The organism is Bacillus sp. FJAT-14266 (assembly GCF_001719225.1).
GTDB lineage: Bacteria > Bacillota > Bacilli > Bacillales > Bacillaceae > Bacillus > Bacillus subtilis.
This window is the reverse complement of record NZ_CP017072.1, coordinates 1,281,238-1,511,923: the sequence shown is the minus strand read 5'-3', so window position 1 is coordinate 1,511,923 and position 230,686 is coordinate 1,281,238. Positions and strand designations below refer to the sequence as shown.

Sequence of the window (230,686 nt, the reverse complement as noted above, 5' to 3'; positions counted from 1 at the left end):
ACAGGAAGAAGAATATCCAAAGCATCTTGGTAAAGAGCTTCTACGCCAAAGCGCTGTTCGAATAATCCGCGAGGAATTTTACCTTTACGGAATCCAGGAATTGAAACTTGTTTTACTACTTTTTTAAATGCATCATCAAGTGCTGTTTTAAACGTTTCAGCATCAACTTCAACCGTTAAAACGCCTTCGTTGCCTTCTTGTTTTTCCCATTTTACAGACATGTGTTTCCCTCCAAAAATCTATTCAGGTTGTGTCGGTCTTCCATTCTAAAGCAATCATTCGGCTTCGTCCAACAAAAACAAAGCTGCCAAAGATCAGAATCATTATGTATAGATGTTAATAATGAACTGCAAAGCCTGTCCAACCGTATTTCTTATAACCCGTTATACACAAATACAACCACTATATTATAACATAACACATAGCGCTTTCAACTATATGGCGCGATTTACAAATAAGAAATTTCTTCAATATCTTTTAACATTGTGCAAGCTTCATCGAGTTCTCTGTCGGTAAATTCATACATCATATGAAGTTCTTCGCTTTCAATTTCAATCCCGTGCATCTCGTAACCGACTTTATGAAGGGCAGCCGCCCAAAGGTCAGCCGACAGCAATTTCGGCTGGAACGGATATAAAACGTACAAATGTCTTCTCCACAATTCTTCTACTGCCGCATATAAGGTTGGATTTTCATTTCCAAGTGTCTCATCCAGCACCCTGAGAACACGGTGCAGAATCGGCGCGGCATCAGGCGGAACAATCTCAGACGGTTCAATTGTCAACGACTCGCCAAATTTACTAATGTGTACAGGCTTACTGTACTCATGCTCAGCCAACAGCATGACAATCATCGTTTTGATAATCGGATGGGCTGAGGGATCTTGGAGGATTGTTTTGAGCAATCCTGTATACTTTGCTACGTTACGGTCTTTTAAGGAATGAATGAGATTCATTTGCTCCTCAGGGCTTGCCAGCACTTTCTCGGTGTCAATTGTATCCTCATATTCTTCGGCCCAAGCCTCGTCCTCACGATCCGGATCGGTCATTTTCCGGCTGAAATCCAGCAGCTTATAAAATTGCTCGGCGCTTTCTGCCGGCAGCTGATTTTCTTCCAAAACGGCTTCAATGGTGCTTTTGACTTCCTCGTATTTTTTGAGCTGAATTAAGATGGTCATGTACACCTGCAAAACCGTAAAATAATGGCCATAACCTTCTTTGAGCATCTTCTCGCACACGCTTTTTGCCTCTTCCAGCTCGCCCAGCTCTAAAAAGCAGATGGCCATCCCTAAGTGAAGATCGGCTTCAGTATCATCATATTTCATCGCTTCTGAAAACAGTTCGAGCGCTTCTTGATACTTTTTTTCCTTTAGTGATGACATCCCTTTTTCCACAAGGCGGTCTTTCAGATGAGGAAAAGGAATAATTTTTGCGTTTTTCTTGTCATGCGTCATACCTATATTCCTTTCAGGCATTTATTTTGTTCAAGTGTATCAACACCTGTGAACAAAAACAAGAAATGAAAGGTTTCACCAGGCAAAAAAAGCCGCCGGACAAATACCGGCCGCTTTTTCAGGCTTGAAGCCAAGAGCTTCTTTGTGATTCAAATTGCTTGATTTCATCTTCCAGCAGCAGCGTTAATGAAATTTCATCATATCCGTTGATCAGCATCTCTTTCCAATGTGAATCAACTTCAAATGAAATTTGATTGCCTTCACTGTCATGAATCAGCTGCTTTTCAAGGTCAACAGTCATTTGCAATGACTTGTTTTCATACTGGCCGACAAGCTGTTTCCAATTGTCATATGGCATGCGGATCGGAAGCATGCCGTTTTTAAAGCAGTTCTGATGAAAAATATCAGCAAATGACGGCGCAATGATAATTTTAAACCCATAATCATCAAGTGCCCACGGAGCGTGTTCACGCGATGACCCGCAGCCGAAGTTTTCTCCTGCTATTAAAATGGAAGCTCCTTGATAAACAGGCTGGTTTAATTCAAATTCAGGGTTCGGTTCACCATTCGCATCATATCTCCAGTCAAAGAATGCAAAACGCCCGTAGCCTGTTCTTTCAATCCTCTTCAAAAATTGCTTAGGAATAATCTGGTCTGTATCCACATTGATCCGATTTAATACGGCCGCTTTCCCCGTATGTGATTTCAAAGGTTCCATCTCGCGCACTCCTTACACAACTGTTTTTTCCTGATAAAACTTTCTGACATCAACGAAGTGTCCGTGAATGGCAGCCATCGCAGCCATTGCCGGGCTGACGAGATGTGTTCTTGCACCTTTTCCTTGTCTGCCCTCAAAGTTGCGGTTAGAGGTTGATGCACAGCGCTCTCCCTCAGGAACAACATCATTATTCATACTCAAACACATGCTGCAGCCTGACTCTCTCCATTCAAATCCAGCTTCCAAGAAAATCTGGTCAAGCCCTTCTTTTTCAGCCTGAAGCTTCACGCTTTGGGATCCGGGCACGACGATGGCCCTTACGCTGTCAGCTACCTTTTTCCCTTTGATCATATCAGCAGCCTGTCGAAGGTCAGTCATGCGGGAATTCGTGCAGGAACCGATAAATACGTGCTCCACTTTAATGTCTTCAATTTTCTGATGAGGAGTCAGTCCCATATATTCATAAGCGCGAATCGCTTCTTTTTTATCATCTTCTGCAGAAAAGCTTTCCGGCGCAGGAACTTCAGAATCGACAGGAAGAACCATTCCCGGGTTAATGCCCCATGTCACCATAGGGGAAATTTTGTTGCCGTCAAGGACGATAGATTTATCATAAACAGCGCCCGGGTCTGTGCGCAGCGCCTTCCATTCCTCTACGGCCTTGTCAAATTCTTCGCCTTTTGGCGTATACTTGCGATTTTTGCAATATTCAAACGTCACCTCGTCAGGTGCAATCAAACCAGCTCTTGCTCCTGCTTCAATTGACATGTTACAAACAGTCATTCGTTCATCCATCGTCATATTTCTGAATACTTCCCCAGTGTATTCAATGACGTAGCCCGTGCCGAATTTCACACCGTATTTGCCGATGACAGCAAGGATGACATCCTTTGCCGTTACCCCTTTTTGCAACGTTCCATCTACGCGCACTTCAAGTGTTTTTGGGCGCTGCTGCCAAAGTGTCTGTGTGGAAAGGACATGTTCAACTTCACTCGTCCCGATTCCAAATGCAAGAGCGCCGAAAGCGCCATGTGTTGATGTATGACTGTCACCGCACACAATCGTTTTCCCTGGAAGCGTTAAGCCCAGTTCAGGGCCGACGACATGGACAATCCCTTGATCCACGCTGTGAAGATCGGCAAGGCGCACGCCAAATTCCTCACAGTTTCTTTCAAGCGCCGTTACCTGGCGTTTCGCAACTTCATCCTTTATCTCAAAACGATTGACAGTCGGGATGTTGTGGTCCATTGTCGCAAATGTGTTTTGGGGTCTTCTGACCTTTCTTCCCTTTTGTCTCAAGCCTTCAAATGCCTGAGGAGACGTCACCTCATGAATGAGGTGCAAATCAATATAGAGAAGATCCGGCTTTCCCTCACCATGTTTTACAATATGCTGATCCCAAATCTTTTCGATGATTGTTCGAGGCATCATCTTTTATTTCCTCCCTCTACCTAGAGCTAAGACCGCTTAACGTAAGCTGTCACACATTAGAAATTGTATTTTCACTCATGATTGCTGCCTTAACTTCCTCTGTAATGGCCTGAGTGCTGCTGAACTCTTCACCCCGTGCCAAGTCTCTTGTTCTTTTTCCGGAAGCCAAGACTTTGTTTACCGCATCTTCTACAGCTTTCGCTTCCTCTTCAAGCCCGAAAGATGTTCTCAAAAGCATTGCCGCTGACAATATGGCTGCGAACGGATTTGCCATCCCTTTACCAGCAATATCAGGCGCGGAGCCATGAACAGGTTCAAACAGATGAAGACCAGAGCTTGATAGGCTGGCTGACGGGAGCATTCCGAGCGAGCCTGTAAGCATGGACGCTTCATCGCTTAAAATATCACCGAACATATTTTCAGTCACCACGACATCAAATTGATTCGGTGCATAAATTAGCTGCATGGCCGCGTTATCCACAAGCATGTGCTCAAGCTTCACATCAGGAAACTCTTGTGCAACGTCCTCAGCCACTTCACGCCACAGCCGGCTTGATTCAAGAACATTCGCTTTATCTACAGAGGTCACTTTGCCTTTTCTGGCTGCCGCCATTTTGAAGCCCTCTCTGATCACTCGTTCAATTTCCGTTCGCTTATAAAACAGTGTATCTACTGCTTCCTGCTCACCTTCAGTGTTTACATAACGTTTGCTCGGCTGGCCGAAATACAAGCCGCCTGTGAGCTCACGAACGATAACGAAATCAACATTATCTATATATTCTTTTTTCAAAGGCGAAGCGTCAGAAAGGCTTTCAAATACCTTCACAGGCCGCAAATTCGCAAACAAATCAAGCTGTTTTCTGATGCTGAGCAGCCCTTTTTCCGGTCTCAGTTCCGAAGGATTTTGATCCCATTTCGGTCCGCCGACAGCACCAAGCAATATCGCGTCTGCATTTTTACAAGCAGCAACGGTTTCCTCCGGGAGGGGGTTATGATGTTCATCAATAGCCGCCCCTCCAATCAGGCCATATTCAAATTCAAATTCATGGTTAAAGCGTTCGGCAACACTTTTCAGTACGTCTGTCGCTGATTCTAATACTTCAGGGCCGATCCCGTCTCCGGGCAATAGAGCAATACGTTTCTTCAAGTTAACCGTTCTCCTTTCTTTTATGATCCGACAGCTGTGTGGTTTTTCAATCCGCTCATATTCGACTGGAAAACCAATTGACGGTTTACTGCGTTCAAATAGGCTTTCGCTGATGCTTCTAATACGTCTTGCGCTATGCCCCGCCCTGCTGATTCTTTTCCGTTCACCAAAACTCTTACATACACCTGGGCAAATGCATCTTCGCCTTTTCTATTAGACTGAATGCGGTAGTCTAAGAGCTCCACATCCTTATCGATGCAGCGCTCAAGCGTATTGTAGATTGCTTCCACGCTTCCAGCTCCAGTTGCAGCTTCCTGAATAAGCTGTGCGTTTTCTTGATTTTTCAAAGATAGAGTAGCCGTAGGGACCTGACTTGTTCCGTAATGTACTTGCAGAGAAAGAAATTCATACCCAATCTTGCGATCTGTTACTTTTTCTTCTAAAATAAGAGAAACAAGATCCTCATCAGTGATTTCTTTTTTCTTCTCAGTCAACTCTTTGAACATCGTAAAGAATTTATTAATCTCTTCACTGTCAAATTGGAATCCTAAAGCAGTCAGCCGGTCTTTAAATGCGTGGCGTCCGGAATGTTTACCTAGGACAAGCGCATCTGCGGTTACGCCGACAAGCTCCGGTGAAATAATTTCATAAGTCGATTTTTCCTTTAAAAAGCCGTCCTGATGGATGCCTGATTCATGAGCAAATGCATTATCTCCAACAACCGCTTTGTTGCGCGGGACAGCCATGCCTGTCAGTTTGCTTACTAAATCACTTGTTCTCTTAATCTCGTTCAGCGTAATACCTGTTTCGACTTGGTAGAAATCTTTTCTGGTATGGAGGGCTACGGCAATTTCCTCTAATGCCGCGTTTCCGGCTCTTTCACCGATCCCGTTCACAGCGCATTCGATTTGATCAGCGCCATTTTCAATCGCAGCAAGAGAGTTTGCGACTGCCATTCCCAAATCATCATGACAGTGGGCTGAAAGCTTTGCTTTGTGAATGTTCGGAACGTTTTCTTTCATATATTTAAAGATATTTCCGTATTCCGCCGGGGCCAGGTAGCCGACAGTGTCCGGAAGATTGATAACACTGGCGCCTGCGTCAATCACTTTCTCGACGATTTCTGCTAGAAACGGCAGTTCAGTGCGGCAGGCATCTTCAGCTGACCATTGCACAATCGGAAAACGTTCTTTTGCGTATTTCACCATTCCAACTGCTCTTTCAATGACTTGTTCACGTGTCATTTTCAGCTTGTGCTTCAAATGAATGTCCGATGTGGCGATAAATACATGAATTCTTGGTTGAGCGCCATCCTTTAACGCTTCCCAAGCAGCATCAATATCACCTTTTACACAACGGGCCAGACCAGTTACTGAACAATTTTTAATGGTTCTTGCGATTTCCTGAACAGCTAAAAAGTCACCTCGGGACGAAGCGGGAAATCCCGCTTCAATGATGTCTGCCCCGAGTCTTTCGAGCTGCTTAGCTATGGCAAGTTTCTCCTGTGTATTCAAGTTCACTCCAGGGGACTGTTCACCATCACGAAGCGTCGTATCGAAAAAATTAATTTTGCGCAACGGAGACCACCGCTTCCTTCTTCTTGCCTTGTTTCACAAACGGCATCATTTCACGAAGCTTTCTTCCCACTACTTCGATTTGATGTTCGTTCTCGCTTGCATTGATAGCGTTGAAACGAGGACGGTTTACTTGGTTTTCGACGATCCACTCTTTTGCGAATGTACCGTTTTGGATATCTTTTAATACTTCTTTCATAGATTCTTTTACTTTAGCGTCCACAACGCGAGGGCCTGATACGAAATCTCCCCACTGTGCTGTGTCAGAGATTGAATATCTCATTCCTGCAAGTCCTTCTTCGTACATAAGGTCTACGATTAATTTCAGCTCATGAAGACACTCGAAGTATGCAAGTTCAGGCTGATAACCTGCTTCAGTTAAGGTTTCAAATCCGGCTTTGACAAGCGCGCTTAATCCGCCGCAAAGAACTGCTTGCTCACCGAACAAATCTGTTTCTGTTTCTTCTTTAAATGTCGTTTCTAATACGCCCGCTCTTGCGCCGCCGATTCCTTTAGCATAAGCGAGGGCTTTGTCTCTTGCTTCTCCAGTCACATCTTGATAGATTGCGAACAATGCAGGTACGCCAGCTCCTTGCTCATATGTTCTTCTTACCAAGTGTCCCGGGCCTTTAGGGGCCACTAAGAATACATCTACATCCGCTGGAGGAACAATTTGATGGAAATGCACGTTAAATCCATGAGCGAATACTAATGATTTTCCTGCTGTCAATTCATCTTTGATTTCAGCTTCGTAGACTTTTTGCTGCTGCTCATCCGGAAGCAGAACCATGATGATTTCGGCTTGGGCTGCCGCTTCTTTTACTGAAAATACTTTATGTCCGTCTTCTTGGGCTTGAGTGAAAGATTTTCCTTGTCTAACACCGACGATCACGTCTACTCCGCTTTCTTTAAGGTTCAGGGCATGTGCGTGGCCTTGCGAACCGTACCCGATAACCGCTACTGTTTTTCCAGCCAATACGTTCTCTTTGATATCACCGTTATAATATACTTTTACCATTTTAATCTCTCCCTTGTTATGTTTTATACAATAGATATTGTTTTATTGGATGACGCCTTTTGCTGGGTTCCCCTCGCAAAAGCCGTTGTACCTGTTCTCGCGATTTCTTTAATGCCATAAGGTTTTAATAACTCAATAAGCGCTTCAATTTTGTTAGATTCACCCGTCACCTGAACAACGATGCTGTCTCTGCTGACATCAACGACAGAGGCTCTAAACGGTTCTATGATTCCATTAATCTCTGTTCTCGTTGAAGGTGCGGAGACAACCTTGATTAAGGCCAGCTCCCTCTGGACAATCGATTGATTTGTGATGTCTGTGACTTTCAGCACATCAATCTGTTTGTTGAGCTGTTTCGTTAACTGTTCAACATCATTTTCTCCTTCAACGTGAACGACGAAGGTGATTCTGGAAACGCCGGCTGTTTCTGTGTGTCCAACTGTAATGCTTTCAATGTTGTAATGCCTTTTTGTGAATAGACCGGTGATCCGGTTTAACACCCCGGAGCGGTTCACCACAGTCAATGTGATAATTCTTTTCAAGGTTTCACCCCCACCATTTCATGCAGCCCTTTCCCCGGAGCCACCATCGGGAATACTTTTTCTTCGCTGGCAACCCGCACGTCAATGACAACAGGTTCTCTTGATGTTAATGCCTCTTCCAGCTTTTCCTTTGCTTCCGCTTCTGATGAAATTCTGATGCCTTTAATGCCGTATGCTTCGGACAATTTGACGAAGTCAGGCTGAGAAGCGAATTTAGATTCTGAATAACGTTCTTCATAGAAAATTTCCTGCCACTGTCTGACCATTCCGAGACAAGCGTTATTTAAAATCACTACCTTGACCGGAAGATTTAATTCGCGAATAACATCGAGTTCTTGAAGCGTCATTTGGAATCCGCCGTCTCCGACAACCGCGACAACAGTAGCATCTTTTTCGGCCAGCTGTGCGCCGATCGCCGCCGGAAGACCGAATCCCATCGTTCCAAGTCCGCCTGACGTGACCCATTTATCTGCTTTTTGGAACGGATAAAATTGCGCTGACCACATTTGATGCTGGCCTACATCCGTTGCGACAATGGCCTCTCCTTTTGTAAATTGATGAATATATTCAATCAATTTCTGAGGTTTAAAACCTTCTTCTTCATTATCTACATACCAGAGCGGATACTCTTCTTTCCATTCGGCGAGCTGTTTTTTCCATTCGCTTGAATCGCTTTGTTTGCCGTCTTGTTTGATCAGCTCCTGCAGGACAATTTTGCTGTCTCCGACTACAGGAATCTGTGTTTTCATGATTTTTCCGATTTCAGCTGGATCAATATCGATGTGAGCAATCTTTGCGTTTCTGGCAAAGTGTTTCAGGTTTCCTGTGACACGGTCATCAAAACGGGCGCCGATACTGATTAATAGATCACATTCATGAAGGGCCATATTGGCTGTATAAGTACCGTGCATTCCCGCCATCCCCAGGAAAAGCGGATGGTCAGCCGGGAAGCCTCCGAGCCCCAAAAGGGTGTGTACCACAGGGATTTGCTGCTGTTCAGCATAATTTTTTAATTCTTCTGACGCTTTTCCGTGCAGTACGCCCGCACCCGCCAGGATCACCGGTTTTTTCGCACTGCTCACGGCTTCCACAAGCTTGCGGATCTGCAAATAATTCGGCTCTGTTGTCGGCTGGTATCCCGGGAGATTCATCTCATGATCGTAGCTGAATTCTCCTTCAATTGTTGCTACATCTTTCGGAATATCAATCAATACAGGTCCGGGTCTTCCAGTTGTTGCAATATGGAACGCTTCTTTAATGATGCGCGGCAGATCTTCCGGCTGGCGAACCTGGTAGCTGTGTTTTGTTACTGGCATCGTAATCCCTAAAATGTCTGCTTCCTGAAATGCATCGCTCCCGATTACAGAGGTTGCTACCTGCCCTGTAAAGACGACTAACGGCAATGAATCAATCATGGCATCAGCAAGGCCTGTAACAAGGTTTGTCGCTCCCGGCCCTGACGTGGCAATGACGACACCCGGTTTTCCGGAGACCCTTGCGTATCCCTCCGCTGCATGAATTGCTCCTTGTTCGTGACGGGGAAGGATATGTACCAACCCTGAATTGTATAGCTTATCGTAAATCGGAAGCACAGCCCCGCCCGGATAACCGAAGATCATTTCTACTTTCTCTTTTTTTAATGATTCAATCAGCATTAATGCTCCGCTCATCGTCTGTGTACATTCGGCAGATGCTGAATCCACCTGTACATTAGTCCCCATTTTAGTTCCTCCTTTTGGATTTTCATCCTTTAAAGATCATCTTTTCATTAGCTATATAGCTGATTATTCAATAAAAAAAGCCCTTCCGCCCACAATCAGCCGCGCAGTAACTGCGATAGCTAAAAGGGGCGAAAAGGCTTTTCTTTCCGCGGTACCACCCTTGTTTACGGCCTGTTAATCGGCCGTCTCATGGATATTTCTATCCGCTTTAGTAACGAGTGAATCAAGTTCACCCGGCCAAGTCCTACTGTCATTTCAGACTGGCACTCTGAGGCGAGTTCACCTTGTAAAGCTTCGCCGGTTCTCAGCTAACCCGGTTCTCTGTGGAAAGCTTTTTCAAGGCTACTTATCCTCATCTGCGCTTTTCATATTCAGCCTTCGGAACGGCTTTCCAGCTGTTCAAGAAGGTCGTTTGTTTTTCACTTTTTTAGAATCATACTGCGATGATTTTCGCTTGTGAAGCTTGCGTTTATCTTTTGTTGAACTCATATTACGCCGCTTTGGACGCAGTGTCAACAGCATTTTTTAAAATTATTAGACAATTTCGATTAATCAAACTATATTGTATACGCTTTCATTATTGATACAAAAGGAATTGCAAATGTTAAAAGTTTTTATAATTTTTTTATTAATCTATCAAGAATACACCAGAATTATTTAATTTTATATAAACATGTAAGATTTTATAACGCGATATGGTTCGTATATGGATTGAGTCTGACAGATCATCTTGCAATCCATTTCAATTTCGGATAGGCACTTCTCTTGTTCCCTCGGCATACATTAATGATATCTTGCAAAGAAAAGGTGATACGATGAATAAATCATTAGCAGACATGCAAGGATTCCCTGCAGGCTTCCCGAGCTTTCCGCAGCAGTACTATCCTGCTACCCCTGCCTTCTACCAGCAAAGCCAGCAGCCATTTGGAGGCTACGGATACGGACAGCCGTTCAGCCAGGCATACAGCCCGTTAACCACTCCCTCTGGAATGTACTCCTCATTCCCATACGCTTCAGGATTTTACGGACAGCAATTTTCAGGTGCAGGCTTTAGCGGCCATGGCGGCAGCTTAAGTGCTCCAGCGATACATGCCGGCGGATTCAGCGGGGCGCCAGGCGTACACGGAGGCTTTAGATATTAAAGAAGACCACAAGGGCCGAACATCTATTGCGGTCCTTTTATTGTTTTAAAACGACTTCACAAATACAGTCACATTTTCTGTCTTTATATTTGGAAACAGGATGGAATATGATTAAGATGAATTGAACGATATTCTGCACAACCCGTAAGTTTTCGAGGAGGAATAAAATTGCATATAAAAATAGACGATTTAACTGGACGTCAGGTGGTCTCACTTGTGAATGAGCATTTACATAGCATGACGCTTATGTCCCCGCCGGAAAGCATCCATGCCTTAGGTTTAGAGAAACTAAGAGGGCCTGGAATAACATTTTGGAGTGCATGGGAAGGTGATGAACTAGCCGGTTGCGGAGCGCTAAAAGAACTGGACACCCGGCATGGAGAAATCAAATCAATGCGAACATCTGTATCACATTTAAGAAAAGGCGTTGCCAAACAAGTTCTCCAGCACATCATTGAAGAAGCTGAGAAGCGAGGCTATGAGCGGTTAAGCTTAGAAACGGGTTCAAAGGCTTCATTTGAACCGGCAAGAAAATTGTATGAAAGCTTCGATTTTCAGTACTGTGAACCGTTTGCAGACTATGTTGAAGATCCAAACAGTGTGTTTATGACGAAGGAATTGTGAGACGGCTTTATAAGGATAGATAAGTGCAGGGGAAGGTCTGTCTTATCTATCTTTTTTTATTTTCACACATTTTTCACCTTTATGATACACGCCAATGTTTTCAATTTTGTTTAATTCAAAGAACAGCGGGAATTACAAACGACATGAACGATATCATGCAAATTCATAAAGGAGGAGATTGATATGAAAAGCATAGTTGGTGTATACGAAACTCCGCAGGAAACCATCGCAGCGATTGAAGGCTTACTCACAAAAGGCTATGATTCTGATGACATTTCTGTTGTGACAAGCCGGCGAGATACAGATTATTTGGAGTCACGTACAGGAACAGAAGTCAATCAAGCCATCGATGCACATCAGGACGAATCTGAATCTTTTTTCGATAAACTGAAAGATTATTTCACAATGGATGATACTTCTACACACAGCAAAGCATTATCCGACTTGGATATTAAAACTGATGAAATAGACAAGTATCAAGAAGATTTGGATGACGGAAAACTTCTGGTAGCCGTCGATACAGATGCAGATGTAAATGCTCCTCTTGATAACGGCAATGCCCTTTCAGGCGGCTTTTCAAGCACAAATGAAATGGCGGATTATACAACGAAAGAAGAAAAAACGATGCCGCTCCGGGAAGAACAGCTGAAAGTCGATAAAGAAGACGTTCAAACCGGTGAAGTAGAGATAGGAAAAGAAGTAAAAACAGAAAAAAGAGAGATGGATATCCCGGTGAGACATGATGAAATTTATGTCGAACGCCGGCCAGTGGATGAAAATAAAGCGGATGCTTCTCCCGTCAACGATTCGGAAGAGATCAGAGTGCCAATCGTTGAGGAAAAGCTGGAAGTGACTAAAAAACCGGTTGTCACTGATGAAGTGGTTGTCGGTAAACGCACTGTTGAAGAAAATGAACATATTTCTGAAACTGTGAAAAAAGAAGAACCTCGTCTGAATAAAGACGGAAAAGTTGACGGCTTGGATGATGATCCGTTAAATAACAAATGAAAATCATAGACCGACAACAAAAAACCTCAAATCCTAAATGGATTTGAGGTTTTTCTTTTGGTACGTCCCAGGAGAGATTCGAACTCCCGACCGACGGCTTAGAAGGCCGTTGCTCTATCCAGCTGAGCTACTGGGACACGTTTTATTTTTTGTTTTTCGCTTTAACTATCAGCGACAAGATTTATTATATATGGGATGCAACAATAAGTCAACGGTTTTTTAGAATTTTTTTCATGAGGAAGAAAATTTTCTTCCTCATGACATTTTCATAGTGTGACTCGATTTTGCAGATCCTCAATTTCATTGCCTGCTTGGTCGTAAAAATGGACTGTCGCAGCATCATTTTCTAATGTCAGTATAGCATAGCTTTCTGTCCTGCGCACCCTCGGAAGCCGGATGCTGCCTGGGTTAATCATCAGCTTGCCCCGCAGCACTTCGCTTCCCGCGATGTGCGAATGCCCGAAGCAGATAATATCCGCTCCGAGCTCCTCTGCACGATAGTATACGTTTAACAAGGTCTGTTTTATACCGTGAAGGTGGCCGTGTGTGACCAGTATTTTTCTTGAACCGGCAGTCAGTAGAAGCTCGTCCTTAAAATCGCCGGCAAAATCGCAATTGCCTTTTACAACCGCATAAGGCTCCAATGCAGGATGCCTCGTTTCAAGCTCAGAGTCCCCGCAATGAATCATGAGATCAACTTCTGCCTCATGCCGTTTCGCAATGGTTTGGAGTTCTTCTTCAAGCCCATGGCTGTCACTGATAATCAGCACGTTCATGTACAAGCTTCCTCCTTATGCCTCCAAAAGCTTAGATAGCTTTTTAAGCGCGTCAGCCCTATGGCTGATTTTATTTTTTTCATCACTTGTCAGTTCAGCCATTGTCTTATCTTTATCTTTCACGATAAAGATTGGGTCATAGCCAAAGCCATATTCTCCTCTCGGTTCTTCGGCAATATACCCTTCAACATGGCCTTCGACTGTTTTTGTTTCCTCACCGGGAATACTCACGGCCAGTGCGCAGCGGAAACGGGCGGTGCGCTGTTCTTTTTCGATACCTTTCAGCTCGCTGAGCACTTTTTCGATATTTGCCTGGTCGTCTTTCTGTTCCCCTGCATAGCGGGCTGAATAAACACCGGGTCTGCCGCCAAGATTATCGATGGATAGACCGGAGTCGTCCGCAATCACCATTTTGTTCACTGCTTTGGCAACAGCTTCCGCTTTCAGAATGGCATTTTCTTCAAATGTATGGCCTGTTTCTTCAATTTCTTCTGTGAATCCAATTTCAGCTAAAGATTTGACATCATAGCCTCTTGGCTCAAGAATTTCTTTGAATTCCTTCACTTTTCCCGGATTATGTGTCGCAATAATTGCTTCTTTCATGATGATCAAGCCTTTCTGTCTTTATTTCAGTTCTGGCAGAGAATCACCCAGCACTTCTTTTTGCTTGTCAATCAGCTCTTGGATTCCTTTTTCCGCAAGACCCAGAAGACCGTTCAGATCCTCTCTAGAAAAAGTCGCCTCTTCCCCGGTTCCCTGCAGTTCCACAAAACGGCCGCTGCCTGTCATGATGACATTCATGTCAACTTCAGCAGAGGAATCTTCTTCATAATTTAAATCTAACAAAATTCCCTGTTCCTTATCAATTCCAACAGAGATCGCAGCAAGAAAATCAGTGATCGGATTTGTCTTGATTGTTCCTGCTTTGATCATCTTGCCAATCGCAATCGCCATAGCAAGAAATGCGCCTGTAATGGAAGCTGTTCTAGTTCCTCCATCAGCTTGAATGACATCACAGTCAATCCAAATCGTCCGTTCACCGAGCTTTTCCAGATCTACAACAGCTCGAAGCGCGCGGCCGATCAGGCGTTGGATCTCCATTGTTCTGCCGGAAATTTTCCCCTTAGAAGATTCTCTGATTGTTCTTTGGTTTGTTGCCCGCGGCAGCATGCTGTACTCTGCTGTAATCCAGCCTTTCCCTCCGCCCCGCAAAAACGGCGGTACGCGGTCCTCAACAGACGCGTTGCAGATTACCTTAGTATTTCCCGATGTTATTAGAACAGAACCTTCCGGATGGCTAATAAAATCCAGATCGAATGTGATTGGACGCAGCTCATCGTGTTGTCTTCCGTCATGTCTCATGTTTTACCTCCGATTGTATGTACATAAACCATTTTTGTCCCGGAATTGAATAAAGAAAGAGGCAGCCGGAACGCTAACCTCTTTCTTTCTAGTATATCAAAAATCCCAATTTAAAAACTACCCGTATTCACTTGAGATGGTCTGGAGACCGGTTCTGTGAGCTTTTCGCCTTTTTCATTTACCAGCTCTGATTTTCCGTTCACTTTAACAGAGACGCTTTTTACATCCGGCTGCTCCGTTAACGTCAGCACAATGCTGTTCAGCACTTCTGAAGAAATCATTTTCGTCTTCTCATCGGCGCTGCCGAATATAGATTGATTGAAATCCAACGTCACGCGCCCGTCTTTGATTTTCGGTTTGCTGACCAGCTTTACATCTTCACTGAAGTCTGTTAACAGCCCGCTCACCTTGCTCGGCCCTTTAGCCAATTCATTAATGGCTGCTGTGATGTCGTCTTTTTCCGAATTGTCGATTCGTTTGGTCACCGGCACGTAGTATTCACTGTCTTCATTTTCCGCCAAATAGTAGACTGTCAGCGGATGGGTAGCAGTGAGATCATTTACACCGGCTGTTTCCAAATTAATGCCGTCTTTGCGGCTTAAATCATCTGAGATCGGCGTCCCTCCTACAGGCATCTCCTTCAGTTCATGCCCGTTTATTCTCAGCTTCACTTTATCTATCGAACTAAATTGCGTCAGCGTCCACGTCACAGATTGAACGATTTTCTGTTCGTCTTCTTTCTTATAATTTTTGAACTCATTAGAGAAATCAGCTATCGCCGTTCCATCTTTTTTGATGTCAACGTTAACGGTGGTGTCAGCCGGCAATACAGCTCTGAAGCCATTCGGAAGAATTTCAGACACAGGCCCGCCCTGTACGAGGTATTCAAGCGCCTGCTTAGCCGTGCTCTCACTTTTAGGAAGAGGCAGCGTTTGCGCAACAACATACCCGTTTTTATCAATGAGATAAAGCTCCCTCATAACAGTAGATGAGGCTTGATCCGCTTTTGCGGTATCGCTTTTTTCACTTTCTGTTTTTTTGGCTGCTGTTGTATTTGAATTGGCACCCGCTTCATCGTTCACGAATGTAACGTCTTGAGGCGGATCAATTTCCTCGGCTGCCTTATCAGATTGAAACAAACCGCATCCGGATAAAAGCAAGGCAGAGGTGAGACAAGTGGCACCAATGACTGCAGGTCCTTTTTTCAGCATACTTTTCCCTCCTAAGGATGTTTGTACTATTATGTATACGAGCCTCTTTAGGAAATAGACCGAAGAATTCCGGCAAAACAGAAAAAAACCCGCAACATACCGTTGCGGGGAAAACTATCTTTTAATCGGTTCTTGCAGTGAGATACATTCCACATGCCCGACTTCATGGCCAAACCAATCGTCTGCGATTTTTGCAAACTGATCACGCGCCCCTGTTGTCAGGAACTGATGATCCGGGGCAATCGGAGACTGGTTCAGCAGCCCTTTATAAGAGAGAATTGTGCTGACTTCCCGGGCTGTTTCATCGCCGGACGAAATAATGTTTACGTGCTCTCCCATATATCTTTGAATGGCTTCTTTTAAAATAGGGTAATGGGTGCAGCCTAAAATCAGCGAATCAATTGATGTGTCTTTTAACGGATACAGCGAGGTTTTAACAATCTCGTCTGCTGTTTTGTCGAGAAACTTCCCGCTTTCCACAAAAGGCACAAGCAGCGGGCAGGCAAGGTTTTCAACCTTCAAATCAGGGTTTAATGCCAAAAGCGCTTCTTCGTATGCATTGCTCTTAATCGTATTCTCTGTGCCGATGACACCGATATGCTGATTATCCGTCACTTTTATCGCTGCTCTCGCACCAGGCTGGATGACTCCGACCACCGGTATACCGACGCTGCGCTGGATGTCATCCAAAGCGATCGCTGTTGCTGTATTACAGGCGATCACGAGCATTTTGATGTGGTGGTTTTCGAGTAAATAATTCGTCAGCTCCCACGTATATTGAAGCACCTCTTCTTCAGGGCGCGGCCCGTAAGGACACCGTTTCGTATCCCCGACGTAGATAATATTTTCTTTAGGTAGCTGTCTCATGATTTCCTTCGCAACGGTTAAACCGCCAACCCCGGAATCAATGACTCCTATTGGTTGTTCCAACAAAATCGCCTCATTTTCTCTTCATTTCATGCTGCAGTTTCATCAAAGATTTTTCGAAGATGGCTATTTCTTCATCTGTAAACGATTCGAACATATCACGCAGATATTCCTGTCTTTTTGTAATGACCTCTTGGATAATCCGTTCTCCTTCAGGCAGCAGATGTATCCTGACAACACGTCTGTCCGCCGGGTCCTTGACCCGCTCAACAAGCTCATTTTTTTGCATGCGGTCGATTAAGTCCGTTGTCGTGCTGCATGCCAGATACATTTTGCCCGATAATTCACCGATTGTCATATCTCCTAATTCATAAAGCCATTGCAAGCCGACAAATTGCGGCGGCGTAATCGCATATTGGTTAAGGATTTCTCGTCCTTTTTGCTTAATGATCGCGGCAATGTGGCGGAGTGACTTTTCAATATCCGCAACATGCTCCAAAGGTTTTGATGTCATTTGTCCATCCCTCACTCAAGGATCTCTTACGCACAAAAGCGTTCCGTGTCTATTTTCCTTCTTTTTTGAAGAAAATGCAAGACTCGCAGGAGAGAAATAGAGGACTTTAGTCAAACAACATCAAGAAATAAAATTTAATTTATGACTTGCCTACGTTTTGCACAGCATTCCAAATATGGTTTCGAATGTTCCAAACAAACAGCAATAACCGGCTCCTTCCAAAAGAAGGAATACCGGCAAGGATTAAAGCTCTAGCTCACCCATTCTAAGAAGCTCAACAACGGCTTGCGAACGCCCTTTCACACCCAATTTCTGCATGGCATTTGAAATATGGTTTCGAACGGTTTTCTCACTGATAAATAGCTCGCTTGCAATCTCCTTTGTTGTCTTATCTTGAACGAGCAATTCGAACACTTCTCTTTCTCTTTTCGTTAGCAGCGGCTTCGATTGAAATTCTTTCTCCTTCAAGTATTGTAACCCTCCTTGCTAAGGTGAGAGCGAATCAGAAACGAATGGGTTTTGATATAGTCGAGATATCATATGTAAGAAGGGCGCAGGAGGTGACGTTTACAAGATAATTAGTTTATCGTGTATGAAGAAGCGTTTCTTTCTCCTCATCCGTCCAGCTGACAGCCTTGCCGCTTTCCTTTGAGACTTGAACCATCACGACTGCCCCGGTGAAGCAGGGTTCGCCTTCGAGGTTCTCTCCGAGATAGTGCAAGGTAAGAGATGAACTGCCGACTGCGCTTATTTTCACATAGATGCGCAATTCTTCATAAGGCATGACTTGGCGCAAATAATCGCATTGCTGGCTTGCCACGACTGTCATGGTCTGTTTGTTTTCACTCATCATATTCAGCTTTTTAAAATAAGAAATCCGCGCCTCCTCAAAATATATAAAAGGGGTTACATTATTCATATGCCCAAACATGTCTGTCTCGGAAAATCTTACGGATACCTCATTAACAAAAGAAAAGGATGTTTTCCATTCTTGAAACGGCATATCAATATAAGCGGGAAGCTTCATCTTTTTTCATCTCCTTATTGTTTAAAAAAACCTCTCCCATGCGGAAGAGGTTTTTTCTTCTTATACTCTGTCGCTTCCGAAGAAATTGCGGAACGCTTGTAAGTTTGTATCTCTATTCAAGGCTGCAATCGAAGTGGTAAGCGGAATCCCCTTCGGACAGGATTGAACACAGTTTTGCGAGTTGCCGCAATCTGCAAGGCCGCCTTCATCCATTAATGCTTCTAATCGTTCAGATTTATTCATGGCGCCTGTCGGATGCGCGTTAAACAGGCGGACTTGCGACATCGGTGCAGGCCCCATGAACTTCGATTTGCTGTTCACATTCGGGCAAGCTTCGAGGCAGACGCCGCATGTCATGCATTTTGATAATTCATATGCCCATTGACGGCGTTTTTCCGGCATTCTCGGCCCCGGTCCTAAATCGTACGTACCGTCAATCGGTATCCACGCTTTTACTTTTTTCAATGAATCAAACATTCTGCTGCGATCAACCTGCAAATCACGAACAACTGGGAATGTTTTCATTGGTTTTAAACGGATCGGCTGTTCAAGCTGGTCGATAAGCGCCGTGCAAGACTGGCGGGGTTTTCCGTTTATGACCATTGAACATGCGCCGCATACTTCCTCAAGACAGTTCATATCCCATGTGACAGGGGTTGTCTTCTCACCTTTGACATTAACCGGATTCCGGCGGATTTCCATCAGAGCGGAAATGACGTTCAGATTCGGGCGGTATGGAATCTCAAATTCTTCATCGTAAGGCGTGCTGTCGGCTGTATCTTGACGTGTGATAATAAATCGTATGGTTTTTTGTTCACTCATGATTATTTCGCCACCTTCTTCTTCGAGTAATCCCGTTTCCGAGGCGTTATCAGTGATACATCGACATCCTGATACTCAAATTCCGGCGCTTCATACGGGCTTACATGTTTAGCCATTGTTGTTTTGAGCCATTCGTCATCATTACGTTCAGGATAATCCGGTTTATAATGGGCGCCCCGGCTTTCATTACGGTTGTATGCGCCAAGGGTAATCACCCTCGCAAGCTGAAGCATGTTCGAGAACTGGCGTGTGAACATCGCTCCCTGGTTGCTCCATTTTGTCGTGTCATTGATGTTGATCTTTTTGAAGCGCTCCATTAACTCCTGAATTTTGTCATCCGTTTTCAAAAGCTTGTCATTATGGCGGACAACCGTTACGTTCGCCGTCATCCACTCACCGAGCTCTTTGTGAAGAACATAGGCATTTTCGGTTCCGTCCATACTCATAATATCAGCCCATTTTTCTTCTTCTTTCTTAACGTGAGCGTCGAATAAAGATGAAGACATGTCTTCCGCTGAAGATTCTAAGCCGTTTACATATTTCACCGCATTCGGACCGGCCACCATGCCTCCGTAAATCGCAGACAGCAGGGAGTTCGCTCCCAAGCGGTTGCCGCCGTGCATAGAATAATCACATTCCCCAGCCGCAAACAGTCCAGGGATGTTTGTCATTTGATCGTAATCTACCCATAAACCGCCCATAGAATAATGGACCGCCGGGAAGATTTTCATTGGGAGCTTACGCGGGTCGTCTCCCATGAATTTCTCATAAATCTCAATGATGCCGCCAAGCTTAATATCAAGCTCTTTCGGATCTTTATGAGACAGATCGAGATATACCATGTTTTCACCGTTAATGCCGAGCTTCTGGTTCACACACACATCAAATATTTCGCGTGTCGCAATATCACGCGGCACCAGGTTTCCGTATGCCGGATATTTTTCCTCCAGGAAATACCATGGTTTGCCGTCTTTATATGTCCACACGCGCCCGCCTTCACCACGCGCTGATTCACTCATCAGTCTTAATTTGTCATCGCCCGGTATGGCTGTCGGGTGGATTTGAATGAATTCTCCGTTTGCATAATACGCTCCCTGCTGATAAACGATTGATGCAGCAGATCCTGTATTAATCATGGAGTTCGTTGATTTTCCAAAGATGATTCCCGGTCCGCCCGTCGCCATAATGACAGCGTCTGAACGGAAGGATTCAATTTGCATGTTTGTCAGGTTTTGTGCAACAATTCCACGGCAGGTTCTGTCATCATCTAAAACAGCGCCAAGGAATTCCCAGCCTTCGTATTTTGTGACCAGACCCGCAACTTCGTATCTGCGCACTTGCTCGTCCAGTGCGTAAAGCAGCTGCTGTCCCGTCGTCGCACCAGCATAAGCAGTTCTGTGGTGCTGTGTACCCCCGAATCGGCGGAAATCAAGCAGGCCTTCAGGCGTCCGGTTAAACATGACGCCCATCCGGTCTAATAAGTGGATGATTGAAGGCGCCGCTTCACACATCGCCTTGACCGGCGGCTGGTTGGCAAGAAAGTCTCCCCCGTATACCGTGTCATCAAAATGTTCCCACGGAGAGTCACCTTCCCCTTTTGTATTGACCGCTCCGTTTATGCCGCCTTGCGCACAAACCGAATGAGAACGTTTGACAGGAACGATGGAAAACAACTTAACCGCCATTCCTGATTCCGCTGCTTTAATTGTCGCCATGAGGCCGGCAAGACCCCCGCCGACTACGATAATGCTTGATTGACTCATGATAGCCCCTCTCCCTCTAGTAATCTAGTACTCTTAAACAAATGCGAAAATCGCTTTTAAGCCTACGTATGACAGTGCAACAAAAATAATCAGCGTAACGTATGTCGAAATTCTTTGAGAACGAGGCGTTACCGTGATGCCCCATGTAACAGCGAAAGACCATAAACCGTTCGAGAAGTGGAAAATTGTTGATAAAACACCGACAATGTAAAAACCAAGCATAGCCGGAGAGCTCAAAATATTCGCCATCATGTCGAAATTGACCTCAGCGCCCATTTGTGCGGCAATGCGGGTTTCCCACACGTGCCAGCTGACGAAAATGAGGGTGATGATACCGGTTACACGCTGCAGGACGAATAGCCAGTTTCTCATGTAGCTGTATTGACCTGCGTTATTTTTCGCAGTAAACGCTATGTACACACCATAAACTGCATGATAAATTAATGGTAAGAAGATAATAAAAATTTCCAAGGCATACCTGAAAGGCAGACTATCCATAAAATGAGCAGCGCTATTGAATGCTTCAGCGCCCCTTGCGGCAAACTGGTTGACGACTAAATGCTGAATAAGAAAGATGCCGACCGGTATGACGCCAAGCAAGGAATGCAATCTTCGAAAATAAAACTCTCTGTTCCCAGACATTACTTTACCCCCTGTTTGATAAGTGCGAAATGTGCTAAATCTCTTCCCCCACTTCTTTCAATTGTAAGCACTTTATTAAGATTTATTGACAATTTCATTTTACTCCTCCCTCAAAAGGGCGTCAAGAAAACGCGTACATAAATTATAATTTTCCGAATTGGTTAGTTGATTGAAAAATTTTATTTTATCAATATATATTTCTTACTTAATTTTTCATAAGAATTACAGGATCATTCTGTAATCCTCCCCCCTGTTTGAGCTATAATATACGCAGGAGAGAGGGGAGACAGATATGAAGTCTAAATTTGAAGCATCTATTGACAACCTAAAAGAAATTGAAATGAACGCCTATGCCTACGAACTAATACGAGAGATCGTTCTCCCAGATATGCTTGGCCAAGATTACTCTTCCATGATGTATTGGGCAGGAAAACATCTCGCCCGTAAGTTTCCTCTTGAATCATGGGAGGAATTTCCGGCCTTCTTTGAAGAAGCGGGCTGGGGAACCCTCACCAACGTAAGCGCTAAAAAACAGGAGCTTGAATTTGAACTTGAAGGGCCGATCATTTCCAACCGGCTTAAACATCAGAAAGAACCTTGCTTTCAGCTGGAGGCTGGTTTTATCGCTGAACAAATTCAATTGATGAATGATCAGATTGCCGAATCATATGAACAAGTGAAAAAGAGAGCGGATAAAGTGGTTCTGACTGTGAAATGGGATATGAAAGACCCAGTGTAATCAAAAAGGCGGTGACTGCATAGTCCCGCCTTTTTGATTGTCATTACACAGCTGAAGGGTGTTTTGAAAGCTCAAATGCATCGTGAAGCGACTCGACTGCTTTCACCATGTCATTTTCGCTTACGACTGTTGACACTTTGATTTCAGATGTGCTGACCATTTTGATTAAAATGTTTTTTTGCGCCAGTACAGCAAACATTTCAGCCGCTACACCGGGATTTGAGACCATGCCGGATCCAACAATGGATACTTTAGCCAATTTGCTTTCTGTCTCGATTTTCTCAAATTCCAGCGCGTCTTTATACTCTTCAAGCACCGCAACGGTTTGGTCTGCATCTTCTGTTTTGACAGAGAAGGAAATTCCAGTCTTGTCCTCGGCCTGCGTTTGGATAATGATATCCACGTTTATGTTTCTTTTGGCAAGTGTCGTAAAAATAGTAGACAAAGTTGTCAAGCCGCTAGTCAGCCCGTAAATGGTTACTCTTGTGATTTGATCTTCAAATGCAATGCCTCTGACAATTAAATTCTGTTCCATGGATGATTCCTCCTCAATTAATGTTCCCGCTTCGGTTTCTGTACTTGAACGCACTTCTAACGGCACTTGGTAATTTTTCGCGAACTCAACTGCTCTCGGATGAAGAACGCCGGCGCCTAAATTGGCAAGCTCAAGCATTTCATCGTATGAGATGCCCGCAAGTTTTCTCGCTGATTTCACATAGCGCGGATCGGTTGTAAACACACCTGGCACGTCTGTGTATATGTCACATTTATCAGCTTTTAAAGCGGCAGCCAAAGCAACTGCTGTTGTATCTGAACCGCCCCGGCCCAATGTCGTAATTTCACAATCCTCTGTCATTCCTTGGAAGCCTGCAACAATGACAATTTTTCCTTTTTCAAGCTGGTCTGCTAAAACCGAAGTGTCGATATCTGTAATTCTGGCGTTTCCGTGAATGGCCTCCGTACGGATTCCCGCCTGCCAGCCAGTATAAGACACAGCGTCATAGCCTTTTTCCTGCAATGCCATTGAAAGGAGTGAAATCGTGACCTGCTCGCCTGTCGCCAGCAGCATATCCATTTCGCGTTTGCTCGGCTGGTCAGAAATAGCTTTTGCAAGGCTGACCAATTCGTCAGTGGATTTTCCCATTGCTGAAACGACGACAACGACTTGATGGCCTTTCTGTTTTTCTGCAATTGCGCGGTTTGCCGCATTTTGAATTTTTTCGACTGAGCCGACGGAAGTGCCTCCGAATTTTTGTACAATAAGACCCATGTATTACCACCCTTTACATTTTGGTTCGTGCGGGTGAGGAGAAAGAGCGCTTTGTCCACAATAAAAAAAGCAATGAGAGGAATACTCTCATTGCTTATCAATTAATCATCATAAATGATTATGAACAACGAGATAGCCCTCCAAGAAAATGATTTCTTGACAGCCTTACATTTATTCAATGCACGGCCAGCAAATAATACCGATGGGGTTTTACTTGCTTCGGCGACGCTCCCCTTTCAGCCTTTTTCACAGAATCCATCTTTCTCCAAAGGCATACTCTTGAAGTTCGCACCTCTATCTTCACCATATAACACGATCTAACTATGAAATTAGTTCACATTTTATCAGATCTTATTTAAAAGGACAACATTATTTTTGCAATTTGTCGTAAAGGAGCTGAGCCGCCGCTGTGGGAACACCGGCTTTTTTGATGTCCTCAAGGCTTGCTTCCTTCATTTTTTTAACGGAACCGAAATGCTTTAACAGCATTTTCTTTCTTTTCTCTCCGATACCCGGGATGTCGTCCAAAACGGATTGAAACGCGCTTTTTCCGCGGATTTGCCTGTGAAAACTGATTGCAAAACGGTGCACCTCGTCCTGAATGCGCTGCAGGAGGTAAAATTCCTGGCTGTTTCGTTCCAGATACACCACCTCCAGCGGATCACCGATCAGTAAATTTGAGGTTCTGTGTTTTTCATCTTTCGCTAAACCGGCGATCGGGATATCCAAGCCGAGTTCATTTTCAATGACATCCCTTGCTGCGTTGATCTGCCCTTTTCCTCCGTCAATGATGATCAGATCGGGCAGCGGCAGATTCTCACGAAGCACTCTCGTATAGCGTCTTCTGACAACCTCTCTCATAGAACCGTAATCATCCGGCCCTGTAACGGTTTTGATTTTATATTTGCGGTATTCCTTTTTGTATGGTTTGCCGTCGATAAACACAATCATCGCGGAAACCGGGTTTGTCCCCTGTATGTTTGAGTTATCAAACGCTTCAATTCTGTGCGGCGTATAAATATTTAATGCCTCACCTAGTTTCTGCACAGCCCCGATTGAACGCTCCTCGTCCCGTTCGATTAAAGAGAATTTTTCTTTCAATGCGATTTTCGCATTTTTATGGGCCAGCATGAGCAGTTCTTTTTTCGGGCCTTTCTTCGGCTGGTGAACGTTTGTTTCCAGCAGCTGCTCGATCATGGATTGATCTACGCTGTCTGGAACTAAAATCTCCTTCGGAAGGAAGTGGTTGTTTTTTGAATAGAACTGCCCGATGAACGTGAGGAACTCTTCATCTGCTTCCTGATAAAGCGGGAACATGCTGACATCGCGTTCAATGAGCTTCCCTTGGCGGATGAAAAAGACCTGCACGCACATCCAGCCCTTATCGTACGCGTACGCGAATATATCACGGTCGACTAGATCGTTCATCGTCATTTTTTGTTTTTCCATCGTTGATTCAATATGGGCAATTTGGTCACGAAGCTCTTTTGCTCGTTCAAACTCAAGATTCTCAGCAGCTTCATGCATTTTCTCTTCAAGCTCTTTTTTGACCTCATTATAGCCGCCCCTTAAGAAACGTGTAATGCTTTCAACCAGCTCTCTGTTCGTCTCTTCGGAAATATCCTTTACGCACGGAGCAAGACATTGGCCCAGATGATAATAAAGGCACACTCTGTCCGGGAGCTTGGAGCATTTTCTGAGAGGATACAGACGGTCGAGCAGTTTTTTTGTTTCCCTTGCTGCCTGTACATTCGGATACGGCCCGAAATAGCGCCCTTTGTCTTTTTTGACATTGCGTGTGACAATCAGCCTTGGGTGGCGTTCATGGGTGAGTTTTATGAAAGGATAGGTTTTGTCGTCTTTGAGCATGACGTTGTATTTCGGATCATGCTTTTTGATCAGATTCATTTCTAAAATAAGCGCTTCAAGATTGGAGGACGTCACGATATATTCAAAATCCTCGATTTCCGTCACAAGCCTTTGGGTTTTCGCGTCGTGAGAACCGGTGAAGTAGGAGCGCACTCTGTTTTTCAGCACTTTTGCTTTCCCTACGTAGATCACAGTCTGCTGCCGGTCCTTCATGAGATAACAACCCGGTTGATCAGGAAGGAGGGCGAGTTTTTCTTTCAGTTGTTTGTTCATATGTTACCCTTCCTTATGTTTAATCCTTTATTTCCAGTTTAACACGAACGTTTGTTTTTCTCTATGGTTCACAATTGGCGAATAAAAAAAGCGATCCCTCAATCGGAATCGCTCTGGCATGTAAGCAGCGGAAAATTAAAGATGTTTGTTTACAAGCTCTTGAAGCGCTTCTTTTGGTTTGAAGCCGACTGAAGTTTCAACTACTTCGCCGTCTTTTAACACAAGAAGAGTCGGGATGCTCATAACGCCGTATTTTCCGGCAGTTTCTTGGTTTTCGTCTACATCGATTTTTACGATTTTCAGTTTGTCTCCCATTTCTTGATCCAATTCTTCAAGAACAGGTGCAATCATTTTACAAGGTCCGCACCAAGGAGCCCAGAAGTCTGCCAGTACGACGCCTTCGCTTGTTTCAGCTGAGAAAGATTGATCAGTTGCTTTTACGATAGCCATTATTGAATTCCTCCAATGTGAAATGATGATTTTTAGTATAGCATCTCCCATTCGTTCACGCTATTTTAATGCTTACAAATTATTTTTTCCTGATCACAGCCGGTTTACTCATTTTTATATGGTTGAATGGGATATGCTCTTTTTTTAAAACACAAATCTGATAATGGCCCCGATCACTACAATTGCCCCAATAATCATTAAAATGGTACGAAGCATAAGATCACATCTCCTCTTCACTGTCATGTACTTTACCATGCCCTGCCGGAGCTGTTTTAAAACCTGAAAAAGAGCGCCGGCATGAAGCTCCGGCGCTCTTGCGCGATTAAGAATCAGCACGCAGCGTAAGTAAGACGACTGACATTGGCGGGAGTTTTACTTTCAGTTTGTTTTTGCTGAGCGTGTATTGTCTGAAGGATTCCGGTTTGACATGATGAGGATCGTCAAACGTGTTATGCGCATTCATTTTTTCTGCCGTAAGAATGACTCCGGAATGGTCCGCTGCCTTGTGTAGGCCTCTCAGCTCGATTTCCGCCTCCGCTTTGTTTTGGTGATCGATGTTGCAAATAGTGATATTGATATCACCTTCAGCTTGTTTCGACGCTGAAATGCTGATTTGCGGAAGCGTTTCACCCTTCCATTCATAGTCGGCAGACATTGTCTCTGTTGCTAAAAGAGAAGCGTCCTGGTGCACCTTAAACATATTGAATACATGGTACGTCGGTGTCAAAAGCATCCGCTCGCCCTCAGTCAAAATCATCGCTTGTAGAACGTTTACTGTTTGGGCGATGTTGGCCATTTGCACCCGGCGGCAATGCTGATGGAAAATGTGGAAATGAGAAGCCGCCACCAGTGCATCACGAATGGTGTTTTGCTGATATAAGAAACCGGGATTCGTGCCTGGCTCGGGATCAAACCAAGTGCCCCATTCATCAATAATCAGCCCGACCCGCTGCTCCGGATCGTACCGGTCCATGATCGTGCCGTGTTTTTGAATCAATTCATCGATGTATTTGGCTTTTTTCATCGTAATAAACCACTCATCTTCCGTGAATTCTGTGGCTGATCCTTTGCCCTTCCAGAAATCCCCCGGAATCGTGTAATAATGAAGACTCAACCCGTCCATCAGGCCAGCGGCTTTTTTCATAAGCACGTCCGTCCAATTAAAATCATCCACATTTGCTCCGCCTGCAATTTTATAAATTTCATTCCCGCTGTAATTGCGGACATAAGTCTGAAAACGCCGGTACAGATCTGCGTAGTATTCGGGATGCATGTTGCCGCCGCAGCCCCAATTTTCATTACCCACGCCGAAATATTTCAGATTCCAAGGCTCTTCTCTTCCATTTTGCTTTCTCCAGTCTGACATCGGCGTGCCTTCTTCAAATGTCATATACTCAATCCACTCCGCCATTTCCTGAACGGTTCCGCTTCCGACATTGCCGCAAATATATGGCTCACATTCAAGCAGCTCGCAAAGCATCATAAATTCATGCGTTCCGAATTCATTTGATTCAATTGTACCGCCCCAGTGAGTGTTCAGCATTGTCTTACGGTCACCGACACCGTTTGCCCAATGGTATTCGTCCGCAAAACACCCGCCCGGCCACCTGAGGACAGGAATGTGCAGCTGTTTGAGCGCCTCCAGCACGTCCTTTCGTATCCCGTTGATATTGGGGATGTCTGAGTCCGTTCCGACCCAGATCCCCTCATAAATCCCTCTTCCTAAATGCTCAGCAAAATGACCGTATATATTTTTGTTAATGGTTCCTTTTACGATATCTGTTTGAATCACTGCTTGATGTTCAGACATGCCTCTGATCATTCCTTTCATACGGATATGAAAAGCACCACAGTCAAATATGTGATATGTCTTTTGCCTGAGGAGTCAGCATGAATGTAAGCGCTTTTAAAGTAACCATATTATATATGTTCGTACATGTCAACGACATTTTCTATCTCATTTATATTTGTGCGTATGTATTTACAAATATAAAAACCCGGACTTTTAAAGTCCGGGGTTTCCTTTATGAGTGTATATTCAACTGTTTGAATTCCTCAGTTAATAACGGGACAACTTCAAATAAATCACCGACGATGCCGTAATCCGCTATTTTAAAGATATCGGCTTCGGGATCTTTATTGATGGCGACGATCACCTTGCTGTTTGACATGCCGGCCAAATGCTGGATGGCACCGGAAATGCCGCATGCAATGTACAAATCCGGAGTGACGACTTTCCCCGTCTGCCCGATTTGAAGAGCGTAATCGCAATAATCAGCGTCACATGCCCCGCGAGAAGCCCCGACTGCGGCCCCTAGCACCTCTGCAAGCTCCTGCAGAGGCTGAAATCCCTCCTTGCTTTTGACTCCTCGGCCGCCCGCAACGATAATTTTCGCTTCGGAGAGATCAACACCGTCCGCCGTTTTTTTCACGACCTCTTGAATCACGGTGCGAAGGTCAGTAAGAGAGACATTTATGCTTTCGATGCTTCCCGACCTGCTGGTGTCTTTTTCTGAAGCTTGAATGTTATTGGGGCGAATTGTTGCAAAGATCATCGGATCGGTTGAAATGACACGTTCAAAAGCTTTCCCCGAGTAAATCGGCCGTGTGAACACAACATTTCCTCCGGTAACGCTTACATCTATAGCATCAGAAATTAAGCCTGTTTGCAGCCGGGCAGCAAGCTTCGGTGAAAGATCCTTGCCCATTGCCGTATGCCCGAAGATGACTGAATCAGGATTTTCTTGCTCGATAACACCTCTCATGACCTGGCTGTACCCGTCTGCCGTGTATGTTTTCAGCTTCGGGTCCTCAGCGGTAAGAACTTTATCTGCTCCGTAATGAATAAGCTCTTGTGCAATGCTTTGTACATTTTCACCGATGAGAACACCGATGACTTCCCCATCTCCTGAAATGGTTCTTCCTGCAGCTATTGCTTCAAAGGTGACATTTCGCAATTCCCCATCGCGTATTTCTCCAAGCACGATCACTTTTTTTCCCATTCTAACATCCCCCTGTTTCTTTGAATGTCCAAGTTTTAAATGACTTTAGCTTCGCTGCGGAGCAATGAAACAAGCTCTTTTGCCTGTTCAGCAGGCTCACCTTGGAGAAGCTTCCCGGCTTCTTTTTTCGGCGGCAGAAAACGTTCAATGGTTTTCAGCTTTGGTTCAGCATCCTCTTCGTCCAGATCAAGATCATCAAGTTCAAGCTCTTCAAGCGGCTTTTTCTTAGCCTTCATAATTCCCGGAAGCGATGGATAGCGCGGCTCGTTTAAGCCCTGCTGAGCTGTGACAAGCAATGGGAGCGTCGTTTTGATTTTTTCAACATCCCCTTCGACGTCCCTTTCTGCTTCTGCATCAGTGCCGTTGATTTCGAGTTTGGTGATCGTAGTGATACACGGAATGTCCAGTAGCTCGGCAAGCCGAGGCGCCACTTGTCCTGATCCTCCGTCAATGGCAACATTTCCGCCGAGAATCAAATCAAACTCCTGATCCTTCATATAGTGGTATAAAACTTGAGAAATGGAATATTGGTCGGGTTCTTCAAGATCATCTTCTATGTTGATTAAAACAGCTTGGTCACAACCCATGGCAAGCGCCGTACGCAATTCTTTCTCCGCTTCTTCACCGCCGACTGTGACAGCGGTGATCGTGCCGCCATGCTTTTCCTTCAGCTGGATGGCTTCTTCTATCGCGTACTCATCATATGGATTAATGATCCATTCCGCTCCGTCATCCTGAATCTTTCCTGTTTCAATGACGATTTTTTCTTCTGTGTCAAACGTCCGTTTCATCAGTACAAATAGATTCATGATCATATCCCCTTTTATTCGCCTTTGAACTGAGGCTTTCTTTTTTCGAGAAATGCCTGGATGCCTTCCTTGGCGTCCTCTGACTCAAATGCTTCCCCAAATCGCTTTGCTTCAAGCTTTAAGCTGCCTTCATAGGAATACACCTTGTTGGAATAAAGAAGTTCAAGCAAAGATGCCAGCGTTTGCGGGCTTTTCTCTGCAAACTTAGCGGCAAGTGCTTTTGCTTTTTCAATCACTTCTGCCTCATCTTTCGCTCCAATTGAGACAAGTCCGAGATCAAGCGCTTCTTTTCCGGATATCGGTTCTCCTGATCCGATGAGCTCCAGTGCTTTGGCTGTACCGACATATCTCGGAAGGCGCTGTGTCCCCGCAAAACCTGGAATGATACCGAGATTAAGCTCCGGGAGCCCCAGCTTAGCATCTTCTGCCGCGATTCTGATGTGACAGGCCATTGCAAGCTCCAGCCCGCCTCCGAGAGCAGCGCCGTGAATCGCTGCGATAATCGGTTTTGGAAAACTTTCGATTCTCTCCATTAACTGCTGGCCGCGCTCAGCGAGCAATGAGGAATCCTCATTGCCTTTAAGCGATGTAAATTCTTTAATATCAGCGCCGGCTGAGAAAAATCTTCCCTCGCCGTGAATGATAATGCTTCGTACGCCTGCATCTGTCTCACATTGATCAAGACAGGAAGACAGCTCTTCTAATATCCGGCTTGAAAGCGCGTTTGCCGGCGGATTGTGAATCGTCAAGACTGCCACAAATTGATCAACCGCAAGTGAAATTGCATTCATAGGACAGAACTCCTTTACTTATTATGAATTCCGGACACCAATAATTCTAAAACGCTGTTTGAAAGCGCAACGAGATCGTACTTTTGGTCATTCATCACCCAAGTTGTCACAGTTTCGTCAATCGTTCCAAAAATCATCTGCCGGGCGAGGCGGACGTCGAGGCCTTCTTTTAATTCGCCTGATTGTATGCCTTCCGTCAAAATGCCATCCAAAATATTTAAGTAGCCTTTTAATATTTCGTTGATTTTTTGGCGCAGCTCCAAGTTGGATTGGCGGAGCTCAAGCTGCGTGACAATCGCGAGATTATGGTCACCCGCTAAAAGGGAAAAATGCTTTGAAATCACAAGCGCCAATTTCTCTTTCGCTGTTGCTTTTTCTTTAATGTCCTCTTCCATCCGCTCAATAAATTGACCCATTTTTTCTTTGAAAAGAGAAATTAAAATATCTTCTTTGTTTTTAAAATAGAGATAGATGGTGCCGTCCGCTACTCCGGCTTGTTTGGCAATTTTGGATACCTGTGACTGGTGGTAGCCGTTTTCTGCAATGACTTCTACTGCTGCATCAATAATCTGCATATACTTTGGCCGTTTTTGCTTCAATGTTCATCGTTCCTTCCTATAGAAATGAATGACTATTCATTCATAATTTCATGATAAGAAGGATTTTCATGTTTGTCAAGTTTATTCATAGGCGTTCTCTTTTTTTATTTGATATGATGATTTTCGGTTTCTTCTTCAAGTAAACGCCTTCTTAAAATTTTTCCCACCGCCGTTTTCGGCAGCTCCTTTCTGAACTCATAGGCTTTGGGCACCTTATAGGGAGCTAGACGTGATCTCGCAAAAGCGTCCAGTACTTCTGCATCGGCTTTTGCGCCTTTCTTTAATACGACAAATGCTTTTACTGTTTCTCCCCTGTAGGAATCGGGAACGCCTGCGACAACAATTTCCTGGATGGCTTCATGTTCATAAAGCGCTTCTTCTACCTCACGCGGGTAAATATTGTAACCGCCGGCAATGATGATATCCTTCTTCCTGTCAGCAATATAGAAAAAGCCTTCTTCATCCATATAGCCCATGTCCCCGGTGAACAGCCAGCCATCTCTCAGCACTGCGGCGGTTTCCTCTGGTTTATTCCAGTATCCTTTCATGACTTGCGGACCTTTTACAATGATTTCTCCATGCTCATACGGAGCGGCAAGCTCACCCGTCTCTTCAGAATAGATCGCAGCGTCCGTACTCGGCCAAGGACAGCCGATACTGCCCGGCTTGTTTTTTCCCCAGATAAAGTTGGCGTGCGTCACTGGGGATGCCTCAGACAAACCATAGCCTTCCACAAGCTTTCCGCCAGTCACCTTTTCAAATTTCTGCTTTACCTCCACGGGGAGCGCGGCTGATCCGCTAAGACAGCTTTTAATGGATGACAGATCATAATGCTGCAATTCGGGGTGATGCAAAAGGCCAATGTAAATTGTCGGTGCGCCAGGAAAGAGCGTCGGTTTGTGTTTGTCGATGATTTTCAGTGTTTCGAGCGGATCAAACTTAGGAAGAAGAATCATTTCGAAGCCTAGTTTAATCGAATAGTTCATGACTGCCGTCAGTCCGTAGACATGAAAAAATGGAACGATGCCCAGCACTTTTTCAGCGCCTTCTTTCACGTCATACATCCAAGCGGCGCACATTTCAGTATTTGCCAAAATATTTTGGTGCGTGAGCATGACCCCTTTTGGAGCTCCGGTTGTTCCTCCGGTATACTGGAGGACAGCGATATCATGCTCAGGATCGATCTTCGGGATTGTCAGGAGTTCAGTTTTTTCCTGCTTCATACTGGAAGCGAACGTGTGAATGTCAGCTGTTTTGTCAAAGTCGATATGCACTTTTTGTTTTTGCGTCAGCGGGTAAAGAATATTCTTCGGAAAAGGCAAATAGTCTTTTACGCTGGTTATCAAAATCTGGTCGACTATTGATAACGTTTTCATTTTTATTGCCTTCGGGAAAAGTAAATCTAAGGTGATGATCACACTTACCTGAGCATCTCTAAGCTGGTATTCAAGCTCATGCTCGGTATAAAGCGGATTCGTCTGCACCACGATGCCACCGGCAAACAAGACGCCATAATAAGAAATCACTGTTTGCGGGCAATTGGGCAGCATAACAGCCACTCTGTCTCCTTTTTGCAGGCCATTGCACTGCAAAAAAGCTGCAAGTTTAAGAGCATCCGTCAGAATGTCATGAAAGGTGAGTTTTTTTCCATAAAACGATATTGCGGTTTTATCAGGGAATCGTGCGGCGGAGTCTGTCAGGATGGATTGCAGGGTTTTATTCGGCAACGGAAGCTCATGCGGGATATCGTTGGGATACTCGGCAAGCCACGGCTTTTGAGACTGCATAAAACCTCCCCTTTCGATTTTAGAGATCCACCTTATCATTATAGCAGATGGACGGCAAAAAAAAGAAAAAGAAAGGTAAATCTTTCTTTTTCTCATAATATGAACAGATATATAAGACCAATTAACAAAAAGATTCCCGCTGCGGCGAGCAGTATTTTAGCAAGCTTTTCCATCTATTCTCCGTCCCCTTATATTCCGGCTGCCACCACAAAAGAAAGCCCGACAGAAATGACAAATGAAATAAAGCCGACAGCCCGGTTATCATTTTCGATTTCCTGATCAATTTTAAACCGCGGAGTCAAAAACTCAAAAATAAAGTAGCTGATCAGAAGCATAACAAACCCGTAAACGCCCCAGCCGATCATTTGCAGCAGCGAATTATGCTGGGAGATGGAATGCTGAAATACGTTTGCGATCCCCAAAATTTTTCCGCCGGTCGCCATTGCCACCGCAAGATTTCCTTTTTGAATCTCTTCCCAGTTTTTATAAGCCGTCACCAGCTCAAACACAGTCAAAAAGAGGACGAGGCAGAGAACCGCGACACTGTAATATGCCGCGATTTCCACAAGCTCGTTTTCCCAAAAATCACTCATGGCCATACTCCCTTTTATTTTAGTTCAACAACCGTAACGCCTGATCCTCCCTCACCTGCTTCACCGAAACGGGAACTTTTGACGCTGCGATGGTTTTTCAGAAGATCCTGTACGCCTTTTCTTAAAGCGCCGGTTCCTTTTCCGTGGATGATTGACACTCTTGGATATCCGGCTAACACCGCATCATCCAAGTATTTTTCAACCCGGCTTAGGGCATTTTCATAGCGTTCGCCGCGGAGATCAAGTTCAAGCGATACGTGATAGTCCTTTCCCTTGACCGCTGTAATGATTTTTTCTTTTTTTGGCTCCGGAGCTGATTTGATAAACTCCAGATCTTTTTCTTTTACTTTCATCTTTAAAATACCGATTTGAACATTCCATTCATTGCCGCCTGTTTTTTCGAGCAATGTTCCTTTTTGCCCGAAAGTGAGGACTTTCACCTCGTCGCCAGGCTTAAAGTCGCGTTTTTGCGCTTTCGGCTTCTCCGGTTTCTTGGACTTTTCAAAAGCAGGCATAGCGCCTTCTAACCGTTTCTTCGCGTTAATCAGCTCGTGATCCTTGAAGGATTTGTGTTCTTCTTTTATGGAGCGCAATTCATGAATAATGTCCTCGGCTTCTTTCATTGCCGCTTTTACTTTTTCAGCAGCCTGCTGTTCTGCCTCTTCAAGCATTTTGTCTTTTTTGCTGTTAAGCTCGATGATTTGCTGCTGCAGCTCTTTATGCAGTTTTTCCGCTTCTTTTCTGATTGATTCTGTCTCAGAAAGCTCTTCTTCCGCACGTTTTTTGCTTTGTTCCAGCGACGCAATCATCGTATCGACTTCGTTATGCTCGGCCGTCATTTCTGACTTCGCCTGCCCGATGATATGGTCCGGGAGCCCGAGGCGTTTTGAAATTTCGAAAGCATTGCTTCGACCCGGCACACCAATTAAAAGTTTATAGGTCGGTGACAGCGTTTCGATGTCAAATTCAACGCTGGCATTCATGACGCCTTCTCTGTTATAGCCGTACGCCTTCAATTCCGGATAATGCGTCGTAGCTAACACTCGTGCATTGGTGCGATGCACGTCATCCAAGATGCTCATGGCGAGGGCCGCTCCCTCCTGCGGATCTGTCCCTGCACCAAGTTCATCGAAAAGCACAAGGCTATTTTCATTGACCTGTTCTAAAATGCCGACAATATTCACCATATGGGATGAGAACGTACTTAAACTTTGCTCAATCGACTGTTCATCACCGATATCAGCGAATACGTGCTCAAATACTGCCGCTTCTGACCCTTCATCTGCCGGGATATGAAGACCTGACTGCGCCATTAAGGTTAGCAGGCCTAACGTTTTAAGGGTGACTGTTTTCCCCCCGGTGTTTGGCCCTGTGATGACAATGGTTGAAAAATCGCGGCCAAGCTCGATGTCATTGGCAACAACCTGATCAGGCGGAAGCAATGGATGGCGGGCTTTTTTCAAACGGATAAAGCCGGTGTCGTTCATAATCGGTTTTGTCGCTTTAACCGCTTTTGCATATCTAGCTTTTGCAAAAATAAAGTCAAGCGTCTGCAGCACTTGCAAATCTACAAATAGCTCCTCTGTATACTCTGCCGTTTTCTCTGTCAGCACACGCAAAATCCGTTCAATTTCTTGCTTTTCTTTCACTTTCGCCTGCTGAAGGGAATTGTTCATATCTACAATCGCCTGCGGTTCAATGAATAGTGTCGCACCAGAGGATGAGGTGTCGTGCACAATTCCTCCATAGCTGGATCTGTACTCCTGTTTGACCGGGATCACAAAGCGGTCATTCCGAATCGTAACAATCGTATCAGACAGCATTTTCGATGCGGAAGAGGAACGCAGCATCGACTCTAACCGGTCTCTGACTCTTGATTCGAGTGTTCTGAGCTGTGTGCGGATTCCTCTTAATGTTTCCGATGCATGATCAAGCACTTCTCCGTGATCATCAATGCAGGAATTAATGTCCCGCTCTAAATCGGACAGCGTGATAAGCTGTTCAGCATGCTGATGGATCAGCGGAATGTCGACACCGTCTTCAGCCATTTGGGTGATAAAATGTTTCATTTGTTTAACTGCATAAAGCAGGCCTGAGATTTCAGTGAATTCAGACGGACTGAGAACACTGCCGATTTCCGCCCGTCTTAACGCTCCTCTGATATCTACAAGGCCGCCAAATGGCGCTTGGCCTCTCAGCCGGATAATGTCAGAAGCTTCGTCTACTTCATCCAGCTGTTTTTTGATTTCGTCTATAGAAGCAGAAGGCTTAAGCTCGAGAAGCATTTCTTTTCCGAGCGATGAAGCGGCATGCCCAATAACCTGTTCTTTCACTTTATGAAATTCAAGAGCTGATAATACTTTTTGCTGCACGATTGTGTGAGCCTCCTTACTTAATCGTTGCGCTTCAGAAATGCCTCTACGTCTTTAAGCGACCGGGCATTCAGAACGTTTTTCGTTTCCGTCCATCCTTTGCGCGCGGCAGTAACGCCAGTTTTCATATCGTCTAACATCTCAATATTATGGGCATCAGTATTAATCACCAATGTAACCCCTTGTTCGTTTGCTTTCATTAAATGCTCTGTGCGCAGATCAAGGCGCGCAGGGTTGGCGTTGAGTTCAAGCGCCGTATTTGTTTTCCTCGCAAGCTCAATCAGCTGATCAATATCGATTTCGTAACCGGCCCGTCTGCCGATAAGGCGCCCGGTCGGGTGTGCGATAATGTCAACATGCTTGTTTGTCAGTGCCGTCTCAAGCCGTTTCATAATCACGTGTTCCGGCTGATTAAAACTGGAATGAATCGATGCAATAACGATATCCATTTCCGCAAGCACATCGTCATCATAATCGAGCGTACCGTCAGGCAGGATATCCATCTCAACGCCTTTCAAAATACGGAAGTTTTCAAACTCTGCATTCAGTGCGTCAATTTCTTTTGCCTGCTGCTTAAGTCTTTCTGCAGTAAGGCCGTTGGCGACCTTTAAATATTGTGAGTGATCGGTGATCGCCATGTATTGATAGCCTTTTTTGATGCAGGCTTCAGCCATCTCTCTGATCGAAAATGCGCCATCGCTCCACGTTGAGTGCATGTGGAGATCACCTTTGATTTGCCCGAGCTCTATCAGTTCAATGCTGTCGCTGTAGGTTTCCACTTCCTGTCCGCTTTCACGAATTTCCGGCGGAATCAGCGGCAGGCCGAAGTGCGCATAAAATTCACGTTCACTCGGAAATGTTTTGATCTCTCCGGTTTCAACTGTCTCAACGCCGTATTCACTGATCCGCTCGCCGCGTTCTTTGGCGATTTGGCGCATCTTAATATTGTGATCCTTTGATCCCGTAAAATGATGGAGTGTTGTCGGAAACTGCTCTTCCGTCACAAGACGGAAATCGACGCTTGTTTCATATTCAAAGGAAAGGATGACGGACACCTTCGTATCCCCGCTTGCGATCACGCTTTTGATGTTTGGCAGCTCAAGAAGCTGCTCTCTTACTTCAGCCGGATGATCTGTAGCAATGATATAATCCAGATCCTTCACCGTTTCCCGCGCTCTGCGGAGACTTCCGGCACGAGAAAATTTGATGATATGCGTAAATTGAGAAAGATGCTCCTCAATTTCCCGCGCGATCCGGAGGGCGTATCCGATCGGGAACCGTTCAGGCTGTTTTCCGGCTTCCCCGAGCGCCTGTAATATTTTTTCTTCCGATTTTTTGCCGAAGCCCGCAAGACCCTGGACCTTTTGCTGCTCACAGGCTTCCTTCAGAGATTCTGCATCGTGTACGCCGAGCTCTTTATACAGCTTTGCGATTTTTTTGCCGCCGAGCCCCGGCAGCTTCAATAAAGGCACGAGTCCTTCCGGCACTTCTTTCTGAAGCGATTCGAGCGTGCTTGACTTTCCTTCATCTATATACTCTTTAATGACGCTGTACGTTCCTTTCCCAATGCCGGACAGCGACATCATATCGTCCATTTCTGATAAGCTTCGGTCGTCCTGTTCCAGAGCTGCCGCCGCTTTTCGGAAGGCGGATACTTTAAACGGGTTGTCCCCTTTGAGTTCCATATAGACTGCAATGGTTTCAAGCAGCCGGATAATATCTTTTTTATGCATATCATAACCCCCAGACGTTCACATATGTTTCCATCATACTTGAAAAAAACTTCTCCGGACAAGAGAAGTTTTTTTATGCCCCGTACTGTGTCCACAGCTCTTGTAAAAGCCCTGACAAGTACGGTGTATGGTTAATGATCACATTTGCGAGAGACGATTGCCCCATCATTTGCTGCAACGCATCTACCGGCAGAACGGATGCGACATACAGCAGCACAAATGTAAATAAATAGACTTCTAGAAAACCGAGAACGGCTCCCAGCATCTGGTTGATTTGTTTAATCACCGGAATGCCGGCTACAATACTCAGGAACGAGCCGATAATTCTCAGTAAGATTTTAGCAATGATAAATAAAACGATAAACGCAATCGCATTATAGTACGCTGCTTCCAAATTCCCCGTAAAAAAAGAAAGAGCCGGCTGTCCCGCTGAAAAATCGGGTGCGGGAATCCAATGTAAATGCGGTGCCACGTTTTTATAGAATAAAGCCGCAAAGGCAATTGATAAAATAAAGCTCGTCAAGCGGATAAACTGCAGGATAAAACCGCGTTTTAACCCCAGTAAAGTCCCCATCAGGAGCAAGATTAAGATGATGATATCTAGCATAGTTGTTCAATCCTTTTCTTTAAGCTGACGCTCCAGTTTTTCACATTTCTCTTGTAATTTGACATAATCGTGCACCACATTTACCGCTGTCAGCACTGCAAGTTTATTTATATCAAGGTATGGATTTTTTTCATTGATTTCTCTCATTTTATCATCAACAATTCCGGCGACATACCTCATATGGGCTCTGCTTTCTTCACCGACAATCGTGAAGTGCTGGCCGTAAATGTCAACGGTTGTTTTTGTTTTTTTGCCGTCAGACAACGTTTCTCCTCCATTCCGCGAGAATCCTAGTTCTTATCATAACACGTTTATTAAATGAATGGAAAGACGAGCCTCCCGCTGTTATGATACACTGGTATATAAAGCGAAAAGTGTAAAAAAAGGAGATTATTACGTGTCCCATTCAGTGATAAAAGTATCGTTGTCTGCTATTGACCAAATGAAAATGACATACAGCGGTTCGCTTACAGCCTCTGTTCCGCAGGGAGCCGTTTTTCAGGCGAAACCGCCCGGCTGTACCATTACAGCATATCAATCCGGCAAGGTCTTGTTTCAAGGCAAAAACGCAGCGGCAGAATCCGCGCGCTGGGGAACAGCAGAGCCGGAAAAGAAGAAAATGGCCAAAAAGCCGGCTGATCCCCGCTATGCCCCTCCGGCAGATATCGCCGGAATGTCTGTTATCGGTTCTGACGAAGTCGGAACCGGAGATTACTTTGGCCCAATGACGGTTGTATGCGCGTACGTCGACAAAACCATGCTTCCTTTAATGAAGGAACTCGGTGTTAAGGATTCTAAAGATTTAAAAGATCCGCAAATCATCGAGATTGCCCGAAACCTGATCAAAACTATTCCATATAGCCTGCTGGTTTTAAAAAATGAAAAGTATAACAGCATGCAGGAAAAAGGCATGAGCCAAGGGAAAATGAAAGCATTGCTGCACAATCAGGCGATCACCCATTTATTAAGGAAAATGGATGGAATAAAGCCTGAGGCCATTTTGATTGACCAATTCGCTGAGCCAGGCGTCTACTTCAATCATTTAAAGGGCAGAGACATTGTGAAGGAGCGGACCTATTTTAGCACAAAAGCTGAAGGTATTCACCTGGCTGTCGCCGCTGCTTCAATCATTGCAAGATATTCATTTTTAATGGAAATGGATAAACTGTCACGCGAGGCAGGAATGACACTTCCGAAAGGAGCCGGTCCGCACGTTGATGAAGCGGCCGCCAAGCTGATCCTCAAAAAAGGGGCATCTGCACTCAGAACCTTTACAAAACTCCATTTCGCCAATACGCAAAAAGCGCAGCGCCTTGCTGATAAAAAACGCTCATAGAAAAAAGCTTGCAGATTTCTCTGCAAGCTTTTTTATCAGCCTCTTAAAACAGCTTGATATGTGTCTTCTAACGCTTTCAGCACTTTGCTGTGCGCCTTTGTCACTTCTTCTTCAGTCAGTGTTTGTTCAGGGTTGACATACTGGAGTGAGAAAGCGACTGACTTCTTGCCTTCCTCCATATGCTCTCCTTCGTATACGTCAAATACGGTTACCTCTTTCAGAAGCTTGCCCCCGGCCTCTTTAATGACGCTCTCGAGCTGTCCGCTTGTGACGGTTTTATCTGTTACAAGAGCAATATCACGTGTCACAGACGGATATTTCGGAATCGCCGTGTAAACAAGAGGTGCTGTTTCTGCCGCGAGCAACGCATGAAGATCGAGCTCAAATACGTATGTTTCCTTTATATCCAGTTCTTTTTCCAATGAAGGATGGACTTGGCCGATGAAGCCGATCAGAGAACCATTCAATAAAATGTTCGCTGTTCTGCCCGGATGCAGCTGTTTGCGTTCAGACTGTACAAATTCAATGCTGTCTAGGACGTTGAGTTTGTCTAACAGCCCTTCGACAATACCTTTGACAACAAAGAAATCAACTGGTTTCTTCTCACCCTGCCATAGCTGCTTGCGCCATAATCCGGTAACAGCTCCTGCCACGCGTTCTGTTTCAACAGGTTTTGTGTCCTCTTCCTTCGTCAGGAAAACGGAACCGACTTCGTACAGTGCAACTGAGTCAGTCTGTCTCGCGAGGTTGTAAGAAACAGAATCAAGCAGATTCGGAACAAGACTGTGTCTGAGAATGCTTCTTTCTTCACTCATAGGAAGCGCAAGCACAGTGTTCAGTGATTTTTCAATCGCAAACGCTGCCGCTTTCTTCTCGTTTGTCAACGAGTAAGTGATGGCTTGTGATAAGCCTGCGCCTTCAAGGAAGCGTCTGACTTTACGGCGTTTTGCCTGATATGGCGTTAATCCGCCTGTAGTTCCCGCTGTCTCAGGAAGCGTAGACAGAATGTTATCGTAGCCGTACAGTCTTGCCGCTTCTTCGATTAAATCCTCTTCTATTGTAATGTCGCCGCGGCGTGATGGGACAGTCACAACGAGAAGTTCACCCGCTTCACCGACCGTAAAACCGAGACGTTTATAAATGCTGATCAGTTCTTCCTTGCTGATCGTCATGCCTAGAACGCTGCTCACTCTGTCAGCAGACACGTGAATGTTATTTGCTTCGATTGTCAAGTGATCTTCCTCAACTGTTCCAGCAAGCACCTCACCGCCGGCATACAGATGGATCAGCTGTGCAGCCCGTTCTGCTGCAAGACGCACGCGCGCAGGATCAATTCCTTTTTCAAACCTTACGCTTGATTCACTTCTCAAACCAAGGTCTTTGGAAGCCTTGCGAACCGTCTGCCCGTTGAAATACGCAGCCTCAAGCAAAATCGTTTTCGTATCTTCCTGAACCTCTGACTCTGCTCCTCCCATGACACCCGCAACGGCCTGCGCTTTCGTTCCGTTTGTAATGACAAGGTGATCGGCGGACAGCTTACGTTCTTGATCATCAAGAGTTACGATCATTTCATTCTCAGCTGCTTTTCTTACTACCACTTCCTTAGAGCCAAATCTGTCATAATCAAACGCATGAAGCGGCTGTCCGTATTCCAACAGGACAAAATTTGTGATGTCAACGACGTTGTTGTGCGGACGAATGCCTGCATTCATCAGCTTTGTCTGCATCCAAAGCGGTGACGGAGCAATCGTGACATTTTTAATGATTTTTGCAGTGTAAAGCGGGTTCGCTTCTTGATCTTCAATTTTGACTGAAATGTAATCAGACGCTTGTTCTGAAGCAGCCGGGTAATCCGTTTGCGGAAGCTTTACCTCAGTATCTAAAATCGCGGCAACCTCGTAAGCAACACCAAGCATGTTCATGGCATCCGCGCGGTTTGGCGTTAAACCCAGCTCAAGAATCGCATCGTCAAGCTGTAAAGCCGCTAAGGCATCGCTTCCTGTTTCAGCGTCATTCGGGAATACAAAAATGCCTTCTGCATACTCCTTCGCCACAAGTTTGCTTTCAATACCAAGCTCCTGTAAGGAACAGATCATGCCGTTTGATTCTTCACCGCGAAGCTTAGCTTTTTTGATTTTGAAATTGCCCGGCAGCACCGCTCCGACTGTTGCAACCGCGACTTTTTGTCCTTTATCCACATTCGGCGCACCGCAAATGATTTGTACAGGGGCTTCAGCTCCAATATCCACAAGGCACTTATTCAGTTTATCAGCATTCGGATGCTGCTCGCGCTCCAGCACATGGCCGATGACAACGCCTTTGATGCCTTCTCCTTTGTATTCAATTCCTTCAACCTCAATACCGGCTCTTGTAATTTTTTCAGCAAGAACAGCCGGGTCCATGCCTTTTAAATCAACATAATCCTCTAACCATTTATAAGAAACAAACATCCTTGCATCCTCCTCTTACGCCTGTTTAAACTGCGAAATAAATCTGACATCGTTTGTATAGAAGTGGCGAATATCATCAATGCCGTATTTCAGCATCGCGATGCGCTCAACACCCATTCCGAATGCGAAGCCCTGATATTCCTTCGGATCAAAGCCAGCCATTTTAAGCACGTTCGGGTGAACCATTCCGGCGCCGAGGATTTCAATCCAGCCTGTTCCTTTACAGACTGAGCAGCCGTTCCCACCGCATTTAAAGCATGTCACATCCACTTCTACTGAAGGCTCAGTAAACGGGAAGAAGCTTGGGCGGAGTCTGATTTCGCGGTCTTGCCCGAACATTTTTTTCGCAACGAGTTCAAGCGTTCCTTTTAAATCACTCATGCTGATGTTTTTGTCAACGACAAGCCCTTCAATTTGCATAAATTGGTGAGAGTGCGTCGCGTCATCGTTATCACGGCGATATACTTTACCCGGGCAAATGATTTTAACGGGACCTTTGCCTTCATGCTTTTCCATCGTCCGTGTTTGGACAGGAGACGTTTGCGTTCTCATCAAAGTTTCCTCTGTGATGTAAAAGCTGTCCTGCATATCGCGCGCTGGGTGTTCTTTCGGAAGATTGAGCGATTCGAAGTTGTAGTAATCCGTTTCAACCTCTGGCCCTTCCTCGACTGTGTAGCCCATCCCGATAAATAAATCTTCAATTTCTTCAATGACAACAGTGAGCGGATGGCGGCCGCCGACTGCAACAGGGTTCCCCGGCAGCGTGACGTCAATTGTCTGCCCTGCAAGCTTCTGTTTCATTTCCTCTTCTTCAAGCTTCTCGTTTTTGTCAGCAATCGCATTGGCAATGCGCTCCCTTACTTCGTTCGCGAGCGCCCCCATTTTTGGACGTTCCTCAGCAGAAAGCTTGCCCATTCCGCGCAGCACTTCTGTAATCGGCCCTTTTTTTCCGAGATATTGCACCCGAATATCATTGACAACCTTCAATGAGCTTGCCGCTTCTACTTGTTCTAAAGCTTCTTGTTCCAGCTGTTTTAGCTTTTCTTCCATTTTGCATCCTCCTTTTATGTAAACAAACCGTTCATATGTCTTTGGAAAATAAAAAAACCCGTCCCTTGTACAAGGGACGAGTTGTGGCCGCGGTACCACCCTTATTTCAGACAGACTGATGCTGTCGTCAGCTTCATTGACATAACGGAATCAGATTCCGGTTCACCTTTACGCGCAGTGTACGCGGTCCCGGCGACAACTCAAGAGGTGAAGCCAATTTCCGGCTGCATTAAAAATGCTCTCAGTCAGCGGCATTTTCTCCCTGGAAAGCAGTTGATCAGAAATTGAGGTCCTCTGTCACGGTTTTTGAAATATTATGTTCTATTATAGTGAAATCCAACGCTTGGCGCAACACTATCCTCGCAAGTGATACACGAGGATGGCAGCCGCAACCGCAACGTTTAGTGATTCAGCCTGTCCGTAAAGCGGCACGTACAGGTTCAAATCCGTTTTTTCCAGCAATGCAGCATCCACCCCTGCACCTTCATTTCCTACAATGAGCGCAAAGGATTCAGACTGAGGAATCTCTTGGTAAGGCGCTCCGTTTTGCAGCGCCGTGCCGTATACTTTTACGCCCTCTGCCTTCAATTCGTCCACATATGAAGGCAGGTTTCTTCTCACAACAGGAATATGGAAGTGAGATCCTTGAGCAGATCGCAGTGTTTTTCCGTTAAAGGCGTCCGCCGTGCCGTCACCGAGTACAACCGCATCCAAACCGGCCGCATCAGCCGTTCGAATCATTGTGCCAAGGTTTCCCGGATCTTGAACAGCGTCAATCAGCAGCACCTTGCGTGCCGTTGCCAGCTTTTCTTCAGGCATATGGCACACAGCGGCAATCTGCTGCGGCGTTTCGGTTTCAGTCACAGCTGAAAACGCATCTTCACTCAGCATATAGCACTGGATACCAGTCTCAAGATCTGAAGGAATCTTCGTTTCATCCTTTACAAGGATTTCTTTCACAATGCCCGGGCTTTTCAACGCCTCTTCAACGAGGTGTTCTCCCTCTATCAGAAATGTATTTGTTTTTGTTCGTTCTTTTTTTGTGTGAAGCTTTTTCCAATCCTTCACTTTTTGATTTTTTGCCGATTCTATTTGTTTCACTGTCTATGTGGCGCTCCTTTTTTTAACATGATGTTATTATATCGCAAGAACAGCACATAATAAACCAGGTGCAGGGTTAGAATATACGTATTACATTTTAGAAAAAGGAGCGTTTTACATGGATCTTAATTTACGTCATGCCGTCATTGCCAATGTCACCGGCAATAATCAGGAGCAGCTTGAGCATACAATCGTAGATGCGATTCAAAGCGGTGAAGAAAAAATGCTTCCAGGGCTCGGCGTTTTATTCGAAGTCATTTGGCAGCACGCATCCGAAAGTGAGAAAAACGAAATGCTGAAAACGCTTGAAGGCGGATTAAAACCCGCCGAATAAGACATGAAACCGGGTGACAGCGCCCGGTTTTTTTCTTATATAATAAAAACATGATGAGGGGGAACGCCATGTTTTTACAGCCGTTATTAGCGAAAAAAATTATTGCTGAAGTTAAAAAAATGTACGAACGTGAAGTCATTATTGTAAACACGGACGGTCTTATTATGGCAGGCACAAACGATGAGCGTGTCGGACAATTTCATGAGGGAGCGCTTATCTGCGCAAAAGAAAGACGCAGCGTGATTATTACAAAAGAAGATGAAACAAGATTAAAAGGAGTGAAAGCAGGCATAAACCTCCCTGTATTTTTTGACCATGATGTGATCGCCGTCTTCGGGCTGACAGGTGAGCCTGCAGAGATTCAGCCATTCGGAGAACTGCTTCGAAAAATGACAGAGCTGTTCATTAAGGAATCACGGCATTTAGAGCAATCCCAGTGGCGTGAGAGAATGCTGGAGTCCTTTATGATCGATTGGCTGCAATTAAAGGAGTGGTCTCCCAGTTTTCTTGAGAAAGCTCAGCTTCTTGGTGTTGACCTTTCCTCCCGGCGCCAAATGATTCTTATTCAGGGGTATGAGTGGTCACGTCATGATATTGAACAAATGGCACGCAGCTGGAAATCCTCGTACCCTGCGGATTTGTTCATCAGGTGGGGAAATGAACGGATCTTGATTAATCATGAAGTGCCGCAGCATGAACAAAGGGATCGGCTTTTACGGAAGATCCTTCACATTTGTTCGTTTGCCAATACCGCAAACAGCCAATTTGCAGCAGCTGGCGCCGGAAGGGCTGTCGCAAGCTCCAGCCTGACAGATTCATACGAGCAAGCGGAAAAAGCGCTGGCTGTCAGCCTTAAGCGAAAAACGCCCATATTTGAAGAGGATCTGAAGCTTGATATGTGTCTGACGGAGATCAGCCCGGGAACCCGAAACGAATTTCCGCAAAGAGTATTAGGAGAGGCGCTTGAGCATCAGGAACTTATGAATACGTTACGGACTTTCTTTCATCACGATTTGTCTTTGAAACAAACCGCAGAAGATATGCATATTCATATCAATACATTGCGTTATCGTCTGGCTAAGGCTGAACAGCTGACGGGTTTACGTTTTGACCGTACCGAGGACATCGTCACGATGTACGTTGCCCTCTATTTTTTAGATCAAGATACAAAATAGAGAGAGTTTCAGTTTCATTTTTTGTATGTTTCTCCATGGAAGGCTTTGCTTTTTTTCTTTTACAATAGATTGAAAGTTTTTTTTGACAGGGGGATGGGTGAAATGATCACCAAGGATGTAAAGGAGCAGCTGATTCGGGTCTCCGGACCAGAAAACTTTGATGACTCGAATGCCGGCCGTCTCGTCTATTCATATGATGCGACGCCTCAGTATCAGTCTATGCCTGATGCCGTGATTGCTCCGAGGAATACTGAAGAAGTATCACGCATTTTAACAATTTGCAGCGAACATCGAGTGCCGATCGTTCCAAGAGGATCAGGGACAAACCTGTGCGGCGGCACGTGCCCGACTGAAGGCGGACTTGTGCTTCTCTTTAAGCACATGAACCAGATTCTTGAGATTGATGAAGAAAATTTAACTGCCACAGTTCAGCCGGGCGTCATTACGTTGGATATGATCCGGGCAGTTGAAAGCAAAGGTTTATTTTATCCGCCTGACCCGAGTTCTATGAAAATATCAACTATCGGGGGCAACATCAATGAAAATTCCGGCGGGCTCCGCGGATTAAAATACGGCGTCACCCGCGACTATGTTATTGGACTGGAGGTTGTGCTCGCAAATGGTGACATCATCCGCACCGGCGGAAAACTCGCAAAGGATGTGGCCGGATACGACCTCACACGTCTTTTTGTCGGCTCAGAAGGAACACTCGGCATTGTGACAGAGGCAATCGTCAAGCTCGTTCCAAAGCCTGAAACAAAAAAGACGCTGCTTGCCCTATATGAAAATATCGATGCCGCTGCTCAAACGGTATCAGACATCATTGCCGCAAAAATCATACCCGCCACGCTTGAATTTCTCGACCAGCCTACACTTTTGGTGATTGAGGATTATGCCAAAATCGGACTTCCGACAAGCGCAAAAGCAGTTTTGTTAATTGAACAAGACGGGCCATATGAAACTGTTGAACGGGATATGGAAAAGATTGAGGCGATCTGCAAAAAAGGTGACGCCGTTTCCGTTCAGACCGCACAAACAGAGGAGGAAGCATTTGCCCTGACTGAAGCCCGGCGTTCTGCACTTTCTGCCCTAGCCCGCCTCAAACCGACGACGATTTTAGAGGATGCGACCGTTCCTCGCTCAGAAATAGCCAATATGGTTAAAGCGATTAATGATATTGCTGCTAAATATGATATTTCCATCTGCACCTTTGGTCACGCAGGAGACGGGAACCTTCACCCGACATGCACGACAGACATAAGAAATGAGGATGAAATGGAACGTGTCGAACAGGCTTTTGCCGAGATTTTTGAGAAAGCGATTGAACTTGGCGGCACGATAACCGGAGAGCACGGAGTCGGGGAAATGAAAGCGCCTTACTTGGAAATGAAGCTGAAAAAAGAAGGCATTGATGCGATGAAAGCGTTGAAAGCGGCATTTGACCCCCGGAACATATTAAATCCCGGCAAAATGTTTGCGAAAGATGCCAGAAAACGTGTGGTGGCGGAAAGATGACAACAGAAAAAGAAATGAAACAGATCCAAAATGAATTTAAAGAGCGTATGGATGAAGGAGAGTTATTAAATTGTATGCGCTGCGGCTTCTGTCTTCCTTCCTGTCCGACCTATATCGAATCGGGATTTCAGGAAACACACTCTCCGCGTGGGCGCATCGCCTTAATGAAAGCCGTAGCCGACGGTATGATTGAACCGGATGAAGATGTCGAACGGTCGCTGTCACTTTGCCTCGGCTGCCGCGCCTGTGAGCCTGTATGCCCGTCTGGCGTGAAATACGGGCAGCTGCTTGAAGAAGCCAGAGATATTATCCACCAAAATAAAAAACACTCGCTTGGTGAACGTGTCATGCGAAAGACGGCTTTTCACGAGCTGTTTCCGCATCAAAACCGCATGCGCTCAGCTGTAAGCCTTATCGGTTTGTATCAGCGGTCAGGACTGCAAACCGCTATGCGTAAAACCGGTATGCTTCGGCTCCTGCCTGAGCATTTGCGGACGATGGAAGCTGTTCTTCCTGATATTCCAAAAAGCAAAGACATGAAACATCGCCCGCGTTTCCTGCCTTCCATTGGCCCCATGAAAAAACGGGTCACCTTTTTTTCGGGCTGCTTAATGGATACAATGTTTTTACCGACCAATAACGCCACATTGAAGCTTTTACAGCTGGCAGGCTGCGACATTGTCATTCCGCCTGAACAGGCTTGCTGCGGGGCGCTTCATGGACACAGCGGTGAAAAAAACACAGGGAAAGAGCTCGCGAAACAAAATATTGCTGCTTTCGAAGCATTAGACGTGGATGCAGTCATTACAAACGCAGGAGGATGCGGAGCCTTTCTGACCGAATATGATCATTTGCTGAAGGATGACCCGGAATGGTCGGAGCGGGCCGCCGCTTTTGTTCAAAAGCTGAAGGATTTTTCTTCTGTTTTGGTTGAACTCGATTTCCATCAAATGGACTTAGCGCTCGAGACGCCTCAAGTCGTTACCTACCAAGATTCATGCCACCTAAGAAATGTAATGCATACGTCGCTTGAGCCCCGCCAGCTTCTTAAAAGCATCAAAGGGGCGGAATTCAAAGAAATGGAGAAAGCAGACAGCTGCTGCGGGTCAGCGGGAATTTACAACATCGTCGAAGCTGAAATGTCTATGAGAATACTGGACAGCAAAATGGCTGCCGTTAAAGCAACCGAAGCGATCCTCATTGTAACAGCAAATCCCGGCTGCCTGCTGCAGATGAAGCTCGGCATTGAACGCGAAGGACTAAGCGGTAAAGTCAGAGCCGTTCACCTGGCTGATTTGCTATTGGAAGCAGCCGGGCACAAAACATCATGAGAAAGCCCAAAACAGACACTGTTTTGGGCTTTTGTGCGTTATTCCATCGGACTGCAAATTTCGATATAATGTCCATCCGGATCAGCGATATAGGGCGACCGTCTGCCCCCATGGTTTCACTTTCGGCTCCCCGATAATCGATACGCCTTGTTCTCTCATCCTTTTGATGACCGCTTCTACATTTTCAGTAACAAACCCAATTTCAAATGTGTTTGAAGCAGATGTATCCGGAATGTCCAGCGCCGTGATGTCTCTGGCGCTTTCCCGCGTATTAAGCGCCAATATCGTAGACCCTGTATCAAATTCGATATACGTTCCGTGTTCAGCACGAATCGGCAGTCCTAATATATCTCGGTAAAAATGAATAGCCCGCTTGCTGTCCGATACGTATAGAATAAGATATTTCATTGATAGATTCATTGCCAACCCCCCTCAGCATTTTCAATAGTTCTTCTAGCCCGGTATAGACGCTTCCATCCTTAAGCTCGGATCTTTCCACATCTGCGCCCATTTTTTCACAGCCGCCACGATAATAATGAAGCCTAACACCAGCATGATGATAGATAATACGCCATTCAATACACTATATCCTGCTGCTTCAGGATTGAGATACACATTGCGCACCATCCAATAGCCCGCATAATTGACAGTGACATATAAGTAGGCAAGCGGGATAAGGCAAGTCAGAATGTACCGGCGTTTATCAGCGATTTTCAGCACGATGGTCGCTCCGATAATCAGCCCCACTGAAGCCATCAGCTGATTAGAAACGCCGAACAGCGCCCAAATGGAACCGATATCTCCTGAATACAGCAAGTACCCCCACATCAAACAGGCAAGCGCGCTGGCAAATACAGAGCCCGGAATCCAGTCTGTTTTCTTCAGCGGCTTATACACCTCCCCGAAGAAATCCTGGATCAAATAACGGGCGACGCGTGTGCCGGCGTCAATCGCTGTTAAAATAAAGACCGCTTCAAACATAATGACAAATTGGAAAAAGTATGAGGCCAAATGGCTGAAAAACGGCATTCCGGTAAAAATATAAGTCATTCCCACCGCAAGTGTGACGGCTCCCCCTGTTCTTCCTTCTAAGTCCAAACCGATTTCCCTGCTCAATTCAGGCAAATGTACGACATTCATGCCAAGCGTACGGAAAACCTCAGGCGTGCTGTTAATCGCAAAGTAATCAGCAGGCTGTAAAGCGGTCGCTGCAATCAGCGCCATGATGCCGACAAGACACTCAACAAGCATTGCGCCAAACGCAACCGGCTTCATATCACTCCATTTATTCAGCATTTTCGGTGTCGTTCCTGAGCCGACAAAGGCATGGAACCCAGAGATCGCCCCGCAGGCGATGGTTATTGAGATGAACGGCCAGACAGGCCCTGCCAGCACCGGCCCGCCGCCTTTTACGAATTCTGTAAACGCAGGGAACGGAATGGACGGATTGACGACAAACACACCAACAATCAAAGCGATAAAAACACCGATTTTCATAAAGCTGCTTAAATAATCACGCGGAGCAAGAAGCAGCCAAACGGGAAGCGCAGCCGCAAAAAACGCGTAAACAGGAAGCGCGATTGCAAGCGTTTTCATATCTAGCGTTAAAAAGTCACCGAGCGCGGTAGTCTGTACCCATGGACCAATAAAGACTCCTGCCATTAAAAAGAGAAAGCCAACCGTTGAAGCGAGCTTTAAATTTCCCGTTTTCTTATAAAATAAGCCCACACCCATCGCAATCGGAATCGTAATCCCTACCGCAAATGTTCCCCATGGATTACGTTCAAGCGCATGCAAGACAACCATCGACAGGCCCGCCATTGTGATCGTGATGATAAACAGCATGGACAGTCCTGTACAAAATCCTGCAACAGGGCCAAGCTCATCCTTTGCCACTTCCGACAGCGATTTTCCGTTTTTGCGCATCGATGCAAACAACACCACAATATCATGGACGGCTCCCCCAATTACCGCCCCGATTAACAGCCACAATAATCCCGGCAAATAGCCAAACTGCGCCGCTAGAATTGGTCCGACCAGCGGCCCGGCCGCTGCGATCGCGGCAAAGTGGTGGCCGAACGAAACCCATTTATTTGTAGGCACATAGTCTTTCCCATCCTCAAGCGCATGAGCAGGTGTTGGCTTGTCATCATTCACTTTGAGAACCTTCACCATCATAAATGTTCCGTATAAACGATAGGCAATAGCCAAAATACACATTGATGCTATCACAATTGTAACCGCATTCATTTTCTCCTATCCCCTTTGCTGTTTTTCATAAATATATCATAATTTCATGGTGAAAAGCGGTCATTTTTTCCTATACAAAAAGCCGGCTTGAACGGGCCGGCTCGTAGCAGTTGAAAGACAAGCCGGAGATTTCTCTCCGGCTTAGCTTCTCTTATGACTGTTTTTTCAGGCGGATCACATTCCAGGAAAGCGGCGTGAAATGAGCAGTTAAGCCGTTTTCGCTGACAGACGATGATCCGTTGGAATGCGGAACGACATTTTTTCTGTTATACTGGTTTGTTGCTTTGATATCCTGATGCTCAAGTACGATGTGCTCTGCGATTTGGTAAGATTCAAAGCCTCTGAGCGAAATCTCCGTCTCCATCTGATCCTCAGCCTTGTTTACCGCAAAAATAGTGAGTGTTTCTTCCTCTTCAGAGTACACAACAGCAGCATCAACATATGGCACATCAGTGAAATCAGAACAATCGTACTTAGGAGAAGAAATAAGCGGTTTCAGTGACTCGCCCCTTCCGTAAACAGAAGCATGCATGTATGGGTAGAAAATCGGCTGTCTCCATGCTTCTCCGCCTTTTTCCGTCATGATCGGCGCGATGACATTGACAAGCTGTGCAAGACACGCAATTTTCACACGGTCTGCGTGCTGCAGCATCGTAATGAGCAGAGAGCCGACTAATAAGGCATCTTCAAAATTGTAAATATCCTCCAAAATCGGACGCGCAGTGATCCACGGCTCGACTTTTTTATCAGCCTCATTTGAGTGGTACCAGACGTTCCATTCATCCAGAGAAAGATTGATTGTTTTCTTGCTGCGTGTTTTTGCTTTTACATAGTCACAGGTCGCAGCGACTGATTTGATAAAATGATCCAAATCCATAGAACGTGCCAAGTAGTTTGGCAGATTGTTATCCTGGTTTCCGTAGTAAGTGTGAAGAGAGATATAGTCGACATGCTCATACGTATGCTCAAGCACCTTCGCTTCCCAATCGATAAAGGTCGGCATGCCGCTGTTTGAGCTGCCGCAGGCAACGAGTTCAATTGATGGGTCAACCCACTTCATGACCTTTGCTGTCTCTGCAGCAAGCCGTCCGTATTCATCAGCTGTTTTGTGGCCGATCTGCCACGGTCCATCCATTTCGTTTCCTAAGCACCATGTTTTGATGCCATACGGCTGTTCATAGCCATGCGATCTTCTTAAATCACTCCAGTAAGAGCCTTTCGGATGGTTGCAATATTCAACGAGATTACGGGCGGCATCTATGCCTCTTGTGCCAAGGTTGACGGCCATATTGACCTCAGTGTTCACCTTTTTTGCCCAAGATAAAAATTCATTTGTTCCCACTTCATTGGTTTCTGTCGTTTGCCATGCCAAGTCAAGCCGTCTCGGGCGGTTTTCGACTGGTCCGACACCGTCCTCCCAGTTGTATCCGGATAAAAAGTTTCCGCCCGGATAGCGGATGATGGGAACCTGTAATTCTTTGATCAGCGACTGGACATCTTTTCTAAATCCATCTTCATCCGCTTCAGGGTGATCAGGCTCGTATATGCCTTCATATACCGCACGACCCATGTGTTCGATAAACGAGCCATAAATCCGTTTATCTACTTCACCGATTTTATATTCTTTGTCTACAATCATTCGCGCTTTTTTCATCACACGTTTCCTCCTTCATTAACCTTTGACTCCCCCTACCGTCAGGCCGGAGATAAAGTACTTTTGGAAAAACAAGAAAATGATAATCACCGGCAAAATCGCAAATACTGAGCCGGATATAAGCATGTCGTAATTATTTCCATAAGGGCTCAGCAAGCTGGACAGCCCTATTGGAAGCGTAAACATTTCTTTCGACCGAAGCACAATCAGCGGCCACAAGAAGTTGTTCCAGCTGTTTAAGGACTGAAGGATAATCATCGCACCGAAAGCCGGTTTCATCAGCGGTGCCATAATCCTGAAAAAGATGCCGAATTCCGTACAGCCGTCCATCCTTGCAGAGTCCAGCAGATCTCTTGGAAGGCCAAGAGCATATTGCCTGAAAAAGAAAACGGCAACAGGTGAAACGATAAACGGCAATATGACACCTGTATATGAATCGATCAAGTGCAGTCCGACAGTAAGCTTAAACAAAGGAAGCATCATCACTTCCAGCGGAACCATCATGATAATCAACACAAGAACAAAGATGATATTTCTGCCCTTAAAATCATAAACCGCAAGCCCGTACCCGATCATAGAAGAAAAAAACAGAGTGAGCACGGTCGTAAAAAGTCCGAGTACAAGACTGTTAAAAAACCATTTGAAATAAATGCTGCCGCCATTAAACAGAAATGTATAATTATCAAGACTCATTACTTTAGGATCAATGTCGAGATTGAGCCCCACACGCAAAAGCTCAGATGAGGGCTTTAATGATCCTAAAAGCAAACAGAAAATTGGAAAAAGATACAATAGGCTCAGCATAATAAAAAACAGGGTTAGTGCGATTCTGTAAACGCTAAACTGAGGACTGTGCCGCAACATTTATCCCTCCCCCTTAAACGAGCCCGACAGCTTTAATGAAATCAGGCTGACAACAAGTATCACAATCAAAAGCACGATGCCGATGGCTGCTCCGTACCCCATTTCGTTGTAGGCAAGTCCCTGCTGATACAAATATCCGACAAGCGTCAGACCAATATTACCCGGGGAATTATTCTGCCAAAGGACGTAGCTTTCCTCAAACATCCTGAAGCCGCCGATAATGCTGATGGTCAGCACATATACGGTTACAGGCTTGAGAAACGGCAGCGTGATGTGCAGAAATTTTTTCATTGTATTCGCGCCGTCTATATCAGCGGCTTCGTACAGCTCTTTCGGCACATTTTGCAAACCGGCTAAAAAGTAAAGGATGTTGATTCCCATCCATCTCCATGAAGCAAGCAGCACCATCAAAAACATGCCGGTATGTTCATTGTTCATCCAGTTCTGAGGTGAAAAGCCGAGTTTGAGTAGGATGGAATTGGCCAGAGACGTTTCCATTTCTCCGAAGATCAGCCGAAAAATGATCCCCGCGACAATGGTGGAGGTCAATGCCGGGATGAATAGTGCTGATTTAAATATATTTCTAAATTTGACCAGCTTTGAATTCAGGAATATGGCCAGAAGCAATGGGACAGGAATCAGCACGATCAGCGTCCAAAAGGTGTATTCCAGCGTATTCCAAAGGGCGGTATAGAACGTCGGGTTGTTTAGCGCTGTATAATTAGACAATCCGACAAAGGACACCTCTCCCGGCAAAATTCTTTGGAAGCTCATGATGAAGACACTAATGATGGGGTATAGAAAAAATACGAGAAAGGATAAAACGAATGGCGCTGTAAACAGATAGGGCGCCGCTTTTTTTGAATAAAATAGATCTCGCCAGCCTGATTGTTTCGCAGCTGAAGGAACGGGATGAACCGTTCCTGTTTTCACAGGTTTCATGAGAACCTCCCCGCTTTCACTTTTTGAATGGGATTCTATTTCTGTTTCAGTTCACCTGCCGCTCTGTCCAAGGCTTGTTTAGGCGTTTTTTGCTGAGATTTAAGTGCGTCGAACAACACGCTTCTGTTGACAAGGTCTGAAGCCTTGGCAAAATCCTCATGTAAATAAATCGGATTGATTTCATCCTTGATATCGAGCAGCACGGAAAAAATGCCTGTTCCGTTTTGGAAGTAATCCGTGTATTTGTTTTTCTCTTTCAATTCCTTGGAGCTCCAGACATCCCAGCGAAGCGGGTCAAAGCCGAGTACGCTCCAGAGTTTTTTATTTCCTTCTTCAGAGCCCTTCGCAAAGGCCAAAAACTCTTTTGCTAACTCAACATGCTTGGATTGCTTCGGTACAACGGTTGCCGTACCGCCCAAGCCTGCCGAGCGGTCGCCCCCCTCTTTCCATGCCGGGAGCGGTCTGATGGCAATCTTCCCTTTCAGATCAGGCATATAATCGATAAATCTTCCCATATACCAAATCGGCATGAGGACTGAAGCAGCTCCTCCTTGGTTCATAAAGCCGTAGTATTCTTCACTGTGATGCCCGCCGCCCGGCGCAGGAATCATCGTTTTATCATTGATCATGTCTTTTAAATATTGAAGTGTTTTTACGTTGGTGTCATTATTGAGGATCAGCTTGCCGTTTTTATCAAAATAGCCTGAGTTTTGCTGTGAAATCATAGATAAGAACGTTGCGGAATCATTTGTTTCCACCGTTCCCATCGGCTTCCCGGTCACTTTGCGCACTTTCTGTCCGGCTTTATGGTAATCATCCCATGTTTTAATATCGTCAGGATTGACGCCGGCTTTTTTCATCACATCCATGTTATAAAACATGACCGTTGTTCCTACATGCGTATCGAGTCCGTAAAGCTTGCCGTTTTTGCTGTACAGGGTCAGCCGCGCCTCAACGAATTTATCGCGGTCCTTTTCAATCAGCGGAGTCAAGTCGGCAAGCGGTATGTCAGAGCCCTTCAAAAAGTTTGAAAAACGGGCCAATTCGACATCTGCAATATCAGGAACGCCTTCTCCCGCTATTAGGGAGATAGATAAGTTATCGTGCATTTGTCCATATGGATAAACGACCGTATTCAGCTTAATTTTGCGGTCAGGATATTTTTTGTTCCATTCCTTCACCATTTCCACATAGAACTGCTCATGAAGCCCGTTAAATGTCCAAAAGGTCAGCTCAGTTTCACCCGATTTGCCGGATGATTTTTCTGCTGAACACCCGGCAATGAGTAATGTCAGCAGCATCATGAGCACAAGAAAACAGACAGTCATTTTTTTCATCTGCGTTACCCCTTCCATTCGAGGTGCGGGCTATTCATATAGACCATGGTTGATCAGCGTTTTGTTTTCATTAATGATTCTTAATCCGGTGCAGCGGTCTCTTAAGGTGTGCGCATGTCTGAAGGCATTCTTGACGGAATCCTGCCCGACACCGATTTCGTCAAAATACGCAGGGCCTCCGGCTGATCTCAGCCAATCAGCCAGCACTTCTCCTTCCGGGAGAGTTTGATAAGCCGATTGGATGGCTTGCCGCCGGCTCGGTGAAAATTCGTTCAATCCCTCATCCTTAGCGAGCTTTCTGTATGTGTCAGTTAATAAAACAGCTGCACAGCCCACCTTTGCCCCATGAAGAATCTGCGGCCGTTTTTTCTCCATTAATTCCATCTCAATCCAATGTGAAATATGATGCTCTCCGCCTGATGCCGGGCGGGAATGATCTAATGCCAGCATGACAAGCCCCGATACAAGTAAAGACTCCATCAAAACCCGTATGCCAGTTTCCGTTTTCATCGCAATGTCTTCTGTGTGTTCAATGCAGGCAGCAAGCGCCTCCTGAACGATCTTAGCTCCTGCAGGCGAATAAGGCTCACCGGCAAGATGCCGGGATATTTCCCAATCTGCTAAAGACGTGATTTTACCGAGCATGTCACCAAAGCCAGCCGCCACCATTGACTGCGGTGCCGCTTTTAATAGATCCAGATCAGCGAACAGCGCAGATGGGGCCTTCGTTTGAATGGTTGTTTTCGTGCCGTATAAAATAATCGGCGCACCGGCTGATGTAAAACCGTCTACAGATGGAGCAGTCGGATAAGAAATAAACGGCAAATCTCTTTGAAACGCCGCAAAGCGGACGATATCATGAATCGTGCCCGAACCGACTGCGATCATGACATCCGTTGTTTGTTTCGTATGGATCAGCACATGAATGAGCGATCGTTCATCAGCTGTCACATCTCCGGCTTCATTTTCTGGAATGATCAGGCACTCGGCCTGAAATCCTGCTTGATTCAGTCGGTTTTCTAAATCAATTCCTGCAATGTGGTGTGTATTCGCGTCGCAGACAAGGACAATATGTTGATTGTTTTTTCGTTTTACATAATCCAAAAGCGAATCAGCTGCTTGCTTACCGAGAACAATTTCTTCAACTTTTATAGGCAACGTCTTTTCTCCGGCGTGTTCAAAAGCACGCTGAACGTCAGCTGCGATACGATTCATATCAGAATCCCCTCCTCAGCCAATTTGGTTACATCTTTAATAGAATCCAGCACATAATCCGGCGTGTACAAACGCTGTTCACCCTGTTTCGCAGAACCAGTTAGCACTAAGGCGCTTTTCATGCCATAAAGCTTCCCCATCGCAATGTCAGATTCAATGCTGTCTCCTATAATCATGCATTCATGTGCGGACAGCCCCATTGCTGTACAGGCAGCCTCCGCCATCAGCCATGACGGTTTTCCGACAACAAGTTCAGTCTTCGCTTGTGCGGAAGCCTCTATCGCCCCAATCATTCCAGCCACATCAATGGCATTTCCGTCTTCGTTCGGAAAAGAGCGGTCTTTGTTTGTAGCAATGATACGAGCGCCGCCGGCAGCCGCTTGAAAGGCTTGATTTAAATCGTCGTACGTGAGCGTTTCATGAAGGGAGATCACGAGCCAATCCGCTTCCTTCGGTTCGCTCGCGTTCTGCACACCGGCCAGCCTCAGCTCGTCAACCAAGCCTTGCTCCCCAAGCACCCATACCTTTGAAAAACGATAATGTTTTTTCAGAAAAGCCGCTGTCACGCTTGATGACAGAACAATGTCGTTTACGTCCGTTTCAATCCCCGCGCCAAGAAGTTTTTTTCTGCACATGGCACGGGAGATATTCCCCCGGTTGCTTAAAAAGACGATTTTCTTTCCCATTCTCCTAAGCGTTTTGATCGCTTCTCTTGCTCCTTCGATCAACTCATTTCCTCTGAATACAGTACCGTCCAAGTCAATTAGAATGCCAGCCGGTGACACAGGCGTATCATGACTGGCCATAATACGCATTTGCTCCGTGTTTTCGATAAAAATGCTTTTCATGCAGGACTGTATTGATTGGGGTTACATCCTTGTTCAGCATAATGGAGTGATAGGCCATTTCGGCAACCGTTTCTAATACAACTGCGTTATGAATGGCATTTAAGGCGTCAGTGCCCCAGCAGAACGGTCCGTGATTATTCACGAGCACACCCGGCACCTGTTCGTAGTTTTGATGCTGAAAGGTTTCCGCTATGACTTTTCCTGTATTCAGTTCGTAGTCATGAATGATTTCTTCATCGTACATTTCTCGAGTACATGGAATCGCACTGTCAAAATAATCAGCATGGGTCGTGCCTAACGGAGGGATGTCTCTGCCCGATTGCGCCCAGCTTGTCGCCCATTGAGAATGGGTATGGACAATTCCCCCGATATTCGGAAAGGCTTTATATAAATAAACATGGGTAGGTGTATCTGAAGAAGGCTTAAGCGAGCCTTCGACGACCTCTCCATCAAGGTTCAAAACAACCAAGTCATCGGCTGTCAGGTCGCTGTATTCGACTCCGCTAGGTTTGATGACAATTCTTTCTTTTTCACGGTCAATGCCGCTGACATTTCCCCACGTAAAGGTTACCAGCTGATGCTCTTGAAGCTTCAGGTTGGCAGCCAGCACTTCTTTTTTTAATGTTTCAAGCATGCTCCATCACCCTTTATCAATTCTTTTTGGCGGCAGATGAAAATTGAAGATTTTTGATCGTTTTCAGACGTTTCATGACATGGTTTTCTTTTCCGAAATAATGAACCAGCTCTTTATATTCAGCGTACAATTTTTCATAAACCGCGGCGTTTTCGGCATTTGGCGTATAAGTTATATCTTTCAGTTTTCCCATGTTCGCCGCTGCCTCTTTGATGTCATCGTAGCCGCCTTTTTCTTTGCCTGCTGCAAGCGCGCCGAAAATGGCAGATCCTAAGGCTGGTGCTTGCGGTGAACCAGAGATTTTAATGTCCATGTTTGTCACATCCGCATAAATCTGCATGACAAACGGGTTTTTCTCAGCTATTCCGCCGGCTGCGTATAGTTCCTCAATCGGAACACCGCTTTCTTTGAATGTTTCGATAATCATTCGGGTTCCGTAAGCTGTCGCTTCAACTAACGCTCTATAAATCTCTTCAGGCTTCGTCAGCAGTGTCATGCCAAGCAGCATCCCTGTTAAATCTGCATCAACAAGAGTTGAACGGTTTCCATTCCACCAATCTAAAGCAAGCAAGCCGCTTTCACCAGGCGCTTGATGGTTTGCTTTCTCACTCAGCAGCTCATGAACGCCAATGTTTTTTTCCTTTGCTTCCTCTTGATAAGCTGGCGGGACACATGTTTTCACAAACCAGTCAAAATGATCGCCGACACAGGACTGCCCGGCTTCATATCCCGCATAGCCCGGGAGAATTCCGTTGTCCACAACGCCGCACATTCCTGGAACGATATGCACCTCTTCACCAAGTAGAACATGGCACGTCGAGGTTCCCATAATCATCAGCATTTTCCCTGGCTCTGTAATGCCGACCGCCGGTACGGAAACATGAGCGTCCACATTGGCAACCGCAACAGCCGTTCCCGGGAGAAGTCCGGTCAGCTTTGCCATTTTTTCAGTCAGACTGCCGGCTTTTTCTCCTACTGAATGAATAGAACCTGACAATTTGTCTTTTGTAATCGTTTTCATTGAAGGATTTAATTTCTCAAAGAAATCATCTGACGGATACCCCGCTTTTTCACTCCACATCGCTTTATACCCTGCGGTACAATTGCTTCGCTTGAGCGAGCCGCACAGCTGGTACACGATCCAGTCCGCAGCCTCGATGATCCGGTCAGCCGCTTCATAAATGTGAGGCGCTTCCTCGGCAATTTGCATGACCTTTGGAATCATCCATTCTGATGAAATTTTTCCTCCGTACCGCTGTAAAAAAGCCTCTCCTTCTTCTTCCGCGATTTGATTGAGCCGATCAGCATGTTTTTGGGCCGCATGATGCTTCCAGAGCTTCACATAGCTGTGCGGCTCCTCTTCATATTCAGGCAGCATGCATAACGGCTGCCCGCTGCTGTCAATAGGAAGGATCGTACATGCCGTGAAATCAATTCCAATCCCGATAATGTCTTTCGGTTCAACGCCCGTCTGTTCGAGTAAAGACGGAATGGTTGTTTCCAAGACTTCGAGGTAATCAGCAGGGTGCTGCAGCGCCCAGTCGCGCGGCAGCTTTTGACCCGTTTTTGGAAGGACGGTATCAATGACAGCATGCCTGTATTCTTTTACAGCAGCCGCAAGTTCCTCCCCTGTTTGGACATGAACGAGCACCGCTCTTCCTGATAAAGTTCCAAAATCAACCCCTATTGTGTAAGCCATGTGACATCCCCCTCTACTTTTGAAGCCGGTAAAGCGCCTCGTTCCATTTTAACTCGTGTTTCAGTTTATGAATTGTCGTATCACGGGAAATGAGAACACTTTCGATCCCCGCCATTTCCGCCCAATCAAGCATTTGCTCCGCTGTCAGTTCATAAGACAGGCAGGTATGATGTGCACCGCCGGCTAAAATCCATGCCTCCGCTGCTGTTTTCAATGACGGCTCCGGCTTCCAGAGAACACGGGCAACCGGTAAATTCGGCATGTCTTTTTCAATTTCCTGGCCGGTGACTTCATTCAGCACAAGGCGGAAACGCCCGCCAATATCAACAATGCTAGCTTGAATGGCAGAACCCCTGATGCCGTTAAATACAAAACGCGCAGGGTCCTCTTTGCCGCCAATCGAAAGCGGATGAACCTCGATTTTCGGCTGATCCAAAGCGACAGTCGGACACACTTCAAGCATGTGAGAGCCCAGAATCATTTCATTTCCCGGTTCAAAATGGTACGTGTAATCTTCCATGAAGGAAGTTCTTTTTCCTTTAGCCATGATTTTCATCATCCGTACAAGGGCCGCTGTCTTCCAATCTCCTTCACCGGCAAACCCATAGCCTTTCTCCATCAGGCGCTGAACGGCAAGTCCCGGCAGCTGTTTCATTCCGTGCAGCACTTCAAACGATGTCGTAAACGCTGTGTATCCGCCTTGCTCAAGAAAAGCGGTTAAGCCAAGTTCAATTTTCGCCTGTTCTTTAATGGACGCTACCTTTGCTTCGTCACGTTTTGTTTCCTCACTGATCACATATAGTCTGTCATACTCGGCATAAAGCGTGTCAACCTCGTCGTCCGTAATGCGGTCCATCACTTCAACGAGATCCCCGATGCCATATCCGTCAACCTGCCAGCCAAATTGAATATGCGCTCCCACCTTGTCTCCGTCCGTTACCGCGACATGACGCATGTTATCTCCAAATCTGGCAACCTTAATATGTCTGCTTTCATTTAATGCAGCCGCCGTATCCATCCACTGGGACATTTCTTTTTTCACTTCTTCATCATCCCAATAGCCGGCAATGACTTTTCGGCTAAGCCCCATTCTCGAGTTGATGTAACCGTACTCTCGATCGCCATGCGCGGATTGGTTGCTGTTCATAAAATCCATGTCAATCGTACCCCACGGGATATCGCGATTATATTGGGTATGCAAATGCATAAGCGGTTTTTGATAAGAGGAAAGGCCTTCTATCCACATTTTTGCAGGGGAAAATGTGTGCATCCATGTAATGATGCCAGCACATGTCTCACTGTACTCCGCTTCTCTTAACAGCTCTCTAATGGTTTCCGGTGAAGTGACGACGGGCTTATGAGTGATTTTATATCTGGAAGAAATCCCGCTGAGCCCCTCACAAATGCTTTTAGCATGCTGATCTACGAGTTCCAGCGTCTCTTCCCCGTATAGGTGCTGGCTTCCTGTCACAAACCAGAATTCATAATCCTTTGTCTGAAGCATGTAAACTGCCCCTTTCTCATAAAATAAAACGCTTTCAAATACAAAAGATACGTACTAATGATAGAAAATAAACCTATAAATAAATATTTGTACGAACAATTTTATTATAGTAATTGACTATTATACTGTCAATCTTTTCTTTTAAAAAAAGCCGGGGGCAGAGCCCGGCTTTTTGATTCAATAGGACGGCCAGCCCGAGCTCCAATTCAAATCATTGATAAGAAGCTTTGGAATGCCGTTGTCATTGGCATCATAGGCATGGCGAACAAGAATGTTTCCGTTCACAATATCCTGGCCTCCAGGTCCTTTCCATTGGTCATTGCCCGAATCCAAAATGGTGCCTCCGCCTTCAAGCATGCTTTTTCCGCTTTTATCAAGATAAGGGCCTGTAATGTTTTTGGATCTTCCGTAAGCAATTTTGTACGTACTGTTTACCCCGTCACAGCATTTATCAAATGAGACCATTAAGTAGTAATAGCCATTTTGATACGTAAGAGTAGGAGCCTCAAGCGCCCCGCCATTATTCGGTCTGGCAGCAATCGAATAGAGCGAGCCTGTAGGCTTCATCGTACTCTTATCGAGCTTAGTCAGCTTAATGCCGCTCCAAAACGAGCCGAATGCAAGCCACGGGTTGCCATCCTTGTCGAATGTCAGCTCCGGATCAATGGCGTTATAATTATTTGAGCTTGTCGAACGAATCACCAAGCCCTCGTCCTTCCAGCTCCCCGAACTGATGCTTGTTGAAGATGCCAGGCCAATGGCAGATGTATTGCTTCCAAAAGAAGAAACGGAATAATATAGCCAGTACTTGCCGTTATAGTATTGGATGTCCGGCGCCCACTGGTTTTGGCCATAATTCGGCACATAATTGGACCACCACGATAGCGGTGTAGTGAAAATGGATTTTTGTACGGTCCAATTTTTAGCGTCTGAAGACTTCAAAACCCGCAATCCCCGTTCTTCAGTAAGCCCTGTTCCGAGCGCATACCATGAGCTCCCCTCTTTAATCATAGTCGGGTCATGAAGCAGCTCATTGGATGCACCCCAAAACGCTGCCTCTGCGGGAGCAGCAGATGTGAATATCAAACCTGCAGCCAGAGCTGCACTCGAAAAGTGTAAGAAGCGTTTCCATGTTTTTTTCTTTTTCAATTTTGTTCAACCTCCTTTAAATTAGAAAACGCTTACAAATTAGATTGTTTATCCTCCCTTCCTGTCAAATCGAGCTGCGTATCGTATATCGTCATGTTCAGGACATTTTCGGTATCCCCTTTATTGTAGTCACTATGCTGTAATTTGTACAGACAAAAAAATAGAATCCGCCTAAATAGGCGGATTCTTCCGTATCTTTATTGGTACGTAATTTCGTCAACCGTTTTTCGGTCTAACTTCTTAATGACTTCCGTAATTAACTTTACCGCGTTTTCATAATCATCACGATGCAGCATGGCCGCGTGCGTATGAATGTAGCGGGTTGCAATGGTAATGGACAGCGCAGGAACGCCATTCGCCGTCAAATGGATGGCACCAGAATCAGTTCCGCCGCCGGCAATGGCATCAAATTGGTACGGAATGCCGGCTTCCTCCGCAGTGGCTACAACTGCATCGCGCAAACCTTTGTGAGAGACCATGGATGCATCGTAAACGATAATCTGCGGGCCTTTGCCCATTTTGCTCTGCGCTTCTTTCTCGGAAATGCCAGGCGTGTCTCCTGCTATCCCTACATCAACACCAAACGCAATATCAGGCTGAATGGTGTGTGCAGCCGTTTTCGCTCCCCTCAGGCCGACTTCCTCCTGCACGGTTCCGACGCCATACACTATATTTGGATGATCTGTGTTTTGTAAGTTTCTTAACACATCAATTGCAATCGCACAGCCAATGCGGTTGTCCCACGCCTTTGCGAGTAGGAATTTTTCATTGTTCATGATCGTAAATTCAAAATGCGGAACGATCATATCTCCCGGGAGTACACCCCACTCCAAGGCTTCTTCCCGGCTTGAAGCTCCAATATCAATAAACATGTCTTTTATTTCCACTGATTTTTTTCTTGCTTCAGGAGATAAAATATGCGGCGGCTTAGAGCCGATAACCCCTGTGATTTCTCCTTTTTTTGTGACAACGGTGACGCGCTGGGCAAGCATAACCTGAGCCCACCAGCCGCCAACGGTTTGAAAACGGATAAAGCCTTTATCTGTGATTTGTGTCACCATAAAGCCGACTTCATCCAAATGTCCGGCGATCATAATTTTCGGGCCGTTTTCTGCACCAGTTTTTTTGGCAATTAAACTGCCCAGGCGATCTGTTGTCACCTCATCAGCAAATGGTTCTATGTATGATTTCATCACTTGCCTTACTTCTCTTTCATTGCCCGGTATGCCTTTTGCATCTGTTAAATCTTTCAGCATGGTCAATGTTTCATCTAATTTTGCCATGTTCCAAACCCTCCTTCATCAGTCCTGCATTCTTATTATACAAAACATGGCGCTAACCATACGACTATTTCACTTGAAAATCGGGTATATGTTTTTACAGCTTTCTTTTAGAAAAAGTGAAACCTTTTTCTATGCTTTTCGTATTACATCAGATCATCACCATAAGGGAGGTGCCTTCACACAATGTTTGTCATGGTTCTAAGGATTATTTTGCTTGCACTTTTTGCTTATTGTATTTATGCCGTGGTCAAATATGTCGCGAATCCTAAGAGAAGGCTTAAGCTGGCCCAATCAAAAGAACATTTTTATATTATTGATGAACAAAACAATACCCGGAAGAATTTTCAGCTGACGTATAAAGGCGTGCTTTTTGAGGGAGAAAAGCATATTCCTTCCAAGGATCATCCGCTGTTTATTCACACGATCTTTGTCTGGACAGAATCTCCTGAGAAGCTGAAACATTTCTCTGCAAAAGATTTTGAGAACATTGAAGAAAAAGTGCTGGAACGATATCCAAATTGTAAGATTGACTGGGACCAGCCCATTAAACTCGCAAAAAAAGCAGAAGAGCGTTAAACGCTTTTCTGCTTTTTATAAATCAAACGGGCTGTAGTAAATAGCGATGAGAATCGCTTCAATTACCAGAAGAAGCGGTACTCCATACTTAAAAGAAGCGTGTTTCGTTTTATGTCTGAAGGTTTGCATGCCAAGCCAGACACCGAGCGCTCCAAATACGATGGCTATCAGCCACAGCCGGTCTTCAGAAATTCTCCACTTGTGCTGCTGCGCTTTGCGTTTGGCAATGCCCATCACCCAAAAACCGCACAGATTAATCAACACCAAATAAGCTGCAATAATCATGTTGCCTCATCCTTTATATAGAAAAAGCCGCTCTGCTGGAGAGCGGCTCTATATGATTACTTGTTTAATTGAGCTTTAGCAGCATCAGCAAGCTGATTGAATGCAGTAAGATCGTTTACAGCAAGATCAGCAAGCATTTTACGGTTTACTTCGATACCAGAAAGCTTAAGACCGTGCATTAAACGGCTGTAAGAAAGGCCGTTCATGCGAGCAGCTGCGTTGATACGAGTGATCCAAAGTTTACGGAAATCACGTTTTTTCTGACGACGGTCACGGAAAGCATAGTTTCCAGATTTCATGACCTGCTGGTTAGCTACTTTGTATAATGTATGTTTTGAACCGAAATAACCTTTTGCTAATTTAAGAACCTTTTTACGACGCTTACGTGTAACAGTTCCGCCTTTTACTCTTGGCATTGAATTTCCCTCCTAATTGTTCCTTATCCGATTACTTGATGTTAGCAAGCATTTGTTTGATACGTTTGAAGTCTCCTGCGCTTACAACAGCACTCTTGCGAAGCTTACGCTTTTGCTTTTGAGATTTGTTGGCGAATAAGTGACTTGTGTACGCGTGAGAACGTTTTAACTTCCCAGAACCTGTCTTTTTAAAACGTTTAGCAGATCCGCGGTGAGTTTTCATTTTTGGCATGGGATTTCCTCCTTATTGCTTTTCGTTTTTCGGTGCGAGCATTAAGAACATGCTGCGGCCGTCCATTTTTGGTTTTGTTTCGACTGTCGCAACCTCAGCACATGCTTCGGAGAAACGGTCTAATACACGCTGACCGATTTCTTTATGAGTGATTGCGCGTCCTTTAAAGCGGATAGAAGCTTTCACTTTATCGCCTTTTTCAAGGAATTTAATCGCATTGCGCAATTTCGTGTTAAAGTCATGCTCATCGATTGTCGGACTTAACCGAACTTCTTTTAAGTTAATGATTTTTTGATTCTTGCGTGCTTCTTTTTCCTTTTTCTGCTGCTCAAATCGGAACTTACCGTAGTCCATGATTCGGCAGACAGGCGGTTTTGCATTCGCTGCAACTAACACAAGGTCAAGATTTGCGCGGCCGGCGATTTCAAGTGCTTCCTGACGGGACTTGATTCCAAGCTGGTCGCCATTTTGTCCGATTAAACGGACCTCACGTGCACGGATACCCTCATTAACCAATTGATCTTTGCTAATAATGAGCCACCTCCATAGTTTCTTCGAATTGATTCACAACTCATTTTGAATGCATTTTGCAGGCAAACAAAAAGTGTGGGCATTATAAAACACCCACACTACGAACATCTGTATCAATAAAAATGTACGGTCAACCTGCCAACTACATGCATGTGTCAATCAGGTGAGAAGCGGGTGCTTCTGCTTGTGATTTATATTCAATTCAATAACTATTCTACACAATACCGGATCTTTAGTCAAGGACGACTTATCCGGAACAACTTTTACATTGTAACATGGGTTTTCTATGAGCGCAAGAGAGAAAAAGAAAATCTTTCATCCCCACCCAGAATGCAAAGAACCAACAATTCCCCCCTTATTTCGCAATTTACAACAAAACCACCGACAGGAAGAAATGTAAAACAAAGTTAATCTCTGACCGATATAAGAAGCAGAAGGGAGCCTGACACATGAACAAACTGATACAGCTTGCTTTATTTTTCACATTGATATTAACCGGTTGCTCGAATAGCAGCACATCTTCCGAATCAAAAGTCGAAACTGTTAAGACAACTGCAGCATTTCCTCAAAAGGGGCTGGAGAGAGAGCTAAAAAAACTAAAACCCGTTTCATTGGACATGAAGTTCGAAAGTCCACTTGCTACTGAGTTAGGAAAGCGGAAGGCAAAAGAAGAAGCTGAAAAGCAAAGACAAATCGCCGCAGAGAAAAAGCTTGAAAAAGAGCGGGAGGCGAAACGAAAGAAACAGCAGGAGGAAAAAGCGGAGAGACAGCGATTAGCAGAGCAGCAGGCGGCAGAGAATCAGCGATTAGCGGAAGCAAAAAGACAAGCTGAACTTGAAAGACAGCGGCAGGCAGCAATCCAAAAAGAGCAGAAAGCGAACGCTGAGAAAAAGCGGCAATCACAGGCACAACGGCAGCAGACCGAGGCACCCTCATCTAATAGTAAAAATCCACCATCTTCCTCGAGTCAGACAGATAAAACCATTCAACAGCCAGCTTCAGAGCTTCCTGATGACGATGGTTATGGTTATGAAGAACGAAAAAAGTGGCATGACGATCAAGTAGAATGGGGCATTAAACAAGGGTATATCGATCCCGAAGACGCACCATAAAATAAAAAAAGCCAAGGCATTCAGCCTTGGCTTATCCTCCGATCAGCTGCACGAACACAGGGATGACCAGAACCGTTACCACTCCTACTACGACAACAGCAATACTTGCCATCGCAGCTTCAACTTCTCCCATCTCAATCCCGACCGCTACACCAAGTGCATGTCCGGATGTTCCAAGAGCCAATCCTTTAGAAATCGGATTTTTCACTTTAAACACCTTCAAGAACAATGCTCCGAGCGCATATACGATGACAGCGTTAAAGATGACCGCAAAGGCTGTGATGTCGCTGATGCCCCCGATGCCTTTTGATAAAGGAAGCGCAATTGCCGTTGTAGCCGCCTGCGGAAGCATGCTTTTCATTACGGCCGAATCGAGATGAATGCCTTTAGCGAGCAAATAAACAATCGTGACAGAGCAGATAGAGCCGGCAATAATGGAGGCCATGATTTGCCACCAGTATTTTTTAAGCTTATCTCTTTGTTTGTACAAAGGAATTGCAAATGCGATCGTTGCCGGTTCAAGGAAAAACTTAATGATCTCTCCCCCGTTATTATAATCCGCGTAGGAAAAACCGCCGATTTTTAAAAATGCGATCCCCAGCACCATGGCAACAAACAAAGGAGTGAAAAGGAAGAAGCCTTTCGTTTTCTTAAATAAAAAGGTGCCGATGCCGAATGCAGCAAGTGATACGACAATTCCAAAATAAGGACTCATTGTGCTTTCCATGTGAAGAACCTCCTGTTTCCCTTAATGGTGAACGAGTTCGTTATTGTTCTGCGGGCTTTGCACTGTTTTTGTTTTCATGTCCGCTGCGGTTTTGCGTTTTCCGCTCAGCGAAAGAATCAGCTGAGAAAACAATCCCGTAGCCCCCAGCAAAATAATCGTTGCGAGCAGAATGACAAGAACAATTTGCAGGCCGTATTGCTGCATCACACCAAGCGAATTCATAACAGATATACCTGATGGAACAAATAAAAATCCGATCAGAGAGGTTAAAGACGTTCCGAGCGTCTCCACTTGTTCCAGTTTAATGACTTTCAAACATAATAGGAGAAATAATAAGACCAACCCTACAACCGATGCCGGGATAGGTATTGGGACAATAGCGGCAATCATATTTGAAACCAGCATAATGACGGCAAAAATAAATGCTTGTGTTAAAAACCCGTACACTTTTTTAGCACTCATTTTCTTCACCTCTTTCTCTTTGGTACCCTCATTATAAATAAGAATCCCCTGTTATAAAGCGCTTACAAGATAACATGCCGAATAGCGGGTCTGAGTTGCAGAATCAAATGGCTGAAATGCAAAAAGCCGCCCATCAAATATGGAGCAGCTTTTTCAATTCCTTCGCATATGTCCGGCTGACCGGTATTTTCGATCCGTCTTTCATGATCAAATTATACGTTGAATTAAACCATGGCTGAATTTCTTTAATATATTCGGTATTCACGACAAAGCTCCGATGGACGCGGATAAAATCAGAATCCGGCAGCTTTTTCTCAATCACAACGAGTGTATCGCTGACCGTATAAGAATGATCGAAGGTTTTTACATTGACATGACCATCTTCTGTTCCCGCATAGATAATGTCCTTCGTATCCACGATCACAATCGATTCCCCCACAGATAGCGCGAGCTTGTGCTGGCCGGCATGGCTGTTTTGCTCTGTTTCTACAATATCCCGATTGACTTTTTTATATTTTTTCAGCGTTTGCTGAATTCTTTCTTCATCGAAAGGCTTGGTTAAATAATCAAGAGCGTCCACCTCAAACGCTTTGAGCGCATACTGGTCATACGCTGTCGCAAACACAACAGCAGGAGGATGCTTCATTTTCTTCAATCGCTTTGCGATATCAAAACCGTTTTCTCCGGATAAATCAACGTCTAAAAACAGCAAATCAGGTTTTTGATCCATCATTTGGTCAAATGCGGATTCGATATTTTCCGCTTCATTGATTTCCATTTCCTCATTGGTCCGCTTAAGCAAGTAAGCCAGTTCATCCCTTGCCAGCATCTCATCATCAACTATTAACACCCTGAGCATGTTCTTCTCCCTCTTTCATCTGTTGCATTGGCACTTGAAAGGAAACCTCTGTCCCTTTATGAACCTCACTGCTGATATGCAGTGCAGCCTGCTGTCCGAATAAACCGATCAGCCGCTGATTTAGGTTATAAAGCGCTGTACCGGTTCCCTCCTTAGACGGAAACGGTTTCTTTCCCAGTTCCGGCAAGACGTCCGGCGGAATTCCGCGTCCGTTATCCGCCACCTTCATATAGACGGATGCATCATCAGATAAGACACAGACTGTAACCTTGCATATGTCTTGTTTTTTCGGAAACGCGTGCCGAAGCGCGTTCTCGACAAGCACCTGCAAAACAAACGGAGGGATTTCAATCTGCTCCAGTCTTGTGTCGATCTTAAGCTCAATTTTATATTTCCCGGGAAAACGCGCCTGTTCTAATGACAAATAGGCGTTAAGATGGTTCAGCTCCTTTGAGAGCGGAATCAGCAGCTGTCTCGCTCCTTGAAGGTTTGAACGAAAATAAACACTGAGCTGCAATAGGAGCTTACGGGTTTTTTCAACATCTGTACGGCATAGCGCAGAAATCGTGTTGATCGCATTAAATAAAAAATGCGGATTCACCTGTGCTTGAAGCGCTTTAATTTCAGCATCCTTGAGAAGTTTGCTTTGCAGCTCTGCTTCCCCAAGCTCAAGCTGTGTCGAAAACAGCATGGCCAGCCCCTCGGCAAGTTCCTCCTCTACCTGACTCAGGCCTGCCGGGCTTTTAAAGTACATTTTCAAGGTGCCGATTGTATTGCCGTTCGATGTCAGCGGCAGAACAATTGCAGCGTGCAAAGGGCATTCAGCATGCGTGCATTCAATCTCTTCCTGCGAAATCGCCTTCATAATATGCCCTGTTTTAATCACCTTTTTGGACAGGCCGGTGATCAAACTTTTCGATGGGATGTGGTGATCCATTCCCGCACCGACATGCGCAAGGATCTTTTCTTTATCAGTGAGAGACACCGCATCTGTTCCTGTCAGCTTATGGATAATAGCCGCTACACTTTTACAGGAGTTTTCATTTAATCCTTGGCGAAAAAATGGAAGTGTCTGATCAGCAATCGTCAGCACTCGATGCGTTTCGAGAGCTCTTGCCTGTTCTTCCTTGCGAATGATCGCTTGAATAATAGACAGAAAAATAAAACTGCCTGTTCCATTGATGAGTATCATCGGAATTCCGATCATGCTGACAAGCTCCCAAGCGTCACTGAACGGCTTTGCCATCAGCAAAATAATGATCATTTGCAGTGACTCCATGCCGATTCCCACAAGAGCGGCGATGCGCGGTGTCGGCATTCGATATCGCTTCGTAAAATACCTGCCGATCAAGCCTGCAAGAACACCCGCTAAAATAGATGAGACGGCACAGCTTAAGGCCGTGCTGCCACCGAGTGAAAAACGATGCAGGCCCGCAAGTATGCCGATCCCAGCCCCTACAAAAGGACCTCCGAGAAGGCCCCCGATTTCCACGCCCAAAATACGGGTATTCGCGATAGAGCCCGATGGATCTATCGTAAACACCCAGTCATTGTTTACAATCATATTTCTTTGAATTTCGATGCCTGTATAATTGCTGATGATGCTGAAAAGAGAAAAAATAGAAATTAAAATCGCTTTTCCTTTATAGCCGTCCTGATTCTGAAGAGCTTGTCTGAAAAGTTTCGTATGGGCGAGAATGAACCCTAATATAACAATAATCCCCACTCTCTCCAGCATCATAATCATTAAATGAATCATTCATGTCACCTGTTCTTTCCGTTTTCATTCTAGCATGTTTTCGTTTTGCGGCTGACTGTTTTTTTAAAATCGTCTGAAAACATATTTCACAAGGCTTTTATCTATTGTAAAATAAAACATGAGCCTTTTGGCAGAAAGATTTGAATCTGAAGCAGAGGAGAAGATCATGAAAGCCGTATTTTTTGATTTAGATGATACACTACTTTGGGACGAAAAAAGCGTCAGAACAACATTTGCAGAAACTTGCTTACAGGCGGAGAAAAAATATGGCCTTGCCCCTGAGGAATTCGAAGCAGCTGTTCGCGAAGCGGCGAGAGAATTGTACATGTCATATGAGACGTATCCATATACAGTGATGATCGGCATTAACCCGTTTGAAGGACTGTGGTCCAATTTCTCAGAGCCAATCAGTGAAGGCTTTCAAAAGCTGAACAAGATTGTGCCGGAGTACAGAAGAAATGCATGGACCAACGGACTGAAAGCGCTTGGGATCGATGATCCTGCATATGGCGAATACTTGGGAGAGTTTTTTGCGGCAGAGCGCAGAAAGCGCCCGTTTGTATATGATGAAACTTTTGCTGTACTCGATCAATTAAAAGGCAAGTATGAATTATTGCTTTTGACAAATGGCGATCCTAGTCTGCAAAAGGAGAAGCTTGCCGGCGTGCCTGAGCTCGCTCCTTACTTCAATGAAATCGTCATCTCGGGCGCATTCGGCAAGGGCAAGCCGGATGTTTCAATTTTTGAACACTGCCTTAAGCTGATGAATATTGAAAAAGACGATGCCATCATGGTCGGCGATAATTTGAATACTGATATTTTAGGCGCTTCAAGAGCCGGAATCAAAACCGTTTGGATCAACCGGACTGATAAGAAAAACGAAACTGACGTAAAGCCTGATTACATCATCAGCAGCCTTCATGATTTGTTTCCTATATTAGAGAAATAAAAAAAGCATGATCTCTTCAATGAGATCATGCTTTTTTATTTTATTTTTTCGCTTCAGCTACTGCCTTTTTCACAAACTCATCAAGTGAAATGGTTTCAGAGTTCTGTTCTCCGTATTTACGCACGTTTACCGCTCCGTTTTCTGCTTCTTGGTCACCGACCACCAGCATGTACGGGATTTTTTGCATTTGCGCTTCACGGATTTTGTAGCCGATTTTTTCATCGCGGCTGTCGACTTCAACACGCAGGCCTTCACATTGCAGGCGTTCCTGCACTTTTTTCGCGTAGTCTAAATGCACAGCCGGAGAAACCGGGATGACTTGGAACTGAACCGGTGCAAGCCATGTCGGCAGCGCGCCTTTGTGTTCTTCGATTAAGAAAGCAACAAAGCGTTCCATTGTTGAAACGACACCTCTGTGAATGACAACCGGACGGTGCTGCTTGCCGTCCTCACCGATGTATGTCAGGTCGAAACGTTCCGGCAATAAGAAATCAAGCTGAACCGTAGACAGTGTTTCTTCTTTTCCGATCGCAGTTTTCACCTGAACATCAAGTTTAGGTCCGTAGAATGCCGCTTCACCTTCTGCTTCGTAATAGTCGTGGCCGATTTCGTCCATTGCCTCTTTCAGCATGGATTGCGCTTTGTTCCACATTTCATCGTCATCAAAATATTTCTCTGTATCTTCCGGATCGCGGTAAGACAGACGGAATGTGTAATCACTTAAACCGAAGTCTTCATAAACATCCTGGATTAAACGGACTGTACGGATAAACTCATCCTTAATTTGATCCGGGCGCACAAAGATGTGTGCATCATTTAACGTCATTCCGCGTACCCGTTGAAGTCCTGACAGCGCACCTGACATTTCATAGCGGTGCATCGTTCCAAGCTCTGCAATACGAATCGGAAGCTCGCGGTAACTGTGAATGTCTTGTTTGTAAATCATCATATGGTGCGGACAGTTCATCGGACGCAATACAAGTGTTTCATTGTCCATTTCCATCGGAGGGAACATGCCTTCCTGATAATGATCCCAGTGTCCTGATGTTTCATACAGCTCTTTGCTGCCTAGCACAGGTGTGTATACGTGCTCATAGCCGAGGCTGATTTCTTTATCGACAATGTAGCGCTCGATGACGCGGCGGATTGTTGCGCCTTTTGGCAGCCAAAGCGGCAGGCCTTGTCCGACTTTTTGAGAGTTCGCGAACAGCTTTAATTCTTTGCCAAGCTTTCTGTGGTCGCGTTCTTTCGCTTCTTCTAGCATACGAAGATGCTCTTCAAGATCAGCTTTTTTGAAGAAAGCTGTACCATATACGCGCTGAAGCATTTGGTTTTTGCTGTCACCGCGCCAGTATGCGCCTGCAAGGCTTAACAGCTTAAATTCTTTGATTTTTCCGGTTGAAGGAACATGGACGCCGCGGCACAGGTCAAAGAATTCGCCTTGCTCATAGATCGAAACGGTTTCTCCTTCAGGAATCGCATCCAATAGTTCAAGCTTCAGGTCGTCGCCGATTTCCGCAAAACGGGCTTTCGCTTCTTCACGGCTGACTTCTTTTCGAACGATCGGAAGGTTCGCATTAACGATTTTTTTCATTTCTTTCTCGATTTTCGGCAGATCCTCCGGTGTAATCGCTTCGTCCATTTCTACATCGTAGTAAAACCCGTTTTCGATAACCGGACCGACGCCGAATTTAACATCCTTGTAGATGCGTTTAATCGCTTGAGCCAGCAAGTGAGCCGTACTGTGGCGCATAATTTGAAGACCTTCTTCTGAGCCTTCTGTAATGATTTCCACTGTACCGTCTTCATTGATCGGCGTTCTCAAATCGATTTCTTTTCCGTTCAGTTTTCCGGCTAATGATTTTTTCTTTAATCCCGGACTGATGGATGCCGCGATATCTTCTGTTGTTGTTCCTTTCGCAAACTCCTTGACTGCTCCATCAGGAAATGTGATTTTTACCATATCTGACATCTTTGTCACTCCTTTTTTTGCATATAAAAACCCCGCCCCCTATGAAAGGGACGAGGTTGAATAAACGGAATCGTGGTTCCACCCTTTTTTCCGCAAAGCCAATACGGCACCTGCGGCTCTAAGCTCTGTAACGGGAGTTCCCGTCAGCCATTACTGTTCCTTTTCAAGAGGTTCACAGCTGAAGTTCAAAGGCGGTAAAGCGAATGGTCCTTAGCTGGGAAGCTTGCAGCCAGGGCTTCCCTCTCTTTGAGCTGGTATCATTCCTTCGTGTCCTTATCAATACGTGTGTCTTTCTTAATCTCCTATGTATTATAAATTGTTCAATCCAAAAAATCAACACGATCGCGTTTCCTTTTTTAAACCGACAGCCTTAAATAGACAGGCTGCCGGCCCTCATCCTTCCGAGTGCTTCACCGGTATTTCTGCATCTGTAAAAGCATGCAGCGGGAGCATTTCCACTCTCTCTTGAAATACGTTTTGAATGGTCCTTGCCATCATGTGCTCGGGCTGGTCGGTATAAAGCACGACTTCATCAGGCGCAATGGAAATCAGCGGCGCGAGCAAATGAGAATCAATATACATAGGATGATCCCGGACAAATCTTCTGTCTATGTATTTCATTTTTTCCCGTTCCGGCACATAGCGCAGCTCCCATAATGTAAAGGAACCATCATGGACAATATGCACTTTTTTGATTCGCGGCTGTTTGGCGTCCACATAGTCTCTGAGTGTTTGAATAAAGTTTTGATATTCCTGTTCCATCTTATATTCATCAATCGCTGCTTCTGTAATATCTCTCAGCTGCTTATAGTATGATCCAAGTCGGAAGGTCTGAAAGGAGCGAATGTAAAATACTCCTTCCTCTAAACAGATCGTTTGGAGTTCATCCAAAATTGATTGTTTCCGTGAAAGCTTCAGCGGCTCAAACGGAAGATCGTCTGCTTCACCTTCAATAATACTGTGTGCGAGCTGAAGGATTTGCTGCTGTTCATCCTGGTCCGTGAAACAATACGTTTCCTCAATCAATGACAGCATATGCTCGTCTTCTTTGCATTCCAAAAAAAATTTGACCAGAATCGGCTCCATAAAACGCTGAATAGGAAAAGCCGGATTCGCTTTTTCAATCCCGATTTTTCGTATGCCTTCACGGACAATGATATTGTTCCGATCGTCCGAATGCTGAATGAGATGTAAAAAAGCGGCTGCATCATGGTCATCTTCAAAGATTATTTCAAGCATGTTTGTCCCCCCTTACGGCATCTGTTACAAGTATATGGGGGATGTTTTTAAAATAGACGTAAAGGTCATTGGCAAATCTTAATTTGATTCTTGGAACAAGTTTTGCATTTTCTTTCTGAAGATGAACGGCAATGAGATAAACACGATATACAAAGCGAGCACCATAAAGAAAGCGGGCAGATTGCCAGCCAAAAAGCTCGCACCCAGCACATTAAGCGCAATCGTCCCAGGGATGATTCCCACAGCCGTTGCGGCAAAATACGGCAGCGCTTTGACATTGGAAAGGCCTGCCGCATAGCTGACGAAATCAAAATTGATCGGCAGGATTCTCAAAAGAAAGATATAGAAAAATCCGTTATCCTCCATTTGCTTCTGTATGGCTTCAAGCCTTTCGTAATGCCCGTTCTTTTTCGCCGAAAACAAACCAGCCGCAAAAAACGAAACAGCTGAAGCGCACATCGAACCGAATAACGTATAAAGCGTGCCGAGAAGCGGGCCAAACGCAAGTCCGCCAGCTATTGAAATAACAGACACCGGAAATAAAACAAGTGGCCTGACGATGGATATCCCGATAAACATCAGAGGTGCAAAGACTCCGAACGACAATACCCATACCCTGATTTCTTTCGGCGATACATTCAAATACGTTTTATTTCCCCAATAGAGTAAACCAGCACCTGCAAGCACTGCCAGCCATTTGACAGCCGTTTTTCGTTTCATACCCTCAGTTCCTTCCCCTTTGAACCACAGCAATTATGGATGTCGGCGGTTTTCTCCGTCAAGGCGGATCGGAGCAGCCAAATATAATATCCGCTCCATTAATCTTGCAGCTTTTACTTCTTCTTTTTCTCCCCTCTGCGAATACGTAAAATGATGCTTCAGCTCGTCAGGTGAGAAATTAGAAGAAAAGAACGTTGGCAGCTGCTGGGACATTCTGTGCTGAAGCACCGTTCCGATGACCTCATCCCTTACCCAGCTTGTCATTGATTCTGCTCCGATGTCATCAAGCATTAATACGGGTGTGGTCTTTACCATATTGAGCTTCTCTTCCAATGTCTGGTCTTGCAGCGAATTCTTAAGCTCTCTCACAAATTCAGGCACATAAACAATCATGGAGGAATACTCTTTTTCCGCCAGCTCATTGGCAATTGCAGCGAGCATAAACGTTTTTCCTACCCCAAATTTCCCGTATAAATATAATCCTTTCCCTTTTCCCGTCTCATTATAGCTTTTCAGGAAGTCTGTAACATGCTGAAACATCGCGAGTCTGCTTGGGTCACTGATATCAACTTGCTGGAACGTCGCTCCAAGAAGATCCTGCTGGATATACATGCTTTTCATAAGAGACTGTTGTTTCTTCTGCTGGTCGAGCTTCCGTTTGACTGGACATTCGTAATACTCGATATCAATAGACCTCCCATTGACAACAAGCTTCGGATGGTAGCCCTCCAACAAATTGTTGCAGTTTTCATCTTCCGAACAATAGGAGCAATTCTTGCTTTGTTCGATATATTCATAAAGCTTATTTAAGCTCTTTTCGATCATTTTTTGGTCAATCACTTCTTCGTTTTCCTTCAAAAATGCTTGAACATCTTGATCTTTCATGACTTTTTCCTTCATTTGTTCAAGACGTTTTTGGAAATCCGGCCTGCCGGTTACGCCCTGCAGGGAACGGCCGATTGGTTCCATCTATTCCTTCACCCCGCATCTCTGTCTTTAATAGGCAGAGTATTTTTTCAGTTTTTGCATTTCTTCCATCATCTTTTTCTTCTGTTCTTCCAAATCCTGCGGATGCAGCTTCTGCTGTCCGGATTCTGAATCGGACGCTGTTTCCTTTTCTGTCATCCAATCAGGAAGCTTTTCTTCACGAATCACTTTTTGGTTTCGTTTCGAAGACTTTGTTTTTCCCTCAGCCCATTCAAGATACTGGCGGTTTTCTTCTATTGCGAGCTTCATCGCTTCCCTGACCGTTTTCACCTTTTTGCGTGCCCAATGCGAAGCGATTTTTTGGATATAGTTTTTCGACAGCTTCATGTCGGTTTTCAGCATGACATAATAAATTAACACATTTGTGACGCCTGGCTCGAGCTTCTGTTCGAACATAATTTCTTCTATGATCTTCAGATCAGCTTTTGACGGCTCTGTTCCGTCAGCAATGTCCTGCAGAAGCTTCTTCGGGGAAATCGCCTCCAGCAATGCAATCAGCTTCCCATCCAGAGAATCCTCTTCTGCCGGTTGTTCGCCTTCACGCAGATGCACCGGCTGTGTTTTTTCCACCAAATCGGGCAGCTGTCCGTTTCTTTCAATTTGATACCAGTCGCTCGCCGCTTTTCTTAATGCCTCCGTCGTAATGACGTCACGCTCATCAATTGCGCTCATCACAACATTTTGCATTTGCAAAGGGTCAATTCCGTACAGATAAGAAAGCTTTTTGATTGTGTCCCGCACCTGCTGGGTCATCGCTTTTCTCGGTATCATCGTCTCAGAAAGTCCCGCTAAAAACAAATCAAAATCAAACACATCCTCCGTTATGGTGTAGGACGGAGACTGTCCGACAGAAGTATACTCGGACCCCTCGGCAAGCCTTACCGTTTCCTCCATATCGGATGTGAGCTTCCATTCACTCGGCTGCAGCGATTCAAACGCATGATTAAACGGACGCGTAATGTCCTTCGCATCTTCTGAAATGGCCGGGTGCGTAAAAAATTGTTTTAATTGCTGATATTTCGTTTTTCCGACCCTATTATACAGAAAAACATTCAGCATTCCGTCTTCAAAAAATTCATTTGGTCTGAGCGGCGGAAGGAGTTCATATATAAAGAGGCGCTCCTGCCGCTCGGATTCTTTCATATATACTTTCAGCAATCCGATGCCCTCGAGCTTCCCCTGTTCCTGATGGATCGTTTTTAAGTTGGACTGTGTCATCCCCATCAGCTGTCTATGTGTGGACTCTCCGCCCCACAGACGGTTTTGTTCAAGCTCTCCCCACAATGTCATATAAAGAGAGAATGCAACAGGGCCGATTAAGGGCTGGTACAGTTGTGTAATAATTTGTCTGTCAATATCCTGCAGCATCGATCTGCTTTTAACCACATACGGGTCTACAGGCAGTACATCTTTCCAATAGTCAGCCATACATTCTCAAACCTTCCGAATTTGTTTCTACCTTTCATTTTACACCGTTTCTTATATCTATCAAATGCCAATTTTGCACATGAGAAAAGAGCTAGAAGAATCCTCTTAGCTCTTTTAACGCTCTTTCTTTATTAAGTCTTTTAATTCATCGATAAAGACGTTTATATCTTTAAACTGCCGATAGACGGACGCGAACCGCACATATGCGACTTCGTCAATCTTAGCCAGCCGGTCCATGACCATTTCTCCGACGAGCTCACTCTTCACCTCGGAGCAGCCTTGATTGCGAAGTTCTTTTTCAATATCAAAGCACATGTCTTCAAGCGTTTTGAGTGAAACAGGCCTTTTTTCACATGCTTTTATGAGGCCGCGCAGCATTTTTTCTCTGCTGAATTCCTCACGCACACCTTCTTTTTTCACAACGATGAGCGGGGTTTCCTCCACTTTCTCAAAGGTCGTAAACCGGTAGTGGCAGGATTCGCACTCGCGTCTTCGGCGAATCGACTTTCCGTCATCCACAGGCCGTGAATCAAGGACTCGTGTTCCGTTATGCTGGCATGAAGGACATTTCAATAAAATCAGCTCCCAACTATATCGTTCCCTGCAATGTATTTTCGGCAGCCTCCGCCTTTTAAAAATAGATGTGACAGCATCTGTCGGGAGAGCCGTTGTTAAATTTGTTTCTATAGCATTAGGTGGTTTGTGAAAATCTCCTTCTTATTTTACAAAAAAAATGAAAAAAGAAAAAGCTGACACTCTCGTTTCTTTATAAAAATAAAAGGAGCATAAGCTAAAAAGCGCATAATGGCTTTCTAGCTTCAGCTCCCTTTGTGTTCGCAATTTACTTTATAGTACTTTCGCTTGCGCCTGTTTAATTTGCACAGGCCCCATTCCTCTTGGTATTTCAATGTTTTCTCTTGTATCAGCATGTAATGCCTCTGCAATGTAATCAGCAGCGACATTAGGATCTAAGTCTCCACAAGTATAAACATCAATGCTCGCATATCCGTGCTCAGGAAAACTGTGAATCGTTAAGTGTGATTCAGAAATAATCACAACTCCGCTTACGCCTTGCGGTGCAAATTTGTGAAATGCAACCTCGCGCACCTCAGCACCTGATTTTAGAGCAGCATTTACAAACGTTTTTTCAATAAAATCCATGTCATTCAGCTTATCAAAATCGCATCCCCATAGCTCGGAGATAACGTGACGCCCCATTGTTTCCATAGTCATGGACCCCCCTTAACAAGAATTAAAAAGTGAAATTCCAACAACTGGGTCGGCCATTTACCACGGGGGAAAGTTAGTCCGGAGAGGTCCTAACCCTTTAAGTAATTCCGAAACAGTCTCAAGCAAGAAGTTCACGAAAAATAGTATACTGTGTTTAAGTCTAATTTGCAAGGTGCGTTTTTTCAGAAATATGCTGTTAAGGGTTTTTTCTTTAAAATGTGTCCATGACCTTATTTTATACAGCAGACGGATGTTTCATTCGTGCCGCTACATGGCGGATTAGATCAACAACTCTGCAGGAGTAGCCCCATTCGTTGTCATACCACGCCAGCACCTTTACTTTCCTGTCTTCCATTACCATTGTTGTAAGCCCGTCAATGACCGCTGAATGCGGATTCGTATTATAATCAGTCGAAACGAGCGGTTCATCTGAGTAATCAAGTACACCGTACATCGACGTTTTGGCAGCGCGTTTAAATGCCTCGTTTACTTCTTCAGCCGTAACATCCGTTTTCAGATCAACAACGAGATCAACCAATGAGACGTTCGGAACAGGGACACGCAAGGCGAGGCCGTGAAGTTTTCCTTTCAGATGCGGCAGCACAAGCGAAAGCGCCTTTGCCGCTCCTGTTGTTGTTGGAATGATGGATTCACCGCAAGCCCGCGCCCGGCGCAAATCTTTGTGCGGGTTATCAATATTTTTTTGGTCATTCGTATACGCATGAACTGTAGTCATCAGACCGCTCTCAATGCCAAACTCTTCATCCAGCACTTTTACAACAGGCGCAAGGCAATTTGTCGTGCATGACGCATTTGAAATAATGACATGGCGCTCAGCGTCGAATTGGTCCTCATTTACGCCCATCACAATGGTAACGTCTTCATTTTTTCCCGGAGCGGTCAAAATCACTTTTTTTGCACCTGCTTCTATATGGCCCATCGCTTTATCTTTAGCATTAAACTTCCCTGTTGCTTCGACGACTATGTCAATATCATATTCCCGCCAAGGCAGCTGTTTTGGATCACGGCTGTTTAACAAAAGCACTTTCTTTCCATTTACGATCAGGCTGTCTTCACCAGCCACAACCTCTTTGTCGTATCTGCCGTGAATTGTGTCATACTTTATTAAATGAGCCAGCGTTTCTGCGGAATAGCTGGCGTTAATGGCCACTACTTGAATTTGATCGTCTAACATCGCTTTTCTAAAAACCATTCTTCCGATTCTTCCAAACCCGTTGATCGCTACTTTTACCTTCATGTTGGACACCCCTTATCAATTATGCCATCCTAATTTGTTACTATCTAAAATTAGTATAACACATTAAAACAAATTCGCCAGTACATATTGATAAAAATCAACGATTATAACGCTAATTTATGATGCATCTTATGTTTTCTTGCACAGAATATCAGGCGTAAGAACCAAAAAGCAGCCAGCGCTCCGCACTGACTGCCCTCATGCTTTATGATTCCTGTTTTAACTTATCATTGAGCACACTTTCTTCTAGCACAGAAAATGTATCCCCGTACACTCTGTTAATATGATTCGCTCCCCAAGCACACAGCATATCTAAAATCCCTTCTAAGCTGCGGCCGTATTCGCTGAGCTCATATTCCACTTTGGGAGGAACTTGATTATATACGATTCGGTTAATGACACCGTCCGCTTCCAGCTCGCGCAGCTGCTGAGTCAGCATTTTTTGCGTGATATTGGGCATTAGGCGTTTTAATTCGCTTGTGCGTTTTTTTCCGTGCGTCAAATGGCATAAAATGACGCATTTCCATTTCCCTCCAATCACTTCAAGAGTCGCTTCAACAGAAATGTTATATTTTTTCTTCTCCATACAATCCATTCTCCTCACAGGCACCAAAAAGTGACTATAGCACTTCAAAGTACGTACTTTTATTTCTTAACGATATGTTTCATAATCACATTTGCCGGCTGATTTGAATCTGCTCTTTTTTATTTATATAGCTTACTCGGCAGAATTTCAATCATACAACACATCTTACAAAGGAGGAACATCATGACTTCAGCCAAAAGCAGTATTCCTGCACTACTGGCTTTGGCCGTAAGTGCATTCGCAATAGGGACAACTGAATTTATCAGTGTCGGCCTTTTGCCGCTCATTGCTGATGACCTGCATATTCCAGTCACGACAGCAGGATTAACCGTTTCCCTTTATGCGCTCGGCGTTACATTTGGGGCACCTATATTAACTTCATTGACCTCAAGCATGTCGCGTAAGACACTATTGCTTTGGATCATGTTTATTTTTATTGCCGGTAATACGATGGCAGCAACCGCTTCAAGCATCGGGATTTTACTAGCAGCACGTGTGATATCGGCATTTTCGCACGGTGTGTTTATGTCGATCGGTTCGACAATCGCAGCGGATATTGTCCCGGAAGATAAAAGGGCTAGCGCGATTTCAATTATGTTTACCGGCCTCACTGTGGCAACTGTAACCGGAGTTCCTTTTGGGACATTTATCGGCCAGCAGTTCGGCTGGCGTTTCGCCTTTATGGTCATTATCGCCGTCGGAATCATTGCTTTCATTACAAATGGCATTCTTGTACCGTCCAAATTACGAAAAGGGACGAAAACAACGATGCGGGATCAATTGAAGCTTGTGACAAACAGCCGGTTATTGCTTTTATTTGTCATTACAGCGCTTGGATACGGAGGAACATTCGTTGTGTTCACGTATCTGTCTCCCCTGCTTCAGGAAGTAACAGGCTTCAAAGCCGGGACTGTTGCAGTGATTCTGCTCGGATACGGAATAGCTATTGCTATCGGCAATATGATTGGCGGAAAGCTGTCAAACCGAAATCCGATTGCCGCTTTATTCTATATGTTTATCGTACAAGCAATTGTTCTATTCGTACTGACATTTACAGCCCCGTATCAAACAGCAGGGCTCATTACCATTCTCTGTATGGGATTGCTGGCCTTTATGAACGTGCCCGGCCTTCAGGTGTATGTCGTCATGCTGGCTGAGCGTTTTGTCCCGAGTGCAGTTGACGTCGCATCCGCGATGAATATCGCTGCCTTTAATGCAGGAATCGCGCTTGGGTCATACCTTGGCGGTGTGATCACCGATTCAATCGGATTGATTCATACCGCTTGGATAGGCGGATTAATGGTGGTCGGTGCAGTCATTTTAACAGGCTGGAGCCGCTTAATGGAAAAACGAGATCGGCAGGAAGCCTGACAATTTTAAAGGAGGAAATGAACATGACAACACATTTACAAGCAAAAGCAACACTTCATAATGGGGTGGAAATGCCTTGGTTCGGCCTCGGCGTGTTCCAAGTGGAAGAAGGATCTGAACTGGTAAACGCAGTTAAAACTGCCATTGTTCACGGGTACCGCAGTATTGATACTGCAGCAATCTATGGAAATGAAGCTGGAGTCGGAGAAGGGATTCGGGAAGGCATTGAAGAAGCAGGCATTTCAAGAGAGGATCTGTTTATCACATCAAAAGTATGGAATGCGGATTTAGGCTACGAAGAAACACTCGCCGCGTTTGAAACAAGTCTGTCCAAACTCGGTCTGGATTATTTGGATCTATACCTCATCCACTGGCCTGTAGAAGGAAAGTATAAAGAAGCTTGGAGAGCGCTTGAAACGCTGTATAAAGAAGGCCGTATCAAAGCGATTGGCGTAAGCAACTTCCAAATTCACCATCTTGAAGATCTGATGACAGCAGCTGAAATTAAGCCTATGATTAACCAAGTGGAATTTCACCCGCGCCTCACACAAAAAGAGTTGATAAGATACTGCCAAAATCAGGGCATCCAGATGGAGGCTTGGTCACCTTTAATGCAGGGGCAGCTGCTGGATCATCCTGTATTGGCTGACATCGCTCAAACATATAACAAATCTGTCGCACAAATTATCTTGCGCTGGGATCTGCAGCATGGCATCATTACGATTCCTAAATCAACGAAGGAACACCGCATTAAAGAAAATGCAAGCGTATTTGACTTTGAATTAACGCAGGATGACATGAACCGAATCGATGCACTGAATGAAAACTTGCGCGTCGGTCCTGATCCGGACAACTTTGATTTTTAATGGCAAAAAAAACACCGTTCAATATGAACGGTGTTTTTTGAATTATGCCCAGCTGTTCATGATTTCATCAAGCTGCCTTTTGGTCTCTTCAAGCGTGCCGCTGTTATCGATGACTTGATCTGCTCTTGCTGTTTTTTCCTCTAAGGGCATTTGAGAGCGGATACGGCTGACTGCTTCTTCTTCCGTCAGCTGATTGCGCTTCATCAGACGTTCCAGTTGAAGCTCTTTTGTCACACTGACCACGATAATTTTATCAACCAATGATTCCAATTTGCTTTCGAACAATAGCGGGATATCCAATACAACAAATGCCTCCCGATTTGCAACGGCTTCATCACGGCGATTGAGCATTTCCTGCCTGACTGCGGGATGAACAATTGCATTTAAAGCGAGACGTTTTTGTTCATTTGTAAATACCAGCGCTCCAAGCTTTTTTCTATCTATATCGCCATTTGAGAGCAGTATGTCTTCACCGAATTCGTCAATGATTTGCCGGTAGGCCGGCATCCCTTTTTCTACCGCTTGTTTTGCAATGATATCTGCATCTATAACTGTTATTCCTTTTTCAATCAGCATATTGGCTACCGTGCTTTTGCCGCTAGCTATTCCTCCCGTTAAACCAATGACTAAGGTCAAGAGATCCACTCCTTTTTACAATTTCCAGAGCCCAATCGTGATTAATAGAAGCCCCGGCAAAAACGCCATTTTATCGATCCATTTCCACTTAGACAGAAAATGGCCGGCATTGATTCCAATTGATACAAACAGCGAGCTCATGATTGCCACGGCGATGCTCATCACAATCGGCGAAAAACCGAGAATGGCTGCGCCTATACCTGCTCCAAAGGCATCAATCGATAAGGCAAATCCCAATAAGACCGCCTCAATTCCATTGATCACACCCGATTTGTCGATATCCGCACTCATGGGTTTTCTCAAAATATGAATCACAATTCCTAATGACCGAACCTCTAAATTAAGCAGTGTTTTTTCATGCAATAGGTATTCTTTATCTTTTGCCGGTTTGAAAAATTGATACAGAACCCACGCACCGATTCCAACCAATATCAAACCGCCAAGCTTCTCCGTCACATATACAGGAAAAAACTTCGTGAGAAAGCTTCCGATCAGCATGGATATAAACATGACAGCACCGGAACAGCAGGCGATAACCAAAATCGCTTTAAACGGTATTTTCATTTTTCTCAATCCGTACGTAAATCCGACTGAAAAACTGTCCAAGCTGACAGCCAACGCCAGCAGCAGTATAGAAACCATTTGCATATCCGTTTCTTCCTTTCTGTTGGTGCTCTTGTATCAGATGTGAAATGCCCGGGATTCATCACAATCATATATATGGGAAAGTGAAAAATCCGTGTTTCGAAAATGGCATCCTCCATTACAGAGTTACTGATATATGCACCGACAGCTTGGACGATGAAGCATTATGCTACTTTTTTTTCTGGCACTTTGCGCAAAAATGCGTGCCTCTTCCTCCAACGACAATTTTCGAAATCATCGTTCCGCAATTTTTGCATGGCTCGTCTTTTTTTCCGTACACAAAATGCTGCAGCTGGAACATTCCGATTTCCCCTTGGGAGTTGATATATGAACGGACTGTGCTTCCGCCCGCATCAATCGCCTCCTGCAGAGTGTTTTTGATTTCAGCGTGAAGGGTTTTGATTGTTTTATCTGATAATTGATTTGCTTTTATCTCGGGATGAACACCCGCTCTGAAAAGAGCCTCATCCACATAAATATTTCCTAGTCCAACTACCGTTTTTTGATCCAGTAGGGCAGTTTTGACAGCGCGGTTTGTTTTCGCAAGCCGTTCTTTTAAATACGCACTCGTAAATTCTTCTGCATCCGGCTCCGGACCTAACTGAGAAAGCGGGAGCTCGCCCGCTTCTTCTCCCGGTTTAAATAAGTGCATGGTTCCAAATTTCCGCACATCCCTGTACCGGAGCTGGGTTCCATCCGTCATCGTGAATATGACATGCACGTGTTTATCGTCAGGCTCCTCGGCTTGATGAAGACCGTATTTTCCTTCCATTCGAAGGTGAGAAACCATAACATAATGATCTAAATGAAACAGTAAAAACTTTCCCCGTCTTCCGATGGACTGTATCGTTTCTCCTGCTAGTTTTCGCGCAAATTCCTCCGGTTCGGCAGGCCGTTTGATGATATTCGGCCATCTGATCTCTACCGATTTGATTGTTTTTCCCTTTACAAGCCCGGTCAGAGTGCGCCGGACCGTCTCAACCTCTGGTAATTCCGGCACATCCATCACTTCCTATCTCTGTTTATTTCGCATCGTACCAAGATGGGCCTGATGCAAAGTCCACCTTTAACGGCACATCTAATGCAAGCGCATGCTCCATCACTTCAGGAACAAGCTTTTCAAGAATTTCAATTTCTTCCTTTGGCGCCTCAAAAATCAATTCATCGTGTACTTGAAGCAGAAGCCTTGCTTTCAACTTTTTTTCTTTCAGCTTGGCAGCCATGTCAATCATGGCTTTTTTGATAATATCAGCGGCGCTTCCTTGAATCGGCGTATTCATGGCCGTCCGCTCTGCAAAACTTCGGATATTAAAGTTCCGGCTCGTCAGCTCAGGGATGTAGCGGCGGCGATGCATAAGCGTTGTTACGTATCCTTTTTGCTTCGCTTCCTGTACTGAATCTTCCATGTACGCTTTTACGCCTTGGAAGCTTTCCAGATAGCGGTCGATAAATGCTCCCGCTTCCTTCCGGGTAATGCCGAGGTTCTGTGACAGACCGTAATCGCTGATCCCGTATACAATGCCAAAGTTGACCGCTTTCGCCTGGCGTCTCATCGCAGATGTCACTTCATCCTTAGCGACATGGAACACATCCATTGCCGTTTTCGTGTGAATATCCATATCATTTGTAAAAGCTTCGATCAGATTTTCATCCTTTGAAATATGGGCAAGCACCCGCAGCTCGATTTGTGAATAATCGGCTGCAAAAATGAGCCAGTCTTTTTCAGACGGCACAAAAGCTTGGCGAATTTTCCGCCCTTCCTCAAGCCTGATCGGAATGTTTTGCAGGTTCGGATCAGTCGAGCTGAGACGGCCAGTTTGCGTTAAGGCCTGGTTAAATCGCGTGTGCACTTTATGCGAATCCGGTCTCGTCACCTTTAAAAGCCCTTCGATATATGTTGATTGAAGCTTGCCAATTTGTCTGTACTGTAAAATATAGTCGACAATATCATGCTTGTCAGCCAGCTTTTCAAGCACATCGGCAGACGTAGAATAGCCTGTTTTCGTTTTCTTTACGACAGGAAGGCCGATCTTTTCAAATAAGATGACACCTAGCTGTTTCGGAGAATTGATGTTAAACGGCTCTCCCGCAATCTCATGGATTTTTTCTTCATATTCCTTCAGCTTCGCACCCAGTTCTTCACCCATCCGTTTTAAACGGTCAACATCGACCTTGACGCCAGTTGATTCCATTTCGCCGAGAATAAGCGCAAGAGGCATTTCCAGCTCTTCAAACAGTTCAAGCTGGTCGTTGTTTTCCAGCTCCCGAACGAGCTTTTCCCGAAGGCTTTGAATCGCTAACGCTTTTCGGCCAAGGTGCTCAGACAGTACGTCTTCTGACGGCACTGCCCGTTTTGCTCCTTTTCCATAAACTGATTCATCACTTGAAACGATATGCAGGCCGTAATCCTTAGCCACACTCGCAACGTCGTCATATGAATTGCCCGGGTTGATGATATAAGCCGCAAGGAGCGTATCAAACTCGGCTCCTTTCAGCTCAATGCCCTGCCAGCGCAAAGCGACAACAGCCCGCTTGCTGTCGAAGACCCATTTCTTCTGCTCGTCATTTTCCACCCATTCTTTAAACACCTCAGACTCAACGGCAATGTCTTTTGGAATGAAATAAGCTCCCGTTTCATTTACGATCGAAAATCCGAGGATCGGCTCTTCATGATAATTATCGCCAATCTGTTCAACGACAAATGCGGATGGAGACACCAATATATCGCTTGTCACGTCTGTTACTGTTTTGACATTAATGTCTTCCAACGATTGATCCTGTTCTGCTTCTGCACTGTCTTCTCCAAGCCGTTCAAGAAGCGTGTTGAAGCCAAGATCTTTAAAGATGGCAATGACCTGTTCACGATTAAAGCCTTGATATTCCAGGCCGGAAACAGATACCTCAATCGGAGCATCCGTCATAATTGTCGCAAGCTCCTTGCTCATCAATGCCTGATCCTTAAACTCCTCAAGCTTTTCCTTCAATTTCTTTCCGCTCACCTCGTCAATGGACTCCAGCAGCTTTTCAACGGAATCAAATTGTTTTAAAAGCTTAATCGCAGTCTTTTCTCCGACGCCGGGCACACCCGGAATATTATCTGAGGAATCGCCCATCAGACCCTTCATGTCAATGATTTGTTCAGGCGTAAGCCCATATTTCTCTTTGACATGCTCCGGTGTGTAAAATTCAACATCGGTAATTCCCTTTCTCGTAATGGCAACTGTCGTTTTGTCCGTTGCCAGCTGGGTTAAATCCTTATCTCCTGAGAAAACCTTAACTTCAAATCCGTCTTTTTCAGCCGATTTGGCCAGTGTGCCGATAATATCATCCGCTTCATATTGTTCCAGTTCATAGCGGCTGATCTGGTAGGCATCCAGCAGCTCGCGGATAAACGGCATTTGTTCGGAAAGCTCAGGCGGGGTTTTCTGTCTGCCGCCTTTATATTCTTTAAATGTGCCGTGACGAAATGTTGTTTTCCCGGCATCAAACGCAACCAGCATGTGCGTCGGTTTTTCATCCTCAAGCATTTTCATCAAAATCATCGCAAAGCCGTATACAGCATTTGTATGAACACCTTTATCATTGCTTAACAGCGGCAATGCAAAAAACGCCCGGTAAGCCAGACTGTTTCCGTCTACAAGCACTAATTTTTTTCGTTCCGTCATTCAATTTCCTCCTAAGAAGCCTCAGGCTTCCATTCATCTCTTACATAGTCATTAGCTCCTCTTATTTTAACAAAGTTCAATTTGAAAGGAAAATACGTGAACTATAAGAGAAGACACAAAAAAGGACGGGAACACAAATAGGTTCCCGCCGTCAAAATTGGCTCCTTGGATGAAGGGGTTCTACTACATCCTACCAGCATAGGTTTAACAGTGCATGAAGATATTGTTAAACCTTTGTAAACATTAGGCGGACTTTTCAGCGGCCCGTTTCAGCGTCACGGTAAAGACAGTTCCCCGTCCAGGCTCGCTTGTGACATCAATTTTCCCTTCATGAGCCTCTATTAAATGCTTGACAATCGCAAGGCCCAGCCCGGTTCCGCCCGAATTCCTGCTTCTGTCTTTATCTACGCGGTAAAAGCGTTCAAAGATGCGCGGAATTTCTTCTTTCTGAATTCCGATTCCAGAATCGGCAACCTCAATCTGAATGTCTTTTTCTCTGGGCTTTACATTGATAGCCACGGAGCCCCCCTCAGGCGTGTAGGTTAACGCATTGTTTACGAGATTAAGAAATACCTGTTTCAGCCTGTACGGGTCACCAGATACATATTGAGGGTCTTTCGGGACATTCAGGTGCAAGGAGATGCCTTTCTCATCCGCCTTATGCTTCAGAAGCGTTTCAATCTCAACAAGCATTTTGGCCGGCTCAAACGTTTCGATACTGAGCGTGAAATTTTGCTGCTCGATTTTTGAGAGATCGAGCAAATCCTGAACCAAAGACTGAAGCCTTTCGCTTTCCTTAAGAATAATAGAGAGAAATTCAGAAAGCGCCTCTTTATCCTCCATCGCCCCGTCCAATAACGTCTCCGTAAACCCTTTTATGGACGTAATCGGTGTTTTCAGCTCATGAGAAACATTGGCCACAAAATCCTTCCTCATCTGCTCTAATTTCTTTGTTTCCGTCATGTCATGGAAAACAAGCACAATTCCTTTCCATTCATCGTCCGGCCCCATAATCGGAACGCCGTCCACTTCAAAATAACGCCGTTCTATTTTGATCGGCAGTCTTAACAGCTTGCATTTCTTTGTCTCCGTCATAAAAATGTCTTCGACAAGCTGGATCACTTCTTCATGTTCAAATGCATCGTGATAAAGACGGCGCAGCATATGATTCGGATTGATATGAAACTGCTTGGCGTAAGACCTGTTTACGAGATTAATAAAGCCTCTTCCGTCGATCATAATCAGCCCGGAGCCAATGTTTTCAATGACTGTCAGCAGCCGATCCCGCTGCATTTCCTGCGTTCGCGTCATTTCCATCAGATCAATGGCAAGGCTGTTCATCGCATGTCCTAGCTTATCAGAACGCCTAATATAGCCGCCGTACGTCCGTGCATCGTAGTTGCCCTTAGAGAGTTCTGTGGCTACATTTGTCGCTGACTCAATTGACCTTTTATAACGTGAGGTCATGCTGGAATAAAAATAAACAATGACGATAAATGCGGTACAAAGACTGGCCGTCAGCATCCCCCACAATTCGCCTTTTAAGCCGTCGCTTTTTTCAGAGGCGGAAAGCAGCACATATCCTGTTTTTTCACCTTCGCTTCTAAGTGAAAGTCCGTAATAAAGCTTGTTATCTGTTGTTGACAGAATACCCTCATGGCCAGAAACAAGCGCCTGCACCTTTTGGGAATCAGCCGATCTACCGTTTGACCCATACAGCACCTTACCGTCTGTATCGATAACGGATGCGCTCACATCAAGCGCGCCGCCTGCATCTTTAATGATTTTCTCATTTGCTTGATTATTCAGATTGCCGGCATCAAGAAGCGAAGCCAAGTATTTTGCTTCTTTTTCAATGTGTTCCTCTGCTTTCCTTTGATCAGATGTTTCAAAAAGCTGCTGTAAAAACAGCCCGAGGACACAAAACACCAGAATCATACAGACAACGAATACAGAAAAAAGGCGCACACGGTATTTATTCATTCATTTTTGGCTCCTCCAGTTTATACCCCAATCCCCTAATCGTTTTAATGTAGATCGGTTTTTTGGTATTGTTTTCAATTTTGTCGCGAAGATGGCTGATGTGCACATCAACAATTCTCGTATCTCCGGCAAAATCATAATTCCAGACTGCGCTCAGCAGCAGGTCTCTTGTCAGAACTCTGCCTTTATGTCTGCCTAAATAGAGCAACAGTTCGAATTCTTTCGGTGTCAGTTCAAGCTGACTTTCTTTAAAGTACGCTTCATAATGATCAGGCAGGATTTTCAGATCGCCGATTACGATCTGGCCTTCCATTTCATCGTTCTTCATCTCACTAGAGGGCGCAGCTATTTCCGAACGCCTTAAAATCGCTTTGACTCTCGCATTTACTTCCCTTGGACTGAACGGCTTGGTCATATAATCATCAGCACCGAGCTCAAGCCCTAATACTTTGTCGAATTCCTCATCCTTCGCTGTCAGCATTAAAATGGGAAACATCAGTTTTTGCTGTCTCAGCTGCTTGCATACTTCGATTCCGTCCAATTTTGGAAGCATCACATCAAGCACAATTAAATCAGGCTTCTCTGTTTCCGCTTTTTTGAGTGCTTCTTCCCCATCCGAGGCGGTAATGACATCATAGCCTGACCGTTCCAAATTGTACTGTAAAAGAGTAACAATAGATTCTTCATCATCCACAACTAAAATTTTCTTGTTCATGCTGTGCCTCCAGTATTATAATTCCCCGACATCCTATTTCTCTATTTTATGTCATCTTAACATGTTTCATGATTTTATTTTAGCGAAAGCAGGACATTCCGACAATTCGCCTTTTACATCATTTTTAAAAGAAATAAAGACGCTTATGATAACGCTTTCATTTATAGTAAAAAGAGAAAGGCTGTATTAAGCAAGCCTTTCTCTCTTTTTATTAGGATAATACTTTCATGACATTTTTGACAGATTCAACTGATTTATTCAGCTGCGCTCTTTCATAGTCTGTCAGTTCAAGTTCAATGATTTGCTCAAGACCGTTGCCGCCTACAATTGTAGGAACACCAAGGTAGATGCCTTCATAGCCGTATTCCCCTTCAAGATAAGCAATTGTAGGAAGGACGCGGCGCTGATCTTTCAAGATCGCTTCGACCATTTCTGTCAGAGAAGCCGCAGGCGCATAATACGCGCTTCCGTTTCCAAGAAGATTCACGATTTCGCCTCCGCCTTTTCTAGTGCGCTCCACAATTGCGTCAATCCGTTCTTTCGGAATAAGAGTTTCAAGCGGGATACCGCCAGCATAAGAATAACGCACAAGCGGAACCATATCGTCACCGTGTCCGCCGAGTACGAAACCAGTCACATCTTTCACTGACAGGTTTAATTCCTCTGCCACAAATGTTCTGAATCTTGCCGTATCAAGCACACCGGACTGGCCGATTACACGCTCTTTAGGGAAGCCTGATTCTTTGTACACCGCGTATGTCATTGCATCAACAGGATTTGTCAGCACCACAATAATAGAGTCAGGAGAATATTTCACGATTTCCCGCGTAACGCTTCTCATAATCTTTTCGTTTGTAGAGACCAGATCATCTCTGCTCATACCAGGTTTTCTTGCGATACCGGCTGTAATGACAACAATGTCAGAGCCAGCTGTATCCTCGTAATTGGATGTTCCCGTAATTTTTGCGTCAAAGCCTTGAACCGGGCTTGCTTCAAGCATATCAAGCGCTTTTCCCTTTGTCGGGTTCTCCAATTGCGGAATGTCAACAAGAACAACGTCTGCCAGCTCTTTTTGAGCGATTAAAAATGCAGTTGTAGCTCCGGTAAAACCTGCTCCGATAACAGAAACTTTTTTACGAGTATTTCCCATGTCTCTCTTCTCCTTTATGGCTAGTTTTAGGCTTTTTCCTTGCTTAGTCCATGTTTTTGATCAGTTCTTCTCCGAACTCTGAACATTTCACTTCAGTCGCCCCGTCCATTAATCTAGCAAAATCGTAAGTTACGACTTTGGAAGCGATTGTTTTTTCCATAGATTTGATAACCAAATCAGCCGCTTCGTTCCATCCTAAATGCTCAAGAAGCAGAACGCCTGAAAGAATAACTGAAGATGGGTTTACTTTATCAAGGCCTGCATATTTAGGAGCCGTTCCGTGCGTCGCCTCGAAAATCGCATGTCCTGTTTCGTAGTTGATGTTCGCTCCAGGAGCAATGCCGATTCCGCCGACTTGCGCAGCAAGAGCATCAGAAATGTAATCTCCGTTCAAGTTCATTGTCGCAACGACATCAAACTCGTTTGGACGCGTTAAGATCTGCTGAAGGAAAATGTCAGCAATGCTGTCTTTGATAATGATTTTTCCTGCTGCTTCCGCTTCGCTTTGCGCTTTGTTGGCAGCATCTTTTCCTTGTTCTTCAGCAATGCGGTCATATTGAGCCCATGTAAAGACTTTATCTCCGTATTCTTTTTCAGCAAGTTCATAGCCCCAATTTTTGAAGGCGCCTTCTGTGAACTTCATGATGTTTCCTTTGTGAACAAGTGTTACAGATTTGCGGCCATGCTCGATCGCATAATCAATGGCAGCTCTGACCAAGCGGCTTGTTCCTTCTTCTGAAACAGGCTTAATGCCGATACCTGATGTCTCAGGGAAACGGATTTTATTGACGTTTAACTCATTTTGAAGGAAGCTGATAAGCTTTTGCACTTCTTCAGAGCCTTTTGCATACTCGATGCCTGCGTAAATATCTTCTGTATTTTCACGGAAGATGACCATATCAGTATCTTCAGGGCGTTTTACCGGTGACGGCACTCCAGTAAAGTATCTTACAGGTCTTAAGCAGACGAATAGGTCAAGCTCTTGTCTGAGCGCTACGTTCAAAGAACGGATACCGCCGCCGACAGGTGTCGTTAACGGGCCTTTAATCGCGATGAAATATTCGCGGATCACATCTAATGTTTCAGCAGGGAGCCACTCACCTGTTTTATTATAAGCCTTTTCTCCGGCGTAAACTTCTTTCCATGTAATTTTCTTTTCGCCTTTGTATGCTTTTTCTACTGCTGCTTCCAAAACCTTCGAAGCCGCGTTCCAAATATCAGGACCGGTTCCGTCTCCTTCGATAAATGGGATAATCGGGTTGTTTGGTACGTTTAATACTCCGTTAGAGACTGTAATTTTTTCACCTTGTGCCACAATAAAAACCTCCCAGTATGTAATTCATATTTAGAAAACATTTTATTTTTCTTATATAGAAAATAAAATGATTTTTCCTAACATTCAATTTAAAGTGTAACCCAATTTTGATGTTCTGAACAAGAGGCTAACCTCATTGACGCAAGCCAGCCTCCAATGGTTCTTTAGGCTCTTTCTTCAATCGGAACGAATTTTTGTTTGTCAGGGCCTGTGTAATCTGCCCGCGGGCGGATCAGACGGTTGTTGTCATACTGCTCAAGAATATGAGCGAGCCAGCCGGACATTCTGCTTACAGCAAAAATCGGTGTAAACAAATCATGGTCAATACCGAGGCTGTGATATACAGAAGCCGAATAGAAATCAACGTTAGGCGGAAGCTTTTTCTCTGATGTGACGATGTCTTCTATACGAATCGACATCTCATACCATTTGCTTTCGCCTGTCAGGTTGGTCAGGCGCTTGCTCATTTCTTTCAGATGCTTCGCGCGCGGATCACCATGCTTATACACACGGTGGCCGAATCCCATGATTTTTTCTTTCTTTTCAAGTTTAGCGCGGATGTACGGCTCAGCGTTTTCCACTTCACCGATTTCTGTCAGCATTTTCATAACGCCTTCATTCGCTCCGCCGTGAAGAGGCCCTTTCAGCGCGCCGATTGCTGCAGTAATGCCTGAATAGATGTCAGAAAGTGTTGCGACGCAGACCCTCGCTGTGAACGTTGACGCGTTCAGCTCATGGTCAGCATGTAAAATCAATGCTTTGTTGAAGGCTTCAACCTCAATTGGTGAAGGCTCTTCACCGTTTAATGTGTAAAGAAAATTCTCCGCAATACCGTAATCTTCTCTCGGTTCAACAGGCTCAAGACCCTTGCGAATTCTGGAAAACGCTGCAACCAGGCCAGGCACCTTTGCCTGAAGGCGGATCGCCTTTCTGTAGTTGGCTTCCGGGTTCATGGTATCAGCCTCGCTGTCTAGCAGGCCTAGTAATGAAATTGCTGTCCGAAGAGCAGCCATGGGATGAACATTTTCGAGGGAATAAGATTTGAAGTGCTCAATAATTTCTTGCGGAACGGCAGCTTCCTTTGCAAGCTGCTGCTTTAACTCTTCAAGCTCTTTTTTGTTTGGCAGCCTTAGATGCCAAAGCAAGTAGATGATTTCTTCAAAACTTGCATTCTCTGTCAAATCATCGATATCATACCCCACATATGTAAGGGTATCATCAATAATAGAACTAACAGATGATGTTGTTGCTACAACCCCTTCAAGACCGCGTGTCGCTGTCATATATAACATCTCCTTTTCAATAAATTTCCCCTTTAAGAGTGTTGTAAAAACATGAGGCTTACTTAAAAAGCACGATGCAAGTATTTCTCTCCCCCAAAAAGAAAATGCTTACATTTTACTGGCTGCTGGAACTAAAACCCTTTGCTTATGAAAGAACATAACAAATTCTTATAAGCTTATTTAAGTTTAAGCCTATTCTCATTATAAACAATAATCAGACATTTGTTAAATGTTTACCTATAATTTTTTTTTTCATTCTGTGATTTCCCCGAAAAAACGCCTTTATTTGCGGGTTTTTGCATACAAAAAAAAGCGGCTTTAAGGCCGCTTTTTGTTATGAAGTGAACAGTTTTACGATCTGCATGGCTAAATAAGCAATCCCCGCTCCGATCAGCGGTCCCACCGCAACTCCTCCAAAAAGCGCGACTGCAAGAATGGTCCCGATCACGAGAGCAGTTGTAATATGTGGATCATTTTCAAGCAGGGCCAGGCCGTTTTTTGCAATCAGCGCCACTGCGATCCCCGCTCCAAGGGCGATCCATGCGTAGGAAGACCGCATTGCTTCTCCAAGCTGCTTAAATCCGATTTCTCCCGTGGCAATCGGGACAAGAACGGCGATGGTAATAATGGTCACACCCCAGTTAATGCCTTTTGACTGGATGGTCGGAAATAATTTCTGATCAAGCCCTAGGATTTTGATGATCAAAAGGACGGATACAGCAAAGAGCAATGATTGGTTTTTTGCGATAAGTGCGATAGCCAAGAGTAAAATTAAAAATAAATTCGCTTGTGTAAACACATGCCATCCCTCCTATAAGATGAATGTATTCATATTCAGCCGCAGCGTGAATACATATAAAAAATAGGACATGCTGACGAGAGGAGGACCGTTTTCGTGAATCAATCTTATATCACTATTTTTTTCAGAACCCTCTTTGTCATATCAATGACCGCAGGGTCGATAGCTGCGGCCTATTATTCGTTTCCGTTAACTTATCCGTTCCTGATCGCCCTTATTCTTTCTTCAGTGATTCATCCTGTTGTCGATTATTTGGACAAAGTGACAGGATTCCCCCGAACGATAAATGTTCTGGGCGTTCTTGCTTTTTTTCTGCTCGCAGCCTTCGGCGTCCTTACCATTCTGGTAGCCGAAATCGTAACGGGAACAGCCTATCTAGCAAAAACGCTGCCTCCGCATATCAGCACGTTTATTTCATATTGCGAAAAATTGTTTACAACTCATATTCAGCCGCTCTATAACGAGTTAACTCTTTTGTTTCAAGAATTGGAAACGAACCAGCAGGCTTCCATCGTCACTCATATCCAGACACTCGGAGATTCTGCCGCTAAAAATGCCGGGCTCCTGCTGTCCCACATTCTAGAGATGATCCCGAGATTTTTCGCTCTTCTTCCCAATACGGCGGCGGTTCTGATTTTTTCTCTTCTGGCAACCTTTTTTATGACAAAGGATTGGCATAAGCTGAAAGCCATGCTTGTTTTAATTCTGCCGGATCGTGTGACAGCTAACAGCAAAGCAATCAGCAGCGAATTAAAAAAAGCAATGACTGGTTTTATCAAAGCACAAGCCGTCCTCGTTTTCATCACGATGGTGATTGTATTTATCGGCCTTTCTCTCTTAAAGGTTGAACACGCCGCAACAATTGCTTTTTTAATCGGGCTTGTAGATCTTCTCCCTTACTTAGGTGCCGGCTCCGTATTTGTACCCTGGATTTTGTATTTATCGATTACGGGCCAGCTGCCCCAAGCGATCGGAATCGGTATCCTGTACCTCGTCGTTCTTATTCAGCGGCAGCTGACAGAGCCCAAGATACTAAGTAAATCTATCGGGATCGATCCGCTGGCAACGCTCATCGCCCTGTTTGCCGGCTTTAAATTATTCGGGTTTTTAGGACTGATTGCGGGACCCGCTGTACTCGTCATCATCCAAGCTTTCATCACAACAGGCGCATTAAAAGAAATATGGTCCTATATCACCGTTCAGCAAAAATAAAACGGCAGCCGTTTTTTCATGGCTGCCGCTTTTTATTTGATGATGATCCGCTTATTCTTCGACATACCTCTCAGCCATTTGAACAGAATCGGCTTACACCAGCCGCGGGTAAACGGGATAAGAAGACAGGCGCCGGCCAAATCTGATAAAAAGCCCGGAAGCATCAGCAATAGACCGCCAATGAAAATGCACAGACCGTCAGCAATCGCTTCTCCCGGCATTTTGCCATATTGAAGATCACGCTGAACCTTATAATACACTTCGGTTCCTTGTTTTTTTGCAGCTGCTGCGCCGATAATGCCAGTCAGAATCATGAATAGAACTGTCGGCAAAATACCAATCAGATTTCCTAAAAATAGGAATATACCGATTTCTATTGCCGGAAACACAATAAAAAGCAAAAACAAAAATCTCATATCCAAGCCCCCCACACGTGTAACACGTTCTGTTCAACAAAAGGCATGATAAAGAGAAAAGGAAGGGATTCCCCTTCCATTTTCACCTGTAATTAAAGAACGCTCGCACGGCCTTGATAGACTGCGCCTCTGGAAGCGTCAACTGTAATATCCTGGCCATCTGTCAAAATAGATGTCGCATTTTCCAGACCCACGATAACCGGGATGCCAAGGCTTAATCCGACTACCGCAGCATGGCTAGTCAAACCGCCTTCTTCTGTAATAAGAGCAGACGCTTTTTCAAGGGATGCAATCATATCACGGTCAGTGCTTTTGGTAACAAGTACCGCACCGTCAGTCATTTTTTGCTCAGCTTCTTTTGCATTTTGTGCAACGACAACCGGACCGTAAGCTGATTTGCGTCCAATGCCTTGGCCTTTAGCGATGATATCGCCGACAGTATGAACCTTCATTAAGTTCGTAGTGCCGGACTCACCGACAGTGCCAGCTGTAATAACGATAAGATCGCCGTGTTTTACAATTCCGCTGTTCAATGATTTTTGGACAGCATCCTCAAGCATCTCATCTGTTGAGCTCGCATTTTGGCCGCTTTCCGCGAATACGCCAGATACGAGGGCAAGCTTTCTGGAAATAGAGTCATTTACAGTAACCGCAACAATCGGAGCCTGCGGACGGTATTTTGCAATCATACGTGCTGTATGGCCGCTTTCTGTCGGCGTTACGATCGCAGCAGCATTCAGGTTAATCGCCGTATGTGCGACAGATTGTCCAATTGCGTCTGTAATTGTCATGCCCACTTGGTCTCTGCGTTTTGAGAGAATTTCTTTATAATTTAATGCTTCTTCAGAACGGGACGCGATGTTATGCATTGTTTGAACTGCTTCAACCGGGTAACTTCCGGCAGCAGTTTCACCAGAAAGCATGATCGCATCTGTTCCGTCGAAGATCGCGTTTGCAACGTCACTTGCTTCCGCACGAGTCGGACGCGGGTTGCGCTGCATGCTGTCAAGCATTTGTGTCGCTGTAATAACAGGTTTGCCCAGCGCGTTGCATTTTTTGATCAGTTCTTTTTGCACAAGCGGCACTTCTTCAGCTGGAATTTCCACACCTAAGTCTCCGCGTGCAACCATTAAGCCGTCAGACACTTCGAGAATCGCATCGATGTTGTCAACGCCCTCTTGGTTTTCGATTTTAGGGATGATTTGAATATCCTGAGCGTTGTGCTCTTCAAGAAGCTCACGGATTTCGAGCACATCCGTAGAACGTCGAATGAAAGATGGTGCGATGAAGTCTACTCCTTGCTCAATACCGAAAACGATGTCTCGCGCATCCTTTTCAGTAATCCCCGGAAGATTGACACTTACGCCCGGTACGTTAACACCTTTTTTATTTTTGAGTGTTCCGTTGTTTAATACTTTTGTTTTGATTTCGCGTTTAGCGGCATCTACATCAAGTACCTCAAGACCGATAAGGCCGTCATCTAACAGAATCGTTGAACCTTGTTCAACGTCATGGACTAAACCTTCATATGTCACTGAAATTTTATCTGTTGTTCCTACAACCTCGTCCATTGAAATAATGAGCTCTTTGCCTGTTTCAAGCTCAATACCGCCGTTTTCCATTGTATGTGTGCGGATTTCAGGACCTTTTGTATCAAGCAGAATTCCAACGTTCTTGCCAAGTTTTTTACTTGCTTCGCGGATATTTTTAATTCTTGCACCGTGCTCCTCAAAATCTCCGTGAGAAAAGTTTAATCGAGCCACGTTCATTCCTGACTCCATTAATTTCGTAAGCATTTCAATACTTTCACTTGCCGGACCGATGGTACAAACAATTTTAGTTTTTCTCATTTGGTTCACTTCCTTCTGAAATCTTCAGCCTTCAGCTGTACATTAGATAGACAGTTCTTTTGAAAGCTGATACATGTTTTGCTCAACTGTGTGTTTTGTCTCAAGTATTTCTATAATATCATGGTCTACAAGCTTATTGTTTTGTATACCTACACAGCGTCCGCCTTTTCCTTCAAGCAGCAGTTCAACTGCATATGCGCCGAGACGGCTTGCCAACACACGGTCAGCAGCACTCGGAGAACCTCCGCGCTGGATATGGCCCAATACAGATACCCTAGTTTCAAGATTTGTTTCTTCTTCAATGCGTTTCCCGAATTCAACACCGCTGCCTACACCTTCGGCAACAATAATAATACTGTGCTTCTTGCCGCGTTCGTGGCCGCGTTTTAAGCGGGCAATGATTTCGTGCATGTCATAGTCTGCCTCAGGGATTAAGATCGATTCTGCGCCCCCTGCAAGACCGGCCCACAATGCGATATCGCCGGCATGACGGCCCATTACTTCGATTACATATGTACGTTCATGAGAAGTCGCTGTATCGCGAATCTTATCAATTGCGTCAATTACTGTATTTAAAGCTGTATCGAAACCGATTGTAAAATCAGTGCCCGGAATGTCATTATCAATTGTACCCGGTACACCTACACATGGAAACCCGTGTTCCGTTAATTTTTTCGCACCCATATAGGAACCGTCTCCGCCGATAACAACAAGGCCTTCAATACCAAGCTTCTTCAAGTTTGCTATCCCTTTTTCACGGCCTTCAACTGTTTTGAATTCAGGACATCTCGCCGTATAAAGCTTAGTCCCTCCACGATGTATAATATCGCCTACTGATCCGAGTTCAAGCTTTTCAATCTTTCCGCTGATCAATCCCGCGTATCCGTTGTAAATACCGTAAACTTCAACGTCATGATAGATCGCTTTTCTGACTACTGCGCGAACTGCTGCGTTCATTCCCGGGGAATCCCCGCCGCTCGTTAATACCCCTATTCGTTTCATTCTCCATTCACCTCAGCAACATATATGATTAAACATAACATGATCATTGCCCTAAAAACAATGAAAAGGGATCTCCATCCTCCCTATGAAACCTTACCTATTATACAATTAAATAAATTGTTTTTAAATAAAATTTAAGGAATGTCACAAAAAATAAACGTGAGCCAAAGGCTTCACGTTTATTTAGTTTACCCCGATATATTGATCTTCAACCGAGACTTTGCCAATTGCTTTATATTTTTCATAACGCTGCTGAACTAATTCTTCTTCGCTCAGCTTCAGTAAAGTTTTTAACGATTGTTTAAGGGTTTCGTCCATATAGCTTGCCTGCAGCTTCACATCATGGTGCGCTCCGCCTTTTACTTCTTTAATCATATGATCTATAATACCTAATTCTTTTAAATCCGGCGCAGTGATTTTCATTGTTTCTGCTGCTTTTTTAGCAAGACTGGAGTCCTTCCATAAAAGTGCCGCGGCACCTTCCGGAGAAATAACAGAATAAGTAGAGTTTTCCAGCATATGCAAGTGATTGCCTACACCCAGACCAAGGGCTCCGCCGCTTCCGCCTTCACCAATGACGATGCAGATAACAGGCACTCGAAGGCCGGCCATCTCAAACAGGTTTTTGGCAATAGCTTCACTTTGTCCTCTTTCTTCAGCTGCTCGTCCAGGGTATGCCCCCTTCGTATCAATAAAACAGATAATTGGTCTGTTAAATTTGTCAGCCTGTTTCATCAGACGAAGCGCTTTTCTGTAGCCTTCTGGATGCGGCATCCCAAAATTGCGGACTAGGTTTTCCTTCGTGTCTTTGCCGCGCTGATGCCCGATTACCGTTACAGGGAGGCCGTGGAACTTCGCAATCCCGCCGACAATGGCTTCATCGTCCCCGTACGCTCTGTCTCCGTGACATTCAAAAAAGTCGGTAAACAGGTGTTCGATATAATCAAGAGTTGTCGGACGGTCCGCCAGACGCGCGATTTGAACCCGGTCCCACGGCTTCAAATTTTTGTAAATATCATCCTGAAGCTTAGCGAGACGGTCTTCGAGCCGTTCGATTTCCGCACTTAGATCCATATCGGAATCTTGGGTGAATTTTTTTAGTTCGGCGATTTTGGTTTGCAGTTCAATCACCGGTTTTTCAAATTCTAATCTTGGAGCCACTCAATGTCACCTCCTGTTTGATGCATATCCAGCAGATTTTCTAACGTTTTTTTCATATCGTCGCGATGAATAACCGCATCAAGCTGTCCATGTTTTAATAAAAACTCAGCCGTTTGGAAGTCCTCAGGCAGTTTTTCTCCTATTGTCTGTTCAATAATCCGTCTTCCGGCAAAACCGATCAGCGCGCCAGGCTCAGCGAAATTGTAATCGCCAAGGGATGCAAAGCTTGCTGATACGCCCCCGGTAGTCGGATGCGTCATTACTGAAATAATAAGACCCTGTTCTTCACTGAACAGTTTTAACGCAGAGCTTGTCTTTGCCATCTGCATCAAACTTAATACGCCTTCCTGCATTCTAGCACCGCCTGAAGCCGTAAAAATAATAAACGGAACTTTATCAGCTTTTGCTTTTTCAATCGCAAGCGTGATTTTTTCACCGACGACTGAACCCATGCTGCCCATTCTGAATGAAGAGTCCATGACGGCGACAACAGCCGGGTGTCCGCCGATGGTGCCCTTGCCTGTCACAACAGCCTCGTTTAAGGATGTTTTCTCGCGATCTTTTTCAAGCTTTTCCAGATATCCCGGGAAACCAAGCGGATTTTCCGAGAGCATTCCCTGATTAAATTCCTCAAAGGATTGTTCATCCATCAAGCTTTCGATACGCTGTTTTGCGTTCATTGGGAAATGATAATCGCAGTTCATGCATACCCGCATATTTTTATCCAACTCTTTAGTGAGCATGATTTTTTTACACTTAGGACATTTTGTCATAATGCCTTCCGGAACATCGTGCTTCGCTTGATCAGACGGTACGGAAGCATACTTTTTCTTTTTCGTGAATATATCCTTTAACAAATGATTACCTCCCTTTTGTGAAGGGTTCTCTTCACCGCATGTCATCAAACAGATAGACTTGCTAATAACTTTACCGAAACTATTGTACTTTTTTTGTCAAACGCTGTCATCCTCAATTCGACAACTTTTTATTCGATGACGTGCTCGGAAAGGCTTGTATGAAATCAGATAAGGTGTTGAAACGACAAGGTTGACAGCGTATTCAAAAATAATGTTAAACCCGGCTGAAATTTTTTTAAGGCTAACCCCCTAAAAAAATTTCAGCCGTCAGTTTAACTTGAGAACAGCGCGCCGGTCTCCGCCAACGCGCTGCCATTTTTGGAATGAATTAAAATTATTCACCAATAATCGTAAGTTTTCTTGTTTTTTCTGCGACTTCCTCAGGGTCAACAGTGATTCTTGCAACACCTGTTTCCATCGCAGCTTTTGCCACAGCCTTCGCAACAGCAGGCGCAACACGTTTATCAAACGGTGCAGGGATGACATAATCTGCGCTAAGCTCATCTTCTGAAACCAGTGAAGCAATGGCTTCAACCGCTGCGATTTTCATTTCCTCGTTAATATGAGTGGCACGCACATCAAGTGCTCCGCGGAAAATACCAGGGAATGCAAGAACATTGTTTACTTGGTTTGGGAAGTCAGAACGGCCAGTTCCGATAACGCTTGCTCCGGCTTCACGCGCATCTTCCGGCATGATTTCCGGATTTGGATTTGCCATTGCAAAGATAATCGGATCTTTTGCCATGCTTTGAACCATTTCTTTTGTTAGCGCGCCTGCTACAGAGACACCGATAAATACGTCAGCATCAACGATGACATCTTTCAGAGAACCGTCTTTGCGGTCTTGGTTCGTGAACTTCGCCACTTCATTTTTGACATCGTTCATGCCGTTCGGGCGCCCTTCATAAATGGCCCCTTTGGAATCGCACATCACAATGTCGCGAACGCCATAATGATGAAGAAGCTTGATAATCGCAATGCCAGCCGCACCCGCGCCATTTGCGACAACTTTAATGGATGACATGGATTTTCCAGACAGTTTCAGCGCGTTCACAAGACCTGCTACGGTTACAATGGCAGTACCGTGCTGATCATCATGGAAAACCGGGATGTTTGTTTCTTTTTTGAGGCGCTCTTCAATGATAAAGCAGTTTGGCGCTGCAATATCTTCAAGGTTGACGCCGCCAAATGTTGGTTCCAGCAATTTTACAGTTTCAACGATTTTATCAACATCGTTTGTGTTTAAAGCAATCGGGAACGCATCTACGCCCGCAAAGCTTTTGAAAAGAACTGCTTTCCCTTCCATAACAGGAAGCGCCGCTTCAGGGCCGATGTTTCCAAGGCCAAGCACAGCTGTACCGTCAGTTACAACTGCTACCATGTTCCCCTTCATTGTATAATCATATACTTTGTTAATGTCTTCATGAATATCCTTACACGGTTCTGCAACACCCGGAGAATAAGCGAGGCTTAGATCTTTTGCATTTCTGACCTCTACTTTTGATTTAGACTCCAGTTTCCCCTGGTTGACTTTATGCAGGTGTAATGCTTCTTCTCTTAATGACATTCTACTAAACACTCCTTATGGATATTTTTTGATTCGTATACTGCTGCGTTGATTGCTGCATTCTGCGGAGTAAATCTATCTGAATATTTAAACAGGATCACATAATTGCTCCAATTGTATAACAAAAAGCGAATCGTTACCACTGTTTTAAAACGACGTTTTTTTGACCCAACAGCTCTTTTAAGCGATATAACACCTGGTGATCTGCATTGATATGGAACGACTCAGGTAGCTTAATCGTCTGTTTTTGCCTTTCATAATAGAGATAAACGCCTGTTTCCCCTTTATGCTCCAGCAAAATGCGCTTAATCTTTGCCAGGATCTCCTGGCTGTGCTGACTGCTTTCTATTTTTATATAAACCGATGGCGCTTTTTCTGCATCCATATTTTCTAATAATTCTGCCCGGGACATGATGAATTGGATCTTATCTTGTCTAACTTCACATTTCCCCGCAGTGAACAAAAGAGCGCCTTCTCTTAAAACGGGAGAAAGCTGTCTGAATTGTTCAGGGAAGACTACGGCTTCCATCTCGCCGGTTTCATCACTGAGCGTTAAAAACGCCATGTTTTGACCTGTTTTCGTCCGAATCGTTTTGATCTTCGACAGCAGAACGCCTAGTGAAAGCTGCCTTTTGACTGCCCGCTGAGCCTGCAGAATGGAGACTGCTCCTTGCGCAGTGAGCTGTTTTCGGAAGGCGGAGAGGGGATGATTTGAAAAATAAATGCCAAGCGTTTCCTTTTCAAACGCAAGTAAATCCACCAGAGGAAGCTCCTCCGTCTCCACATACTTCGGCTTAATTGAAAACGATTCATCTAAAAACAATCCCATTTGGTCATCGTCCGCGGCGAATAGCTCAGCATGTTCCAAAGCAACATCAATGGATGCGAGCAGCGTGGCCCGGTTTTGGCCGAATTCGTCCATCGCACCAGAAAAGATAAGTGCTTCAAGCATTTTGCGATTTACGCTTTTTGACGGCACGCGAAAGCAGAAATCGAAAAGATCTTCAAATGGTTTCTCTTTTCTTGCTTTATATATATCTTTGACTGCTGAGACGCCTACACTTTTTATCGCGCGGAGGCTGTATCTGACAGATCCGTTTTCAACTGTAAACGGAAAACTGCTTTTATTCACTGACGGAGGAAGGATACGAATCCCGCTCCCCTTTGCTTCGTAAAGATATTGAGAGATTTTATCCTCATTGCCAATGACGCTTGTCAGCAATCCGCACATAAAATATAACGGATAATGAGCTTTCAAATACGCAAGCTGGCACCCGATCATGCTGTATGCCACCGCATGGCTTCTGTTAAAGCCATAGTTTGCGAATTTGACGATTAAATCGTAGACCTCATTTGCAGTGTCTACAGAATACTCCTTTTTTAAGCACCCTTCAACAAAATGGCTTCGCTCTCTGTCCAGGATTTCTTTTTTCTTTTTGCTGACCGCCCTTCTCAATAGGTCCGCTTCGCCTAAAGAAAACCCCGCCATACGGGAAGCAATCATCATAATTTGTTCCTGATACACAATGACGCCATATGTATCTTCCAAAATGCTCCTTAAATCTTCATGAGGATAGTGAACAGGCGCCCGGCCGTGTTTACGGTCGATAAATAACGGAATATTTTCCATCGGACCCGGCCGGTACAGTGCATTGACCGCCACAATATCTTCTAGGCCCGAAGGTTTCAGCCGTTTCAAGACGCTTCTCATCCCTGCAGATTCAAGCTGGAAAATGCCTGTCGTATCCCCTTTTGACAGCAAGGAGAACGTTTTGTCATCGCTGTAGGAAATACTTGAAAGATCTATTTTAATATTTTCTTCTTTTTCAATCATTGAAGTGATGGATTCAATAAGTGTCAGATTCCTCAAACCTAAGAAATCCATTTTTAAAAGGCCCAAGTCTTCAAGATGGTCCATCGCGTATTGCGTTAAATAGATCCCTTCATGCCCTTCTTGAAGCGGAACAACATCTGTTAACGGTTCTTCACTCAGGACAACGCCCGCTGCGTGGGTTGATGCATGCCTTGGCAGTCCTTCTATTTTCCGTGCAATTGAATAGACTTGCTGAAGCAGGCTTGACTCCCGAAGCCGCTTATCCAGCTGCGGTGACTGCTGTCTCGCTTCATCCAGCGTCATTCCCGGTCTTGAAGGAATGAGTTTTGCAAGCTGATCTGCCTCCTTCGGGCTGACGCCGAATACTCTGCCGACGTCCCGGAGCGCCGCCTTTGCCGCAAGTGTTCCAAAGGTGATAATCTGTGCGACGTGCATCGCACCGTATTTCTGCTGAACATATTGAATGACTTCATCCCTTCTAGTATCGGGAAAGTCAATATCAATATCCGGCATGCTGACGCGTTCGGGATTTAAAAATCTTTCAAATAGAAGGTGATGCTTAATCGGGTCAACATCTGTGATATACAGCACATATGCCACAAGAGAACCTGCCGCAGAACCCCTTCCCGGTCCTGTAACAATCCCTTTTTCATGGGCGTGCTTCATAAAATCCCACACGATCAGAAAGTAATCGCTGAACTTCATCCGCTTGATGACATCAAGCTCATATTGAAGACGGCGAAGGTATCGTTCATCGGGCTTGCCGAAACGGCTGCGGAGTCCCTCCATACAGATATCCGTTAAATAATCATCAGCGGACGTTCCGTCTGGGGTCGGAAAAGACGGTAGACGGGTCTGCCCGAGACTGACGTCAACCCGGCATTGTTCTGCGATCTCTACAGAAGCTTGCAGTGCCTCGGGATGCTCTCGATAAATGTTTTGCATTTCTTCGAGTGGTTTCAAATCGAGATCAGGCAAATCTTCAGCGGGTGCATCCGTCAGTTTTTCCCCCGCTTTAATCGCTTTCAAACAACGGTAGGCAGCCTTATCTTCCTTCCTTATGTAATGCACATCGCCTGTGGCCGTAACAGGGATACCCGTTTCTTCTGATAGCTTTAGAATCTGCTCAGACAAGACTTGATTCCCTTTAAAAGGCTGATAGGAGAAATAAAAAGCTCCCTTTCCGAATATAGACTGAAATTCCAGCGAGGCTTGAGCAGCCTGTTCGAACAGCCCTCCTTCAAGAAGCGTTTCAATATATCCTTTTTCGCCGGGCGTTATTGCGATAATCCCTTCTCGATAACTGTGAAGCCATTTCGGCTTCAGTCCGCCTTTTGATTTAGATTGCAGAACGCTGCTGATTTTCAGCAGGTTTTGATAGCCTGTATTTGATTTTGCCAGCAGGACGAGCGGGTATGCTTCAAGTTCGCTGTCATCTGTAAAAACAGAAGCCGTCAAACCGATTATTGGGTTGATCCCTCTCGCCTTGCAAGCTTTATAAAATTGAATAGCTCCGTACATGACATGATCATCTGTCAGCGCCAAAGACGCATATCCGAGCCTGTCAGCTTCACTGACGAGCTCTTCCACAGCCGCGGCGCTGTTTAGCAGGCTATACCCGCTATGCACTTGCAGGTGAACAAAAGACATGCTATCACCTCTTTCTCATTACGATTCATTTCTTCCCTCATTATAAGGCCGGTTTCCAAAAGAAACAAATGTTCTTTTTTGACTCATCATCATACTTGTCCTGAAAGCTCAATATGATATAAAAGGTGAGGTGATAAAGATGGATCAGGAAGCAGGATTTATGGTGAATTTTATCAATAGCTACTTCATTGCGTTAGGGGTGCTGATCGGGGGCGCACTCATTGGAGGGCTCGGAGCATATTTGGCAGGCGAACCCCCGCTTACAGCCATTACAAAGCTTGCCAACCGGTTAAAAATATGGGCGCTTGTCGCAGCTATCGGAGGCACCTTTGATGCGGTATACAGCTTTGAACGCGGCATACTCGAAGGCAATACGAGAGATATCTTTAAACAGCTTCTTTTAATTATTTCGGCCATGGGAGGCGCGCAAAGCGGCTGGCTTATTATATCATGGCTGACCCAGGAGCATCTTTCTTCATGAGGGTCCCCCAGCATTACAAAAAACCGGGATGGCAGCGTTTTTTCGCGGGAATGATGTGCGGAGCCGTAATTAGCTGGTTCTTTTTCCTGTTTACTTACGGAACATTCCAAGAGGAGCAGGTCAGCCTCATCGAAAAGCAAAAAGAGCATGTAAAAGACTTGAACAATCAAATTTCGATCTATCAGGAAGACCTCCATAAACTGAATGAAGATAATAAAAGAAAACTGCTGATTCAAAGCGTCAGCGTCAAATTGCTGAATGGGGATAAATATAAAATATCACAGCCGGATAAAACGAAATTCGAGGAGCATGTAAAGGATGATATTTCAGAGGTGATTACAAAAGACATAGAGAGCGTCTATCAAACAAAGGATCTCTTGAAGCGGACAATTGAAAATAAAGTCTATATGATCAATGAAAAAAAATACGAGGCAACCGTCAGAGAATTGATTATTTATACGAGGCTGACAGTGGAACTTGAAATATCTTTCGCCACATAATTATGGATTTTTTTTAAATTCTCCAAACTTCTGTCGCTTTTTCCCATTCTTTTTTATAAACTATATGTGAGGCTTAATGGCGAAAGGAAGGAGGAAGGGAAATGGAGGTTTACAGTGACCGTCAGTTAGCAAAAGATCAAGCAGCCCGTCTCAGACAAGGTTTTTCTGCATATGCCGAAACAAACTCACTCGCTTCCCTCATCAAAAAAGAACTTCAATCACACAATCTCCAAGTCTACGAGGACCTTACTGATTTCGGCTGCTGGTTCATCCCCGTCACAGATGAACACTAAGAGAGAGGGTCTCCCCTCTACTCGTGTTCTTTACATAATGTTTCCAGATCAGCTAAAATCCGATCAGCTTCATCCCAGCTGTAAATAGAGGCGCCTGAAGCTAACGGATGCCCTCCGCCGTTATATTTCCGGGCAAGTCCGTTAATGACAGGCCCCTTCGAACGGAATCTGACTCTGATTTGATCGTCTTCTTCTACGAAAAACACCCAGGCGCGAATACCTGAGATATTGCCAAGCGTCCCGACAAGCTGTGACGCTTCAGAAGCCGTTGTGCCGAATTTTTCAAGCGTATCCTTTTTGATGAAAACAGAAGCCGCCCCGTTTTCGGACAAAGACACATTTTGAAAGATAAAGCCGTTAAGCTTCACCACATTCAGTTTTGTTTCATACAATTGATTAAATAACTCTGAGGAAGAGAATGGATACTGAATGAGCTCGCCTGCATATTTTAATGTTTTTTCCGTGGTATTCGGAAATAAAAAGCGTCCGGTATCTCCAACAATGCCGGCGTAGATCAGCTCTGCCGCTTTCGTATTCAGCTTCCAGCCGTGCTCTTTTCCTTCTAAATACAGCTCGTAAATCATTTCACTTACTGAGCTGGCGCTTGTATCGACCCAGAGAAGGTCACCGTATGGATCTTCGTTCGGATGGTGGTCGATTTTCATTAGTTTGGCGCCTGAAGGATAACGCTGATCGTCGATTCTTTCCTGATTTGCCGTATCGCAGACAATGACAAGTGCGCCTTCATATGTTTCATTGTCCACCTCATCAAGGGAATATAAGAAAGAGAGGGACGGTTCAGGCGTGCCGACCGCAAAAATATTTTTTTCAGGATATGTTTCACGCAGGATTTCCGTAAGCCCGCACTGTGATCCGTAGGCATCCGGATCAGGACGCACATGTCTATGTAAGATAATCGTGTCATATAATGATATGGTTCTGATCAATTCTGTTTTCATTTGATACTCCTTTATTGTTTTTATTCATTAAATCACATTCTCTGCCGACGGAAAAGAAAAATAACGTCAAAACCAAGCCCGTTTTTGTATAAAATGGGTTTGTAAACTTTTACGATGGAGGATTTCATTTATGCTGGTTCTTGTTTTTTTGATTGGGCTTTCCGCCTGCTTTTATGTGTACTATAAAGTAAAAGGCGTACGGGCAAAGCCATCTTTGGCAAAAGAAATATGTTCAGCAAAATCAAGCATGGCCTTAGGGTCACTAGTCCTGTTCTACGGGCTCAACCAAATGATATTATTCCATTCAGTATTAACGTTAGTAATCGGCGGTATCTTTATCGTCATAGGAGCAGGAAGCGCTTGGGCAGGTTATAAAGCCTTCAGGCATTACAATCCCCTTCACGCCAAAGAAGCTGAAAGAGATCACGCGTAAGGGGCGCCTGAACGTCCCTTAGCTTCTTTCCATCAGCTGAACCATCAGCATCGCTTTAGACACGATATGACCTTGGCTGTGCACTTCCACTTCCATTTTCCCAAACTTTCTGCCAGCCTCCAAGATGCGAGGTTTGACTTCGATGACTGATTCCATCTGCACAGGCTTCAAAAAGAAGATGGTGATGCTCTCTATGACGAGTTCGCCGCGTTTTTTCGAGCGCAAAAATCGGTTTGCCGCTTGCGTCAAAATGGTCGTAAATACGCCATAAGAAATGGTTCCAAGCTGATTTGTCATTTGCGGCGTGACTTCATACTCGTAAACCGTTTGATCTTCTTTATCATCACCCTCATCTTTAAACCCCCTTGAAACGATATCATCAAGCTTCTCCCCGACCTGCGGCTGCTTTTGAATCATTTGAAGAGCTTTCAATACGTCTTGGCGGCTGATCATGCCGATGAGTTTTTGGTGGCCGTCAGTGACGGGAAGCACTTCGATCCCTTCCCATACCATCATTTGCGCAGCTGAAGCGACAGATGTTTTCCCAATAACCGTGACGGGATTTTTGGTCATGACTTTTTCTATAGATGCATTTCGGTCATGGCCAGCAATATCTTTTGATGTCAGAATGCCATGGATTTTCATTTGATCGTCGACAACCGGAAAGCGGCCGTGCCCCGTTTCAAAATTTTTCTCATACCATTTTTCAAGTTTATCCTTAGGCGAAAGATATACCGTGCGGTCAGCAGGTGTTAGGATGTCCTCCACCAAAACAATTTCTTTTTTGATCAGCTGGTCATAAATTGCCCGGTTAATCATCGCGGCAACTGTAAAGGTGTCATAGCTCGTGGATAAAATCGGCAGTTCAAGCTCATCTGCCAGCTGCACAATGCTGTCATCCGTGTTAAAGCCTCCGGTCACCAATACGGCCGCGCCCGCTTCAAGCGCCTGCCTGTGTGCATTGATTCTGTTTCCGACAATCAAAAGATTCCCCGCTGCGGTGTAACGCATCATCGCGTCAAGCTCCATCGCGCCGATGACGAATTTATTCAATGTCTTATGGAGCCCTGCCCTGCCTCCGAGCACTTGTCCGTCTATAACATTTACAACCTCTGCATAGGTAAGCTTTTCAATGTTCTCTTTTTTCTTTTGTTCAATTCTGATTGTGCCCACACGTTCAATTGTGCTGACAAACCCTTTATTCTCTGCTTCCTTGATCGCTCTGTACGCGGTTCCTTCGCTTACTTTCATTTCCTTTGCAATTCTTCGGACAGAAATTTTTTCACCGACAGGCAGTGAATCGATATACGTTAAAATTTGTTCATGCTTCGTTGCCAAGCCTTTCACCTCTAAGGACAGTCTTCTTGTTTTTATTATAAGGTTTCAAAGGATTTATACGCAATGAGGCTGGAAAATAAAAAAGAAGCCCGACCGGCTTCTTACAGCGTTGATTTCGTTCCAGTCAAGCGCAAGGACCCCGTGGCTCCTTTTACATCGTAAAGCGGAAAAACTCTTTATTTTTCTTTTAAATGGACATCAACCGCTGTCTTAACAATATTTCGATTCCCTATTTTAGATAAAACAAATAAAACTGCGGATAGCCATATCGCCCCTATGGCCGTATAGATCAATGGATGAACAGCTGTATTTGCGATCCATTCATTTATTAATGTTCTGGCATTTACCAGAATAATAAATCCTCCTACAAGCACACCCATCAATTGCGGATGAAACTTCTGCACCAGCCATGCTGCGATAGGGGCAGCGATAATTCCGCCGGCCATTAGTGAAAACACCCATAACCAATTGACGTCCTCCCATCCTAATGAAATAAGAAAACCGGCGGTTGCAGATACGGCGATGGCAAATTCACTTGTGTCTACAGTCCCGACAACTTTCCTCGGGCTCAAGCCTTTGCGGGATAATAAAATCGGAGTGGTCACCGGTCCCCAGCCGCCTCCGCCTGTGGCATCTGCAAAACCAGCGATCACTCCCAATGGGATGGATTGTTTTCGGTTTAACGGCACATGCTTCTTCTCAAGAGCCGGCTTATATTGAAATAAAAACCTGATCAATACATATCCGCCCAGAAGGAGCAAAAACAAAGAAATATAGGGTTTCGCCACATCTCCAGGTAATTGGCTGAGGAATGCCGCGCCTAAAAAAGCGCCTATAGAGCCGGGAATGACAAGCTGATAAACGGTTTGTTTGTCAACATTGCCAAATTTAATATGCGACACTCCCGATGCGGCAGTCGTTACGACTTCCGCTAAATGGACAGAAGCCGAAGCCACAGCAGGTGTGATGCCAAACGCCAATAACAAAGAAGTTGAGGTAACCCCATAAGCCATACCTAACGAACCGTCTATTAACTGCGACAATAAACCAATAAATGCAAAAACGATTAATTTCTTCATCAGAACACCCCATCTATATCAATCAGATATTTTTGACTCTTCATTCAAATCTAACAATCTCTTGGCGCTTTCATATAAAAAATAAGAGGCTTTGATAATGGCAGTTTCATCAATTGTAAATGCAGGGTGGTGCCAATCATGATCACCGTCTGTTCCAAAAAACGCAAAGGATCCCGGAATATGCTCAAGATAATAAGCAAAATCTTCTCCCGCGGTTGATGGGTCGGGATCAATGACTTGAAGTTTCGCTTTATGCGCAGCGTCTCGCACCAGCCCCGTAATTGCCTCATCATTACAAAGCGGCGGCGGTCCGGAATGCCACTTCACATTTGCCTTTAACGAGAAAGCGGCAGAAATCTGCTCTGTGACTGCCAAAAAACGCTGTTTCACTTGATTACGAACCTCTGAATCAAATGTACGAACAGTGCCCTCAATGACAACTGTATCCGGAATGACATTCCAAGTGCTGCCGCCGTTGATTTTCCCTACGGTTAAAATCGCGCTTTGCAGCGGGTTTACATTTCTGCTCACAATCGTTTGCAGGGCGACAATAAGCTGAGAAGCGCCGACAATTGGATCAAAACCATTATGCGGCAATGCTGCATGAGCGCCTTTCCCTTCTATCTTTACTTTAAATCGGTCAACAGCAGCCATAAGCGGGCCTGTTTTTAACCCTACAGTCCCAACCGCGATATCCGGTTTATTGTGAAGGCCAATAACCGCATCAATGCCATCCAGTTGGCCGTCCTTTATCACTTTTGCAGCGCCTGCACCCGCTTCCTCTGCCGGCTGAAATAATAAACGAATCTTTCCTTTCAGACTGTCTTGATTTTCCTTCAATAAAAAGGCCGCACCAAGAAGCGCTGCCGTATGAAAATCATGACCGCACGCATGCATGATCCCTTTATGTTTAGACGCATAAGGCAATCCTGTTTTTTCTTCAATTGGCAAGGCGTCAATATCAGCCCTCAAAGCAATCGCCGGACCTTCTGACTCCCCTGCTATGTCTGCGAACACACCCGTTTTTAGAGCAGTAGGGCGAATCTGTATCCCCTTTTCTTTAAGGCATTTTTTTATAAAAGCAGTTGTTTCAAATTCTTCTTTTGACAGTTCAGGATATTGGTGCAGGTGCCGGCGAATGCCGATGAGCTGCTTTTCTAGCGTTGAGAGATTTACGGGATTATACTCCCCTTTCAACTTCAGGATGTCATTTCCTGTAGTCTGATATGGATAGGAGCCTTCTATATTTCTCCAATAATCCAAAGACATATGTTCCGCTCCTTTCCCTATCCCAATATATTTTCTTCAGACTCTTCAACATAAGATGAAATAAATCGGTTCAATTTATCAGCAAGACCACCCGCCCCAAATCTTATATACTTGCTGGAAACTTTCGGATTATCCTCTTTCAAAAAGCTTAAAAAAGATAAAATATAAATGCGCCTGTAAGCTACTTGTGTAATTCCGTACTCAAAAAACCAGTTATCAATGACATTGTATACGCCTCGGTTGACGCCATATAGGTTGTTACATTTCTTGTAAAAGCAGAGATCCGGAAGATTTAACTCCTGATGGGAAAGAAGGCTTTCTTTTTTGTTTGGTGCCATAATCCCAATCAGCTCAAAGCGTTTTGCAACGCACGAAATATCCTTTTTAATTTGCTTTGTTAAAGACTCCAAAGAATCAAACCTTCTTTCTTCTCTAATTTTAAAGAGAATGCTGCATTCGATTTTTTCTCCATAAATGTCTCTATGAAAGTCAAACAAAAAAATCTCCAATGTCTTTTCAAGGTTAGAGCCCACCGTCGGTTTCACACCGATATTCATAACCCCTAAATGAAATTGATGATTGACTGTCGCCAGAACCCCATAAACTCCATTACGCAGCCCATGTATTTTTGCATCTACATTTGCCGTGGGGAATCCAAGCTTTCTGCCTAATTGTTTTCCTTTCACAACCGTACCGGCAATGATCGTCAAAAAAGTCAGCCTCCTCTCTCAGCTTCCGCATTCGATCAGACGAAACCTAATGATGTGATGAATGTAAAACGGATTGATGCTGCGGAATGCCAAGACCGAGATTTTCCCGCAATGTCCCGCCGCGATAATCTTGACGATAAAGCCCTCTTTCTTGAAGAATCGGAATCACCTTTTCTACAAAAGCATCAAGTGTTCCCGGTATATCCGACCCAACGATAAACCCATCCGCCGCCTCAGCGTTGAACCAAGTTTCAATTAAGGATGCGACACGCTCTGGTGTTCCGATGAATAGAGTCCGTGGAAAAGCCATTTCCTGTGCTACCTCCCGCAATGTCAGATTTCTGGCTTTTGCTTCTCTCTTAATCCGGTCTGTTGTGCTTTGAAACGCATTCTTTCCCACATCGCCAATATCGGGAAATGGCTCATCCAACGGGTAAACACTCAGATCATAATCATCAAAAAAACGGGCCAAATAAGTAACAGCATTTTCAATCGGTATCAATTCTGCAAATTCACGATACTTCTTTTCCGCCTCTTCTTCCGTATCTGCCACAATCGGGCTGATCCCTGGAAAAATCCGCACACTTGAAGGATCACGCCCTTCATCAGCAGCTCGCCTTTTCACATCCGCATAAAACGCTTTTGTCTCTTCTAATGAATTGGAATGGGTAAAAATCGCATCCGCATTTTTAGCAGCAAACTGCCGGCCTGTTTCTGATGAACCCGCTTGAAACACTACAGGCTCTCCCTGCTTAGAGCGCCCGATATTCAAGGGCCCCTCTACTTGAAAATACTTTCCTTTATGATTCAGGCGATGAAGCTTCGCCGGATCGAAAAACTGCCCTGTTTTCTTATTGTGTATAAATGCGTCATGCTCCCAGGAATTCCACAGCCCGCGCACAACATCCAAATGCTCTTGTGCGATCTCGTAACGTTCAGTGTGTTCTGGCAAATTAGACTTACTATGGTTGCGCGCCGCTCCTTCCTGTGGAGAAGTAACAAGATTCCAGCCAGCCCTGCCCCCGCTGATATGGTCCAGCGACATCAATTGTCTGGAGATAGTGAATGGCTCAGTAAAAGATGTAGAGAACGTCCCTACTAAACCAATATTTTTGGTAACCGATGCCAGCGCAGATAAAATGGTGATCGGTTCAAAACGGTTTAAAAAATGAGGAATCGATTTTTCAGAAATAAATAAGCCGTCTGCAATGAAAATAAAACTAAACAAGCCTTTTTCGGCTGTTTGCGCCTTTTTCATGTAAAATTCAATATTCGTGCTGGCCGAGGGATCAACATCGGGATGACGCCAGCCGTCAGTTGTTCCCCCGACACCGTGAATCATGGCTCCAAACTGAATAAAATCTGAACGTGTCATCTTTTTGCCTCCTTTATCTGTGCATGATTCGCAAGTGCAAGATCAAGGTGTTCAATGCCGATTTCAGTTATCCCTTGATAGTGATTGCCGCGCCCGATTTCGACCACAGGCACATGGCGTACCCCATATTTCGCCTGTAAAATATCTCGAAGTTCCTCTTTCTCTGAAACATCGATATTTTGGAACGGGAACCCTTTTTCATTCAAATAATTCTTGACTTCCTCACAATACGAACAGCCTTTTTTACTCCAAACCACAATGTTCAAAACATCACTCATTCTTCTGTCCCTCCTTAACGTTTTGCAGCTAAAACTGCATCGCTCAGCAGCTGATAAGACAGCTGTTTTTCTTCAGCATTTTTGATCGGCGTAAAAATTACAAAATCATTGATTTTGTATGTGCCTGATAAACGTGTTAATTCTTCTGCCACTTCTTCCTTTGTTCCGGCAATAATCCCGGTTTTTTGCACGATGATGTCATAGGGCTCTGTGACGTTTTCCAGATAGGCCTCAGCCTGTTCGCGGGAACCGACGTTGACCTTACGCCCGTCTTTCAAAACCACTTTTATCGATTCACGCGACACAATATGTTTTTCCGCTTCTTCTTTTGTATGTGCCGCAAAAACAGCCGGGGCAAGATGAAATTCAGCCTCAGATCCTGGCGGGATATGCGCGTCAAATGCTCGGCGGGCTTCCTTCAGCACTTCCTCTTCACCGTTAATAAAGTAAGCAAAGACAAAAGAGATTCCCAGTTTTGCAGCCGAAATGGCACTCTCTGCGCTTCCTCCCAATAGAAAAATACCCGGCTTCCGATCAACCTGCGGCCTAGGACGCAATGCGGCATAGCGGTGGGTATCAGGAAAATCATCCCGAACGAAATGAGTAAGCTCCTCCAGTTTTTCATCAAACTGACGCACCGGTTTTTTATATTCGGCCTGCAGTGCGTCTGTGGACAGCTGAAACCCGCCGGGCGCTTTGCCCACTCCAAGATCTATACGGCCGGGAGCTAACGCTGATAGAAGATGGAATTGCTCCGCTACTTTATAAGAGCTGTAATGCTGCAGCATCACTCCGCCTGATGCTAAACGAATTTTTCTTGTGCTTGCAGCAAGATAGCCTAAAAGAACCTCGGGTGCAGACCCTGCAATCTCATCATTGTTGTGATGTTCGGCCACCCAAAATCGGTGATATTCACATTCTTCAGCCATTTGTGCCAATTTCACTGTATGCTGTAATGTATCAGCTGCTGTCTCCCCTTCACCAATCAAGCTTTGGTCTAAAATACTTAAGCGGATCATATCACCGGCTCCTTTATGTGTTCTTTTGGTTCAAATAAATATTCCGGCGAAACACGGCGGAGAAACTGCCTCGTTCTGTCTTTTTTGGTATGGCGGAAGACTTCCTCCGGGGTTCCTTGTTCAACAATGACTCCTTCATCCATAAAAACAACTTGATCAGAGACCCTTCTTGCAAACTCCATTTCATGTGTAACAACAATCATGGTGGCTCCGGTTTTCACGATTTCCAGCATTACCTCAAGCACTTCACCGACCAGCTCCGGATCAAGCGCTGCCGTCGGCTCATCGAACAGCAGCACATCAGGATGAATGGCAAGCGCCCTTGCTATCCCTACCCTCTGCTTTTGTCCTCCCGATAACTGACTCGGATAAGCGTTCAATTTATCTTGAAGCCCGACCTTTCTCAGTTCATTTTCTGCTACGGCATACGCGTCTTGTTTTCTCATTTTCCGGGCAATCGTCAAGCCCTCCATGACATTTTCAATCACCGTTTTGTGAGCAAACAGGTGGTATTGCTGAAATACCATTGCCGTCTGTTTTCTGAGCCAGTGAACCTCTTTTTTGGACGGAAAGCGGCAATTAATCACTTTGTCATGTATAGAAATGATCCCTTCGTCTGGACGTTCTAATAAATTCAGGCACCGTAAAAAGGTGGTTTTCCCTGATCCGCTCGGCCCGATAATCGTCACAACTTCTCCCTTGCGTACCGTGAGATTTATCCCTTTTAATACATGGTGGATGCCAAACTGTTTATGGATATTTTTAATCTCAATCATAAAGTGCCTCCTTGAAATCTGGCTGCCTTTCTCTCTAATACTCCATTTACGGATTCTAGGATTAGAGTCAGCACCCAATAGATAATCGCTGCTCCGATAAACGCTTCTAAAAATGCATAATTATCAGAAGCAACGATAGTCGCCGTCCCTGTAATCTCTGGGACAGCCACTATAGCCGCGATAGAGGTGGTATGCAAAAAGCCGATACCCAAATTTGTGAAGTTTGGGATGGAAACCATCAGCGCCTGCGGCAATATTACACGCCGAAAGGTTTGGCTGTATGTCAAGCCGATTGAATAAGCCGCTTCGACCTGTCCGGTATCCATCGCCAGAATGCCCGACCGGATGATTTCTGTGAGATAAGCTCCGGCAGTTAAAGACAAGGCCATGATGACAAACATGGAGACCGGTATCTCATTGGCGGACCAGCCGAGATGAAAAAAACTGCTGACTTGATCTGCAACAGGCGGTATCCCTAAATAAATCAACATAATGTGAAGAATTGCAGGTGTACTTCGAAAGAAAGACACATAAAACCTTGAGCAAGCCACCAAGCCCTTAATTCTAAAAATTCTAACAATTATATTTCCAAGAGCCACGAGAAATCCAAACACAATCGGCAAAACAGCCATCATCAATGTCAGAGGAATGGTCTTTACCATTTCTTTCATGGCGGAAACGATAAATGGAAAGTCAAATTGCAATCTTCTCCCCCCTCATCCGAAGAAATATATCAATGTATGTTCATGTCAAAAACAGTAACAATCCTTGTTTGATTCTTCTTGATTCGTTTTTCTGCCACTCGAAAGAACCATTCGAATAAAACCGCTACAGCATAATAAACAATCGATAGCGCAATGTAAACTTCAAGAGAATGGTTGCTTGAGGTAATCAGTGTTTGGCCCCTTCCGGACATATCCATGACACCTATTGAAAAGGCTAGAGACGTATCTTTTAAAGAACTGATCACCATGTTTCCCATATTCGGAAACGCCTGGACAAGTGCCTGGGGCAGAACGATTCGCCTGAAGGCCTGACTACCGCTTAAGCCAATACTGTACGCCGCTTCCGTTTGGCCTTTATCTACACTGCCCACCCCCGCTCGAATGATTTCTGCGGCTGCCGCTGCATTGCTTAACGCGTAGGTTGCGACAGCAGCATAAAACGGGTCCATTTTTGATGTATCAATCCCGATAAGCCCCGTAAGCGCCGGGATTCCGTAAAACACGATGAAAAGCTGCACCATGATAGGCGTTCCCCTGAAAAACGAGATATACACTTTTGCCAATTGATTTACAATTGGAATATTGTAGATGCGGGGCAGTGCCAGAAAGAGTCCTAGTACAAAACCGAAAAGCAAGGACAGTGTTAAAATGTATAATGTAACCGGTAAATAAGCGGATAACGTCGGCACAAAATCTCCAATCATGTTCATATCAAACGCGTTTTCCATCACTGCTCCCTCTCTTTTTACCTAATACTGCTCTTTGGAATAGTCGTCACCAAGCCATTTCAAACTGAGCCTTTTCAGCGTTCCGTCATCAATGATTTCCTGTAAGGCTTTATCAATATCGTCACTTAACGTTTGTTCATTTTTGTTAAACATAAAATACACTTTGGCATTCGAAAGCACATCACCGACGGTTTTTTCTTTAATAGCGCTCGTCTTGTTTTGAAAGTCTACTGCAAAAGGCGTTGAGATCGTTGCATCCGCACGCCCCGACTTCAGCTGATTCGCAGTCTCATTTGCGCCTTGGCCCTCATAGGCAATCTCAAACGGCCGTCCATTATCCTCATTCCATTTTTTCAGTACAAGCGCTCCGTTGGAGGTTGCACTCGTAATCACCCGTTTTCCTTTTAAGTCTTCAATTCCACGGATCGTATCGTTATTTTGAAGCACAGTAATTTTTAAAGGAAAATGGTTGTAAGCAACCTTGTTAAACAGAAATTTTTTCTCACGCTCTTTGCTTTTCTCCATTTGATGTGCCACGATATCGACTTTATGCTGTCCGAGGCTGACAAGCAGGTTGGAAAATTCCATCGTTTTAAATGTGAATTTATAATGTGGCAGGCGCTTATCAAGCTCTTTGATCAGTTCGACATCATAACCGGTTAAATCGCCTTTTTCATCGATAAAGCAAATATTCGGAAATTGGGTTCCAGTTCCGACCGTGATCGTCTGTACCTTCTTTTGCCCGGCTCCCGTCGTTTGACTGCTGCCTGCACCGCAAGCTGACAGAACTGTTATAAGCGAAAATAATATTGCCATGAATGCTGTTTTCGTTTTCATCTCATCGCCCCATTTATTTTTCAAAACTTGATTTTGAATAATCTGCCCCGAGCCATTTTCGGCTTAGTTTTTTTAGCGTTCCGTTTTTCTCCAGCTTTTTAATCGCTTGATCCGTGTCATCCGCCAAGGTTTGGCTGCCTTTATTAAACATAAAGTACACCTCGGTATCTAATAACACGTCACCGACTGTCTTTTGGCGGAAGGCGTGCGTTTTATTCTGAAAATCGACGGCAAACGGTGTAGCTATCGTTGCATCTGCGCGCCCGGTTTCAATTTGATTGGCGGTATCATTGCTTCCCTGTCCCGCATATTTCAAATGAATTGGGCTGCCGTGCGTTTTGTTGTACTTTGTAATATAATCTGCCGCATTTGACGTGGCGCCAACTATGACTGTTTTTCCGTGTAAGTCTTTTAATGTATGAATCTTGTGATTATCCTCTTTCACCGTGATGTACATCGGCGAGTAGTTATATGGGACTTTATGATACAAAAAACGCTTTTCTCGTTCTTTATTTTTGGCCATATTGTGCGCAATCACATCAATTTTTTTATTTCCGAGACTCGTCAGCAAATTTGAGAAATCCATCGTTTTAAATTCAAATGTATATTGAGGCAACTCCTTATCGATGGCTTTCATCACTTCAATGTCATACCCGGTCAATTCACCTTTTTCATTTAAAAACGCAATATTCGGAAAATCTGTTCCAGTGCCGACTATGACCGTTTGAGCCTGACGATCTGTTTTGTTATTTGTTTGCGAACATCCCCCGCCAAGTAATGCAAACACTGACAGCAGCAAAACCAATCCTTTACGCTTATTCATAGGCTGCCTCACATCATGCCCAGCTGGGCGCACCTAAAAGCGTTGGGTTAAATCGTTCCGGAATCAGAACCTTGTGCATCATCACACCTATGTCCCCGTCTTTTTCCTGCTCAAAATACACTTCATACCCTCTCCTTCTGTACATGTCAGCAAGCCAAGGATGCTTGCGCGCCGATGTGCCGAGTGTCAGCGCAGGAGCCTTCAGCATATCTCGAAGCACTTTTTCTTCAACATACGTAAGCAGCTTACTTCCGGCGCCTTGCCCTTTATATTCCGGCAGTGTCGCAAACCACCACACAAATGGATATTTTGAAGGAGGCGTCTCACTCTCCCACGGGAACCTGATTGTAATCGTTGAAATCAGCTTCCCATCCCGCTCCAGCACAATCGCTGAATGATGTTCAATATTTTCTGATACCATTTGGATATCAGCTCTCGTGGATGGCCAATCAATATCCAGCTGCCGAATGGGCTGAAATGCGCTGTTAACCAGTTTCAACAGCTCCGATGCATCTTCAACAGTTGCCAGTCGAAAAATATCATCACTCATTTTTGTCACTCCTCTTCACAAAATATATAATTCCTATTTGTTTACTAAGCTTTTATTGTTTATACTATAAAGCATACTCTGATCTTTGACTAATCAAAAAAAGTAAACCTTCACTTCAGTAATTTTAATGATGAAAAACAGGAGGGAGCACATTGGAGTTACGCTCAATCAAAACGTTTCATACGATTGTAAAATTTGGAAGCTTCTATAAAGCTGCAGAAATACTCAACTACTCGCAGCCGACGATATCGATGCGTATGAAGCAATTGGAGCAGGATTTAGGCGTACTGCTGTTTGAAAGAGGAAAAAGCCTGCAGTTGACAAAAGCAGGGAAGCTTTTTTATGAACGAACAGGAGATCTTTTGATGCAATACGAGGCGCTTAAACACAACCTCTCCGACTTAAAGGAAGAAGAGGCAGGCATTATCAACATAGGGGTTTCAGAGCCAACCGCCAGTCTGATATTCCCCGAGATTTTAAAGGATTTCTTAATGGATTACCCAAAGATAACGGTTAATATCAAGGTTGATGACGCCAATACCTGCAGTCAAAAGCTCTTAGACGGGACGATTGATTTTGCAGTCTGCGGCGAGCCGGAGCTGATTCTTGAAAATTACTACCATCCATTTTTTTATGACACATTAAATGTGATTGTATCTGATCAACATCCGCTCGCTGAGAAGAAGGCTGTCCATTTGTCTGATTTAGCAGAAGAGCGCTTCATATTTACGCCCGCCAATTGCCCCATTCGCTTACAAATTGAACAGCATTTACATAGAGAACTCGGGAATCGCTACAAAAAAATGGAGCTCACAAGCAGCATGTCACATGAATATTACGTACGTGAAAACATCGGAATTTCAATCTTTACCAGCACCGCACATTCTAAACCGTTCAACGGCACTAAAGTCATTCCAATTCTGAACCTGGATATCACCCCGCCCATAGGGCTGTTGACAAATCAAAAAGAAGTTCATTTTGACCGCGCCACGAAGGACTTGATCGCCCGGATAACCAAACGTTTTCAGCAGCGCAGCAAAGAATTGGAAGGAACCTCTGATAAGACCATTACAGGATAACTGAAAAAATAAAAACCACCTCCTGATTCATCAGGAGATGGTTTCACGGTTTAAAGCTCGATCGTCTCACCGACCGACATGACTTTGCCGACTCCGCCCGGCAGGCTGTCAGCGAATGCTTCTGGGTCTTGTTCGATGACCGGGAATGTATTGTAATGCACCGGCACGACCTGTTTTGCGCGCAGCCATTCAGCAGCAAGCTTGGCGTCTTCAGGCCCCATTGTAAAGTTATCGCCAATCGGAAGGAAAGCAAGGTCGATATGATTCAATTCGCCAATGAGTTTCATATCAGAGAAAAGTGCCGTATCGCCCGCGTGGAAAATCGTTTTATCTTCTACAGTCAGCAAAATACCGGCAGGCATGCCTGTGTAAGTGATCGTTTTGTTTTCTTCATCTGTGATGGCTGATCCATGAAAGGCCTGTGTGAGCTTCACTTTTCCAAAATCGAACTGGCGGGAGCCGCCAATATGCATTGGATGAACATTCAAGCCTTTCCAGCCTAAGTACACAGCGAGCTCGTTCGGGGCTATAACCAACGCGTTATTTTGCTTGGCGATTTGTTCAGTATCACCGACATGGTCATTGTGGCCGTGCGTTAATAAGATGACATCCGCTTTTACATCCTCCGGCTTTATATCCGTTAATGAATTCCCTGTTAAAAACGGATCAAAAATAATATGATGGTCCTTCGTTTCCACTGTGATTACAGAATGTCCGTGATATGTCACTTTCATTTCTTTCACCTCGTCACATGATTTTGATTTTTTTATTTTCCCTTTTTTAAAAAACTGAAAAACTTATGTTGTTTGATTCTTGTTAATGACATTGAGGCCACCGGTGGCTTCAATGACAGTCCCTGTCACAAGGTCTGAGTTCTCCTCACACAAGAAAGCGATAATCCGGGCGATATCCTCGCCTGTACCGGATCTTCCTATCGGCGTTTTCTCTTTGCCGATTCGCATTCTGGCTTCCTCTATCGATGCTTCTTTCATGTCGCCGACAATGTCTCCCGGGCAAACCATGTTGGCGGTTATGCCGAATTCGGCTTCTTCAATGGCAATTGTCTTCGTCAAAGAAGCCAAGCCCACTTTCGCAGCGCCAAATGCAGATCGGTGAAGCCAGCCGGGCGCGTGAGCCGCACCTTGGAATCCGTACGTAATGATGCGTCCAAATTGCTGTTTTCTCATAATAGGAATAACCGCTTTGAATAAATGAAAGACGGCGCTTAAATTTCCTTCCAGCATGCCATACCATTCATCATCAGTATAATCGGCTAACTTTTTACGTTCAAATATGTATGGTCCCGCGTTGTTAATCAAAAAGTCGATCCTTCCGAAGCGGTTTAAGGCAGCCTCTGCAATACGCAGCAGATCTTCTTTTTTGGTGACATCACCTTTTACAAATTGCAGCCGGTCAAGACAATCGGGACAGGCTTCCTTCAGGCGGCTGACTGCCTCCTCATCCTGTCTGTAATTGACTGTTACTGAATACCCCTTTGCAAGCAACGTTTCAGTCACTTTGCGGCCTAAACCCTTCGAACCGGCAGTAATTAAAGCATGTCGCACATGAATACCTCCCAAAGCAACGTCGCCGCTTTCAATAAAGTGTTTCTTCTTCTACTTTACTATAAAAGGCTTGCAATATCACTTTTTACACTTTGGCATACAAAAAAAGCTGCCTGTACAGACAGCTTATTCTGCAGGAGATGAAGACTCCTGATCGGGCATATCGACATAACCGCTTTGATACGCTTCTGAAATGAGCCTTGTTGTCTCCTGGCTTTCTTGTTCATCATAAATATAGCGTTCCGGTTCTTTTTTCATCATTCTGCCTCTCATCATTATAGAGGTAGGTTGGCTATAATGACGGGATTTTATGAAGGAAATTTTAACAAACTCCTGCTGCCACGCAAGCTTTCGCTTTTTCAAGCGCCTGCTTTACCTGTTTGAATCCGGTGCCCCCGGCGCTCATTCTTTTTTCAACTGCGTAGTAAGGGTCTAACACAGTGTAAATATCTTCTTCGAATAGTGTGCTCGCCTGCTGAAACTCGCCAAACGGCATATCGCTTAAATAGATCCCTCTTTCGATGCATGTGTACACAAGTTTCCCGACCACTTCATGCGCTTCTCTGAACGGCATTCCCTTTTTAGCTAAATAATCCGCCAGTTCCGTCGCATTTGAAAAGTCTTGTTTTGTTGCTTGCTTCATGACGTCTTTGTTTACAGTCATTGTTTGGATCATGCCTGTGAAGATTTGCAGGCTGCCCTCCACCGTTTTCACCGTGTCAAACATGCCCTCTTTGTCTTCCTGCAGATCTTTGTTGTAAGCGAGCGGAAGTCCTTTCATGATCGTAAACAGCCCCATCATATCGCCGTATACGCGTCCTGTTTTGCCGCGGATCAGCTCCGCCATATCAGGATTTTTCTTTTGCGGCATCATGCTGCTTCCTGTTGCGTACGTATCGTCAAGCTCGATGAATTTAAACTCCTGCGAGCACCATAAAATGATTTCTTCAGAAAAACGGGAGAGGTGCATCATCAGCATACTGCTGTTGCTTAAAAACTCCAAAATGAAGTCTCTGTCGCTGACGCCGTCCAAGCTGTTTTCATAAATGGCATCAAAGCCGAGCAGTTCCGCTGAATAATCACGGTCAATTGGGAAGGTTGTTCCCGCGAGCGCCCCGCAGCCGAGCGGAGATTTGTTAATCCGCTTCATTGAATCCTGAAAACGCTCCTTGTCGCGCTCAAGCATCCAGAAATACGCAAGCAGATGGTGAGCGAATGAAATCGGCTGGGCGCGCTGCAGATGTGTGTAGCCCGGCAGAATCGTTTCAACGTTCGCTTCCGCCTTTTCAATCAGCGCACTTTGGAATGCCTCAATCAGCTCGATGATGTGGCCGACATGATTCTTCAAGTATAAATGCATGTCAGTCGCCACCTGGTCATTCCGGCTTCTGCCGGTATGCAGCTTGCCGCCAAGAGGACCGATTTCGTCAATGAGCATTTTCTCAATGTTCAAATGAATATCCTCATAATCGACTGAGAATTCCAATGCTCCCTCCTCTGCTTTTTGCAAAAGGGTATTCAGGCCCTCTCGGATTTTCAACTCTTCTTCTGCTGTCAGAATACCGCATTTTTTCAGCATGGCAGCATGTGCGAGAGACCCTGTAATGTCTTCAGCAACTAAATTTTGGTCAAATGATATGGACGCGCCGAACTCGTCGACCCATTTTTCCGGTGTTTTTTGAAATCGGCCTCCCCAGAGCTTCTTCATGCTTTAATCTGCTCCTTCTTTTTTACGATGCTGTTCACTTTTGTCGGAAGTCCCCAAAGCTCGATAAATCCAATTGCTGCATGGTGATCAAATGCATCGTCTTTTGTATATGTTGCAAGTTTTTCATCATATAGAGAGTATTCTGATTTACGTCCTTCTACAATTGCATGGCCTTTAAACAGCTTCACGCGGACAATGCCTGTGACATGCTTTTGCGTTTCTTTTAAGAAAGCGTGCAGCGCATCTTTTAACGGCGAGAACCATAAGCCGTTGTAAATGATCTCTGACATTTTTTGCTCGATGATCGGTTTAAAGTGGGCTACCTCTTTCACCAGTGTCAAATCTTCTAATTCTTTATGCGCTTTGATCAGTGTCATCGCACCAGGGCATTCGTATACTTCCCGGGATTTAATGCCGACGAGGCGGTTTTCCACGTGGTCGATACGTCCGACACCGTGCGCGCCCGCCATTTCATTCAGCTTCAAGATCAGCTCAGAAAGCGAGTAGGAAACACCGTCAATGGAGACAGGCACGCCCTGTTCAAATGCAATTTCAATCACTTCCGGCGTGTCCGGCGTTTTTTCCAGCGGAGCTGTTAAATCGTATGCACCTTCTGGCGGCGCCGCCCATGGATCTTCTAAAATGCCGCACTCATTGGCGCGTCCCCAGAGGTTTTGATCGATAGAATACGGGCTATCAAGATTGATCGGAATCGGAATGCCGCGGCTAGCCGCATATTCAATTTCTTCTTCACGTGACCACTGCCATTCGCGAACCGGCGCGATGACTTCTAGGTCAGGGTTTAATGATTTAATGGAGACTTCGAAACGAACCTGGTCATTTCCTTTCCCAGTGCATCCATGGGCAATCGCCTGTGCATCTTCTTTTTCCGCTATTTCAACCAGCTTTTTCGCGATCAGCGGCCGAGATAATGCCGAAACGAGCGGGTATTTTCCTTCATACATCGTGTGGGCCTGCAAAGAAATAAGCGCGTAATCCTGTGCAAATTCTTCTTTTGCATCGATCACGTAGGAGTTTGTCGCGCCGACTTCAAGCGCTTTCTGCTGAACAAATGCCAAATCTTTGCCCTCACCGACATCCAGGCAGCAGGCGATGACATTATATCCTTGCTCCTGAAGCCATTTTATTGCGACGGAAGTATCAAGACCCCCTGAGTATGCTAATACGACTTTTTTCTGTTCTGACATGATAAAAATCCCCTCTCAACCGTGTTTCTATTTTGTATAAAAATAAATTATATTTAATAAAAATACATTTTGTATGTATACACTTTAACAAGTACGTTTCGTTTTTTCAAGCCTTTTATAAAAAAAACTTCACCTAAATTTCAGGTGAAGTTTCGTAGTATTTATTCATTTACTTGTCTTTTCTGATTTCTCTGACCACATGTGCAAGTTCGGGAATAATCAGCTTATTCATTGCCAGCTTTACCGCGCCGCTTGAGCCTGGCGTTGAGAAAACAGCGGTATGCTGAATGACGCCGGCAGTTGCTCTCGACATGATTGCGGCAGGGCCGATATCCTCTGTATAACTCAGCATCCTGAATATTTCTCCAAAGCCGGGCAGTTCTTTCGAAAACAGCGGCGTTATGGCTTCAATTGTGACATCCCGATCTGCTATGCCTGTCCCTCCGTTTAAGAGTACCGCGTCTGTCTGTTCATCCATGCAGCCCGCAAGCACTGACCGCTGCAAAGCATCCTTTTCGTCTTTTACAATTTCATATGCGGCAATATGATGACCGGCTTCTTCTAAAAATGAGATCATCAGCTTGCCGCTTTTATCGGTTTCCTCTGTCCTCGTGTCACTGACAGTAATCACTTTGCACCGAACGATATCGGGAGCTTCTTGTTTATGCTCTTGAACGCTCATAGGCCCACCTCTTTTATGTTTTCTGTCTGTCACTATCATGCATCAATAAAAAAGCACATTCAAGAGAATGTGCTTTCATGCGATTTATTTTGCTAAACGAACAACGTCGCGCGCAATCATGACTTCTTCATCAGTCGGAATGATCATGACTTTTACTGGAGAATGCGGATAGCTGATGAAAGCTTCCTCGCCGCGCACGTTATTAAGCGCAGGATCCCAGTATACGCCCATGAATTCTAAACCGCGAAGAACGCGTTCTCTGACTTCCACACTGTTTTCACCGATACCGGCAGTAAAGATGATCGCATCTACACCGCTCATTCTTGCAGCGTAAGAACCGATGTATTTGTGGATTCTGCTTGCGAATACTTCAAGAGCCGTTTCCGCGCGCTCATTTCCTTCTTTCGTTGCTTCGACGATGTCACGAAGATCGCTTGAGAAACCGGAAATGCCGAGCAGTCCGCTTTTTTTGTTTAATGTATTCAATACTTCGTCAGCCGTTTGGCCTGTTTTCTCCATGATGTATGGAATCAGGGCAGGGTCGATGTTTCCAGAGCGTGTACCCATTGCTACACCGGCAAGCGGCGTAAAGCCCATGGATGTGTCAATTGATTTTCCGCCTTCAACAGCCGCAATACTTGCTCCGTTTCCAAGGTGGCAGGAAATCAGGCGCAAGTCTTTTAACGGACGGCCGAGAAGCTCTGCCGCACGCTCAGTTACATATTTATGTGAAGTGCCGTGGAAGCCGTATTTACGGATGCCGAATTTTTCATAGTATTCATACGGCAAGCTGTACAGGTAAGACTGCTCAGGCATTGTTTGGTGGAATGCCGTATCAAATACAGCTACCGCAGGAACATTTGGAAGCACTTCTTTGAACGCTTTAATTCCAACGATATTTGCCGGATTGTGAAGCGGCGCCAATTCAGAAATATCTTCGATTTCCTTAATGGTTTCATCCGTTAATAAAACAGAATCGCTGAATTTTTCTCCGCCGTGAACGACACGATGGCCAATTCCGTCAATTTCATTCAAGTCTTTAATAATGCCGAATTCCGTTAACTTATTCAGCAGCATTTTAACAGCTACCGCATGATCCGGAATATCAGTTACTTCTGTATTTTTTTCGCCGTTCACAGAAATTGTGAATACGCTGTCGGCGATACCGATTCGTTCAACTAAACCCTTCGTTAAAACGGTTTCTGAAGGCATTTCGAAAAGCTGAAATTTCAAAGACGAGCTTCCTGCGTTAATTGCAATAATTTTGGACATGATTGACGCTCCTTTATACTCTGTATCAACAACTTCGTTTTTCGTACTTTTTTCCCGGTGAATATCAACATCTTCTCCGAAAAATATCTGACTTTTCCATTTAAACATTGTCATGTCGGCTTTTCAAGTCAACTTGCGTATTGATAACGCTTACAATAAGAAGTCGTTATTTTCAGACACATTCCCTATAGGTTTTGTATTGATGAACGCTTACAATTTGCGGTTTTTCCCTCTGTATTTTGTGTTTCAAAGCTGGATTCAATTCGTCAAGTCCGGTCTTCAAAAGCATAAATAAAAGCAGCTTAGGCATCGACCTCATACGGCTGTCTAAGCTGCTTTTAAAACACTTACTTTTCTTTTTTAAACCATTCATCAAATTGAGCCATCATATCAAGCATCGCCTTTTGATTGGAGAAAGACGGAAGATTCGCAAGCAGAATTTGCCCCGGCGCTTTCGTATTCTCTCCTTGTTTCTGAAGCACAAGGATGCTTTTGGCATGAGCTTCGTCTTTAAAAATAGATTTTGGCAGCTGCAACAGTGCGTTGATATGAACCTTATCTTTGAAAAACTGTTTCAGCTTGCCGCTTTGGGAGCTCTCAAACAAATGATTCGGAATCATAAAAAATAAGTAGCCGCCCGGTTTGGTATGCTTGACGCTCTGTTCAATAAACAGATGATGAGCGAAGGAATGGCCTTCGTCAGCTTTAAGCTCAAACGCTTCTGCTCCTTCGTCATTCGGATAATAGCCGACTGGCAGATCACAAATGACCGTGTCAACTGGATCGATAAACAACGGCTCAAGGCTGTCCTGGTGGAAAAGCTCAAGCTCTTTTTTCAGAAGGTTCGCTTGGGCATAGGCGATCTTCAAGAGCACATCATCAATTTCAATGCCAAAGCTGTTTGCCGTTTTTTCAGACAGCTGGTTCAGCACGGTAAACAGAAGGTTCCCAGTTCCCAAGGCTGGATCAAGAATGGTCAATTCCTTTTTGTCCGCCATAAACTTATTCACCAAATAGCTGATGAAAAGCCCGATCGTATCCGGCGTCATTTGCCTGTTTGGATGGGAGATATCTTTCATTCCTTTAAGGACGGCAAGCTGAAAAGCCTTGCGTACCCACTCATGCTCATACGTGCCGAATTCCGCTTTTTCAAGCAGAGCCTGAAGTTGTTTGGTTTTCTGATCAGCAGGCAGTTTCAGCTGATCCGTTTTTTCAAGAAAATACATTTCTCCTGCTTCAGCCAGCGCCTCTATATATGAAATCTGCAATTCATTCTTTATCATAATCGCTGCTTCGTTTAACAGCTCATACACCGCACCTACATGGTCTTTTTGCATATTGTGTTCCTCCTTGCCATGAAAAAAGCTCCGGCGGCAGCCTGGAGCTTTTTTCCCTGCTTACTTCACTAATGCCTTAGCAGCCTCAATTGGCTTTTCATAGTTCGGGTGGTTTGTTGCTTCGCTTACATATTCAGCGTAAACGACTTTTCCATTCTCATCAAGGACAAATACGGAACGCGCAAGCAGACGAAGTTCTTTAATATACACACCGAACGCTTCGCCAAATGACATATCTCTGTGGTCAGACAGTGTTTCCACTTTGTCAATTCCGTTAGCGCCGCACCAGCGCGCTTGCGCGAATGGAAGGTCTGCACTGATTGTGTAGACGTTGACATCTCCAAGCTTTGCAGCTTCTTCGTTAAAACGGCGTGTTTGTGCATCACAAACACCTGTATCAATTGAAGGGATAACAGAAATAATCGTTACCTTTCCTTTCATGTCAGCTAACGATTTTTCTTCAAGGCTGTTAGTCAGCACTGTGAAATCAGGAGCTTGATCTCCTACCTTCACTTCTTGTCCGACAAGTGTAACCGGACCGCCTTTGAATGTAATTTCAGCCATTATAATTCCTCCCTTTTGTATGTATGTCTCTATCATAGTAAAGTTTCCTGCAAACTGCAAAGTTTATGCCAAAAAAAAGTTAACTGCGGCCAGCGCAGTTAACCTTTTTTAATAATTCATATTGTTCATTTGGTTTTGATTTTGGCCCTGGCCTTGGTTTTTGTTATTTTTCTTGAACATTTGCTGGATGCGTTCGAGTGTTTGAGGGGCTGCGTCTAAAATTTTCTCTATTAAATGGGTATTTTCATCTAAATGAAGCATTCTGATGCCTGTCGATCCGACAATTAAAAACGCGATCGGCGTAATGGACACACCGCCCCCGCTTCCGCCTCCGAAAGGAAGTTTCTGTTCTCTTGTCTCATCGTCTTCCGATTTCTTTTCGGCCGGCTTTCCGCCAAACTCGCTTCCGCCTGCGGCGAATCCAAATCCAACTTTAGAAACAGTTAAAATCACACTTCCATCAGGCGTTTCTACTGGATCTCCGATGATGGTGTTAACATCAATCATTTCCTTCAAGTTTTCCATTGCGGTTTTCATTAAACCTTGGATGGGATGGTCTGCCATATACGCTTCCTCCTTAAACTGATGAATCATTCTTTGAAGTCATTCTAGCCGACGGATTCTTCTTTAATACGGATAGCTCCCGTCCGTATTTGACGAATTTGAAAGCTGCAAGCATAGCATGTCCAAAGCGAAAAAAGAATATACACTGAAATTGGGTCTTGGAAACAGGGACTTGAAACGACGGGATCACCTCATAGACAGGTTTATTCACAAAGTCCAGGTGGTCGTAGAGCATTGCTGCGATACCGCCCTTCACACCCCATACAGCACCTGTTAACACACCTGTCACTGCCGCGTCCTGAATTCCGATTACTGTAACCCATTCTAGTTTTGTGATATGTAAATGCGCGAGAAAAGACGCGCTGATTTTCCGTAGTCTGGTGACCTGATGCAAAAGCATTTCGATTTTATTAATGCTTTGCTGCACATCGTTTTGTGTAATTTTTTTCTTTCCGCTGCTTTTTTTCATTTTAGATTCAGTTTTTTGTTTGATATCCACTGTTCCGTCTTCTTTGTTCACCTTAATCGCCGGGATTGTTTTTTTGATCCTTATAAGGCCAAACAGCGCCGTAATCTTCAAGGTCAATTTGTCATTATCAGCGGCATGAAGATACTCCAGCGCGACATGGATTTTCATTCTGAGAAGCAGTACGATCCCTATGAGAATAAGAATGGCTGTCAGTACATACACCATATTCTTCACTTCCTCTAGGAGCATTATCGCCAATTCCTAAAAAAATAAACCCGGACGGAGGTCCGGGTTATCGGTTATTTGCGGTATAATTTTTCATGCACCACGGTGGTATCCGCGATGTAATCATGAATCCCTTGTTTTGTAGGTGAAAAAGCAACAACGATATATAAAATCCAAATCTTATCAATATACCGTCCAACCACTTCACGAAAAATCACTGTACTCCATGTCAGCTTGCTATCTTGCTTCACAGAAACCACTTTGAGGCCGAACACCATTTTACCAAGCGTCTGCCTGAAGTATTTAGTCATTAGTGCGAAGTAGGCAAGATACACAATAAGCGTTGTCACACTGTAGGCCGAGAAGGTAAACATGCCGGATGTTTTCGGCAGATCCAATACGGTAAAGAGGGGAGAAACGAGCAAATGGTTTAATCCCCATATCACGAGCCAATCAAGCAGGAAAGCCCAGAAACGAACCCAAAAGCCAGCATAGGCATGTGTCAGCTGCTCCGCTTCTTGCGGGCCTTTGATGTCATTGCGCTCTAACTCTTCATATGTCGCGTCCATTATTGTTCCCTCCTACTTCGCATAGAGATACATCATTCTCGGCGAACCGGATTGCGATAGAATTTCTCTCATATTCAAAAAATCAATTTCACTTTTAAACATTTTGTTCGCGCCCATGGAAAACAGTGAACCTAATCCGAAGCTTTCCTCATAAGAAATGACAGAGGCGTTTTTCAAATCCTTGTGATCCTTTTTCATGGCCGTAATGGTATCGTCATAAAAACCAAGCTCATCAACGAGGTTCAGTTTTTTCGCCTGCCGTCCGTCATACACGCGGCCGTCCGCAATTTTCTTTACCTCTGCTTTCGGCATGCCGCGCCCTTTTGAAATGACATCAACAAAGCCTTCATACGAATTATCAACCATCGATTGCATGATGTTTTTTTCTTCTCTCGTCATCTCACGGGAAGGAGACATAATGTCCTTATGGGCCCCGCTCTTAATCGTTTCAAAAGAAATGCCAAGCTTATCGGCAAGCTTTGAATAATTGACGCTTTCCATAATGACGCCGAGTGACCCGGTCAGGGTTTCCGGTGTCGCAAAAATCTTATCAGCCGCTGTTGAGATGTAATAGCCTCCTGATGCTGCCATCGAACCCATTGACACGTAAATCGGTTTTTTAGTTTCTTTCTTGATTTCTTCCAGTTTCTTATGTATTTCAGCACTTTCATACACTCCGCCACCCGGAGAATTCACCTTCAGAACGATACCTTTGACCGTCTTGTCATCTTTTGCGCGCTCAAGGTTTTTTAAGAACGTTCTGTGGTTATATCCGTCTGCACCAAGCAGACTGCTTGAGTCCCCATTATCCTGAATGGTGCCGCTGACCTCTAATACGGCAATTTTACTTGAGAGACTGCCGTTTTCCAGCGTCTTTTCCTGCGATTCATCCGTCAGTGATGTGAGATCCGTTTGAGCGCCTTTGACGCTTTCAAAGAAACTCATAGAGATGCTGACGATAATAGACACGCCGAAAATCCCCAGAGCAATCACTAATGCAATCCATCTTTTTGCATTCATTTTTTCTCCTCCTTTTTCCTAAACTCTCTCATTATACGATTCAATATGAAAAATGTTTCACTTCATGAGAAAGCTCCGGCTTAACGGGCTGCCGGCAAACGTGGTACACTTATGGCCAAAGGTATTTTATCACAAATACTGGATGGCAGAAAAACTTAAATATGACAGCAAAGGGGAAATGGGATATGACCGATCAACGCCGTAATGTTTATTTTTTTCACAAACAGGATCAGGAAACGAACGAACAAGCCCGCTCGTTAACACAATTGGCGGAAGAGCATGGATTTACCGTTGTGAACCAGCACTCAGACGCTAATATTATCGCTAGCATTGGCGGGGACGGCACATTTTTGCAGGCAGTCAGAAAGACGAATTTTCGTGATGACTGCTTGTACGTCGGCATTACCAAAAAGGGGAAAGCTCATTTATATTGCGACTTTCATAGTGATGAGCGAGAAAAAATGGTCGATGCAATGACGTTTGAACAAATTGAAGTGAGAAAATACCCGCTGATTGAAGTGACAGTGGATAACGCTAGTCCTTTTCATTGCCTAAACGAGGTTTCCATCCGTTCAAGCATCATTAAAACCTTTGTGATGGACGTGCTGATTGACGATCTGCACTTTGAAACATTTAGAGGTGACGGAATGATCATCTCAACGCCTACAGGCAGCACCGCCTATAACAAGTCTGTTGCAGGAGCGGTTGTTGATCCGCTGCTCCCATGCATGCAGGTATCTGAGCTTGCTTCTCTTAACAATAACACCTACCGGACACTCGGCTCGCCATTTGTCCTCAGCTCTGACCGAAAGCTGACCCTTCGTGTGGTGCAGGACGGCAACGAACACCCAATCATCGGCTTGGACAATGAAGCACTCAGCACGAGAAATGTGAAAACGATCGAAATCAAACTGTCTAATAAGAAAATCAAAACAGTCAAACTAAAGGACAATTCATTTTGGGAAAAAGTGAAGCGTACTTTTTTATAGAAAATAAAAGGACAGGCTGCTGCCTGTCCTTTTATGATTTCTCATATACAATCTGGCCGTTAATCACGGTTTTTTTAATCTCTAAAAGATGAAGCTGTGCGGGGTCAATGGCAAACGGATCACCACTGAGAACTGTAAAATCCGCGTCATAGCCTTCCGCAATTTTTCCGCGTGACTTCTCTTTATAAATGATACCGGCGCTACCTTCTGTATAAAGCTTTATCGCTTCATATACAGGTAAACATTCACTTTCATTATAGCTTGGCCCGTTTTGCTCATGACTGCTTTTCCGGAGGACCGCGGACTGGATCCCTAGAAGCGGATCAACAGGCTCAATCGGGGCGTCTGAACCGCCCGCGCATAAAATGCCTTTAGATATGAGGGTTTTCCAGGCAAATGCAGTCTTCATCCGGTCTTTTCCGAGACGGTCAATGACCCACGGAAAGTCGCTTGCAACGAAGTGCGGCTGAAGGTCAAGTGCGATCGGCATGCGTGCTGCTCTCTCGATTAATTCGTTATCAAGCACTTGGGCATGAATAAGCCGATCATGCCGGCCGTTTTTGGGCGGATGCTTTTCTATTGCGTTCAGCACTTTTTCAAAAGCAAGATCGCCGATTGCATGAACAGCAACCTCCATCCCTTTTTCTCTCGCTTTGCGAATGAGCCGGCCAAGGGTTTCGTCATCGTGAACCTGAACACCATTTGTTGATGGATCATCCTGATATGGTTCTTTCAATAAAGCCGTTCTCCCGCCAAGCGCCCCGTCCGCAAAGATTTTCATAGCACCGAACTCCACATACGGGCCGGACAGCTTCTCCAGCTGCTCCCATCGATCGACAGCTTCATGATGAACGAGCAAATGGCAGCGAAACGGATACTTTCCGCCAGCGGCAGCTTTCTCATAAGCTTTCATCGGCACCGAAACATCACCATAATAGGACAAGTCTTCCGAATGACCGCCCGTCAGGCCTTTTGTCCAGCAATCCTTTATTGCAGCCGTTAATGCCTCATCAACATAGTGCTGAGAGACTGGCGGGACAGCCTTCAGAATCAAATCCTGCGCCTTATCAAACAGGAGTCCGGACGGCTCTCCATTTGCATCTTTTACGATGACTCCGCCGTCAGGGTCAGGAGTATTTCTTGAAATTCCCGCTGCTTGAAGAGCCGCAGAATTGACAGCTATTGCATGCCGGCATATACGCTTGAGCAAGACGGGCCTGTCAGGAAACAGGCGATCAAGATCATGCTTAGTCAAGTAGTCAGGTGTCTCAAACTGATTTTCATTCCAGCCCTCTCCAATGAGCCAATCGTTTTTAGGAAGCTGCCGCTCTCTTTCCTTCGCAGCCTGTAAAATTGCATCTTTCGACGTCAGTGCGGACAGATCGAGCTGAAGCTGTTTCTCACCGTGGCCGATCAAATGTAGGTGGCTGTCAACAAAACCGGGGAACATCACTGCACCGTTCAGGCTGATTTCTTCTGTTTCCGGTGACCCGTACTTTTCCTTCAAACGTTCATAGCTGCCGGTGCCTTTTATAACACCATCCTCAACATAAACTGCCTCAGTCCGATCGCCTTCTTCGAGCATCGTATAAATGAAACCGCCGTGCCATATCGCCTTCATTCACGTTCACTCTCTTTCTTTACGCCTTTTTATTGGCTTTGAGCTGTTCTTCACGTTTTCTTAATTCCACTCGTCTGATTTTTGCAGAAGCCGTTTTAGGCAGGCTTTCCACAAATTCAATTTCTCTAGGATATTTGTATGGAGCGGTAATCGTCTTCACATGGTTTTGCAGCATTTTGACAAGCTCATCACTGCGTTTTTCATGATTTTGCAGGACAACATATGCCTTTACAATGGAGCCTCTGATTTCATCAGGGCTCGCGACAACAGCACATTCTTTTACTTCTGGGTGCTTAACAAGCGCGTCTTCCACCTCGAAAGGCCCGATCGTATAGCCGGAGCTGATAATAATATCGTCATTTCGGCTTTCAAACCAGAAGTAACCTTCCTCATCTTTTCTTGCTCTGTCTCCCGTTAGGAAATAATCGCCGCGAATTTGTGTTTTCATTCTTTCCGGATCTTTAAAATACTCTTTAAAGAGCGCAGGCGTACTGAGGTGAACAGCGATATCGCCAACCTCACCAGGTTTGCAGATTTCACCGTCTTCATTTATGATCTCCACCTGATTTCCCGGTGTCGGTTTTCCCATGCTTCCCGGTTTAATAGGCGTATCTTTCAAAACACCAATCAAAAGCGTGCTTTCTGTTTGGCCATATCCGTCCCGTACCTTAATGCCAAAGTGCTTTTGGAAAACATCAATGACTTCACGATTGAGCGGCTCACCTGCGGAAACAGCGCTGTGCAGGGCAGAAAGATCAAAACGGTCCAAGCCTTCAACCTTCGCCATTAAGCGGTATTCTGTCGGCGTGCAGCAGAAAACATTGATTTTGTAGCGATTTAAAAGCTCTAGATATTTTTCTGCTTTGAATCTGCCGTGGTACACAAAACCGGTTGCTCCGCTGCCAAGCACCGCTAAAAACGGACTCCATACCCACTTTTGCCAGCCAGGGGCAGCAGTTGCCCAGACGATATCCTTTTCAGAAATATCAAGCCAAGCGCCGGCAGAAGTTTTTAAATGAGCAAATGCCCATCCATGTGTATGTACAACACCTTTCGGCTGACCTGTTGTCCCGGATGTATAAGATAAGAAAGCCATATCATCTCTTGTTGTGTCAGCTGTTTTAAATTGGCTTCCGTCCGCTTCAATTGATAAGAGGTTTTTCCAGCCGGCATCATTTTCACCAATAGACAGTGTAATCAGTTTGTCAGTCGTACTGACATCCCGGAAAGCGCCAATAAATTCTGAGTAGACGATAGCGCCTTTTACCTCTGCATGTTCAATCCGGTATTCAAGATCTTTCGCGCGAAGCATTTCGGAGCACGGAATGACAACCATTCCTGATTTCAGGATAGCCAAATAAACAGCATAGGCTTCAAGCACCCGCGGTACCATTACAATCAGCTTGTCTCCCTTTTTAAATCCAAGATCAGCTAAGGCCGCTCCGATTTTATTTGTTTCTTCCATCAGCTTTTCATACGACCAAGATTCTTGCTTGCCCGACTCGTCCTCCCAAAGAAGAGCGGTTTTTTGTCCAGCAGCACTGAACTTTTCCATTTCATTCACTAAATTATATTGCACAGGGGCAATTAAATCTTCACGTTTTAACACGAACAACTCCTCACTTTCTCCACCCATTATACATAAATACAGGCTCTTTCCGTAAGGATATGCCTAAAAGCAACCTCTGTAAACATAGATTTTATAGGCCGCTGGTCCTTTTTTATATGTAAAAAATGAAAAAGAGTGGGGATACCCCCACTCCTAAGCCATTATGTGAAATTGTAAATTAGAATTGTCCTCCGCCCATGTTTTGTTGAGCAAAAGATACAAGACGTTTTGTGATCTCTCCTCCAACAGAACCGTTAGCGCGAGAAGTTGTGTCTGCTCCAAGGTTTACACCGAATTCAGAAGCGATTTCTAATTTCATTTGGTCGATCGCTTGAGCAGCTCCTGGTACTAAAAGGTTGTTGCTGTTACCTGAGTTATTGTTAGCCATGTGTCTCACCTCCTTGTGAGTATAGAATGTGTCAAAACACATGGCTTCATTCAGAAAAACTTTGGTAATTGTATACAGGAGCTGAAAATTGATTTAAAAGAGTTCAGCGAATTTATCGTTAGCTTCTTGTTCGCTATACAGGGTCATTGTCTCAATGTTATCTACCGCTTCTTGAATATACGGCTCGAAATCAACAAAGCTTTCAAAGTGTTCAATTTTCTCTTTTTTAGGGCGTGTTTTCGGGCTTGGCGGTGTAAAGATCGTGCAACAGTCTTCAAACGGCTGAATGCTTGTCTCATATGTGCCAATTTCCCGTGATTTTTCGATGATTTCTGTTTTGTCCATGGCGATTAGCGGACGCAAAATCGGTGTTGACGTCACCGCATTAATTGCATACATGCTTTCAAGCGTTTGGCTCGCTACCTGACCGAGGCTTTCTCCCGTAATAATGGCAAGCCCGTTTCTCTTTTCTCTGATTCTGTCGGCTATCTGAAGCATGAGGCGGCGGGTTGCCGTCATTGTGTAATTTTCAGGAATTTGTTTTTGGATGAGCTCTTGCGTTTTTGTAAATGGAACAATATGAAGTGTCATGCTTCCCCCAAAACGGGACAGACATTTCGCCAGATCCATTACCTTTTGCTTTGCGCGCTCGCTTGTGTATGGCGGGCTGAAGAAATGAACAGCTTCTACCGACAATCCCCGTTTCATCGCATAAAAACCGGCCACAGGGCTGTCAAAACCGCCAGAAAGCATCAGCATCGCTTTTCCTGCTGAACCAACTGGCAGCCCGCCTGCACCTTTTTCATCACGAATTGTCAAAAATGTTGCTTCTTCCCTGATTTCGATTCTGAGCGGGATGTCTGGGTTGCGAACATCGACCGTCAATCCTTCTGTATTTCGCAAAATATGGCCGCCGATTTCAGCGTTCATCTGGTTTGTATCTAATTCAAATTGCTTATACGCTCTCTTTGTCGCGACTTTAAACGTATCACCTGGTTTATACTGATCTTTGATAGCCTTTAGTGCGGTTGCCTTAATATCATCAAGGCGGCTGTCACATTTAATTGCCAGGCTGAAGCTTTGAATCCCAAACACTTGCTTTAAATGAGGAAAAAGAGCCTCAGGATCCTCTCCATTTAATGTAATCGTCATACGATCCCTGTTGGAAAAGTATTTTAAATTCGGATAGTCTTTCAAAACGAGTCTGATGTTTTGTTTTAAGCGCTCAATAAAGCTTTTTCTGTTTTTGCCTTTGGTCGAAATTTCCCCAAAACGAATTAATATATGATCGTAATTCATGTTCTACCTCATCATTTTCCTTAATTTTTTGATGCCAGGACGAAGCGCATTCATAAACGGTTCTGCCACATCGCTTGTCTGGCTGTAATTTAAACTGATTCTGATGCTGCTTCCGGCAATCTGCTCTCCTTTGCCCATCTCTAAGAGAACCTTGCTGGGCTTATGTTCTTTTGCCGAGCAAGCCGACGTTGTGGAGACGAAAATATCCTGTTCCTCAAGCATGTGTAAAAGCACTTCCGCTTTAATCCCCGGTACAGAGAAATTAATAATGTGCGGCGCGCTATTCATTTGAGGCGTGTTGATAACGACGCCCTCAATTTCACTCAGCCTTTTCATAAACAATTCCTTTGCGGCAGTCATCGTGTCAAGCCGTGTGTCAAAATCAGCAGAGGCAAGATTAATGGCCTTGGCAAGCGAAACCGCTCCAGCAGTATGTTCTGTTCCGGCCCGTATGCCTTTTTGCTGAGAGCCTCCCGTTATGAGCGGAATAAGGCGTGTTCCTTCTTTTACAATAAGTGCGCCTGTCCCCTTTAGGCCGTGAAATTTATGCCCCGAAATTGAACATAGATCAATGCCGGCCTTTTCAATTGCCAAGGGCACTTTATAGATGCCCTGCACATAATCGACGTGAAACAAAATGTTCGAGTGCTCTTTCAGCACATCTCCTGCCGCTTCAATCGGCTGCACGGAACCGACTTCATTGTTCACATGCATCATGCTGACAAGCACGGTATCGGGACGGATGGCTGCTTTTAGTTCTTCAATAGAAACAAATCCGTCTTCATTCACAGAAAGATAAGTGATATCAAACCCGAACAACTCTTTCAGCTGTTCTAACGATTCCGTAACAGATGGATGTTCAATAGAAGTGGCAATGATATGTTTGCCTGTTTTTATCTTTGACAAAGCCGCTCCTTTTAAAGCCGCATTATTGGCTTCTGTGGCGCCTGACGTAAATACAATATCATATTTTTTTAGGCCTAAGGACCTTTTGATTTGATTTTTGGCTGCTTGAAGCAGCTGTTCCGTTTCGGCTCCATATCGGTGCAAAGATGAAGGATTGCCAAAGTATCGGCTGCTTGTCTGTTCATACACGTTCAAGACTTCATCGTAAGGCTTCGTCGTTGAACTATTATCTAAATATATCATCTTTTTTACTCCTTTATGAAAGCGGTACAAGGTATGATATTTATGTTACCATAACAAAATTTAATAGAAAATTACGAAAAACTAGTATTGACTTCTAATTTTTTTACCATATAATAAGATTTGTTCGTTTCGTCATATTATCTGACAATTAATTGACAGAATATTTTAACATAATTATTAGGAGGATTTTTTTCATGAAACACTCACTGCCTGTCAAAGATACCATTATTATTGGTTTCATGCTATTTGCGTTATTCTTTGGAGCAGGAAATATGATTTATCCGCCGGAACTTGGACAAGCAGCCGGACACAACGTCTGGAAGGCCATCGGCGGATTTTTACTGACAGGGGTAGGCCTGCCGCTTCTCGGCATTATCGCCATCGCATTAACTGGTAAGGACGCTAAAGGCCTTGCTGACAAAGCGCACCCTGTTTTCGGCACAATCTTTACTGTCGTGCTTTATTTATCAATCGGACCATTATTCGCCATCCCGAGAACAGGAACTGTTTCATATGAAATTGGCGCTGTTCCGTTTTTGACTGGCGTACCAGAAAGACTTTCTTTATTAATATTTACACTTATCTTTTTCGGCGTTACGTACTATTTAGCGTTAAACCCATCCAAGGTTGTCGATCGAGTCGGAAAAATTCTGACTCCCATCAAATTCACAATTATTTTAATCATTGTTCTCAAAGCCATCTTCACGCCGATGGGCGGATTGGGCGCCGTGACAGAAGCATATAAAGGAACACCGGTTTTTAAAGGATTTTTAGAAGGCTATAAAACAATGGACGCACTTGCTTCAATTGTATTTGGCGTTGTCGTTGTAAATGCTGTAAAAAGCAAAGGCGTTACACAGTCTAAAGCTCTTGCTGCAGCCTGCATTAAAGCAGGTGTGATTGCCGCTTTAGGGCTGACTTTCATTTATGTATCCCTTGCTTATTTAGGAGCAACAAGCACAAATGCCATCGGTCCTGTTGGTGAAGGAGCTAAAATTTTATCTGCGTCTTCCCATTATTTATTCGGTTCATTAGGCAACATCGTACTCGGAGCAGCGATTACAGTCGCATGTTTAACAACAAGCATCGGCCTTGTCACATCTTGCGGCCAATATTTTTCAAAACTTATTCCGGCATTATCATATAAAATTGTCGTTACGATTGTCACGTTATTCAGCTTGATCATTGCGAATTTCGGACTCGCGCAAATTATCGCGTTTTCTGTTCCTATTTTATCAGCTATCTATCCACTTGCCATTGTCATTATCGTTCTTTCCTTCATCGATAAGATCTTTAAAGAAAGACGCGAAGTGTACATCGCTTGCTTGATCGGTACAGGACTTTTCAGTATTTTAGACGGTATCAAAGCAGCCGGTTTTTCACTTGGATCTTTAGATGTGTTTCTAAATGCGAATCTTCCTCTTTACAGCCTCGGCATCGGCTGGGTGCTTCCAGGAATCGTCGGAGCGGTTATCGGCTATGTGCTTACCTTATTCATCGGACCATCCAAACAGCTTAATGAAATAAGTTAATGTCACAGAACGCCTGCGTTATTGCGCAGGCGTTTTGCAATGAAAAAAAGAGCCTGCTCATTACACTGCGGGCTCTTTTTCATAGTCGTGATTATCTAAGCGGATATGTCTGCTTTGATTTTTTCAACTGCACCTGGCGCAGCCTTTTCTACAGCGGCAGCTGCAATTTCATAAGAGTCGTCATAATCAAAAGCATAAAAACGTCTTTCCGCTTCTTTCAGCTGTTCAGATAAAATATGATTCTGGCTTCTGAACCGGTTTCCGAACTGAATGATTTTTTCAATGAGGATGACCTGCTCGACAAGTTCCTCTGATTCCCGGCTTGCCCTGTTGACGATTTCTTCTGCTTGTTTCAAATGGGCTCCGGCTTCTTCCATATTTAATGGAAGTTCGTTTAGTTGATTGACTGTTTCTTGAATATGATGATGCGCGTTCTCCAGCATCTCTTGAATATGGCTCGGAATGCCTGGAATGTTGCTAGTCTTCAGCAGTCTAGCTGTCTCAGAAATTGTTTTTTTCAAATTGCTGAGCGTCTCCCTCGCCTGAAGCTCTTCTTTTCTCAGCGCTTGCAGATTTTCACGATACTCGGCATGCTCTTTTTTCACTTCTTCAATTTGCTTCTCTATTGAAGCAACTTCTTCCACTAAAAGTGAGTAAGCGACATGCTCTGCATCGAGCTTATCTTTAACGGATGATAGCAGCTTCCCAATTTCATCAAGGCGCTTTTCAAAAGCCTGCTGTTTGCCGAGCTCACCGGCTGTCAGCCTGTAGCTTTCCTTCACCAGCTCAGTTTCCGCTTTCGTATGCTCTTTCTCTTCTTTAAGCTTGTCGTAAGCAATAATCAATTCAGGCATTTTGCTTAGTACGGATTGACCGGCTTCAACTTCGCCCTCCAGCTGCTGATAAACAGATTGAATATTTTCGTCAATGAGCTGCAGGATTGCGGACGCTTCATCAATATCCAGCTCAGTCATCAGGACATGTTCCGCTCGTTTCAGCTGGTTTGACAGATTTTCTAATTCCTTATCAAGCTGGATATGCTCAAGCTTGTACCCTTTTTCTTTCATTTCTCCATAGCCATCCTTGAGCTTTGCAATCTGTACGGGCACCGTCTGTTTACAGTCAGCTAACAGCTTCGGCACATCATCTATGTATGACTGAAGCCGTTCAAGATTGCGGTCCTGCTCAAGCAGTACTTTTCGTGCAGTAATATAGTTTCCGCCTTCTGTTTCTTCTTCAAATTGTTTGATGCCGCTCCAAATTTCGTCCAGATCCTTTTCAAGGCTGTCATAAAGCTCCCCGTAAAGGTGGCTGTAAGCCAGCAGGTTTTTTCGAGATTTCGAATAGCGCTCCCTCACCTGTTCAATCTCTTCACGGCTCTTTTCCTCACTTGTGACAAGATCGCTGATTTCCCGAAGAATCTTTTCAATGCTTGATTCAGCCGCTGTCAGCAGGTCGTCGATATGAACGAGCACTTGATTGGCCTTTTTAAACCGGTATTTGTCTGCATTTTCCTCGGCATCATAAAGGAGCTCTTCAACTTTCGGCATGTGGGCTGTGACAATCTCATCCCATTCTTCACGCCACTTCTCAAAGAACTCTTCTGTCTGACCCGTCATTTTTAAATGTTTTATTTTAGACATTTCTTCCACGATCGACCGATTCAGAATTTCAATCTTCCACGATTCCAGCCGGTCGATTTCGGCGTAGATTTTTTTCCTGAAAAAGTAGCCTGCCGCAAACAGCGCAAGCAGTACAATTAATAATCCAATGACAAACTCCATAATGAGCCCCCTTGCTGTTTACCTTAATCTGTCAGGGTGTTTTATTTATTCAGAAAGATTTCAGGATATGTATTGAGAAAAACTGTCGTTTTCATTGTTATTATGATACCATGTAACAAACATTTTTTGACCAGAAATCAAAAACTTTTTGTGCAAAATCGGCAGGATTTGACTATTTTTTCATGGGGTGACATCAATGCAAAAGCGAGACGGACATATTCACACACCATTTTGCCCTCACGGCTCCAATGACACACTCAGACAATATGCAGAAGAAGCCTTAAAAAAAGGGTTCGAATCGATTACTTTTACCGAACACGCCCCATTGCCGCCCTCTTTTACCGATCCCACGCCGCTGAAAGACAGCGCGATGGCGCAAGCTTCTTTGGAACGCTATATTCATGAAATTTCCGGATTAAAAAAAGAATATCGCGGACAGCTTAGCATACGGACAGGGCTTGAAGTCGATTATATCGCTGAATTTGAAGACGAAATTACATTATTCCTAGACACATACGGGCCATATTTAGATGACAGCATCTTATCCGTTCATTTTTTGCGCACAGACTCTTCCTATCTATGCCTTGATTATGACGAGCATACCTTCAAAGAGCTGATTTCAGCCTGCGGAAGCATTGAAGCGGTATATGAACAATATTACCGGAGTATCTATTCTTCCATTGTAGCATCTCTCGGCGTTTATAAGCCAAAAAGAGTCGGTCACATCACACTCGTCCAAAAATTCATCAAGCTGTTTCCATACAGCATGTCAGAGCATATTCGCGGCCTCGTTTCTCTGTGCCTGAATGCCATTGAAGAAAACGGAATGGAGCTCGACTTCAATACTTCCGGCTTAAGAAAAACTTACGCTGGCGGTATTTATATCGAGGATTGGATGCTGAATGAAGCGAAGCAAAAGAAGATCCCGCTTGTGTTTGGGTCTGATGCCCATCAAGCGGGAGATGTCGGATATGCGTATGAGGCGTTTTTGGAACGGTGCTAGTTGGTGAGCGCCACGTCTCCTGTCCGGAAGACGCTTCTGATCCAAATCTTGATTTCTTCAAAATACATTTTATAAAAATACGGCTCGTGCGGCTGCATGTAGAGTACTTCTGAAATATATTGAGGCTGGAGATAGGGCATCATCAAGAGAGATTTTAATTGGAGAATAAAATGAGGCAGCGGCAGCGTTAAATATTCACGCTGTTTTTCTCCTTCCTCAATGATCAGCTGGAAGATATACTTTTCCTTCATTAGATATGTCGACATAATTTCCCTGATTAATGTGGAGTCAATTGTGACTTCCCGGTAGACAAAACGAGTTAATTGACGATGATTATGCTGATAGGATAAAATATCGAAAACCAATTGAAGAAGCTGTTCCTGCGTGCTTTGAGTAGAGATATTGCTTGCCGCTGTTTCAAGCGTTTTGCTGTAGCCTTCGTAAAACTCTGAAACTAAGTGTTCCATCAAGCCTCCTTTGCCTTTAAAATAGTAGGAGATGTGCGCAACATTTACATCAGCTGACTTTGCGATTTCACGGACAGACGTGCCAGAAAATCCTTTTTGGTTAAAAAGCATGACAGCAGATTCAATAATTTTGTCTTTGGTGCTTACTTTCATACGGCTCACTCCTTCCTCTTGATACTATTCAAGCAGAAAGCCGCTGTTCCTGTAAGAACTTATCGACAAATGCCGGCAGAAAAGCCGGAACTTTGTTTTATATTATAGAAAAAGTGAGGGTTTTCCATGTTCCATGTCGAAAAACAATCTGGAGATAAAGAAAAAGACTATCAGCTTCTGCTAAAACAGCTCGAAGCCATGACCGAAGACGAAACAGACCAAATAGCTAACTATGCAAATGCCTCAGCACTGCTGTATCATTCGCTGCCTGAAGTCAACTGGGCGGGTTTCTATTTTGCCAAAGAAGAGGATGGACAGCTTGTGTTAGGTCCGTTCCAAGGCCTGCCGGCATGTGTTCGGATTCCTTTCGGCAGAGGGGTTTGCGGCACAGCGTACGCAAACGGAAAAGTGGAACGTATTGAGGATGTAAACGCGTTTCCGGGACATATCGCCTGCGATGCAGCGTCTCAATCAGAAATTGTGCTTCCGATTCGTGTAGACGGAAAAATTGTCGGCGTCTTGGACATCGACAGCCCAGTGAAAAACCGTTTCGACGAAATTGATGAAAAATACTTAACTCAATTTGCCGAAACGCTAGAAAAAGCGTTAGCGCAGTAATATAAAAGCCCAAAACTGATATCGTTTTGGGCTTTTTTTATTTTATTGAGTCATGAATCATCAAGCGGTTTTTCCCGCTCCGTTTCGCGCTGTAGAGCGCTTCATCTGCCTCATGCACAAGCTCTTTCAGCGACTTTTTTGTTTCTGTCGTCCAGCAGGAGATACCGCAGGAAATGGTTACCTCGGGTTTCGTATTTTTTCTGACCGCGTAAACCAGTCGCTCGGTAATCCGTTTCCCCACTGCAACCGGCACATTTGGCAAATAAATCGCCAGCTCCTCTCCTCCCCAGCGGGCACCGACATCATGCTTTCGGATGTTGCTTTTAATCACTGAAGCGACTTGAATTAAAATCTCGTCCCCAGTCTGATGGCCGTACGTATCATTTACATTTTTAAAATTATCAATATCAACAAGAATAAAAACACCCTTTTGATGGATTTTCATGCTGTATTGAATTTTTTCATCTAAATACGCTCGTGAATACAGTTCAGTCAGCTGATCTGTTTTCACGAGATGCTCAAGGCGGTCGCGAAGCATTGAATTGGTTACAGCCAGTGTCGCGTGATGAATCAGCGCCTGAAACAGCTTGTACATTTCAAATGTAAAAGCGTACAGCTCCTGTTTCAATAAAACCGCAAAGCCTAAAAGCCGGTCGTTTTGAATCATCGGAGCAGCCATCAGCGAGCCGTACCCCGCCTTCCCAAAAACAGACTGGCCATTCCCGATGAAAACCCCTTTTTCACCTTCATACAGCTTTTCTTTCAGCTCATTATAAAAATCTGACGGCTTCGCTTCTTTAAAAAATGCTGTGCTGCCTGGGAGCAATGTTAGGTTTTCAAAATGGTCTATATGAAAAAATCCCACTTCTTCTGCCTGAAACGATTCTGCCATTCTCACAGCCAGATCATTCATTGTATCAGTCAATGTCAGCCGCTGATTCAGGCGTCGTGATGTTTCATTAATCAATTCCAAATTTGCGATGCTTGCTTTGGATTGTTCGTAGAGCTGGGCATTTTCAAACGCTTTTCCCGCGGCGTTTGCTAACAGCGACATTTCATCAAGGCAGGCATCAGTAAGAAAGCTGTCACCCGTTCCTTCAGCCTTCAACACCCCGTATGTGCCCTGCTGTCCTTTGATCGGAATATAGGCGACAGATTCATTTTTCCGCAAAATGTCTCCGGACAAATACACTTTGAGCGCAAAGGAATCGGATTTTTCCCCTTCCATATACAGCTCTTTTGCAGGAATCCCTAAACATTGGTCTTGATCGTGCGATATAAATAAAGAAAACTCAAAAAGAGAAAATGTGCTTGTCAAGCTTTCTAAAAGCTGCTTCAGCACATCTGTCTGATCAAGCAGTGAATGGAACAGCTCTGTCATTTTGTATATCTTTTTTTGGTAGATCGTTTTGTTATAGAGTCTTTCCTGTTTCATCGACTGGTTTAAAAATGAAGCAACCACGTCCGGAAGCCCTTCAGGAATCTCTTCATCCTGCCTGCACGCAAGATGGAAACGCCTGCCGGAGCCGTCCTCAATCAGATAACATGAAGCGTTTATTTTTGAAGCGGAAAAACGCGCTTCACCATCTGCCAGTTTTGTCACAAAGTCTGATGGTGACGGTGTAAGCGAAACACAAAGGGTTGAAAAATAGGTTTGAATAGCCGAAGTCAGCCATATGAAAGAGTCGGTGAATGTGACTTTTTCAGATTTGGTTAATAAAAAATCGAGCATATGATAATGAAAGGCGGATAATTGATCTTTAGTTTGTTCTACCATGTTTTTATCACCTAAAAGTTTACCACTAATTTTTGTTTATTATATCATAAACGGTGAAGCAATAATGGAGGAATGGTTGACTTCAAAACAAATAAATTATATAATGACCTTTGTGTGAAATATTGCAGCCTTTTTGTTCAGCTTCTATGTTTTCATTTTGTTCCTTATCAATAAGGTGTATCGTGTAACTCTCTGCTGCTGGAGCGAGGATACATGAAAACAAAATGTGCATGGTCGAATAGAGCAGACGGTTTTTATTTTCCACAAAAATAAAACCAAAGGAGGAGTCACATTATGGCTCGCTATACAGGTCCATCTTGGAAACTGTCCCGCCGTCTAGGAATCTCTCTTAGCGGTACAGGAAAAGAATTAGAAAAACGCCCTTACGCTCCAGGTCCACACGGCCCAGGACAACGTAAAAAATTATCAGAATACGGTTTGCAATTGCAAGAAAAGCAAAAGCTTCGTCACATGTACGGTGTAAACGAACGTCAATTCCGCACTTTGTTTGACAAAGCTGGCAAACTAGCTGGTAAACACGGTGAAAACTTCATGATTCTTTTAGATTCTCGTCTTGATAACGTTGTGTACAAGCTAGGTTTAGCACGTACTCGCCGTCAAGCTCGCCAATTGGTTAACCACGGTCACATTCTTGTAGACGGAAGCCGCGTTGACATCCCGTCTTACCTAGTGAAACCTGGTCAAACAATCGGTGTTCGCGAAAAATCAAGAAACCTTTCTATCATCAAAGAATCTGTTGAAGTGAACAACTTCGTTCCTGAATACCTTACTTTCGACGCTGAAAAGCTTGAAGGTACTTTCACTCGTCTTCCTGAGCGTTCTGAACTTGCTCCGGAAATTAACGAAGCGCTTATCGTTGAGTTCTACTCTCGTTAATCGTTTTAAAAACCCCTGCCGCTATGCGGTCGGGGTTTTTTTATCGTCTGTTTCGTCATTCGCCTCTTGCTGGCCAACACTATCTTGCGCCTGCTGCTCCCAATGATCCCGCTGCAGCCGTTCTTTTGCAATCGTACACATGAGATTCACGCTTTAGCGCTCCTTTCATTTAAAAGGTGGTGATTGGTCGTGTTTGCCCTATCTAATATACTCTTTTCCTTTCATTCCTATGCGGTAAACAAAAAGATCCTTTGCCTTCAGTGGCAAAGGATCTTTTTCTTATTTATACGTCACAAGGAAGTATTTTTTCTTCCCGCGGCGCAGAACAGTAAATTGGTTTTCGATGCGGTCTTCACCTGATAGGGTATAATTTATTTCCGTCTGGCGTTCACCGTTAATGTAAACAGCTCCGTTTTGGATGTCTTCACGCGCTTGGCGTTTAGAAGGAGATAATTTAGATTGCACCAACACATCTACAAGTGAAAGCTCTTGGGTGCTGTCAACTTCCATAGAAGGAACATCTTTAAAGCCTACTTTTACGTCTTGAGCAGAAAGCTCTTTAATATTGCCGCTGAACAGCGCTTGGGAGATGTTGATGGCTTGCTCCAGCGCCTCGCGTCCGTGAACAAGTGATGTCACTTCTTCTGCCAGGCGTTTTTGCGCTTCACGTTTTTCTGGCGCCGTTTCTGTTTTTTCAGCGTATGCTTCAATTTCCTCTTTTGAAAGGAACGTGAAGTATTTCAAGTATTTGACAACGTCACGGTCGTCTGTGTTGATCCAGAATTGATAGAATTCATATGGCGATGTTTTTTCTTTATCAAGCCAGATCGCGCCGCCTTCCGTTTTTCCGAACTTCGTGCCGTCTGCTTTTGTGACAAGCGGAATCGTTAGGCCAAACGCTTTTGCTCCTTCTTCTTCTGATTTTCTGATCAGTTCAAGACCCGCTGTGATGTTGCCCCACTGATCGCTTCCGCCGATTTGCAGTTTACAGTTTTTGTCTCTGTAAAGATTTAAGAAATCATAAGATTGAAGAATCATGTAGCTGAATTCCGTGTACGAGATGCCGGATTCAATTCTTGAGCTGACCGTATCTTTTGCCAGCATGTAATTGATGCCGAAATTTTTACCAACGTCACGAAGGAAATCGATCACATTCATTTTGCCGATCCAGTCAAAGTTGTTCGCGATGACAGCTGGGTTTTCTGCTGCTTCAAAATCTAGAAATCTGGACAGCTGGTTTTTGATTTTTTGGGACCATTCGGATACGATGTCAGCAGTGTTTAATGTACGCTCTGCTTTTTTTCCGCTTGGATCACCGATGAGGCCCGTCGCGCCGCCCACAAGCGCAATCGGATGATGCCCTGCAAGCTGAAAACGGCGAAGTGTTAAAATAGGCAGCAGGTGTCCGATATGCAAGCTGTCTGCTGTAGGGTCAAAGCCTGAGTACAAGCGGATTTTTTCTTCATTCAGCTGTTTATTTAACCCTTCTTCATCTGTCATTTGCTGAATCAATCCGCGGAAGGATAAGTCTTCAAGTAAGTTAGTCATAAGATAAAGCTCCTTTTTTAATTAAAATAAAAAACGCCCCTTCGTTTACACGAAGGGACGATTGATTATCGCGGTACCACCCTACTAATAAGAGAATGCAAACATTCGTCTTATCACTTTGCCTGATAACGGATCAGGTCCGTTCTTTCACTACTGAAAGCCTGGCCGGCTTTGTTTGCAAAAGCGGTTCATGAGTGTATTCGATATATCCGTCTGTGCTGATTTTCACCGGCCATCAGCTCTCTGGAACGTAAGGATATTCTACTTGTCTCAATCTTTACCTTTTCATATGAAGCTATATCATTTTTAACATAAATAAAATCCTGTGTCAACGCCGCCTTTTAATCCTCCATTGTTGACAGATCTCCAGCCGGCAGATTAAGCTCCCATGCCTTCAGCACGCGCCTCATGATCTTTCCGCTTCTGGTTTTCGGAAGCTTATCTTTAAATTCGATCTCACGCGGAGCCGCATGGGCTGCAAGACCCTGCTTTACAAATAGGCGGATCTCTTCTTTCAGTTTATCAGACGGCTCAAATCCTTCCCTGAGTGCAATAAAGGCTTTAATGATTTCTCCACGCACCGGGTCAGGCTTTCCGATAACGCCTGCTTCTGCAATAGCCGGATGTTCGACAAGCTTGCTTTCCACTTCAAATGGGCCGACGCGCTCACCGGAGGTCATGATGACGTCATCAACTCTGCCTTGGAACCAAAAGTATCCCTCTTCATCCATGTAAGCAGAATCCCCAGACACATACCAGCCGCCCGGCATGAAATACGATTCATACTTTTCAGGGTTATTCCAAATGGTATGCATCATGGAAGGCCAGCCCTTTTTGATGGCGAGATTGCCCATTCGGTACGGCGGTAGCTCGTTGCCTTGATTGTCAACGATCGCTGCCTCCACTCCTGGAATCGGCTTACCCATTGAACCCGGTTTAATATCCATGCAAGGATAGTTGCAGATGAGCTGACTGCCCGTTTCGGTCATCCACCAGGTATCATGGATTCGTTTGTTAAAAACTTTATGTCCCCATCTGATGACTTCCGGATTTAGCGGCTCACCGACACTGAGCACATGCCGGAGTGAAGTTAGATCATATTTCGCAGCCATTTCATCTCCCGCTCCCATCAGCATCCGAAAAGCTGTCGGCGCGCTGTACCAGACATTGACGCCAAGCTGTTCAATCGTTCCATACCAGCTTTCCGGGCTGAAACGTCCGCCGACGATGACATTTGTCGCTCCGTTCAGCCACGGTGCAAAAATGCCGTATACCGTACCTGTCACCCAGCCTGGATCAGCCGTGCACCAATAAATGTCTTCTTCCTTTAAATCAAGGACCCACTTTCCTGTTTGATATTGCTGAATCATCGCTTCATGGACATGCAACACGCCCTTTGGCGTACCAGTGGAACCTGATGTATAGTGAAGCAGAAAGCCGTCTTTTTTATCCATCCATTCGATATCCAATCTTGTGCTTTCCTGTTTCGCTGCTTCATCATAATTGATGATATTCGTGCCGCTCTCAGCCTCTCCCCCGACTACGAAGACATGCTGCAAGTGAGGCAGTTTGTCTACCGGTATTCTCTCCAGCAGCTCAGGCGTTGTGACAACAACCTTTGCCTCACTGTTTTCAAGCCGGTCTTTCACCGCTCCCTCCATAAATGCTTCGAACAGCGGCCCGGCGATGGCGCCAATTTTGATTGCGCCAAGCATAATAAAATAAAGCTCGGGTGATCTCGGCATAAAAATAAAAACGCGGTCCCCTTTTTCCACATTTCCATACCGTCTCAGCACATTCCCGGCTCTGTTTGATTCTTCCTTCATTTCTTTAAATGTGTATTTTTCATCCCTTTTTGCGTCTTTATAATAAAGCGCTACTTTGTTTTTTCGAAACGATTCGGCATGGCGGTCAATCGCTTCATACGCCGCATTCAGTTTCCCTGTCTCATGCCAAGAGAAATGTTTCTCTGCCTCGGCCCAATCAAAATGCCGGTACGTTTCTTCATAGTTTTTTAAGTTATGATCCCCCTCTATTGCTGGTAACGCTTTCAAGTTCATGCCCAAACATCCCCCTTTGCTGAAGTTGTCACAATTATTATAGTATATATTCATATTCTTCTCAATTTTTAAAATATAAACCATGTTGAAAACGCTTTATAATTTGGTATTCTTAAAGAAGGCATGTATTTTTGATAAGAATTGATGGGACGGTGAATTAGTGGAACATCATAAAACATACCATTCAGCAAACATCAAAACAGCAACCGGCTCTTTACTGATAGAAGGGCCTGTCTCTCCAGAGGATTTGGCAGGTTATGAGTTTCATAAAGATTTAACCGCATTTCGCCCGCCTCGCGAGCAGCATGAAGCGCTAGTCGACATTGCAGGCCTTCCCGAAGGGCGCATTATTATTGCCAGAGACGGCCGAACCATTGTCGGCTATGTCACGTATTTATATCCTGACCCGCTCGAAAGATGGTCTGAAGGAAATATGGAGGATTTGATTGAGCTCGGAGCCATCGAAGTAGCGCCGGACTATCGGGGATGCGCTGTCGGAAAGACGCTCCTGACCGTCAGCATGATGGATGAACAAATGGAAAACTACATTGTGATGACGACAGAATATTACTGGCATTGGGATTTAAAAGGGATGAAAAAAGATGTGTGGGAATACAGAAAGATCATGGAAAAGATGATGAATGCAGGCGGATTGGTCTGGTTTGCAACGGATGAGCCGGAGATCAGCTCCCACCCTGCAAACTGTCTGATGGCCCGCATTGGAAAAAACGTCAGCCAAGAATCAATTGAGCAATTTGACAGGCTCCGTTTTTATCATCGTTATATGTATTAACTGACACTGACAAAGGGGAAAAAATAATGATTGTTGAGCAAATCATGAAAAGAGATGTCATTACATTAACGAAGACGGATACGCTTGAAACAGCAATATGCAAACTGAAGGAATTCCATATCAGGCATCTGCCTGTTGTAGATGAAGAACGACACGTGATCGGCATGATTACAGACAGGGACATGAAACAGGCCAGCCCGAGTATTTTTGAAGAAAACAAACGAAGCCTATTTCTCACACGAAGCGTAGATTCAATTATGAAAAAGGATGTTGTCTGCGCCCACCCGTTAGATTTTGTCGAAGAAATATCAGCCGTGTTCTACGAGCATGGCATCGGCTGCCTACCAGTGGTACACCATCAAAAATTAATAGGCATTTTAACAAAAACCGATTTGCTGCGGACGTTTGTCAAATTGACAGGCGCTGACCAGCCGGGCTCGCAAATTGAGATAAAAGTAAACGACATCACCAAAAGCCTCGCTGAGATCAGCAGTCTTTGCCAAGACCTTCAAGTGAAAATATTAAGCGTGCTTGTTTATCCGCATGACGATCCCGGTGTAAAAGTGCTTGTCTTCCGTGTAAAAACGATGAATCCGCTGCCGTTTTTGCAGGCATTACAAAGAAATGGACACCACGTCGTATGGCCGTCAGAGCAAAGGGATCTGCTATGAGAGACAGTGTATTTATCTATTCTCCATCCTACCAAACCTATATGTTTCATCAGGAGCATCCCTTTAATCAGCAGCGGGTTCTGTTAACATATGATTTGCTTAAGACGATCAATGCCTTTGATGATGGAGACATTGTCACCCCCAGACTCGCTTCAGAAGAGGAGCTTTCCCTTGTCCACACGGACGATTACATTCAGGCCGTAAAGCTTGCGGGCGCCGGAAAGCTTCCCGCTGAAGAAGGAGAAAGCTACGGGCTCGGCACTGAAGACACACCCGTCTTTGCCGGCATGCACGAAGCGGCATCACTCTTGGTCGGCGGCACTTTAACGGCCGCAGACTGGGTCATGTCAGGACAAGCCCTGCATGCGGCAAACCTTGGCGGAGGGCTTCATCACGGCTTTCGCGGGAGAGCATCAGGATTCTGCATATACAACGACAGCGCTGTGGCTATTCAATATATCCAGAAAAAATATAGCGCCAGAGTGCTTTATATTGATACGGACGCCCACCACGGGGACGGTGTGCAATTTACATTTTACGATAATCCTGACGTATGCACGCTGTCCATTCATGAAACAGGAAGGTATTTATTCCCTGGAACCGGTCAGATCCAAGAAAAAGGAAGCGGAAAAGGATATGGCTATTCCTTTAATATTCCGCTTGACGCTTTTACAGAGGATGATTCTTTTCTTGAGGCTTACCGGACAGCAGCTTCAGAAGTCGCCGCGTATTTCGAGCCCGATGTCATTATCAGCCAAAACGGCGCCGATGCCCATTACTACGACCCGCTGACGCATTTATCAGCAACAATCAATATATACGAAGAAATCCCCCGTCTTGCACACACTTTGGCTCATCAATATTGCGGAGGGAAATGGATTGCAGTCGGAGGCGGCGGATATGATATTTGGCGTGTCGTGCCCCGCGCCTGGGCCAGAATATGGCTTGAAATGAAGGGAATTGACCCGGGTCACGAGATCCCGCCGGAATGGATTGTTAAATGGCAAAAACAATGCCCCGTGGCCCTTCCGTCGAGCTGGAGCGATCCGGCTGATTTATATCCTCCGATTCCCCGCAAGCCTGAAATTACAGAAAAAAATGCCCAAACTGTCAGCAAAGCATTATATGCGATACGTTCTGAACAGCAAAGAACAAAGTAAAAAACGACCTTTACGAAGAGGTCGTTTTTGATTTTTTAATCACTATTTCCACACGCCGATTTTCCTTCATGTGTTCATTTGTCTTGTTATCCTTTACTGGCTTTGTATCCGCATAACCGACAGCAATAAAGCGCTTGGAGGGAAGCTTCTCTTTAGACGTGAAGTATTGAATCACTCCACTTGCCCGTGCTGCTGATAGCTCCCAGTTCGACGGGTATCGGTATGTCGAAATGTTTCGGCTGTCTGTATGTCCCTCAACCTGAATGTCATTTGGAATTGTTTGAAGAAGAACGGCAATTTGGTGAAGAAGTGTTTCGGCATTTTTCAGCACCTTTGCCTCACCTGTATCAAACAGCACAGCCTCCTGAAGAACGAGCACGACACCGCGTTCATCCCGTTTGGCTGTCATTTGGGCCTTCAAATGATTGTCTTTTATATATGTATTTACTTTCTTGAGAAGCTGATCCTGCTGATCCTCTTGCTTCTTCGTATCAGATGGGGATGTATTCTTTTTTTCTATGGATGTTTGGTCCGGCTGAAGCCCGTTGCCTTCCTTCTGGATCGAGTCCACTGCCGCTTTGAATTTTTGCAGATCGATTTGGGACATCGAAAAGAGTAAAATAAAGAACACAAGGATCAAGGTGATCAGATCTGTAAAGGTTACCATCCAGCTGGATGAAGATTGACTGTTTTTTCCGCTTCCATTCCTTCTTTCAAAACGTTCTCTTCTAAGCTTCATGTACAGATCCCTTTTTTGTTTTTACTTGTTTTGGCTGCTTCTGCCATTCTTCCCGTGAGCTGAAAACGACCAGCTGGCTTTCAAGGTTGCGCGGGTTTTTTCCGGATTGAACACCGATAATCCCTTCCACCATTACCTGCTTGATGAAAATTTCACTTTCTGTTTTCTCTTCAAGCTTAGCCGCGATCGGGTTGAAGACCATATTTGCCAGTAATGAACCATATAAAGTCGTCAGAAGCGCAATGGCCATGTTTGGTCCGAGCATATGCGGGTCGTTTAAGTTTTTGAGCATCAGCACAAGCCCGACGAGTGTTCCGATCATTCCCCATGCCGGAGCGAATTCTCCCGCTTTTTCAAAAACTCGCCGCCCTTTTCGGTGCCGTTCCTCCATTGCTGCGATTTCTGAATCCATGACGAGCCGAATCGTTTCTTCATCCCAGCCGTCAATCGCTAAAAGCAGCCCTTTTTTCAAGAATGGATCTTTGATTTCCCGAGCCTGATCATCCAATGATAAAAGCCCGTGTTTTCGCGCGTGATCGGAAAGGGAAACAAAGGTTTTCACAAGATCTTTCACATTGTCTTCCTGGCGGATGAATGCCTGCTTTAACACAGAGGGCGCTTTTTTCAGCTCACTTGGCGGAAAACTGATAAAAACAGCGGCGCAAAGTCCCCCTGTTACGATGAAGAAAGAGGTCAGATCAAGAAAAGAGCGGAAACCGCTTACTCCCGATCCTGAAATAATCCCGATAACAATAATAATCGTTCCTAACACAAATCCAACAGGTGTAAGATAATCAAAACGTTTCATCATTTCTCCCCATGAAAAAAGCAAGAATTCACCATAAAGGTGAAGCTTGCTCTTTGTTTTTCTTATGACTTGGTTGACTTTCTAAGCTCTATACGGTGCGGCAGTTCGACGATATGCTCTTCAACCGGCTCTTTATTCATGAGCTTCGTCAGCAGTCTCATCGCAACGGCGCCGATATCATATGTCGGCTGAACAACTGTTGAAAGCTGAGGACGAACCATGAGGCTTAATCTTGTATTATCAAAACCGATAATGTCGAGATCCTCCGGAATGGATAAGCCCTGATCCTGAGCGGCATGGATAATGCCGAGTGCCATTTCATCAGTTGCAGAAAGAATGGCTGTCGGTTTTTTATCCAGGCTCATCAGATGCTGCAGTGCTTCGAGTCCGGAATCATATGTGTAATCCCCTTCAGCTACAAATTGTTCATTAAACGGAAGGTTCGCTTCTTCAAGCGCACGTTTGTAGCCTTGGAGTTTTTTCGAACGGTTGATCGGTTCTGCCATTGGTCCGGAAACGAACGCGATGTCTGTATGTCCTTTATCAACCAAAAGCTTCACGGCATCATAAATCGCCTGTTCGTAATCGATAGCGACTGACGGTGTTTCCTCCTGCTCTTCTACAGAAGCGGCAAGTACAATCGGCACTGGAGAACGCTTAAATTCCGCCACATGCTCGTCCGTAATGTTTCCGCCCATAAACACGATGCCGTCCACTTGTTTGCCGAGCATTGTGTTTAACAAGTGCAGCTCTTTCTCCATGTTTTGGTCAGAGTTGCTCAAAATAATATTGTATTTATACATTGTCGCGATATCTTCAATTCCGCGCGCAAGCTCTGAATAGAAAATGCTTGAGATATCGGGAATGATGACACCTACAGTTGTTGTTTTTTTACTTGCCAGCCCTCTTGCCACCGCGTTTGGACGGTAACCGAGACGTTCAATGGCTTCCAAGACTTTTTTCCTCGTTGTCGGTTTTACATTCGGGTTGCCGTTCACGACACGGGAAACGGTTGCCATGCTTACATTAGCTTCTCTCGCTACATCGTAGATCGTAATATTGCTCATCCTAAAACCACTCCTTTTACTGGATACACTTATCCTTATCTATAGCATAAACACTTTATGTAGAGAAATGTCATAATGTCCGAATTTATGTCGTTTATGATTTGTAAGCGTAAGTCAGTAGTGTACATTATTTTTCATTATTCATCAAATTTAATTACTTCTCATGAAATTATACACGTTTTTATAGATGATGAAAACGTATACTTGGTTTTTATAACTAAATAAACGAGAAAGCATAAAAAAAGGCCGCAGGCGCGGCCTTTTGGATTGTTCAATTAAGCGTTGACTTTCACCATTGGCTTCAGTTCATTCAGCCATTTTTCGAATTCAGGAATCGCCATTTGCTGAGCAGAGTCAGAAAGTGCGACTGACGGATCAGGGTGAACCTCAGCCATTACGCCATCAGCACCGATCGCTAAAGCGGCTTTAGCTGTCGGAAGCAAGAGGTCACGGCGGCCTGTTGAATGCGTAACATCAACAAAGACTGGCAAATGCGTTTCTTGTTTCAAAATCGGCACAGCTGAAATATCCAGCGTGTTTCTCGTTGCTGTTTCATATGTTCTGATTCCGCGCTCACAAAGGATAATTTGGTCATTTCCTTGTGACATGATGTATTCAGCAGCATTGATGAATTCAGAGATCGTTGCAGCAAGACCGCGCTTCAGAAGCACTGGCTTTTTCACGGCGCCGGCCGCTTTCAGCAATTCGAAGTTTTGCATGTTGCGCGCTCCGATTTGAATGACATCAATGTAGTCCAGCGCTTCTTCGATATGAGCCGGAGTTACGATTTCACTGATAACCGCCAGATCAAATTCATCCGCTACACGTTTTAAAATTTGAAGGCCTTCAACACCAAGCCCTTGGAAATCGTATGGGCTCGTACGAGGCTTAAAGGCTCCACCGCGCAAAATTTTAATCCCTTGTTTTTTCGCAGCTGCAGCGACTTCAGCTACCTGCTCATAGCTCTCTACCGCACATGGGCCGACAATGAATCTTTGCTGGCCGTCTCCGATTTTTTCGCCTTTGATATCAACAATTGTATCTTCAGGTTTTTTCTTGCGGGAGACAAGCAGCGCTTTGCTGTGATCTTCTTCCTGAAGCTCTAAACCGGCTTTGAATATCTCTTTAAAAATGTGCTGGATGGTTGAATTTTCGAACGGCCCGTCATTGTTTTCAATGATATTGTTTAACATTGTGCGTTCTCTGACAGGGTCAAATCGGTTGACACCCTGTGCTTCCTTCGCTTTACCGATCTCTTTTACAACATTGCCGCGTTCGTTGATTAATTTTAAAATTTGTAGGTTTAATTCGTCTGCTTTCTGCCTTAAAAGCTCTAACTCTGTGTTGCTCATTTTTTTCATCCTTTCCCTGCACATTCATTTTTTATTTTGTAGTTATCATGCATCTTACTATAAGTAATTCCAAATGGAAATACTGAAATACAAAAAATTTTATAAAAACTCTACTTTATTACCCAAACGCTTTTAAGTGATAAAGTAATCTATGAAGCTATCCTACATGATGTGAGGGCAATGTTCAAGGGTTTTTTACAAAAAAAAGCGCCAGATGATATCTGGACGCTTTTTTCTATGACAAATGCTGCTCAATAGCGGCTTCTGTAATTTGTGAATGTGAGGTATGCCATTTCACTTCACCGTTCTGGATGATGAATATCTGAGGGCTTTCATGCTTGACCCCATATGTTTCTGCAATGAAATTGGACAGCGGCCGGGCTTCTTGTACTTGAAGATAGTAAGCCGGCACATCCTCATGCTGATTTGCAAAGGCATCAAACTCATGAAATGCTGCCTGGCTGATCGGGCATGTGGTGCTGTGTTTCAAGAAGACGAAAACGCCTTCCTGTTCTGCAATCCGTTTAAATTCTTCCTCAGATTGAATAAGCTGTTTAGCCATGACTCAAGCTCTTCCTTCCCTGCTCAGCGATTCAACTGCTCAGCCTGTTTTTGTGCATCTTTCAGTTCGTCTTTTACATCTTCTTTCGTCTGGAGGACTTGATCTTTTGTTTCATCAGCTGCCTGCATCGCTTCTTCCCTCATATCTTGCATTGCAGTCGATGAATCCGTTTTGTCAGATTTGGAACGGTCTCTCAAATCCTTTACCTTGTTCATGATCTGTCCAGACTGATCCGCTACAAGCTGTGTGATGTTGGAAGTTTTGTCTTTTGCGATGCTGACATATTGCGTGCCTTTTTCCTTCGCATCTGCCGTCATTTTATCAGTTTTGTCCCGTAAGGCAACAGCCTGGCTGCCGAGATCGTCGCGAAGTTCTTTGCCTGATTTAGGCGCTAGAAAAAGAGCTGTAGTGGCACCGATGATTCCCCCGATTAAAGTTCCGATTAAAAAATCTTTACTATTAATTCCATCTTTGCTCATCATTATTCCTCCTCTTAGTATTTTTTTCTCTTACAGGGCTGATTTTTTCTTTTGCTTCCATTTCTCCCAAATTTCCATTGCTGCTTGACTCCAAGTGACAACTTGATTGATCTTATCTTGATTCTCTCTAACTGATGCCGATACAGACCCTGCCGCTTGTTTCATGGATGTATTGAACTGCTGTACAGAAGCTCCCACTCCTTGAACAGCATGAACGACCGTGTTCAGCTTTTCTGATTTTTCCTGAATATCTTCAGCCAGGCGGTTGGTCTTATGTAAAAGCTCGGCTGTTTCAGTTGTGATGCCCTTCATTTGTCCCTCCAGCCCTTCAAGAGTGGATGCGACGTTTTTTAGTGTCAGCTGCAGTGACTTCAATGTTTTAGACAAGTAGATCACTAATACGAGAAATGCAACTGCGATGAGTGCAACGCTCAAATAAAGAATAATAATCATCTCAAACCTCCTTGCTGCAGGATATACTGCTGTTTACCCGTTTTCTTCAATCCTAAACATGTGTACTGGGCTGTATACATACTATTCTCCGTTATGTAAGAAAATCCTTTAATAAGCTTTCCCATCAGATAAATAAAAAGCAGTGAGATCACTGCTTTTTATTATGCCATGACGTTTTCATAGGCTCTCATATATTTTTGGATATCTCCTGCTCCCATGAAGATGAGAACGGCTTTATCATGAGCTTTTAAAACAGATGTGTCATCTTCTTCAATCAGCTTGGCATTATGAATTTTTCCCTGGAGATCGCCGATCGTCAGCTTTCCGGCATTCTCACGGGCTGAGCCGAAAATATCGCATAAATACACACAGTCGGCGCCGCTCAGGCTTTCTGCAAATTCGTCAAGGAACTGCTGCGTCCGGGTAAATGTATGAGGCTGGAATACCGCGACAATTTCCCGATCAGGATACTTCTGTCTTGCCGCCTCGATTGTCACTTTTATTTCTGTCGGATGATGGGCATAGTCATCAATCAGCACTTGATCCCCAAGCTGCTTCTCATTGAATCTGCGTTTGACGCCCCCAAAGGATTTGAGAGCATGCTTAATGATGCTGGAATCAATTTCTTCATAATGGCATAACGCAATGACCGCCAATGAGTTTAATACATTGTGGTGGCCGTACGCAGGAATATAAAACGTATCATAGAACGTATTGCGGACAAAGACATCAAAAGTTGTCCCTTCCGTGCTTTTTACGATGTTTCTGGCTTGAAAATCATTTTCTTCCCCCGTGCCATAATACACAACCGGGACGTTCGCATGGATTTTCGGCAGATGCTCATCGTCTCCGCAGGCAATAATGCCTTTGTTGACTTGAAGAGCCATCTCTTGGAAAGCGTCAAATACATCGTCAATGCTTGAGAAGTAATCAGGGTGATCAAAATCAATATTCGTCATAATCGCATAATCTGGCTGATAGCTTAAGAAATGGCGGCGGTATTCGCACGCTTCAAACACAAAGTATTCGCTGTTTTCATTTCCCTGGCCTGTTCCGTCTCCGATTAAGAAAGACGTCGGTTTTGCGTTTTGGATCACGTGAGCCAGCAGACCCGTAGTCGACGTTTTGCCGTGTGCGCCCGTAACGGCAACACTCGTGAATTTTTTCATGTAGTCGCCTAAAAACTTATGATAACGTATCACCGGAATTCCCTCAGACATCGCTTTTTCTATTTCAGGATGCGTGTCTGGGAATGCGTTTCCGGCGATGACTGTCATGCCGGGTTTAATATTTTCCGCGCTAAAAGGAAGAATCGTAATATTTCTTTTTTCAAGCGCTGTTTGCGTAAAAATAAATTTTTCGATATCCGATCCTTGGACAGTATATCCATTATCATGAAGTATTTGGGCAAGCGGACTCATACCGGTCCCTTTTATTCCAACAAAATGATAAACAGTCATAATTGTACCTCCAACAAACGTCTATCTGTTCCCCAGTATATGACGCTCATTTCAATTTGCGACCGCGGCGGCTGAAAAGCCTCCCTTAGCGGCGTATTTTATATGTTTTGTTATGTTTAGTATCAGGTTATTTCTTTCCGATTAAACCCAGATATCAAGATTTGTCTATGCACAGCTGCTGTAAAGCGGCATAGCTGTTAAATGCTCTAAACACTATCATACCATGTTTGGTGTGAAAATGAACCCATATTATTCGTTTATTAAATCACTTGCTGTGATCAGCACCTCTCGAGGCTTGCTTCCTTTTGCCTCAGAGATCATGCCTTCCGCTTCCATCATGTCGATCAGCCTTGCCGCACGATTGTAACCGATTCTGAATCTTCTTTGCAGGCTTGAAGTGCTCGCACTGTTTTGCTCTACAACAAACTCACACGCTTCGTAAAACAGTTCGTCCTCTTCTTTCAGGGCAGATCCTTGTCTTACGAGCTCTTCTTGTTCAAATAAATAGGTCGGCGGCATTTGGCTTCTGACGTGGGAAACGACGCGGTCGATTTCCCGGTCTGACACAAAGTTACCTTGCAGACGAACCGGTTTTCCCGAGCCGTTTTCCAAAAAGAGCATATCCCCTTTTCCGAGAAGCTTTTCTGCACCGGCTATATCAATAATTGTTCGGGAATCAACCTGGCTTGAGACAGAAAAGGCGATTCTCGTTGGGATATTCGCCTTAATCAGACCTGTAATGACATCGACTGACGGACGCTGAGTTGCGACGAGAAGATGGATACCGCACGCTCTGGCTTTTTGGGCGATCCGCGCAATGCTTTCTTCCACATCGTTTGGAGCCACCATCATCAAATCTGCAAGCTCATCAATAATGACAACTAAATACGGCAGCTTTTCACCCATTTGGTGTTCAGCGGTTAATTGATTAAAGCGGTCAATGTCGCGGACACCTGAATGGGCAAAAAGCTCATAGCGGCGCTCCATTTCCTCAACGACCCATTTCAAAGCAGCCGTAGCCGCTTTAGCATCAGTAATGACCGGGCTGACGAGGTGAGGAATTTTATTGTAAGGGGCCAGCTCTACCATTTTCGGATCAATCAGCAGCACCTTTACCTCACTCGGGTCAGCTTTATAAAGCAGGCTTACTAATATTGTATTGATGCATACGCTTTTTCCGGAGCCTGTAGCGCCGGCAATCAAGCCATGCGGCATTTTCTTCAAGTCGATAACAACAGGATTTCCCGAAATATCTAATCCCAGCGCAGCTGTGAGCGGTGACTTGCTTGTCCTGAAAGCTGAGCTGCGAATCATTTGGCGCAAATCAACCACCTTGCTCGTGCGGTTCGGCACTTCAATTCCGATCGTGTTTTTCCCCGGAATCGGCGCTTCAATCCGAATATCTTTAGCTGAGAGACTGAGTTTAATATCATCGGACAAGTTGGTGATTTTATTCACCTTTACACCCGGTTCAGGATGCACTTCAAATCTCGTGACAGACGGACCCTGGGTTACATGGACCACATTGGCGCGGACATTGAAATTTTTCAAGGTCAAATCAAGAAGCTGACGCTGTTCTTCGATCCACGCAGTATCATCTTGAACCTGCGCTGGCGGGACATCAAGCAGTGCAACATTCGGAAATACATAGCTGCCGCGGCGCTCCTCTGCTTTTTGCTGTTTATGCGTATCTCTTTTCAGCATCATCACATTAAAAGGAACGGATGGCCCTTTTTGAGAAGATGCGCTTTGTTCAGTCCTTTTCTCCTGTACACCAGGCCTTTTTTTCGGCTCTTCTGAAGCTTCGCGAGGTTTGTCTGCGCGAATTTCCTGCCGGTTTTCAAGAGTTGCAGTAGACGATTTGGAACCCTGCTCCATGTGTTCAGTTTTCTCAAGCTCTGTATGGCTGTCTGGCTGAACATCTATCTTCGTTTCCTGAGCCTCTCCCAGGGTGTCATAATGATTATTTATTATGCTTTCTGATGGCTCTTCTGATTCTTTTGCCACAGTTTCTGCTTGAGCCAGAGCCTCTGATGAATACTCATGATCAGTAAATAAAGGCTCTTCCTGACGAATGTCCATTTGTTCTTCTTGAACGAACGGGGACTCAGCACCTTCTGCCGCGTTTTCATGATGATTGTATACTGGGCTGTCTGACGGCTCTTTTGCTTTTTCATCCTCAGATACTGCCTCTGTCTGAGATTCAGGAGCTGTTTGCTCTTCATCAAGTTCAGCGGAGAAAACAGGCTCTTCAAATTTCTCTGGCTGCTGCTCCCTTTGTTCTTCCTCAGCCGTTGCAGGCTCTTCGCGGCCTACTTCACTGTCTGAAAGCCCTTCAGCCGCCGTATCTGTGAGCATCTCAGGCGGTGTTTGCTCTTCGGCTTGTTCAGCTGGGAAGAAAGGCTCCTCTTTTTCCGGCTGTTGAACGCCTGACTCAAATGGCACTTTGTTACCTGACGGCTCGGCTGGCCGTTTCGCCAGCGCCTCATCATGCTCCGTATCCTTTCTGTTTAAAACGCCAGAAGGCTGTTTTTCAAATTGGGTATCCGGGAAGAAAGGACTTTCTATTTTGGAATGCGCCTGTGTGTCTGAAGCAGGATAGCCGCGTTCACGTTCGATCTCTTCTGACAGCAGTGTTACCTTCTCTTTTACCGATTTATCCGGTTCGTTCAATGTTTCAGAAGGCTTTTTCGGCACATCCTTTTTAACAGATGGTTTTTGATTGAATCCATAGACAGGCGAAGGGATATTTGTCGGTTTAAACGGTTTCTTCGCCGGCTCTGCTGCTTGATATGTATGCTGCTCTTCTTCATTTCTGGGACGCTCTCTGTAAGGTGCAGCACTTGGACGAGGCGCGGATTTCGGTTCGTCCGATGGTGTGCGGCGCCTTCTCAGGTCATGATTTTTGTATCCGTCAGGCACGACTGGAAAACGGAATTTGCCTTTTGGATATTCATAATATATTTTAGGATCTTCCAATCTTTTTAATTGTCCTTCAGGATGATGTACTTCTTGTTGCTGCGGAATTTGAGCGGGTTTTGTCTCCCGTTCAGCATCCTCTTCGCTTTCGCCTAAAAACAAATCAAAAAATTTATGAAGCCAACTCATAATTTATCTCTAACTCCCTTATAGTTTTCTGGGACGGTTTTTAGTATACCACTGCTGGTCGGCCCAGAAAAGATTAAGCTATCAGCAGAAACAAAGCCGCTAAACAAGGGCTTAGCGGCTTTTCACATGATTCGTTTTTTTTGGCGGATTTATGGGAGTCTAAAACTGAAATGCGTCTCCCGCCTCATAGTCTCCTTCTAACACAAGGATTCCTTTTTCAGCAGGGGCATCCGGCAAATCAAGCTCTTTCGCTGAGCAGATCATCCCGCTTGACGGAACGCCACGAAGCTCTGCATCCTTAATGACAAGTCCGCTAGGCATCACAGCACCGACTTTGGCAACGACAACTTTTTGGCCTTGGTCAACGTTAGGCGCGCCGCAGACGATCTGAAGCGTTTCTTCTCCTACGTTGACTTTACATACGCTTAATTTATCCGCATTCGGATGTTTTTCTTTTGATTCTACATAACCCACAACAAACTTCGGAGATAAATCAACGACTAATGTTTCTTCAACGCCGTTTCTGTTTAAAATCTCATTCACATCTTGCACGAATGTTTCTGAGAGCGCAACAGGGCCGTTTTCATCAATGGTCAAGTAAGAAGACGCATTGAAAATGTTGAAGCCCGTTGTTTCTTTTGTTTCGTTATTGAAAATTTTGACGACGTCGCCGTGTTTTTCATAGCCTAATTGTTCGCGTGTCACATCTTGAAGAGAGATCAGGAGCGTGTCTCCCACACCTTCTTTATTATAAAAAGCGTTCATAAGTAAAAATCCTTTCTAATCCTTTTTCGGACGGCTTTTCGCCAGGATAAACACCGGTTCCAGCTTTCCTTCATTGTACAAAAATGATAGGGCGGTAATCGGGACGGTGCCGCCTGCAAAGAAGCTCATCGACATTTGTCCTAGAATATCATACCCCGATTCATTCCGGATGTCAGCAAGAATCAAAACGTCCTGATGAGGAACAGAGATCGCCAGCTCACCTTCTGCATGCTGCTTATACTCATTTAAGATCGCTTCGTTCAAAATCCGGCTTGCGTCGTATCCGTCGTTTGCCCTGAAGAAATAAAAGTAATTGCCGGCAACCGTATCCTCTTTGACAACCGTCGGCAGGGAACGGAGATTAAATGCGGCCGTCTCTCTGATCCGCTCTTTTGTCCAGTTTTCTTTCTCAAGCATGCGCTGGTCAATTAAACGGTAGGTTTTCCCGAGATCTAGCGCGTAATAAATTCTTGTCTCTGCGGTATGATCGTCATAAATGAGCGGGATATCTTCGCTGGACTTGTCCGGGAAGGAAGTCGAGCGGATGACCGGATAAATGCGAGTTTCTTTCCCGGTCATTTCCTGAGCCTTCCCTTCCATTGCCGTCATCGCTTCGGAGACATAGTACACGATCTCATCAATGGCTTCGTCTTTTTTCAGTTCCCATTTTGCAATAATCGGCGGCAAATCGAGTGTAATCCCTTTTTTAGTCGTTTGATCCTCAACACGGAGGGTGTCTTTTTCTCTGTCAAACAGAAAGGAGCGATTCTCGTGCTGAAGGCGCTGCTTCAGTATATCTGACAGCTTCCTTGAGGTCATTTTCAAACCGATGTCCTCCTTTACGCTTTAGCGAGAGAGTCTGTTAAAAACTGTTCAATTTCTTCTTTTGTTTTGCGGTCTTTGCTCACAAAACGATTTACTTCTTTTCCTTCATTAAACACCACAAAGCTTGGGATTCCGTAAATTTCCCACTCTGCACATGTATCAATGAATTTGTCACGGTCTACGTAGTAGTAGGTGAATTCAGGGAAATTCGCTTCCAGTTCAGGCAGGAAAGGCTCTACAAAACGGCAATCCGGGCACCAATCGGCCGAAAACATAAATACAGACCAATCATCCTTTACCGCTTTTTCCAGCTCTTGAGTTGATTCAATTTTTTTCATTTCATATCCCTCCAGTTGTTTATGTTCTTACATGTTTTTTATCGATACTCGTCCATTTGGATCATACCAAACTGCTTGAGGCAAAACCACTTATATGCAACGAATGAATATGTAAGATTGGCTTTCCCATTATCATTATCATATTTTATTTGCATTATCAAGCTCGTTTCGTTTAACATCGTGTACATGAGGGTGAAATTTACAGATGGATATACATAAGGAGGGATTTTTATTATGGAGTTTATCGTCTATTTAGCAGGAGAAATCCACAGCAATTGGCGCGAGGAAATTAAAGAAAAAACAAAATCACTGAAGCTCCCGATTACGTTTGTTGGCCCGATGGAGAATCATGACCGCTCAGACAATATTGGTGAAGAAATTATGGGCGTACAGCCAAATGCCGTTTTAAAGGATGACAAAGCCTCTGACATCAACAACTTCAGAACCGCCGTCCTGATGAATAAAGCAGACTTTGTGATCGCCCTGTTTGGCGAAAAGTACAAACAGTGGAACACGGCAATGGATGCATCATATGCGATCGCAAAAGGAAAACCCCTGATTATCATCCGGCCGGAATCGCTCCACCATCCTTTAAAAGAGCTTTCCAATAAAGCGAATATTACGGTTGAAACCGTTAACCAAGCCATTAAGGCCCTTTCCTATCTATTTGAAACAGAATAAGAAAAAAGCTTGTCGATCCGGGCTTACTGCTCGTTCAACAAGCTTTTATGAAACCTACATATTTTCTTTAATCGCATCCACTGTCTGCTTATCGCAGGCTGTTACAAGTTTGATGAGCATTTCTTTAGCAGCAGCATAATCATCAATATGAATGATAGAAGCGTTTGTATGAATATAGCGGGAACATATTCCGATAACCGCTGACGGCACACCGCTGTTCGAAATATGAACCTTGCCTGCGTCTGTTCCCCCGCCGGATACAAAATATTGATATGGAATATCATGCGTTTCAGCCATATCAAGAACGAATTCCCTCATTCCGCGATGCATGACTGTCGTTCTGTCAAGAATGCGCAGCAAAAAGCCTTTTCCAAGCTGGCCGAATTCATTTTTGTCTCCGCTCATATCGTTTGCCGGGCTGGCGTCAAGGGCGAAAAACAAGTCCGGTTTAATCATATGAGAAGCCGTCTGCGCGCCCCTTAGCCCTACTTCTTCCTGAACCGTTGCACCCGCATAGAGTGTATTCGGAAGCTCTTTACCGTGTAATTCCTTCAGAAGTTCAATGCTTAAGCCGCATCCATATCTGTTATCCCATGCTTTTGATAAAATTTTCTTTTCATTCGCCATCGTCGTAAACGGACAAACAGGCACGATCTGCTGTCCCGGTCTAATGCCGATTTTGATGGCGTCTTCCTTATCATCCGCTCCAATGTCGATCATCATGTTTTTGATATCCATCGGTCGGTTTCGCTGCGCATCTGTCAATAAATGCGGCGGTATGCTTGAAATCACACCCGGAACCGGCCCGTTATCTGTTTGAATTTCAACCCGCTGCGCAAGCAAAACTTGGCTCCACCAGCCTCCGAGCGTCTGGAATCTGAGCAGCCCGTTGTCTGTAATGGATGTCACCATGAAGCCGACTTCGTCCATGTGCCCGGCTACCATAATTCTCGGTGCGTCCTCTGCGCCTCGTCTGACTCCGAAAACACTTCCCAGTCTGTCCTGAACGATGTCATCTGCATATTTGGCTAGCTCCTGCTTCATAAAAGCACGAACCTGATGCTCATTGCCCGGCGCGCCGGGAAGCTGCGTCAGTGTTTGGAAAAGCGCTTTCGTTTCTTGATTCATGTTTTCCCCTCATTTCTATGTAGTCCTTTTATTTTATTAGAAACAATGAAGTTTTCCAAGCACTCTGACCCAATCTGCTCGATCAGCCGCGTATTGCTTAACAGGATTTGGCTGTTTCTGTATAATGAAAAGTACGATCAACCAGGAGGTGCTTTATTTTGAAATTGCGTCATCTTTTTTTAGGAGCAGGACTTGGAATTTGTACGGCTGTCGTTGTGAGACAATATGTGATGAAGCCTTATATTTCTTCAGAAAAAGCGCTTCGAATTGTAAAATCTGCTTTTAAGCAGCGGGGCCCGATTGACGGATCATGGATTTACACCCAGCCGGAGCCCTACAATATTAACGGAGAAACGGTACAGGTATACAAAACCGGCATTACACGATCAGCTTTCGGAGAATTAGAACAGTATGAAGTCATGGTGGATGCGAAAACGGGAGAAATTGTTGATGTCATTGATACAATCGCCTCTTAACACCGGACAAGCAAAAAATAGAAGCCGCTGCCCACGCAGCGGCTCTTTTTTATTATATCGCGCGAATCGGTTTGTATACCGGATACCACATCGCATCCTGCACTGCCTGTATAATGTCTTCAGGCTCTTCCGTAGCGACGCCTTCCTTCATTGCGGTTTTTGCAACTTCAACAGCAACGGTTGCCGAAACAGTGCGCAAATCTTCAACTTTTGGAAGCATCGGCGCGCCAGGCACCCCGACATTGACCATACCTGCGATTGCCCGGGCACATGCTTCAAACATGCCGTCGGTAATTAATTTTGATTTGGTAACAATCGTTCCAAGACCGAGACCAGGGAAGACAAGCGCGTTGTTTGCCTGCCCGATATGATACGTAACTCCGTTATATTCAACTGGCGGGAACGGGCTTCCTGTCGTGATCAGCGCACGGCCTTCTGTCCATTCGATTAAATCCTCTGGTTTTGCTTCAGAAAGAGTTGTCGGATTTGACATTGGCAAAATCGCCGGCCGTTTCACATGTGACGCCATTTCTTTTACAATTTCTTCAGTGAAAGCGCCGGAAACCGTAGATGTGCCGATCAGGATCGTCGGTTTCGCCTGCCGGACCACTTCAAGAAGATCAATGCCTCCGCCGTCTCCGTTCCGCTGATAATCCTTCACTTCATCAGCCGAACGGGCATACGGCTTTTGGAAATCAAGAAGCTGATCCATATCATCTGTTAACAGCCCGTTTCTGTCTATGCACCAGAAGCGCTTGTATGATTCTTCTTCACTCAGTCCCTCGCGCACCAATGCTTCCCGCAGCTGTTCGGCAATTCCGATTCCTGCCGTTCCCGCTCCGAATATAACAACTCTGTGATCTCTCAGCGGAACTTTAGACGCTTTTGCACAGGATAAGACTGCGGCCAAAGAAACAGCGCCAGTTCCTTGGATATCATCATTGAAGGTACACACTTTATCTTTATAGCGTTTCAAAATGCTTCGCGCGTTTTTCGCCCCGAAATCCTCCCAATGCAGCAATGCATTCGGAAATGTTTCTCTCGCCAGCGCAACGTAGTCGTCAATAAATTGGTCATAGCGTTCCCCGCGCACTCTGGAATGCTGGTTGCCGACATAAAGCGGGTCGTTTAAGAGGCTCTCCTGATTTGTCCCCGCATCTAAAACTACAGCCAGCACTCTGCTCGGATCAATGCCCGCAGCCGCTGTATAAACCGCCAGCTTGCCAATAGAAATCGCGATTCCTCCGACGCCCCAGTCACCGATTCCTAAAATTCCTTCCGCATCAGTTGCAACAATTAAATCGATCGTATCGCTTTGATCTTTATACTGTTTAAATGCTTCTTTCATACCGTCCGGGTCATCGATTGACAGATAGAGCCCTCGTGGTTTTCTGTATTCATGGCTGTATCTCTGGATTGCCGTTCCGACTGTCGGTGTGTAGACAATCGGGAGCATTTCCCCTAAATGGTCATTTAACAGGCGGTAAAACAGCGTTTCATTCCGATCGTGCAGCGCCGTTAAATAGACATTTTTGCTCAAATCGTCAGGCTGTGCGGAATATTGCTCATACGCTCTTTTCGCCTGATCATCAATTGTTAATACCTTGGGCGGCAGAAAGCCTTTTAAACCAAGTTCTTTTCTTTCTTCCTCAGTAAAAGCAACACCTTTGTTCAAAAAAGGAACAGAGAGCACTTCAAGGCCTCTTAATGTTGTTTGAATGTCTCCTTCGTTTGTTACTCTGAATTGTTTCACCCTGCCTCTTCCTTTCTGAGCATAATTAGTACTAGGTTTGCATTATTAGCCGGAAAACATGCAGGGTAAACATAAAAATATGCTATTGCTTCATTCGCTTGACTGAATCTTTGATGCTTCCGTCCTCCTCCCATTGAAGGGCGCGATACTCGGCATCATGATAAAAAATAAACCAAGCGTCTTTTTCTGCTGCGAACGCCTGCCATTTCTGCTTTTGCGGGATAGAGGTCATCGGATAATCATCGTAAGCCAGCACCCATAGCGGATTGCGGTGGGCATGTGTCGGCATCAGATCTGCCATATGTACGGCAGTTTCACCCGCATCCTCGCATATCAGGACACTGTGTCCGTCGCTATGGCCTCCGGTGTGATGCATTGTAATACCCTCTGTGATCGTTAAGGTGTCTTCAAAGGTTTTGACTTGGCCAGCTACAGCCTCCCAATTTTCTTTCCAATACGTATTTTTCGACCTGATATTCGGATGGCGCATTTCGTCCCATTCAACAGCTGATGTATAAATCACTGCATTCGGAAAGACAGAGACGAGCCGTTCACCTTCATATTCCGTTAAACCGCATGCATGATCAAAATGAAGGTGTGTCATTGCGATCACATCTATATCGGCAACCGTTAATCCGAGTGCAGCTAATGAGGGTTTCACATTCGACTCTTGTGTCACGCCATAGTTTCGTTTTTGTTTATCAGTCAGCTTGCCGTACCCAATTCCGGCGTCAATGATGATATTGAGCCCATCCTTTTGAATCAAAATAGGGTCTGTTCTTAGTTCAATCTGGTTTTTTTCATTGACTGGATATTTTTTAGACCAAAGCGGCTTTGGCACAACGCCGAACATGGCGCCTCCGTCCATATGCGTCACGCCTCCGTCAAGCCAGGTCAACGTGATGTTTCCAATTTTCATTGTTTCCATTTTCATCCCCCCCTATCATCATGGTAGCAAACGGCCCATAAAAAAAACAGACTCCTGTCAGAGTCTGTCTTTACGTTCTCCATTCAACCTCAGCCCGATAGATCGGCTGGCCGAGTGCAGAGAATTTTTCTTCATATTCTGTCATAATATTGCCTTCCAGATTGCTGTTATGCAAATCGAGACTGACGTATGTCAGCAGGAGGCCGTACTCAGAGAAGCTCTTCAAAGAGTACTCAAATAAACCTCGGTTGTCCGTTTTAAAATGAATCGATCCGCCTTTGCCCATTACTTCTTCATATTTTTTGAGGAAGTGGGAATATGTCAGGCGGCGTTTTTCATGCCGTTTCTTCGGCCAAGGATCAGAAAAGTTCAAGTAGACCCGTTTCACTTCCCCCGGCTCAAACACATCCGTCAGCGTGTCCGCATCTATATTCAGAAGCTTTACATTCTGCGCTTCGCTGTCTTTTACTTTTTGGACGGCTGTCACGATGACGCTTTTAAATAACTCAATACCAATATAATTGATGTCGGGATTTTGTTTGGCCATACCAGAAATAAATTGGCCTTTTCCTGTACCAACCTCGATATGGATCGGATTGTCGTTGCCAAACACTGTGTTCCATTTCCCTTTATAATCAGCAGGATTGCTGATGGCAATATCTGCGTTTTCAGCCAAAAAGTCATCAGCCCAAGGCTTGTGGCGCATTCTCATATGATTGACACCTCTATCTATTATTTCGACTAACAACATACCATGAATTAAAAAGACCCGCAAGCTCGTTTTTCCAGTGTATCTCTCTTAAGGCCGAGCGCATAAAAAAAGAGGGTCCCGTCTGCTGGAACACTCCTTTCCCATGTATAAAAACGCTCTGTTTTGAACAATTTAACCCGTATGATACTGAAGGGATGTGTACCGTTATGGGTTTACATTATGAGCATCAAGTTCATTTATTGAAGGATATATTGACTGACCATCAATTGGACTGCTGCGGAACAGTCGCAGAGTACGAGCAGCTTGAGCGTGTGATTAAATCACTGATGGCAAACACCGAGCTTGATTCAAATTTCAAAAACGTGCTTGAAGATGTTTACCGCTACAGCCAATCAGGAATATCGTCCAAATCCATCGACTCACACATACAAGAGCATCAGAACAGCCTGTCTCAATGGGTAGAGCAAATGGATTCGTATTCCTGATTAATCAACAATTCGTTTCATGAGGATATGCAGCTCTTCCATTGCATCATGAAATTCCTTATCATTGCCTTTTGCTTTATGCCAGGCAATGAAAGTAATTGTTTCAGATAACACATACCAAGCCATTCGCAACCGAAGGCTTTCTGTCAGCTCTATGCCGTACATGCTCAGCCAGCTCTCCCAAGCTGGCTTTTCGACGTAGTGGTACAGCAAAGGCCCGAGGTCCATCGCCGGATCAGCGATCATGGCGCCGTCCCAGTCAATTAAATACAGCTGGTTGTCTTCAGACAATAGCCAGTTATTATGATTGACATCACAATGGCAAACGACTTTCTCACCGAAATGCACTTCATGCAGGTGTTCTTCCAAATACTTGATCCCTTCTTGAATCAGCGGCGAAGATTGCTGCACAGCAAATACAGCCTGCTTCAGCTGAGACAAAAGAGCCCCCGGGTTCAGCGGTTCTTTTCCAAGTCTCTTCAGCATGTCCAGCAAGGCTTTTGATGTGTGTATTTTACGAAGCAATTCAGCAACGGGCCGTCCGCTCATGTCTTTAGGCTTCAGCTCTCTGCCGGTCATCCAGTGCTGGGCCGTAATGACGTCCCCATTTTCCATCCGTTTTGTCCAAACCAGCTTCGGAACAATGCCTTCGGCGGATAAAACAGCTAAAAAAGGTGAGCTATTACGTTTTAAAAAAAGCTGCTGCCCGTTATGTTTCGCATAATATGCATCTCCTGTAGCTCCTCCGGCGGGGAAGATCTCCCAATCGCTACCTAGTAATTGTCCCAACCAGTTCATATCAATGTTCAACCCATCATTTCTTAAAATATTTTAGAATTAAGGCTAATCGTTTCTAGTCTATCCAGCGAATGCCTTTTTCGTACGAATCGTATAAAAATAAAAAAGACAGCTATTGAGAGTCTCATATGCTAATCAATAGCCGTCCTTTAAATTTTAGCGCTATAGCACAAACTTCGTCAAGCAAAACTCTTAAGATCTGATGCTAAATATAAGATAACCGTTCCGATGCCGTTTACTGCAACCGTTTTCTTGATTTCTGCCGGGTCTTCCTGAAATCCTGATGGATCACATAAAAGCCGATAAGGTATGTCGTTTGGCAGCCTCCACTCGACGGAGTCTGGACTCGCGTGATGGATAACAATGATATCTTTCCATTCGTCAACCTCGTCAAGATCATAAAGCCTGTATGCGATAAGGTGTTCTTTTAGCGTCAAGCATTCAAGATGGCGCCGGATGTCTGCAGCGGACCTAAGACGGAATGCAGGATGCGCTTTTCTCAGCGAGATCAGCCTGCGGATATAGTGAACATCTTCTTTGAATGTTTCGCGGCGATCCCAGTCGAGCTGGTTGATGCTGTCACTGGATTGATAGCTGTTTTCCACTCCCTGCTTCGTCCGGAAAAATTCCTGACCGCTGTGAATAAACGGCACCCCTTGGGCAAGCAAAATAATCGCGGCTGCAAGCCTTTGCCTGCTTCGCTTTCGGCTGTCATTTTCTTGAGGAAGCGCAAAGCTCATTTTATCCCAAAAGGTGTGATTGTCGTGTGATTCGACATAATTGATGGACTGGCTTGGTTCCGGAACAATCGGTGCTAATGCCTTCCATCCGGAAGACCCGGCAATTCCATGCATCACAGCTTGTGCTGATTCACCGTTGCCGAGCGCAAACCCTGTTGCCTTAAGGTGAAAGGTGTTCCCTTTTACAGCGTCACGAAACATATCATTAAAAAAGCCGATGCCCGGCATTCTTGGCGCGTTCGCCAAAGCAGCTTTCTGTTCATGCGGCAGCGGTGTAGCCAGGTCCCACCCTTCTCCAAAAAGCAGGATTCCGGGCTTTGCCTTAGTTGCTTTCTCTTTCATATAAAGCACGGTGTCAATATCTAAAATCCCGAGGAGATCAAAGCGGAAGCCGTCAACATTGTATTCTTCAAGCCAATAGACCACGCAATCCGCAATGAATTTTCTTGCCATCCTTCTTTCTGATGCAATATCATTGCCAACGCCGGTGCCGTTTGATGGCATCCCACATTCGTCGTGCCGGAAAAAATAACCGGGCACTGTCTTTTCAAAGGGGGAATTCTCCCTCTTATACACATGGTTAAAAACAACATCCAGAATGACTCGCAGACCGTGCTGATGCAGGGTATTGATCATTTGTTTCAGCTCTGTTTTTCTCGTTTGAGGATCATGAGGATTTGAGGCATAGCTTCCCTCCGGGGCAAAGAAATGAAGCGGGTTATATCCCCAATTGTATGCATCAAGCGGCTTCTCTTCATCAACTCCGGCAAAATCATTCACCGGCAGAAGCTCCACATGTGTCACACCAAGCTCTTTTACATACGCTAATCCCGAAGAACTGCCATTTGCGGTTTGTGTATCAGTTTCCGTCAGCGCTAAGTATTTTCCCTTGTTTATCATGCCGCTGTTTTCATGGATGGAGAAGTCGCGAAGATGCGTCTCATAGATGACGGCATCCACAGGGTGTGAGAATGGTTTAAGAGGAGCAGTCCATTTCATTTGATCCGGGCGCAAGACGACGCCCTTCTCTCCATTTACAGTCACAGCCTTGGCATACTGGTCAACTGTTTCCATCCATTCTGAATTGTTGCAGATGCAAAACAAATACTCATATCCGTGAAGGTCACCTGTGACCGTAACGGCATAGACGCCTTTTTCCAAGCGAGTCATTTGGAATGTGCGCCCGCTTTTATTGGGGTGTGAAAGCTTGACAGCAGCTGAGGTTGCAGCAGGCGCCCATACTTTAAATACGGTATGATCCGCGGTATAAACGGCGCCCAGCTCTCCGTCATAATAAAATTCGTCATCAAACGCTGCCGTCCGGATGACCGCGCCAATTTGGAGATCCGTTTTGTGGCCGCTGGATGCTCTGACGCAATGGATTTTTCCAAATGTCACAGGATGGTCGGATACGCAGACGTACTTGTATTTTGCTTCAAGGGAGTATTCCTCCCTGACAGCCAGAGGAAAATCTGTTATTTCTGTCTCAAGCCGAAACGGCGGTGTCATGATTTCCTTTTGTTCAGCAGGAATCAGAACAGTAATGATATTCATGTCATCGACATACGCTTCGAAGCTGCGGCGGATGCTGACCATCGGAAGCTCTCTCCTCCAAACACGTTTATGTTTTGATTCTTAGGGGTGAAGGACTAGATGCCAGACGAAACGGGGTAGTGCCCATGATTTCTCCGTCAGCATGGAACGGGATTTTGTCCTTCGTGTAAAATGTAATGTCCTTCGCTTTAAACATCGTAACGCCATCCATCTTTGTATGTTTTCCAAATGCCATGAGACATAAAAGCCAATATTTTTTCAAAAACGGCTGGTTTTCAACGATTACGATATCAAATGTCTTCTCGCGCGGATTTGCTAGGGGCGCCGCCTTCATGCCTCCCCCGTAAAACGGATGGTTGGATACAACGGCAAACCAGACATCATGAAATTCGCGCGTCTCGTCTTCCGTCGTACAAGCTAACGTAAACGGCTTAAAGGTTGCCGAAGCGTGCAAATGAGAAAGCGGATACACAAGAAATCGAAGGCGGAGAAAAAGAAAAACCCGTCTCAACGGAAATTCCATCGCCTTTTTATTGACATATGCGTCAAACCCGATCCCGATATGATTCATAAAATAAAGAATCTGTGATTTATCCTGAAGGAAATTGACGCTCCCTAAATGAAAGGTTCTTGTTAACGGGCGCTTTACCTTCTTGATTTCCTGTATCAGATCGATTTTTTTAATAGAGAACCCTCGCGAAAAATCATTATACGCGCCCGCCGGCACAAAGCTCAGCTCAATATCGTCAACATCTTTCAGCCCGTTGACAACTTCATGCATGGTTCCGTCTCCGCCAATGACGATCAGGCGCTTCAGCTTATATTCCTGTATCGTTGAAATCTGTCTGGCGAGCACCTCGGCGTGTCCCGGATGTTCAGTTAAAAATGAACGGTGCTCAACCTTTCGTTTGATCAATTCTTTTTGAATGGACTTCCAAACACGCAGGCCGTTTCGATGTCCTGCTGTCGGATTAATAATAAAAAACCAATGGCTCATCTTTCTCACCTGCTTATGTTATGAGAAAACCGCTCAAATCGTTCTCTTTTACTCCAGCCACTCCTGTCTGCGATAGGAGTCAGACATGCAGTAAGACAATAGAGCCTTTGCAGCCTTTACCTGATGATGTTTGATCGGAGCAGTGTTTTTCTTCTGCCGCTCAATCCATTCTTCCGCGCTCCGCTTATCCGCTATTTCTAAGCCGTATGGCGGCTCCGGGTAATCGATGTACGACGTTCTGCTCAGAAGCAATTTTCGAACCGGAATCTCAGCCTGTTTTTCCTTTACGATCTTTGACACAACCGAGTCCGTACGAAACAGGCTAAGCCCTGGATTTAACACTGATGCAGTCTGAGAGGCTGTTTTCTTGTCCCAAAAACGATTTTTAGACCCTATGTAGACACTGTCTTCCTCAGCCTCTAAAAAAGAAACGCAATAAATTTCCAGAGGAGAAATAATCACAATGCTTAATTCAACCGCCGCCTGCTGAATTTTCAGCACAGGCTTATACATAATAAAATAAGAATCAGGCAGCTGCTGGGTCAGATAACGCAAAATGCGGTCCTGCTTCACTTGGTTTGAGAGTTGAGATATTTCTGAAAGAGTAGAGCTTGCCCATTTGAGCTGAAAATCATATAAATGCCTTTTATAAAAAGAAGCAAGCGCCACCCTGCTCTTCGGGAGCCTTACATGAATATCTTCTTCGTCCTCAAACCATTGGTGTCTCTCTTCTTGTATATCGGCTTTTATCTCTTCTTTTCTTCTTTTCAATGAAAATTTTTTTCGTTTCTGCACCGGTTCCGGTTCTTCAGCACTGGCTTGCCTTTCTTCATGCTGGCGCTCCGCTGCTTCTACTAGTGAAAGCCAGCGCTCTTTTTTCAAACGTACAAACTGGTTGATATAATGGTACGGATCAAGCTCATATCTCGATATATAATCATGAATTTTGATGATTTGTGCCATGTTTGTTTCTCCACTCCGCAATGAATTAAGATAATTGAAATTTGAATATTTCCTCGTATTTTGGTGATTGGTTCAAGTGTATTTGAAAGAGCGAAAATCGTTCAGCCATCATCGAAACCTCGCCGCTTTCAAACGGAACATGAGCTGGAAATCCATCTTCGCCTGTCCATTTTCTTGCCAGCGTCATATGAGGATGATACGGTCTTTTTTCCACTTGAAAGCCGGCCTGAAGTACAGCCTGCTTCGTATGTTCCCGCAGTCTATCAAGCGTTTTGTTTTTCTTTGGCTCCAGATGTAAAACGCGCGGCTTTCTGCGGTCGCCGAATACATCTATCTTGCCAAACTTAATTGAAAATGGATCAATTTCTGAAGCAATCTCTGCTAGCGAACCTTCAAGCTTCTTTATTTGTGTCTCATCCGCCGCTCCGAGAAAAATTAACGTGATATGATAGTCAAGCGGGTGCACCCATTTTTGAAACGTCAATACCGGTTCGTTTTTCGCAGCCTGGTAGATCGGATTTGCAATTCCCTCAGGTATGGGAACGCCGATGAAATAATGAGGCCGTATATCTGGCATCCGTCTGACACTCCCTTCTTTGACAGCTATTATTTTATCAATAAAGAGGCTGTGCGGATAGAGGAACAGTGTATGAAAACACTCTCGCACAAACGTTTATTATGTTAGGATATTATATGACACTTGTTTTATTCAGAAAGGAATGACAATGTTGAAAATCGTTGCAAACACAGCTGATCTGATAGGAGATACACCGCTAGTGAGATTGAATAGGCTTCAGCCGGAAAATGCGGCACAAGTCTATTTGAAGCTTGAATTTTTCAATCCGAGCGGCAGTGTGAAAGACAGAGCCGCTTATCAAATGATCATAGAAGCTGAACAAAACGGTTTACTCAAGCCGGGATCAGTTATTATAGAGCCGACAAGCGGAAATACCGGAATCGGGCTCGCCATGAATGCGGCAGCACGCGGATATAAAGCAATCTTAGTTATGCCTGATACGATGACGAAGGAACGGATCAACCTACTTAAAGCTTACGGTGCAGAGGTTGTATTAACTCCCGGAGAGGAAAGAATGCCGGGCAGCATCAAAAAAGCGAAGGAGCTTGCCGAACAAATTCCGAACAGCTATATTCCAATGCAGTTCGATAACACTGCTAATCCTGATGCGCACCGGAAAACAACAGCGCCTGAAATCGCCCGGGCAATAGAGGAAATCGGAAAACCGCTCGGCGCTTTTGTCGCCTCCTCTGGAACGGGCGGAACCATTACCGGAACAGGTGAGGCGCTCAAAGAGCTTTTTCCGGATATCACGGTTCATGTTGTTGAGCCAGCGGGTTCGCCTGTATTATCCGGCGGAAAACCTGGCGCGCATAAACTTGTAGGAACGAGCCCAGGCTTTATACCGCCGATTTTAAATGAAGACGTTTATGATGAAATTATCAAAATCTCTGATGAAGACGCGTATACGACGACAAGACGGCTTGCTGCTGAAGAAGGAATTCTTGTCGGTCCATCATCAGGCGCTGCCTGCTTCGCGGCAATCGAAACAGCGAAACGCCTCTCTCCTGACAAAGTTGTGGTCTGCATGACAGCTGATACAGGAGAACGGTACTTATCAACTGATTTATGGTCATTTATTTAAAAAAAGGACTGGCTTCAGCAGAAGCCGGTCCTTTTATTTTGCAAGCTCGTAAATGGCCTGAGCATATAACGCTGTCGATCTCAGCAGGTCATCAATTTCGATATATTCATCCTTTTGGTGTGCGCTGTCAGGGCGTCCGGGGAACAGCGGGCCGAACGCGACACCGGCTTTTAAGGATCTCGCATATGTCCCCCCGCCGATTGAGATTAAGTCAGCTTTTTTACCCAGCTGGCCTTCATAAACCTTTTGCAGGGTTTTGACTAACGGATGATCTGCGGACACGTGATGCGGCTTGCTGTCTTTGAATTCTCCCAGATCAAATTCAGATGCACTTTCGAATGCATCGCGAATCGCTTTGCTTTCTGCTGTCACAGGATAGCGGATATTGATCCCGAGCTCGCCTCCTTGCCCTTCTTTATAGCGCAGTGTTCCGACATTTAATGTCAGCTCACCGCTGATTTCATCCTCACAGTCGATGTCCAGTTTTTTTCCTCTTGTATCACCTGAGAACTTATCTGTCACAACTTGCACAAACCGCTTTCCTGCATCGTCAAGCTCAGTCTGCTGGAGAAATTCGCACAATAAAATGCCGGCATTGATCCCATTGTTCGGTTCCATCGCATGGCAGGAAAGACCGTACATACGCAAAATGAGCTGTCCGTTCTCTATTGCAGCTTCCCCTTTTTGATCCGTCGTGCGGAGCATGTCTTTAAATGAAGACAGAATCTCTTCATTTTTCGGCCCTTCAATGACAGCTTCCGCAGCGTCGGGCACCATGTTTAAGCGAAGGCCTGATTGAAACGAGACAAGCACTGCCTTTGGTTCTGCTTGATTTGGGCGGTGCGGAATAAGTAAAGAAGCATCGATGATCCCTTTTTCCGCATTAATGATTGGAAAATCGGCGTCAGGCGCAAAGCCCATTGTTGGCATTTCTTCATGCTTGAAATAATGCTCTACGCATCTCCAATCGCTTTCTTCATCTGTTCCGATAATCATTCTGACTCGCTTGGACAGGGGCAAATTCATGTCTTTCACGATTTTCAGCGCGTAGAATGCCGCCATTGTCGGGCCTTTGTCATCAATGGCGCCCCTTGCATAAATCCGTCCGTTGCGGATTTCAGCTGAAAATGGATCACTCGTCCACCCATCTCCCGGCGGCACGACGTCAACATGGCAAAGTACGCCGATAATGTCATCGCCCTCCCCCCATTCAATATGACCTGCGAAGCCGTCAAGATTTTTTGTTGTAAAGCCTTCTTTTTCTCCAAGCTCCAGCAATGAAGTCAGGCTGGCATTTACCCCTTCTCCAAACGGTTTACCGGGTCCAGCGGTTGTTTCGTCCATGACACTGTTGATTCTCAAAAATTCCTGCGTATCACGAATTAAATCCTCTTTTTTTCTGATCACTTCAACTTCCCAGTTCATAATGATCCCCTTTCCGCAAGAAATGACTTGCAAAAACCAAATAAAACGAATAATATTAATGGTGTTTTGTTAAAACGTTCGTAATTGGAGGATACTATGTTTCATCTAAAAGAGCAGCAAACATCCATAAAGCAAGAAATCATAGCAGGGCTGACGACCTTTTTCACAATGGTCTATATCGTCGTGGTCAATCCGGTCATTCTGGCTAACGCCGGGGTTCCTTTCGACCAGGTGTTCACCGCAACGATTATTGCCTCCATTGTCGGAACGCTGTGGATGGCCCTGGCAGCAAATTATCCGATTGCTATTGCGCCCGGCATGGGCTTGAACGCTTATTTAGCCTTTCATGTCGTAAGCGCAAGCGATGGCGGCATCACGTACGCAACAGCTTTCAGCGCAGTATTTACAGCAGGGGTTCTCTTCATTATTCTATCGTTAACGCCTTTAAGAAAACAACTTATAGAAGCGATTCCAAACAATTTAAAATACGGGATCACAACAGGGATCGGGCTGTTTATTGCATTTATCGGTTTGCGTCAAGCGGGCATTGTGGCAGCTGATGAGTCAAACCTGGTCACTCTCGGCAATCTGCATTCACCTGGTGTTATCTTAACGCTGGTTGGCCTTTTGATCAGCGTGGTCCTGATGGTGCTGAATGTAAGCGGCGCTTTATTTATCGGAATGGCAGCTACCGCTTTGATCGCCTTTTTCACCGGCCAGCTCCATTTTCCAAAGGGATTTATGTCGCTTCCTCATTTGCCGGAAGGATTGATGATCTCAAATCCATTTACCGCTTTTGGCGATGTCATTCATCACGGCCTGTACGCTGTCGTCTTTTCTTTTCTATTAGTCACCATTTTTGATACGACAGGCACGATGATCGGAGTTGCCGAGCAAGCCGGGCTGATGAAAAACAACAAGCTGCCAAACGTGCGAAAAGCGCTGCTTGCTGATTCAACCGCGACAACAGTAGGAGCTGTTTTCGGCACAAGTCCAACGACTGCATTTATCGAGTCTTCCGCCGGTGTCGCAGCCGGAGGAAGAACGGGGCTTACGGCTTTGACTGTCGCGGTGATGTTTGCGGCTTCAATGTTTTTCAGTCCGCTTGTCAGCGCCTTGTCCGGTATAGCCGCCATCACCTCGCCTGCTTTGATTATCGTCGGCAGCCTGATGATGGGTTCAGTTTCCAATATGAATTGGAAAGAGATGGACGAGGCATTTCCTGCGTTTCTCGTCATTCTAGCCATGCCTTTAACATCCAGCATTTCTACAGGAATTGCGCTTGGCTTTATTTCATATCCGATCGTAAAAGCGGCGCGGGGAAAATGGAGAGAGATTCATCCGCTCGTCATCGTTTTCGCCATTCTGTTTTTCATCCAGCTGTTTATTTTATAATGCATACAGAAAAACCCAAACGTCGCCGTTTGGGTTTTTTATGTAAACAATAAAGAGACAGCGGCCGCTAAAAAACAACAGGCGGCAAACGCATAGTGCAGGATATTGATACAGCTTTTTCTGGCCCGATAATATTCATCACTTTCCTTATCGGCGCCAATTAAAAAAGGGGCATCCATGACCTTGTCAAAAATAAGCGTCAGGATATAACGGCAAACCCCTGTATATACCAGCAGCGCAATCACCTTCAGCCAAATTGGGGAAACAAATATGAGAACGGTGAAAGCTGACAATAGCATGTACATCTGCCTCGCATACTCGCCATTCCTCAGCATGACTTTAAAAAACAATTCCTTATAGCCTGTGCAGATCGTTCGCCTTTTAAATATCCTTTTTGAATTACGGTATAATAACGGTTTTCTTCTCATCCTGTCTTTTACTTTTGGCATTCCCGCCTCCTGACTCATCATCATCACAAGTCCTGCAAGGGCAAGCCTGCTTTTTTTCTCTTCAGTCACCTCAGCTTCAAAAGCCGTGAACGAAGCCGTCTTTTTCAAACTGCCGATAACTGAGAAAAGCAAAAATAAAATGCCAAAAAGCGCAAGCAAATGCCGCTCAGTAAAAACAATCAGGATAGCAGAACCAGCAAAAAATATAGCTCTGACAAAAATATCGCCAATCCATCTCGAAATGGAGCGCGGCTTTCTGATCCTGTCTTGCTTTAAGGATAAAAAGAATATATGAAGGCCAAACAAATAACACAATAGAGCAGTGCTTTCTGCGAATGTGATGTGAACAGAATGACTGATAAGGGGAAGGACAATAAAAAAGAGAAGCAGCCATTTAGCCAGCGTGACCAGAAAAGAATACAAAAGCGCGTACAGTTTGAGCTGATAGATGATTTCCTTCTTTTGCAGCAAAAACACTTTGTCCGCTTCCATTAAAAATGTACGAATCGAGCCTGTAAACATGATCAGCCCACACACAGCGTACAGCCATCTCCACTCCGCCACTTCAGACCACTCATAAAGAAGGCCTCTTCCATTCATCAAATCAATATACTGATAGATGACAAAAGCAATCGCCGGCAAAACGATATAGAGAGCGACTGTCCAGTCAATGACCGCATGCAACACTTTAAACTGATACTTGTAATAGTCAAACAGCCTTCGAAAAAAGAGCGTACGCCCGTTCATGGCCGATCACCTTGAACTGCCTTATAAAAACAGTCAAGCAATGACTGCCCCTCTAATCCGGTCTTGTCCTGAATATCTTTTAACGTGCCTTGGAGAAATAATGAACCTTTCTCAATCATATAAAACCGGTCACAGATTTTTTCCGCGGTATCGAGTACATGCGTGCACATAAGAATTCCGGCTCCACGTTCTTTTTCAGCCTTAAGCATGTCCACAAAGCGTTTCGTCGATATCGGATCAAGGCCGATAAACGGTTCATCAATCACATACATATCCGGCTTAGAGAGAAAGGCCTGGATAAGCATTAGTTTTTGCTGCATGCCCTTCGAAAAGGTGACAGGCAGCTCATGTTTGACATGATCAAGCGAAAACGTCTGCAGCAGGCTTTGGGCCCGATGCGCAAATTCTCTCTCTTCAATGCCGTGGAGTGTGCTGATCAGATCCAAATGCTCCCACAGCGTCAGTTCTTCGTAAAAGGACGGATGCTCCGGAATATATGCAAATGAACAGTCGTTCCAGGCAATATGCCCTTTAAAATCTTCTGAAAGGCCGAGTATCGCCTTGATTGCGGTGCTTTTTCCGGCGCCGTTAGCTCCGATCAGTCCAACCAGCTCCCCTTTTCTGACTTCCAGAAAAACATCGGTGAGCACTTTTTTTCGGCTTGTATACCCGGCCTGTTCTATTGAAGCTTCAAGCAAATTTGTCAAAACTCACCCACCTCCAAAATTTACTACGAAACAGAATAAAAAAAGTTTCTTTAACCATAATAATATTGAGCCGAAATACATAGTAATCCAACAAGGATGGCTGCCCAACGCGAAATTGGAAAAAATTAATAGGAGTTATCCCTAGATTCATCACTGCAATATCGTGTATAATGAGGGCGAATTATTTTAACAATTACAGATGTCTGCCTTTGTTGCTATTTCGTACGCAGTTGATAGTCGTGAGTTGTGGTTAGTCAAGTCCATCCGATCTTATGATAGGGAGTGGTTTTTTGAAACCTTCAACAAACCGTATGCTAACTCGAATCAAATCAGTTTACATGTTTATCCAAGAAAAAGGTCTTGTGACAACACAGGAACTGGTTGACGAATTCGGCATTACACCTAGAACGATTCAAAGAGACTTAAATGTGTTGGCATATAATGATCTTGTTCATAGTCCAAGCCGTGGCAAGTGGGAGACAACGAGAAAGAAAGTAAAGATTACCTCATAAATTGAAAAATTACATAGGGCCGCCTGAGAGCGGCCCGATAGATAATAGGGCGCAGAAACTACTGAGCCTTGTTTTTGTGTGCTTATAAATAAAACCCCGCATTCGATATGCGGGGTTTTTGTCATGCTTGCGGCTCATTGAGCAAATGAAGCTCTTCCTCTGTCAGCTCACGGTATTCTCCGGGTGCCAGAGCGGGATCTAGGGAAACGCGTCCCATCGAAAGCCGCTTCAGATAAACCACTTCATTGCCGACTGCCTTTGCCATTTGCTTGACCTGATGGTATTTTCCTTCTGTAATTGTCAGGTATATCACGGTATTGCCACTGTCGTTTGTTTTGATTTCCGCTTTTGCCGGCTTTGTTTTATAGCCGCCCTCTATGTAGACACCCGTTTCCAAATCGGAGATGTCTTCCCGAGAAATCTGTGATTTTAAATGGACTTCATACGTTTTTGGAACATGCTTTTTAGGAGAAAGGAGCCGATGTGCGAGCTGCCCGTCATTTGTGAGCAGCAAAAAGCCCTCTGTATCTTTATCAAGCCTGCCGGCTGGAAATGGCTCAAATCTCATCTCCTCCGGCGTCAGCAGATCGACCACTGTTTGCTGCCGGCTGTCCTCAGTCGCCGACAGCACGCCCTGCGGTTTATTCATCATAAGATAAATGAATTCTCGATAATCAACCGGTTCCCCGTATACGGTCACCTCCTGTGTATCAGGATCAACGTGCGCCTTTACATCTTTGGCAGGTTTGCCGTCGATCATCACGGCTCCAGCCTTCACAACGGCTTTGACTTCTTTTCTGGAACCATACCCGCTGTTGGCAAGCAGCTTATCAAGTCTCATTCCCAATCTCTCCTTTATAAAAGAAAGCCCGCAGCATGCGAGCCCTCAGTTTCATCATATCTAGTTCATCAGCCTGCATGTCTGCCTTTCTTTAAGAAACCTGGCAAACGGCGGCCTAAAATTTTCTGCAAAAATCCTAATCGGTAGCCGCAATACAGGTAGACAGCTCCGCCAACAGCGGCCGCGATCACCACAACAATCGCAGCTTGCAGCTGGCCATCCTGATAGGAAATAAAGAAGCCTAATACCCACTGCACGATTTTCACGGCAATACCCATAATGGCTGATAAGACAAGCATCAAAACAGTTCGTTTAACTAGTATCTTATACGAATAGCCTGCATGGCGCTTAATCATGATAAACCCATATAAAAGGGAAGCGATATATCCAAGCGCCGTCGCTAAAATCGCTCCGTCAGCCTGCATCAGCTTGATCAGCGGAACATTCAGCACAAGCTTGATCACGACGCCGATCACAAGGCTGACAACCGCAAATTTTTGCTTATTGATGCCCTGCAGAATGGCTGCGTTGACTGTAAACAAAGAGAACAGAATTGCGACTGGCGAATACCATAGCAAAATGTTTGCCCCCAGTTCAGGGTGAAGGCTCTCTGACCCGTAAAAGAACGTATACGTCGGTCCTGACAATAGAGAGATCCCAACAACAGCCGGAATAATTAAAAACAGGATCGTCTGCATCGTTTGATTAATCTGCTGATTTAACAGCTTATAGTTTCCGCTTGTAAACGATTCAGTAATCGTTGGAATTAATGTCAGTCCGAAAGCAGTTGCTAGGGAAACCGGGATCATCACGAGCTTCTGAACATACAGGGTTAGAATCGCAAGCATGTCTTGGCTGATGGCTTGATGACCGGCTTCAATCATCGCTTTGTTAAACGTATTTGTATCAATATAGTTATACAAAGGGATGGCTAGTCCGACAAAAACGTACGGAGCAGCATAGCTGAACAGCTCGAAAAACATTTTCTTGTAGCTTAGGTTTGCTGTCGGACCCGTATTCGGCATCATCGCCAGCAGGCTGCCCTTCCGTTTGTTCCAATAAATATAAAGCACGACCAGCCCTCCGAAGGCACCGATCAGCGCTGCGAAGGTTGCATAGCCCACAGCGATGACAAGGCCGCCGTTGAAAACCTTCAAAATCAAGAATGTCGCACTCAATAGAAAGATGATGCGGACAATCTGTTCAACGACTTGGGAAACAGCTGTCGGCCCCATCATTTGGTGCCCTTGAAAGAATCCGCGGACAAGGCTCATAATCGGTACGACCAAAAGCGCTAAGCTGACCATGCGGATGACATAAACGACATGATCAATTGTCAAGCCGTTATTATCCTTGCCTCCCAGCGATATTTCCGCAAACATCGGAGCCGATAGATACAGAATGAAAAAGGCTATCATTCCTGTGACGAGCATAACCGACATGCCCGCCTTGAGCATTTTCCTGCTTGTCTCATAATCCCCTTTTGAATTATATTTGGAAACAAATTTAGAAACAGCGGCCGGAAAGCCCATCGTAGCAATATTCAAAAATAAAGTGTATTGGTTGTATCCGTATTGAAATAATGCACCGCCTGTCGCCCCGACCATAATGCTGAAGGGAATTAAATAGACCATCCCCAGAATCCGCGATATATATGTACCGAGCGTTAATACAAACGTGCCTCTTAACAGTTTGCTTGACATGTTTCTTCATCACCATTTTCTACGAAGATTCAACTTTTCTATTTTACCACAACTGGGCATTTAGACGGTAATAAATACAAAAGCAATCCTGTGAACATTCATGTCCGCGGCAAAAGACGTTTAAGGAGCGGCTTTCTTTCGCTATAATAGTACTGCGGACGGGGTGTCCGCACACGAAATGAAAAGAAAGTTGATGATAAAGATGAAACAATATGACGTAATCGTAATCGGCGGAGGCCCTTCAGGCTTGATGGCTGCGATTGCAGCAGGAGAACAGGGCGCTGGCGTGTTGCTGATAGATAAAGGAAATAAATTAGGACGGAAACTCGCGATTTCCGGGGGCGGCCGCTGCAATGTGACGAACCGCCTTCCTGTGGAAGAAATTATCAAGCACATCCCCGGCAACGGGCGTTTTTTATACAGCGCGTTTTCTGAATTTAATAATGAGGACATTATCAAGTTTTTTGAAAACCTCGGCATTCAATTGAAGGAAGAGGATCACGGCCGGATGTTTCCTGTGACCGACAAAGCCCAAAGTGTCGTTGACGCGCTGTTAAACAGGCTAAAGCAGCTCCGCGTAACAATCAGAACGAACGAGAAAATTAAATCTGTTTTATATGAAGATGGACAGGCAGCAGGGATTGTGACGAATAATGGCGAAATGATCCATAGCCAGGCAGTCATTATTGCTGTCGGCGGTAAAAGCGTGCCTCATACCGGAAGCACGGGAGACGGCTATGAATGGGCTGAAGCCGCGGGCCATACCATAACAGAGCTGTTTCCGACAGAGGTTCCCGTCACTTCTGGCGAACCGTTCATTAAGCAAAAAACACTTCAGGGCTTATCACTAAGAGATGTAGCCGTCAGTGTGTTAAATAAAAAAGGCAAACCGATTATCACACATAAAATGGACATGCTGTTTACCCATTTCGGCCTCTCAGGACCTGCCATTCTCAGATGCAGCCAATTTGTCGTAAAAGAGCTGAAAAAACAGCCTCAAGTGCCGATCAGAATCGACTTGTATCCGGATATCAATGAAGAAACGCTTTTCCAAAAGATGTATAAAGAACTGAAGGAAGCACCGAAAAAAACCATTAAAAACGTGCTGAAGCCTTGGATGCAGGAGCGCTATCTCCTATTCCTGCTCGAAAAAAACGGCATCTCTCCGAACGTATCGTTTTCTGAGCTGCCGAAGGATCCTTTCAGACAATTTGTAAGGGACTGCAAGCAGTTTACTGTCCTCGCAAATGGCACACTGTCGCTTGATAAGGCATTTGTCACGGGAGGCGGGGTATCTGTAAAAGAAATTGACCCGAAAAAAATGGCTTCTAAAAAAATGGAGGGGCTTTATTTTTGCGGTGAAATTCTGGATATCCACGGCTACACAGGCGGATACAACATTACCTCCGCCCTTGTCACAGGCAGGCTTGCAGGGCTAAATGCCGGGCAATACGCCCGTTCTTAATCATTACTCTTTAAATCTCTTGCCGCCAAACTCACATTTGAACATTCCCCGCATTCATGTTAGGGTGAGACTTGTTTTGTTTCACCTGATTGCGGGGTAATTTTAAGAGAGGAATGAGCTGCCATCGTACGACCATACTAAGCCTGCGAGCAAGATATAGGCGTACACAAAAAATTAGAGGGTGAGAAATGTTGAAACATATATCTAGTGTATTTTGGATTGTGATTGCAATCACAGCTGCAGCTGTATTATGGGGTGTTATTTCTCCTGACAGCCTGCAAAATGTGTCTCAATCGGCACAAACATTTATTACCGATTCATTTGGTTGGTATTATCTTTTAGTTGTCTCTTTGTTTGTCGGGTTTTGTCTCTTTTTGATTTTCAGCCCGATCGGAAAAATCAAACTCGGAAAGCCTGATGAAAAACCGGAATTCGGGTTATTATCATGGTTTGCCATGCTGTTCAGCGCAGGCATGGGAATCGGCTTAGTATTCTACGGTGCGGCTGAACCGATCAGCCATTACGCAATTAGCTCTCCATCAGGTGAAACAGAAACCCCCCAAGCCTTCAGAGATGCACTCCGCTATACGTTTTTCCACTGGGGTTTGCACGCTTGGGCCATTTATGCCATTGTGGCATTATGCATTGCCTATTTCCAATTCCGCAAAGGCGCGCCCGGATTAATCAGCAGCACACTGTCACCGATTCTCGGGGATAAAGTAAACGGACCGATCGGAAAGGCCATTGACTGTATTGCAGTTTTCGCCACTGTTGTCGGGGTGTCAACTAGTCTTGGTCTTGGCGCAACCCAAATTAACGGCGGTTTGAATTACCTGTTCGGCATTCCGAATGCGTTTATCGTCCAATTGGTTTTAATCATTATTGTGACAGTGCTCTTTTTACTTTCTGCGTGGAGCGGACTCGGAAAAGGAATTAAGTATTTAAGCAACACAAACATGGTATTGGCCGGATTGTTAATGTTGTTTATGCTCGTTGTCGGGCCTACAGTGCTGATCATGAACTCATTTACAGATTCTATCGGACAATACATTCAAAATATCGTTCAAATGAGCTTCAGACTGACACCGAATGATCCTGAAAAACGCGAATGGATTAACAGCTGGACGATTTTCTATTGGGCATGGTGGATTTCCTGGTCTCCATTTGTCGGCATTTTCATCGCCCGTGTATCCAGAGGCCGGACGATCCGCGAATTTTTAATCGGCGTCTTGGTGACACCTTGTATTTTGACATTTCTATGGTTCTCCATTTTCGGCGTATCAGCCATGGATCTCCAGCAAAAAGGCACGTTCAATGTAGCAAAGCTGTCCACTGAAACGATGCTGTTCGGAACACTTGATCACTATCCGCTGACAATGGTGACATCGATCCTTGCATTGATTCTGATCGCAGTATTTTTTATCACGTCTGCTGATTCAGCTACATTCGTGCTGGGCATGCAGACATCGTACGGTTCTTTAAATCCGGCGAATTCTGTAAAACTCAGCTGGGGGATCATTCAGTCCGCCATGGCGGCTGTGCTCCTATATTCCGGAGGGCTTGCCGCTTTGCAGAACACAGCGATTCTGGCAGCGCTGCCGTTTTCTATCGTTATCCTGCTGATGATTGCCTCTCTCTATCAATCGCTCTCAAAAGAAAGAAGAGAGATCAAAAAAGCGGAGAAACTCGATAAACCGAGAAGTCCAAGAGTGAAAAAAGCATATTAACAAAAAAGATCTTTCCGCGCCTGCGGAAAGATCTTTTTATTTGCGATATAAAATAAGGGCGGAAAAACAGTAAAGCTGCTCGCCGTCTGGGTCGCACGCCGCCGAAACCGTATATTTGATATCAATCAGCTGCTCCTCCGATATCCCTTTTAAAAATGAATTGATTTCCGTTTGTAAGTCTTTTTCATGCTCTTCATCAAATACCGCTACCTTCAGCATTTTATCCGCTCTCCTTTCTCTATCAATCTATTCCGTTTGGAACAGCGTTATGATAGAGAAATGATGATTATCTCGTTTCCGGATAAAAAGCTTTCCGTATATGGGATTTCCTCTGTGGCTCGCCGCCTTGCTGCCCCACTTTCAGCAGCACGGCATAAACAATTCGCATATGGCAGTAGCTGATCAGGCTGACGCTGAAAAAAGGGACAATGCCGGGCAGGTACGCAAGCAAGAAAAAGAGAGCAACAGTCAGCGCAAGCATAGTAAGCGTATATTGCAAATACGCCACACTGAGCAAGAGCGAAAATTTCACATACAGACGTTTTTTCCAGTCAAAGTGGACGAGCAGCGGAAACACATAAAAAAGCATGGATACGAACAAAAAGCCAAATATCATAATGGCGAAGCGCAGGATGTGCAGAAGGAAATGACTTGGATAAATGAAGGCCAAATCAATATAAATGATCACTCCGATGAGCGCCAGAACAGCGCCGAGCAGATTTGAACGAAAAAATTCACCCTTGTATTCCTGCCAAAACGTTTTGAGCACGGGAACGTTGTCCTGCCCCTGAATCCACTTCCGCATGACAGCGAATAAAGCCGCGGTCGCGGGCATGATGCCAAACACACCGAGACCGAGCAACGTAAAAAACAGCCACAGCAAGTTTGTATACGCAAATCTCATGATCCATTCGCAAAAACGCAGCATCCGTCCCAGTGAGCCATCATGTTCCATGGCGCCCCCTCCTTTTTTTGCATTATACATTCTGCATCTGAAAAAGCTCTTTCATGCCGATCGGCTTCTTTTCGGCAACCGAGCGCCACATTCCCTCACCAACCGCGATGGAGTAGGCTCCAGCTTCAGACCCGGCTAAAATATCATAGCGGCGCAGCGGGTCTTTTCCTAAAAAAAGATCCTCAAGCAAAAGCGGATCACCTCCGCCATGCCCCCCTTCATTTTTGACCACTTGTATCGTCTGCTTTGATTCAAAAAGCGGATAGTAATCGATTGTCTGCTCAGGAAAAGCAAACGGAATTCTGGAAGGTTCGTGAAATTCATTTGATTCAATACGCCCTTTTGTGCCGTTGATCGTCAGCCGGTAGCCTTCATACGGGGCCGAAAAAATAATCGAGTAGCTTAACAGTGCGCCGCCATCATATTTGACTGCCGCCACGTACGTATCCTCGATGTCAATTTCCTCGTCAAAAATACACGCGTCAGGCCTGTATGCAGTATATAAGCTAGACTGGTCTCCTGCTTCGAGATGATCATCTTTTATAGAAGCTTTAGAGGAACGGGGATGCCACCTTGAATAGTAGTGGCATTTTTCTTTAACACGGCACGTCCCGCAAAAACGCCCGTCTTCTTCCGGCAAGGGGTTCCACTCACTGTCCGGCCCATAGTAATTCAAGGCGCCATAAGCAAATACCTCTTCCGGATTTTGCCCGAGCCACCAATTAACGAGATCGAAGTGATGTGTTGATTTATGGACAGAAAGACCGCCGGAAAACTGTCTCGACCTGTTCCAGCGTTTAAAATAGCTGGCGCCATGATACGTATCAATATACCAATTTAAATCAACGGAGGTGACCCTGCCTATTTTTCCGTCCAGAATCATTTCTTTTATTTTCCGATGAAACGGGCTGTAGCGATAGTTAAACGCGACGGTGACTTTTCCTTCGCTTTTGGCCTCCGCTTCAAGCACCCGATTCGCATCCTGCACTGTTGTCACCATTGGTTTTTCAGTAATTACATCTGTATCCCACTGAAGGCTTTTTACAATATATGTGATATGCGTATCGTCCCTGCCTGCCACAATGACGATATCAGGCTTTGAGACGCGCATCATCTCGTCAAAAGCATCTTCGCTAAACTCAGGCACGTGGGCCAGCTCGGGAAATTTCTTTTTGCAAACGGCAAAACGTTTCGGATCGGCATCCAGCAATCCCGTAATCTCATAATGAGTTGAAAACCGCTCCAACAGCGGTTTGATAAACATACTGAATGCTCTGCTGCTCAATCCGCAAAAGACGATGTTCTTCAATATCCTCACCTCTATCGGGCTTCAGTTAGTTGAGAAATCAGCTGCAGCGCTTCCTCTGTTTTTTCAGCATACACAGGGATAAACGCCGCCATATCGCGATTCAATCGAAAAGAATAGCCGTTCAGCTGTTTTTTCCCTTTTTCGATCTGAACGGCATAGATCGTTTTTTCTCCTGTTTTATTATTAACAGTTGTATAAGGAGATGTTTTTTCAGGAGGCAATCCGTTTAACGGCTGAAAATTTTCCGGATCATCGTAAGCTTGAAACATGTCTTCAGGCACGATGAAAACATCTCCTTCATGGGCGGTAATTTCAGTCAGCAGTTTTTCCTGAAAAGCTGGAAAGATATCGACCTTCCCAGCATTCTGCTCGGCGGCCTTTTTTATTTTTTCCTGTACGCCAGCCTGCATATCAGAAAAGAGAATGACATGCATTCCGTCCGGCCTGCTTGAGCATGATGCCAAAAAGAGCACTGAGACGATCACACACAAAGCCGTACATATCCTTTTTGTCATTTCCCCGCTGACCTAAAAAGAGACTCCAGCTCTGTCATAGCTAAAATAAACGCTCCGGCCCCGTGCAGATCGTTTGTGCTTCTTTCGCGGCTGACATAATAGTCATAAAAACCGGCTGACGTTCCGACACATATGTCTTTGACGAGAAACGCGCCGTCTTCTGATGTTTCGGTTTTATGCTGAATCAAGCCTTGATACGCTTTTAGCAGTGTTGTTTCGTAAGCTCTGTCTAAATAGCCTTTATTGATTCCCTTCGCAAATGCGTACATGTACAGGCAGGATCCTGAGCTTTCCAGCCAGTTATCAGACCTGTCTCCCTTATCAACAATCTGATACCATAGCCCCGTCTCTTTGTCTTGATAGCAGCAGATGCTTTCCATCATGTCCTGCAGCGTGTTTTTCCACACATGACGGTTTGGATGCTTCTTCGGCAGCTCTTCAATCATGTCAGCAAGAGACATGACGTACCAGCCGATGGAACGTGCCCAAAATTCCGGTGAACAGCCTGTCTCTTCATTGGCCCAAGGCATTTTTTTCGCTTCATCCCAGGCGTGATAAAAGAGTCCGGTTTTTGCATCCTTCGTATGCTTTCTCATCAATGACTCCTGCAGCACGACCTGATCAAACAGCTCCGGCTCCTGCTTCAGATTGGCATATTTCAGTGCGAACGGCCCCCCCATGTATAAGCCATCAAGCCACATTTGGTAAGGATAACCGTCTTTGTGCCAAAAACCGCCCTCAGACGTCCGGTTCAGTGTTCCATATAAGCCGCGCAGCCTTTTTGCCGCTTTGGCATACCGTTCATCCTTCGTCTGCTCGTATAATGGAAAAAGAATGAGACCCGCTTGAATGGCATCCAGTTCATCTCTTCTAAATAATAGATTGCCATAATCATCGATTAAGAGATCTGCATAAGCCTTTGCATACTCAAAATACCGCTTTTCCCCGGTTGCTTCCCACAGCCGCAATACACCGCATAAGAAAACACCCTGGTGGTAGTGCCAGCGGTTTGCAGGAGGCAGCTCCTCGACTGTGTACGTATTCATAATGGTTTTTGCCAATGCCTCCGCGTACGTAAGAGGCGATTTTACAGCGATTGATTGATCCATTGATCCCATCCCTTTCTTAATAAATTCCTTCCTCGCCAAATTTCTTCGCCAAACGATTCGCAAGCATGACCAAAATCAGCCCGACCGCCGCTTTAAATACGCCGACTGCTGTACTGTAGCTGAATTGGCCCTGTTTCAGCCCTGCAGTATAAACATACGTATCAAAAATTTCCGCCACTTCCCTGTTTGTCGCATTTAACAGCAAATACACATGTTCGAAGCCAAGCTCCAGCGTGTCTCCGATTTTCAAAATCAGCAAAACGACGATAACGCTTTTAATGGCGGGCAGCGTAATATGCCACATTTGCCGCAGCCGTCCCGCTCCGTCCATTTTCGCCGCTTCATACAGCTGGGGGTCAACCGCTGTAATGGCCGCCAGATAAATGATCGTCGACCAGCCCGCTTCCCTCCAGATAACCTGAAGAATATACAGGGGCCGGAACCATTCTTCGTTCAGCAGAAAATTGATTTTTTCACCGCCAAAAAACACAATCAGTTCATTAATCAAGCCTCCGTCTACCGTTAAAAGCACAAACGAAAGCGATACAACAATGACCCAAGACATAAAATGCGGGATATAAATCAGCGTCTGAACAAATTTTTTAAAGAGAGCAATCCGCACTTCGTTCAATAAAAGCGCCAGCAGTATCGGCACCGGGAAAAATATGGCCAGGTTCAAAGCAAATAACACGAGCGTGTTTTTTAACAAGAGAAAAAATGTAGGCTCAGTAAACAGCCTGATAAAATGCTTCAGCCCCACCCACTCACTGCCCAAAATGCCGAGGAACGGCTGATAATCCTGAAATGCAATCACAATTCCCCACATCGGGACATACTTAAAAAGCAAAAAATAAATACACCCCGGCAAAATCATCAAGTACAAATATTTTTGTTGAATCAGCTTGATTAGTAAGCGCTTTCTTTTTTCTTTTTTAAAAATGACTGCATCAACAGCCGGCGCTTGCGCTTCTGCTGTTTTCATTTTTTCCTAGCCTCCTTTCACGGATTCTTGCATTCACTGTAGCGCAGCAGGCAAAAGTCCGTCTACAATCATATGATCACATCCTGTTTTATCCCTTTATAATCAAGGGTTCAGCCGGTCCACCTGAAAAAAAGACACCGATATTAGAAAATGATTATTGACAATATCTATCAATCTTTGGATTAATTGTATTAAGGTGAAGTGGATGTTATGAAATGGGGGGTTTTATGAAAAGAAGCCAATACAAGTTTTACTACAAACTGATCACGTTTTTCTGCCTGCTCAGCACCATTCCGGTTATTTTGGTCGGATTGTTTTCGTACGAGCACTCTCAGAAAACGGCTATTTCCAACGTTTCGGAGGAAAAATTCGACACACTCCAGCAGACCCAGCAAAGCATCGAGCATATATTGAAAACCGTCGATCACTCTTTAACCCACTATGTGAGTTCGCCGCCTCTCCTTCGCACATTGTCCGAGCCTTTGCACTCAGACCAATTTCAAATCTATAACCAAGTGAACCAAGAGCTCAATTATCTGCAAAGCTTTGATACCGATCTGTCCAACATGACGTTAGTCAGTTATACGAAAAAATGGTACATGAACAATTCCGGTTTGTACCGTTTGAATACAGACACTCTTCATGAAGCAGCCTCAGCGTACACGAAACAAAAAGCGAGCCGCTCCTATTGGACGCTTGAGGAAAACAATCATTTGATTTCAACCAAAGAAGGCACAGCAGAAAACTGCCGCTACAATATCAATTTAATTAAGCAGCTTCCTTTGAACAGCACAAATACAAAGGGATTGGCCGCCGCAAGCATTCCGAGCTGTTCGCTTGTCAAAAATATGCCTAGCTATTCAAACGCCAACAACCTGTTTATCATCGATGAAAAAGGCCGCATTATCCTTCATAACAACATGTCTGACATTGGTGAATCTCTTCATAACGACGGCTTTGTCCAAAAAGTGCTGGCGCAAAACGCCAATAGCGGACAGTTTGAAACAGTGATTGACCGGATTCATTATAAAGTCACCTATCAAAAATCTGACTATAATACATGGACTTATTTTTCTCTCGTTTCCCTGCCCGAGCTAAAAAAAGAAGCCAAATCAATCGGCTGGATCACTTTTGCAGTATGTCTTATTTTGTTAACGCTTTCATTATTATTCTCTTGGCTGGGCTCCCGCCATTTTTACAAGCCGATCAGGGTGCTTTACGAATCATTCGCAAGACATGGAGCCATACAAGAGAAACAGCAGCCTCCTCAAAATGAATTTGAGTTAATTGAACAGAGCTTTAAGCAGCTGAAGGACAGAAATGACGACCTTGAGGAAACGATGAAGCAGCAGGCCACTCATCTGCAGCAATATTTTATGGTCAGGCTTATGCTTGGAAAACTGACGGATGAGGAGGTTGATAACCGTTTTGAAAGCCTCGGCTTAAAGCAAAATTGGCGGCACCTTGCCCTGCTTGTGCTCCAAATTGACACACTGAATCATACGCCTTATGAGAAAAAAGATATGGATCTGCTTTTGTTTGCCGTCAACAGCCTGATTGAGCGATGCATCCCGACGGACAAACATCTTGCCCCCGCTGTAGTTGACAAACAACAGGCGACGATTTTAATCAATCAAAGCGGGACAAAGGAAGAATTCATGGCTGAGCTGAATGAGACTGCAAGGATGATTCAGGAAAAAGCGGAAGCTGAGCTGCAGCTGTCTGTCAGCATCGGCATCAGCCAGCCGTTTGATGTGCTGACAAAAGCGAAAACAGCCTATGCGGAAGGCTCAGAAGCGTTGAAATACCGGCTTAAAGCGGAAAACAAGTCGATCATCTTTTACGAAGACCTTGACCAGAAAAAAACCTTCAAAACCCATTTTCCAAAGCAGCTTCAGCATGAGCTGTTCGATGCCGTTAAAGCAGGAGACAAGGAGAAAGCGGATAAATGCCTGCACGCGATTTTGCAAGCCATCTTCACCCAGAACACCAACCCGTATCAATTTCAAATCGCCATCGCCCGTTTTTTGAACCATGTGATTGAGCTGATGCATGTGCTCGGGATCGAATTGTTTGAGCTTGAAGAAAACAAAATGCTGTATGACCAAATTTTTGAGCTGAAAACGTTCGAGGATACCGAAAACTGGCTAAAGAATGAGTTTATTGATCCGATGACAGACAAAGTGAACGCCCGCGCGGATGCCCAGTACAAAAATATTTCCGACAACATCATTCATATCATCCATCATGAGTTTGAATCCGAATTGACACTGGACGAAATCGCGCGCAGGCTGCATTACAACCCAAATTATTTAAGCAGCATTTTCAAAAAAGAAATGGGTATTTCATTCAGCGAGTATGTCTCAAGCTACCGACACCATATGGCGAAAAGCTGGCTTGCCGAAACAGACATGGCGGTCAAGGACATTGCCGAAAAGCTGAAATATAAAAACTCGCAAAATTTTATCAGGTCTTTTAAAAAGCTGGAGGGGATTACACCGGGAAACTACCGCCAGCAAAAAAGAAGCATGTAAAAAACCCAAAACCGCTTGCGCGTTTTGGGTTTTTCCAACATTATTTCGCTTGTTTAAACGCTTCTTCGTATTCCTGAATAATTTGTTTTCCTCCGCTTGACTCCCATTTTTCCACTTCTTTATCGAACTGGCTTTCTGTGATGTCTCCAATCATATATTTGTAGGTCGCGTCATCAATGATTTTCTTCAGTTCATCACCCCGTTCCGACTCCGATGCGGAATACAGGCTTTCAGCCGGGTTTGAGACGATAATCTTTTCGTTATCCTCGGTCAGCTCCTCGTACGCCGTCCGAAGCGGATCTCCAGTGTTTTTTAAGTAGGCTTTATCAATGGCAATTAAAGCGGACAGCGGCTGAATATCAGTCTGCCAGTCTTTTACCTGGCTTTCTTTGCGTGTAAACGTTTTGTCCTCACCTTTGTTGTAATGAACGCCGTCAATGCCATAAGTCATCAGGCTATAGACATCTTCTTCGGCAATTCGGTCAAAAAACGCCAAGATCCGTTTAAGCTCAGCTTCCGTTTTCACACTCGTTTTCGGAAAAGCAAACACGCCGTTATGGCCTCCTGATGCCCATACCCGCTCTTTCCCATCTGGGCCTTTTATGCGGTTGATGATCTCGAGCTTCATCGATTTATCAGAGGCATGCTCGCGCAGATTGACCGCATCTACCATATTGCCAATATAAATTCCGGCTTTTCCTTGAGAAAACAGCTCCTGCTGCTGGGTTTTGCTTGTGACGGGAAAATCCTTATTCATATACCCGTTATCACGCAGCTTTTTCATATAGTTCATCGTGTCTTTGTATTCCTGTGTCATGAAATCAGGCGTGAATTTGCCGCCCGATTCCTTCCAATCTGTCGGCATGCCTTCATACGAGCCAATCGTTTTAAACGCACCGTAAATCAAGTCATTACGGTCTGTCAGCCCGATCGTATTATCTTCCCCATCCTTGTCCGGGTCGTCCTCCGTAAATGCTTTGGCCACTTCATAAAGTTCATCCAACGTTTTCGGGGTTTTCAAATTTAAATTGTCCAGCCAGTCCTTCCGAATGACGATCCCCTGTCTGGAAAGCGGGCGCTCTCTGTATATCCCGTAGAGCTTGCCATCAATTGTGACATTTTTATTAATGAGTTTGTTCATTTTGTTTAAGTTGGGATAATCCTTGATATAATCGCCGATTTCCCAAAACATTCCTGACCGGAAGGCATTCATGACTGACGAATTTTTAATATCCTGGATGGTCACGATTTGCGGAAGATTCCCGGCTGCAAGCGCTGCATTCAGCCTGTCTTCTTTCACCGCGTCTGGAACCCAGGTGATGTCAAGTTCTGTATTTGTCAGCTTTTCAATTTCTTTAATCGCCCTGTCTTTCGGCGGCTGCTGATGATACAAAATCGCCATCCAAGACAGCTTTACCTTTGAATCTGGGCCAGCTTTGCCTTCAGCCGAAGACTGATCAGTTCCTTTACAGCCCGCCAGCACTCCGCCGAGTGCCAGTACAAGCACAATCAAAAGCACCCTCCATTTGTTTCCCATCGTACCCCTCCGTTTCATATTTCTTTATCCTTTGACAGATCCCAGCAAAGCTCCTTTTGCAAAATGCTTTTGTATAAACGGATAGACAAGCAGAACCGGGATGGTCGCCACCACTATGACCGCCATTTTAATGGTTTGCTCAGGCGGCGGGCTGCCCGACCCCATTTCAGACATATCCCCCTGCATACCGCTTGATACAATGACGATTTGGCGCAGAAGCACCTGAATCGGCCATTTTGCTGAATCATTTAAGTACAAGATCGCTGTCATATACGTGTTCCAATACGTGACCGCATAAAATAGTGAAATCGTTGCGATCGCAGGAAGAGACAGCGGCAGCACAATTTTAAAGAATATGCCCAGATCATTGCACCCGTCAATTTTCGCGGACTCTTCCAAGCTTGACGGGATATTTTGAAAGAAGTTTTTCAGAATGATCAGGTTAAAGGCATTAATGGCTGTCGGCAAAATAAGCGCCCAGTAAGAATCGAGCAATCCAAGCGATTTGACCACAAGGAAAGTCGGAATCATGCCGCCGCTAAACAGCATCGTAAATACGACGAGAAACATGAGCGGCTGCCGGCCGATTAAATCACGGCGGGATAACCCGTAAGCCATCAGTGAAGAAAGAAACATGCTGACCGCAGTGCCTATCACTGTCACAAACACAGAAACAAGCAAACTCTTATAAATAATATCTGTTGAAAAAATGTAGCGATAAGCATCTAGCGAAAAAGTGGTCGGAATTAAAATAAATTTTTTCGACACGACTTCTTCTACTGTGGCAAAGGATGCTGCGATGACATGAATGAACGGAAGTACGCATATTAAAGCGAACATCAGCAAGAAACCATAAATCAACATATCAAACAGACGGTTTTTCAGTGAATGAGCGATAGCTCCCACCTCTTTTTGTAAGCGTTATCATATTTTTAAAAACCGAGCCCAGCATGTGACGATATCGTGTCTAAAATGTAGCAAATCTGTGATTGCCATGTCTATAATCATTTGAACAGAGTCCCCGGCCGGGGCGGGGGCTGCCGCGAATTGAGACCGATAATAAAAGAAAAAGAGCATAATCTTAGAAAATGATTATGCTCCGTTCTCCTCCTCGTTCAGAAGTTCGGCCGTATTGATTTGTGGCGAAAACCCAAGTTCATTCACGGCAGATTCAATGGACCATGGCCGGCCCGGATTATCAGAGACGGCGTAATAAGTGCCGTACCGGATATTGGTCTCAATAGCGGCTTTGAAAATCGACAGCAGATCGGGGTGAGAAAGCAGTGTCTTTTTCGTCCGTTCTTTTTCATGCAGCGTATCCATTTCATCTGTGACGACTGTTCCGATTCGCAGGTTGATTACTGATAGCTTATTTTCCAAATAAAACAAATGGCCGATCTGTTCAGAGGTCAGCTTTAATACACCGTACAAGTTTTTTGACAGCGGATAATCGCTTGTTGTGATTTCCCGTCCTAAGAGCGAGCGCCCGTCTTTTTCATATACATCTGTAACATGATTGCTGCTGGCGAACACGAGCTTTTGAATGCCGAGCTCCGCTGCCGCACGGCACAGATAATAGCTTGCCCTATAGAAAACATCCGTCATTTTTTCAAACTCAGCGATGTCCATAATATCGTATTTGATTTTCACAGCGAGTAAATTCAAGATGGCATCCGTATCTTTTGGAATCTTCTTCAACAGCTCCTCATAATTTGCCGCGTCAGCCTGAATGGAAGAGGCTTTGCCATCGAAATGATCTTTATCAAGCACAGTCACTTCATAGTCTGAAATAAGCCCTTCAGCAAGCAGTCTCCCAATCACACCATTTCCGCCGGCGATCAGCACTTTTTTCACTATGTTCACTCCCCTTTTTTATAGATTGCCCATTTTCGGCGGGGCTGACACTTTTTTGGCACTCACATTCTTAGGCTTATTCAAAAGTCACCGGCAGCTCCTCAAGCGCCCGAAATCCAAAAAGCGGCCGATACCGCCATTCAAAATCCGCGAGATTAAGGCTGGGCATTCGCTGCAGAAGAGTGTTAATCGCAATTTGCGCTTCTAATCGTGCCAGCGAGGACCCTAAGCAAACATGATGGCCATGCCCGAATGAAAGATGCGGATTAGGACTTCTCGTAATATCGAAGACATCGGGGTTCGTGAATATGCTAGGGTCTCGATTAGCCGCTCCTAACAAAAGATAGACTTGTTCTCCTTGACGGATCGTCACCCCGCAGATGTCAATATCCTCTGACGCAACTCTGGCTGTCATTTGCGTGGGGCTTTCATAGCGTAAACATTCCTCGACTGCGGTACCAATAAGATCTGGATTTTCTCTCAGTTTCAAAAGCTGTTCTGGATGCTGCAGCAGACAAAGGACTGAATTGCTGATGAGATTGACCGTTGTCTCATGTCCGGCGATCGCCAGCAATATGCACGTAGATGCCGCCTCCTCTTCCGTCAGCTTATCCTTTTCTCTCCCCTTCAAGAGCATGCTGATCATATCCTGTTGAGGGTGGCGTTTTCTCTTTTGAATCAGCTCTTTGAAATATGCCATAGCCTGCACAGCCATAATATTGCCCTCTGTTAATGCCTTTCTTGAGCGGGTAAAATCAATCGTTTGAATGAGACTCGCAGCCCACTCCTTTAATTGCTCCCTATCTTCCTCCGGTACACCTATAATGTTAGCTATGACAAAACTTGCTAAAGGAAAAGCAAAGTCCGAAATGACCTCCATCTTTTTTTTACCTTGCACTTGATCAAGCAAATGATGGACAGTTTCAATGATATACGGCTGATAACTCTCTGTCGTTCTCGGCGTAAACGCTCCGCTGGCAAGCGTCCGCAATCGTCTATGATCAGGCGGGTTCTGAAACAGCATCATTTGATTTTGCACATGTGAAAGGTCCTGATATTTGGTTGAGCTCTCAGGCAGCGGGGTGCGGACTTTGAATCTCGCATCTTTCAAAATAGCAGCCGTTTCTTCATATCCTGTGACATACCAGCCCGGGTATTTTAAGAAACTCCCTTTATAGATAGGATGAACAGCTCGCAATGTGTCGTAAAAAGAATATGGGTTTTTCAAAAACTCAGAAGATGCAGTTGACGATGCAATTGTCACGTGATTTTCTCCTTTCTGTTCAAAAATAAAAACAATCGACATCATACCGATTGCTTTTATTGATTCTTTCAGCTTTTCGCACTTAAACTGGCCTTCATTTCTTCGACTGATTCAACTTCAAAGCCTAAATCACTCAGCATTTTATGATCCTCCGTCTCCTCTTGCCCGGCAGTTGTTAAGTAGTCTCCGACAAAAATGGAGTTTGCGGCGTAAAGCCCTAATGGCTGCAATGAGCGGAGATTGACCTCTCTTCCTCCGGAAATGCGAATTTCTTTTGATGGATTGATAAAACGGAACAGCGCCAGCACTTTTAAACAATACAGCGGGTTTAATTCGTTGACGCCTTCTAACGGCGTACCATCAATTGCATGCAAAAAATTCACAGGAATGGAATCCGCGTCAAGAGCCTTCAAGCTTTTGGCGATGTCAATGACATCCTGTTTCGTCTCCTTCATCCCGATAATGGCGCCTGAACACGGAGACAGCCCCGATTCTTTTGCGATTTCAACCGTACTGACTCTGTCATCGTATGTATGTGAAGTCGTGATGTTTGAATGGTTCCTCTGTGACGTATTCAAATTATGATTATAACGGTCTACTCCGGCATCTTTGAGACGCTTCGCCTGCTCTGGCTTCAACAGTCCGAGACACGCACAAACCTTCAGTCCATACGTCTCTTTAATTTCCTGAACCGCATCTACGACCTGATCCACTTCTCTGTTAGACGGCCCTCTGCCGCTTGCCACGATACAATATGTGCCGATATTCAGATCGTGCGCCCGCTTCGCGCCTTCAAGCAGCGTTTCCTTATTCACCATCCGGTAAGACTCAATCGGCGCTTTCGAAATCGCAGACTGTGAACAATAGCCGCAGTTTTCCGGGCAGAGCCCGGATTTCGCATTCATAATCATATTGAGCTTTACTTTTTTTCCATAAAAGTGTTTTCTGATATGAAAAGCTCCATGCATTAATAGCAAAATATCTTCATCAGGACAATGTAATATTGAAAGCGCCTCTTCGTCAGTCACTTCTGCTCCAGCCAGCACCCGGTCTGCAAGTACCATCCATTGATTCATTCTCATACCCCCACTTGATTCATCAGTAATGATAGATTGATATGGTCTTTTACCATATGTAGAACCGTTTCTTTCGTAACGTTGGCAAGCTTTGGCGTAACCCCTAAAATCGGAACACCGCATAAGCGCTCAATCATATCAGGATTGGTTTTTTCATCTTCATCAGGAGAGTCACTGATTCCATTGATGATAATTCCGGCAATTGGAAGCCCCATGCTTTCTGCATATTTGACAGTTAAAAAGGTATGATTAATGGTTCCAAGGTGAGGACGTGCCACAATAATCATGGGAAGCTGCAACGCTTTTATGACATGACTGACCAAATAGTCCTCTCCCAATGGCACAGAAATACCGCCTGCACCTTCTACGATGAAGCATTCATGTTTTTCTTTAATCCGCTCCCAATGGCTTAAAACCTCTTCCATGGTGACAGTCTTTCCCTCGAGTTTCCCTGCAACGTATGGTGCAAGGGGCGCTTTGAAGGCAAAAGGCGTAATGTCTTCATGGGAGAGACCGGTCTGTGACATGTCTTTCAGCAAACTTGTATCACTATCTGGATGATGACGCGATATCCCGCTTAAAAATGGTTTATACACACCGACATCTCTATTATGTTCTTTCAATAAGGCAGCAAGACCGCTGGATATAACCGTTTTCCCTACTTCTGTATCAGTTCCCGTCACAAAAAAACCCCTCAAATGATATGCAGCTCCTTTCCGATTGAATGAAATGTTTTCAGCAAATCATCAATATCACCCATACTGTGGTCAGACGTGATTGTGATTCGAATCCGGCTTTCACCCGGCGCAACGGTCGGCGGCCGAATGGCAGGAGCATAAATTCCCTTGCCCTGCAGTTTTTCAGCAAATATGACCGTTTTATGGGCATCGCCAATGACTACAGGAATAATCGGTGTGTGATCTCCTTTCACCACATACCCCATATTCATCAGACTGGTTCTGATCGTACTGATATAAAAAAATAAAAGCTGTCGTTTTTCCCTGCTGGCTTCAATGATGTTCAAAGCCTCATGAGCAGCCGCACAACTGGCTGGCGGAATAGCGGTTTGAAAGATAAATGTTCTGGCATGGTTCAGCAAAAAGTCGATGAAGACCGCTGATCCTGCCGCAAAACCTCCTTCCGTACCAACAGCTTTGCTTAAGGTGCCGATCACAATGTCAGGACAAACACCAAAGTATTCACTCGTTCCTCGTCCCGAATCACCCAAAACTCCTGTTGCATGGGCATCATCAACGACCACGAAGGCATGATAGCGTTTCGCAAGTGAGATGATCTGATCAAGAGGGGCGATTGTGCCATCCATGCTGAATACCCCGTCTGTTACGATAAAACGGCGCTGATAACGCTGTGTTTCATTCAGCTTGTTTTCAAGATCATTCATATCAATATGCCGATAAACAACTGTATCAGCCTTAGAAAGTCGGCAACCGTCAATAATACTTGCATGATTGAGCTGGTCACTTAAAATGACATCTTCCTTTTCTGGCAAGGATGAAAGGACACCGACATTGGCCAAGTAACCGCTCGAAAACAGCAGGGCCGCTTCTGTCCGTTTAAAGCTGGCAATCTTCTTTTCTAGCTTTTCATGCCAGACCGAATTGCCTGTCGTTAAACGTGAACCGCTGCTTCCTGTCCCAAATTGCTGCAATGCTGTTTGGGCTGCATCGATCAAACGTCTATCGCTTGCGAGCCCTAAATAATTGTTTGAGGACCAGACAGTTTGATTTTCGCCATCAATGTTCCTCTCTGGAACCGGTGCCCCATTCATTGACCGCAGGTTACGGTGTACGCCGGCTTCCTTTGCTATGTCTAACCGCTCGTTTAACCAGGAATCAATCTTCAAGGCTCGTAACCTCGTGGATCGCTTGTTTCATAATGGCAACCATTTCCGAGAGCTCTTCAGCTGTGCTGGCGAGAGGAGGCAGAAATGCAATCACATCCCCAAGCGGCCTTGTCAGCATTCCAAGCTCTCTCATTTTTAAGGAAACTTTGTATCCAATCCGCCGATCAGCCGGGTAAGGTTCTTTGGTTTCCTTTGACCGGACAAGCTCTGCACCGCACATAAAGCCAAGCTGCCGAATATCCCCAACATGAGGAAGAGCGTGCAGATCTTGAAGAAGAAAATGGAGCTTTTTACTTTTTTCCGCTACTTGTTCCACAATGTTTTCAGATTCAAATAATGCCAGATTTTCAAGCGCAACCGCACAGCCAAGCTGATTGCCTGTATAGGAATGGCCATGGAAAAAGGTTTTTAGGTTTTCATAATCATCATAAAATGCCTTATAGATGTCTTCAGTGGCAAACGTAACGGCAATTGGCAAATAGCCTCCTGTAATGCCTTTACCGGCAGCCATCAGATCAGGCTGGACATTCTCGTGCTCGCACGCAAACATTTTTCCTGTACGGCCAAAGCCTGTAGCGACTTCATCAACGATCATTAAGACATCGTATGTTGTACATAGCTCGCGCACCCCTGCCAAATATCCTTCCGGCATCACGATCATACCGGAAGCCCCTTGTACCATTGATTCAATGGAAAGCGCGGCAATTTCCTCGTGATGTTCCTTAAGCAGCTGTTCAAGCTCTCGGAGGCACTGATCACGGCACTCATCAGGATCACCGCTTTCAGAGCGATACACATAAGGAATCGGAGCCTTGTAACTCTCGAACATCAACGGGCCGTATACGTGGTGAAAAAGCTCAATTGAACCGACACTGACGGCGCCAATCGTATCACCGTGATACCCGTTTTTCATTGCGATGAATTTTTGTTTCTCGGGCTTCCCGATGTTCTTCCAATACTGAAACGCCATTTTTAGGGCTATTTCCATCGCTTCTGCGCCGCTGTCTGAATAAAAGACCCGCGTGAGCTTTTTTGGGCTGATGTCGATTAATGTTTCGGCAAGCTGGGTTGCTGGAACGTTGGTCATGCCCAATAACGTGGAGTGCGCAATTTTTCCGAGCTGTTTTTTTATGGCGTTATCTAGTTCTTTTTTGCGGTGTCCGTGGACATTAAGCCAAACTGATGAAAAACCGTCATAGTATTCCTTGCCATTTATGTCTTTGACTTTGATTCCAGTCCCGCTTTCGATGATTAAGGGGTTTTCATCATAATCTTTCATTTGGGTAAATGGCAGCCAGAGGTGCTTTTTACTTTTTTCTATCAAATCATGAGTCATGATCTTCCTCCCACTCTATTAAAATAGGCTGCTTCTCCAGATCATGTATGTACGTGTTTACATCATTGGATCCATCAATAAAAAAGACTCGGCAGCCCTCTTCAGTCCCGTATTCTTTCATTGCTGTAATACGCTGATAGCCCATTTTCTTACCCGCAACATAGCCTGTTATGTAATCCGGATCGTCCGACCAGCATAATTCTGCAACTGCTGCCGGGTGCCAGCTTACCTTTGAAGCGAGCGCAAGGGCCTCTTTTATTCTTGAATGAGCTGGCACGTGACTGTGAAGCGCCCATTTTTCAAAATTAGCGTCCGGCCAATCCATTCTGGAGACCCGCACCCCTTTTTCTTTTGTTTGATCCATTCGCTTTCCTGTATGAATATCAAACAACACCGCACCCCTGATATCTGACCATTCAGGGATTTGTTCATATGCTTTTTCAATCACGTCTCGTGAAACGCCTTCTTTTTCCAATAACAATCGGGCAAGCTTTTGTCCTTCTTCCGGGCAGCTCACTTCATTCGTATGCACAGGCAATGGCTGAATGGTTTTTATCGATTCATGTACCTCTTCAAATTGAATTTGCATAAAATCAGGTTTTCCTCTTGAATGGGATAACCCTTTTTCTAATAAAGCATTGACTGTATGCTTCATCTCATGGAAAGGAATAAGCCGTTCTCCGCCGGATATATGCTTTCCGCCGTCTTCATGAGATCCATTCATAGAAGCCCTCATTCTGACACTATAAAAAGTTTCTTCTTGCATCATTCCTCGCCCTTTCACTGATAACTGAAGAACGTGTAGTGCTTCTCACCTTAATTGTTAACCAATTATATTTTAAGGTTAACAATTAGAATATATTATTCTCTCCTGTTTCTGTCAATAGAAGAAAGCATCGATTTATGGCAGTTGGTTAAAAGGAAACAAAAAGACCGTTTTCACATAAAACGGTCTTTTTCGATTTCTTTTAACAGTCACAGCCACTTTTGCAAAAACCGGACAGCTTCATGCCTCATAACTGCTGTTTCGAAATGTCCCGAAGCAGAACGGACCACTCGGTAGCAATCAGAAGCTCCCTGTCCAGCATAGACAGCTGTCAATTCTTTTTCGATTTTGTCCACGCCCTCGGCCGGCGTTAACCGATCGTGTACACCAACAAGACTAAGGTGCGGGCGCGGCGCGATCAGGCCTTGGATCTCCGATGCGGAAAAATGCTTTGCAAGCGATGGGACGTAATAATAAAAGCCGTGCCTATCAAGATTCTGTGTTTTGATCAGCACGTGATGATCCACCTGGCTGCACAAATCCACACACACCTTAATCCGGTCATCGAGCGCCGCTGTCCACCACGCCAGCAAACCTCCCATAGACATGCCGATGGTTCCGATCCTGTTAGGCTGAACATCAGAGCGTGACTGCATATAGTCCAACGCACTTAAACTGTCATAAATCATCATCCCCCACATCACTTTTCCGGTGAGAAGCATTTCTTTAAATATCTCGCTTTCCGCTTTTCCCCGCCGATCTCCAAATCCCCAATGATCAATCGCAAGAACGCCGTATCCGAGTGAAGTAAGCTCATCAGAAAAAGAAGGCGTTTTCAAATAATCCGCTCCCTCAATCAGCTCACTTTTTCCCCTATCATACTGGCCCCCATGCGAATGCTGAAACAATACGGCTGGGCACGGTCCTTCTGTTTTCTTCGGCTTCACAAAATAAGCGGGCACCTTTTCATGTCCATTTAAATCGAGCAGGAGCGTTTCAACAATATTTTCTTCTCTTTCTTCAATACGTAATGTCTCAACACTGATTGGCCTCCGATCAGGCAAATCACCAAGCAAACGAAACAGTTGCTTTCTTCTTTCGGCTCTCATCCCATCACCCTTCCTTATTCGCTTACTTCACATTTACGAGACAGATCTGGGTTCCCCTTTATTTTTCCAACATAAATCACATCATTTACTAAATATTTAGTAAATATAACGAAATATTCCGAAAACAATTATTGTAACCGCTTACTTTTATATGATAGTATCAATTTATCAAAGACAGATGAGTTAATATTTTACTAAATAGATGAGAGGGATACCCATGGTTCGTATTAAAGATATCGCCTTGAAAGCTAAAGTTTCCAGCGCAACTGTGTCCAGAATTTTAAATGAAGATGAGTCGCTTTCTGTTGCGGGCGAAACGAGACAAAGAGTCATCAACATCGCTGAAGAGCTTGGTTATCAAACCGTTGCCAAACGCCGAAAATCCCGCGGGCAAAAACAGCGGGCTCAGCCGCTGATCGGTGTGTTGAGCTGTCTGTCCCCTGATCAGGAAAGGCAGGACCCTTATTTTTCTTCCATTCGGAAAGGGATTGAAAAGGAATGCTTTGAACAGGAAATTTTCATTACAAATTCGATTCATCTCGGCTCCTTTCAGGAACATATCTTTCGGGAATTGGATGGTGTCATTGTCATCGGCCGTGTTCATGATGAAGCGGTTAAGCATATCAACGGGAGGCTGGAGCATGCCGTATTTATCAATCATTCACCAGATCCGCAAGCATACGATTCGATTGGAATCGATTTTGAATCGGCTTCACGCCAGGCGATTGATCACCTTTTCGACTTAGGCTACAAACGGTTAGGCTACATTGGCGGACAAGAAAAAGAGCATACGCTGAAGGACGGCCAAAGCATTCGCAGAACGATTGAAGATAAACGCCTGACCGCTTTTTTGGAGTCAGCCGCCCCCCAGCCTGAGCATGTGCTGATCGGAGAATACAGCATGCGTGAGGGCTATCGCCTGATGAAGAAAGCAATCGATCAAGGCCATCTGCCGGAAGCATTCTTTATTGCCAGCGATTCTATGGCGATTGGCGCATTAAAAGCGCTGCAGGAAGCCGGACTGCAAGTGCCGCGGGATACCGCAATCGTCAGCTTTAACGGCATTGAGGAAGCTGAATTTGCCAGCACGCCTTTAACGACGGTGAAGGTATACACAGAGGAAATGGGCCGGACAGGCGTAAAACTGCTGCTTGACCGTCTCAATGGCCGAACGCTTCCTCACCATGTCACCCTGCCTACAACATTAATCGTAAGACAAAGCTGCGGATGTACAGCAAAGGAGGTGACATAAGCAAAGATTCATCACGATGATAAGGAGGAAAAGATGAAACACACTTTTGTTTTATTTCTCTCTCTTATTCTGCTTGTTCTGCCCGGGTGTTCAGCAGAGAAAAGCTCAGCAGATACCGCAAAAAAGACGTTAACCATTTATTCTACAATGTCAACCGACAGTGAAAGAGATACGTTCAGAAAACTAGCGGCAGCATTCGAAAAGGAACACAGTGACATTCATGTCAGCCTTCATTTCCCAGGCAATGACTATGAAAATATGATGCGTGTCAGAATGGCGGCCAATGATTTGCCAGATCTATTCGATACACATGGCTGGGGGAAAATCAGGTACGGAGAATATACAGCGGATCTCCGGGATATGAAATGGACTCAAGATCTTGATCCCAATTTAAACAGCATCCTCAAAAATCAAAGCGGAAAGGTGTATGCCTATCCGATCAATCAGGCAAAAGACGGTCTGGCGTATAACCGCAATATTTTAGACCGTTACGGCATTGCTCCGCCGGAAACCATGGATGACTTTATCAAAGCACTGAGAACGATTAAAGAAAAAAGCAAGGGAAGCATTGTTCCCTTCTGGTTTGCCGGCTATGACAAAAGCTCATTTGCACAATATTACGACCAATTCGCTACACCTCTTCTCATCACAGACCCTGCCCATAATGAAAAAAAACAGCTCATCAACGGCACTTTTCAATGGAGTAAATTCACTTATTTATCAGAAATCCTCAAACAAATGCAGAAAGAAAAATTGATTAACATCGACGCCGTCACGGCAAAAAAATCACAGCTCATTGAATTAATGGCCCAAAACAAAATCGCCTTTACAATGCAAGGCGGCACCCTCGGCCAAGACGTTGCCCAGATCAATCCGAACGTCAAGGTCGGCATTATCCCGACACCTGCCATCCATCCCGGTGATGACCCGATATGGATCGGCGGTGAACGCTACACGCTTGCAGCATGGAAAGATTCGCCTCAATTAAAGGAGGCAAAAGAATTTATCGCATTTATGGCCCGCCCGGCCAATGCCAAACAAATGGCTGAAGCCACATCGCTTCCTTCAGGGCTGACCAATGTGAAAGCTGATATTTTCTACGCAAACGATTATGAGCATTATCAAGATGTCAAAGTCGAGCCTTACTTCGACCGGTTATACTTGCCAAACGGAATGTGGGATGTCCTGGGCACGGTTGGGCAGGAGCTCGCGGCTGACATTTTGGGGCCTCAAGACATTTCGCAGAAGCTGGGAAGAGAATATAAACGACTCCGGGAGCAATCGGAAACACAGGGAGCTGAAAACAATGAGTGAGATCGCAAGGGACGTTCATGTGAAACAGGTTAAGCCAAAAAAGCAGTCCTCACTTTGGTGGATGTACATTCCTGCTTTGCTCTCCGTTCTGGTCTTTATGATTTATCCGTTTGTGAAAGGCACATTGATTACCTTTACAAACTGGAACGGCTTTTCACAAGTTTACCAATGGGTTGGATTCGCGCAATATGAAAGGCTGTTTTCTGATCCTGATACTTGGCATATCTTAAAAAACACTCTGCTTTACGGGCTTGGCAGCACCTTTTTTCAAAATGTGGTCGGGCTTCTGTACGCTCTGCTCTTAAATCAAAGCATTAAAACGAAAGCGGTAACAAGAACAATTGTGTATTTGCCGGTGATGATCAGCCCGCTCATTATGGGCTACATTTGGTACTTTTTCTTCTCCTATGACGGAGGCGCGCTCAACGATTTGCTCGGGGTCTTCGGCATCAGCCCTATTAATGCGCTCGCCAGTCCCTCGCTCAATCCATGGATCATTGTCATGATTAACACCTATCAATATGTCGGGATCGCTATGGTTGTCTACTTAGCCGGTCTGCAAAGCATTCCGAAAGACTACTATGAAGCGGCGCAAATGGATGGCGCGAAACAAGGCCAGCAGTTTTTTACCATCACGCTGCCGCTGTTAATGCCCTCCATTACCATTAATATGGTCATCAACATTATCGGAGGCTTAAAGCTGTTTGACGTCATCATTGCACTCACCGCTGGCGGCCCCGGAAATGCGTCACAATCCATGTCCACATTTATGTATGATTTGTATTTCAAACGGCAGGATGCCGGCTATGCCGCAACGCAAGGCATATTTATGGCATTTGTCATTTTGATCATCAGCTTTTGCGCGCTTGCGTACTTTAAAAGAAAGGAGACGGAAATGTCATGAGAGCCGCCCGTACAAAAAGCATGCGGATCATTACGCTTCTTGCAGCCATTGTGGCCTGTGCGCATTTTATTCCTTTTTATATCCTGCTGACCACTTCATTGAAAGCAAAAGGAGACTACAGTTCGAAATGGATATTTCCAGCCGACATCTCCTTTCATAATTTTTCAGAGGCGTGGGAGCGCGCTTCGCTAGGAAACTCTTTTATAAACACCATGATCATCACAGGTTTTTCTGCCTTGTTATTAATTATATTCGGCTCACTTGCCGCCTACCCGCTTGCCCGGCGGGAAACGAAACTGAATAAAGCCGTTTTTGCCTTGCTGATTTCCATTATGATCATCCCTCCGTTAACGTCCATGGTTCCTTTGTACCGAATGGTCGTGGACGCCGGAATGGTCAATACACACGCAATCGCCATTTTCATCAATACAGCGGCTTACATGCCTTTAACCGTATTCTTATATTCAGGCTTTATCCGATCGACCATTCCAAAAGAGCTTGAAGAAGCCGCAAGAATTGACGGTGCAGGCATGCTGAAAATCTTTTTTACGATTGTGTTTCCTCTGCTGAAGCCGATCACTGCGACCATCTGTATTATTTCTTGTGTCTTTATTTGGAACGACTATCAATTTGCCATTTTCTTTTTACAAGATCAAAAGGTTCAGACATTAACAGTAGCCATGGCAGGTTTTTTCGGAGAAAACGCAAACAACCTTCATTTAGTTGCCGCAGCGGCACTTATGGCAATGCTGCCGATGGTTGTTCTGTTTTTGGCGCTGCAAAAATACTTTATTGCCGGCCTGTCTTCCGGAGCGGTAAAGGGTTAACATTAAAGGAGGAAACAATATGAAAAAGATTACATTTATCGGTGCAGGGAGCACGATTTTCGCCAAAAATGTTTTGGGAGACTGCCTATTAACAGAGGCACTGAATGGATTTGAGTTCGCTCTTTACGACATTGATCCCAAACGCCTGCAGGAATCCCAGCTCATGCTCGAAAATCTAAGAGACCGTTATAACCCAAGTGTGGCCATCAACAGCTATGATGACAGAAAACTCGCCTTGCAAAACGCAGGCTATGTCATCAATGCGATTCAGGTTGGAGGATACAAACCGAGCACAGTCATCGATTTCGAGATTCCTAAACGGTATGGGCTGCGCCAGACGATCGCCGATACAGTAGGCATCGGCGGGATATTCAGATCTCTCAGAACAATCCCGGTCTTAATTGATATCGCAAAAGATATGGAGGAAATGTGCCCTGACGCATGGTTCTTAAACTATACAAATCCAATGGCCACTCTTACAGGCGCCATGCTCCGCTATACCAATATCAAAACAATCGGGCTCTGCCACAGTGTTCAAGTGTGCACGAAGGATTTATTTAAAGCTCTCGGAATGGAGCATGACGGAATTGAGGAACGCATCGCAGGCATTAATCATATGGCTTGGCTTTTGGAAGTCAAAAAAGACGGCACAGATTTATATCCAGAAATCAAAAGGAGAGCGAAAGAAAAACAAAAAACAAAGCATCATGATATGGTGCGGTTTGAATTAATGGATAAGTTCGGCTATTATGTCACGGAATCGTCCGAACATAACGCAGAGTATCACCCATACTTTATTAAACGGAATTACCCTGAACTGATCAGCGAGCTGCAAATCCCGCTCGACGAATATCCGAGAAGGTGCGTCAAGCAGATTGAAAATTGGGAGAAAATGCGGGATGATATCGTCAATAATAAAAACCTTACGCACGAACGCTCAAAGGAATATGGTTCAAGAATTATAGAAGCAATGGAAACAAACGAACCATTCACCTTCGGAGGAAACGTCTTGAATACAGGGCTGATCACCAACCTTCCTTCAAAAGCGGTTGTGGAAGTGACATGCGTCGCCGACAGAAAAAAAATTACACCGTGCTTCGCCGGAGAACTGCCTGAGCAGCTTGCAGCCTTAAACCGAACGAATATTAATACACAGCTGATGACAATCGAAGCGGCTGTCACACGAAAAAAAGAAGCGGTTTACCAAGCTGCAATGCTTGATCCGCATACAAGCGCGGAGCTTTCCATGAAGGACATCATCTCCATGTGTGACGATTTATTTGCAGCACACGGCGATTGGCTTCCGGAATACAAATAAAAACTAGGGGACCGCTCTCCCCTAGTTTTTTGGTTTTGTTTCGCCTTCCCAGGCCATCATGCCGCCTTCAACATTGACTGTTTTAAAGCCTTGCTCATCCAGGTACTTGCAGACGTTCATACTGCGCATTCCTGAGCGGCAGATAAATACGTACTCTTTGTCTTTATCAAGGGTTTCCATTTTTTCAGGAATTTCCCCCATGCGAATATGAACGGCTTGCGGGATCATGCCTTCCGCTACCTCTTCATCTTCTCTGACATCAATTAAATATAATTCTTCGTCCGCCTCAATTTTTTCTTTCAAAGCGGCTGTGCTGATTTCTTTTATTTCCAAAGAAAACACTCCTATTCACAGTGATCATGTTCAGTATATCAAAGTCAGCTGAACGATTGCTATTCTGAGACTGATGAAAAAAATCCCCTTTTGGCAAAGGGGATTTTTTCTAGGCTTAGTTTGCCACAATATTGACAAGCTTCCCAGGCACCGCGATGATTTTCCGAATCGTTTTGCCTTCAAGCTGCTCTTTGACCTTTTCATCTGCTTGAGCAAGCTGTTCCAGCTGTTCTTTCGTTGCATCGGCAGGAACCTGTAATTTCGCTTTTACTTTTCCGTTCAGCTGAACAACGATTTCAACTTCATCATCCACAAGTTTTGTTTCATCATATACAGGCCAAGCTTCGTAGGCAATTGTGCCGGAATGGCCAAGCTTCTCCCATAGCTCTTCCGCTAAGTGTGGCGCGACAGGAGAAAGAAGCTTCACGAAGCCTTCCATATATTCTTTCGGCAGTTCTGTTGCTTTATAAGCTTCATTAATAAAGACCATCAGCTGGGAAATACCCGTGTTGAAACGAAGGCCTTCATAATGGTCTGTGACTTTCATAACCGTTTCATGATAGACGCGCTCCAATGTTTCACCAGCGCCTTCAACGATTTTGCCATTAAGCTCACCGTTTTCTTCAACAAATAGGCGCCATACACGGTCAAGGAAACGACGCGCACCGTCTAATCCTGATTCAGACCAGGCGATTGAAGCATCAAGAGGCCCCATGAACATTTCGTACAATCTCAGGGTATCAGCACCGTGAGAGGACACGATTTCGTCAGGGTTGACAACGTTCCCTTTAGATTTACTCATTTTTTCGTTATTTTCACCGAGAATCATTCCTTGGTTGTACAGCTTTTGGAACGGTTCTTTCGTCGGCACTACACCGATATCATAAAGGAACTTATGCCAGAAGCGGGCATACAGAAGGTGAAGCACGGCATGCTCTGCACCGCCGATATACATATCGACCGGAAGCCATTTTTCCAATTTTTCTGGTGATGCCAGCTGATCCGGATTGTGCGGATCAATATAGCGCAAGAAATACCAGCAGCTTCCCGCCCATTGCGGCATTGTATTCGTTTCTCTTCTTCCTTTTTTCCCTGTCTCAGGGTCTGTGACTTCCACCCACTCTTTAATGTTCGCAAGCGGTGATTCGCCCGTTCCGCTCGGTTTGATTTCATCCGTTTTCGGCAAAATCAGCGGCAGCTCCTCTTCAGGGACAGCTGTTGACGTTCCGTCTTCCCAATGAATGACCGGAATCGGCTCGCCCCAATAACGCTGGCGGCTGAAGAGCCAGTCACGAAGACGGTACGTCACTTTCTTCTCACCGTTTTTCGTTTCTTCCAGCCAAGCGATCACTTTCTCAATCGCTTCCTGTTTGTGAAGGCCGTTCAGGAAATCAGAGTTCACGTGCTCGCCGTCGCCAGTATAGGCTGCTTCCTCAACGTTCCCGCCTTTTACGACTTCCTTCACCGGAAGGCCGAATGTTTTGGCGAATTCAAAATCACGCTCATCGTGTCCAGGAACTGCCATGACAGCACCTGTTCCGTATGATGCAAGAACATAATCCGCAATCCAAATCGGCAGTTTTTCTCCGTTTACAGGATTGATCGCATACGCTCCTGTAAATACGCCTGTCTTTGTTTTCGCAAGATCTGTGCGTTCTAGGTCACTCTTTGATTGAATTTCTTTGATATAAGCTTCAACAGCTTCTTTTTGCTCTGCCGTTGTGATGTTTTCCACCAATGCGTGTTCCGGGGCAAGGACAGTGTATGTAGCGCCAAACAGCGTATCTGGTCTTGTTGTAAACACCGTAAAGGAATCATCATGTCCATCTATAGCAAAATGAACGTGAGCGCCTTCCGAACGGCCGATCCAGTTGCGCTGCATATCTTTAATGCTTTCCGGCCAATCAAGCTCTTCCAAGTCCTCAAGGAGCCTGTCCGCATAAGCGGTGATTTTCAGCATCCACTGCTTCATTGGGCGTCTCTCTACCGGATGGCCGCCGCGTTCGCTCTTGCCGTCAATGACTTCTTCGTTGGCAAGAACAGTACCGAGCGCAGGGCACCAGTTTACAGGCACTTCGTCAACGTAAGCAAGGCCTTTTTCGTATAGCTTTAAGAAAATCCATTGCGTCCATTTATAGTATTCAGGGTCAGTCGTATTGATTTCGCGATCCCAGTCATATGAGAAGCCAAGCGCTTGAATTTGGCGGCGGAAGTTATCAATATTCTGCTTCGTAAACACAGCGGGGTCGTTCCCTGTGTCAAGCGCGTATTGTTCAGCTGGCAGGCCGAATGCGTCCCAGCCCATTGGATGAAGGACATCATAGCCCTGCATGCGCTTCATGCGGGACAGAATATCCGTAGCTGTGTATCCTTCAGGATGGCCGACGTGCAACCCAGCTCCAGACGGGTAAGGAAACATGTCCAGCGCGTAGAATTTTTGTTTTTCATTATTATCAAGAGTGGCAAATGTTTTGTTTTCAAGCCAATATGTTTGCCATTTCTTTTCTATCTCTTTGTGCTGAAAACTCAAAGTAAAAACCTCCTTCTGATTGAATACGGCGTGTATGGTTCAAGTATTGACGGGAAGGAGAGGATTATTCAGAATATTCCCAAACTAAAAAAAACTCCCTCATCCCTAAAAGGGACGAGAGACTTTCGTTTTCCCGCGGTACCACCCTCGTTAGCGCGGCATACGCCGCACTCACTTGATACTTTTAACGCAGTTATGCGTCAGCGGCTTTTCACCGCTGCAACTCTGAGGTGAGTTCGGAAACAAACTTGATTGACTTTCACCAGCCGTCAACTCTCTGCAACAATATCTGTTTCTTACTGCTTCTCTTCATTGTTCTTATCGCAACCGTAATCTAACTGTATTTTATAGAATTCTGTTCATAAGTGCAAGCAGGTTTGTATACAATGGGAATGTACCCTGAACGGGCGGAGATTGAGGACAATTATTCGGGTGGAGTTTTGGTTTGACGTTTGGACTCGGCCGGTTCGCCGCCGCTGTTCAGTTCTCTCACAAAGTCAAAACTTCTGAGAACAGCTTCACCGCCGTAGCCTGAGATAATGGATAAGATGACAAGTTGAATTCCTGAATCGGGGTCAGCGGATAATACAAGTAAAATGGAAGCCGTCATGCCGATAAACCAATCTTCCAAAAATCCAAGGTAGATAAACCGCTTCGTCATTCTGGGCTTCTCCAGCCTGCCTCTCTTTTTCACATGACCGAGAATCCCCATGATTCCTCCAATTACACAAGCAATGAGTACCTGATGCAGCATCTTCATCATCACCTTCCTAAAGCCCTTATTTCGTAAAGCGACTTCAGGCCATCCAGCCCCCTTAAACGATTCCGATGATTTTCGATATCTACATACCGGCAAATCTGTAAAAAGCTTGTTTCTTCCATTATATGTGAACACATGATCGGTAAGCTTGATGCATTGGATTCATTTTTCACCCAGTGACATTGACCTAGTCACCTATTTAGCATGTAGAAAACCTTTCCGTTCATATGTTCAAATTCTGTTCTTATTTTTAGTGTATACGAGGACAAGCCCTAATGACAAACAACAAACTGCACTTGCTTGAATCAGAACATGTGTTGTGCTACGGTTACTGTAGAATTCATTTTAAAAAGGGGAATATCAGGCTTTCGCATAGCAAGCTGACGGCCTAAGGGGGATTTATATGGCTAGTTTTCAATCATTTGGGATACCAGGACAGCTGGAAGTCATCAAAAAAGCGCTTGATCACGTGCGAGTCGGTGTGGTAATTACAGATCCCGCACTTGAAGATAATCCTATTATCTACGTAAATCAAGGCTTTGTTCAAATGACCGGCTACGAGACCGAGGAAATTTTAGGAAAGAACTGCCGCTTCTTACAGGGGAAACACACAGATCCTGCAGAAGTGGACAACATCAGAACCGCTTTACAAAATAAAGAACCGGTCACCGTTCAGATTCAAAACTACAAAAAAGACGGAACGATGTTCTGGAATGAATTAAATATTGATCCAATGGAAATAGAGGATAAAACGTATTTTGTCGGAATTCAGAAAGACATCACCAAGCAAAAAGAGTATGAAAAGCTTCTCGAGGATTCCCTCACGGAAATTACTGCACTTTCAACTCCTATTGTCCCGATTCGCAATGGCATTTCGGCTCTTCCGCTAGTCGGAAACCTGACAGAGGAGCGATTTAATTCCATTGTTTGCACATTGACGAATATCTTATCAACATCCAAAGATGATTATTTGATCATTGATTTATCCGGATTGGCCCAAGTGAACGAACAAACGGCCGACCAAATTTTCAAGCTGAGCCATTTGCTGAAATTGACCGGAACTGAGTTAATCATTACCGGCATTAAGCCTGAATTGGCCATGAAAATGAATAAACTGGATGCCAATTTTTCGTCGCTGAAAACATATTCAAATGTAAAGGATGCCGTTAACGTGCTTCCGATTATGTAAAAAGATCCCGCTCATCCGGCGGGATCTTTCAGATTGTTGACAAAATCCTAAAATGGTTTTCATTTTAGGATTTTGTCATCTTTTCAGCGTGATTGAAAACCCTTGAAGTCTAGGAAGGACGAGCATAGGAGCGGAGCGAATGTTCTAATTCGTGAGCACCGAAGCGCAGGCCTGACAACGAATGCGAGGGTTTGTCGACACGCTGAAAGATCCCGCTCACCCAGCGGGATCTTTTATTATGAAGAGATTGATGCCTGCTTATTTGTTTCTTTAGCTGATTTTATCCGTTTGTCATATAGAAGCGTTGTGGCAATACTGATCAGCAGCAATACCAACAGAGATAAAACAAGAGCCCTAATGCCGTAATGATCGACAAGCACTCCTCCGAACAGGGGACCAATCATTCTGCCGCCTGTCGCCGCACTGTTGACAAAGCCTTGATAAAAGCCTTCTTTCCCTTTAGGGGCAAGCTGATTGGCAATAGTCGGCACAGCAGGCCAAACAAGCATTTCTCCGATAGTCAGGATCACCATCGCAGCGAGAAACATCGGAAATTGCTTTGCAGTCAGCAGCATGCTGAAAGACACAATAAAAATGATAAAGCCGATGACCATTTGCGCTTTTAGCGACTCGGCCCATTTTTTCACCACAAAACTGACGAGCGGCTGGCCGAGCACAATGAGAATTCCGTTAACCGTCCACAGCACGCTGTATAAGGAAAGAGATATTCCAATGCTTTGTGTGTACGAAGCAATTGTGGTTGACCACTGAGAATAAGCCAGCCATCCGAGTACATAGCCTCCGCTTAAAATGATCAGTGCGGCAAATTTTGCTTTGCTGTTCACAGCATCATAATCAAGCACGGATGTTTGGGATGCATCGCCCGTTTGAATATTTCGAAATCCGAAATATACAATAAAGAAAAAGATCAGATACAATACGGCATTTGCCAAAAATACATATGAAAACGAGAAAGATGCCACGACACCGCCAAGCGCTGAACCAACGGCCACGCCCGCGTTTTGCGCGACATATATCGCATTAAATGCCTTCCTTCCCCCTTCAGGCCATACCGATCCCGCCATTGCGTAGCTTGCCGGAAAAACAACACCGGAGCCAAAGCCCACAATCGTCAGCAGCACAATATAGGCTGGCCAATCATGAAAAAAGACAAGACCCATCAGGCTTGCTAACGTAATGGCTATCCCAAGCATAATCGATTTAAAACCGCCGATTTTATCAAACAAAAAACCTCCGCATAAATTGCCAGCCACACTGGCGCCGGAATTCAGCATCAGGACAAGTCCGGCTACTGTTAACGACTTTCCTAAATGATTATGGATATAAATCGTATTCAGCGGCCATAAAAAAGAAGCACCCGTCACATTGATAAACATTCCAATGACTAAAATTTTAAGAGCACGCGGCATACTCATCCCCCTTTCTTACCTAAAAAAGCTCATGAAAAAAACGAAACCTAAAACGGCTCCGTACGAATCCAGTTATCATAGCACATTCATTCTATCTGTCTCTCTCACATTTTTCAACTGATGAGCGTGAAAAAATCTAACAAATATTGTTTGAAAAATGTAAAATAAATAGAAAAAGGGGTCATATTATGGAAATGGTATTAGCATTCTTAGGTTTTCTGGCATGTCTCATTGCACTGGGCTATGGATTATATCACCTTGTCAGATATGTACTGAAAAAGGAAAAACGTTTCTCAAAGAGACTTTTTTGGCCGCTTTTCATTGGAGGCCTTGTGCTGCTCTTTACCGGGGCAGCATTGGCAGAACCTGACACTGCCGCAGCAAATGCCGAGAAAAAATATTCAGCGCTAAACGCCGAATATAAAAACCTCACAAAAGAGCACGAAGAACTTGAGAAAGAATATAAATCTGTCAGCTCTGAAGCAAAGAAATTAAAAGACAACAAAGAAGATCAAGACAAGCTTGAGAAGCTTAAAAACGAAAATAGCGATCTAAAAAAGACTCAGAAATCATTAAAAGCTGAGATTAAAGAGCTTCAAGAAAATCAAAAGCAGCTCAAAGAAGATGCAAAAACGGCAAAGGCTGAAAATGAAACACTTCGACAAGATAAAACAAAGCTTGAAAATCAATTAAAAGAGACGGAAAGCCAAACCGCCAGCTCTCATGAAGACACTGGAAGTTCTTCAAACAATACGAGTAAAAGTGATGAAACCAAAACAGCTGACAAAGCAGAAGGCTGTAATATCAAAGGAAGCAGAAACGGCATCTACCACACGCCAGGCAGTACATACTACGACCGGACAACCGATCCGGCTGAAATGTTTTGCTCAGTTGAAGAAGCTGAAGCCGCCGGTTATCGGGCGCCAAAACGATAAACAAAAAGCTCCAGAATGTCTGGAGCTTTTTCTGTTTCACAACGACGATTTAATGACCTTCTTATAATAAAGAACTGACAGAAAACCAAAAATGGAGTAGAGCGCAGTATATAACACCATCACCATAATCATAGGCGCCCATACCTCTGATCCGAATAAGAACCAGCCGGATTGGACGGCAAAGTAACTGTGGAAGAGGCCGACAACGAGCGGAATGCCGAAGTTGTACATTTGTTTGATGCGTATCCCCTTTATCAGGTCGCCCTGCGTAAAGCCGAGTTTTCTTAAAATTGTATAGCTCGGTTTTTCATCTTCACTTTCACCCATTTGTTTAAAATAAAGGATACAACCTGATGTAATCAGGAACGTTAACCCTAAGAAGCCGACGATGAACATCACCATACCAAACAGTGATTTTTGCGCAGCGCTTGTATCTAGTCTTGATAAATGCTCGTTTTTCTTGTTCACCTGTTGAAAAAGCTCATTTGCTTTTTCCATTTGATCGTCATGTTTCACATTGACGCCGATAAATGTAGATTGCGCCAGCTGAATGCGGGGGTCTTTATCCTTGTCCAGCTGTTTAAACAGACTGTCATCCACAATGACAGCGGGCATGCCCCCGCTTGTAAACGTGTAGGATACAAGAAACTCTTCTCTTAATCCTTTATATTTTAATGGCTGCGTCTCGTGCTTGCTTTTTACTTTAATAACACCAGAGTCCTTGAAAACCATTATTTTTTGCAGCAAGTCGGTGTATCCTGAGAAAACGGCTTCTCCAGCCGCCACATCGACTCCTTTTACATCTTTGTCGCTAACAACAGCAAGCTGCATATTGCTGGGATCGCCCTGCATCTCTTTCGGAGTTCCATCCATAATATTTGCAATGTCAACATTTGCTTGCAGGACAGGTGTTGCCTTTTTTACAAACGAGATGTTGCTTTCCCTCAATCTGTTTTCAAATAACTTGGCATCTTTCTCATTCATGAATGAAAAATCAGCCGCTACATTTTGTTCAGCGGTCTTTTCTGACGAGTAATACGAGATATATGCAAGAGATAACAGCCCGATCGCAAGTGCTGAAACGGTTGTAATAATCGTCAGCAGCAGCGCATTCGATTTCATTCTGAACATGATTGATGACAGTGACAGGACCTCAGAAATATTTAAGTAGCCGCCCTTGCTTTTTCGAATGATATTCGAGATAAACGTAACTGATCCTTTATAAAACAAAAACGTCCCGATAATGACGCTCCCCAGAATGAAGCTCATCGCACCAAACAGTTCATTAATGGTCTTAAATTTTCCGCCAAACAGCTCAGAAGACACATAGTATCCTGTCAAAATCAACACGATGCCTAAAGCGCCGATTATCATTTGGAAAAATGATATTTTCTTTACTTTGTCTTCAGTGGAGGACGTTACTTTAAACAAAGATAAAATACTCTGTTTTTTGATAAACGTATAATTCATGATCATGATCAAAAGGTAAATGCCGCAGAACACAATGACCGTTTGGACCAAGGCCTGCTCAGAAAAATGCAGTTTCGCATCCGCTTTGACATCGACAATTTTGAACAGAATCATCAAGACAAGCTTCGATATCGAAAACCCGGCCGCTACCCCGATCGCTAATGAACCGAAATACAGCATGACATTTTCTGCACTTAAGATGCGAAAAATTTTATGCTTCGTCATTCCAATTAATTGAAACAGCCCGATTTCTTTACTCCGTCTCTTAATAAAAATCGTATTGGCATATAAAATGAAGATCGCCACTACAGCCACAAGCAAAATCGAAGCGGTTTTAATAGCCGCGGCTCCCTTGATTGAAGCCTTCACTTCGTTAATTGCTGGATCATACTGCAGCGTGACAAAGGCGAAATAAAGCGCCACGCTAAAGATGAGCGCAAACACATACAAATAGTAATTCCGGAGATTCTTTTTCAAATTTCGCAGGATGAGCTGATTAATGTTCATGCTGCACCCCGCCTAACACGCCTTGCGTTTTCATAATATCCTGGAAAAACGTTTGCCTGTCCTGGCCCCCTTTATTCAGCTGTGTATACATTTGCCCGTCCTTAATAAAAATGACTCTGCCGCAGTAGCTGGCAGCGACGGGATCATGGGTAACCATAATAATCGTCGCGTTGCGTTTTTGATTGAGCTGGCTCAGCTTATTTAATAGATCGGAGGCCGATTTCGAATCGAGCGCGCCGGTCGGTTCATCAGCGAAAATAATGCTCGGGTCATGAATAAACGCTCTTCCAGCGGATGTTCTCTGCTTCTGGCCGCCGGAAATTTCATTCGGGTATTTATCCCGCAATTCATATATTCCCAGTTCCTTGGCAACTTCCTCAAACTTGCGATTGGCTTCCTTTTTTGATAGTTTCGTGATCGATAAAGGCAGAAGGATATTCTCTTTCACTGTCAATGTGTCTAACAAATTGTAATCCTGAAAGATAAAACCTAAATGCTGTTTTCTAAATTCAGCCAGCTGCTTTTCCTTCATAGCCGTCATGTCATTTCCATTAATATGAATGGTTCCGTGACTGACCTGATCGATTGAGGACAGAACGTTGAGCAAAGTGGTTTTTCCCGACCCGGAAGCACCCATAATACTGACGAATTCGCCCTTTTCAATGTGAATATCGATGCCCTTCAGCACTTCCTGTTTATTCAGCTTGTTTCCATAACTTTTTCGAATTTTATTCGCTTCTAAAATCACCATTTACGCAGTCTCCTTTATATTGGATAATCTCATTATAAAAAGGAATGCCGGGCTTTTCCTTCGATACGGCGAACAAAAAAGAAAAGCATGTGACATTTTCGTCACACGCTTATGACATGTTCAAATTGATTCCGTATTGGAAAGGTTAATGTAAAAACTGTTCCCGCACCAAACTCCGACTCAACATCAATATGGATCAATAACGGCGCCGCTGCTTTTTTTGCCAAGTACAGCCCCATGCCAGTTGACGCTTGATCATGGTGATCCGTTGTGGATGTAAACCCTTTATCAAAAATACGCGGTACATCTTTTGGATCAATGCCCCTGCCACAGTCCTTCACTTGGAGCTGCGTCTGTTCCCCTTTTTGAAAGCTTTTGATCTCGATTTCAGAGGCTTCGCTGTATTTCACCGCGTTTGTCAGCAGCTGCCTGATGATAAACGCCAGCCATTTTGCATCGCTCAGCACTTCTTTGGCCTCGAGCTTTATGTCAAAACCGATCCCTTTTTGGATACACCACGATTGTAAATCTTTGATTTCTTTAAAGATCAAAGGCTGAAGCTGAATGAATTCTACTGACAGATCGTTTTCAATAAATGATATGCGTTTTTGATGAAGCTGCTGATCAAGAAGCAGGTGAATACGCAGCCATTCATATGACAGCTGGGATTTCAGTGCTTTTTCTTCCATTCTATCAATGATTAAATGCATCGCTGTTAATGGGGTTTTGACCTCATGTATCCATGCCATCAGCTCATCTTTTTCATTTTCCAATGCTAAGCGATGCCGTGCTGCGGTCTGCTTCAAGTGTTCTGTTTGCCCGGCAATGCTTCTTTCAACCATTGCTTCAAACGGCGTTTCCGGTTCATTTATGGCTGTCACATCGAGATTGTTCTCCCATGTTTTCAAGCTTTTATAAAACGCTGTTTCTTTCCGATAGCGGAACCAAAGGAATATGATAAAAAACAAAATGCACAAATACACCATATAAAGTACATTCCCAAATGATATGGAAGGATCGACAAAAGCAATGAACAGCATCAAAGCCTGCTGAAACAAAAAAGCGGCAATCCAGCTCCGCCTTTCGATAAGGAATGCTTTAATCATAGAACTTGTCCTCTTCCTTCGCGATGTAGCCCTGGCCCACCTTTGTCTCGATATATGCACCAAGCTGCAGGGCGTCCAGTTTTTTTCGCAGGCGATTGACATTGACGGTCAGCGTATTATCACTAACAAAACGCTCATCGTTCCACAAGCTTCTGATCAGCTCTTCCCGGCTGACGATCTTGTTTTTTTGCTCTATTAATTGTTTTAGAATGAACATTTCATTTTTGGTCAGTTCAACAGATCCTTTGTCATTGCTGATGAGGTTCTGCTCCGCGTCTACAGCAGCGCCGCACCACGTTTTAATCGTATTCGGCTCCGTATTATAATGGTGCACACGCCGGAACATCGCTTGGATTTTCGCAATCAGCACATCAAAATGAAATGGCTTTTGGATAAAGTCATCTGCCCCGAGCTGCATAGACATCACCATATCAGCAGGATGATCCCGGGAGGATAAAAAGAGAATCGGAACATTTGACCGGGAGCGGATCAGCCGGCACCAATGAAAACCGTCAAATTTAGGCAGCTGCACATCAATAATGACACAATCAGGATTAACCGCCGCAAATTCCTGCAGCACCTGACTGAAATCCTGAATGCCGTATACATCATAGGACCATCCCGTTAAACGATCCTTGATTTCATGAAACAGCGATTCATCATCTTCAATCAGCAAAAGTTTAAACAATCAACTCACCGCACTTTTTCCTTTTTTATCAAGTGTATAGCAAAACGCCAGCATGCGCTATAGAAAAAGCCGGCTGTCTCAGCCGGCTCGTTCACATTATAATTCTCTTCTCAACGCTGTCAGCACGTTGGTTTTGGTTGCTTTTCTCGCCGGGTTCATTCCGGAAATGACTGCGACCCCTCCGCAAATCACAACGGCAATGATCACAAGGCTCGCCGGGATGTAGGAGAATGTGTAATTCAAGTCGCCCGCATCGCCTCCGCTTGTGGCCGCGAGAATCATCGGAACGGCCAGGTTGACAAGGTAGCTGACGCCGTAGGAAATGATAATTCCAATCACACAGCCTAAAATCCCGATATACGCGCTTTCCATCAGGAACATTCGGCGAATGATAGACGGACTCGCCCCAATCGCTTTCATAATGCCGATCTCTTGCGTTCTCTCTGTCACCGCCATCGTCATCGTGTTAAAAATGCCGATCGCTGAAATGATAACTGCGATACATCCGACAAAGATCAGTCCGATTTTGAAGACCATGAAGAAGGTGTTGGCCCCCTCAAGTTCGGTAGTCACTGATGTGACATAGTACCCGTCATCTGTTAGATCATTTGTCAGCTGTTCCACATTCTCAAACTTATCAGCAAAAACGCCAATCTTAGTTTCAACATTTCCGTATTTGAAATCTAAGAATTCCGAAAAATCTTTTTTGAATTGATCACTGATAAAAATGTTTGAGTCCTCCATCCAGTCTTGAGATGGTTTTTTTGTAATACCGACAATTTTAAAGTCATATGTTTTTGTTTTTGTAACATCCCCTGTTTTAGGATCTGTCTTCGATACACTTAGTTCTATTGTTTTGTTCAGAATATCTTTCGTATAGCCCTTTGGTTCTTTTATATCTTCTGGATTTCCTTTTGCCTCCTCGATTTTTTTGTTATAATCTTCCGATTCTTTTTTCGTTAATAATCTCTTTGCGAAGTCGTATCCTACTACGATTTCATTTTCCGACTTTGCGACTCTTCCCTTTTCCAATTCCATATTGGCCTTTAATTCATCATTCATATTAGTAAAAATGAGATTTGAGCTTTCATTTGTACGATTGCCTAAAGTAGCTTTGTTTGGTTCATACACTTGCGTTCTTTCTACAACTGACCTTACGTGATCATACTTCTCTAAATCAGCTTTTTTAATAGGCTTGTCTCCTTCCTTGCCCATTACACTGACTTTCGTTACAACCTGCTGGCTCATTGTCATATCTGTAATTGTCTTTTGAATCCCAAATCCAACGGACGACAGCACAACCAAAAACGCACACGCCATTGTTGTTGCAAGAATCGTCATAAAGACGCGAAGTCTGTTTTTCTTCATATTTCTTCTGATAAAATGAACCTGATCCTTAAACCTCAACGGTAATTCCTCCTTTTAGCACACCATCATGAAGCTGAAATTTTGAATGTCCGATAGAAGCGACTTCATCATCGTGAGTAATGATCACAAATGTAATGCCACGCTCACGATTCAGCTGCTGGATCAATTCCAGCACTTCATGTTCCGTTTCTGAATCAAGGCTTCCCGTCGGCTCATCCGCTAAGATAATCGAAGGATTTAAAATCAATGCTCGAGCAATACTGACACGCTGCTGCTGGCCGCCTGACAGTTCATTCGGATAATGAGCGGCGTGGTTTTCCAGACCGACGCGTTTCAGCATGTCCTGCACCTTTTGCTTCCGCTCAGATGGCTTGATTCCTTTTAACGCCAGCGGCATTTCCACATTCTCATACGTCGTTAAACCCGGGATGAGCTGAAAGCTCTGAAAAATAAACCCGAAATGGTCAAGCCGAAATTGCGCCCATTCCTTTTCATTAAACCCCGTAACATCAGTGCCATTAATGACAATCCGCCCTTTTGTCGGCGATATGTAGCCGGAAATTAAATTCAAAAGCGTTGATTTCCCTGAGCCGCTTCGTCCGACAATGCAGGCGATTTCCCCTTTCGCCACGCTCAATGAAACATCCTTCAATACTGGAACTTCATTCTCACGGCCCTTTTTTCCGATCGTGAAAGAATGGTCGATATGCTGAACATCAATCATATGTTCTCTCTCCCTTACAAAAGTTTCATTTTTTTATAAATCGCAAAATAACTAATCAAGAAACCGATTACCGCACCTGTACCCATGCCAATGAGATAACCGGCAAAGCTCTCGCTTGCAGTAAATCCAAAATAGCCGAAGCCCATGATTCCTATGATAATAACGATGATCTGCACCGGGCGGTTAAGCGGCTTCCATAAGAAGAAATATCCGTTTCTTTCATTAGACATTTTAACAAAGCTAATATAGCCGATGATGTAAAAAATGATAGTCATGATAGCCGGAATGACTAAATAATATGGTGAATTCTCAGCCCATTTCGAGTCTACATAAATTATCGGAATGAAATACTGCACCCATTTAGGTACTGGACCATGGATAAAATCTATTGATCCGCCAAAAAGGATCTCGAGGTTGATCGCAGGCAGGCTGATGAGCAAAAATGGCGAAATGGCCACGGTAAATGAGACTAGAAGCTGTGCGAAACTATTGCCTGTCAAAGCTCCTCCCGCCATAACAAGCGAATAAGCCAGCATGCTGACAATGATCATTCCAAGGCTGTAATTGTGAAAATAAACGGCCTGATCTGGCTTCAAAAGCATGATCAGCAAAACAGACAAAACATAACCTATGAGCTGCGGCACCACAATCACCATTCCGCCGGTAAGGAACTTCGCATGAAATATCTGCCCTCTTGTATACGGAAGGCTTAATGTAAAATCAAAAAAGCCCTTGCTTCGTTCAATCCCTAGCTGGCTGACCGCTAAAACGACACCCCAAATCCAGAACACTGAGATAAATGTACCGTTTAAATAGTTAATCGAAAATACGCAGTTTCCGACCCACTCGTTCTGATGATCAACGCAGCCTTGATATGAGATGTACGTATTTAAAACGGTAAAAGGATTGCTAAGCATAAGTACGAAAAAAACCGTGGTTAGCAGAGCTTTATTTTGCTTCCACTCTTTATAAAATAGCCCGGAATCTGGCACACCACTTCCCTCCAAACCGAAAGTATTCCTTAATGTTTCATTTTCTTATTAATAGCGAAGTAGCTCACAAAGAATCCAACAACTGCCCCAATGATCATTCCTAAAATATAACCAATCATTGATTGTCCGGCAGAGTATCCAAACAAACCAAATCCAAGAATACCAAAAGCCATAATCAGAATTTGCACCGGACGGTCTAATCTGTTCCATAAGAAAAAGTGTCCGTTTCGTTCACTTGGAAGCTTTTTGAAGCTTATCAAACCAATCAAGTAAAACAGAATGCTCATGGCAGCTGGAATCATTAAAATATATTTACTATCGATAAGCCAGTCACTTGCAACATAACCAATGGGCACAAGATATAATAAATTGCTCGTCAGAGAGAAATACGCCTCAGGGGAAGGGAACATTTCCCATATATTCACACCAAAAACAACTTCAAAGTTTCCAACCGGCAATGCAACAATTAAATACGGCAATACCGCAGCAGCAAATGCCGTTAATAACTGGGCAAAAACACTCCCCGTTAATGCACCAGCAGCCATCAACAAACAATAAGCCATAAAACTAATCACAATTACTCCAACGCTGCTGTGCTCAAAAAAGTAGACGTGTTCAGGGCTATAAACAAGAATTAGCAGCCATGCGAGTAAAAAGCCAATCAATTGCGACAGCACAATCACAAAACCGCCTAACCAAAATTTCGTCTGGAAAATTTGGCTTCTGTTATATGGAAGGCTTAATATAAAATCCATCGTGCCTTTCGAACGTTCCATTCCTAGGAAGCAGACCGCCAAAATGACACCCGGCACCCAGTTGAGATCTATCAGATTGCTTATGGAATAATTCACAATAAAATCACAATATTGCGGGTCTTGGCGATCAAGACATCCTTGATAAGACAAATACGTATTAACGATAGAAAGCGGATTTGCCAGCACTAAAAACGCGATACTTAACAAAATCACCACTTGATTCTGCTTCCACTCTCGATAGAGGAGACCTCGGTCTACCATCTCCGCTTCCCTCCAAACTTCGCAATGAACACTTCTTCCAGGTTGACAGGAAGCTCATTCCATACTTTTGGCTT

223 protein-coding genes, 1 tRNA gene, 2 pseudogenes, 1 riboswitch and 4 other annotated features (2 of these 231 running past the window's edge) are annotated in these 230,686 nt (G+C 44.7%); of the genes and pseudogenes, 45 read left to right on the top strand and 181 right to left on the bottom strand.

Going from position 1 to position 230,686, the window contains the following annotated elements; translation table 11 throughout:
* From tig to ilvB, 9 genes are all read right to left on the bottom strand, one after another.
* A protein-coding gene (gene tig / locus BGM23_RS07805) for a trigger factor (protein WP_015714466.1) crosses the window boundary here: on the bottom strand, nt 1-221 show its start. Its footprint begins 1,054 nt before the window's first position; 221 of the gene's 1,275 nt are visible here — the first part of the coding sequence; its start codon is at nt 219-221; its stop codon lies beyond the left edge, outside the window.
* 227 nt (nt 222-448) lie between these two features.
* A complete protein-coding gene (gene ddcA / locus BGM23_RS07800) occupies nt 449-1,453 on the bottom strand; it encodes a DNA damage checkpoint antagonist DdcA (RefSeq protein ID WP_029726367.1) in 1,005 nt (334 codons plus the stop codon).
* Nucleotides 1,454-1,571: 118 nt separating this feature from the next.
* Nucleotides 1,572-2,171: a 3-isopropylmalate dehydratase small subunit gene (gene leuD / locus BGM23_RS07795; RefSeq protein ID WP_029726368.1), complete on the bottom strand. Its 600-nt coding sequence runs from the start codon at nt 2,169-2,171 to the stop codon at nt 1,572-1,574.
* Between the two features lie 12 nt (nt 2,172-2,183).
* The gene (gene leuC, locus BGM23_RS07790) at nt 2,184-3,602 is read right to left on the bottom strand and encodes a 3-isopropylmalate dehydratase large subunit (protein ID WP_003229604.1); all 1,419 of its coding nucleotides are present in this window, start codon (nt 3,600-3,602) and stop codon (nt 2,184-2,186) included.
* 49 nt (nt 3,603-3,651) lie between these two features.
* Nucleotides 3,652-4,749: a 3-isopropylmalate dehydrogenase gene (gene leuB / locus BGM23_RS07785; RefSeq protein ID WP_015251530.1), complete on the bottom strand. Its 1,098-nt coding sequence runs from the start codon at nt 4,747-4,749 to the stop codon at nt 3,652-3,654.
* A 20-nt stretch (nt 4,750-4,769) separates the two neighbouring features.
* Nucleotides 4,770-6,326, bottom strand: a complete 1,557-nt coding sequence (locus BGM23_RS07780; protein ID WP_009967929.1) for a 2-isopropylmalate synthase — start codon at nt 6,324-6,326, stop codon at nt 4,770-4,772.
* Nucleotides 6,313-7,341, bottom strand: coding sequence for a ketol-acid reductoisomerase (ilvC, locus tag BGM23_RS07775; protein WP_003222549.1), 1,029 nt, complete (start codon nt 7,339-7,341; stop codon nt 6,313-6,315). The genes BGM23_RS07780 and ilvC overlap by 14 nt, the downstream gene beginning before the upstream one ends.
* 23 nt (nt 7,342-7,364) lie before the next feature.
* The gene (gene ilvN / locus BGM23_RS07770; RefSeq protein ID WP_004399096.1) at nt 7,365-7,883 is read right to left on the bottom strand and encodes an acetolactate synthase small subunit; all 519 of its coding nucleotides are present in this window, start codon (nt 7,881-7,883) and stop codon (nt 7,365-7,367) included.
* The gene (gene ilvB / locus BGM23_RS07765) at nt 7,880-9,604 is read right to left on the bottom strand and encodes an acetolactate synthase large subunit (RefSeq protein ID WP_029726372.1); all 1,725 of its coding nucleotides are present in this window, start codon (nt 9,602-9,604) and stop codon (nt 7,880-7,882) included. Before ilvB ends, ilvN begins: the two co-directional genes overlap by 4 nt.
* Nucleotides 9,605-9,725: 121 nt before the next feature.
* Nucleotides 9,726-9,972: a binding site (T-box leader), on the bottom strand.
* A gap of 447 nt (nt 9,973-10,419) precedes the next feature.
* Between ilvB and cotQ the strand changes: the two genes are divergently transcribed.
* From cotQ to BGM23_RS07745, 3 genes are all read left to right on the top strand, one after another.
* A complete protein-coding gene (gene cotQ, locus BGM23_RS07760) occupies nt 10,420-10,746 on the top strand; it encodes an inner spore coat protein CotQ (protein WP_029726373.1) in 327 nt (108 codons plus the stop codon).
* A gap of 168 nt (nt 10,747-10,914) precedes the next feature.
* Complete coding sequence (locus BGM23_RS07755; RefSeq protein WP_029726374.1) at nt 10,915-11,370, top strand: GNAT family N-acetyltransferase; 456 nt, start codon at nt 10,915-10,917, stop codon at nt 11,368-11,370.
* A gap of 183 nt (nt 11,371-11,553) precedes the next feature.
* Nucleotides 11,554-12,378: a YsnF/AvaK domain-containing protein gene (locus tag BGM23_RS07745; RefSeq protein ID WP_029726375.1), complete on the top strand. Its 825-nt coding sequence runs from the start codon at nt 11,554-11,556 to the stop codon at nt 12,376-12,378.
* Between the two features lie 63 nt (nt 12,379-12,441).
* Here the strand turns inward: BGM23_RS07745 and BGM23_RS07740 are convergent.
* The 12 genes from BGM23_RS07740 to sdhC form a co-directional block, all read right to left on the bottom strand.
* A tRNA-Arg gene (locus tag BGM23_RS07740) sits at nt 12,442-12,515 on the bottom strand.
* A 129-nt stretch (nt 12,516-12,644) separates the two neighbouring features.
* The gene (locus BGM23_RS07735) at nt 12,645-13,154 is read right to left on the bottom strand and encodes a metallophosphoesterase (RefSeq protein WP_029726376.1); all 510 of its coding nucleotides are present in this window, start codon (nt 13,152-13,154) and stop codon (nt 12,645-12,647) included.
* Between the two features lie 15 nt (nt 13,155-13,169).
* Complete coding sequence (locus tag BGM23_RS07730; RefSeq protein WP_015251523.1) at nt 13,170-13,766, bottom strand: XTP/dITP diphosphatase; 597 nt, start codon at nt 13,764-13,766, stop codon at nt 13,170-13,172.
* Nucleotides 13,767-13,778: 12 nt separating this feature from the next.
* Nucleotides 13,779-14,516, bottom strand: a complete 738-nt coding sequence (gene rph / locus BGM23_RS07725) for a ribonuclease PH (RefSeq protein ID WP_019712911.1) — start codon at nt 14,514-14,516, stop codon at nt 13,779-13,781.
* Nucleotides 14,517-14,626: 110 nt separating this feature from the next.
* Nucleotides 14,627-15,727, bottom strand: coding sequence for a spore germination protein GerM (gene gerM, locus BGM23_RS07720; protein ID WP_003229578.1), 1,101 nt, complete (start codon nt 15,725-15,727; stop codon nt 14,627-14,629).
* A 114-nt stretch (nt 15,728-15,841) separates the two neighbouring features.
* On the bottom strand, nt 15,842-16,660 hold the full coding sequence (gene racE / locus BGM23_RS07715; RefSeq protein WP_010886589.1) for a glutamate racemase: 819 nt from the start codon (nt 16,658-16,660) through the stop codon (nt 15,842-15,844).
* Nucleotides 16,661-16,667: 7 nt separating this feature from the next.
* Nucleotides 16,668-17,108 carry a MarR family winged helix-turn-helix transcriptional regulator gene (locus BGM23_RS07710; protein WP_003229573.1) on the bottom strand — a complete coding sequence of 147 codons (441 nt, stop codon included), beginning with the start codon at nt 17,106-17,108 and terminating at the stop codon, nt 16,668-16,670.
* A 243-nt stretch (nt 17,109-17,351) separates the two neighbouring features.
* Nucleotides 17,352-17,576, bottom strand: a complete 225-nt coding sequence (gene gerE / locus BGM23_RS07705; protein ID WP_003184172.1) for a spore germination transcription factor GerE — start codon at nt 17,574-17,576, stop codon at nt 17,352-17,354.
* A 115-nt stretch (nt 17,577-17,691) separates the two neighbouring features.
* Nucleotides 17,692-18,135 (bottom strand): acyl-CoA thioesterase, encoded by a 444-nt coding sequence (locus BGM23_RS07700; RefSeq protein WP_003229571.1) that lies wholly within the window; start codon nt 18,133-18,135, stop codon nt 17,692-17,694.
* A gap of 60 nt (nt 18,136-18,195) precedes the next feature.
* Nucleotides 18,196-18,957: a succinate dehydrogenase iron-sulfur subunit gene (gene sdhB / locus BGM23_RS07695; protein WP_003229569.1), complete on the bottom strand. Its 762-nt coding sequence runs from the start codon at nt 18,955-18,957 to the stop codon at nt 18,196-18,198.
* Nucleotides 18,958-18,959: 2 nt separating this feature from the next.
* Nucleotides 18,960-20,720, bottom strand: a complete 1,761-nt coding sequence (gene sdhA / locus BGM23_RS07690; RefSeq protein ID WP_003229567.1) for a succinate dehydrogenase flavoprotein subunit — start codon at nt 20,718-20,720, stop codon at nt 18,960-18,962.
* 33 nt (nt 20,721-20,753) lie between these two features.
* Nucleotides 20,754-21,362 carry a succinate dehydrogenase cytochrome B558 gene (gene sdhC / locus BGM23_RS07685; RefSeq protein WP_003222512.1) on the bottom strand — a complete coding sequence of 203 codons (609 nt, stop codon included), beginning with the start codon at nt 21,360-21,362 and terminating at the stop codon, nt 20,754-20,756.
* A gap of 292 nt (nt 21,363-21,654) precedes the next feature.
* Between sdhC and BGM23_RS07675 the strand changes: the two genes are divergently transcribed.
* Complete coding sequence (locus BGM23_RS07675; RefSeq protein ID WP_003222508.1) at nt 21,655-22,101, top strand: YslB family protein; 447 nt, start codon at nt 21,655-21,657, stop codon at nt 22,099-22,101.
* Nucleotides 22,102-22,144: 43 nt separating this feature from the next.
* Here the strand turns inward: BGM23_RS07675 and BGM23_RS07670 are convergent, their stop codons facing one another.
* The 14 genes from BGM23_RS07670 to zapA all read right to left on the bottom strand — a co-directional run bounded on the left by BGM23_RS07670 (nt 22,145) and on the right by zapA (nt 38,520).
* The gene (locus tag BGM23_RS07670) at nt 22,145-23,371 is read right to left on the bottom strand and encodes an aspartate kinase (protein ID WP_024572581.1); all 1,227 of its coding nucleotides are present in this window, start codon (nt 23,369-23,371) and stop codon (nt 22,145-22,147) included.
* Nucleotides 23,372-23,496: 125 nt separating this feature from the next.
* Nucleotides 23,497-23,676, bottom strand: a riboswitch (Lysine riboswitch).
* A 64-nt stretch (nt 23,677-23,740) separates the two neighbouring features.
* A complete protein-coding gene (gene uvrC, locus BGM23_RS07665; RefSeq protein ID WP_029726377.1) occupies nt 23,741-25,513 on the bottom strand; it encodes an excinuclease ABC subunit UvrC in 1,773 nt (590 codons plus the stop codon).
* 135 nt (nt 25,514-25,648) lie between these two features.
* A complete protein-coding gene (gene trxA, locus BGM23_RS07660; protein WP_003222500.1) occupies nt 25,649-25,963 on the bottom strand; it encodes a thioredoxin in 315 nt (104 codons plus the stop codon).
* Nucleotides 25,964-26,285: 322 nt separating this feature from the next.
* Nucleotides 26,286-27,773, bottom strand: a complete 1,488-nt coding sequence (gene abfB / locus BGM23_RS07655) for an alpha-L-arabinofuranosidase AbfB (protein WP_015251517.1) — start codon at nt 27,771-27,773, stop codon at nt 26,286-26,288.
* Nucleotides 27,774-27,987: 214 nt separating this feature from the next.
* Nucleotides 27,988-28,965 carry an electron transfer flavoprotein subunit alpha gene (gene etfA / locus BGM23_RS07650; protein ID WP_003229553.1) on the bottom strand — a complete coding sequence of 326 codons (978 nt, stop codon included), beginning with the start codon at nt 28,963-28,965 and terminating at the stop codon, nt 27,988-27,990.
* A gap of 35 nt (nt 28,966-29,000) precedes the next feature.
* A complete protein-coding gene (gene etfB / locus BGM23_RS07645; protein WP_014480500.1) occupies nt 29,001-29,774 on the bottom strand; it encodes an electron transfer flavoprotein subunit beta in 774 nt (257 codons plus the stop codon).
* Nucleotides 29,775-29,788: 14 nt separating this feature from the next.
* A complete protein-coding gene (locus BGM23_RS07640; RefSeq protein ID WP_003229549.1) occupies nt 29,789-30,565 on the bottom strand; it encodes an enoyl-CoA hydratase in 777 nt (258 codons plus the stop codon).
* 14 nt (nt 30,566-30,579) lie between these two features.
* On the bottom strand, nt 30,580-31,164 hold the full coding sequence (gene fadR / locus BGM23_RS07635; protein ID WP_038429423.1) for a fatty acid metabolism transcriptional regulator FadR: 585 nt from the start codon (nt 31,162-31,164) through the stop codon (nt 30,580-30,582).
* A gap of 104 nt (nt 31,165-31,268) precedes the next feature.
* Nucleotides 31,269-32,951, bottom strand: a complete 1,683-nt coding sequence (gene lcfA / locus BGM23_RS07630; protein ID WP_046663878.1) for a long-chain-fatty-acid--CoA ligase LcfA — start codon at nt 32,949-32,951, stop codon at nt 31,269-31,271.
* A gap of 188 nt (nt 32,952-33,139) precedes the next feature.
* Complete coding sequence (locus BGM23_RS07625) at nt 33,140-33,544, bottom strand: DUF350 domain-containing protein (protein ID WP_003237674.1); 405 nt, start codon at nt 33,542-33,544, stop codon at nt 33,140-33,142.
* A gap of 14 nt (nt 33,545-33,558) precedes the next feature.
* Nucleotides 33,559-35,916, bottom strand: a complete 2,358-nt coding sequence (locus BGM23_RS07620; protein WP_029726379.1) for an endonuclease MutS2 — start codon at nt 35,914-35,916, stop codon at nt 33,559-33,561.
* Nucleotides 35,917-35,936: 20 nt separating this feature from the next.
* Nucleotides 35,937-37,649, bottom strand: a complete 1,713-nt coding sequence (gene polX, locus BGM23_RS07615; protein WP_003229538.1) for a DNA polymerase/3'-5' exonuclease PolX — start codon at nt 37,647-37,649, stop codon at nt 35,937-35,939.
* Between the two features lie 73 nt (nt 37,650-37,722).
* Nucleotides 37,723-38,256, bottom strand: a complete 534-nt coding sequence (locus BGM23_RS07610) for a CvpA family protein (RefSeq protein ID WP_003229537.1) — start codon at nt 38,254-38,256, stop codon at nt 37,723-37,725.
* A gap of 6 nt (nt 38,257-38,262) precedes the next feature.
* Nucleotides 38,263-38,520, bottom strand: coding sequence for a cell division protein ZapA (gene zapA, locus BGM23_RS07605; protein ID WP_003229534.1), 258 nt, complete (start codon nt 38,518-38,520; stop codon nt 38,263-38,265).
* A gap of 133 nt (nt 38,521-38,653) precedes the next feature.
* Here zapA and rnhC point away from each other — a divergent pair, with 133 nt between their 5' ends.
* Nucleotides 38,654-39,592, top strand: a complete 939-nt coding sequence (gene rnhC / locus BGM23_RS07600; protein WP_015251512.1) for a ribonuclease HIII — start codon at nt 38,654-38,656, stop codon at nt 39,590-39,592.
* Nucleotides 39,593-39,627: 35 nt separating this feature from the next.
* Here the strand turns inward: rnhC and pheT are convergent, their stop codons facing one another.
* Nucleotides 39,628-42,042 (bottom strand): phenylalanine--tRNA ligase subunit beta, encoded by a 2,415-nt coding sequence (gene pheT, locus BGM23_RS07595; protein WP_015251511.1) that lies wholly within the window; start codon nt 42,040-42,042, stop codon nt 39,628-39,630.
* 15 nt (nt 42,043-42,057) lie between these two features.
* The gene (gene pheS / locus BGM23_RS07590) at nt 42,058-43,092 is read right to left on the bottom strand and encodes a phenylalanine--tRNA ligase subunit alpha (protein WP_004398818.1); all 1,035 of its coding nucleotides are present in this window, start codon (nt 43,090-43,092) and stop codon (nt 42,058-42,060) included.
* Between the two features lie 81 nt (nt 43,093-43,173).
* On the opposite strand from pheS, the gene BGM23_RS07585 reads away from it, so the two are divergent.
* On the top strand, nt 43,174-43,380 hold the full coding sequence (locus BGM23_RS07585) for a hypothetical protein (protein WP_015714483.1): 207 nt from the start codon (nt 43,174-43,176) through the stop codon (nt 43,378-43,380).
* Nucleotides 43,381-43,446: 66 nt separating this feature from the next.
* Here the strand turns inward: BGM23_RS07585 and BGM23_RS07580 are convergent, their stop codons facing one another.
* Nucleotides 43,447-44,193 (bottom strand): TrmH family RNA methyltransferase, encoded by a 747-nt coding sequence (locus BGM23_RS07580; protein WP_015714484.1) that lies wholly within the window; start codon nt 44,191-44,193, stop codon nt 43,447-43,449.
* A 118-nt stretch (nt 44,194-44,311) separates the two neighbouring features.
* Here BGM23_RS07580 and sspI point away from each other — a divergent pair, with 118 nt between their 5' ends.
* The 4 genes from sspI (at nt 44,312) to BGM23_RS07560 (ending at nt 48,548) form a co-directional block, all read left to right on the top strand.
* Complete coding sequence (sspI, locus tag BGM23_RS07575; RefSeq protein WP_003229525.1) at nt 44,312-44,527, top strand: small acid-soluble spore protein SspI; 216 nt, start codon at nt 44,312-44,314, stop codon at nt 44,525-44,527.
* Nucleotides 44,528-44,595: 68 nt separating this feature from the next.
* Nucleotides 44,596-45,702 carry a CdaR family transcriptional regulator gene (locus tag BGM23_RS07570; protein ID WP_015251509.1) on the top strand — a complete coding sequence of 369 codons (1,107 nt, stop codon included), beginning with the start codon at nt 44,596-44,598 and terminating at the stop codon, nt 45,700-45,702.
* Nucleotides 45,703-45,804: 102 nt separating this feature from the next.
* Nucleotides 45,805-47,217: a glycolate oxidase subunit GlcD gene (gene glcD / locus BGM23_RS07565; RefSeq protein WP_015251508.1), complete on the top strand. Its 1,413-nt coding sequence runs from the start codon at nt 45,805-45,807 to the stop codon at nt 47,215-47,217.
* Nucleotides 47,214-48,548 carry a (Fe-S)-binding protein gene (locus BGM23_RS07560; RefSeq protein ID WP_015251507.1) on the top strand — a complete coding sequence of 445 codons (1,335 nt, stop codon included), beginning with the start codon at nt 47,214-47,216 and terminating at the stop codon, nt 48,546-48,548. The genes glcD and BGM23_RS07560 overlap by 4 nt, the downstream gene beginning before the upstream one ends.
* A gap of 38 nt (nt 48,549-48,586) precedes the next feature.
* Here the strand turns inward: BGM23_RS07560 and BGM23_RS07555 are convergent.
* The 14 genes and pseudogenes from BGM23_RS07555 to BGM23_RS07495 all read right to left on the bottom strand — a co-directional run bounded on the left by BGM23_RS07555 (nt 48,587) and on the right by BGM23_RS07495 (nt 63,927).
* Nucleotides 48,587-48,956: pseudogene (locus tag BGM23_RS07555) on the bottom strand (VOC family protein).
* Entirely contained in the window at nt 48,871-49,059 is a 189-nt protein-coding gene (locus BGM23_RS22095; RefSeq protein ID WP_072692723.1) for a hypothetical protein, read from the bottom strand. The pseudogene BGM23_RS07555 and the gene BGM23_RS22095 overlap by 86 nt, the downstream one beginning before the upstream one ends.
* A complete protein-coding gene (cstA, locus tag BGM23_RS07550; RefSeq protein WP_015251506.1) occupies nt 49,002-50,798 on the bottom strand; it encodes a carbon starvation protein CstA in 1,797 nt (598 codons plus the stop codon). Before cstA ends, BGM23_RS22095 begins: the two co-directional genes overlap by 58 nt.
* Nucleotides 50,799-50,949: 151 nt before the next feature.
* Entirely contained in the window at nt 50,950-52,452 is a 1,503-nt protein-coding gene (abfA, locus tag BGM23_RS07545) for an alpha-L-arabinofuranosidase AbfA (protein ID WP_015251505.1), read from the bottom strand.
* Nucleotides 52,453-52,470: 18 nt separating this feature from the next.
* The gene (araQ, locus tag BGM23_RS07540; protein ID WP_015251504.1) at nt 52,471-53,316 is read right to left on the bottom strand and encodes an arabinooligosaccharides ABC transporter permease AraQ; all 846 of its coding nucleotides are present in this window, start codon (nt 53,314-53,316) and stop codon (nt 52,471-52,473) included.
* A complete protein-coding gene (locus tag BGM23_RS07535) occupies nt 53,317-54,258 on the bottom strand; it encodes an arabinooligosaccharides ABC transporter permease AraP (RefSeq protein WP_003229507.1) in 942 nt (313 codons plus the stop codon).
* Between the two features lie 35 nt (nt 54,259-54,293).
* The gene (locus BGM23_RS07530) at nt 54,294-55,595 is read right to left on the bottom strand and encodes an arabinooligosaccharides ABC transporter substrate-binding protein AraN (RefSeq protein WP_015251503.1); all 1,302 of its coding nucleotides are present in this window, start codon (nt 55,593-55,595) and stop codon (nt 54,294-54,296) included.
* A 30-nt stretch (nt 55,596-55,625) separates the two neighbouring features.
* The gene (gene egsA, locus BGM23_RS07525) at nt 55,626-56,810 is read right to left on the bottom strand and encodes a sn-glycerol-1-phosphate dehydrogenase (protein WP_015251502.1); all 1,185 of its coding nucleotides are present in this window, start codon (nt 56,808-56,810) and stop codon (nt 55,626-55,628) included.
* Nucleotides 56,807-57,625, bottom strand: coding sequence for a sugar-phosphatase AraL (gene araL / locus BGM23_RS07520; RefSeq protein WP_015251501.1), 819 nt, complete (start codon nt 57,623-57,625; stop codon nt 56,807-56,809). The genes egsA and araL overlap by 4 nt, the downstream gene beginning before the upstream one ends.
* Nucleotides 57,603-58,292: an L-ribulose-5-phosphate 4-epimerase gene (gene araD / locus BGM23_RS07515; protein ID WP_015251500.1), complete on the bottom strand. Its 690-nt coding sequence runs from the start codon at nt 58,290-58,292 to the stop codon at nt 57,603-57,605. The genes araL and araD overlap by 23 nt, the downstream gene beginning before the upstream one ends.
* Before the next feature lie 16 nt (nt 58,293-58,308).
* Complete coding sequence (gene araB / locus BGM23_RS07510) at nt 58,309-59,991, bottom strand: ribulokinase (protein ID WP_015251499.1); 1,683 nt, start codon at nt 59,989-59,991, stop codon at nt 58,309-58,311.
* Nucleotides 59,992-60,004: 13 nt separating this feature from the next.
* Nucleotides 60,005-61,495, bottom strand: a complete 1,491-nt coding sequence (araA, locus tag BGM23_RS07505) for an L-arabinose isomerase (protein ID WP_046663888.1) — start codon at nt 61,493-61,495, stop codon at nt 60,005-60,007.
* Nucleotides 61,496-61,672: 177 nt separating this feature from the next.
* The gene (abnA, locus tag BGM23_RS07500) at nt 61,673-62,644 is read right to left on the bottom strand and encodes an arabinan endo-1,5-alpha-L-arabinosidase AbnA (RefSeq protein WP_015251497.1); all 972 of its coding nucleotides are present in this window, start codon (nt 62,642-62,644) and stop codon (nt 61,673-61,675) included.
* Between the two features lie 197 nt (nt 62,645-62,841).
* Nucleotides 62,842-63,927 carry a M42 family metallopeptidase gene (locus BGM23_RS07495; protein ID WP_032722328.1) on the bottom strand — a complete coding sequence of 362 codons (1,086 nt, stop codon included), beginning with the start codon at nt 63,925-63,927 and terminating at the stop codon, nt 62,842-62,844.
* Between the two features lie 183 nt (nt 63,928-64,110).
* Here BGM23_RS07495 and ysdB point away from each other — a divergent pair, with 183 nt between their 5' ends.
* Entirely contained in the window at nt 64,111-64,503 is a 393-nt protein-coding gene (gene ysdB / locus BGM23_RS07490) for a sigma W pathway protein YsdB (RefSeq protein ID WP_003229493.1), read from the top strand.
* A gap of 15 nt (nt 64,504-64,518) precedes the next feature.
* On the opposite strand, the gene BGM23_RS07485 is transcribed toward ysdB, so the two are convergent.
* Genes BGM23_RS07485 through infC form a run of 4 tightly spaced genes read right to left on the bottom strand, consistent with a single transcriptional unit; the run spans nt 64,519 to nt 65,970 of the window.
* A complete protein-coding gene (locus tag BGM23_RS07485) occupies nt 64,519-64,788 on the bottom strand; it encodes a DUF1294 domain-containing protein (protein WP_046663889.1) in 270 nt (89 codons plus the stop codon).
* A 56-nt stretch (nt 64,789-64,844) separates the two neighbouring features.
* Complete coding sequence (gene rplT / locus BGM23_RS07480) at nt 64,845-65,204, bottom strand: 50S ribosomal protein L20 (protein ID WP_003222420.1); 360 nt, start codon at nt 65,202-65,204, stop codon at nt 64,845-64,847.
* A gap of 31 nt (nt 65,205-65,235) precedes the next feature.
* Nucleotides 65,236-65,436 carry a 50S ribosomal protein L35 gene (gene rpmI, locus BGM23_RS07475; RefSeq protein ID WP_003222418.1) on the bottom strand — a complete coding sequence of 67 codons (201 nt, stop codon included), beginning with the start codon at nt 65,434-65,436 and terminating at the stop codon, nt 65,236-65,238.
* A gap of 12 nt (nt 65,437-65,448) precedes the next feature.
* Nucleotides 65,449-65,970: a translation initiation factor IF-3 gene (gene infC, locus BGM23_RS07470; protein WP_010886591.1), complete on the bottom strand. Its 522-nt coding sequence runs from the start codon at nt 65,968-65,970 to the stop codon at nt 65,449-65,451.
* A 58-nt stretch (nt 65,971-66,028) separates the two neighbouring features.
* Nucleotides 66,029-66,159 (bottom strand) — a sequence feature (ribosomal protein L20 leader region).
* 257 nt (nt 66,160-66,416) lie between these two features.
* Here infC and BGM23_RS07465 point away from each other — a divergent pair.
* Nucleotides 66,417-67,079 (top strand): hypothetical protein, encoded by a 663-nt coding sequence (locus tag BGM23_RS07465; protein WP_019712908.1) that lies wholly within the window; start codon nt 66,417-66,419, stop codon nt 67,077-67,079.
* A gap of 31 nt (nt 67,080-67,110) precedes the next feature.
* Here BGM23_RS07465 and lrgB read toward each other — a convergent pair whose 3' ends face one another.
* From lrgB to lytS, 4 genes are all read right to left on the bottom strand, one after another.
* Nucleotides 67,111-67,806 carry an antiholin-like protein LrgB gene (gene lrgB, locus BGM23_RS07460; protein ID WP_003229482.1) on the bottom strand — a complete coding sequence of 232 codons (696 nt, stop codon included), beginning with the start codon at nt 67,804-67,806 and terminating at the stop codon, nt 67,111-67,113.
* A gap of 21 nt (nt 67,807-67,827) precedes the next feature.
* Nucleotides 67,828-68,268: an antiholin-like murein hydrolase modulator LrgA gene (lrgA, locus tag BGM23_RS07455; protein WP_014477620.1), complete on the bottom strand. Its 441-nt coding sequence runs from the start codon at nt 68,266-68,268 to the stop codon at nt 67,828-67,830.
* 133 nt (nt 68,269-68,401) lie between these two features.
* Nucleotides 68,402-69,127 carry a two-component system response regulator LytT gene (gene lytT, locus BGM23_RS07450; RefSeq protein ID WP_015251493.1) on the bottom strand — a complete coding sequence of 242 codons (726 nt, stop codon included), beginning with the start codon at nt 69,125-69,127 and terminating at the stop codon, nt 68,402-68,404.
* Nucleotides 69,105-70,886 (bottom strand): two-component system sensor histidine kinase LytS, encoded by a 1,782-nt coding sequence (gene lytS, locus BGM23_RS07445; RefSeq protein ID WP_019712906.1) that lies wholly within the window; start codon nt 70,884-70,886, stop codon nt 69,105-69,107. The genes lytT and lytS overlap by 23 nt, the downstream gene beginning before the upstream one ends.
* 166 nt (nt 70,887-71,052) lie before the next feature.
* On the opposite strand from lytS, the gene BGM23_RS07440 reads away from it, so the two are divergent.
* On the top strand, nt 71,053-71,835 hold the full coding sequence (locus BGM23_RS07440) for an HAD family hydrolase (RefSeq protein WP_004398978.1): 783 nt from the start codon (nt 71,053-71,055) through the stop codon (nt 71,833-71,835).
* A 40-nt stretch (nt 71,836-71,875) separates the two neighbouring features.
* Here BGM23_RS07440 and thrS read toward each other — a convergent pair whose 3' ends face one another.
* The 9 genes from thrS to BGM23_RS07395 form a co-directional block, all read right to left on the bottom strand.
* Nucleotides 71,876-73,807, bottom strand: a complete 1,932-nt coding sequence (thrS, locus tag BGM23_RS07435) for a threonine--tRNA ligase (protein WP_046663890.1) — start codon at nt 73,805-73,807, stop codon at nt 71,876-71,878.
* Nucleotides 73,808-74,200: 393 nt separating this feature from the next.
* Nucleotides 74,201-75,046: a putative sporulation protein YtxC gene (gene ytxC, locus BGM23_RS07430; RefSeq protein WP_003229471.1), complete on the bottom strand. Its 846-nt coding sequence runs from the start codon at nt 75,044-75,046 to the stop codon at nt 74,201-74,203.
* A gap of 78 nt (nt 75,047-75,124) precedes the next feature.
* Nucleotides 75,125-75,766, bottom strand: coding sequence for a TVP38/TMEM64 family protein (locus BGM23_RS07425; RefSeq protein WP_003229468.1), 642 nt, complete (start codon nt 75,764-75,766; stop codon nt 75,125-75,127).
* Between the two features lie 33 nt (nt 75,767-75,799).
* Nucleotides 75,800-76,735, bottom strand: coding sequence for a primosomal protein DnaI (dnaI, locus tag BGM23_RS07420; protein WP_003229466.1), 936 nt, complete (start codon nt 76,733-76,735; stop codon nt 75,800-75,802).
* A gap of 27 nt (nt 76,736-76,762) precedes the next feature.
* Entirely contained in the window at nt 76,763-78,181 is a 1,419-nt protein-coding gene (gene dnaB / locus BGM23_RS07415; protein WP_003229464.1) for a replicative helicase loading/DNA remodeling protein DnaB, read from the bottom strand.
* Nucleotides 78,182-78,295: 114 nt separating this feature from the next.
* A complete protein-coding gene (gene nrdR, locus BGM23_RS07410) occupies nt 78,296-78,754 on the bottom strand; it encodes a transcriptional regulator NrdR (RefSeq protein ID WP_003223586.1) in 459 nt (152 codons plus the stop codon).
* Nucleotides 78,755-79,027: 273 nt separating this feature from the next.
* Nucleotides 79,028-79,408 (bottom strand): adenosylmethionine decarboxylase, encoded by a 381-nt coding sequence (speD, locus tag BGM23_RS07405; protein ID WP_003223584.1) that lies wholly within the window; start codon nt 79,406-79,408, stop codon nt 79,028-79,030.
* A gap of 238 nt (nt 79,409-79,646) precedes the next feature.
* Entirely contained in the window at nt 79,647-80,669 is a 1,023-nt protein-coding gene (locus BGM23_RS07400; protein WP_003229459.1) for a glyceraldehyde-3-phosphate dehydrogenase, read from the bottom strand.
* A 205-nt stretch (nt 80,670-80,874) separates the two neighbouring features.
* Complete coding sequence (locus BGM23_RS07395) at nt 80,875-81,255, bottom strand: winged helix-turn-helix transcriptional regulator (RefSeq protein ID WP_003229458.1); 381 nt, start codon at nt 81,253-81,255, stop codon at nt 80,875-80,877.
* Between the two features lie 183 nt (nt 81,256-81,438).
* Between BGM23_RS07395 and BGM23_RS07390 the strand changes: the two genes are divergently transcribed.
* A complete protein-coding gene (locus BGM23_RS07390) occupies nt 81,439-82,626 on the top strand; it encodes an MFS transporter (RefSeq protein WP_015251485.1) in 1,188 nt (395 codons plus the stop codon).
* A 23-nt stretch (nt 82,627-82,649) separates the two neighbouring features.
* Entirely contained in the window at nt 82,650-83,492 is an 843-nt protein-coding gene (gene ytbE / locus BGM23_RS07385) for an aldo/keto reductase YtbE (RefSeq protein ID WP_003229455.1), read from the top strand.
* Nucleotides 83,493-83,534: 42 nt separating this feature from the next.
* Here the strand turns inward: ytbE and coaE are convergent, their stop codons facing one another.
* From coaE to BGM23_RS07330, 10 genes and pseudogenes are all read right to left on the bottom strand, one after another.
* Entirely contained in the window at nt 83,535-84,128 is a 594-nt protein-coding gene (gene coaE, locus BGM23_RS07380; protein ID WP_004398928.1) for a dephospho-CoA kinase, read from the bottom strand.
* A gap of 15 nt (nt 84,129-84,143) precedes the next feature.
* A pseudogene (ytaF, locus tag BGM23_RS21295) lies at nt 84,144-84,794 on the bottom strand (sporulation membrane protein YtaF); the annotation flags it as partial.
* Between the two features lie 148 nt (nt 84,795-84,942).
* Nucleotides 84,943-85,773 (bottom strand): DNA-formamidopyrimidine glycosylase, encoded by an 831-nt coding sequence (gene mutM, locus BGM23_RS07365; protein WP_019712903.1) that lies wholly within the window; start codon nt 85,771-85,773, stop codon nt 84,943-84,945.
* Nucleotides 85,774-85,795: 22 nt separating this feature from the next.
* On the bottom strand, nt 85,796-88,438 hold the full coding sequence (gene polA / locus BGM23_RS07360; RefSeq protein WP_038429446.1) for a DNA polymerase I: 2,643 nt from the start codon (nt 88,436-88,438) through the stop codon (nt 85,796-85,798).
* 243 nt (nt 88,439-88,681) lie between these two features.
* Entirely contained in the window at nt 88,682-90,421 is a 1,740-nt protein-coding gene (gene phoR, locus BGM23_RS07355) for a sensory box histidine kinase PhoR (RefSeq protein ID WP_014480538.1), read from the bottom strand.
* Nucleotides 90,414-91,136, bottom strand: coding sequence for a two-component system response regulator PhoP (phoP, locus tag BGM23_RS07350; protein ID WP_003229442.1), 723 nt, complete (start codon nt 91,134-91,136; stop codon nt 90,414-90,416). Before phoP ends, phoR begins: the two co-directional genes overlap by 8 nt.
* Nucleotides 91,137-91,347: 211 nt before the next feature.
* Entirely contained in the window at nt 91,348-92,286 is a 939-nt protein-coding gene (gene mdh / locus BGM23_RS07345; RefSeq protein WP_003237775.1) for a malate dehydrogenase, read from the bottom strand.
* A gap of 43 nt (nt 92,287-92,329) precedes the next feature.
* Complete coding sequence (icd, locus tag BGM23_RS07340) at nt 92,330-93,601, bottom strand: NADP-dependent isocitrate dehydrogenase (RefSeq protein ID WP_003229433.1); 1,272 nt, start codon at nt 93,599-93,601, stop codon at nt 92,330-92,332.
* 164 nt (nt 93,602-93,765) lie between these two features.
* A complete protein-coding gene (gene citZ / locus BGM23_RS07335; protein WP_004398810.1) occupies nt 93,766-94,884 on the bottom strand; it encodes a citrate synthase in 1,119 nt (372 codons plus the stop codon).
* A 334-nt stretch (nt 94,885-95,218) separates the two neighbouring features.
* Nucleotides 95,219-95,683, bottom strand: a complete 465-nt coding sequence (locus tag BGM23_RS07330; protein ID WP_014480542.1) for a DUF441 domain-containing protein — start codon at nt 95,681-95,683, stop codon at nt 95,219-95,221.
* A 96-nt stretch (nt 95,684-95,779) separates the two neighbouring features.
* Here BGM23_RS07330 and ytvI point away from each other — a divergent pair, with 96 nt between their 5' ends.
* Nucleotides 95,780-96,895: a sporulation integral membrane protein YtvI gene (gene ytvI, locus BGM23_RS07325; RefSeq protein ID WP_004399115.1), complete on the top strand. Its 1,116-nt coding sequence runs from the start codon at nt 95,780-95,782 to the stop codon at nt 96,893-96,895.
* 32 nt (nt 96,896-96,927) lie between these two features.
* Here the strand turns inward: ytvI and BGM23_RS07320 are convergent, their stop codons facing one another.
* The 7 genes from BGM23_RS07320 to dnaE all read right to left on the bottom strand — a co-directional run bounded on the left by BGM23_RS07320 (nt 96,928) and on the right by dnaE (nt 107,232).
* Complete coding sequence (locus BGM23_RS07320) at nt 96,928-97,311, bottom strand: FxsA family protein (RefSeq protein WP_003246085.1); 384 nt, start codon at nt 97,309-97,311, stop codon at nt 96,928-96,930.
* Nucleotides 97,312-97,403: 92 nt separating this feature from the next.
* Nucleotides 97,404-99,161 (bottom strand): pyruvate kinase, encoded by a 1,758-nt coding sequence (gene pyk, locus BGM23_RS07315; RefSeq protein ID WP_004398560.1) that lies wholly within the window; start codon nt 99,159-99,161, stop codon nt 97,404-97,406.
* A gap of 42 nt (nt 99,162-99,203) precedes the next feature.
* On the bottom strand, nt 99,204-100,163 hold the full coding sequence (gene pfkA, locus BGM23_RS07310) for a 6-phosphofructokinase (RefSeq protein WP_003229420.1): 960 nt from the start codon (nt 100,161-100,163) through the stop codon (nt 99,204-99,206).
* A 183-nt stretch (nt 100,164-100,346) separates the two neighbouring features.
* Nucleotides 100,347-101,324 carry an acetyl-CoA carboxylase carboxyl transferase subunit alpha gene (gene accA, locus BGM23_RS07305; RefSeq protein WP_003229417.1) on the bottom strand — a complete coding sequence of 326 codons (978 nt, stop codon included), beginning with the start codon at nt 101,322-101,324 and terminating at the stop codon, nt 100,347-100,349.
* Complete coding sequence (gene accD / locus BGM23_RS07300) at nt 101,309-102,181, bottom strand: acetyl-CoA carboxylase, carboxyltransferase subunit beta (protein ID WP_003223544.1); 873 nt, start codon at nt 102,179-102,181, stop codon at nt 101,309-101,311. The genes accA and accD overlap by 16 nt, the downstream gene beginning before the upstream one ends.
* 334 nt (nt 102,182-102,515) lie before the next feature.
* Nucleotides 102,516-103,748 (bottom strand): NADP-dependent malic enzyme, encoded by a 1,233-nt coding sequence (gene maeB, locus BGM23_RS07295; protein WP_014664951.1) that lies wholly within the window; start codon nt 103,746-103,748, stop codon nt 102,516-102,518.
* A 136-nt stretch (nt 103,749-103,884) separates the two neighbouring features.
* Nucleotides 103,885-107,232: a DNA polymerase III subunit alpha gene (gene dnaE / locus BGM23_RS07290; RefSeq protein ID WP_014480547.1), complete on the bottom strand. Its 3,348-nt coding sequence runs from the start codon at nt 107,230-107,232 to the stop codon at nt 103,885-103,887.
* Nucleotides 107,233-107,371: 139 nt separating this feature from the next.
* Between dnaE and ytrH the strand changes: the two genes are divergently transcribed.
* The 3 genes from ytrH (at nt 107,372) to BGM23_RS07275 (ending at nt 108,506) form a co-directional block, all read left to right on the top strand.
* Nucleotides 107,372-107,713, top strand: a complete 342-nt coding sequence (gene ytrH / locus BGM23_RS07285; RefSeq protein ID WP_003229410.1) for a sporulation membrane protein YtrH — start codon at nt 107,372-107,374, stop codon at nt 107,711-107,713.
* Complete coding sequence (gene ytrI, locus BGM23_RS07280; protein ID WP_003229408.1) at nt 107,710-108,213, top strand: sporulation membrane protein YtrI; 504 nt, start codon at nt 107,710-107,712, stop codon at nt 108,211-108,213. The genes ytrH and ytrI overlap by 4 nt, the downstream gene beginning before the upstream one ends.
* Before the next feature lie 101 nt (nt 108,214-108,314).
* Nucleotides 108,315-108,506 (top strand): YtzJ family protein, encoded by a 192-nt coding sequence (locus tag BGM23_RS07275; RefSeq protein WP_003229407.1) that lies wholly within the window; start codon nt 108,315-108,317, stop codon nt 108,504-108,506.
* Between the two features lie 17 nt (nt 108,507-108,523).
* Here the strand turns inward: BGM23_RS07275 and nrnA are convergent, their stop codons facing one another.
* A complete protein-coding gene (nrnA, locus tag BGM23_RS07270; RefSeq protein ID WP_004398971.1) occupies nt 108,524-109,465 on the bottom strand; it encodes a bifunctional oligoribonuclease/PAP phosphatase NrnA in 942 nt (313 codons plus the stop codon).
* 130 nt (nt 109,466-109,595) lie between these two features.
* Here nrnA and BGM23_RS07265 point away from each other — a divergent pair, with 130 nt between their 5' ends.
* Nucleotides 109,596-109,898 carry a YtpI family protein gene (locus BGM23_RS07265; protein ID WP_003229401.1) on the top strand — a complete coding sequence of 101 codons (303 nt, stop codon included), beginning with the start codon at nt 109,596-109,598 and terminating at the stop codon, nt 109,896-109,898.
* A gap of 18 nt (nt 109,899-109,916) precedes the next feature.
* On the opposite strand, the gene BGM23_RS07260 is transcribed toward BGM23_RS07265, so the two are convergent.
* The 13 genes from BGM23_RS07260 to snaA all read right to left on the bottom strand — a co-directional run bounded on the left by BGM23_RS07260 (nt 109,917) and on the right by snaA (nt 121,405).
* Nucleotides 109,917-111,236: a CBS domain-containing protein gene (locus BGM23_RS07260; RefSeq protein ID WP_004398641.1), complete on the bottom strand. Its 1,320-nt coding sequence runs from the start codon at nt 111,234-111,236 to the stop codon at nt 109,917-109,919.
* 176 nt (nt 111,237-111,412) lie between these two features.
* Nucleotides 111,413-112,315 carry a sulfite exporter TauE/SafE family protein gene (locus tag BGM23_RS07250; RefSeq protein ID WP_003246070.1) on the bottom strand — a complete coding sequence of 301 codons (903 nt, stop codon included), beginning with the start codon at nt 112,313-112,315 and terminating at the stop codon, nt 111,413-111,415.
* A gap of 18 nt (nt 112,316-112,333) precedes the next feature.
* Nucleotides 112,334-113,584: an S-alkyl-N-acetyl-metabolite deacetylase SndA gene (gene sndA, locus BGM23_RS07245; RefSeq protein ID WP_019712899.1), complete on the bottom strand. Its 1,251-nt coding sequence runs from the start codon at nt 113,582-113,584 to the stop codon at nt 112,334-112,336.
* Between the two features lie 17 nt (nt 113,585-113,601).
* Nucleotides 113,602-114,294 carry an RNA-binding riboflavin kinase RibR gene (gene ribR / locus BGM23_RS07240; protein WP_003229393.1) on the bottom strand — a complete coding sequence of 231 codons (693 nt, stop codon included), beginning with the start codon at nt 114,292-114,294 and terminating at the stop codon, nt 113,602-113,604.
* Nucleotides 114,295-114,340: 46 nt separating this feature from the next.
* Nucleotides 114,341-115,669: an LLM class flavin-dependent oxidoreductase gene (locus tag BGM23_RS07235; protein WP_019712898.1), complete on the bottom strand. Its 1,329-nt coding sequence runs from the start codon at nt 115,667-115,669 to the stop codon at nt 114,341-114,343.
* Nucleotides 115,666-115,947, bottom strand: coding sequence for a glutaredoxin family protein (locus BGM23_RS07230; protein WP_019712897.1), 282 nt, complete (start codon nt 115,945-115,947; stop codon nt 115,666-115,668). Before BGM23_RS07230 ends, BGM23_RS07235 begins: the two co-directional genes overlap by 4 nt.
* A 14-nt stretch (nt 115,948-115,961) precedes the next feature.
* Entirely contained in the window at nt 115,962-116,966 is a 1,005-nt protein-coding gene (locus tag BGM23_RS07225) for an LLM class flavin-dependent oxidoreductase (RefSeq protein ID WP_019712896.1), read from the bottom strand.
* A complete protein-coding gene (gene tcyN, locus BGM23_RS07220) occupies nt 116,963-117,742 on the bottom strand; it encodes a sulfur-containing amino-acid ABC transporter ATP-binding protein TcyN (RefSeq protein ID WP_004398701.1) in 780 nt (259 codons plus the stop codon). Before tcyN ends, BGM23_RS07225 begins: the two co-directional genes overlap by 4 nt.
* Nucleotides 117,739-118,446 carry a sulfur-containing amino acid ABC transporter permease TcyM gene (gene tcyM / locus BGM23_RS07215; protein ID WP_019712895.1) on the bottom strand — a complete coding sequence of 236 codons (708 nt, stop codon included), beginning with the start codon at nt 118,444-118,446 and terminating at the stop codon, nt 117,739-117,741. The genes tcyN and tcyM overlap by 4 nt, the downstream gene beginning before the upstream one ends.
* Nucleotides 118,447-118,475: 29 nt before the next feature.
* Nucleotides 118,476-119,195: a sulfur-containing amino acid ABC transporter permease TcyL gene (gene tcyL, locus BGM23_RS07210; protein ID WP_019712894.1), complete on the bottom strand. Its 720-nt coding sequence runs from the start codon at nt 119,193-119,195 to the stop codon at nt 118,476-118,478.
* Nucleotides 119,196-119,216: 21 nt separating this feature from the next.
* The gene (tcyK, locus tag BGM23_RS07205; RefSeq protein ID WP_019712893.1) at nt 119,217-120,032 is read right to left on the bottom strand and encodes a sulfur-containing amino acid ABC transporter substrate-binding protein TcyK; all 816 of its coding nucleotides are present in this window, start codon (nt 120,030-120,032) and stop codon (nt 119,217-119,219) included.
* A 13-nt stretch (nt 120,033-120,045) separates the two neighbouring features.
* Complete coding sequence (gene tcyJ, locus BGM23_RS07200; RefSeq protein ID WP_004399114.1) at nt 120,046-120,855, bottom strand: sulfur-containing amino acid ABC transporter substrate-binding protein TcyJ; 810 nt, start codon at nt 120,853-120,855, stop codon at nt 120,046-120,048.
* A gap of 13 nt (nt 120,856-120,868) precedes the next feature.
* On the bottom strand, nt 120,869-121,405 hold the full coding sequence (gene snaA, locus BGM23_RS07195; RefSeq protein ID WP_003245971.1) for an N-acetyltransferase SnaA: 537 nt from the start codon (nt 121,403-121,405) through the stop codon (nt 120,869-120,871).
* A gap of 152 nt (nt 121,406-121,557) precedes the next feature.
* Here snaA and ytlI point away from each other — a divergent pair, with 152 nt between their 5' ends.
* Nucleotides 121,558-122,484: a LysR family transcriptional regulator YtlI gene (gene ytlI / locus BGM23_RS07190; RefSeq protein WP_004398915.1), complete on the top strand. Its 927-nt coding sequence runs from the start codon at nt 121,558-121,560 to the stop codon at nt 122,482-122,484.
* A 50-nt stretch (nt 122,485-122,534) separates the two neighbouring features.
* Here the strand turns inward: ytlI and BGM23_RS07185 are convergent, their stop codons facing one another.
* The 14 genes from BGM23_RS07185 to sppA all read right to left on the bottom strand — a co-directional run bounded on the left by BGM23_RS07185 (nt 122,535) and on the right by sppA (nt 133,667).
* Nucleotides 122,535-123,218 (bottom strand): metal-dependent hydrolase, encoded by a 684-nt coding sequence (locus tag BGM23_RS07185; RefSeq protein WP_003245964.1) that lies wholly within the window; start codon nt 123,216-123,218, stop codon nt 122,535-122,537.
* A 63-nt stretch (nt 123,219-123,281) separates the two neighbouring features.
* Nucleotides 123,282-124,049, bottom strand: a complete 768-nt coding sequence (locus BGM23_RS07180; protein ID WP_004398521.1) for an SDR family oxidoreductase — start codon at nt 124,047-124,049, stop codon at nt 123,282-123,284.
* A 126-nt stretch (nt 124,050-124,175) separates the two neighbouring features.
* Entirely contained in the window at nt 124,176-124,310 is a 135-nt protein-coding gene (locus BGM23_RS22295; protein ID WP_004399018.1) for a hypothetical protein, read from the bottom strand.
* A 61-nt stretch (nt 124,311-124,371) separates the two neighbouring features.
* Nucleotides 124,372-125,757, bottom strand: a complete 1,386-nt coding sequence (argH, locus tag BGM23_RS07170) for an argininosuccinate lyase (RefSeq protein WP_017695740.1) — start codon at nt 125,755-125,757, stop codon at nt 124,372-124,374.
* A complete protein-coding gene (locus BGM23_RS07165) occupies nt 125,754-126,965 on the bottom strand; it encodes an argininosuccinate synthase (protein ID WP_003229357.1) in 1,212 nt (403 codons plus the stop codon). The genes argH and BGM23_RS07165 overlap by 4 nt, the downstream gene beginning before the upstream one ends.
* A gap of 169 nt (nt 126,966-127,134) precedes the next feature.
* A complete protein-coding gene (locus BGM23_RS07160; RefSeq protein ID WP_021480306.1) occupies nt 127,135-127,647 on the bottom strand; it encodes a MogA/MoaB family molybdenum cofactor biosynthesis protein in 513 nt (170 codons plus the stop codon).
* 84 nt (nt 127,648-127,731) lie between these two features.
* Complete coding sequence (locus tag BGM23_RS07155; RefSeq protein WP_003223511.1) at nt 127,732-128,919, bottom strand: acetate kinase; 1,188 nt, start codon at nt 128,917-128,919, stop codon at nt 127,732-127,734.
* A 172-nt stretch (nt 128,920-129,091) separates the two neighbouring features.
* On the bottom strand, nt 129,092-129,295 hold the full coding sequence (locus BGM23_RS21285; RefSeq protein ID WP_120028477.1) for a hypothetical protein: 204 nt from the start codon (nt 129,293-129,295) through the stop codon (nt 129,092-129,094).
* A complete protein-coding gene (locus tag BGM23_RS07150) occupies nt 129,267-130,256 on the bottom strand; it encodes a class I SAM-dependent methyltransferase (protein ID WP_003229346.1) in 990 nt (329 codons plus the stop codon). Before BGM23_RS07150 ends, BGM23_RS21285 begins: the two co-directional genes overlap by 29 nt.
* Before the next feature lie 60 nt (nt 130,257-130,316).
* Nucleotides 130,317-130,820: a thiol peroxidase gene (gene tpx, locus BGM23_RS07145; RefSeq protein ID WP_003223506.1), complete on the bottom strand. Its 504-nt coding sequence runs from the start codon at nt 130,818-130,820 to the stop codon at nt 130,317-130,319.
* Between the two features lie 108 nt (nt 130,821-130,928).
* Entirely contained in the window at nt 130,929-131,384 is a 456-nt protein-coding gene (gene ytfJ / locus BGM23_RS07140) for a GerW family sporulation protein (protein WP_003223504.1), read from the bottom strand.
* A gap of 13 nt (nt 131,385-131,397) precedes the next feature.
* Nucleotides 131,398-132,078, bottom strand: coding sequence for a DUF2953 domain-containing protein (locus tag BGM23_RS07135; RefSeq protein ID WP_046663891.1), 681 nt, complete (start codon nt 132,076-132,078; stop codon nt 131,398-131,400).
* Nucleotides 132,079-132,152: 74 nt separating this feature from the next.
* Nucleotides 132,153-132,647 carry an RDD family protein gene (locus BGM23_RS07130; RefSeq protein ID WP_014477652.1) on the bottom strand — a complete coding sequence of 165 codons (495 nt, stop codon included), beginning with the start codon at nt 132,645-132,647 and terminating at the stop codon, nt 132,153-132,155.
* 12 nt (nt 132,648-132,659) lie between these two features.
* The gene (gene sppA / locus BGM23_RS07125) at nt 132,660-133,667 is read right to left on the bottom strand and encodes a signal peptide peptidase SppA (RefSeq protein WP_046663892.1); all 1,008 of its coding nucleotides are present in this window, start codon (nt 133,665-133,667) and stop codon (nt 132,660-132,662) included.
* Nucleotides 133,668-133,852: 185 nt separating this feature from the next.
* Here sppA and BGM23_RS07120 point away from each other — a divergent pair, with 185 nt between their 5' ends.
* Nucleotides 133,853-134,656: an NAD kinase gene (locus BGM23_RS07120; RefSeq protein ID WP_014480556.1), complete on the top strand. Its 804-nt coding sequence runs from the start codon at nt 133,853-133,855 to the stop codon at nt 134,654-134,656.
* A gap of 31 nt (nt 134,657-134,687) precedes the next feature.
* Here BGM23_RS07120 and BGM23_RS07115 read toward each other — a convergent pair whose 3' ends face one another.
* From BGM23_RS07115 to BGM23_RS07095, 5 genes are all read right to left on the bottom strand, one after another.
* Nucleotides 134,688-136,277, bottom strand: coding sequence for an amidohydrolase (locus tag BGM23_RS07115; protein WP_046663893.1), 1,590 nt, complete (start codon nt 136,275-136,277; stop codon nt 134,688-134,690).
* 19 nt (nt 136,278-136,296) lie between these two features.
* Nucleotides 136,297-137,886: an acyl-CoA synthetase MbcS gene (gene mbcS / locus BGM23_RS07110; RefSeq protein WP_032722346.1), complete on the bottom strand. Its 1,590-nt coding sequence runs from the start codon at nt 137,884-137,886 to the stop codon at nt 136,297-136,299.
* 178 nt (nt 137,887-138,064) lie between these two features.
* On the bottom strand, nt 138,065-138,274 hold the full coding sequence (gene sspA, locus BGM23_RS07105; RefSeq protein ID WP_003223491.1) for an alpha type acid-soluble spore protein SspA: 210 nt from the start codon (nt 138,272-138,274) through the stop codon (nt 138,065-138,067).
* A 93-nt stretch (nt 138,275-138,367) separates the two neighbouring features.
* Nucleotides 138,368-139,573, bottom strand: coding sequence for a tRNA uracil 4-sulfurtransferase ThiI (gene thiI / locus BGM23_RS07100; RefSeq protein WP_003229326.1), 1,206 nt, complete (start codon nt 139,571-139,573; stop codon nt 138,368-138,370).
* 3 nt (nt 139,574-139,576) lie between these two features.
* Nucleotides 139,577-140,722 (bottom strand): cysteine desulfurase family protein, encoded by a 1,146-nt coding sequence (locus BGM23_RS07095; protein WP_032722347.1) that lies wholly within the window; start codon nt 140,720-140,722, stop codon nt 139,577-139,579.
* A gap of 194 nt (nt 140,723-140,916) precedes the next feature.
* Between BGM23_RS07095 and brnQ the strand changes: the two genes are divergently transcribed.
* Nucleotides 140,917-142,254, top strand: coding sequence for a branched-chain amino acid transport system II carrier protein (brnQ, locus tag BGM23_RS07090; protein WP_003229322.1), 1,338 nt, complete (start codon nt 140,917-140,919; stop codon nt 142,252-142,254).
* Between the two features lie 95 nt (nt 142,255-142,349).
* Here the strand turns inward: brnQ and ezrA are convergent, their stop codons facing one another.
* Nucleotides 142,350-144,038: a septation ring formation regulator EzrA gene (gene ezrA / locus BGM23_RS07085; protein ID WP_046663894.1), complete on the bottom strand. Its 1,689-nt coding sequence runs from the start codon at nt 144,036-144,038 to the stop codon at nt 142,350-142,352.
* A 196-nt stretch (nt 144,039-144,234) separates the two neighbouring features.
* Here ezrA and hisJ point away from each other — a divergent pair, with 196 nt between their 5' ends.
* Nucleotides 144,235-145,041, top strand: coding sequence for a histidinol-phosphatase HisJ (gene hisJ / locus BGM23_RS07080; protein ID WP_003229318.1), 807 nt, complete (start codon nt 144,235-144,237; stop codon nt 145,039-145,041).
* On the opposite strand, the gene refZ is transcribed toward hisJ, so the two are convergent.
* Entirely contained in the window at nt 145,038-145,661 is a 624-nt protein-coding gene (gene refZ / locus BGM23_RS07075; RefSeq protein WP_003229313.1) for a transcriptional regulator RefZ, read from the bottom strand. The genes hisJ and refZ overlap by 4 nt on opposite strands.
* A 126-nt stretch (nt 145,662-145,787) precedes the next feature.
* Here refZ and BGM23_RS07070 point away from each other — a divergent pair, with 126 nt between their 5' ends.
* Nucleotides 145,788-146,279, top strand: a complete 492-nt coding sequence (locus BGM23_RS07070; protein WP_003229311.1) for a GAF domain-containing protein — start codon at nt 145,788-145,790, stop codon at nt 146,277-146,279.
* 37 nt (nt 146,280-146,316) lie between these two features.
* Here the strand turns inward: BGM23_RS07070 and BGM23_RS07065 are convergent, their stop codons facing one another.
* Entirely contained in the window at nt 146,317-148,056 is a 1,740-nt protein-coding gene (locus tag BGM23_RS07065) for a diguanylate cyclase domain-containing protein (protein WP_003229309.1), read from the bottom strand.
* Nucleotides 148,057-148,350: 294 nt separating this feature from the next.
* On the opposite strand from BGM23_RS07065, the gene rpsD reads away from it, so the two are divergent.
* Complete coding sequence (gene rpsD / locus BGM23_RS07060; RefSeq protein WP_003229304.1) at nt 148,351-148,953, top strand: 30S ribosomal protein S4; 603 nt, start codon at nt 148,351-148,353, stop codon at nt 148,951-148,953.
* Between the two features lie 21 nt (nt 148,954-148,974).
* Here rpsD and sr7p read toward each other — a convergent pair whose 3' ends face one another.
* From sr7p to acsA, 3 genes are all read right to left on the bottom strand, one after another.
* Nucleotides 148,975-149,103, bottom strand: coding sequence for a small protein SR7P (gene sr7p / locus BGM23_RS22290; RefSeq protein ID WP_032722349.1), 129 nt, complete (start codon nt 149,101-149,103; stop codon nt 148,975-148,977).
* A gap of 129 nt (nt 149,104-149,232) precedes the next feature.
* Nucleotides 149,233-150,501 carry a tyrosine--tRNA ligase gene (tyrS, locus tag BGM23_RS07050; protein WP_003229300.1) on the bottom strand — a complete coding sequence of 423 codons (1,269 nt, stop codon included), beginning with the start codon at nt 150,499-150,501 and terminating at the stop codon, nt 149,233-149,235.
* Between the two features lie 50 nt (nt 150,502-150,551).
* Nucleotides 150,552-150,788 (bottom strand) — a binding site (T-box leader).
* Between the two features lie 54 nt (nt 150,789-150,842).
* Nucleotides 150,843-152,561 (bottom strand): acetate--CoA ligase, encoded by a 1,719-nt coding sequence (gene acsA / locus BGM23_RS07045; RefSeq protein ID WP_004399030.1) that lies wholly within the window; start codon nt 152,559-152,561, stop codon nt 150,843-150,845.
* A gap of 160 nt (nt 152,562-152,721) precedes the next feature.
* Here acsA and acuA point away from each other — a divergent pair, with 160 nt between their 5' ends.
* Genes acuA through BGM23_RS07030 form a run of 3 tightly spaced genes read left to right on the top strand, consistent with a single transcriptional unit; the run spans nt 152,722 to nt 155,185 of the window.
* Nucleotides 152,722-153,354: an acetoin utilization protein acetyltransferase AcuA gene (gene acuA, locus BGM23_RS07040; RefSeq protein WP_003229296.1), complete on the top strand. Its 633-nt coding sequence runs from the start codon at nt 152,722-152,724 to the stop codon at nt 153,352-153,354.
* 26 nt (nt 153,355-153,380) lie between these two features.
* Complete coding sequence (locus BGM23_RS07035; RefSeq protein WP_003229294.1) at nt 153,381-154,025, top strand: acetoin utilization AcuB family protein; 645 nt, start codon at nt 153,381-153,383, stop codon at nt 154,023-154,025.
* Nucleotides 154,022-155,185, top strand: coding sequence for an acetoin utilization protein AcuC (locus BGM23_RS07030; protein WP_004398517.1), 1,164 nt, complete (start codon nt 154,022-154,024; stop codon nt 155,183-155,185). Before BGM23_RS07035 ends, BGM23_RS07030 begins: the two co-directional genes overlap by 4 nt.
* 10 nt (nt 155,186-155,195) lie before the next feature.
* On the opposite strand, the gene motS is transcribed toward BGM23_RS07030, so the two are convergent.
* From motS to BGM23_RS21770, 13 genes are all read right to left on the bottom strand, one after another.
* Nucleotides 155,196-155,924, bottom strand: a complete 729-nt coding sequence (gene motS / locus BGM23_RS07025) for a flagellar motor protein MotS (protein WP_003229290.1) — start codon at nt 155,922-155,924, stop codon at nt 155,196-155,198.
* On the bottom strand, nt 155,914-156,732 hold the full coding sequence (gene motP, locus BGM23_RS07020) for a flagellar motor protein MotP (protein ID WP_004398692.1): 819 nt from the start codon (nt 156,730-156,732) through the stop codon (nt 155,914-155,916). Before motP ends, motS begins: the two co-directional genes overlap by 11 nt.
* 62 nt (nt 156,733-156,794) lie before the next feature.
* A complete protein-coding gene (gene ccpA, locus BGM23_RS07015; RefSeq protein WP_003229285.1) occupies nt 156,795-157,799 on the bottom strand; it encodes a catabolite control protein A in 1,005 nt (334 codons plus the stop codon).
* Between the two features lie 275 nt (nt 157,800-158,074).
* The gene (locus BGM23_RS07010; RefSeq protein ID WP_003223454.1) at nt 158,075-159,151 is read right to left on the bottom strand and encodes a bifunctional 3-deoxy-7-phosphoheptulonate synthase/chorismate mutase; all 1,077 of its coding nucleotides are present in this window, start codon (nt 159,149-159,151) and stop codon (nt 158,075-158,077) included.
* Nucleotides 159,152-159,386: 235 nt separating this feature from the next.
* On the bottom strand, nt 159,387-159,713 hold the full coding sequence (gene ytxJ, locus BGM23_RS07005) for a bacillithiol system redox-active protein YtxJ (RefSeq protein WP_003229280.1): 327 nt from the start codon (nt 159,711-159,713) through the stop codon (nt 159,387-159,389).
* Nucleotides 159,714-159,736: 23 nt separating this feature from the next.
* A complete protein-coding gene (locus BGM23_RS07000; RefSeq protein ID WP_004398549.1) occupies nt 159,737-160,192 on the bottom strand; it encodes a YtxH domain-containing protein in 456 nt (151 codons plus the stop codon).
* Between the two features lie 30 nt (nt 160,193-160,222).
* Nucleotides 160,223-160,645 carry a DUF948 domain-containing protein gene (locus tag BGM23_RS06995; protein ID WP_003229276.1) on the bottom strand — a complete coding sequence of 141 codons (423 nt, stop codon included), beginning with the start codon at nt 160,643-160,645 and terminating at the stop codon, nt 160,223-160,225.
* Nucleotides 160,646-160,806: 161 nt separating this feature from the next.
* Nucleotides 160,807-162,105, bottom strand: coding sequence for a UDP-N-acetylmuramate--L-alanine ligase (gene murC, locus BGM23_RS06990; RefSeq protein WP_003229274.1), 1,299 nt, complete (start codon nt 162,103-162,105; stop codon nt 160,807-160,809).
* Nucleotides 162,106-162,354: 249 nt separating this feature from the next.
* On the bottom strand, nt 162,355-165,213 hold the full coding sequence (gene sftA / locus BGM23_RS06985; protein WP_003229272.1) for a DNA translocase SftA: 2,859 nt from the start codon (nt 165,211-165,213) through the stop codon (nt 162,355-162,357).
* 159 nt (nt 165,214-165,372) lie between these two features.
* The gene (ytpR, locus tag BGM23_RS06980) at nt 165,373-165,978 is read right to left on the bottom strand and encodes a YtpR family tRNA-binding protein (protein ID WP_003229269.1); all 606 of its coding nucleotides are present in this window, start codon (nt 165,976-165,978) and stop codon (nt 165,373-165,375) included.
* Between the two features lie 15 nt (nt 165,979-165,993).
* Nucleotides 165,994-166,803: a DUF1444 domain-containing protein gene (locus tag BGM23_RS06975; RefSeq protein ID WP_009967991.1), complete on the bottom strand. Its 810-nt coding sequence runs from the start codon at nt 166,801-166,803 to the stop codon at nt 165,994-165,996.
* 14 nt (nt 166,804-166,817) lie between these two features.
* Complete coding sequence (locus BGM23_RS06970; RefSeq protein WP_003229265.1) at nt 166,818-167,141, bottom strand: thioredoxin family protein; 324 nt, start codon at nt 167,139-167,141, stop codon at nt 166,818-166,820.
* Between the two features lie 38 nt (nt 167,142-167,179).
* Nucleotides 167,180-167,296 carry a hypothetical protein gene (locus BGM23_RS21770; RefSeq protein ID WP_004399150.1) on the bottom strand — a complete coding sequence of 39 codons (117 nt, stop codon included), beginning with the start codon at nt 167,294-167,296 and terminating at the stop codon, nt 167,180-167,182.
* Between the two features lie 79 nt (nt 167,297-167,375).
* Here BGM23_RS21770 and BGM23_RS06965 point away from each other — a divergent pair, with 79 nt between their 5' ends.
* Entirely contained in the window at nt 167,376-167,822 is a 447-nt protein-coding gene (locus tag BGM23_RS06965) for a YtoQ family protein (RefSeq protein ID WP_003229263.1), read from the top strand.
* A 54-nt stretch (nt 167,823-167,876) separates the two neighbouring features.
* Here the strand turns inward: BGM23_RS06965 and BGM23_RS06960 are convergent, their stop codons facing one another.
* Nucleotides 167,877-168,950: a M42 family metallopeptidase gene (locus tag BGM23_RS06960; protein WP_015251442.1), complete on the bottom strand. Its 1,074-nt coding sequence runs from the start codon at nt 168,948-168,950 to the stop codon at nt 167,877-167,879.
* A 158-nt stretch (nt 168,951-169,108) separates the two neighbouring features.
* Between BGM23_RS06960 and BGM23_RS06955 the strand changes: the two genes are divergently transcribed.
* Nucleotides 169,109-169,426, top strand: a complete 318-nt coding sequence (locus tag BGM23_RS06955; RefSeq protein ID WP_053581894.1) for a PepSY domain-containing protein — start codon at nt 169,109-169,111, stop codon at nt 169,424-169,426.
* A gap of 52 nt (nt 169,427-169,478) precedes the next feature.
* Here the strand turns inward: BGM23_RS06955 and BGM23_RS06950 are convergent, their stop codons facing one another.
* The 3 genes from BGM23_RS06950 to trmB all read right to left on the bottom strand — a co-directional run bounded on the left by BGM23_RS06950 (nt 169,479) and on the right by trmB (nt 172,819).
* A complete protein-coding gene (locus BGM23_RS06950; protein WP_003229258.1) occupies nt 169,479-171,179 on the bottom strand; it encodes an NAD-dependent malic enzyme in 1,701 nt (566 codons plus the stop codon).
* 82 nt (nt 171,180-171,261) lie between these two features.
* Nucleotides 171,262-172,107: a YtnP family quorum-quenching lactonase gene (locus tag BGM23_RS06945; protein ID WP_046663896.1), complete on the bottom strand. Its 846-nt coding sequence runs from the start codon at nt 172,105-172,107 to the stop codon at nt 171,262-171,264.
* Between the two features lie 70 nt (nt 172,108-172,177).
* Nucleotides 172,178-172,819, bottom strand: coding sequence for a tRNA (guanosine(46)-N7)-methyltransferase TrmB (gene trmB / locus BGM23_RS06940; RefSeq protein ID WP_004398646.1), 642 nt, complete (start codon nt 172,817-172,819; stop codon nt 172,178-172,180).
* 206 nt (nt 172,820-173,025) lie between these two features.
* Between trmB and BGM23_RS06935 the strand changes: the two genes are divergently transcribed.
* Nucleotides 173,026-173,304, top strand: a complete 279-nt coding sequence (locus BGM23_RS06935; protein WP_003237926.1) for a YtzH-like family protein — start codon at nt 173,026-173,028, stop codon at nt 173,302-173,304.
* Here the strand turns inward: BGM23_RS06935 and BGM23_RS06930 are convergent, their stop codons facing one another.
* The 5 genes from BGM23_RS06930 to thpR all read right to left on the bottom strand — a co-directional run bounded on the left by BGM23_RS06930 (nt 173,305) and on the right by thpR (nt 178,933).
* Nucleotides 173,305-174,102 (bottom strand): phosphotransferase family protein, encoded by a 798-nt coding sequence (locus BGM23_RS06930; protein WP_009967993.1) that lies wholly within the window; start codon nt 174,100-174,102, stop codon nt 173,305-173,307.
* Between the two features lie 179 nt (nt 174,103-174,281).
* Entirely contained in the window at nt 174,282-176,438 is a 2,157-nt protein-coding gene (gene pulA, locus BGM23_RS06925; RefSeq protein ID WP_046663897.1) for a type I pullulanase, read from the bottom strand.
* Nucleotides 176,439-176,463: 25 nt separating this feature from the next.
* Entirely contained in the window at nt 176,464-177,393 is a 930-nt protein-coding gene (locus tag BGM23_RS06920; protein WP_003229243.1) for a diacylglycerol kinase family lipid kinase, read from the bottom strand.
* A 48-nt stretch (nt 177,394-177,441) separates the two neighbouring features.
* A complete protein-coding gene (locus tag BGM23_RS06915; RefSeq protein WP_003229241.1) occupies nt 177,442-178,356 on the bottom strand; it encodes a hypothetical protein in 915 nt (304 codons plus the stop codon).
* Nucleotides 178,357-178,381: 25 nt separating this feature from the next.
* Nucleotides 178,382-178,933: an RNA 2',3'-cyclic phosphodiesterase gene (gene thpR / locus BGM23_RS06910; RefSeq protein WP_015714535.1), complete on the bottom strand. Its 552-nt coding sequence runs from the start codon at nt 178,931-178,933 to the stop codon at nt 178,382-178,384.
* A 148-nt stretch (nt 178,934-179,081) separates the two neighbouring features.
* Here thpR and cysK point away from each other — a divergent pair, with 148 nt between their 5' ends.
* On the top strand, nt 179,082-180,017 hold the full coding sequence (gene cysK / locus BGM23_RS06905) for a cysteine synthase A (protein ID WP_003229237.1): 936 nt from the start codon (nt 179,082-179,084) through the stop codon (nt 180,015-180,017).
* A 33-nt stretch (nt 180,018-180,050) separates the two neighbouring features.
* Here cysK and pepV read toward each other — a convergent pair whose 3' ends face one another.
* Complete coding sequence (gene pepV / locus BGM23_RS06900; protein ID WP_029318264.1) at nt 180,051-181,442, bottom strand: dipeptidase PepV; 1,392 nt, start codon at nt 181,440-181,442, stop codon at nt 180,051-180,053.
* A 96-nt stretch (nt 181,443-181,538) separates the two neighbouring features.
* Between pepV and pbuO the strand changes: the two genes are divergently transcribed.
* On the top strand, nt 181,539-182,837 hold the full coding sequence (gene pbuO / locus BGM23_RS06895; protein ID WP_014480583.1) for a hypoxanthine/guanine permease PbuO: 1,299 nt from the start codon (nt 181,539-181,541) through the stop codon (nt 182,835-182,837).
* 38 nt (nt 182,838-182,875) lie between these two features.
* Here pbuO and BGM23_RS06890 read toward each other — a convergent pair whose 3' ends face one another.
* Both BGM23_RS06890 and BGM23_RS06885 read right to left on the bottom strand, forming a co-directional pair.
* Nucleotides 182,876-184,033, bottom strand: a complete 1,158-nt coding sequence (locus BGM23_RS06890) for an ABC transporter permease (protein ID WP_046663898.1) — start codon at nt 184,031-184,033, stop codon at nt 182,876-182,878.
* The gene (locus BGM23_RS06885; protein WP_015714539.1) at nt 184,030-184,740 is read right to left on the bottom strand and encodes an ABC transporter ATP-binding protein; all 711 of its coding nucleotides are present in this window, start codon (nt 184,738-184,740) and stop codon (nt 184,030-184,032) included. Before BGM23_RS06885 ends, BGM23_RS06890 begins: the two co-directional genes overlap by 4 nt.
* Nucleotides 184,741-185,030: 290 nt before the next feature.
* On the opposite strand from BGM23_RS06885, the gene BGM23_RS06880 reads away from it, so the two are divergent.
* Nucleotides 185,031-185,252, top strand: a complete 222-nt coding sequence (locus BGM23_RS06880) for a DeoR family transcriptional regulator (RefSeq protein ID WP_003152337.1) — start codon at nt 185,031-185,033, stop codon at nt 185,250-185,252.
* A 121-nt stretch (nt 185,253-185,373) separates the two neighbouring features.
* On the opposite strand, the gene BGM23_RS06875 is transcribed toward BGM23_RS06880, so the two are convergent.
* Complete coding sequence (locus tag BGM23_RS06875) at nt 185,374-186,093, bottom strand: pseudouridine synthase (RefSeq protein WP_017695479.1); 720 nt, start codon at nt 186,091-186,093, stop codon at nt 185,374-185,376.
* Between the two features lie 68 nt (nt 186,094-186,161).
* Nucleotides 186,162-187,796 (bottom strand): lipid II flippase MurJ, encoded by a 1,635-nt coding sequence (gene murJ / locus BGM23_RS06870; RefSeq protein WP_015251430.1) that lies wholly within the window; start codon nt 187,794-187,796, stop codon nt 186,162-186,164.
* 202 nt (nt 187,797-187,998) lie between these two features.
* Here murJ and BGM23_RS06865 point away from each other — a divergent pair, with 202 nt between their 5' ends.
* Both BGM23_RS06865 and opuD read left to right on the top strand, forming a co-directional pair.
* Nucleotides 187,999-189,261 carry a BaiN/RdsA family NAD(P)/FAD-dependent oxidoreductase gene (locus BGM23_RS06865; RefSeq protein WP_003229222.1) on the top strand — a complete coding sequence of 421 codons (1,263 nt, stop codon included), beginning with the start codon at nt 187,999-188,001 and terminating at the stop codon, nt 189,259-189,261.
* Nucleotides 189,262-189,449: 188 nt separating this feature from the next.
* Complete coding sequence (opuD, locus tag BGM23_RS06860) at nt 189,450-190,988, top strand: glycine betaine transporter OpuD (RefSeq protein WP_029726425.1); 1,539 nt, start codon at nt 189,450-189,452, stop codon at nt 190,986-190,988.
* Nucleotides 190,989-191,024: 36 nt separating this feature from the next.
* On the opposite strand, the gene BGM23_RS06855 is transcribed toward opuD, so the two are convergent.
* From BGM23_RS06855 to rmgP, 6 genes are all read right to left on the bottom strand, one after another.
* Nucleotides 191,025-191,207, bottom strand: a complete 183-nt coding sequence (locus BGM23_RS06855) for a sporulation protein Cse60 (RefSeq protein WP_003223398.1) — start codon at nt 191,205-191,207, stop codon at nt 191,025-191,027.
* Nucleotides 191,208-191,274: 67 nt separating this feature from the next.
* The gene (locus BGM23_RS06850) at nt 191,275-191,943 is read right to left on the bottom strand and encodes a YesL family protein (protein WP_029726426.1); all 669 of its coding nucleotides are present in this window, start codon (nt 191,941-191,943) and stop codon (nt 191,275-191,277) included.
* Nucleotides 191,944-191,965: 22 nt separating this feature from the next.
* Nucleotides 191,966-193,252 (bottom strand): Gfo/Idh/MocA family protein, encoded by a 1,287-nt coding sequence (locus tag BGM23_RS06845; protein WP_029726427.1) that lies wholly within the window; start codon nt 193,250-193,252, stop codon nt 191,966-191,968.
* Nucleotides 193,253-193,263: 11 nt separating this feature from the next.
* Nucleotides 193,264-193,767: a rhamnogalaturonan transport/degradation protein RmgS gene (gene rmgS / locus BGM23_RS06840; protein WP_080010570.1), complete on the bottom strand. Its 504-nt coding sequence runs from the start codon at nt 193,765-193,767 to the stop codon at nt 193,264-193,266.
* Nucleotides 193,764-194,885 (bottom strand): unsaturated rhamnogalacturonyl hydrolase, encoded by a 1,122-nt coding sequence (gene rmgQ / locus BGM23_RS06835; protein ID WP_003229211.1) that lies wholly within the window; start codon nt 194,883-194,885, stop codon nt 193,764-193,766. Before rmgQ ends, rmgS begins: the two co-directional genes overlap by 4 nt.
* A gap of 7 nt (nt 194,886-194,892) precedes the next feature.
* On the bottom strand, nt 194,893-195,858 hold the full coding sequence (rmgP, locus tag BGM23_RS06830) for a polygalacturonan/rhamnogalacturonan ABC transporter permease (protein ID WP_003229209.1): 966 nt from the start codon (nt 195,856-195,858) through the stop codon (nt 194,893-194,895).
* Between the two features lie 215 nt (nt 195,859-196,073).
* On the opposite strand from rmgP, the gene BGM23_RS06825 reads away from it, so the two are divergent.
* A complete protein-coding gene (locus BGM23_RS06825; RefSeq protein WP_003229207.1) occupies nt 196,074-198,392 on the top strand; it encodes a helix-turn-helix domain-containing protein in 2,319 nt (772 codons plus the stop codon).
* 40 nt (nt 198,393-198,432) lie between these two features.
* Here BGM23_RS06825 and BGM23_RS06820 read toward each other — a convergent pair whose 3' ends face one another.
* The 10 genes from BGM23_RS06820 to BGM23_RS06775 form a co-directional block, all read right to left on the bottom strand.
* On the bottom strand, nt 198,433-199,929 hold the full coding sequence (locus tag BGM23_RS06820) for an extracellular solute-binding protein (RefSeq protein ID WP_015714546.1): 1,497 nt from the start codon (nt 199,927-199,929) through the stop codon (nt 198,433-198,435).
* 24 nt (nt 199,930-199,953) lie between these two features.
* Nucleotides 199,954-200,814 (bottom strand): carbohydrate ABC transporter permease, encoded by an 861-nt coding sequence (locus tag BGM23_RS06815; protein ID WP_010886597.1) that lies wholly within the window; start codon nt 200,812-200,814, stop codon nt 199,954-199,956.
* 207 nt (nt 200,815-201,021) lie between these two features.
* Nucleotides 201,022-201,783 (bottom strand): NAD-dependent epimerase/dehydratase family protein, encoded by a 762-nt coding sequence (locus BGM23_RS06810; protein ID WP_003245974.1) that lies wholly within the window; start codon nt 201,781-201,783, stop codon nt 201,022-201,024.
* 76 nt (nt 201,784-201,859) lie between these two features.
* Nucleotides 201,860-203,047 carry a biotin biosynthesis cytochrome P450 gene (gene bioI, locus BGM23_RS06805; RefSeq protein WP_041520532.1) on the bottom strand — a complete coding sequence of 396 codons (1,188 nt, stop codon included), beginning with the start codon at nt 203,045-203,047 and terminating at the stop codon, nt 201,860-201,862.
* Between the two features lie 68 nt (nt 203,048-203,115).
* Nucleotides 203,116-204,123 (bottom strand): biotin synthase BioB, encoded by a 1,008-nt coding sequence (gene bioB / locus BGM23_RS06800; RefSeq protein WP_046663900.1) that lies wholly within the window; start codon nt 204,121-204,123, stop codon nt 203,116-203,118.
* A 2-nt stretch (nt 204,124-204,125) separates the two neighbouring features.
* The gene (gene bioD, locus BGM23_RS06795) at nt 204,126-204,821 is read right to left on the bottom strand and encodes a dethiobiotin synthase (RefSeq protein ID WP_046663901.1); all 696 of its coding nucleotides are present in this window, start codon (nt 204,819-204,821) and stop codon (nt 204,126-204,128) included.
* On the bottom strand, nt 204,818-205,987 hold the full coding sequence (bioF, locus tag BGM23_RS06790; protein WP_046663902.1) for an 8-amino-7-oxononanoate synthase: 1,170 nt from the start codon (nt 205,985-205,987) through the stop codon (nt 204,818-204,820). The genes bioD and bioF overlap by 4 nt, the downstream gene beginning before the upstream one ends.
* Nucleotides 205,977-207,323 (bottom strand): adenosylmethionine--8-amino-7-oxononanoate transaminase, encoded by a 1,347-nt coding sequence (gene bioA / locus BGM23_RS06785; RefSeq protein WP_032726441.1) that lies wholly within the window; start codon nt 207,321-207,323, stop codon nt 205,977-205,979. Before bioA ends, bioF begins: the two co-directional genes overlap by 11 nt.
* Nucleotides 207,313-208,089, bottom strand: a complete 777-nt coding sequence (gene bioW, locus BGM23_RS06780; protein WP_032726442.1) for a 6-carboxyhexanoate--CoA ligase — start codon at nt 208,087-208,089, stop codon at nt 207,313-207,315. Before bioW ends, bioA begins: the two co-directional genes overlap by 11 nt.
* 209 nt (nt 208,090-208,298) lie before the next feature.
* Entirely contained in the window at nt 208,299-209,198 is a 900-nt protein-coding gene (locus BGM23_RS06775) for a dienelactone hydrolase family protein (protein ID WP_046663903.1), read from the bottom strand.
* A gap of 217 nt (nt 209,199-209,415) precedes the next feature.
* On the opposite strand from BGM23_RS06775, the gene BGM23_RS06770 reads away from it, so the two are divergent.
* From BGM23_RS06770 to melA, 5 genes are read left to right on the top strand one after another with little or no spacing between them, the layout of a single operon-like run.
* Nucleotides 209,416-210,450, top strand: a complete 1,035-nt coding sequence (locus BGM23_RS06770; protein ID WP_032726444.1) for a LacI family DNA-binding transcriptional regulator — start codon at nt 209,416-209,418, stop codon at nt 210,448-210,450.
* A 33-nt stretch (nt 210,451-210,483) separates the two neighbouring features.
* Nucleotides 210,484-211,764, top strand: a complete 1,281-nt coding sequence (locus BGM23_RS06765) for an ABC transporter substrate-binding protein (RefSeq protein WP_046663904.1) — start codon at nt 210,484-210,486, stop codon at nt 211,762-211,764.
* Nucleotides 211,757-212,668, top strand: coding sequence for a carbohydrate ABC transporter permease (locus BGM23_RS06760; RefSeq protein ID WP_015251409.1), 912 nt, complete (start codon nt 211,757-211,759; stop codon nt 212,666-212,668). The genes BGM23_RS06765 and BGM23_RS06760 overlap by 8 nt, the downstream gene beginning before the upstream one ends.
* Complete coding sequence (locus BGM23_RS06755; protein WP_014480612.1) at nt 212,665-213,495, top strand: carbohydrate ABC transporter permease; 831 nt, start codon at nt 212,665-212,667, stop codon at nt 213,493-213,495. The genes BGM23_RS06760 and BGM23_RS06755 overlap by 4 nt, the downstream gene beginning before the upstream one ends.
* Nucleotides 213,496-213,514: 19 nt before the next feature.
* Nucleotides 213,515-214,813, top strand: a complete 1,299-nt coding sequence (gene melA, locus BGM23_RS06750) for an alpha-galactosidase MelA (RefSeq protein ID WP_003229179.1) — start codon at nt 213,515-213,517, stop codon at nt 214,811-214,813.
* A 21-nt stretch (nt 214,814-214,834) separates the two neighbouring features.
* Here the strand turns inward: melA and BGM23_RS06745 are convergent, their stop codons facing one another.
* The 3 genes from BGM23_RS06745 to BGM23_RS06735 form a co-directional block, all read right to left on the bottom strand.
* Nucleotides 214,835-215,146, bottom strand: a complete 312-nt coding sequence (locus BGM23_RS06745; protein WP_015714554.1) for a rhodanese-like domain-containing protein — start codon at nt 215,144-215,146, stop codon at nt 214,835-214,837.
* Between the two features lie 115 nt (nt 215,147-215,261).
* The gene (gene leuS / locus BGM23_RS06740; protein WP_015251406.1) at nt 215,262-217,676 is read right to left on the bottom strand and encodes a leucine--tRNA ligase; all 2,415 of its coding nucleotides are present in this window, start codon (nt 217,674-217,676) and stop codon (nt 215,262-215,264) included.
* A 107-nt stretch (nt 217,677-217,783) separates the two neighbouring features.
* Nucleotides 217,784-217,998 (bottom strand) — a binding site (T-box leader).
* 102 nt (nt 217,999-218,100) lie between these two features.
* A complete protein-coding gene (locus BGM23_RS06735; RefSeq protein WP_003246114.1) occupies nt 218,101-218,436 on the bottom strand; it encodes a DUF4257 domain-containing protein in 336 nt (111 codons plus the stop codon).
* A 403-nt stretch (nt 218,437-218,839) separates the two neighbouring features.
* Here BGM23_RS06735 and BGM23_RS06730 point away from each other — a divergent pair, with 403 nt between their 5' ends.
* Nucleotides 218,840-219,625 (top strand): YtvA family blue-light photoreceptor, encoded by a 786-nt coding sequence (locus BGM23_RS06730; protein ID WP_032722366.1) that lies wholly within the window; start codon nt 218,840-218,842, stop codon nt 219,623-219,625.
* 236 nt (nt 219,626-219,861) lie between these two features.
* On the opposite strand, the gene BGM23_RS06725 is transcribed toward BGM23_RS06730, so the two are convergent.
* On the bottom strand, nt 219,862-221,055 hold the full coding sequence (locus BGM23_RS06725) for an MDR family MFS transporter (protein WP_004398741.1): 1,194 nt from the start codon (nt 221,053-221,055) through the stop codon (nt 219,862-219,864).
* A gap of 188 nt (nt 221,056-221,243) precedes the next feature.
* On the opposite strand from BGM23_RS06725, the gene BGM23_RS06720 reads away from it, so the two are divergent.
* Nucleotides 221,244-221,990 carry an LMBR1 domain-containing protein gene (locus tag BGM23_RS06720; RefSeq protein ID WP_003229141.1) on the top strand — a complete coding sequence of 249 codons (747 nt, stop codon included), beginning with the start codon at nt 221,244-221,246 and terminating at the stop codon, nt 221,988-221,990.
* Nucleotides 221,991-222,026: 36 nt separating this feature from the next.
* On the opposite strand, the gene bceB is transcribed toward BGM23_RS06720, so the two are convergent.
* The 9 genes from bceB to ytrB form a co-directional block, all read right to left on the bottom strand.
* A complete protein-coding gene (gene bceB / locus BGM23_RS06715; protein ID WP_046663905.1) occupies nt 222,027-223,967 on the bottom strand; it encodes a bacitracin ABC transporter permease BceB in 1,941 nt (646 codons plus the stop codon).
* Nucleotides 223,957-224,718, bottom strand: a complete 762-nt coding sequence (gene bceA, locus BGM23_RS06710; protein WP_003229137.1) for a bacitracin ABC transporter ATP-binding protein BceA — start codon at nt 224,716-224,718, stop codon at nt 223,957-223,959. Before bceA ends, bceB begins: the two co-directional genes overlap by 11 nt.
* Nucleotides 224,719-224,819: 101 nt before the next feature.
* On the bottom strand, nt 224,820-225,824 hold the full coding sequence (gene bceS / locus BGM23_RS06705; RefSeq protein ID WP_003229135.1) for a two-component sensor histidine kinase BceS: 1,005 nt from the start codon (nt 225,822-225,824) through the stop codon (nt 224,820-224,822).
* Complete coding sequence (bceR, locus tag BGM23_RS06700; RefSeq protein WP_046663906.1) at nt 225,817-226,512, bottom strand: two-component response regulator BceR; 696 nt, start codon at nt 226,510-226,512, stop codon at nt 225,817-225,819. Before bceR ends, bceS begins: the two co-directional genes overlap by 8 nt.
* A gap of 96 nt (nt 226,513-226,608) precedes the next feature.
* Nucleotides 226,609-227,919 carry an ABC transporter permease YtrF gene (gene ytrF / locus BGM23_RS06695; RefSeq protein WP_029726912.1) on the bottom strand — a complete coding sequence of 437 codons (1,311 nt, stop codon included), beginning with the start codon at nt 227,917-227,919 and terminating at the stop codon, nt 226,609-226,611.
* A complete protein-coding gene (gene ytrE, locus BGM23_RS06690; RefSeq protein ID WP_003229129.1) occupies nt 227,909-228,604 on the bottom strand; it encodes an ABC transporter ATP-binding protein YtrE in 696 nt (231 codons plus the stop codon). Before ytrE ends, ytrF begins: the two co-directional genes overlap by 11 nt.
* Nucleotides 228,605-228,618: 14 nt before the next feature.
* Entirely contained in the window at nt 228,619-229,596 is a 978-nt protein-coding gene (ytrD, locus tag BGM23_RS06685) for an ABC transporter permease YtrD (RefSeq protein WP_029726913.1), read from the bottom strand.
* Nucleotides 229,597-229,625: 29 nt separating this feature from the next.
* Entirely contained in the window at nt 229,626-230,612 is a 987-nt protein-coding gene (ytrC, locus tag BGM23_RS06680; RefSeq protein WP_046663907.1) for an ABC transporter permease YtrC, read from the bottom strand.
* Nucleotides 230,606-230,686 carry the end of an ABC transporter ATP-binding protein YtrB gene (gene ytrB / locus BGM23_RS06675; RefSeq protein WP_003229123.1) on the bottom strand. Its footprint extends 798 nt past the window's final position, so the window shows 81 of its 879 coding nt (coding positions 799-879); its start codon lies off the right edge, out of view — the gene reads right to left on this strand; its stop codon occupies nt 230,606-230,608. Before ytrB ends, ytrC begins: the two co-directional genes overlap by 7 nt.

Excerpts from the sequence above, each read along its gene's own strand:
- ddcA (WP_029726367.1), bottom strand. The coding sequence starts at position 1,453 with ATGACGCATGACAAGAAAAACGCAAAAATTATTCCTTTTCCTCATCTG.
- leuD (WP_029726368.1), bottom strand. The coding sequence starts at position 2,171 with ATGGAACCTTTGAAATCACATACGGGGAAAGCGGCCGTATTAAATCGG.
- leuC (WP_003229604.1), bottom strand. The coding sequence starts at position 3,602 with ATGATGCCTCGAACAATCATCGAAAAGATTTGGGATCAGCATATTGTA.
- ilvC (WP_003222549.1), bottom strand. The coding sequence starts at position 7,341 with ATGGTAAAAGTATATTATAACGGTGATATCAAAGAGAACGTATTGGCT.
- ilvB (WP_029726372.1), bottom strand. The coding sequence starts at position 9,604 with ATGGGGACTAATGTACAGGTGGATTCAGCATCTGCCGAATGTACACAG.
- cotQ (WP_029726373.1), top strand. The coding sequence starts at position 10,420 with ATGAATAAATCATTAGCAGACATGCAAGGATTCCCTGCAGGCTTCCCG.
- BGM23_RS07745 (WP_029726375.1), top strand. The coding sequence starts at position 11,554 with ATGAAAAGCATAGTTGGTGTATACGAAACTCCGCAGGAAACCATCGCA.
- BGM23_RS07735 (WP_029726376.1), bottom strand. The coding sequence starts at position 13,154 with ATGAACGTGCTGATTATCAGTGACAGCCATGGGCTTGAAGAAGAACTC.
- rph (WP_019712911.1), bottom strand. The coding sequence starts at position 14,516 with ATGAGACATGACGGAAGACAACACGATGAGCTGCGTCCAATCACATTC.
- gerM (WP_003229578.1), bottom strand. The coding sequence starts at position 15,727 with ATGCTGAAAAAAGGACCTGCAGTCATTGGTGCCACTTGTCTCACCTCT.
- BGM23_RS07710 (WP_003229573.1), bottom strand. The coding sequence starts at position 17,108 with ATGACATCAAAACCTTTGGAGCATGTTGCGGATATTGAAAAGTCACTC.
- BGM23_RS07700 (WP_003229571.1), bottom strand. The coding sequence starts at position 18,135 with ATGAAGCTTCCCGCTTATATTGATATGCCGTTTCAAGAATGGAAAACA.
- sdhB (WP_003229569.1), bottom strand. The coding sequence starts at position 18,957 with ATGAGTGAACAAAAAACCATACGATTTATTATCACACGTCAAGATACA.
- sdhA (WP_003229567.1), bottom strand. The coding sequence starts at position 20,720 with ATGAGTCAATCAAGCATTATCGTAGTCGGCGGGGGTCTTGCCGGCCTC.
- sdhC (WP_003222512.1), bottom strand. The coding sequence starts at position 21,362 with ATGTCTGGGAACAGAGAGTTTTATTTTCGAAGATTGCATTCCTTGCTT.
- BGM23_RS07675 (WP_003222508.1), top strand. The coding sequence starts at position 21,655 with ATGAAGTCTAAATTTGAAGCATCTATTGACAACCTAAAAGAAATTGAA.
- BGM23_RS07670 (WP_024572581.1), bottom strand. The coding sequence starts at position 23,371 with ATGGGTCTTATTGTACAAAAATTCGGAGGCACTTCCGTCGGCTCAGTC.
- uvrC (WP_029726377.1), bottom strand. The coding sequence starts at position 25,513 with ATGAACAAACAACTGAAAGAAAAACTCGCCCTCCTTCCTGATCAACCG.
- trxA (WP_003222500.1), bottom strand. The coding sequence starts at position 25,963 with ATGGCTATCGTAAAAGCAACTGATCAATCTTTCTCAGCTGAAACAAGC.
- abfB (WP_015251517.1), bottom strand. The coding sequence starts at position 27,773 with ATGTCTGAACATCAAGCAGTGATTCAAACAGATATCGTAAAAGGAACC.
- etfA (WP_003229553.1), bottom strand. The coding sequence starts at position 28,965 with ATGGGAAAAAAAGTGATCGTGCTTGGAGAAATACGCGATGGGGAATTG.
- etfB (WP_014480500.1), bottom strand. The coding sequence starts at position 29,774 with ATGAATCTATTTGTACTGATGAAACGGACGTTTGACACAGAAGAAAAA.
- BGM23_RS07640 (WP_003229549.1), bottom strand. The coding sequence starts at position 30,565 with ATGAATGCAATTTCACTTGCGGTTGATCAATTTGTGGCAGTCTTGACG.
- lcfA (WP_046663878.1), bottom strand. The coding sequence starts at position 32,951 with ATGCAGTCTCAAAAGCCGTGGCTTGCCGAGTATCCCAACGATATCCCG.
- BGM23_RS07625 (WP_003237674.1), bottom strand. The coding sequence starts at position 33,544 with ATGAGTGATTTTTGGGAAAACGAGCTTGTGGAAATCGCGGCATATTAC.
- polX (WP_003229538.1), bottom strand. The coding sequence starts at position 37,649 with ATGCATAAAAAAGATATTATCCGGCTGCTTGAAACCATTGCAGTCTAT.
- BGM23_RS07610 (WP_003229537.1), bottom strand. The coding sequence starts at position 38,256 with ATGCTAGATATCATCATCTTAATCTTGCTCCTGATGGGGACTTTACTG.
- pheT (WP_015251511.1), bottom strand. The coding sequence starts at position 42,042 with ATGTTTGTTTCTTATAAATGGTTAGAGGATTATGTTGATTTAAAAGGC.
- pheS (WP_004398818.1), bottom strand. The coding sequence starts at position 43,092 with ATGGAAGAAAAGCTAAAACAGCTGGAACAAGAAGCTTTAGAACAAGTA.
- sspI (WP_003229525.1), top strand. The coding sequence starts at position 44,312 with ATGGATCTTAATTTACGTCATGCCGTCATTGCCAATGTCACCGGCAAT.
- BGM23_RS07570 (WP_015251509.1), top strand. The coding sequence starts at position 44,596 with ATGTTTTTACAGCCGTTATTAGCGAAAAAAATTATTGCTGAAGTTAAA.
- glcD (WP_015251508.1), top strand. The coding sequence starts at position 45,805 with ATGATCACCAAGGATGTAAAGGAGCAGCTGATTCGGGTCTCCGGACCA.
- BGM23_RS07560 (WP_015251507.1), top strand. The coding sequence starts at position 47,214 with ATGACAACAGAAAAAGAAATGAAACAGATCCAAAATGAATTTAAAGAG.
- BGM23_RS22095 (WP_072692723.1), bottom strand. The coding sequence starts at position 49,059 with ATGGGCGCAGATGTGGAAAGATCCGAGCTTAAGGATGGAAGCGTCTAT.
- cstA (WP_015251506.1), bottom strand. The coding sequence starts at position 50,798 with ATGAATGCGGTTACAATTGTGATAGCATCAATGTGTATTTTGGCTATT.
- abfA (WP_015251505.1), bottom strand. The coding sequence starts at position 52,452 with ATGAAAAAAGCGCGAATGATTGTAGACAAAGAATATAAAATCGGTGAA.
- araQ (WP_015251504.1), bottom strand. The coding sequence starts at position 53,316 with ATGTTGCGGCACAGTCCTCAGTTTAGCGTTTACAGAATCGCACTAACC.
- BGM23_RS07535 (WP_003229507.1), bottom strand. The coding sequence starts at position 54,258 with ATGAAACCTGTGAAAACAGGAACGGTTCATCCCGTTCCTTCAGCTGCG.
- BGM23_RS07530 (WP_015251503.1), bottom strand. The coding sequence starts at position 55,595 with ATGAAAAAAATGACTGTCTGTTTTCTTGTGCTCATGATGCTGCTGACA.
- egsA (WP_015251502.1), bottom strand. The coding sequence starts at position 56,810 with ATGAATCGTATCGCAGCTGACGTTCAGCGTGCTTTTGAACACGCCGGA.
- araL (WP_015251501.1), bottom strand. The coding sequence starts at position 57,625 with ATGCGTATTATGGCCAGTCATGATACGCCTGTGTCACCGGCTGGCATT.
- araD (WP_015251500.1), bottom strand. The coding sequence starts at position 58,292 with ATGCTTGAAACATTAAAAAAAGAAGTGCTGGCTGCCAACCTGAAGCTT.
- araB (WP_015251499.1), bottom strand. The coding sequence starts at position 59,991 with ATGGCTTACACAATAGGGGTTGATTTTGGAACTTTATCAGGAAGAGCG.
- araA (WP_046663888.1), bottom strand. The coding sequence starts at position 61,495 with ATGCTTCAGACAAAGGATTATGAATTCTGGTTTGTGACAGGAAGCCAG.
- BGM23_RS07495 (WP_032722328.1), bottom strand. The coding sequence starts at position 63,927 with ATGGCAAAATTAGATGAAACATTGACCATGCTGAAAGATTTAACAGAT.
- ysdB (WP_003229493.1), top strand. The coding sequence starts at position 64,111 with ATGTTTGTCATGGTTCTAAGGATTATTTTGCTTGCACTTTTTGCTTAT.
- BGM23_RS07485 (WP_046663889.1), bottom strand. The coding sequence starts at position 64,788 with ATGATTATTGCAGCTTATTTGGTGTTGATTAATCTGTGCGGTTTTTGG.
- rplT (WP_003222420.1), bottom strand. The coding sequence starts at position 65,204 with ATGCCAAGAGTAAAAGGCGGAACTGTTACACGTAAGCGTCGTAAAAAG.
- rpmI (WP_003222418.1), bottom strand. The coding sequence starts at position 65,436 with ATGCCAAAAATGAAAACTCACCGCGGATCTGCTAAACGTTTTAAAAAG.
- BGM23_RS07465 (WP_019712908.1), top strand. The coding sequence starts at position 66,417 with ATGAACAAACTGATACAGCTTGCTTTATTTTTCACATTGATATTAACC.
- lrgB (WP_003229482.1), bottom strand. The coding sequence starts at position 67,806 with ATGGAAAGCACAATGAGTCCTTATTTTGGAATTGTCGTATCACTTGCT.
- lrgA (WP_014477620.1), bottom strand. The coding sequence starts at position 68,268 with ATGAGTGCTAAAAAAGTGTACGGGTTTTTAACACAAGCATTTATTTTT.
- lytT (WP_015251493.1), bottom strand. The coding sequence starts at position 69,127 with ATGCTCAGGGTGTTAATAGTTGATGATGAGATGCTGGCAAGGGATGAA.
- lytS (WP_019712906.1), bottom strand. The coding sequence starts at position 70,886 with ATGATTCATTTAATGATTATGATGCTGGAGAGAGTGGGGATTATTGTT.
- BGM23_RS07440 (WP_004398978.1), top strand. The coding sequence starts at position 71,053 with ATGAAAGCCGTATTTTTTGATTTAGATGATACACTACTTTGGGACGAA.
- thrS (WP_046663890.1), bottom strand. The coding sequence starts at position 73,807 with ATGTCAGATATGGTAAAAATCACATTTCCTGATGGAGCAGTCAAGGAG.
- ytxC (WP_003229471.1), bottom strand. The coding sequence starts at position 75,046 with ATGCTTGAAATAATCTTTGAAGATGACCATGATGCAGCCGCTTTTTTA.
- BGM23_RS07425 (WP_003229468.1), bottom strand. The coding sequence starts at position 75,766 with ATGAAACGAAAAACGGCTGTCAAATGGCTGGCAGTGCTTGCAGGTGCT.
- dnaI (WP_003229466.1), bottom strand. The coding sequence starts at position 76,735 with ATGGAACCAATCGGCCGTTCCCTGCAGGGCGTAACCGGCAGGCCGGAT.
- dnaB (WP_003229464.1), bottom strand. The coding sequence starts at position 78,181 with ATGGCTGACTATTGGAAAGATGTACTGCCTGTAGACCCGTATGTGGTT.
- speD (WP_003223584.1), bottom strand. The coding sequence starts at position 79,408 with ATGGAAACAATGGGGCGTCACGTTATCTCCGAGCTATGGGGATGCGAT.
- BGM23_RS07400 (WP_003229459.1), bottom strand. The coding sequence starts at position 80,669 with ATGAAGGTAAAAGTAGCGATCAACGGGTTTGGAAGAATCGGAAGAATG.
- BGM23_RS07395 (WP_003229458.1), bottom strand. The coding sequence starts at position 81,255 with ATGGAGAAGAAAAAATATAACATTTCTGTTGAAGCGACTCTTGAAGTG.
- BGM23_RS07390 (WP_015251485.1), top strand. The coding sequence starts at position 81,439 with ATGACTTCAGCCAAAAGCAGTATTCCTGCACTACTGGCTTTGGCCGTA.
- ytbE (WP_003229455.1), top strand. The coding sequence starts at position 82,650 with ATGACAACACATTTACAAGCAAAAGCAACACTTCATAATGGGGTGGAA.
- polA (WP_038429446.1), bottom strand. The coding sequence starts at position 88,438 with ATGACGGAACGAAAAAAATTAGTGCTTGTAGACGGAAACAGTCTGGCT.
- phoR (WP_014480538.1), bottom strand. The coding sequence starts at position 90,421 with ATGAATAAATACCGTGTGCGCCTTTTTTCTGTATTCGTTGTCTGTATG.
- phoP (WP_003229442.1), bottom strand. The coding sequence starts at position 91,136 with ATGAACAAGAAAATTTTAGTTGTGGATGATGAAGAATCTATTGTTACT.
- mdh (WP_003237775.1), bottom strand. The coding sequence starts at position 92,286 with ATGGGAAATACTCGTAAAAAAGTTTCTGTTATCGGAGCAGGTTTTACC.
- citZ (WP_004398810.1), bottom strand. The coding sequence starts at position 94,884 with ATGACAGCGACACGCGGTCTTGAAGGGGTTGTAGCAACAACATCATCT.
- BGM23_RS07320 (WP_003246085.1), bottom strand. The coding sequence starts at position 97,311 with ATGAGATTTTTGTTTTTGCTTTTTATTGTGTTTCCGGCAATAGAAATC.
- pyk (WP_004398560.1), bottom strand. The coding sequence starts at position 99,161 with ATGAGAAAAACTAAAATTGTTTGTACCATCGGTCCGGCAAGTGAAAGT.
- pfkA (WP_003229420.1), bottom strand. The coding sequence starts at position 100,163 with ATGAAACGAATAGGGGTATTAACGAGCGGCGGGGATTCCCCGGGAATG.
- maeB (WP_014664951.1), bottom strand. The coding sequence starts at position 103,748 with ATGTCATTAAGAGAAGAAGCATTACACCTGCATAAAGTCAACCAGGGG.
- dnaE (WP_014480547.1), bottom strand. The coding sequence starts at position 107,232 with ATGTCTTTTGTTCACCTGCAAGTGCATAGCGGGTATAGCCTGCTAAAC.
- ytrH (WP_003229410.1), top strand. The coding sequence starts at position 107,372 with ATGGATCAGGAAGCAGGATTTATGGTGAATTTTATCAATAGCTACTTC.
- ytrI (WP_003229408.1), top strand. The coding sequence starts at position 107,710 with ATGAGGGTCCCCCAGCATTACAAAAAACCGGGATGGCAGCGTTTTTTC.
- BGM23_RS07275 (WP_003229407.1), top strand. The coding sequence starts at position 108,315 with ATGGAGGTTTACAGTGACCGTCAGTTAGCAAAAGATCAAGCAGCCCGT.
- nrnA (WP_004398971.1), bottom strand. The coding sequence starts at position 109,465 with ATGAAAACAGAATTGATCAGAACCATATCATTATATGACACGATTATC.
- BGM23_RS07265 (WP_003229401.1), top strand. The coding sequence starts at position 109,596 with ATGCTGGTTCTTGTTTTTTTGATTGGGCTTTCCGCCTGCTTTTATGTG.
- BGM23_RS07250 (WP_003246070.1), bottom strand. The coding sequence starts at position 112,315 with ATGAAGAAATTAATCGTTTTTGCATTTATTGGTTTATTGTCGCAGTTA.
- sndA (WP_019712899.1), bottom strand. The coding sequence starts at position 113,584 with ATGTCTTTGGATTATTGGAGAAATATAGAAGGCTCCTATCCATATCAG.
- BGM23_RS07235 (WP_019712898.1), bottom strand. The coding sequence starts at position 115,669 with ATGACACGTTCAGATTTTATTCAGTTTGGAGCCATGATTCACGGTGTC.
- BGM23_RS07230 (WP_019712897.1), bottom strand. The coding sequence starts at position 115,947 with ATGAGTGATGTTTTGAACATTGTGGTTTGGAGTAAAAAAGGCTGTTCG.
- BGM23_RS07225 (WP_019712896.1), bottom strand. The coding sequence starts at position 116,966 with ATGATCCGCTTAAGTATTTTAGACCAAAGCTTGATTGGTGAAGGGGAG.
- tcyN (WP_004398701.1), bottom strand. The coding sequence starts at position 117,742 with ATGATTGAGATTAAAAATATCCATAAACAGTTTGGCATCCACCATGTA.
- tcyL (WP_019712894.1), bottom strand. The coding sequence starts at position 119,195 with ATGGAAAACGCGTTTGATATGAACATGATTGGAGATTTTGTGCCGACG.
- tcyK (WP_019712893.1), bottom strand. The coding sequence starts at position 120,032 with ATGAAAACGAAAACAGCATTCATGGCAATATTATTTTCGCTTATAACA.
- tcyJ (WP_004399114.1), bottom strand. The coding sequence starts at position 120,855 with ATGAATAAGCGTAAAGGATTGGTTTTGCTGCTGTCAGTGTTTGCATTA.
- snaA (WP_003245971.1), bottom strand. The coding sequence starts at position 121,405 with ATGAGTGATGATATTTTTCGACTGGCAACTGTTGAAGATGCATCGGAG.
- BGM23_RS07185 (WP_003245964.1), bottom strand. The coding sequence starts at position 123,218 with ATGAAAGTGACATATCACGGACATTCTGTAATCACAGTGGAAACGAAG.
- BGM23_RS22295 (WP_004399018.1), bottom strand. The coding sequence starts at position 124,310 with ATGATGAAAAAAGAACCGGAACGCTATATTTATGATGAACAAGAAAGC.
- argH (WP_017695740.1), bottom strand. The coding sequence starts at position 125,757 with ATGAAGAAGCTCTGGGGAGGCCGATTTCAAAAAACACCGGAAAAATGG.
- BGM23_RS07165 (WP_003229357.1), bottom strand. The coding sequence starts at position 126,965 with ATGTCAGAACAGAAAAAAGTCGTATTAGCATACTCAGGGGGTCTTGAT.
- BGM23_RS07160 (WP_021480306.1), bottom strand. The coding sequence starts at position 127,647 with ATGAGCGTTCAAGAGCATAAACAAGAAGCTCCCGATATCGTTCGGTGC.
- BGM23_RS07155 (WP_003223511.1), bottom strand. The coding sequence starts at position 128,919 with ATGTCCAAAATTATTGCAATTAACGCAGGAAGCTCGTCTTTGAAATTT.
- BGM23_RS07150 (WP_003229346.1), bottom strand. The coding sequence starts at position 130,256 with ATGCAAAAAGACCATGTAGGTGCGGTGTATGAGCTGTTAAACGAAGCA.
- tpx (WP_003223506.1), bottom strand. The coding sequence starts at position 130,820 with ATGGCTGAAATTACATTCAAAGGCGGTCCGGTTACACTTGTCGGACAA.
- ytfJ (WP_003223504.1), bottom strand. The coding sequence starts at position 131,384 with ATGGCAGACCATCCCATCCAAGGTTTAATGAAAACCGCAATGGAAAAC.
- BGM23_RS07135 (WP_046663891.1), bottom strand. The coding sequence starts at position 132,078 with ATGGTGTATGTACTGACAGCCATTCTTATTCTCATAGGGATCGTACTG.
- BGM23_RS07130 (WP_014477652.1), bottom strand. The coding sequence starts at position 132,647 with ATGGACGCGACATATGAAGAGTTAGAGCGCAATGACATCAAAGGCCCG.
- sppA (WP_046663892.1), bottom strand. The coding sequence starts at position 133,667 with ATGAATGCAAAAAGATGGATTGCATTAGTGATTGCTCTGGGGATTTTC.
- BGM23_RS07120 (WP_014480556.1), top strand. The coding sequence starts at position 133,853 with ATGACCGATCAACGCCGTAATGTTTATTTTTTTCACAAACAGGATCAG.
- BGM23_RS07115 (WP_046663893.1), bottom strand. The coding sequence starts at position 136,277 with ATGAAGGCGATATGGCACGGCGGTTTCATTTATACGATGCTCGAAGAA.
- sspA (WP_003223491.1), bottom strand. The coding sequence starts at position 138,274 with ATGGCTAACAATAACTCAGGTAACAGCAACAACCTTTTAGTACCAGGA.
- thiI (WP_003229326.1), bottom strand. The coding sequence starts at position 139,573 with ATGAATTACGATCATATATTAATTCGTTTTGGGGAAATTTCGACCAAA.
- BGM23_RS07095 (WP_032722347.1), bottom strand. The coding sequence starts at position 140,722 with ATGATATATTTAGATAATAGTTCAACGACGAAGCCTTACGATGAAGTC.
- brnQ (WP_003229322.1), top strand. The coding sequence starts at position 140,917 with ATGAAACACTCACTGCCTGTCAAAGATACCATTATTATTGGTTTCATG.
- ezrA (WP_046663894.1), bottom strand. The coding sequence starts at position 144,038 with ATGGAGTTTGTCATTGGATTATTAATTGTACTGCTTGCGCTGTTTGCG.
- hisJ (WP_003229318.1), top strand. The coding sequence starts at position 144,235 with ATGCAAAAGCGAGACGGACATATTCACACACCATTTTGCCCTCACGGC.
- refZ (WP_003229313.1), bottom strand. The coding sequence starts at position 145,661 with ATGAAAGTAAGCACCAAAGACAAAATTATTGAATCTGCTGTCATGCTT.
- BGM23_RS07070 (WP_003229311.1), top strand. The coding sequence starts at position 145,788 with ATGTTCCATGTCGAAAAACAATCTGGAGATAAAGAAAAAGACTATCAG.
- BGM23_RS07065 (WP_003229309.1), bottom strand. The coding sequence starts at position 148,056 with ATGGTAGAACAAACTAAAGATCAATTATCCGCCTTTCATTATCATATG.
- rpsD (WP_003229304.1), top strand. The coding sequence starts at position 148,351 with ATGGCTCGCTATACAGGTCCATCTTGGAAACTGTCCCGCCGTCTAGGA.
- tyrS (WP_003229300.1), bottom strand. The coding sequence starts at position 150,501 with ATGACTAACTTACTTGAAGACTTATCCTTCCGCGGATTGATTCAGCAA.
- acsA (WP_004399030.1), bottom strand. The coding sequence starts at position 152,561 with ATGAACTTGAAAGCGTTACCAGCAATAGAGGGGGATCATAACTTAAAA.
- BGM23_RS07035 (WP_003229294.1), top strand. The coding sequence starts at position 153,381 with ATGATTGTTGAGCAAATCATGAAAAGAGATGTCATTACATTAACGAAG.
- BGM23_RS07030 (WP_004398517.1), top strand. The coding sequence starts at position 154,022 with ATGAGAGACAGTGTATTTATCTATTCTCCATCCTACCAAACCTATATG.
- motS (WP_003229290.1), bottom strand. The coding sequence starts at position 155,924 with ATGAAGCTTAGAAGAGAACGTTTTGAAAGAAGGAATGGAAGCGGAAAA.
- motP (WP_004398692.1), bottom strand. The coding sequence starts at position 156,732 with ATGAAACGTTTTGATTATCTTACACCTGTTGGATTTGTGTTAGGAACG.
- ccpA (WP_003229285.1), bottom strand. The coding sequence starts at position 157,799 with ATGAGCAATATTACGATCTACGATGTAGCGAGAGAAGCTAATGTAAGC.
- BGM23_RS07010 (WP_003223454.1), bottom strand. The coding sequence starts at position 159,151 with ATGAGCAACACAGAGTTAGAGCTTTTAAGGCAGAAAGCAGACGAATTA.
- ytxJ (WP_003229280.1), bottom strand. The coding sequence starts at position 159,713 with ATGGCTAAACAGCTTATTCAATCTGAGGAAGAATTTAAACGGATTGCA.
- BGM23_RS07000 (WP_004398549.1), bottom strand. The coding sequence starts at position 160,192 with ATGAGCAAAGATGGAATTAATAGTAAAGATTTTTTAATCGGAACTTTA.
- BGM23_RS06995 (WP_003229276.1), bottom strand. The coding sequence starts at position 160,645 with ATGATTATTATTCTTTATTTGAGCGTTGCACTCATCGCAGTTGCATTT.
- murC (WP_003229274.1), bottom strand. The coding sequence starts at position 162,105 with ATGACTGTTTATCATTTTGTTGGAATAAAAGGGACCGGTATGAGTCCG.
- sftA (WP_003229272.1), bottom strand. The coding sequence starts at position 165,213 with ATGAGTTGGCTTCATAAATTTTTTGATTTGTTTTTAGGCGAAAGCGAA.
- ytpR (WP_003229269.1), bottom strand. The coding sequence starts at position 165,978 with ATGAACGCTTTTTATAATAAAGAAGGTGTGGGAGACACGCTCCTGATC.
- BGM23_RS06970 (WP_003229265.1), bottom strand. The coding sequence starts at position 167,141 with ATGAAAAAAATTGAATCAACTCAAGAGCTGGAAAAAGCGGTAAAGGAT.
- BGM23_RS21770 (WP_004399150.1), bottom strand. The coding sequence starts at position 167,296 with ATGCAAATAAAATATGATAATGATAATGGGAAAGCCAATCTTACATAT.
- BGM23_RS06965 (WP_003229263.1), top strand. The coding sequence starts at position 167,376 with ATGGAGTTTATCGTCTATTTAGCAGGAGAAATCCACAGCAATTGGCGC.
- BGM23_RS06960 (WP_015251442.1), bottom strand. The coding sequence starts at position 168,950 with ATGAATCAAGAAACGAAAGCGCTTTTCCAAACACTGACGCAGCTTCCC.
- BGM23_RS06945 (WP_046663896.1), bottom strand. The coding sequence starts at position 172,107 with ATGGAAACAATGAAAATTGGAAACATCACGTTGACCTGGCTTGACGGA.
- trmB (WP_004398646.1), bottom strand. The coding sequence starts at position 172,819 with ATGAGAATGCGCCACAAGCCTTGGGCTGATGACTTTTTGGCTGAAAAC.
- BGM23_RS06935 (WP_003237926.1), top strand. The coding sequence starts at position 173,026 with ATGGGTTTACATTATGAGCATCAAGTTCATTTATTGAAGGATATATTG.
- BGM23_RS06930 (WP_009967993.1), bottom strand. The coding sequence starts at position 174,102 with ATGAACTGGTTGGGACAATTACTAGGTAGCGATTGGGAGATCTTCCCC.
- pulA (WP_046663897.1), bottom strand. The coding sequence starts at position 176,438 with ATGGTCAGCATCCGCCGCAGCTTCGAAGCGTATGTCGATGACATGAAT.
- BGM23_RS06920 (WP_003229243.1), bottom strand. The coding sequence starts at position 177,393 with ATGAGCCATTGGTTTTTTATTATTAATCCGACAGCAGGACATCGAAAC.
- BGM23_RS06915 (WP_003229241.1), bottom strand. The coding sequence starts at position 178,356 with ATGGCACAAATCATCAAAATTCATGATTATATATCGAGATATGAGCTT.
- thpR (WP_015714535.1), bottom strand. The coding sequence starts at position 178,933 with ATGCCAGATATACGGCCTCATTATTTCATCGGCGTTCCCATACCTGAG.
- cysK (WP_003229237.1), top strand. The coding sequence starts at position 179,082 with ATGTTGAAAATCGTTGCAAACACAGCTGATCTGATAGGAGATACACCG.
- pepV (WP_029318264.1), bottom strand. The coding sequence starts at position 181,442 with ATGAACTGGGAAGTTGAAGTGATCAGAAAAAAAGAGGATTTAATTCGT.
- pbuO (WP_014480583.1), top strand. The coding sequence starts at position 181,539 with ATGTTTCATCTAAAAGAGCAGCAAACATCCATAAAGCAAGAAATCATA.
- BGM23_RS06890 (WP_046663898.1), bottom strand. The coding sequence starts at position 184,033 with ATGAACGGGCGTACGCTCTTTTTTCGAAGGCTGTTTGACTATTACAAG.
- BGM23_RS06875 (WP_017695479.1), bottom strand. The coding sequence starts at position 186,093 with ATGAGACTTGATAAGCTGCTTGCCAACAGCGGGTATGGTTCCAGAAAA.
- murJ (WP_015251430.1), bottom strand. The coding sequence starts at position 187,796 with ATGTCAAGCAAACTGTTAAGAGGCACGTTTGTATTAACGCTCGGTACA.
- BGM23_RS06865 (WP_003229222.1), top strand. The coding sequence starts at position 187,999 with ATGAAACAATATGACGTAATCGTAATCGGCGGAGGCCCTTCAGGCTTG.
- opuD (WP_029726425.1), top strand. The coding sequence starts at position 189,450 with ATGTTGAAACATATATCTAGTGTATTTTGGATTGTGATTGCAATCACA.
- BGM23_RS06855 (WP_003223398.1), bottom strand. The coding sequence starts at position 191,207 with ATGCTGAAGGTAGCGGTATTTGATGAAGAGCATGAAAAAGACTTACAA.
- BGM23_RS06850 (WP_029726426.1), bottom strand. The coding sequence starts at position 191,943 with ATGGAACATGATGGCTCACTGGGACGGATGCTGCGTTTTTGCGAATGG.
- rmgS (WP_080010570.1), bottom strand. The coding sequence starts at position 193,767 with ATGACAAAAAGGATATGTACGGCTTTGTGTGTGATCGTCTCAGTGCTC.
- rmgQ (WP_003229211.1), bottom strand. The coding sequence starts at position 194,885 with ATGGGATCAATGGATCAATCAATCGCTGTAAAATCGCCTCTTACGTAC.
- rmgP (WP_003229209.1), bottom strand. The coding sequence starts at position 195,858 with ATGAAAACAGCAGAAGCGCAAGCGCCGGCTGTTGATGCAGTCATTTTT.
- BGM23_RS06825 (WP_003229207.1), top strand. The coding sequence starts at position 196,074 with ATGGGGGGTTTTATGAAAAGAAGCCAATACAAGTTTTACTACAAACTG.
- BGM23_RS06820 (WP_015714546.1), bottom strand. The coding sequence starts at position 199,929 with ATGGGAAACAAATGGAGGGTGCTTTTGATTGTGCTTGTACTGGCACTC.
- bioB (WP_046663900.1), bottom strand. The coding sequence starts at position 204,123 with ATGAATCAATGGATGGTACTTGCAGACCGGGTGCTGGCTGGAGCAGAA.
- bioA (WP_032726441.1), bottom strand. The coding sequence starts at position 207,323 with ATGACTCATGATTTGATAGAAAAAAGTAAAAAGCACCTCTGGCTGCCA.
- bioW (WP_032726442.1), bottom strand. The coding sequence starts at position 208,089 with ATGCAAGAAGAAACTTTTTATAGTGTCAGAATGAGGGCTTCTATGAAT.
- BGM23_RS06775 (WP_046663903.1), bottom strand. The coding sequence starts at position 209,198 with ATGAGAGCCGAAAGAAGAAAGCAACTGTTTCGTTTGCTTGGTGATTTG.
- BGM23_RS06770 (WP_032726444.1), top strand. The coding sequence starts at position 209,416 with ATGGTTCGTATTAAAGATATCGCCTTGAAAGCTAAAGTTTCCAGCGCA.
- BGM23_RS06765 (WP_046663904.1), top strand. The coding sequence starts at position 210,484 with ATGAAACACACTTTTGTTTTATTTCTCTCTCTTATTCTGCTTGTTCTG.
- BGM23_RS06760 (WP_015251409.1), top strand. The coding sequence starts at position 211,757 with ATGAGTGAGATCGCAAGGGACGTTCATGTGAAACAGGTTAAGCCAAAA.
- BGM23_RS06755 (WP_014480612.1), top strand. The coding sequence starts at position 212,665 with ATGAGAGCCGCCCGTACAAAAAGCATGCGGATCATTACGCTTCTTGCA.
- melA (WP_003229179.1), top strand. The coding sequence starts at position 213,515 with ATGAAAAAGATTACATTTATCGGTGCAGGGAGCACGATTTTCGCCAAA.
- BGM23_RS06735 (WP_003246114.1), bottom strand. The coding sequence starts at position 218,436 with ATGAAGATGCTGCATCAGGTACTCATTGCTTGTGTAATTGGAGGAATC.
- BGM23_RS06730 (WP_032722366.1), top strand. The coding sequence starts at position 218,840 with ATGGCTAGTTTTCAATCATTTGGGATACCAGGACAGCTGGAAGTCATC.
- BGM23_RS06725 (WP_004398741.1), bottom strand. The coding sequence starts at position 221,055 with ATGCCGCGTGCTCTTAAAATTTTAGTCATTGGAATGTTTATCAATGTG.
- BGM23_RS06720 (WP_003229141.1), top strand. The coding sequence starts at position 221,244 with ATGGAAATGGTATTAGCATTCTTAGGTTTTCTGGCATGTCTCATTGCA.
- bceB (WP_046663905.1), bottom strand. The coding sequence starts at position 223,967 with ATGAACATTAATCAGCTCATCCTGCGAAATTTGAAAAAGAATCTCCGG.
- bceA (WP_003229137.1), bottom strand. The coding sequence starts at position 224,718 with ATGGTGATTTTAGAAGCGAATAAAATTCGAAAAAGTTATGGAAACAAG.
- bceS (WP_003229135.1), bottom strand. The coding sequence starts at position 225,824 with ATGATTAAAGCATTCCTTATCGAAAGGCGGAGCTGGATTGCCGCTTTT.
- ytrE (WP_003229129.1), bottom strand. The coding sequence starts at position 228,604 with ATGATTGATGTTCAGCATATCGACCATTCTTTCACGATCGGAAAAAAG.
- ytrC (WP_046663907.1), bottom strand. The coding sequence starts at position 230,612 with ATGGTAGACCGAGGTCTCCTCTATCGAGAGTGGAAGCAGAATCAAGTG.